Source organism: Rhizobium sp. CB2179 (assembly GCF_057653455.1).
Genome location: NZ_JBYGKR010000006.1, coordinates 114035 through 316342, shown reverse-complemented (window position 1 = coordinate 316342; position 202308 = coordinate 114035). Strand labels below are relative to the sequence as shown.

Genomic DNA, 202308 nt, shown 5'->3' with positions numbered 1-202308 from the left:
TCACGCAAATCCTGATAAATCGGGTCATTTTGCGCAAATGATCGTGAGTCTGCCGACTCCGTCAAGCGATTTCTTGGTTAGCCAATGGATAACAGACAGGATTCAACGAAAAAATCATGTGGAATTCCGGAATCTTAGCTCAATTGTCAGCTGACAATGGCGGCGGTGCCCGCACCCGTCGATGCCAGACGCTAACGCAGTTGCCGACTCACCGGAAAACAACATCCACTGCTTGAGCACGTCGGACCAGACAATCCGTTTCTCATTTATAGGCAGATGAACGGCACAGGCTTTCGGTTTCCATCCCGCGGACAGGTTCGTTGCCGGCGGACTTGTCATTTGTGTCCTGGGTTGCGGCCTCGCGCCGTGGCTGCGCAAGGCCGAGCATTTGTTCCAGACGGCCAGCATTGAGCGGAGCGCTTATTCCCTTGAAATTCATGATCCATCTTTCGTCTGCGCATCGATTGCGTGAAGCCTTGGAGATAAGCGCAATTTGAAGCCGCCGAGAACCGCCAGCCGGCGTTATCACCATCTTTTCCAAGCACGCGCGAAGGGGAGGGGAGAGCCCCATCTTCAAGCGCCGATCCGAAACGCGGCCTTTGGCGGCGACGCTCGCCGCTCGGGTCTCTTCCCCGCGCAAGGATAGAAGAGTGGCGCGCAGGAGCGGCCTGACATGCGAAAGGCCCCATCTTATCGGCACCGGCGAACTGGGCTATCTCGGATCATGCGGCATCGCCAGAATTTGGAGACTGCGATTTGGGTTTTACCACAGGCAAGGGTGCTGCTGCGGACCAACGGGGGAGGGGACCCGCAGCCCGAATTTTCGTGCCGATCGAAGTCAGGGAGATACTGGGAGCGGCTGGCGTCAAGGGGTTCCGGTTCGTTTGTACGCAGATCCGATAATCGCCAGGCCAGGTCAATGGCACCAGTCTAGTCACGTGCCGGGTTGAGCGCGAACAGGGTTGCAGACATCCCAGGCTGTCATCAACCGCCACGATGAATACAGCGCATGCTAGGCGAATCAGGTTTCGGCGAGTATCATCGACAGTGCTCGCAGCAATCGTACCGAGATATTGCTGACGTTATTGGGTAGCCCGGGCAACCAGATCTCACCTCCAAGTTGGCAAAGCCGCCGTCTTCTAGCGGAACTTATTGGCGAGTTCGCTTCCGTCCACGGAATTCCTTCTTGTTTACCTGCTATTTACCATAACGCGGCACGCCGGCGGCAAAACCCCATCGCGGATGGCAAGCATCGCGGCCGATCCAGCGTTCCTTACGTAGAGTGGCGCGAGGCAGGCATTCCACTATCGCACCTTCGTGCCCTCGCGATTGGTAAAGTGCGCATTGCCCAACCCCGTGCCTATGGTCAGCACAGCCCATCTCGACACGTCGCTCATAAAAGGGATCTGCGACAATCCCTGCACGACTGCATCGTTGTGCATCATCACGAATGTGCTGTCGTCGCCGATCTCAGGAATGGCCTTCATCAGTGCGGCGGGAAGGTTGAAACTGTCGCTCTCCCAGTTTCCGCCCGGCAGGTTTTGTCCGCCACGTTCGATTGAACCATCGGCTTTGATGATGCCGGGGCATGCGATCCCGATGATCGGCGCTGGCTTGAGATTGGCCTTCTCGGCCTTGCCGATCAGATCCCGCAACATCGCCGCCAACCTTTCGATCGTGGCGGTGCGGCTTGGCTCATCGTCGGCATGACGCCAGATGGTGGATTCCCAGACGCTTGCATCCGCGAAATTCGGCACGTCGTCCTTTCCGAATTTAACGACGCCGGCGCGAACGTTCGTGCCGCCGATATCGACGGCGAGGATCGCCTCGTGACCTTTAAACATCCAGCGCGGCATCAGGTGAACCGCCCCGATCAGTCCGGCCTCATCGGGGTGGTGAACAATCGGCACGACTTCGACGTCGACGCCGGCCGCGTTGAGAATGACCATGGTCCTGGCGATTGTCAGTTCGCCAAAGTGGCTCCGACGGAAGCCGCCGCCAACGACGATGCGTTCTGTCTTTCCCCAACGTTTGTCCTTGAGAAACTTGCCTATCACATCGGCAAAGTCTTGTGCAAAATCCTCCACTGCCCCCATGACCACCGCCGCCGCCGCCAAATCATCGCCCTTCAAAATAGCGTCGATTTTTTTCTTCGAGAGCTTCTCCGTCGCGGTCTTGCCGATCGGGTCGTCTCCAACCTTGCGGATGCGTTTTCTCCAATCGTCGAGCTTTTGTTGGAACGTCTTTTTGTTGGCGTTGTCGCCAACGAAACCATCCTTGTCACGCAGTTCGTTATTGTAATCGTCGATCGTTACCAATGGCAGGTTTAAAGCGCCATGTGCCAACGGGGCATTGATCTCATCACGGGGATCGGAACTGCTTTTGGCCATCAATGTACCTTCTACGGCGCGAGTGCTCGAACGGGCGGCGAGATACAACGCGAACTATCCTCTGGATGTTCCGGACTCTGAAAAATCACCTTGCCCTTGCCGGTTGGCGACCTAGCTTCAATGATTGCAGAGTTTGGAGAATGCCGTGCAGGACGATGCCGCTACACAGGAAATGCTTTCACTGGTCTTGGAGGAACCGGACCGCTGGGCAATGTTTCTCGATATCGACGGAACGCTGCTCAATCTTGCACCCACACCGGATGCGATAGAGGTTCCAGAGGCGCTTCCTGGACAACTTCATCGCCTGTCGAACAAGCTCGGCGGCGCCTTGGCGCTGGTCACCGGACGGTCTCTTGCTTATGCAGACGCGCTGTTCAAACCCTTTGCATTTCCGACAGCAGGCCTGCACGGCGCCGAAATCAGAAACGCCGCCGGAATGCAGACGCTCGAGGCGACACCTGAGTTTCAGGCGTTGAAACATGCGCTGACCGCTGAAGCCGAGCACTACCCTGGCGTCCTGATCGAGGACAAGGGCGCGGCCGTTGCCGCCCACTACCGGCTGGCGCCGGAATATGAAAAGGTGCTCGAAGACCGCATGCACCACTATGCGGAGCTAGCCGGGCCGAACTGGGCATTGCAGCTCGGCAAGATGGTATTCGAGCTGCGCCCGGCACGGTCGAGCAAGGGCGATGCGCTGGAGCGGTTCTTCCAGTCCGACCCGTTCAAGAACCGCTCGCCGATTACCATTGGCGATGATCTGACCGACGAGTCGATGTTTGCGATCGCCAATGCGCGTGGTGGCGTTTCCGTGCGTGTCGGCGCGATCGGCGCTCCCAGCTGCGCCACGAGCCGGCTGTCCTCTTCTGCGCTGGTCAGAAACGTGATTGCCGCCTTGGCCGCCTGAGGTACACCGTTGGACGATGTGCATGCGGATTGCTGTCGTCTTTACACCGGGTGCGCAGTGTCAATTGTCAAAAAAGTATCGGTTTTACCCGGGAATCGTGGTGGCGGGCACGACACGAGACCATTACACTCTCCTTAATAATAAAAGCCAAAAAGGGAATTTGGCGAACGGCCTGGAACCGTCCTTGGAGGAGGAAACAATGGAACCCGACTTGGAAGTGGTTCAGATCCGGCCCGGCGAATCTTTCGCGACGAAGGCGCATGGCTATCCCTACCATACGGTTCGCTGGCATTTTCATCCGGAATACGAACTTCATCTCGTCGTGGCGACGACGGGACGCTATTTCGTCGGCGACTTCATCGGCGAATTTGAACCGGGCAACCTTGTGCTTGCCGGACCTAATCTTCCCCATAACTGGATCAGCGATGTCCCGAAAGGATCGAGCATTCCGCTTCGATGCCAGCTCATCCAGTTCAGCGAGAATTTCATCAGCGGTACTATGAAGGTGCTGGCCGAACTCGGGCCCTTCGATCCGGTTCTTGAAGCCTCGCGGCGCGGCGTGCTCTTCGGCGCCGATACCAGCCGGCAGGTGGCTCCCCTGATGAACGAGGTGCAGCAGGCACACGGTGTGCGTCGTATCGAGCTGTTCATGATGATCGTCGGCCTGCTCAGCCGGGCGCAGGATTCCCAGCTTCTCGCCAGCCCGAGCTATCTGCCCGATCCATCTGGCTACATGTCTGCCGGCATCAACAAGGCGCTCGCCTATATCAGAGAGAACCTGACGAAATCCTTCGACGAAGCCGATCTGGCGACGATTGCTGACCAGTCGACCGGCGCCTTTTCGCGCGCATTCCGCCGCCATACCGGCATGTCGCTGGTACAGTATGTGAAACGCCTGCGCATCAATCTCGCCTGCCAGATCCTGATGAGCGATGACCACGCATCGATCACCGATATCTGCTTCGAGGTCGGCTTCAACAATCTGTCCAACTTCAACCGGCAGTTTCTCGCGGAAAAGGGCATGACGCCTTCTCGCTTCAGGCGGTTGTTGGGCGACAATATCAACGTGGCAAAGGCGGCCTAGAGGAGCCGAACGAGCACGTCCAAAGGACGAGGGAGGACGAGGAGGAGGAACCAATACTGACACTGACTTGAACGGGGGCACGCGATGAGCGGCTCGCGATTGGAAATGCTTGTCCTCAAAAACGTCAAACCGCCGGGGCAGGCGCGACCGTTCCTTCAGCCGAACGGCCACAGCAGAACAGTGCGATCACACACAATTTTTTCAACGGGAGGAGATGGAAATGATGAAATTCTCAACAAAGGCGGCAGGCGCCGCGGTATTTGTCCTGTCCTTGCTTGGTGGTACTTCCGCCTTTGCGCAAACCGCCGTTGCGGATGCGACAGTGGCATTCCTCATGCCCGACCAGGGATCGACCCGCTACGAGGAGCACGACCACCCGGGCTTCGTCGCGGAAATGAAGAAGCTTTGTGCGTCGTGCAAGGTTCTCTATCAGAACGCCGATGCCGATATCGCAAAACAACAGCAACAGTTCAATTCGGCCATCACGCAAGGCGCCAAGGTCATCGTGTTGGACCCGGTGGATTCGGCGGCCGCCGCATCGCTCGTCCAGCTTGCACAGAGCCAGGGCGTCAAGGTCATTGCCTATGACCGCCCGATCCCGAAAGGCAAGGCCGATTTTTACGTCTCCTTCGACAACAAGGCGATCGGCAAGGCAATTGCGGAATCGCTCGTCCAGCATCTGAAGGCGCAGAACGTGCCGACCGATGGCGGCGGCATCCTGCAGATCAATGGTTCGCCGACCGATGCGGCTGCCGGGCTGATCAAGGACGGCATTCACGAGGGTCTGGCGAGCGGCGGTTACAAGACGCTTGCCGAATTTGACACGCCGAACTGGCAGCCCGCGAACGCCCAGCAATGGGCGGGCGGCCAGATCACCCGTTTCGGCAAACAGATCGTCGGCGTGGTCGCTGCCAATGACGGCACTGGGGGTGGCGCCATCGCAGCCTTCAAGGCAGCAGGTGTCGATCCGGTGCCGCCGGTCACCGGCAATGATGCGACGATCGCGGCACTACAGCTGATCATCGCAGGGGATCAGTACAATACGATTTCAAAGCCGAGCGAAATCGTCGCCGCTGCCGCTGCCGACGTCGCCGTGAAGCTTCTGGCCGGAGAAACGATCAAGGCCGAAATGACGCTCTACGACACGCCGGCGCAGCTCTTCGTCCCTGCCGTCGTTACTGCTGAAAACCTCAAGGCCGAGATCATCGACAAGAAGATCAACACCGCCGAGGAACTGTGCACCGGCCGCTATGCCGACGGCTGCAAGAAGCTCGGCATCACCAAATAATAGAGCCAAGGGAATGCGCGGCCGGACCACCGGTCGCGCTTCCGATTTTTCCTTTTTCGAAAGGCCAGGCGATGTCTGAAACCTCTCATACTCCTGACCCTTCCCGTCAGCCTGTCCTCAGTCTGCGTGGAATATCGAAGAACTTCGGGGCAGTGTCGGCGCTCACCGATATCGACCTCGACGTGTATGCCGGCGAGGTGGTGGCGCTGGTGGGCGACAACGGCGCTGGCAAATCGACGCTGGTCAAGATCCTGGCCGGCGTGCATCAGCCAAGTTCGGGCACGATCTTCTTCGAAAGCAAGCCGGCCAACCTGTCGAGCCCAAGTGCTGCGCTCGACCTCGGCATCGCAACCGTCTTCCAGGATCTGGCGCTTTGCGAAAATCTGGACGTCGTCGCCAATATCTTCCTCGGCAAGGAACTCAACCCATTTCAGCTGGATGAGGTTGCGATGGAGATTGCCGCCTGGAAGCTCTTGAACGAGCTCTCGGCCCGCATTCCGAGCGTGCGCGAACCTGTTGCCTCGCTCTCCGGCGGACAGCGCCAGACGGTCGCGATCGCCCGATCGCTGCTGCTCGAGCCGAAACTTATCATGCTCGACGAACCCACAGCTGCGCTGGGCGTTGCCCAGACCGCCGAGGTGCTCGACCTCATCGAGCGCGTGCGTGAGCGCGGCCTCGCCGTCATCATGATCAGCCACAATATGGAGGATGTTCGTGCCGTCGCGGACCGAATTGTCGTCCTTCGGCTCGGCCGCAACAACGGCACCATGCTGCCCGACGCATCCAATGAGCAGCTCGTCAGCGCCATCACCGGTGCATCCAACAATTCCGTCTCCCGCCGCGCGTCGCGCCGCCAGGCGCAAAGCCAACAGAACGAGGAGGGCAGGCCATGATGAAGACCATCCAGAATGAGCCGGCGGCACCTGCGCTTCTTGACCGAAGTGACGAAAGAGTGCGCCATGACGATAGCCTTACCGGCTCGATCCGCGCCTTTGGGGATCGCATCCGCTCAGGCGATCTCGGTTCGCTGCCGGTCATTGTCGGCCTGGCGATCATCTGGACGGTGTTCCAGGCGCTCAATCCGGTGTTTCTCTCGAGCAGCAACCTCGTCAACATGCTGTTCGACTGCTCGACGGTCGGTGTCATCTCACTCGGCATCGTCTGCATCCTGATGGTGGGTGAGATCGACCTTTCCGTCGGCTCCGTCAGCGGCTTCGCCTCGGCACTGGTCGGCGTCTTCTGGGTCAACCAGGGCTGGCCGGTGGTTCTCGCGGTCCTCGCCGCCATGATCGTCGGCGTCCTGATCGGCTCGCTCTACGCATTTCTCTTCAACCGCTTCGGCATGCCGAGCTTCGTGTCGACGCTGTCCGGGCTGCTCGCGGTTCTCGGCCTGCAGCTCTATATCCTCGGAGCGACCGGTTCGATCAATCTTCCCTATGGTTCCTGGCTCGTGAGTTTCGGTCAGATCATGGTCATGCCGGACCCGATCGCCTATCTGCTGGTGGCACTTGCCGGCATTGCCTTCTTCTTCGCTAGCTACCGCACCTCGGCGCGCCGGCGGGCGGCCGGCCTGTCAGCGAAATCGGCCCGCGGGCTGCTTCTACGCGCCGTCATCATCACACTCGCCCTGGAAGCTGTCGCGTTCTATCTTAACCAGTCGCGCGGCATTCCGTGGATGTTCGGCCTTTTCGTCGGGCTCACCAGCGCGATGAATTATGCGCTGACGCGCACCAAATGGGGACGCTCGATGCATGCCGTCGGCGGCAACAGGGAGGCCGCCCGTCGTTCCGGCATCAACGTCTCGCGCATCTATACGAGCGCTTTCGTCATGTGCGCTCTGCTTGCGGCAACCGGCGGCGTTCTCTCCGCCGCACGGCTGGCGACGGCAAGTCAGCAAGCCGGCACCGGCGACGTCAATCTCAATGCCATCGCCGCAGCAGTTATCGGCGGCACGAGCCTGTTTGGCGGGCGAGGCAGTGCCTATTCAGCCCTTCTCGGCATCATCGTCATTCAGTCGATTGCCAGCGGGCTGACGCTTCTCGATCTGTCATCGTCACTTCGATACATGATCACCGGCGCTGTCCTTGCCGTCGCCGTCATCGTCGACTCGCTGGCACGCCGCTCGCGAATTTCGCACGGCCGAGCCTAAAGCAACTGAGAAAACAGAGGAAGAAAATGGGACAGGATCTGTCTGGAAAAGTCGCGGCCGTCACCGGAGCGGCGTCGGGTATCGGCCTGGAATGCGCCAAGGCTTTGCTTGCCGCCGGCGTTCGGGTGGTGCTGGTCGACCGTAACGAGGAAGCGTTGCGGGAAATCTGCTCGAAACTCGACGCCAACGCCATTCCCTTGGTCATCGATCTCACCGATCCGAAAAGCGTCGAACGGATGATGCCTGAGATACTGGAAAAAACCGGCCAACTGGATATCTTCCACGCCAATGCCGGCTCTTATATCGGCGGCGAAGTGCTGGGCGGAGATCCTGATGCCTGGGACCGGATGCTCAATCTGAACATCAACGCCGCATTCCGTTCGGTGCATGCCGTCCTGCCGCATATGGTCGAGCGCAAGACCGGGGATATCATCCTGACGAGTTCCGTTGCCGGCATGATCCCTGTCGTCTGGGAGCCGATCTACACCGCCTCGAAACACGCGGTCCAGGCATTCGTCCACACGCTGCGGCGGCAGGTAGCCAAGCATGGCTTGCGCGTCGGCGCCGTCGCTCCAGGCCCCGTGGTCACGGCCCTTCTCAGCGATTGGCCGCAGGAGAAGTTGGACGAGGCGCTCGCAGCCGGCGGCCTGATGGAGGCGAACGAAGTGGCCGAAGCCGTGCTCTTCATGCTGACGCGCCCACGCAACATTACGATCCGCGATCTCGTCATCCTGCCGCAGCGCGCCGACATCTGACGAAAGTGCATCCGTCTTCAACACTCGCGAACCCACTCAAGAGGAAACGGCCATGATCTTCGACAGATTTCGCCTGAACGGACAGGTGGCGCTGGTGACCGGCGGCACGCGCGGCATCGGGCTTGCCATCGCCGAGGCGCTCGGCGAGGCGGGCGCCAAAGTCATCATCACGGGCAGAACCCGCAATCTGGCCGCGGAAGACCAGCTCTCCAGGGTCGGCGTCGATTGCGATTTCATCGCCGTCGACCTGATGAAGGAAAGCGCTGCCGACGAACTCGTCGCTGAGACTCTTTCGCGGGCGGGGCGGCTCGACATCCTCGTCAACAATGCCGGCATCGCCATTCACGGCGACAGCGGCGAATTCTCCGATGCCATCTGGCGCGAAATCATGACGGTCAACGTCGACGCCGTCTTTCGCGCCTGCCGCGCCGCATTAGCACCGATGCGGCGCCAAGGCGGCGGCGCCATCCTCAATATCGGCTCGATATCGGGCATCGTGTCCAACATTCCCCAGAACCAGGTCGCCTATAACACCTCGAAGGCGGCGGTCCACATGATGACGAAGAGCCTCGCCAGCGAGGTTGCCGCTGAAAACATCCGCGTCAACGCCATCGCCCCCGGCTATATCGAGACCGATCTGTCGCGCGGCGGCATCGACAATCCCGACTGGTTCCCGACCTGGCGCAGCATGACCCCGATGGGACGCGTCGGGCAGCCGGAGGAGGTGGCGGGTGCCGCATTGTTCCTCTGCTCGGCGGCAGCAAGTTATGTCACCGGCGAAGTGCTGGTTATCGACGGCGGTTATACAACGCGCTGAAACCCGAAGACGGGGAGGGCGGCTCGCAGCCGCTTGGTTGGTGCGAGCCGCCGATTGTCCTCCGCGCGATCTTCTGATTGGGACACAGATGCAGACACTTCGCGGCTATCGGGGCCTTATCGTCTCACGCTCGCGCGCAGTCCGAAAACCGCTCCCGTTTTTCGGCATCGTGCTCTAATTTAGGCAATCCAGCATCCACTGGACGCCAAAGCGATCCGTGAGCTTGCCATAATAGCTTCCCCATGGCTGGACGGCGAGTGGTGTCGTGATCTTGCCGCCCTCGGCCAGCCGTGCAAAGAGGCTGGCGGTACTGTCGCGGTCTTCCATGATCAGCATGTGGGCGGAGCCTCGCATCGGCTCGGCGTCATGATTGTCCGAAGCGAAGAAAAGAACGTCGGGTCCTTCGAAGCGGGCATGCATCACCTTCCCGCGCATGGCTTCGGGGGCAGCGGACATTCCGTCTGCATCGTGCCGCTTCAATTGCGTGACTTGGCCAAGCCCGCATTCGGTGTAGAAAGCAAGCGCTTGCTCGCAGCCGTTGGCGAAGAACAAGTAGTTGGCAAGCTGCATGGCTTCACTCCCGTACCGTTCCGGACCATGACGCCTCAGTGTCCGCGCCCCGGCGCAGCGGGTCCGGGGCTTTTGCGCATTCCACAGTCATTGCGTCGCGCCACCTTGGATAGCGGCGACAAGATCGGCATTGCTATAGCTGCGGCTGGCGATGCCCCACGCCCCCTCGGGCGCGTAGATGATGTTCGACCATATGTGTTCTCGCCTGAGCCGGCCCTCGGCGGCGTGTTCGACGACGTCGGCTGCTTTTTCGAAGAAGGCCTGCCTGGTCTCTGCACTTACCAGCGCAATCTCAGGCAGCTTGAGTTCGATGAAAGCCGCAGCGATCGGCTTTCCCGCAGCAAGCACATGCTCGCGCGGCAGTACGTTGATGGTGCCGATGACATTGGCAGTCATGAAAGTGTTGCCGGTCAAGCCCGCGGCATCAAGCAACGCGTCTGTCAATCCGGCAAAAGCCTGCGCCTGGCCCTCCAGCGAGAGCAGGCCTTCAGGTACGGTGAGCGTGATGGGCATCGGATTGTCTCCCTGTTTGAACCATGACCGTTTTTGATATATACCGATCACTCTTTATGCATACACATCGATCACTCTCTTAGCAAGACATAAAGAGCGATCGCTCTTAAAAAGGACGGACATGCGCTACAGTGCCGAGCATAAGCAGGAGACCCGAACGCGGGTCATTGCCGCGGCTGGACGGGTTTTCAGACAAGAAGGCTATGGCGGTGCGGGCATCGATGCATTGACCAAGGCGGCAGGCGTGACCAACGGCGCCTTCTACGGACATTTCAAGTCCAAGGGCGAAGCCTTTCGAACCGCCGTGCTAACCGGCCTAGAAGAGCTGCGGCAAGGAATTGCGGGATTAAAGGCCAGTCAACCGAAAGACTGGCTGGCGACATTCGTCGGCTACTATCTCGGCTATAAAAGAACCTGCGATCTGGGTGAGAGCTGCGCTCTGCCGAGCCTTTCCCCCGACGTGGTGCGCGCAGACGATGAAACACGAAGCGCCTATACGGTGGAACTCAAACGTCTCATCGAGGAAATTGCCGTCGGCTTGCCGGAGGGTGAGGTATCGGGTCAACCTCAAACGCGCCGGGAAGACCAGGCGATCTTGTTGCTCGCCATGCTCAGTGGCGGTGTGACCCTCGCCCGCGCTGCTTCCGACCCGGCGCTGTCCAAACGCATTGCAGACGTCATCGCGAAGGCTGCGCTGACGGCGATAGACCCTGGAAACTGATCCCTCCCTCAGGGCAGCGCGGGCTTGAAATCCGTGGAGGGGGTCTCGAAGACAAATCGCGGCTCGGCGTCGAGAAGCGCAGTCAGTTCCGCCGCACATCGCTTCGGCGCGACCTCAGCCAGATAAAATTTGCAAAGGTATGGTGATTTCGAACTCGGTACCGGCGCCGGTCGCTCGCAGCAGGCGGATCGTGCCACCATGGGAGCTCAGCATGGCGCCGACGATACTGAGGCCCATACCGGTGCCACCCTGTTCGCGGCGCGTTGAGTAAAACGGCTGAAAGATGCGTTGGCGATTTACCTCGGAGATACCGCTGCCGTCGTCACGGACAAGAGTGACGGCAGTTCGGGCGTCGGTCGATACTCTGATTTCCAACAGCGTGGCGCCGTGCTGAAGAGCGTTGTCGGCAAGATTGGCAAAGACGATGCCGGCTGCTTCCTGGGGAAGAGCAACCGATATTTCCGTATCACCTGAGCCGGAAACACGGAGGGCGGGAAACCGTCCGCGCAGTGAGGATAAAATGTCGGTGACGCTGCTTTTGCCTTCGGCCACGGGCGTTTCCGCCTGGGCAAGCTCCCTTAGCCGCTGCAACAACGCGTCGAGCCGGACGGCATCGGCGACGATGTTGTCGAGAAAGTGCAAACGCTGCACCTTCGTCATCGGCTTTTCGGCATCATCGTCACGCAGAAGCTCCGCCGCGCCGCGGATCGCCGTCAGCGGCGATTTCAGTTCATGGGAGACATGGGCGGCAAAGGAACGCACGTATTCGGTGCGATCGACCAGTTTTCCGGCAAGATCAAGGAAGCTTTGCGACAGCACAGCGATCTCGCGCGTTCCATAGCTTTCCAGCGGCCGGATTGCTCCCTTGCCGCCGCGGGCGATCTCTTCCGTTCGGGCGATCAAAGCGTCGATAGGCCCTGTGATGGTGCGCGTCAGCACATAAGCAACGCCGAGCGTCAGCATGAAGACGACGGCGAGGGCGCCGATTTCCGCCGGCGCCATCCGGTTCGAACTCGCTTCCACGGCGCGAAACCAGATGACGATCAGGATTGGCAGCGCCATGACCGCGAGAAGCACGACGTAGACAATCAGCGCCAGTGTCGGCCGCCATTTCGTCCTGACTTTCGGTGCCGACATCAGGCCTTCCTCCCGATTTCACGGCCGAGTTTGAAGCCGATGCCGTGAACGGTTGCGATAATCCCCTGGCCGCCGGCCACCAGGAACTTGGCCCGGATGTTGCGGATATGGCTGTCAATCGTCCGGTCAGCAACATAGGTACCGGCGCCATAGGCCGCTTCCATCAGTTGTTCGCGGCTGAAGACCATATCGGGGCGTGACAACAATGCGTCCAGGATTGCGAATTCAAGCGCGGTCATTGCGATGGTGTTCTCGCCAAACATGACCGTCCTGCCGCGGCGATCCAGGCTGAGCTCACCGGCGACAAGGGTGGCGTGGCGTCTGTCAGGCTCTGCCCCATTGCTGCTGCGCTTCAAAATCGCCTTGACCCTGGCCACGAGTTCGCGCGGGCTGAACGGTTTGGTGACATAATCGTCTCCACCTATTTCGAGCCCCAGTATCCTGTCGATCTCCTCGTCACGCGCCGAAAGAAACAGGATCGGCAATCCCGACGTCTTGCGGATCTGGCGACAGACTTCAAGACCGTCCATCTCGGGCATGCCGATATCGAGGATGATGAGATCGACGTTGCCACGGCGGAAGGCCGCCATCGCCTCGGTGCCGTTGCGGGCTGCCATCCAGGCCAGGCCAGCGCGCTCAAGGGCGAAGCAGATCACGTCGCGGATGTGAGGTTCGTCATCGACGACGAGAATGCGGGGCGCCATCACCGGTCCTGCGTTGATATGTCGTGCCTGTTGTTATCGTTCTCGCACTATCTTGCAATGGCGGCAGGAGACAGAAGATAGGCCTCCAGCCGCGAAGAACGAAAGCTCCAGTTCCGCCAGTCGCGGGGGCGATGCTCGAATTTCCAGACGAGCGAGCCCCGGATAAGCTGTGCTTCGCTGATCTTGTCGGTTCTGTATTCCGGTAGCGCGCGAATATGGAGATCAAGGGCCGGAATGGCGGAAGGGCCGAGCGTGGAGAGATAATAGATATCGAGCGGCGGGCCATCGTGGCTGATCTCCTGGCTGTGGGCGACATTGAAGCGGGCGATGACATCAGGGAGATCAATGAAGGCGCTGATATAGAGCACGGCAATCAGGGAAGCGAGGTTGGCGGCGATCAGCCACTCGTTGGATCGGTTGAGCAGAATGCGCAGCAGGATCAAGACAAGGCCGATAGCGACGAGGCCCATCCAGAGACCGGCGGCAACGCGCAGTTCCGTCAGCGAATAGGCCTCGACGTAAAGTCCAAGCCGCAGCATCGAGGACAGGCAGAGAAGGACGTTCTGGCCGATCCAGGCGTGGACGAGGCCGCGGATCAGCGAACTTTGATCGCCGGGGCCGCCGCGACGCATGGCGAGGAGAACAAAACCGGCGGCCAGAAGCGCCGTCGCAATCAGCGGATAGGCGCCGCGATGAGCATATTCGGCATGGCTCATGTGATCGGGCAGGTTTGCGCCGCCCCAGAGATAGACGAGATCGAGAAGTGTCTGCACGGCAAAGAGGGCGTTGAAGAGGAACAGCGACCGCAGCAGGGAGGCCTGGCCGAACGGTGCATTCCTGGTCGGCACGATGACGAACGCCCTGCCGGCTTGCGACCTCGCAGTGCGACGCTTCAGGCGCGGCCGCAATAGCGCCCAGATCACAGCGGCGATCATCATCCAGAAGCCAATCCTCCACAGGTCGAGAAATTGCAACAGAACGGCAAAACGGATACTGCGCAACGCGATCTCGATAAGCGGGTTCGCCGCTGCAAAGAGGAACACGAAGACTGCGGCGAGAGCGAGCGGCATGATCCAGAGGCCGACGCCCTGCCAAACGACGGTGAAGGAGAAACGTTTGGCCGGCGCCTTGAGATATTTCCTAAAATCGTCGGCAAGCCGCAAGGGAATGATGAGAGTGAAACGGAGAAACACCAGCGGCAGACCGGTCAGATTGCGAGGCATAAGCCTGGCGCCGACGAGAGCAACCGCTATCAGCGCGCTGAGGCAAAGGGCGATGCCGGTTAGTGAGGGGGCTTCCAGTAGAGGTGCCGATGCCAGAACCGACAAACCAAACAGGAGAGCAGCGATTGACGGCGCGCGGATCTTCCCGGCCAAAAGTAGAATGCCGGCGCAGACGGCGAGCGCAAACAGGAAAAGGTTTATGCCGGGCATCTCACCGAAGATCAGAAAATCAGCCAGCGCCACCAGCGCAAACAGGCCGACAATCCGGCTAGTGCCACGCCTGATGGGCATTGCTTCCGTCAGCGTGTTGGTTGTGTCCATTGGTGCTCCTCTCGTAGATGCCGCTTTTCGATGACGATGAGCATGTCTACCGGGCTGGCGTTAGAGGCGGCTTCTCGCGGCCAGCCTGCCTCCGTCAGCCACCATCCGTCATTGCGGAGGCGATCTGGCAAAGCGGGCGGTGTGACGCCGGGCGGGATGTGGTTCTTGCTCATGGCGGAAGAATGCCGCGCCGAATTGCAGATTTTGTGCAGAGAGTAAGCAGCATTTCAGGAAAATCGCTCGGCCCCATCAGGGTATGCAGTGGCCCTATCAACCACATCCCGGATGGAAACCGCTATCGATGCAAGCGGCGTGATCCCGACCAGATAAGGCGGCAGACCCGATGGCCGTAAGATCGGCAATGCCCCGTCTAACCGCGTGTCCTCGCCATCGGCGATCAGCAAAGCCTGGCCAATGGCATCGGCCAGCCGGGTGGACGGCTGTCGCAGATATGGGCCGCAGGCGACGGTCTCTCCGACGGCCAGGGAAAATGCCGTGGCAGGATGAAGAGCGTCACCCGATCAGGCGGTGTCTTGCACCACCGTCTCGTTCACGTGCGAAGATATCGAAGAAATGGAGAAGGCCTTATCTGAACCTTGGCGCGCGCTTGGCATTGTGAAGCAATTCGGAGGCGGTCGCGAACGGCCCGAAGAGTTTGAGCAGCAGCGCTTGTTCCTCGGCATCTATGCGGTGACGAGCGCAGAACTCCGTCACCGACCAGACTTTGGTCAGATCGTCTGTTTCGACTTGCCTGGGTTCGATGTGTTCGGTCAACGGCGTGTCCTCCGAACATCGAGACTACGCCACGCCGGCATTTATAAGAACTAGCTAAAAAGAGCTATGCCGATCTGCGGACCTTCAACCGAATATGATTGAACCCCGCCTTTACCGCGCGCGGAACAAGCGGATATACGAAGACGCCCGCCGATTGCGCGGCGGGCGGTGTGTCTCACTGATTATTGCAACTGATCAAGCAAGATGCGCGTCGGTGCCCGTGATGTTGAGCGTCAGAATGCCAGCGTCCGTGTGGCCTTCGCCATCGGAGATCTTGTAGTACTGGACGGTTTCCGTGACGTTCTGGCCGGCAGCCAGGTCTTCCGTCAGCGTATAGGTGAATTCGCCATTCGGCTTGACGTGGAAGATGCCATGGTCGCCGACGATGTCGGTAACAGCGTCGAGGCCGCTTTTGGCGCTGACGTTCGTGCCGTCGAACTGACGGAGGAAGAGCTTGCCGTTGTCGCCGGCAATGTCGTTGTCCAGAACGTTGCCGCCGATGGCGCTACCTTCGTTGAAGCTGTAGTGGTCATCGACAGCAATCGGCTTTACCTGGGTTACGCCCTGGATGTTCAGGGTGAAGAGGCCGACATCGGTATGACCGCTGCCGTCGGAAATCTTGTAGGAAACCTTCTCCTGGTACGATTCGCCGTTGGCAAAGCCAATCTTGGCAGCGTCGCTGAGGACATAGGTGTAGCTGCCATCTGGCTTAACGAAGAAGGTGCCGTAGTCGCCCTGGATCTCGGTGACCTGGCTGTTGCCGGCCTTGGCGCCAACGCTCGCGCCATCGAAGGCGCGCAGGAAGAGATGGCCGTTGTCGGATGAATCGTTGGAAAGCAGATTTCCGGAAATAACGTCGGTTTCTTTAAATGTTGCACTATCATCAGTTGCATGAATTGGCGAAGCCATTGCACTCTCCTCAAATTGTTTATTGGCGGGTCAATTTCGACCTCAGCGAGCGGCTCCTTTAACAACCTATTAATACTACAAGTCAATGGCCTATTTAACAGAAGGTTAATTTCGACGCCGAACTCCCCGTTGCTTCCATTCCGGCGAAATAATGTCACATTCAAGCCAAATTGAAGAAAATTCGGTAGAAACTATACCCGGCTAACTTGAATAAAATGGCGCAGAGTATATCTGAAGGCGATTGGCGATGCCCGCGCCGTGCCATCCGGGCTATGCGTTGCAATTGTGCTCGCCGAGCCCTATGTTGCTGACGTACCCGATCCAAGCGGAGATCTCAGCCGTTGCCGGCTGGTGACTGAGGCGCTTATGCATCGGCGCGCGCCCTAAGGCTGCGTGATGGGCAATCCCACAAACAATCGATAACGCCGGCCAAGGTTGGCAAAGGATTTCTTTTTGAACAACACACATACAGCCACCGTGGTTGCGGCGGCGAATCCGCGTGAGGATGACGAGGCTGTCCGCAGTGCTCCCAGGAACTGGAAGCCGTTTCCCTGCCTTCTCACCCGCCGCGAATTGCAGGCACTGATCGCCGAGCAGCTCGGCTGAGCGGCGATCAGAGCACCATCCAACAAGGAGAATTCGAAATGCAGGTCCTCGTCAGAGACAATAATGTCGATCAAGCGCTCAGGGTCTTGAAAAAGAAAATGCAGCGCGAAGGTCTGTTCCGTGAAATGAAGGAAAGGCGCGCCTATGAAAAGCCGTCCGAACGGCGCGTCAGGGAAAAGGCGCAGGCGATCAGCCGGCAGCGCAAGGCTACGCGCAAGAAGATGCAGCGTGAAGGCGTGCTGCCCGGCCCGAAGCGGACGGCCGCTGCCCGGTAACGGCCTCATCCCACCGGCCTTCCCGGGCTTTGGTGGTTACATTACCTGAAAGGATAGACAATGGACGAACTCAATAGCCTCACCGTTTCGGAAGAACGCATCGAGGATTGCCGCGATGTCGTGGAGCCGGATTTGCAGGATTTGATCCAACGCACCCTGACATCAGGCTTTTCCCTGGAGGAAATCCTCATCGCCGTCAGCGAACTGGTGGCCGAAGACTTTGCGATGGTCATGAAAACACCGAGCGTCCATTGATCGACTGTGTGTCTCGACCGCCTCGGGAATGAGCTCATTAGGTCCGCCACCGGGAACATAGACCTCGGCAGATGGTTACCTCGTCTCTTGCTCAGATGGAGATGATGATGGCTAACAACGACGAGGCGACACGGGTATGGGAATTGATCGACAAGATCGGGTTTTGCATGCTGACGACCCGCAGCGGCGACGATCTGCGAGCCCGCCCGATGTCCGCCTACACCGCGCAGCTCGAGAATGCGATCTATTTTCTGACGGATGTCAGTAGTCACAAGGACGATGAGATCGCCCGCTGGCCAAACGTGTGCCTGGCCTTTGCCGACACCAAGGGACAGAAATATGTTTCCGTATCGGGGACGGCCGAGGTGCAGAACGACCGGGCGAAGATCAGGGAATTATGGGCGACGCCGGCAAAGGCGTGGTGGGACAATCCCGACGATCCTTCCATCCGCATCCTCAAGATGACCCCGTCTTCGGCCGAATATTGGGACAGCCCAGGCACGATCATCAGCTATATCAAGATGGCCGCCGCCGCGGTCTCGAACAGCAAACCTGACATGGGCGACAATGCCGAGGTCAAGCTCTAACGCATAGAAGCGCTCAACGACGTTCCCTCGGCCGAAAAATATCAAGCCTGATTGGCTGTTAACAGGCGGCACCCTGGTGGGCTCATCCACGTCATGACCATGCTTGCGATCGATGGGCTCTCGGTGCCCGAGAAACTTGCCGTGATGCAGGTTCAGTCGAGCGAGAACTCAGCGCGAGTCCAAAAGCATGAAGTTAGTGTGAGAGAGCTTGCTAGCAAACCGATCATTGGTCCAGCCTCGCAGCTGCAACCGCGTGCGGCATCAGGAATGCGGCAATCTCCGCGATGACGTCTGTCAGATCGCCAGGATTGTGTGCAACGCCTTCAATGAAAGCGCGCCATTGCCGCTGCTTTTGCTGGTCCTTGCCAAAGGCGTCCGTTAGGGCGTCAGGTAGGTTGGTGGGGATCGATGTCTCGCGGCGCTTAAACGTAGCGGCGATTGCACGCGCCAGCCGATCATCGCTGAAGTCGAAAGACCTGCTGAGGATCCAAATGTCGTAGAAATCCTTCATGCGGCTGTTTACTCGCCCCAGCGTTTCCCGCGCATAGGCCCGGAGCCGCGGCATCGGAAAATCGAGCATGGAAGGATAATCCAGGATCTCCACTCCCGGCTCAAGCGCATCGCCAAACCCGATGTCGATCGTCAGGTTGATCCGGGCTCCACTGATCGTAGCGATCACCCGCAGCCTGAGCCCACCATAGTCCAGTGCCTCGCGAATGCGATCCACATGCAGCGTATCGGGATCGAACGTGACGCCATCGTCGGCCTCTTGCGCCAGAATTTCCAAAAATGTCTCAAGCATCGGGTCCGGACTCGGATCACCGAAACCCAAAAGATCGAGGTCGCGCGTGCCTCGGTGCGGGTCGTCGAACCAACTCATTATCAACATCGCCCCTTTTAGAACGAAGCGATTGGCGTGGGGCGACTGACTGAGCCGGAACAATAACCGTTCAAGAGCGAAACGCGTCAGGACCAGATCAAAGCTTTGCCCGCTTGCCTTGGCGAGGTGCAACAGGCGGGCTCGCACCGAGGCGCCGACGTTTCTGATTTCCTTAGCCATTGGCGGTCAGCGCCTCGAGGTACGGCCGGATCACGGATCCGACGCCACCGCGTTCGGCCTGGTTGGCGATTTCGCCAGGACTAGTCCTTCGTTGCCGCAGTGCCTCCTGCAGCCCCTCCATCGCTATCGAAAGGCCGATCTTGTTGCGATAGCGAAAGCAATCGGCGATTGTCTTGGCTATTCCAAAGACCTTCACGGGAACGCCTTCGATGACATGGGTTTCGACGCTTTCGGTGAGAAGGCTTTCTGTGAAACGTACGATGCGCATAGCGGGGCCGTCCGGTTTCGGGGCCCAGTCCTTACGGCCTATGGCAAGCCAGATTTGTCTCGGAAGCTGATCCGTCAGGCCGTGGAATGCCAAGGCCGAAACGAGGCAGATAACGGCTTTCGGCGCGCGTTTGGCAACCTCTGCCATACTGTGGTTGACATCAAGCTCCGCATCAGGAAGTTGGTAGAGACCGCGGGCAAGCCGCAGCACCTCGCCATCCCGTTCCATTCGGCTCATGGTGGCCCCTGTCACACCTGCATTACGCAGTTCCCTCAAACGTGCTATTCCGCGCTCCGTTAGCACGGTCCGGGCGATTTGGCGTTGAGTGTCGGAACTGGGCATTGATATAAAAGCTCGGAGAATGGGATCTGTTGTCCTAGGATTTGTATCACGATCCCTAAAGGCGAGAAAGCCATCGCTTCGTGAATTCTTTCACCGTGAATAGTTGTCTCGATTGGATGAGAACTGCAAACCCAGTGGTTGGCGAGAGCAGGGGTGTAGCCTCGCCGAGACGGACACCTAGCCAAGTGACGTGAAAGCAATCGTGGCCATTGGTGGGACAATCCCGACGATCCTTCCATCCGCATCCTCAAGATGACCCCCGTCTTCGGCCGAATATTGGGACAGTCCAGGCACGATCATCAGCTATATCAAGATGGCCGCCGCCGCGGCCTCGAACAGCAAACCTGACATGGGCGACAATGCCGAGATCAAGCTCTAACGCATAGAAGCGCTCAACGACGTTCCCTCTGACCGAAAAATATCAAGTCTGATTGGCTGATGCCTTGACGAAGTCGATGAATGCCCGAAGCGGTGCCGGCACCAGCCGACGTCCGGGATAATAGAGGAACGGCCCGGAAAATCGCTGCCACCAAGGTTCGAGGATGGGCTCGAGCGCACCTCTGTCGAAATGCGGACGCAGCCAGTCCTCGAAGAGGCAGACGATCCCTGTTCCTGCTATCGCTGCATCGACGGCCAGGTCGGTCGCGCCGCCGACCCGCACGATCAGCGGTCCCGTTGGATCGACCCGCACGATCTCGCCATCGCGCTCGAACTCCCAGGGCGCCGTCATCGCACCGCTGTCGAAACGGCCCAATATGCAGGCGTGAGCGAGCAGTTCGCTCGGGTGTTGCGGACGGCCACGGCGATCCAGGTAGTCGGGGGAGGCTGCGATGGCAAAGCGCTGGATGCGTGGGCCGATCGGTATGGCGATCATATCCTGCTCCAGCCGCTCGTCATAGCGGATGCCGGCATCGCAGCCTGCCGCGATGACATCGACAAAGCTCTCGTCGGTCACCACCTCCAGCCGAATATCGGGATAGGCGGCGAGGAACGGTGGGACGATGGCGGGCAGTACCAGCCGCGCCGCGCTGACCGGCACATTGAGGCGCAAGGCACCCGCCGGCCTGTCGCGAAATCCATTGACGACGTCGAGGGCAGCTTCCACCTCGCTCAAAGCAGGGCCGAGCCGCGCCAGCAAGCCCTTGCCCGCTTCGGTCGGCACGACGCTGCGCGTCGTGCGGTTGAGCAGCCTGACACCGAGCTGGCCCTCCAGGCGGCGCACCGCTTCACTGAGGAAAGAGGCGCTGCTGCCGCTGACGCGCGCGCCCTCGCGGAAACCACCGGCACGCGCCACCGCAACGAAAGCATTGAGATCGCCCAGATCTGTCTTCACTGTTCGCCACTCCGCACAGCCCGTGCAGATTATAGCCAATTTTCATACGCCCCGACAATGTTTATCTTGGGGGTGTCATCTATTGAAGGGAGTACACTCATGTCCACTATCGATCAGTCCGGCACGTTCAACCTCGGCGGCCGCAGCGTGAAGCGGCTCGGCTATGGCGCCATGCAGCTTGCCGGGCCAGGCGTGTTCGGACCACCCAAAGATCATGGTGCGGCCTTGGCCGTCTTGCGAGAAGCGGTCGCGAGCGGGGTAAACCACATCGACACCAGCGACTTCTACGGCCCGCACGTCACCAACCAGATCATCCGCGAAGCACTGCACCCCTATCGCGACGATCTCGTCATCGTCACCAAGATCGGCGCCCGGCGCGGCGCGGATGGATCGTGGATTCCGGCCTTCTCGCGCGAAGAGCTGACGGAGGCAGTGCACGACAACCTCCGCAATCTCGGCCTCGATGTGCTTGATATCGTCAACCTCAGGATCATGTTCGACGTGCACGGTCCGGCCGAAGGGTCGATCGAAGCGCCGCTAACGGTGCTCGCCGATCTGCAGCGGCAGGGCCTGGTGCGTCACGTCGGGCTGAGCAACGTCACATCCAAGCAGATTACCGAAGGGCGTGGGATCACCGAGATTGTCTGCGTGCAGAACCAGTACAATCTGGCGCATCGGGCCGACGATGCCCTGATCGACGATCTGGCGTACCACGGCATTGCCTATGTACCATTCTTTCCGCTCGGCGGCTTCAGCCCGCTGCAGTCTTCCACTCTGTCTGATGTCGCCGCAGGGCTCAATGCCACGCCGATGCAGGTGGCGCTCGCCTGGCTGCTGCATCGGGCGAAAAACATCCTGCTGATCCCCGGCACTTCGTCCGTCGGCCATCTCAGAGAAAACCTCGCCGCCGCCGGGCTCGTGCTGCCGGATGGGGCTCTCAAGCAGTTGGACGGCGTTGCTGGCAGCGCCGCCTGAGGCACTCCGAAAGCGCAGGCGCGACGTCACGCTCTTAACGCGTGCTCAGGCTTTCGCCCAGTTGCAGGCTGATGACTTCCGTTGGTGGAGCGAGAGGTCGCAGGCCCTCGCCGTCCATGTAAAGAACCCTGTCGGCGGCAGCGATAGTTTCCTGCCGGTGAGCGACGACGATGCGAGTAATGCCGAGTGAGCGTATGGAATGATTGACGCGCGCCTCGTTGGCGGCGTCCATGTGAGACGTGCCTTCATCCAGGAAAAGCATTTTCGGCTTTCGATAAAGCGCGCGCGCCAGCAGCACGCGCTGCTTCTGGCCGCCGGAGAGGCTCGATCCCATGTCGCCGACGAGGGTTTCATATTGCATCGGCATTTTCATGATCTCGTCGTGGATTGCCGAAGCGCGTGCGGCATCGGCGATGGCTGCGGGATCGGCCTGCTCGGCAAACAGCGTGATATTGTCCGCTATCGACCCGGCGAAGAGATTGTCGTCCTGCAGGACGGCTGCGATCTGATCCCGAAAGCTCTTGTGACCGAACTGCTGGAGGGGGAGACCGTCAACGGCCACCTCGCCGGATTGAGGCAACAGCAGCCCGAGCATCACCTTCAGGAGCGTCGATTTACCCATGCCTGACGGCCCGGTGATGGCCACATGTTCGCCGGCTTCGACGGAAAGGTCGATCTCCTGGAGAACGAAGGGGTCGGTTGGGGAATAGCGGTAGGAAACGCTTTTGAGCTCCATGCGTCCTTTTAATTCCGTGACGGCCATGGAACCGGCGGCAAAGCTTCTGTCATCCTCCTCCAGGGCGATATCGGCCAAGCGTTCCAGATGCAGCCGCAACATCAAGAACGCCATGCCCTGATCGACGAGATTGCCGGCCTTGTCGAGGAACTGACCTTTATAGGCGAGGTAGGCGAAAACCATGCCGACGCTGAAGCCGCCATTCATGATGAAGCCGATTGCCAGATAGATGGTGACGACATTCTCCAGGCCGAACAACAAGGCATTGCCGGTCGTTTGCCAGATGCCTATGCGCGAGGAGCGGATGTTGGCGTTGACGGCATCCGTCAACAACGTCTGCCACATGGCATGCCGCATCGTTTCACTATTGTAGAGACGAAAGGTCTGGATGCCGCGTATCGTTTCGATAAGGGCTGTCTGCTCCTTGCCGTGGGCGATGATACTGCCTTCCTGCGCGCGGCGTTCGAACGAGAAGGATATCAGGCGAACGACGAAATAGAGAAAGAAGGCGGTCAAGGCGATCACTGCGAGCTTGGCACTGTAGAAGAACATGATTGCCAGTGTCGTCAGCGCAAGCAGTCCATCCACCAGCGTTCCCGCAACGCCTTCCGTCAGCATCTTCTGTATCGGCGTCACCGACTGGAAACGGGACAGGATGTCGCCGACCTCCCGCTTCTGGAACCAGTCGAGCGGCAGCCGGAACAGTTTCCTGGCGATATTCGAGGCGATGCCGAAACCTAACGCGGAGCCCGCCGCCAGGATCACGAAGGAGCGAAGGAAACTCGCGCTGGTATTGAAGGCGGTGAAGAGCCCGAAACCAAGCGCAAGCACCGCAAGCAGATCGTGGTCGAGCGCCGGCAGCGCGTTGTCTATGCCGACCTGCAGGTAGTAGGGCAGGGCAAGCACGTAGATCTGGAGCACGACGCTGAGGACGATGACCTGAAGGAACGAGCTTCCGAGCCCGTTGATCCGCGTCCAGAGCTGCGACCAGCGCAACACCGTACGCTCCGTTTTCTTCTCGAATGCTTCGTTTGGCCTCAACTCCAGCGCAACGCCGGTAAAGTGGTCCGATACCTCAGACATTTGAAGCCATTCACTGCGACCAGCCGGATCGTGGATCAGCGCCTTGTCACCCGAAACCCGCTCGATGACGACATAATGGTTCATGTTCCAGTGGAGGATCGCCGGCAATGCGAGATTGGGCAGCTCTTCCAGCGGCAGCTTGACGGCGCGAGGCAGGAGGCCGACCTGGTCTGCGATCTTGATCAGGCTCGACAGCGGGGCTCCCCGAAATGACGGGGTGAAACGTCGGCGCATCGTCGCCAGATCAACGTCGTGCCCGTAAAAGCTCGCCATCATTGCCAGACAGGCCAGACCGCATTCGCTGACCTCATTCTGACGAATGAGACGAATTCGTGAATTTGAAAAGAACCCGGCCTGAAGTGCTTTGGAAGACAATCGCAGGTCCTATCGTCGTTGAAGGGCGAACAACGGCTCGAACAGCCATTCCAGTAGAGATTGGCGCGCGGTCGCAATCCGGGCGGACAAGGTCATGCCGGGAAACAGCGCCTGCTGCTTTCCGAAGGCCGTGATGCTCTGTCGCTCAAGGTCGACCGTCACGAGATAGTTCAGGTTGGTGCTCGCGCCGCTGCCACGGTTGATCGGGCTTTTCGACAGGCTCTTGACGCGACCTGCGATCGTCCCGAAGCTCTGGTAAGGGAAGGTATCGATCGCCAGCCGTACCTCCTGCCCGACCTCGACAAAACCGACGGCGGCGTTGGGCACGTCCAGTTGCGCATGCAATGTTGCATTCAGCGGCACGACGCTCATGAGCGCCTGCTGCGTGTTCAGCGGCTCGCCGATCTTGGCCGTGAGGGCAGAAACCGTACCGCCGATCGGCGATCTGATCACATAGGCACGGGACTGTTCATTGGTGGCGAGGCCGCGATTGATATCCTCACGCTGCGACTGGAGTGCTGCGACCTTCTCGTTTGAGCGCGCCTTGACCTGATCGAGCATTCGTTCGGCATCGGAGAGATCCGACCGCCGTTCCGTCAACGTGCTTTCCAGCACCGCCATTTGCTGGCGCCGCTCGGTGAGCGAATCTTCTCTCAAAGTCACGTCTCGTCGTGGAACGATACCCTTGTCGACCAGGCCGCGAATGCGCTCGACATCTTTCTCGATCGAGGTGATCAGTTCCTTTTGCAAGGCGATCTGGCTTTGAAGCTTGTCGATCTGCGTCTGGTAGCCGGATATCTGGGCGCTAAATTGCGCCGTTTGGGCAATTTCATCATTTTTGACTTCCGCCAGCTGCTCGCTGATGCTCGCATTCTGCCGGTCGAGCATTTCGGCGACTTTTTCGGAGGCTGATTCACCGCTGACCAGGTAGTCCTCGGAGCGCACGGCAACCAGTTCCTGGCCTTCTTCGACTTGATCGCCGTCTGCGACCATCATCTTCATGATGACGCCCGGGCGCGAGGGCATGACGACCGCCACGCCCTTGTCCGGCTGGATAATGCCGGTTGCGGTGACAATGCGGGAATAGCTTGCGATGGAAAGAAAGATCAGAACGACGATGAGGATGCCGGCCATCAGATAGCCGGTGACGTGCCACCCCATTGGTACCGCCATCGACACCGTTCCCGTTAAACGCTGGGACTGCCGTTCGAGGGCTTCTCGGCGAAACAGGCTCATTGAGATCAGATATGGTCGTTAGGGGAAGGAAGGGTGCCCCGCCATTGCGGCGGAGCCCCATGTTTTAAAGCTTAGGCAAAGGCTCTCGCCAGTCTGTAGACACCGTAGACGCCAAGGGCAGCGCCACCGACCGCAAGCGCTCCGACGCCGAAGGCGGAAATGCCCACGCCCGCGCCGATCGCCGCGGCGTACCCGAGAGCGCCACCACCTGCGAGTGCGGCTGCCCCGTCGATTGCGCCCCGAACACCGGAGCTGACGCCACCGCCGGATACGTGTTCCATCTCGGCGCTGGAAAGTTCTTTGATACCCTGCACTTAACTCACCATTTGCTTGTTTCGGGAAGGTAGTCGAAAACACTACGTGCACGGGAAAATTAGGTAGCATCAAGAAAGCGTCAACCTGCAGACGATGACTTTTGAAGACCGGAACAGGATTAAATATAGGATTCAATCATAACGGCCGGGAGATTTACGCCTCCCGGCCGTTGAAAACGTCACAGGCCTTTCAAGCCAGACGATAACATCAGGATGATTTCTTGACGAAAAGCTCGTAGGCGACAAAGGTCGCGACCATTGCCAGGAAAACCCCGATCGCCAGCGGATAATTGGCAGCGGCATTCGGGTCGGTCAGCTTGGGAATGCCGATGACGGCGCCTGCCGCCAAGACCGCCGATAACGCAACTTCCTGCACGATCAATTTTGAGAAGGCTGTCATGATTGACCTCCTGTCGCCTCGGTCTTCTCCACCCAAAGCGGAGCCCAGTCCTTCTGCTTCACCACGCTGCCGATCAGGAAGCATAGCGGCTCGCCGATAAGGCGCACCACCTTGCCGCCAAGCGAGCCCTTCGGACGGCGCCCGGCCTGGTAGGCAATCTCCAGAGCCCGCGCTCTGGCGAGAGGATACATGATTTTTTCCGCGAGCGGGCTTCGGCGCATCAGGTGGACATAGGGGATCGCCCAATATTGATATCCACGAACCGTCGTTTGCGACAGAGACTGATAGGTGAATTCCAGATCCGCCCGCCAAAGATCGCGGTCAAGCATGCCGCGTCGGAAGAAATGCGTGCAGATGACACGACCGCTGCTATTGCCGCCGCCGGAGAGGCCGCCATTATATATGCTGCCCGACGCCCCTGCTGCGAACCCTGCAGTGCCGGCAATCCCGGCTTTGCCCAGACTTCCGGTGGTCGCAAAAGTGCCGCCGGCTGCGTATGTTCCGCCTATCAGCCCACGATCGACATGGCCGACCCATGAGCCGGCACCGTTCACGGCGTCGATTTCAAAATCTTCAAGGGGATGGATGTAATATCCGCTGGTATCTGCATTAACACTCTGAACGTCAACCATAGGTGCCTCCGAGGTAAAGCCAAAACCCGCCATATCCGGCGCGCCAAGGGGAGGTTAGAGCAATCAGGGAGAGTATCAAGGCTTTGTTCTCGCGGTTTATACTCGGCGAGCGAGCATATTTCGCGCGCCATTGCCGAAACGCCCCTGAATCCAGTGCTTTGACAAGAAGGCCAGCGGATCGATTTTTTTTGCCTTGCCGCCGAGTTTGCGGCTGAGAAATAGCTCGATTTCGCGGGCGCGCACCAGTTTGGTTTGCCAGCCGGCATAGCCATGGCCCTCCCGATCGAAGTATAGCGCCGTGACATCGCGACCCGTCTCGCGCAACGCCTTCTCGAAGGCTTTCGTCTGTTGGCAACCGACGACCGGATCTTCCATTCCGGCGGTGAGCAGAAACGATCCGCGCAATTTCTTTGCATTGTGGAGCGGCGAGAATTCCTGCATCTGCGTGAGATCGCCGGGATCATCAGGATTGCCGAAGTAGCGGATGACCTGGCCGAGGAACAACCCCCAGCCGACCGGGTTGTTCTGCATCTGGTAGGGCAGATCCAGGATTGCGTAGTCGATGATTGCCGCGGAAAAGAGCTTGTCGTCGGCCATTGCCAGCGCGGCCATGAAACCTCCGTAGCTTTCGCCGGCGACCGCAAGCTTGCCTTCAGCCGCGATGCCTTGGGCGAGCAGCCATCGCCCGGCATCGGCGATATCGTCCTGCATCTTTCGCCCAAACTGCCGATAGCCCAGAGATTGGTACCTCTTCCCGAAGCCGGTCGAGCCGCGATAGTTGACTGACAAGGTCGCGTATCCGCGGCTTGCGAGAAAGCTCTTCTCGATGTTGTAACCCCAGCTGTCGTGGCGCGCCGGGCCGCCGTGAGCCATTACGACGGTCGGCACAGGATGAGGTGAGCCAGCCGGAAGCGTCAACAATGCTGGTATCTCCTCACCATCTCCGGCCGTGAAGTAGACAGGCTTCGTAACTGCCGAAAATGCCGACTTGCGCTTTTCCGCCGGCGCGGAAAGCAGCGTCTTGCTCTTATCCGCCAAGTTTAACAGATAGTGCTGGTAGGGTCGTTCATCATAGGAGATCGCGACCGTGAGCAGCGCACCAGCCTTGGAAGAACCTGAGATTTCGACGTCGGCATGCCCGTTGCGATCCAGAACCAGCTCAGTGAAGATCGTTCCTCTTTCCGAAAGGGCGATATATCGTGGATAGCCGTCGCGAATGACGGCGACGTCAGCCGGTTCGCTGGGCGTGAAGCGCAGCGCGTCTGAAACATCGACATCGCCGTCCTCGACCAGCACGGTTTCTCTACCGGTAACCGGGTCCAGCGAAACTAACGCGATCTTGTCCCGCTGACGGTTGGAAAGCGCCTCGAAGGCATTGCCTGACCTGTCCGTACGCCAGATGACCAGCGTGTCATCCGGCTCGAGTGCCGCCATCTCTCGCCACGGCTTGTCGGCGTTAATTCGGTGAAGGTATCGCCTCATTCCCGAGGCAGTCAGCTCGACGCGAATGCATGGAACCTGCGCCTCATTCAACAACCAGCTTTCGGTCGAGCCGTTGTTTTGTTCCAAGAGCCGCTTGTCGCGTCCATCCGCACTGGTTGCATAGAGATCGGCGACAGCGGGGCTGCGATCGTAGGAAACCAGGAATTGGTTGTCTGCGGCGTGTCGAGGGTCGACGATCACCTGCCACGTTTGGAAATCTCGTGGAGTAACGTCGGTGCGTGCCCCGGGTCGCCTGGGATCTACTTCCCACAGACGGTCTTTCTCGGTGAGAACCAAAAGGTCAGCGTATTGCCGCCAGCCAAAGTGGGAAAGGGCACCTTTGAACGTGGCGATGATGTTGAGTTGTCCGCCGGAAAATTCTCCGACGAAGACGGCGCGAGCGCCGCGTTTGGAGCCCCACCATGCGATGAGGGCGCCGTCGAAACTTGGTTCGTATCCCCACGTGGCACGTCTATCGGCGTAAAATCGGCTACTGGAAAGCAAGCATTTCCCTCACTCGTCCACTCTGAGGCACGGTCGACGGAACCTCACTCTTAAAGCGGAACCTAGTGTCGGGCGGGGAATGGTCCAGAGGCAGCACGCCGCGAGAGCCGCCCCCTGAAGATCAGGGCGCGGCGAATGCCATGCTTTCAATAGCGCTCCGGCACGAGCATTTCAGGCGGAACCGGCGCCCTGTTGTAATCGGCGTGACGGATGCGGTCCGGCAACTGGATCTCGGGTTTTGGAACATCCTCGTAAGGGATCTGCTCGAGAAGATGGGCGATGCAATTCAAACGCGCCCGTTTCTTGTCTACCGCCTGCACCACCCACCAAGGTGCATCCTCCGTGTGTGTCCGCGCCAGCATCTCTTCCTTGGCTTTGGTGTATTCCTCCCAATGGACCCGGCTTTCCATATCCATCGGTGAGAGCTTCCATTGCTTCAGCGGATCGTGAATACGCATCTTGAAGCGGAATTCCTGCTCCTCGTCGGTGATCGAAAACCAGTATTTGATCAACACGATACCAGAACGGACCAGCATTCGCTCGAATTCAGGCACCGAGCGGAAGAACTCCTCGAGTTCTTCGTCGGTGCAGAAACCCATCACGCGCTCGACACCGGCGCGATTGTACCAGCTTCGGTCGAAGAGGACCATTTCGCCAGCGGTCGGAAGATGCGGGACATAACGCTGAAAATACCATTGATGGCGTTCCCGCTCGGTAGGGGCGGGCAGCGCGACCGTCCGGCAGACGCGCGGATTGAGCCGCTGGGTCACGCGCTTGATCGCGCCTCCCTTTCCGGCCGAATCCCGGCCTTCGAAAAGCACCACCACCTTCAGCTTCTTGTGCTGAACCCAATCCTGCAACCGCACCAGTTCGTGCTGCAGACGGAAAAGCTCCCGGAAGTAAATCTTTCGTTCGAGCGTCTGCTCTGCCGGTTCCGACATTCCTTCGGCGACCAGATCGTCGAGCCGGTCTTCCTCCATCTGCATTTCCAGCTCTTCATCGAAGCTGTCGGCGATTTCGGCCTTTATACGGCTGAGTTGGTCCTGAGGTGTCTGAGACATGGGCTTTCCTTCCTGCTTTTTTTGACAGGAGCATGGCACTGCGAAGTTTGTGTGACGGTTCAGGTACGGAAAGCTGGATTGTCCTGCGCCACGGCCTTGACGGCGATGTCTCACTTCCCGGTCTGGCGCTAACGCGCGGCAGCCTGCTTCATCAGCTTGGCGTATTCCACCTCCGTGGCATCATCCAACGGGAACATGCACTCGATCCTCAATTCCTGCGTCGTTATCGTCTGTGCGGTGCCGACCGTGGTCACCAGCGAGAAGAAGCTGAAAACCTGCCCGTCCTTGACGAAAGACAAGGGGATGACCGGTGTGCTGTCCGCTGTCGTCGAGACCTTCCAGGCACTGTCCACATCCGGATAGGCGAGGAGCGCATCGATCAGCGCCTTCGTGTGCATGTCAATGACGCGGCCCACGGACTCTCTGAATACCCGCGCCATCAGACTTTTTGCAGTTTCCTCCCAGTTTGGGATGAAGGGCCGCAAACCGGCCGGATCGAACATCAGATGCAGCAGATTGCGCGGTTTTTCCCGTGCCGCCATGTCAATGAAGTTATTGAAGAAGCGCTGCGTCGCGTCGTTCGTCATGACGACGTTCCAATACCGATCCATGACAACTGCCGGAAACGGCTCGTGCTGAACAAGCATGCGCCTTAACGCGTCCGTGACGCCTTTCATTTCAACATCGTCGATACCGCCTTCGGCGTAAATCGGGGCGTAACCGGCGGCGAGCAATAACGTATTGCGCTCTCGCAACGGCACATCAAGGGCGTCGGCGAGATGCAGCAGATTGTGGCGGCCGGGCGTGCTTCGGCCACTTTCGATGAAGCTGATCTGACGCTGCGATATGCCGGTATCGAGTGAGAGATCCAGTTGGCTCTTGCCGCGCGTGTCGCGCCAGGCGCGCAACTGGATGCCAAGCTCGTTCGATACTGCGCTTGAAGGACTGTGCGTCGAGCTCATCTTATGGCGATCTCCGTCCGTGCGGCTAATGGCCGGCGGGGGCAATAACGCTCCCGCCAGCTGCGATATCGATCAGAAAGCAACCGGGCCAACCGATCCGTACCAGCGGCCGACCTTGGCCGGCTCTCGTTCATCCATATAGAAGAAGTGCGTCATCACCGGTTTGACAACCGGTTGAGCCTCGTCGTCGGGCGTCATTGTGACAGTCCCGCGAAAGATTTTCAGCGAGCCGCCGTCCCAATATTCCGCGACGTCGTGAAGCGCTGAGAAACCCGTGTCGATGAAGGCGCGCAGGTTCTCACGAATGGTGTCTCGCCCCTTCCAGTCGGCGACGCCCAGATTGCAGGTCGCATCCTGCGCCAGGCAGTCGAAGCCTCCGCCAAAGGTCTTGTCATCGATCTCCTTCCAGAAGGCCAACAGCCATTCAGGGGGTTCTCGTTTGGTAAAATTCATGGTCGTCATCGTCGTTCTCCTCGGCCGCTTTGTACGGGTGACGGCAGTTGAGCCATCGACATCGGTTGTCGGCCGCTTCTGTTGACAGGATTGTTCCTCCTGCAGGAAGGCCGTTCACTAATATCGCGGGACAGGGAATGCCCTCAATTACATCAGGTGTAATCAACGGGGCGAGAATGCGTCGTCCTTCAAATTCTCGGCAAAGAACGCACATCCGGACCTTTCATTCTGCACAAAGCGCTATTCGTAACTTTTGTTGTGTCGAATAACGGGATATGTTACCAATCGTGTCAGTGTCATGGAAATCACACGGGTATCGAAGGCCAAGGTTATGAATGATGTAGTCGATACGGTGGTGGTCGGCGGCGGGGCCGCGGGGCTCAGCGCCGCCCTTTTTTTGGGAAGAGCCGGCCGATCGACGCTTGTATTCGACGGCGGTAAATCGCGCATTTTCAGCGTTGAAGAGGTGCGGGAGCATCTGGGCTTCGACGGCATGCCGACAGCAGCGTTCATGGCGCAAGCGCGTGCGGAAGCCGTCCGTTACGGTGCGGACATCAGATCCGAGCACGTCCATTCCATCGTGCCTCGTGAGGACGGATTGTTCTGGGTCGAAGCCAGGGGATCCAGAGTCGCAGCACGCACGATCGTCTTGGCAACGGGAGTGATAGACGACCTTCCACCACTGTCAGGCTTGCCGGAAGCGTGGGGGCGTGACGTGCGTGTCTGCCCCTGTTTTGACGGCTATGAAGTTCGAGGCAAGCGTTTCGTGGTGTTCGGATTGCCGGAACGCCTGGCGCATATGGCGTCCTGGGTCTGGATGTGGTCGCGTGATGTCACTATCGTCTCACGGCACAGGTTCAATGAAGCCGACGCGGAACGCTTGCGGCTTCTCGATATCAAGATCATTCCGGACGAAATCACCGGGCTCGTCCATCGAGACGGCAAGCTTGTTGGCGTTTCGACGGCGAGCGGCGGCGGGGAAATCGCCTGCGATGCGACATGGATCGCGGCGGAGATTCGGGCTGCATCGGGCCTCGCCGCATCCCTCTGCGAGGTCGATGAGATCGGTCTCGCCAGGACCGACAAGGATGGCCGGACCAACAGGTCGGGCGTGTTTGCCGTTGGCAATGCGGATAACGCGGTCGCTCATCTTGCGCATGCATCTGCGGCAGGCACAGCTGTCGGTCCCGTGGTGACGATGTACCTCCTCGAACAGATCCTTGCCGAGCGCCGAAACACCAAAGCGGCGTGAACGATCTAGCAGTTCAGCCGTTGCGGGCGCCTACAGCCGTCCTGTCCGGTACTGGTCGACAAGATTCCGGCAGGCGCGGATCGTCAGGACCATGACGGTGAGCGTGGTGCCGGCGATGCCGCTGCCGGGGAAGGCGCTGGCGTCGGTGACGATGAGGTTCGGGGCATCCCAGAGCTGATTATAGGGGTTGAGAACCGAAGCCTCACGGGTTTCGCCCATGCGCGCGCCGCCCGTCTCATGGATTGCCGCTCCCATGCACATGGTCTTGCGAAACCATTTGCGGAACATGAAGCGGCTGAAGACATCGGCTTCGGGAAATGCGCCCTTGCCCATCTCCTTGAGGCCGGTCGGCGAGCCGATGAATTCGAGGTCGCCGCCGACCTCCTTGATCAATGCGATCAGCGTTTCTTCCTGCCTTCTGAGCAGCGCCTGCTCCTCCTCCTGCATGACGCAGCGGATATGCGGCACGGGAATGTTCCAGGCATCCCTACGCCTGACATCGAGCGTGATGCGATTGTCGGCATAGGGCAGCATGCGGCCGAAGCCGAAGAAGGCGAGACGTGCATCCGTGTCCACGGAGACCGGCGCGCGGCCGACGCTTCCCTGGTAGTCGAAATCGCCGCGGGCCGCGTCGCTCTCGCCGAAGCGGGGAATGAAGATCCCGCCCGACGGATTATAGAACGGGTCGGTCGGCGCGGACTCGTCGGGCGCCCAACCCTTTGCCTTGGAGAAGGAGCCGAAGGCGAGGCATGGAAGCTGGTCCATGAAATAGCGGCCGAGAGCACCCGAACTGTTGCCGAGCCCATCAGGATGTTTCGCCGACGCCGAATTCAAGAGCAGCCGCACGCTCTCTATCGGCGAGGCCGAAAGCACCACCATCGCGGCGCGAACCGTCGATACCGCACCGGTGTTGCGATCGATATATTCGGCGCCGGTAGCGCGGCCGGTCTTCTCGTCCGTGGTGATGCGGCGAACGACGGCGTCGTAGCGGATGGTCAGCTCACCGGTCGCCTTTGCATCTCGCAGCGGTCGCGGCATCCGGTCGGCGTCAGGCGCGATGTAGCGCCAGGAGACGACGTGCCTCTCCGGCCAGCGGTTTTCGACCGCCTGCTTGAAGATCTGTTCGGCGGGCGTCAGGCTTGCCGGCTTCGCATAGATGCCATCCGGTAGCGTGGCCACGTTGTCCTTGTTGCCATAGAGCCCGAGATAGGCCTCGACCTCGTCGTAGAAAGGCGCCAACTCATCATAGGAGACCGGCCAGTCCACGCCCTTTCCGGCACGTGAGCGGATCTTGAAATCGTCGTCGGTCCAGCGCAGCAGCACCCGGCCGAAACTGTGGAGGCGCCCGCCGCCCTGGCGGCCGCGGATCCAGAGGAAGGGTTCGCCCTTCGGCGTCGTATAGGGGTTCTTGCGGTCGTTGACGAAGAAGTGGCTGAAGCGCTCGGTGAAAAACGCCGCGCGCGCCTGGATCGGCTGGCCCTTGAGAGTGGCCCGCGCACGCTCCCAGATATTGATGCTGCTTGCCGGCGCCTTCTTGCGGACGGGATCGAAATCCTTCGGTCCGACGGCGGGGCCGGCCTCGAGCAGCAGCACCGACAATCCCTGTGCCGTCAGTTCCTTTGCCGCGAATGAACCCGCCGCGCCGGAACCGATCACCAGCGCATCATAGACGATCTCAGACATGTCTTTTCTAATCCTGTCCTTGAGCAATCCTCAAAACGGCACGAAAAGCGCCAGGAATTGCGGGGAAACAAAGGGGTGGCGCGTCACAGCCGCGATCCGTCAGTGCCGAAGAGGGACGCCTTGGCGATATCGAGCCCGGGAGCCACGGTATCGCCAGGCTCAAGCGTGACATCGCCCATCAGCCGGAGCGATAGGCTCTGGTCTGCCCAGTCGAACCAGACGACGGCGTCCGAACCCATCGGCTCGACGACGGAAACGCGCCCCGGAATGGTTGGCAGGCCGCTCGTGGCGCCATCGAGCACAAGGTGTTCCGGGCGAAAGCCGAGAGTAGCAGGCCCTTCCGCTGCCTCCGCTCGGAAGGAATAACCGGAGAGATCGACAGTGAACTCCTTGCTCCGGAAGAGCGGCGCGCCGTTGCCGGGCTCGATCCGGCCCTCGATGAAATTCATCGCCGGAGCGCCGATGAAGCCGGCAACGAAGAGATTGGCCGGGCGGCGGTAGATCTCGGCCGGCGAGGCGAGTTGCTGGATGACGCCGTCGCGCATGATGGCGATCCGGTCGGCCAGCGTCAGGGCCTCGACTTGGTCGTGGGTGACATAGATCATCGTATTGCCGAGGCGCTGGTGCAGCTTCTTGATCTCGACGCGCAATTCGTTGCGCAGCTTGGCATCGAGGTTCGACAGTGGTTCGTCGAACAGGAAGACATCGACTTCACGCACCAGCGCCCGGCCGATGGCGACGCGCTGGCGCTGGCCGCCGGAAAGCTCGGCCGGACGCCGGTCGAGCAGCTTGTCGAGTTGGAGAAGGGCGGCGGTGCGGGAAACACGGGCCTCGATTTCGGCCTTCGGCAGGCCGGCGACGCGAAGCCCGAAGGAGAGGTTCTTGCGGACCGACATACGCGGATAGAGCGCGTAGGACTGGAAGACCATGCCGATGCCGCGGTCCTTCGGCTCCTCCCAGCTGACGTTCCTGCCCGAGATCCAGACCTCGCCTGATGTGATGTCCTGGAGACCGGCAATGGCGTTTAAAAGCGTGGACTTGCCGCAGCCGGAAGGGCCGAGCAGCACCAGGAACTCTCGCGACGCGATGTCGATCGACATCTTCTCGATCACCGTATGGTCGCCGTAGGCGATCTTCAGGTCCTTGACGGAGACGGCAGATTGCATGGAAGTGTTACCCCTTGACTGCGCCGGCCGCGATGCCGCGCACGAACCAGCGGCCGGACAGGAAATAGATGGCGAGCGGAACGATGGCAGTGAGGATCGTCGCCGCCATGTTCACGTTGTAGGTCCGCTCGCCCATCGTGGTGTTGACGATATTGTTGAGTTGCACGGTCATCGGCAGGTTGTCGCGGCCGGCAAAGACGAGACCGAGCAGGAAGTCGTTCCAGATGCCGGTGAACTGCAGCATGGAGACCACCACGACCATCGGCACGGCAATCGGCAGCATGATCTCGAAAAAGATGCGCCAGAAGCCCGCGCCGTCGACGCGCGCCGCCTTGCAGAGCTCCTCCGGCACGCTGAGGAAATAGTTGCGGAAAAGAAGCGTCACCAGCGGCAGACCGAAGATGACATGCACGAGAATGATGCCAGCCAGCGAATTATAAAGGTCGATATTCGCCATCGCCCGGACCATCGGATAGAGGAAGATCTGGTAGGGGATGAGGCCGCCGGCCATCAGCAGGCCGAAGAGCAGGTTTGCCCCGCGCGGCCGCCAGAGCGACAGCGCATAGCCGTTGACGGCGCCGATGAAGACCGAGAGCGCGACCGAGGGGAGGGTGATCGCCACCGAATTCCAGAAGCCGCTGCGAATGCCGACGCAGACGGTTCCCATGCAGGCCCCCGACCAGGCGGTTGCCCAGGCAGAAAAATCGAGCGTCGCCGGCAGGGCAAAGATCTGGCCGAGCCGGATTTCGGGCATCGATTTCAGCGAGGTAACGACCATGGTGTAGAGCGGCAAAAGGAAGAAAAGCGCTGCGACGACAAGGAAGGCATAGAGGCCGATGCGCCCGGCGGTGATCTGTGCCGGCTTCGGGCCGTTCGGATGAAGACGTGCCATCACGCGGCTCCCTTGGCTTTGTCACGCATGTGCATGATGTAGCGGAACGGGGCGACTGCGATGATCACGCCGAGGACAAGCACCGTCGCGCCGGCTGTGGCGAGGCCGAGGTTCTGGCGCCCGAACAGATTGTCCATGATGAATTTCGCCGGCACCTCCGTCGCATTGCCGGGGCCGCCATTGGTCATGGCAACGACGATGTCATAGGTCTTGATCACGCCCATGGCGAGCAGCATGCCGGCCGCGGCCAGCGCCGGCCCGAGCTGGGGCAGGATGATCGAGACATAGATCCGCCAGACAGGGATACCGTCGATCCGCGCCGCCTTCCATTGCTCGCCTTCGATGCCGCGCATGCCGGCGAGCGCAATGACCATGACGAGCCCCGCGCCCTGCCATACGCCGGCAAGCACCAGCGCATAGATCGCCATGTCGCGATTGACCACCCAGTCGAGGACGAAGCTTTCCCAGCCGAGCGAACGCACGCTCGCCTGGATGCCGAGCGTCGGATTGAGCATCCATTGCCAGATCAGCCCGGTCACCACGAAGGACATGGCGTAGGGATAGAGGAATATGGTCCTGAAGGCGCTTTCGAAGCGGATCTTGCGGTCCAGCGCCGCAGCCAGCAGGAAGCCCAGCAGCAAACAGCCTGCGACGTATAGCACGCCGAAGATCAACACGTTTTGCAGCGAGGCCAGCCACTTGGCGGAAGAGAAGAGCTTCGAATACTGCGCCAAGCCGACATAGGTCGAGGATGGAAAAAGCGTCGAATTGGTGAAGGACAGGCGGATCGACCAGGCCATGGTGCCGATAAAGACCACGACCGCGACGAACCATGTCGGCAAAAGCGCGATGGTCGCGGAAAGATTGGGCTTGCGTTTGATGGACATCGGCCAGCTCGTTGACGGAGTGGAAAGCAGGGCGCGCCGTCGCGCGAGGCGGCGGCTGGCAGCCGTGGCGCCGACATCAGGTCGACGCCACGGGCTACTATCCTACTCGAAGATGGCGAAGAAATTCCCAGCTGTGGAGGCCGTATCGTCCGAGCCGCCGCTCCAGTATTCGTCGACGAAGTCATCGAGCGCGCCAACCTGCTGGGGCGTCAGCACGATCGCCTGGTCCGGCACGATCGCACCGGCTGCCATCAGCTCGACACCCTTCTGGGCGCAGACGTCCAGCTTCGACTTGTCGACGTCGGCGCGCATCGGAACCGAACCCTTCTTGAGGGCGAATTCGACCTGGACGGCCGGATCCATGACGACTTCGGCGAGAAGTTTCTGCGCCTTGTCGGTCTCGGCCTTGCCGGTCTTGGGGAACCAGAGGGAGTCGGCGATATAAACCATGCCCTTCGATTCCGGCACGATCATGCAGCCATAATCCTTGCCCGGCTCCTTGCCGGCAACGGTGAATTCGCCCTTGGCCCAATCGCCCATGAACTGCACGCCGGCCTTGGCGGTGATCAGCATGGCGGTCGCGTCGTTCCAGTTGCGGCCGGCGGCACCGGCATCGACATAACCACGCAGCTTGCCGAGGATTTCGAGGGTCTTCTTCACGCCTTCGACGGATGCCGGGCTCTTGTCCTTATCGACATAGATCTTCAGGAAGCCGTCGATCCCGACCTGCGAAAGCAGGATCATGTTGAAGACCTTGGTTTGCTGCCAGGGCTGGCCACCCCAGGCGACCGGAACCATGCCGGCAGCCTTCAGCTTGTCGAGATCGGCAAAGAGCTCGTCCCAGGTCTTGGGCTCTTGCGAAATACCGGCCTTCTCGAAGGCTTCCTTGGAATAGAAGAGCCAGCTTTCACCATGGGCGCCGGTCGGCGCAAGGTAGACCTTGCCGTCATAGGTGATGAGATCATGGATCGATTTCGGCAGGGCGTCAGCCCATTTGCCGGCGGCCGCCACGTCGTCGATCGGATTGAACAGGCCCTGGTTGATGAAATCGGCGGCAGCGAGACCGATGACGCCCTGCTTGGCGCCGGGCGCATCACCGGCGACGATCCGGTTTTGGAAGGCGGCATCGGCCGCACCGAAGCCGGCGATCGAGGAATCCTTCCAGACGCCGCCGCGCTTTTCGAACTCGGTCTTGATGACGTTGAGGGCGGCAGCTTCGCCGCCCGACGTCCAGGACGACATGATCTCGATCGTTGGCTTGTCCTCGGCATGGGCCGAGGCGAAGAGACCGGCGAATGCCACGCCGGCAAGAAAAAGCTTCATCATGGTCTTCATTGTTCCACCTCTTGAAAATGCCCTCTTTGCGGGGCGTTCGTTGTCTTAGGGATGACTGTCAGCGATAGATCGGCAGGAGCGCCTGCCGGACGAGCGTGAGCCCGTTGGCGATGTCGCGGACGGGATCGGGCGCGGCATCGAGTTCGAGGATCGCCCAGCCTTCATAGGCCCGGTCGCGCAGCAGCCGGATCCAGGATGGCCAGTCGACCCGTCCGAGGCCGAAGCTGCAGAAATAGGGCTGGTGGCGTTCATGGATGTGCTTGTCGATCGGCGTATCGGCGGGCATCGGGCCGATCGCATCCTTCCAGTGAGCGATGATCATGCGCTCGTGATGGCGATCGACGAGTTGGATGGGATCGGAGCCGGCAACGATGATATGGGCCGTGTCCGGGCACATGTGCACGTAGGCCGGGTCGGTCAAAAGCATCATCAGATCGACGTCGCGCGCGGCGGCAAAGATCGAGTGCGCCTCGGTGTGCAGCGCCAGCCGCACGCCCCTGGCATAGAGGGTCGCACCAAGCCGGTTCAGAAAATCGGCAATCACTTTGGCGCGGTCGAAATCGTAGAATTGCACCGGCTGGGCGCCGAGCGTCTGGCGCAGCGGCGCGCCGATCACCATGATGTCGCTGCCGCAGGCTTTCAGGAAGTCGGCATATCGTTCCGCCTTGTCGATCAGCGCGCGCTGGGCCTCGGGCTCAGCGAAATCGCCGGCCGCCTCCAGTTCCGCGAAGAAGCCACTGCAGAGCGTCAGGCCGCGTCTTGCCAGTTCGGCTGCAAAGGCGTCGACGGAACCATAGGTCTTGATGGCGTCCTGCCAGTTGAAGGGAGAGAACGTCAGCTCGACACCGGCAACGCCGGAGGCCTGGACGCTGTCGAGTATCTTGTCCCAGAAGGCACGGGGCTCGGCGCGGGCGTAGCCGACGATCGCCTCATGGCTGTCGACGCCCCAGAAGCCGGGATGAAAGAATGTCACGAGATCGACACCGAAGCGCAGCCTGTCAGTAGCCATAATTTGTCCATTTCTCGAGGCATGACCTACCAGCGTGCGGAAGTGCCGTTCCGCATCCAATAAATCATGGGTTTTCAAAGCATTAAGAAATGGCAATCGTTTGCCATGGCTAGATAATAGCCAAGCCGGTTTTTTAAGCAAGCGATTTTTGGCAAACGTTTGCTATAAATCGCTCCCTGTCTTAGAGTTGCAAATCGAAGCATCCGGGAGACCGAAATAAACATGAATAAAAACAAGGATGTGGTGGGAGAGGAGCCATCGGGTGCATTGATGGCCGATGTCGCGCGGCTCGCCGGCGTTGCGATATCGACAGTCAGCCGGGCGCTCGCCAATCCCGGCCGGGTCAACGAGAAGACGCGCGCCAGGATCAATGCCGCAGCCAGGCAACTGGGCTATACGCCGAACGCGATGGCGCGCGGCCTTAGGGTCGGCAAATCCAACGTCATCATGATCATTCTGCCGGGATCGCTCTACTATGGTGCTTCCCAGGTCATTCCGCAGGTGCTGCAGAGTATCAATCAATCGCTGATCCAGGGCGGCTACAACCTGATGATTGCCAACCTCGATCGCGACGAGATTTCCGAACGGCATATCCTCGACCTCGCCTTCGGCGGCAGCGTACGCGGGGCCATCATCCTGTCGTCGAAGCTTCCGGAGGTCGACGGGCGCTCGCTGGCCAATTCCGGTCTGCCGATCGTGTCGATGCTGCTCGACATGAGCGATGCCGGCCTGCAGAGCGTCGTGACGAACGACCGCGAAGCCGTGCGCGACGTCACGGCCGAACTGATCCGATTGGGTCATCGGCGGTTTTTCTATCTTGCAGGGCCTGAAGGCAATTATCACGATGTCGAGCGTTACGGCGGCGTGCTCGAGGCGCTCGAGGCGGCAGGATTGTCCGAGGAGGCGGTGCGTCGCTCGGGTGGTCATCTCGATTATCAGCACGGCTTCGACATTGGCGTCCAGGCGGCGGACGATTTCGCCGAGTTGACCGAAAAGCCGACGGCAGTCATCGCGACCAGCGACGACATGGCCATTTCATTCGTCAGCCGTGTCCAGCGGAGAGGCGTGAGCATTCCCGGTGATCTGTCCGTCGTCTCTTTCGACGGCTCCCCGGTCTGCGAATTCTGCTCGCCGCCGCTCTCGACGATCAAGCAGCCGGTGGAAGAGATGGGGCGCGCGGCGGTGGATCTTCTGCTCGACGCCATTGACCAGCGGCAGAATACGGCGGCGGTTCGCACCGTCATCCGAAGCAGCCTTATCCTGCGCGAAAGCATCGCCGCTCCGAAGAGCTGACGATGAGGAGCCGACGACGCACAGAAGCGCATGGGAACGCATGCCGCGGTCAGTCGACCGGCCTTCACTTCACGGTTGGAAAGCCTTGTAACGGTCTTGAACCGTTAGAAAAGCATTGTGCATTCGTTGAACGCATTCATAGACAAACACCGCGGGAAAGCTTAGGTTAGCGCTAGGTAATACCTTTAACTAAGGAGGCCTCATGGCATCGCCGACCTCGCTCAAACTCGATGATGAGCTAAAGGGCCGCGTTCAGCAACTGGCCGAGGCTCGCCGCCGCTCGTCCCACTGGATCATGCGTGAAGCTATTGCGCAATATGTTGAGCGCGAGGAGAAGCGTGAGGCGCTGCGACAGGAAACGCTTGACGCCTGGCATGAATTTAAAGCGACGGGACTGCATGTCACCGGCGCCGAGGTCGAAAAATGGCTTTCGACTTGGGGAACTGACGACGAGTTGTCCGCACCCGAATGCCACAAGTAGTTTTCTCCCCGGCCGCAATCCGCGACCTCGAGCGGCTCCGAGAGTTCTTACGACTGAAAAACCCATCGGCCGCCAAGCGAGCAGGCGAAACTATACTCAAAGGCTTGAGAGCCCTCGGCGTACATCCCCATATTGGACGCCTCATCGAGGACTTGCCCGAGCAATACCGGGAGTGGCTCATCGATTTTGGAGATAGCGGATACGTCGCTCGTTATCGTATTGATGGCGATATTTTGATGATCCTCGCGGTACGGCATCAGAAGGAAGCAGGGTTCTGATACGGACGCCATTGCCGACCATCGGTTCCCGCAAGGCCGATTACGCTCCATCAAAACTTCGTCTGACCCCATCAGCCCATACGTCGTGCTACGAAAAATCACAACACCGGGCGACTTGAAACTTCGGGTCTGCGCGGTGGAATTCTGAAATTCCGAGCACGCATATGGACCTATCGAAGATCAAGACGCTGATCGACTTTGTCGGACGATCGAACATTGCCGAGCTGACCGTGACCGAAAAGGACGTGACGGTTCGGATTTTCCGCACGTCGCCGGGTCAGGAGGCTGCTGCCGAGCCCGCGCAAAAGGCAGGATCGACGACGAGCTTTGCCGATGATGCCGGCTCCGATGCGTCGTCGAGGCTCGAGAAAACTTCCTATGCGGTGAAGGCGCCTGTCTTCGGCGTTCTGCACCGGACCCCGGCACCCGGGGAACCGCCATTCATTGCAATCGGTGACGAGGTGGAGGAGGGGCAGACGCTTTTCATCATCGAGGCGATGAAGGTCTTCAACACGATCGCTGCGCCGCGGTCAGGGCGCATTACGCACCTCACCGAAATCGACGAGGGCGAGGTCGAGACCGGCGACCTGTTGGCGGAGATTGCCTGATGCCGGAAACGACTGAACGATCCGCGACCGACCGCTTCGATACTGTTCTGATCGCCAATCGTGGCGAGATCGCAGCCCGGATCCAGCGCGCCTGCCATGAGCTCGGCCTGAAGACGGTCGCCATTTGCTCCGAGGCCGACAGGCAAGCGCCTTACGGCAGCACCGCCGACAGCTTTCTTTGCATCGGCCCATCGACCGCCGCCAAGAGTTATCTCAATCAGGATGCCATCCTTCTGGCGGCGCGTCTTGCCGGTGCAGGCGCCATCCATCCAGGTTACGGTTTTCTGTCTGAAAACGCCACCTTCGCCGACGCCATCGAAAAGGCGGGGCTGACCTTCATTGGTCCGACCGCGTCATCGATTGCGATTATGGGCGACAAGATCGCGGCAAAGCGCGCGATGATGGCGGCCGGCGTGCCCTGCGTTCCCGGTCCGGACACGGCGCTGCCCGATGACCCCGCCACGATCGAGCGCATAGCGCTGGAAATCGGGTATCCCGTCATCATCAAGGCAGCCGGCGGTGGCGGCGGACGCGGCATGCGTGTCGTGCCCAAGGCCGATTTGCTGCATGAAGCAATTGCGCTGACACGGGAGGAGGCCCGCAAGGCCTTCGGTTCCCCCTCGCTCTACATAGAGAAATTCTTAGAGCATCCGCGCCACATCGAGATCCAGGTTATTTGCGACGATCACGGCAATGCCGTGTGGCTGGGCCACCGGGATTGCTCGATGCAGCGCCGCCATCAGAAAGTGGTGGAGGAGGCGCCGGCGCCGGGGATCGCACCCGACATCATCCAGCCGGTCGGTCTGGCTTGCGTAATGGCCTGCCTTCAGATCGGCTACCGGGGCGTCGGAACCTTCGAATTCCTCTATGAGGACGGCGCTTTCTATTTCATCGAGATGAACACGCGACTTCAGGTCGAGCATCCCGTCACCGAGCTGACGAGTGGTGTCGATATCGTCCAGGCGCAGATAAGGGCGGCGCAGGGCCACGTTCTCGATCTCACCCAAGGCGATGTGACATGCGAGGGCCACTCCTTCGAATGCCGCATCAACGCCGAGGATCCCGAAAATTTCCTGCCGTCGGCGGGTGTCGTCACCCATCTGGCGTTGCCGACGGGACCAGGCATCCGCGTCGATACGCATATTCATGCCGGCTACAAGGTCTCGCCCTATTACGACTCGCTGATCGCCAAGCTGATCGTCCATGCGCCGACGCGGGCGGAAGCGATGGCAAGAATGCGCGAGGCGCTTGCGGGCACTGAGGTCGAGGGGATTTCCACCAACATCCCCTTCCTGCGCGCCCTGTTCGAGGATGGCGCGTTCGCGCGCGGCGAGACGGATATCCATTATCTCGAACAATGGCTGAAACTGCGGAGGGGGGCATGAGCGCGATCGATTTCAGCGATCCGGCGACGATTGCATTGCTCACCGAGGCACTGACGGCCGCCGGTGTGGACGGTCTCGAAATCTCCCGACCGGGCGGACAGCTTCGCATCGTCGTCGCCGGAAAAGGCGGCTCCCGGATCAGCTCGACCGGGGCGACGTCTCCTGCTCCCGGTTTGGCTCCCGGCTCCGCATCGGCCGTCGTGAAGGCGCCGATGGCCGGCCGCTTCTGTGTCGAGCACCCGGCCGCCTCCGCCGTGCCGCAAGATCTGCCGCGCTCCGTATCCGATGCGGATATCGTCGGCTTTGTCGGGGTAGGGCACATCCTGCTTCCCCTTCGCGCCGGACGTTCCGGTGTTTTGACCAGGCTGCTCGCCGAGCCTGGTGCGCTGGTTAGCTTCGGTGATCCTCTGTTCGAAATCGAGCTCCAGTCATGATCGTCACGACGAACAGACATGCATCGCAACGCGAGATCGTTCCGGCCACCAAAAGCCTGGCGCGGGTTTCCTCGATCGGCGCCAGATCCTTCCTGCTCGAGGCGCCCGGCGACTTCGATCTCATCGCACAGCGGCGGATCTGGGCTTTGTCCCAGACCGTGAAAGACTGGGCGGACCTTGCGGAAAACATTCCGGGCATGACCAATCTGCTGGTGATCTTCAAGGAGACGCCCGAGGATCCTGATGCGGTGGTCGCCCGGCTGCTGGAGGCATGGGAGAATGCCCGCAGCATCGATCTCAACGGCAAGACCATCGAGATCCCTGTCCATTATGGCGGCGAATTTGCGACGGATCTTCCGGCCCTTTGTAATCTCTCGGGCTTGAGCGACCGTGAGGTCGTCCGCATCCATCATGAAGCGACCTACCGTGTCTTCGCCTTGGGCAGCGCTCCCGGTTTCGGTTATCTGCATGGTCTCGATCCGCGCATCTACATGCCGCGAAAGACCGTGCCCTCGCTGAAGATGCCGAAGGGCTGCGTGACCATCGGCGGTATGCAGACCGGCGTCGCCATGCTCACAGGTCCCAACGGCTGGAATTCCATCGGCTTCGCGGCACTTGAGATGTTCGACCCCATGTTGCCGAGCCCCGCCATGATGGCGCCGGGAGATACGGTGCGGTTCCTGCCGGCAAGGATCGAGCTATGATCGAGATCATGGAAAGCGGTCCGTTCAACACAGTGCAGGATCTTGGCCGCCCCGGCTATCGCGACATCGGCGTATCGGCGAGCGGCGCGATGGATCCGCTTGCGGTCCGGATCGGCAACATTCTCGTCGGCAACGACGAAAACGCAGCCGCGATAGAGGTGCAGACCTTCCCGTTCAGCCTGCGTTTCGAACGGCGCATCGCCTTTGCCGTGACCGGCGCGGACGGCAATTCTCATCTCGACGGATCGGAACTGCTTGCCTGGTGCGCTTATATCGCGGAGCCCGGACAGCTTCTCGAACTGAAACAGCCGCCGCTACTGGCGCGCTCCTATATTTCGCTCGGAGGCGGGCTGGACATCCCCGTTGTCATGGGTTCGCGAAGCACGTCGCTGCGCGGCAGCTTCGGGGGCAATGCAGGCCGGCCTCTGGCGAAGGGCGATCGGATCGCGGTCGGGGAGGACGCAGAAATGATTATGCTGCCGGCCTCCGGGCTCGCCGTCGTCGAACCGGCCGTGGCGCTGCGCGAAGTCTTCCCGGCTGCTGTCGACGGCACACTGCCGATCCGCGCCCTACCGGCCGGCGAGCATGATCTTTTCGCCGGAGGTGGCGAAGCCTTCTGGAGCCAGACCTGGAGGATTTCCTCGCGAAGCGACCGGACGGGCTATCGCCTGTCCGGCGAGCCGATCAAGCCGACAGCGTCCATCGAGATGCGCTCCCACGGTGTCGTGCCCGGCGTGATCCAGGTTCCGCCCGGCGGCGAACCGATCGTGCAGATGAGCGATGCCAACACCGCCGGCGGATATCCGAAGATCGCCGGCGTGATCGAATGCGATCTCTGGCGGCTCGGCCAAGCCCGGATCGGCGCCCGGCTGAAGTTCGTTCGCTCGACGCATGCGGAGGCGCGCTCAGTTGAACAGGCTGTCGCCGGCTATGTCGAGGACGTCAGGCAGACATCCCGACTGGTCAAGCGCGCCTTGAAGGCGATGACCTAATGCGTGTCGCCCAAAAGGCCGTCAAAAGGAGGAACTGATGAAGATCGATCTGAATTCCGACATGGGCGAAGGATTCGGTCCCTACCGGCTGTGCGACGACGAAGCGATGATGAAACTTGTCTCGTCGGCCAACATCGCCTGCGGTTTCCATGGCGGCGACCCGGATACGATGGGACGCATGGTCCGGCTTGCGAAACTGAACGGCGTCGGCATCGGCGCGCACCCCGGTTTGCCTGATCGGCCGGGTTTCGGCCGGCGCGAAATACCGTTTCCGGCAGACGAGCTTCGCCAGCAGATGCTCTATCAGCTCGGCGCACTGATGGCGATCGCCAAAGCCGAGGGTGTCACTGTCTCCCATATCAGCTTCCACGCGGCTATGGGCAATATGGTCAACCGCGATCCTGTGCTGGCCGATCTGATGATGGATGCGATCGCCACGGTCGATGCCGGCCTCGTCGTCTTCGTCACTTCAGGCAGCGAGATCCAGCAGGCAGCTCGGCGCGCGCGTTTGAAGACGCTGGCGCTTTTCCTTGCGGACCGGGCTTATGACGCTGGCGGCAGACTTGTCGCGCGCGGGCTCGCTGGCGCCGTCATCAAGGACGAGGCATCGGTGCGTGCGCGCGTACGGAAATTTCTGCTCGAAGGAACTGTCGAGACGATCGACGGAGCGGTGATCGCAATGCCGGCCCGCTCCATTCTCGTCCATAGCGACACGCCCGGCGCTCTCGAGCTTGCCGGCATCGTGCGCGGCGAGATCGAAGCCACGGGTGCTGCGCTCGCGCCTGCCGCCGAACTCGCCGACTGACGCAATCCCGATCGCCCGCGGGCGTTTCCCGTTCCCATCTCCCATCGAAGGACCATGTCGATGTCCGTCATCGCTGACCGCCTGAAAAACGTCTCCATCTCCGCATCCGCCGCCATGACCCAGCGCGCCAGGGAACTGGCCGCCAAAGGCATCAAAGTTGTCAGCCTCTCGTCGGGCGAGCCGGATTTCCCCACTCCGGCGCACGCGATCGAGGCGGCCTATGCGGCAGCTCTTGCAGGCGATACGAAATATCCTCCGATGGACGGTACGCCGGTGCTCAAGTCGGCCATCATCCGGAAGTTCAAACGGGACAACAATCTCGACTATGATGCGAGCCAGATCGTCGTCTCGGGCGGCGGCAAGCAGGTGATCTTCAATGCCATGCTGGCAACCTGCAATCCCGGCGACGAGGTGGTCATTCCGACGCCCTCCTGGGTCAGCTATGCGGATATCGTCAAGTTCGCCGGCGGTGTCCCGGTCGCCGTCCCGTGCCACGAGCAGACCGGCTTCAAGCTGCATCCCGAGGATCTGGAGGCGGCGATCACGCCGCGCACCAAATGGCTCTTCCTGAACTTCCCGAACAATCCGACCGGAGCCGCCTGCTCCCGGGCGGAGATGGCTGCCATCGCTGAGGTCATGCTGCGACATCCCAATGTCTGGATCATGACCGACGATATCTACGAACACCTGGTCTATGACGACTTCCAGTTCTGCACGATCGCCGAAGTCGAGCCCAGGCTCTATGATCGCGTCCTGACGATGAACGGCGTCTCCAAGGCTTACGCGATGACAGGCTGGCGGCTCGGCTTTTGTGCCGGGCCGAAAGACTTGATCTCCGCCATCAGCAACGTTAACGGACAGAATGGTGGCGGCATCGCGACGCTGACGCAGGCTGCGGCGACCGCGGCGCTCGACGGTCCTCAGGATCTGTTGAAGGAGCGTGCCGCGATCTACAAGGAAAGACGCGACTTCGTTCTCGACCGATTGTCTGAGGTGGAAGGGCTGCGCTGCCATAGGCCCGAAGGCGCCTTCTACATCTATCCCAATATCTCGGGGCTGATCGGCAAGACCAGCAAGGGCGGGCGAAAGATCGAGACCGATGTCGATTTCGTCATGGCGCTCGTCGACGAGCATCATGTCGCGACCGTGCAAGGGGCGGCTTACGGAATGAGCCCCTTCTTTCGCATTTCTTACGCCACGAGCATGGAGAAACTCGGCGAAGGATGCGCGCGCATAGCCCAGTTCTGCAGGGATATGCGCTGATCGGCAACGCGCTTTAGATCTGAATTCGGATCTAAAGCAAAGAAATGGAGCATGATGTCGTCCGAAAACCGCTCACACTTTTCGGCATCATGCTCTAGCGTTTCAACCGCGCCGTCAGCTCGAGAAGGATGTCGCGGACGGCAAGGGCCGGTTCGGACAAGGGATTCTGATCGGACACACACAGCGACAGGGTTTCTTCGATCCGCGGCGAGACGAGCCGGCAGATCAGCGGCTCGCTCGATTCCGATACGATGCGGTCGGCGATGGCTTTGGGCATGATCGTCGCGCCGAGACCGCTGCCCACCGCGCGGGCGAGCGTGCGGACGATTTCGACTTCCGCCACGACTTTCAAATTGGTGCGGGTGCGCGTGAAGGCGGTATCGACCGCGCGGCGCACGAAATTATAGGCCGGCGGCAACAGCAGCGGCATCCCGTCGAGACTATTGACCGGAACCGGTTTCGCATCCGCTTCGATCGCAAAGTCCCGATGGGCGACAAGGAAAAACTCTTCGCTCAGAATCGGCTCGAACCGGACGCCTTTGATCGGTCCGGTTCCATGGAGAAGCGCCATCTCCAGCCGGCCGTTCATGATCATCTGGCTATAGGTCTGGCCGACGCTTTCCGTCAGGTGCAGCAGAATACCGGGATGCCGTTTCCGGGTCTCCGCCAGGAGGTCGACCGACAGCGTGGCCGCACTGCTGAACGGCACGAGACCGACGGACACACGCCCGGCAAGCGAATTGCCGGCTGCCGATGCATCGGCTTGCGCCTGCTCCATCTGCCGAAGGATAATCTGCGCATGGCGGTACACTGCGTGTCCCGCATCGGTCATGCTGACGCCCTGCTGGCTGCGGATCAGCAGCTTGTGGCCGAAATGCTCCTCCAGTGCCGCAAGCTGCTGGCTGAGCGCCGGCTGGGCGATATGCAAAAGGTCCGCCGCTCGCGTGATGCTGCCGCTGTCGACGATCACGATGAAAGATTTGAGGCGTCTGATGTCCATGAGGATCGGGGTACCGTTCTGATCTGCGCGGCTTACATGTTTGCAGACACGCATTGCTTTTGCAACGCGACGCCGTCGCTGCTTTCCTCAGGCCCGGACGCCGCAAGGTGATACCCGGCATCCAGCTCTTTCTCTTCTTCAGCAGCCTGCGCCGGCTCCATAACCGTTGCTTATTGCTCCAGAGATAATCGGTCTTAGGCAAGGGGTTTAAGCTTCGCTACTGTCTCGATCAACAACAAGGGAACGACAATGCCATTCTCCGACTACAAGACCGCACTGGTGACCGGCGCATCTTCCGGTATCGGCGCAGCCGTGGTGGAGCGGTTCCGCCGGGAAAACATCGAGGTCCATGCCGTTGCCCGCAGTGCCGAAGCGCTGCAGCAGCTGGCTATGCGGACGGGCTGCATCGCCCACGTGATCGATGTGACCGACCGTCAGGCCATGGCCGAGCTCACCCGTCGGGTGGAGTTCGATATTCTCGTCAACAATGCCGGTGTCGACCGGCCAAAGAAATTCCTGGAAGCCGACGAGGGCGATATCGATCTCATCGTCGACGTCAATCTCCGGGCGGTTCTGCACATCTGCCGGCTGGTCGTGCCCGGTATGGTGGCGCGCGACCGCGGACATGTCATCAACATCTCGTCGATTGCCGGCGCCTATAATTTCGGCGGCAACTCATCCTATCACGCCACCAAGGCAGGGGTGAGCATGCTGTCCAACCAGCTGCGCATCGACGCTTTCGGCAAGCGGGTACGGGTCACGGAAATCTGCCCCGGCCGGGTCGCCACTGACATCTTCAATCACGTCCACGGCGATGACCCCAGCATCCGCGAACGGTTCATCGACGGCTTCGAACTGCCGCAGGCGACCGATATCGCCGACGCGATTGCCTTCGCCATAGCAGCCCCCGTCGCCGTCAACATCGGACATATGGAAATCACACCGACGCTGCAGGTCATGGGCGGCCTGCAGACGGCAAAGCCCCAACCTGCGGCGAAGCTGGATCAATCCGGGGAGCCAAACCCGTGAGCGGTTTCGACCTTTCGGCAATCCTGGGAAATCCGGAATATACCGCCATGCTGCTGCATGGCATCGAGATGACCTTCATCATCTACGCCGGCTCTTGGTCGATGGCGATGGCGCTGGCACTTCTGCTGCTGGCTTTGCGTTTGTCGCCCTTTCGTTTCGGTGATCCGTTAGTCGCTGCTTACGTATCCTACCACCGTAACGTCCCCACCCTGGTTCAGCTGATGCTGTGGTATTTCGGGATTTTCACCCTGATGCCGAGCGGGGTAGCCGAATGGCTGGCCGTCCATAATGCCGAGGCCATCTTCGCGGTGATCGGGCTCGGGCTCTGCCAGGCGGCCTATTTCAGCGAAGATCTTCGTTCGGGCGTGCGCTCGGTCAGTCCAGGCCAGATGCAGGCAGCCCGCGCGCTTGGCCACGGTTATGTCTCGGCGATGCGTTTCGTCATCATGCCGCAAGGCGTGCGCAACGCGCTGCCGCCGCTCATCAATCACAGCGTTTCCCTCTTCAAGAACAGCAGTCTCGCCGTCGTCATCGGAGCCTCGGAACTGACGCATGCCGTCAAGGAAATCGAGAACCTCAGCTTCCGGACCTTCGAGATCTACCTGATCGGCACAGTTCTCTACCTCTTCTTCTCGCTCGTGATCATGAGCATCGGCGCCTATCTGTCGATGCGCACCGATCCTGCCAGGAGTGCGCGAGCATGATCCACGACATGATCGCCATCGTCCAAGACTACTGGCTGCTGCTGCTGATCGGCCAATATCCGAACGGGCCGCTTGGCGGGCTCGCCAACACGCTGATCCTTTCAGCGCTCAGCATCGCTCTCGCCTTTCCGGTCAGCATCCTGTTCGCATTGGCACGGCTCTCCAGGTCGCCGCTGCTGCGCTGGCCGGTCACCGCACTGGTCTATTTCACCAGGGGCGTGCCGCTCTTGATGCTCATCCTGTGGAGCTATTTCCTCGTTCCGCTGCTGACCGGCGCCGATGTGCCGAGCTTCGTGACGATGCTGACGACACTCGTGGTCTATCAAAGCGCATTCCTGAGCGAAGTCGTGCGTGCCGGCATTGTTGCGCTCGGACCGGGCCAGATGGACGCGGGACGTGCGCTTGGTCACGGTTATTTAGGTGCGATGCGCTTCATCATCCTGCCGCAGGCGCTCTACAACATGATCCCGAGCATCATCTCCACCTTCGTCTCAACGATCAAGGACACGACGCTCGGCTACGTGATCAACGTGCCGGACCTGACCTTTGCCGCAAGCCAGGTCAACAACCAGCTCCTGACGCAGCCTTTCCAGGTCTTCCTCATTCTGGCGATCGTCTACTTCGCCATCTGCTGGACGCTCACCTACTTCGCAAATCGCCTCGAGCGGAGCATCACGCGGCGGCGTGCGGGACTTTCCAACCTTCCTGCCGCCGCCCTGGTCGCGCCATCGAAAATCATATCGGAGCAGCCATGACCATGTCAGTTTCAGCCCAGGAATTGCAGACGATCCGGCTTTCGCAGGTCTGCAAGAGCTACGGCGACTACCCGGTTCTGAAGGACATCGATGCACAGGTCTCGCGCGGCGAAGTCGTGGTCATCTGCGGGCCGTCCGGTTCGGGAAAGTCGACGCTGATCCGCACGATCAATCGCCTCGAGGAGATCAACAGCGGATCGATTACGCTCGACGGCCAAAACATTCATGCCGCCATGCGGGCGAAGGAACTCAATGCGCTGCGCAGCCGGATCGGCTTCGTATTTCAGAACTTCAACCTGTTTCCGCACCTTTCGGTGGTCGAAAACGTGTCCATGTCGCCAATCCGGGTGAAAGGCGTGGCGCCTGATGTCGCAAAGGACAAAGCCCTCAAGCTTCTCGATCGGGTCGGCCTTGCCGACAAGGCCCGCGCCTATCCCGGTCAGTTGTCGGGCGGCCAGCAGCAGCGGGTGGCAATCGCCCGCGCCCTTGCCATGGAACCGCCGGTGATGCTGTTCGACGAGCCGACCAGCGCGCTCGATCCTGAAATGGTCGGCGAAGTGCTGGCCGTCATGAAGAGCCTGGCGTCCGAAGGCATGACCATGCTCTGCGTCACCCACGAAATGGGTTTCGCGCGCGACGTCGCAGATCGGGTCTGGTTCATCGATGCCGGCCAGATCCTCGAAATGGCGACCCCCGAGGACTTCTTCAAAAATCCAAGCCATCCCCGTGCGCAGCGATTCCTCGCTGATCTCAGGCATTGATACCAACCACCAAAAACAAAGGAGAACAGCAATGAACTGGAAATGCCTAACCCTCACCGCCGCATTTGCCGGCATGGCGGCCGCCTTGCCCGCAAAAGCCGATCAGCTCGACAACATCATGTCAGCGAAAACCCTGCGCTGCGCGACTTTCGCCGACGTTCCTCCCTTCGCCTCTCCCGATCCGAAGACCCGCGAAATGGCCGGTTTCGACGTCGACCTCTGCGGCGCCATCGCCAAGGAACTGGGCGTCAAGGCTGAAATCAAGCCAGTTTCGGTCGAGGCGCGCGTGCCCGAGGTCAAGCTCGGCCGCGTCGACATCACCGTTGCCAACCTTGCCTATACTCTGAGCCGTGCCGAGCAGATCCAGTTCAGCGATCCCTATTATCTCGCCAAGGAAATGCTGATCGTGCCGGCGGACGATGCCGGCAAGAAGAAGGCCGATTATGCGGGCCAGCGCATCGCTTCGACCAAGGGTTCGACCTCAGAGATGTCGATCAAGCTCAACAAATCCGACCCACTGACCTTCCAGGATACCGCCTCGGCCTATCTCGCCGTCCAGCAGGGCAAGGCGCGCGGCATGGTGGCCAACACCATGACGACGACCAAATTCGTCAATGAATCGAAGAGCAAGGGCAAGGCAATGCGGATGATCGAGGAGCCGATGCTGTACCAGCCGATCGGCATCGGCATGGCCAAGGATCAGCCGGCGCTGACCGCCAAGATCAACGAGATCCTTCGCAAGCTCGACACATCGGGCGAGATCAACAAGATCTGGGACAAGTGGCTCGGTCCGGATACCGAATACAAGATGACGCGCACCGACAAGGTCGTATCGCTCTCCGAGCTGAAGTTCGACCCGATCCCGTAAGCCGACCGGCTTCGGCGTCATCCACCGATAACGTCCAAACGAATTCAGACGGCGGGGCATGCCCGCCGTCGGCCAAAAATGGGAGGCATCCGTGATCCATATTAAAGATATCGCCGAACGACCAAGCAAAGCCGATATCGACGCCGTTTCCAAATTTTCGCCCGCGACGATCCACGAAGCCCAAGGGCGCCGTGGAGCCCTTTCCTCCCGCCTCAAGCCCGTCGACTACCGCATGAAACTGTGCGGCCCGGCCTTCACGGTGAAATGCGCGCCGCGTGACAACATCATGCTGCAGCTCGCCATCAACTACGCAAAGCCGGGCGATATCATCGTCGTATCGGCGGGCGAATACGAAGAGGCCGGATCCTTCGGCGATGTGCTTGCCAATGCCTGCCTTGCAAATGGTATCGGCGGTCTCGTGACCGACACCGGCGTGCGCGACACGCTGCAACTGAGGGAGCTTGGCTTCCCGGTCTTCTCGCTCAGCGTCTGCATCAAGGGGACGGTGAAGGAAACCATCGCGGCGGTGAACGACACGATCATCGTCGGCGGCGAAATCATCCATCCCGGCGACATCATCGCCGGTGATGCCGACGGCCTGGTGGTCGTGCGTCGCCAGGAAGCGCAGGAAGTCGCCAGGCTGTCACAGAGCCGCGAAGATGCCGAGGCCGGCTATATCGCGGCATATAAGCAGGGCAAATCGGTCATCGAGGTCAGCAATCTCGAACCGGTGCTGAAAGCCAAGGGTCTCGTCGTCGACATCTGAGACGACAGCGCAATAGCCATCAGCCCTGCCACTTTATAAAGCGGCTGGCCTTTTGGCCAGCCGCCTTACGCAAGAACGCTACCAGGCAGGAGCCACGCCTCCAAGATCGGTCTGGACACTATTATGGACACATGTTCTATAAAATGGACAGATTCGACGGGAGCTCGCCATGCATCTTTCCATGTGGACTTATCCCTGGGACATCCAGGACCAGGGGCTTGCAGCACTCGCCGCCGAGCTTCGCGGCCGCGCCGGCCTGAACACGGTCAGCCTGGCGGCCTCCTATCACGCCGGCCGGTTCCTGCAGCCGCGGAGCCCGCAGCAGAAGGCCTATTTCCCCGAAGACGGGACGGTCTACTTCCGGCCGGATGAAAGCCTGTGGCTGGACAAGCTGATCCGGCCGCTGATGGCTGGGAATGTCACTGAGCGCGGCGACATGCTGGAAGCGCTCGTCAGGGCGCGCGATACGACGGGTCTCAAGGTGTCCTGCTGGACGGTCTGCCTGCATAATAGCCGCCTCGGCATGCTGCATCCCGATCACGTGACGCGGAACGCCTTCGGCAATCCCAACTATTACAATCTTTGCCCCTCCAGCCCGGCGGCGCGGGAGTATGCCGTCACCCTCGTGCGTGACATCACGACCAACTATCGGCCCGATATGGTGGAACTCGAGAGCCCGAACTTCATGGGATTCGCGCATGAATATCATCACGAGAAGGATGGTGTCGGGCTCAACGTCGAAGATGATTTCCTGCTGTCGCTCTGCTTCTGCGACCATTGCACGGCGCGTGCCACAAAGGCCGGTGTGCCGGTCGAAGGCGCGCGCGGATCGGTCGCGCGCTTCATCGCCGAACTTTGCAAACGAGCTATCCCGGAACGGCAATTCCCGGACTTTCCGGCCGCCGGCTTCGATGCCTTTCGCGACCATCCTGATCTGCATGCCTATCTCACCTGGCGCAGCGAACCGGTGACCAGCCTGATCGACGAGATCAAGGCGGCCGCCGATCCGGCGACACGCATCGTGCTCATCGACCTGAAGGACGGCTGGCTCGGCGGCGTCGATCTCGCAGCCGTCGGCAAGCTCTGCGACGGGGCGATCCTCTGCTGCTACGACATGGAGCCGGACGCCGTCGGCGACGTCATCCGGACCGGCCGGGCGGCAATTGGACCGGGCAAGTTCCTCGCCGTGGGCCTGCGCGTCTTCTATCCCGAGGTCAGCGGGTCGGCGGTGCTGACCGCACGCGCCAAGGCTGCCATCGATGCCGGCGCTGACGGCGTGAACTTCTACAATTACGGCCTGATACCGGCAAAGCGTCTCGACTGGGTCAAGGCAGCGGTCGACGCAATCGCTTGAGCAGATCAGCGCTTCTCAGGATGCGATGGGTTCGGCGACCTGGATCAGGCAGTCGCCGGCCTGGCTGTCGCAATGCAGCCTGTGGGAAATGACAATGCCGCTCTCGGCAAAGCGCAGCTCTTCCTCCGGCTGCTCCAGGCGCTCCAGATCATGATACCATCCGGCAAGCTCACCGGCGGCAACGGTGGCGCCGAGGGCAACGGCCGGCTCGAACCAGCCTCTGTGGTTCGCATGGATGCCCTGGCTGTGCCTAGATAGTGAAAGCAGCTGCAACGGTCCCGGCTCGGCGAGCGGCACGCGCGACAGGACCGGATGCTTCACGATGCCGAGTGTGACGAGCAGCCGGTCGATCGCGGCCGCCGTGAAAGCCATTGTCTCAGGCGTCACGGTGCCGCCGCCGCCGAACTCGCCGGAAAGACCGATGGTTCCGGCCCGCGCGGCCGCGCCCATCGATGTCGGTGCGGTCGGCCCGTTATCGGCGATGAAGGCATGCGCGGCACCCATGGCGCGCATCAGTGAAACGGACCGTTCGAAGCGGGCGCTATCGGCCTGCCGCTCGATCAGCGTGCAGGGCAGGTGGGCCATGGAGGTGCCGCCCGAATGCAGGTCGAGCACGACGTCATGGCGGGGAAAGAGTTCGTGTTCGAGGAAATGCGCCAGACGCGACGTCGGCGAGCCGCTGGGATCGCCGGGAAACGCTCGATTGAGGTTGCCGCCGTCGAAGGGCGAACAGCGCTTGGCCGCCATCACCGCCGGCAGGTTCGCCATCGGCAGGATGGTGACGGCGCCGCGGATTTCCGCGACATCCAGCAGCCGCATCAGCCGGCCGAGCTGGAGCTCACCTTCATACTCGTCGCCATGATTGCCCGCCATCAGCAGCAAAGACGGCCCTTCGCCATTTTTCAGGCGAAGGACGGGAATGCGGATCTGATAATAGGGCGAACGGTCGATCGAATAGGGAATGGCGAGGTCGCCGGACTGCCGGCCCTCGCGCGAAAAGTCGATCGGATTGACGAGACCGCTGTGCATGATGCCTCCAGTGCGGACGGTTGCGATGCCGTCAAAGGGCGGCGATCGCAGTCATTTCGACGCGCAGATCGGGATCGGCGAGACGCGCTTCGGTGCAGGCGCGGGCCGGCGGGTTTTCGATGTCGATCCAGTCATCATAGACGCTGTTCATCGCCTCGAAATCGACGATCGCCGGCAGGAAGACGTTGACGGCGATGAGGCGCGAGCGGTCGATGCCGGCTTCTTGCAAAAGGGCGTCGATCTTGCCGAGCACGTCGCGGGTCTGATCCTTGATATCAGCCTTGCGATTTTCCGCGACCTGGCCAGCAATATAGACGAGACCGCCGTAGCTGACGGCTTGGCTCATACGCGAACCTTTCTGATAACGCTGGATCATAAGCGGGTTTTCCTTTTCTTGCTTTTGGAGGGAAAGTTCAGCCGAAGCTGGTCAGATAGGCCGCCGTCACCGAATGATCCGGGTCGAGGCCGTAGAGGATGGCATGCCGGTCAAGGCAGGTGCAGGGATGCGAGATGCCGCACTCGATAACGTCGCCGACCGCGACGTCGCTGCCGTCGGCAAGGGCGACGAAGGCGTGCTGATCGTTGAGGCGAAACACGTCGGCGCTTGCGAGATCGGCAAGACGCGCCCCATTGCGATAGAGCGCCAACGGCCGCGGCAGGCCTTGGTCCATCGCCACGTCGCGCATGCCCATGCCGCAGATCGCCAGCCGCGGCTCCGGCCGAGAGAGGACCTCGGCCCAGACCCGCAGCGCCGGACGGAAACCCGCGGCCGCCGAGATCGTCTCGCCGCCGATGCGGAAGCCGCCGCGTGCATCGAGGCCGGCAAGGCCGCGCTCGTAGATGCCGTGATCGTGGAAGAAGATCGCGCCGCTGCGCAGCACCAGCCGGCAGGCGGGATCGGCCGCAACGGCGGCTGAAAGCCTGGCAATCACGAGGTCGAAAAACACCGAGCCGCCGGCCGTGACGAGGAGCGACCGCTCGTCGCCGATGCGGGCGCGCAGCTTCGGCAGGAAATCGGATGTCACCGCCATCAGCGCGTCGATGCGACGCATCGTCTCTTCCGCATCGGCGGTCGCGGCCGCACCCTCATAGGTGGCAATGCCGGTCAGCCGGAAGGCCGGCGTCTCCGCGGCAAGGATCGCCTCCAGAATTGCCTCGGCGGCGGCGACGCCGCGGGCACCGGCGCGACCGGCACCGAACTCCACCAGCAGACCGAGGGGCGGCAGATCGACACGCTCCTGCCAGGCGGAGCGAAGAGCCTCGGCGAGCGCCGTCGAATCCACGAAGATATGAAGTTCCGCATCGGGATAGTGGCCAAGCAGGGCCGCGAGCCGGCGGGCGGCGGCGGCCCCGCCGATCTCGTTGGCGAGGATCAGCCGGCGCTGTCCCGCCTTGAGCAGGACGGCGGCCTGGCGGATATCGGCGACCGTCGTACCCCAGGCGCCTGCCGCCAGAAGTGCCTCCGCCAGCGCCATCGACATCGGTGTCTTGGCGTGCGGAGCGATATCGGCGCCGTGGCTCATCACATAGGCCATCATCAGTTCGACATTTCGCGTGAAAGCCTGCCGGTCGAGCGAGATCAGCGGCAGGGCCATCCTGCCGTCATAGGGCTTCCATCCCTGCTTGCCGATTGCAGCAAGCGGAAGCGGCGGATTGCCCGGCGGAAAGCCGCGCACCTGCTCGTCGATCAGCACGTTTTCCGTCGCGGTATGGAGGTCAGACATCGCATCCACTCCTGATCTCGGCCGGATCGGCGATGCCGAGGCGATAGGTTTCATTGGCGGTGGCAAAGAACAGGGCGCGCTGCTCGTCGTAAGACAACTGCGAGGCGACCGTGCGGAAAACCTGGTAGACCTCGTCGAAGGAGGCATGCAGGCCCGCGACCGGAAAGTCGCTCGCGAACATGGCACGCGCCGGGCCGAAACAATCGAGGCAATGCTCGATCACCGGCCGCAGGCTTTCGAGCGTCCACTTATTGTCATAGGCGACGAGGTCGGAAATCTTCAGGCGCAGATTCGGCTCACTGCCGAGCGCCCGCAGGCCGCGGCGCCAGAGCGCCATGCCGTCCTCCGTCCGGTCAGCCGGGCTGCCGCCGTGGTTGAGCACGAAAAGCGTTTGCGGAAAAGCACGCACCAGTTCGAGCGCCTCATTCATCTGCCAGGGATAAAGCATAAGGTCGAAGACCAGTCCGAGCCGCGTGGCATGGGCAAGTCCCGCCCGCCAGGCGGGATCGTCCATGCGGTTCGGGCGCGGAGCAAAACTCTTCGCCGCGTCCGGATGCCAGCTCAAAATATCACGGATGCCGACGACATTCGGGTTCGCCGCTTCCGCCTCGAGCAGGCTTATAGTGTCCGGCCCGTCGAGAGGAACGCACGCGATATAACGGCGCGCCACACCGGAGCTGCGGTCGAGGCCATCCAGCCAGCGGCTCTCTTCCAGCGGGTAGGCAACGGACCAGCCGGCCTCCACATGCACGGTTGCAATTACGTTCTGGCTGGCAGCATCGGCGCGATAATCGTCGATGCCGTAGTCGCGCAGGATCGGTGCGAGGCTTCCGAAAACCATCTCTTCGCCGGAAGCTCTGGCCTTCTGCAGCCAGGGATGGCGTTGCAGGCTGAGGTCCCAGAGGTGGTGATGCGGGTCGATCACCGGCCCGTCATAGAGCTCCGTCATCTGCGCGCCTCGCGTCCGGAAACCAGCAGAAGAGCGAGGATCAAGGTGCCGAACATGATCGACCGCCAGCCGGGGGAGGCATTGACGACGGTGATCAGCGCCGTCGTCGTCACAAGCAGGATTGCCCCGGGAATGGTGCCGGCATAGGTGCCGCGGCCACCGAGGATCGAGCTGCCGCCGAGCACGACGGCGGCGATCGAGGTCAGCAGATAGGGGTCGCCGATGCCGACATAACCTTGCCGGTTCATGCCGAGCACGAGAATGCCCGCAAGCCCTGCGAAAAAGCCGGACAGAGTGTGGACGATCAGCGTGTCGCGGGTGACGCTTACGCCGGAAAGTCGGGCCGCCAGCGGGTTTGCCCCAAGCGCCAGGAAACGGGCGCCGATCGGCATGCGGTGGACGAGCAGCAGGACGACGATCGAGACGACAAGCCACAGGATAATGCCTGAGGGAATGCCGAGCGGCCGCGCCTGCCCGAGCAGAATGACCGCCGGATTGCTGACGGTAACCGCGCTGCCGCCGGCGACGATGACGAGCAGCCCCTGCAGGAAGGTCGCCATGGCCAGCGTCATGATGATCGGCGGCACGCGAAGATAGGCAGCACCGGCGCCGTTCATCAGGCCGATAGCCGCGGCGATGGCAAGGGCCGCCGCGATGCCGGCGAGGCCGGTCGGGTCCCAGGCTGGCGAGATCAGCGGCAGCAGGATCGCCGTGACTGTTATGACCGCGCCGACGGAGAGATCAATGCCGCCCATCAGGATGACGAGCGTCTGGCCGGCGGCGGCAATGCCGATCACCGCGGCGAGTTCGAGCAGGTAGCGCAGGTGGCCATAGGCGCCGAAACCACGCAACGTAAAGCTTGCGACGATCCAGACGAGCGCGACCAGAAGGAAGGTCAGCAGCGGCGGATTGCGGAACGCGGACCTGATGATATTCATCGCCTTGCCCTCCAAGCCCCAAGAAGTTCCGGCACGGCGACCGCGCCGACGATGATCAGACCTTGCGCGACATATTGTGCGACCGGCGGGAAGCCCAGGAAGAACATGACGTTGATCATCACCGAGAGCAGCAGGCTGCCGCAGATCGCGCCGCGCATCGTGCCCTTGCCGCCGAGGAAGCCCACGCCGCCAAGGACGGCGGCGGCAATCGAGTTCAGCGTGAAGGGCGTGCCGATAACAGGATCACCCGAGCCGGTCTGCGCAGCGACGAAGAGACCGGTCAGGGCGGCGAGAAGACCGGACAGCGCGAAGGCTGCGACCTTCACCCGTTCAACCGGGACGCCGGAGCGGAACGCACCGACCGGATTGTCGCCGGCCGCGTAGATGCCGAGGCCGAGCGGCGTTGCAAGAAAGGCCTTCCACAGTACCAGGATCACGACGAGCAGCAGGAAGGCGACGGGCGTGTGGCCGGCCAGTACCGTCGACAGCCAATCGGGAATGAACCCACCCGGCCGCGGCAGCAGGATGAGCGCGACCCCGCCGATGATGAAGGAGCCGGCGAGCGTGACAATGATTGCAGGCAGCCTCAGATAGGTAACGATGACGCCGATGGCGGCGCCGATCAAAAGACCGGCGAGTGCGACCGCAAGAATGCCGCCCGGCACGCCGAGCGCCCCTTGCATCGTCGTCGCGGCGATCACCGCTCCAAGGCTGACGAGCGGGCCGATCGCCAGCGTGATGCCGCCGTTCAGCATGAGCAGCGCCTGCGCCATGGTGACGAGCGCCAGCGGGAACCAGTTCTGCGTGAACTTGGAGAAGCCGCCGATCGAAAGGATGCCGGGAAAGAGCAGCGCATAGAGGATGAGAAAGGCGGCGACAACCAGATAGAGGCCGGCAAGGCCACGGTTGCGGCGAAGCTGGATCGAGCCGTAGAGCCGGGATGATGAACTTGTGCTCATGCCGCCTCTCCCTGTGTCGTGGTGGTAATGCCCATGGCCGCACCGACGATCGCTCCTTCGCTGATTTCATCTTGCGACAGCACCGCGGCGACGACGCCCTCGCGCAGAACCACGACACGGTCGCAGAGATGCACCAGCTCCGGCGTATCGGAGCTCGCCAGAATGACGAGCCGCCCCTCGGCGGCGAAGGCACGGAGCATGAGATAGATTTCCCGCTTGGTCTCGATGTCGACGCCGCGCGTCGGATCGTTGAGGAGCAGAACGGAGGGATCGAGCGGCAGCCATTTGGCGAGCGCCACCTTCTGCTGGTTGCCGCCGGAAAGGGCCTGGACCGGGCGGGCCGTGTCGCCCTTGATCGTCAGCCGGCGCGCGAGATCGGCGACCAGGCCGTTTTCCGCCGGTCGGTCGCGTAAGCCCTTGCGGGCGAGCCGTCCGAGCGAGGGCAGGATGAGATTGGAGGCAATGGAATGCGGCAGCACCAGCCCCTCATGCTTGCGGTCGGCCGGGACATAGACGATGCCGGTGGCATTCGCCTCGCCGACATTGGCGGGCAGGGCGGGTTTGCCGGATACTTCCGCCCGATCGGCCGAGGCCGGAATCGCGCCGTAGAGACCGAGCAGCAGGTCTTCCTGCCCTTGTCCCACGAGCCCGCCGATGCCGACGATCTCGCCGGCGCGGGCGGAGAAATCGATGTCACGCACCATGCCGGCGGAAAAACCTTCGACGCTGATGCGAATCGCGCCGGGTGCCGTGACGGAGCGCGGCGGGAACAGGTCGCCGGTCTCGCGGCCGACCATCAGGCGCACCAGGCCTTCGCCGTCGATGCCGGACAGCGACTGGTCGGCGGTGACCAGGCCATCCTTCAGCACCGTGACATGTGAACAGAGCGCCTGCACCTCGTTGAGGCGGTGGGAAATATAGAGAAGTGCAGTGCCGCGATCTCTCAGCGTCTCGATCAGGCGGGCCAGGATGCCGGCTTCGTGCGCGGAGAGCGATGAGGTCGGCTCATCCAGGATCAGCACACGCGGCTTGCGGAACAGTGCCTTGGCGATCTCCACCATCTGACGGCGGCCAAGTGCGAGGTCGGCGACTGGCATGTCGAGCGGCTCGGTGAGCCCGACCATATCGCAGACGTCTGACACGCCGCGATGAAGCGCTCTGTAATCGATAAGGCCGAACCGGCGCGGAAAGGCGCCGAGCCCTATGTTTTCGGCAATCGACAGACTGGCCGTGAGGCTCAGCTCCTGCTGAACGACGGCAATACCCGCACCGCGCGCAGCCGCCGGGCTGAAGCGCTCGACTGGCTTGCCGTCGACGAGGATGGAACCGCTGTCCGGCTGCAGAGCGCCGGACAGGAGGTTGATCAGCGTGGATTTGCCGGCGCCGTTTTCGCCGAGCAGGGCGTGAACCCTGCCCGGCAGAAGGGCAATATCGACGCCCTTCAAAACGGGATTGCCGAAAAATCCTCTGAACACCTGCCGGGCTTCCAGCAGGGGTCTTTCTTCCGTCATGACGGCTTTCCTCAACCCGAGTTACTTGGGCGGATTACTTGGCGGCAAGCAGCTTGTCGAAGAGCGCCTTGTCGTAGTCCGAGTATATATAGCCGTCAGCCGGGAACTTGTCGGCCCGGGCGAGGTAGCTGCCGATCGTGCTGTCGTCGATGACAGGCAGCGGCACCTTGACGAAGGCCGGAACGGCCTTGCCTTCCAGCGCCTGCACGGCGGTGTAAACAGACAGCGCGCCGAGCCAGTTGGGCTGCATGGTGGCCCAGCCCTTCAGTCCCTTCTCCTTCCAGAGCTCCAGGAACTGCCTTGCGTTTTCGCCTGTTGTCGGCACTTGGTCGCGGCCCTGACGCTCGAAGGCCAGCACCGAGCCGGCCGATAGCGCGCCGCCGAGCGACAGCACGCCGTCGATTTCGGGATTGGCAAAGAGCAGACTGGTGATCGCTTCCTGTGCCGGGGCGACGTTATATTCCGTGTTCGTCTCGGTGATCACCTGGAGACCGGGATTGGCGTCAAGGACCGGCTGGGCGCCCTTGCGGCGGTCGTCGCTCACCGAAATGCCGGCCGGGCCGTTCATGATGATGATCTTGCCCTTGCCGCCGAGCTGGCCGACCATCCACTTGGCAGCGGTCGCGCCCCATTCGTTGGAATCGGTGTTGATCTTCGCCGTCACCTTGTCGGAATTGACCAGACTGTCGAAATTCACGACGGCAATGCCCTTGTCGCAGGCATCTGATATGACGCGGTCGAGCGCGTTGGAGGAACCGGCGATCACGACGATGGCGTCGACATTGGCGTCGATCATCGACTGGATATGCTGGATCTGGGTCTGGGCGTTACCCTGCGCGTCCGTGATCATCAGGTCCTTGACGAGGCCCGCCTTCTTCAGCTCCTCCACTTCGGCCGTGATGGTGCCTTCGGTCTGCTTCATCCAGGTCGGCACCGAATAGATGTTTGCCCAGCCGATCGTATAGGGCGCTTTCCTGTCACCCTTGATGCAATTGGCGGCGGCCGAGGCCGTACCGGCCGAAAAGACGAGGAGTGCGGCCGCGGCGGCAGCACCCGAGAGAAGGCGGCGGCGTAGCGAAGCGGAAATGCCGTTTTCAAGATTCTTCATGTCGATCCCCTTTTTTGTGTGCGGCAGCGTTGACGGCTTGCCATTGGTGTCCAATATAATGTACATGTGATCTATATACCGGACGAGGCGATCTTATGCCGATTTTTCTACCTCGCAAGAGGGGTGGGAAAATTTCATTCGCGGCGAATGACGGGATCGATTGACAGATGCGGCAGTCGGCTTGAAAAGCTTGGCCGGACAAAAAAGGGATCGATAGAAATGGATGCAGTTCAGGACGAAGCAGCCGGTAAACGCGCCCGAGGGCTCGACCGCGCCTTCGAGATCCTCGATTTCCTGCGCCAGAAACGGCAGGCCCTGAAGCCGAATGAAATCGCCGCGCAGATCGGCGCGCCGCGCTCATCGGTTTACGAGCTCGTCAACCTGCTGCTGCAGAATGGTATCCTGGAATTCACCGGCGGCGAGGGGCGTGTCTATCTCGGCCGCAAACTGTATTTCCTCGGCGCAGCCTATGAGAACCATTTCGACTTCACCCGCGAATGCGAGGCGGCGCTGGAACAGCTTGCCGACGAGACGCGGGAGACAGCGCAGTTCTGCATGCTGGATGGAAACAGATACACGGTCGTTCGCATGCGCGAAGGCGCGCGCCCCTTCCGCATTTCGACGGATGTCGGGCAGTCGGTGCCGATCCCGTGGACGGCGTCGGGCCGCCTGCTCGTCGCACACCTGTCGGATCAGGACATTCTGAACTTCATTCCGCCGCAGGATTTTCGCCTGCCGAACGGCGAATGGCTTGAGCCGCAAACCTTCATCGCCGAGGTGCGCCAGGCCGAGCGCGAAGGTCTCTTCACCTTCAACAGCATCGTCGACAGCTTCACCCACTGTTTTGCCGTACCGGTGCGGGGCGAGGAAGGCCATGCAGCCGCAACGCTCTGCCTCGTCACGCCACGCGACGATGGCATCGCCAACCGGGACCGCTACCTCGACTGCCTGAAGAAGGCCGCCGCCGGCCTCGACCATGCCCCGACCCGGCCAAAACGAGGCTGATGCCCTGAGCACATCAAGGCATTGATCTCAGGTAGCACGGGCGTTCGTGCGAAAACCGCCATTCCCTTGCATGCTCGTCAAACTGGATCCTCGCTCCGGCGGGGCTGCAAGCGGGCATAAGACGCTCAGAAGACCTATTGCCATTTGTCGTCTCGGCCGGGCTCTTCGCCACGCCCGCAGATCCCATCTGCCGGTCCGCGCCCGCATACCCGGGCATAGTCGCCCTGACCGTTGATTTCCAATTTCATGCCAAACCGGGAAATCTATTCACCCTTCCTCCGAAACTACGAAATTCAGTTTCTCTATAAATTCTATGGAGAACGTATTTTAGCAACCCAACAGCCAATTGAATACTTGGCCCTGGGGAAGACCGGGCTGTTGACGGAAAACGGAGAGGACACGAAATGACACGGAAAATCAGGCTTGGGGCATTTCTTCCCGGTGGCGGACAGCATGTTGCGTCATGGCGGCATCCCGACCAGCCGGCAGACGGCGCGACCAGTTTCGAGTTTCACAAACGTCTTGCCTTGACGGCTGAGCGTGGCCTCTTCGATGCCTATTTCCTGGCCGACGGGCTGGCTGTCGGTTTCGGTGGAGCACGCGAAGGCGGTAACGCCCGCGTGGCCGGCTTCGAACCCGTGACATTGTTCTCGGCCCTTGCGCCTTTCACCACCCATCTCGGCTTTATCGCCACGTCCTCGACCACCTACGAAGAGCCTTACACGACCGCCCGCAAATTCGCCTCGCTGGACCTGATCTCGGAGGGCCGTGCCGGCTGGAATGTTGTCACCACGACGGGCGACCTGACGGCGCAGAACTTCAACCGCGATACCCAGCTGCCGCATGCAGACCGATATCGCCGCGCTGCCGAACACGTCGATGTTGTCCGCAAACTCTGGGAAAGCTTCGAAGACGACGCGTTCATACGGGACAAGCAATCCGGCGTGTTCTTCGATCCGTCGAAGCTGCACGACACCGACCACCGCGGCGAACACTTCCAGGTGCGCGGTCCGCTCAACATCTCGCGATCGCCGCAGGGGCATCCCGTCATCGTCCAGGCCGGGCAATCCGAAGATGGACGCGGGCTCGCCGCAGCAACGGCCGAAGTCATATTCACCGCCCATCAGCATATCGAAACCGCCCAGGAGTTCTATCGGGATATCAAGGCGCGCGCCCGCGCTCTCGGCCGAAACCCCGATCATATCCTCGTCATGCCCGGCGTATCCGCTTTCGTCGGTAGGACCGAGGCGGAGGCGCGCGAGAAATACGACCGCCTGACCTCGCTCATCGTCGAAGAGGACGGGATCGGCCTCCTCAATGGCCTGACCGGCGGCACGCTCGACCTGCACGGCTATGACCTCGACGGCCCTCTACCGCCGGCGCCGCCGACGGAAGGCATGAAGAGCCGCCAGGCCCTCATCCGCCAGATCGCCGATGAAAACAACTTCACCATTCGCCAGCTCTATCAGTGGATTGCCTCCGCCCGCGGTCACTACACCATCGTCGGAACGCCCGAACAGATCGCCGATACGCTGCAGAAATGGTTCGAGAACGAAGCTGCCGACGGCTTCAACATTCTGCCGCCCTGGCTGCCGACAGCACTCGACGACTTCGTCGATCTGGTCATTCCGGAACTGCAGCGCCGCGGCCTGTTCCGCACGGCCTATGAGGGCAAGACTCTTCGAGAAAACCTCGGCCTGCCTTTCCCGACCAATCGGTGGGCTGCAGAACAAGCAGATCTCCAGGCAGCAGAGTGAGGAGCGGTCGATGTCCTATGAAATCAACCAGGTTCTTCCGAGAAGCTTCAGCCGCCTGAAAAACAGCGAAAGCCATATTTCCACTCTCGCCTCGCAAGTGCGCGGGGTGCTCGCATCGCTTTTGCCGCGCTACGGCCTTCTCATCGGCTTCCTCTTATTCTGGCAGGTGTCGAGCACTAGGGGCTGGGTCAATCCCGCTATCTTCCCGCCCCTGGACGTGATCCTGTCCGCTCTTTGGACCAATCTGGCCAATGGCGCGCTACTCGATGATATCGCCATCAGCCTGCAGCGATCCGGAACCGCCTTCGCCTTTGCCGTGGTGATCGGCATTCCGCTCGGCCTGTTCATGGGTCAGGTTCGTGCGGTCGAACAGGCGCTCGATCCGATCCTGCAGCTCTTCCGCCAGACCTCGGCGCTGGCGCTCTACCCGGTCTTCATCCTACTGCTCGGCCTCGGCGAAACATCGAAGATCTTCGTGATCTTCTGGGCCACACTGTTTCCGGTGCTGCTCGCTACGATCGGCGGCGTCAAGGAAGTGGACAAGAAGCTCATCGAGATGGCGCGGACCTATGGCGCCGGACCGCTGACCATCTTCCGCCGCGTCATCCTGCCGGCGTCGGTACCGGCGATCTTCGTCGGCCTGCGTCTTTCGGCGACGACGGCACTTCTGCTGTTGATTGCCGCCGAGATGATCGGCGCCAACAAGGGCATCGGCTTCCAGGTGATGAATGCCCAGTACAATTTCCAGATCCCGCTGATGTTTGCGGCGATCTTTCTGCTCGCCTTCCTCGGGCTTGCCGCCAATGCCTTGCTCGTTCTCTTGCAGCGCCGTCTCTGCCGCTGGTCTCAGCCGAGCCGCTGACCTGCTTTCCCGATTTTCCTCTTCCGAAAGGTCCCACCAGATGACATTCCATCCCCGCCACCTTCTCCTGCCGGCAGTGATCGCTCTCGGCCTAACCTCACCCGCCGCGGCCGCCGACACGGTGAAGCTGCGCTATCTCGCCAGCCATGGTCTTGCCGCTCATGAACTCGCCGCCGAACTCGGCTACTTCGACGGAACGGGCATCACGCTCGAAAATGTCGGCTACGCCCAGGGCGGCCCGGCCTCCCTGATCGCCCTGGCATCGGGTGATGTCGAGATCGGCAGCGCCGCAACTTCCGCCGTCCTGAATTCGATCATCGGCGGCAATGATTTCGTCGCCGCCTATCCCTCAAACGGCATCAATAACGAGGTGCAGTCGACCTTCTACGTGCTGGAAGACAGCCCGATCAAGAGTATCAAGGACATTGCCGGCAAGAGCATCGCGGTCAATACGCTCGGCGCGCATCTCGACTATACCATCCGCGAAGCCCTGCATTCCGTAGGCCTACCGGCGGACGCAGCCAATCAGCTTGTCGTTCCCGGGCCGCAGCTCGAGCAGGTGCTGCGCTCCAAACAGGTCGATATTGCCGCCTTCGGCTACTGGCAGACGACCTTCGAAGGGGCTGCGCTGAAGAATGGCGGTCTGCGTCCGATTTTCGACGATACCGACGTGCTTGGAGACATCGCCGGGGGCTTCGTGGTCCTGCGCCGTGATTTCGCTCGCGAACATCCTGAAGCTGCAAAGATTTTCGTCGAGCAGTCGGCTCGCGCTCTCGATTACGCCCGCGAGCATCCGGAGGAAACCAAGAAGATCCTCGCCGAGGCGCTCAGTGAGCGTGGTGAGAACGCTGATATCGCACAGTACTTCCGAGGCTATGGGGTGCGTGCCGGCGGCCTGCCGGTCGAGCGCGACATCCAGTTCTGGATCGACGTCCTGGTTCGCGAAGGCAAATTGAAGGAAGGCCAACTGGCTGCCAAGGACATCCTCTTGACCGTCGACGCCAAGCCGGCAAGCAACTGAGGAATGATGATGAGCATCGCTGAGGACACGCGCCGCGGGGAGGTGACGATCCGTCACCTCTCCAAATCCTACAGGTTGAACGGGACACCTCTGCAGGTTCTCAGGGATATCAACCTCCACGTCCGCTCCGGCGAAAGCCTCGCCATCGTCGGCGCCAGCGGCTCGGGCAAGACGACCCTGCTCAGGGTTCTGGCAGGTCTTGAGGATTCCGACACGGGAGAGGTCCTCGTCGATGGCAAGGCGGTGCGAGGCGTCGGCACAGAGCGCGCCGTCATCTTCCAGGAACCGCGCCTTCTGCCCTGGCTGACCGTGCTCGACAATGTCTCCTTCGGGCTGGAAACTAGCGGCCTGTCGCGTGAGCAGGCGAGGGGACGGGCGCGCCACTATGTCAAGCTCGTCGGCCTGCAGCAGTTCGAGGCTGCCTATCCCCGGCAGCTGTCGGGCGGCATGGCCCAGCGCGTCGGCATCGCCCGGGCTCTAGCCGTCCAGCCGGAGATCCTGCTGCTCGACGAACCGCTCGGCGCGCTCGACGCGATGACCAAGATCGGCATGCAGCAAGAACTCGCACGGATCTGGCGCGATGAGGATGTGACGACCATCCTCGTTACCCATGATCTCGAGGAGGCGATCTATCTGGCCGACCGGATCCTCATCCTGCCACGGGAAAAGGGCGGCGAGCCGCGTCTGATCGAAATCGATCTGCCCCGGCCCCGCGACCGCAGCGCACCGGAATTCGTTCGACACCGCGAAGAGTTGCTGAACCTGTTCGGGCTGCACTGACGTCTTCAAGCGCGCGCGCCGCATGGGACCTGATCCATGCGGCGCGCGGCAGTAGCAGTAGCGATGCGGAGGACGCCCGCGGACCGCTACCGCGACTTGCTCTTCGAGCCGGCGGTGAGATACGGGCGCCGATCCAGTTCCGCCGACCTGTAGGAACTGCGCAACCGCAGCAGATCCTTGCGGGCGATCAGGCCGCATAGTTTCCCGGAGGTCGGATCGACGATCGGAATGCGTCCGTCGCCGGTCGACAGCATCAGATCCGCGATGAATGCGACCGTATCATCAGGATGCCCCACCGGAACGGAATCATCCGTCACGTTTTCCGCGAGCGTCTGACTGGCGAGGTCCGGATTCCCCTGCCAGAGCAGAGCGTCGGCCCTCGATACGACGCCGGCCAACCTGCCTGTCGCATCGACCACCGGATAGATCCGGTGCGTTTTCTGCTGCGAGGCGAAGAAATCGCACGCCTCTCCCACCGTCATGGCGACGGGAAGCGTGTCGACATCGCTGATCATGATCTCCCTTGCGCGCGACAGTTCGAACGGGTCGACGCCATATTCGCGGGTGATGTGCTGACCGCGGCGGGCGATCTTCTCGGTGAGGATCGAGCGGCGCAGCAGAAGGACGGTGACGGCATAGGCCACCACGGTTGCGGCAAGCAGCGGAACGAGCGTGCTGACGTCGCCGGTGATCTCCATCGCAAAGAAAGTGCCCGTCAGCGGTGCACGCATGGTTCCACCCATCATCGCCGCCATTCCGAGCAGCGCCCAGAAGCCGGGATCATTGCCCGGCATGACAAGACCGACCAGCCATCCGAGAGCCCCGCCGAAGATGAGGAGCGGCGCAAGCACGCCACCGGAGGTGCCCGACGACAGGGCAAACAGCCAGATGATGGTCTTCACCAGCAGGATCGACATGACAGCCGGGGCGAGCAGCCGGTTGTTGAGCAAGCCATCGATGATGTCGTAGCCGACGCCCATGGCCCGCGGTTCGATCAGGCCGCCGAGACCGATGACGAGACCGCCAAGTGCCGGCCACCACATCCAGTGGATCGGCAAGGCTTCGAACAGGTCCTCGATCCGGTAGAGCAGCGTCGTCAGCAATCCCGATTGCAGGCCGGAGATGATCCCCATCGCCGCGCAGGCGAAAATACCCCACCAGGGCAAGGCCACCTGGAAGTGGGTCGGGAACAGCGGGCCGACGCCGAACAGCAGCGGGCGCCAGCAGATCGACACGCAGGCAGCAACGGCGACGGGAATGAAGCTGCGCGGCTTCCATTCGAACAACAGCAGTTCGACCGCCAGCATGACCGCGGCGATCGGCGAACCGAAGATCGCCGTCATGCCTGCGGCCGCGCCGGCGACGAGCAGCGTCTTCCGCTCGGCCGCACTCATGTGAAAGAATTGCGCGAACAGCGATCCGATCGCACCGCCGGTCATGATGATCGGCCCCTCGGCGCCGAACGGGCCGCCGGTTCCGATGGAAATCGCCGATGACAGGGGCTTGAGGACCGCGACCTTCGGCGACATCCGGCTGCCGCCGATCAGGATGGCCTCGATCGCCTCGGGAATGCCGTGGCCGCGGATCTTCTCCGACCCGAAACGGGCCATCAATCCGATGACGAGCCCGCCGAACGGCGGAACCAGCACCACCCACAGCGAGCGCGGCACCCCAGCCAGAGAGGCGGGCTGGATACCGATCTCTCCGAACCAGATGACATTCGTCACCAGCGCGATGAGGCTGACGAGACACCAGGCGGCAAACGCACCGGCCGTGCCGACAATGATGGACATGCCGACCAGGAGGAGGACCCGCCTGTCGGTGGTGAAATCGCCGGCCTCGCGCCGGGAAAGACCGCCGGTGAAATCGTGCGGCCGGTTGTTTGGTGGATGCTGCGCCATGGAAGCCTCTGCTACGCCGGAAATGGATACGCTTGAGGCGCGTCAATATATCGTGATACGATATAAATCAATGGGTGAAAGCATGAAGGCGAAAATGTCCCATGAAGATGCCTCACTTGACCGGCTGGCGACTGCCCATCTATTCGAGGATGGCGGCATGGGCTGCCGACCTTGGCGGACGTTGCGGCAGAGGAGAAGTGCTTTGAAGAAGACCGCGCCGCCGCTGAGGCAAGAGGATTACGAAGCTCTCGCCGACCTTAGATTCGCGCTTCGCCAGTTCATGGACTTCAGCGCCTCTGCCGCCCAGTCGGAGGGATTGCCCCCGCAGCAGCATCAGGCCCTTTTGGCGATCAAGGGACAACGTGGCGATGCCATGACCATCGGCATGCTAGCCGAGCGGCTGATCATCGCGCCGCATACGGCGACCGAGCTTGTCGGGCGGCTGTCGGATGCCGGACTGGTTGAACGTCATGCCGATCCGGCCGACAGGCGCCGCCAGACGGTTCTTCTGACGGATAAGGCGGACGCGCTTCTGACGCGACTGAGCGCCGTCCACCTTTCGGAAATCAGGGAGATGGCCCCGAAGTTGATCGAGCTTCTGCTCGAGCTCCAGAAGACGGCGTCAAACACCAAATGACAATTGCGACATAGCCGATCTCCTGACGTGCCGCTTCAATCCAAAAGCGTCTTCTTCAGGCGATGGATATGGGCGGCGCCAATGCCGCAGCAGCCGCCGATGATGGTCGCGCCGGCCTCAGCCCAGGAGCAGGCATAGCGCGAGTAGGCATCGTCATTTAGGTCGTTGCGGGTCTTATGCAGGCCTTCATTGGCGGCTGCCTCGCCTTGCTCCCCTTCGAAGGCATTGGCATAGACGCCGATTTCGATGCGCGCGTCCATTGTCCGGAACACGCGCGCCGCGGTCTCCACCGCCGCCTGCATGACCTCAGGCTTGCTGCAATTGAACAAGAGGGCTTCGGCGCCCGATGAACCCGCCCAGGATGCCGCGTCCTCGACCCTTTCTTCGGAGCGCAGCTTCGGTTCGCCGCCCCTTATGGCTACCTCGTCATCGGCCAAAGTGAACGAAATCCAGAACGGCTTGCCTGATGCCGCCACCGCCTTGCGGACAGCCTCTGCCTCGGCAATCAGGCTTAACGTCTCACCGAGCCATACATCGACGAAGGGAGAAAGATTTTCGACAAGCACCTCGAGATAATCCTGCACCCGTGAAGGCTGAAAGTTCTGCGGCTCGTATGAGCCGAAGATCGGCGGCAGCGAGCCGGCAACCAGCACCTTCCGATCCGTGACAGAATCAGCCGCCTCGCGCGCCAAGCGACCGGCGAGACGGATCAGCGCCGCCCCCTCCTTCCAGAACCGGTCCTCACCAATATGAAAGGGCACGAGCGCATAGCTGTTTGTCGTAACGACCTCAGAGCCGGCAGCGATGAATTCCTGGTGAACCTTACGGACGATATCCGGCGCATTGATCAGCGCCAATGCCGACCATTCCGGTTGTTTCAGCTCGGCGCCCAGCCGCAACAGTTCGCGGCTCATGCCGCCATCGAGAATTCGCATCGTGCTCATGAAGAGGTCTCCATTCAGGCTGTCGCGCCGTCAGCGGCGGCGGGCTTTTGCATAACAAGGTGGGCGAGATGTACGTGGTTCGTGCGTGAGGGAACTCATGACCAGTTTCTTTGCCGTCGGCCTAGCGGCGAACCGGCACCTGCGCTTCGAGACTTCGGAAAACGCGGGCGATTACGGCGGTCAGCGCGAGATAGAAGAGGGTGACGACCAGCAGCGGTTCATAGACGAGCAGCGTGTCCTGCCGAACCTTGTTTGCCACGGCATAGAGATCCATCACCGTCACCGTAAAGGCGAGCGGCGTCGCCTTGAGCTGCATGACGATCTCTCCCGCAATCGTCGGCAGGGCGATGCGAATGGCGCGCGGCAGCCAGATGCGGCGGATCAGCATCCAGGGCGACAGGCCGAAGGCCCGGCCCGCTTCGAGCTCGCCCTTGGGAACGGCGAGCAGCGCACCGCGCAACACCTCTGCCTCATAGGCTGCATAGTTCAGGGTAAAGCTGACGGCGGCGAAGAAGAAGCCCTCGCGCAGGATCGGCCAGAAGAGGCTCTGGCGGATGCCGGGGACCATGGGCAGCAGCGAGCCCACCCCGTAGTAGAGAAGCCATAGCTGTATCAGCAGCGGCGTGCCGCGAAAGAAGGTGCAGTAACTGCGCGCCAGGAGCCGCGTCAGCCTGCCGCCGCTGACCTGCGCAAACGCCAAGCCTATGGCGATGGCGAAGCCGAACACCACGGAGATCACCAGCAGGCAAACAGTCTGCCAGGCGCCGGTCAGAAGCAGCGGCCAATAGGAAGAGATCCAGGTGAAATTCATGGGGCGCTTTCTTCAGGCAAGGCGCGGCTGCCCCCGCCGTACCCGTCCCTCGATCAGTTTGAAGACGACGTTGGAAACAAGCGTGATGGCGAGATAGAGAAGGGCCGAAGCAAGGAAAAAGACGAAGTAATGCTTGGTGCTTGCCCCGGCAAGACGGGTGGCGAGCGCCAGTTCCTGGTAGCCGACGACCGCCACCAGCGCGCTGTCCTTGGTGACCGACATCCACAGATTGGCAAGACCCGGCAGCGCGTTTGGCAGGAGCGCCGGCAGCAGGACCCGGCGGAACCTCAGTACCCGTCCCATGCCGAAGGCCTTGGCGGCCTCGATCTGGCCGACGGGAATGGCAAGGATCGCGCCGCGCAGCACCTCCGTCATGTAGGCACCCTGGACGAAACCCAGCACGGCGACGGCCGCCACGAACCCATTCACATTGACCGGCGGCAGCTCCAACGCGGCGAGCAGCCGGTTGAGGCCATCGGTGCCGGCATAATAGAGCCCGACGATCAGGATCAGCTCGGGAACGGCGCGGATCAGCGTGGTATAGAGATCAAGCAGGAGGCGGAGCATGCGGTTGCCCGAAAGCTTTCCAAGCGCGCCGCCCGTGCCGAGCAGCAGGCCGATCGCGAAGGCGCAAGCGGAGATGGCGACCGTGGAGACCGCACCTGCCAGAAGGACGCCGCCCCATCCCGGAGGATAGGGATACAGCAGGTCCAGAATACCTTGTTGCGTGGTCGCCATCGTTCCGGCTGCTTACTTTGCGCCGTAGATGTCGAAATCGAAGTATTTCTTGTTGATGGCGTCATACTGGCCACTGGCGCGGACGGCAGCCATCGCCGTGTTCAACTTGGCCTTCAGCTCAGTGTCTTCCTTGCGCAGGCCGCCCGAAACGCCGGCGCCGAGAATCTCCTTGTCGTCGGCAACGTCGCCCATCTTGGCGCAGCAATCCTTGCCGCCATCGCTTTTCAGGAAAGCGTCAAGCGCCAGTGAATCGCCGAAGACATAGTCGATACGGCCGGAGGCGAGATCCTGGAACGCTTCGTCGAGCGTTTGGTAGGTCTTTTCCTCGGCAGCCTCGGCGAAATACTTCTTGTAATATTCCGACTGGATCGTCGACACCTGGATGCCGATGGTCTTGCCTTTCACGTCCTCGGCAGTGGCGCCCGGCTTCTGGTCCTTGGGGCCGATCAAGGTGCTCGGCGTGTTGTAATATTTATCGGTGAAGTCGATCACCTTCGAGCGTTCCGCGGTGTTCGACATCGACGACCAGATCACGTCGAACTTCTTGCTCTGGAGAGCCGGAATGAGACCATCCCAGGAAATTTCGACGATCGAGCATTTCTCCTTCATCTCTTCGCATACGGCATTCATCAGGTCGATTTCCCATCCCTGCCATTGGCCGGAGGCGTCCTTGGCGAAGAAGGGCGGATAGGATTCGTTCATGACACCGAAGCGGACTTCGGCCTGTGCGGTGACGGCGGAAAGCACGAGTGCCGCGCCGGCGAACAGTGTGGGGAGCAGTTTCATTCGCAGGATTCTCCTGGTTTGTGTTGTGTTGTCGATGAGAGCTCGAAGTGCATCAGTGGGCGCTGAGGCCGGTGAACTCCCGGCAGCGGGCGCTGACCGGCGCCCCGAATATCTGCTCCGGCGGGCCTTCTTCCTCGATCCGTCCCTGATGCAGAAAGAGAACACGGCTGGAGACATCGCGCGCGAAGCGCATTTCATGCGTGACGATCAACATGGTCCGGCCTTCTTCCGCGAGATCGCGGATGACCTTCAGGACCTCGCCGACCAGCTCCGGATCAAGCGCCGATGTCGGCTCGTCGAACAGCATGACAGCAGGGTCGACGCAGAGCGCCCGGGCAATCGCCGCGCGTTGCTGCTGACCGCCGGAGAGGAAAGCGGGGTAGGCGTCGCGTTTATCGAAGAGCCCGACCTTGTGGAGCAGGGCCTCGGCCTTTTCGATGGCCTCGCGCCGCGAAATGCCCATGACGTGCACCGGCGCCTCGATGACGTTTTCCAGCACCGTACGATGAGCCCAGAGATTGAAACTCTGGAAGACCATCCCCAGTCCGGTCCGCAGCCGTTCGATCTGCCGCCAACTGCGCGGCTGCAGCCGGCCGCCCCGCCCCATCTTCAGCGCGATCTCCTCGCCGTTCACGGCAATGCGGCCACGATCCGGCGTTTCCAGGAAATTGATGCATCTGAGAAAAGTGCTCTTGCCGGAGCCCGACGAACCGATGATCGAAATCACATCGGACTTTTCGGCCTGCGTCGAGATACCCTTGAGAACCTCTTGCGAGCCGAAGCTTTTATGGAGATCTTCGACGCGAAGAGCAGGAAAGGGTTGATCTGGCATGCATGGTTCCGGGTGAATTGAATTTGCGAAGGATAATGATAAAATAACGCGGTTTTTTCGCGCAGTTTTCATCTATTCTGCATATTTTATGCAAAATAATCTTCCTCGTGCGGCAAGTACGGCAGAATGCGCGAATTGCTGCGGCGAGAATTAGGATTGGACAATGGAACAGCTGGATCGTTTTGACCGTGACATTCTCGATATCGTTCAGCGCGACTGCCAGCTGAAAGCCGAAACGATTGCCGAGCGGATCGGACTGTCGGTCTCGGCCGTGCAGAGGCGGTTGAAGCGGCTGCGCGAGGAAGGGATCATCAAGGCGGAGGTGGCCGTCGTCGACCGCAAGGCGACGGGCACAGCGATGGTGTTCATCGTCGGGATGGAGATCGAGCGGGATAATTACGACGCGCTGGCGAAATTCCGCCTCTGGGCGGAGAAGCAGGATCACATACAACAGGTCTATTACGTCACAGGCGCGGTCGATCTGATCGCGATCGTCACCGCCCGCGACGTCGAGCATTATGACGACATCGCTGCACTGATCATGGCTGACAATCCGCAGATCCGCCGCATGCACACGAATGTCGTGCTGCGCGACGTCAAGCTCGGCCTGTTCGTGCCCCTGGACTAGTGCTGGCGCGGCCGCACGGATAAGCCGCTGGACTCACATTTGACAAAGGGCATAATTCCGGGCGCAAATTCTCGGGAGGAATGATCGTTGACGTTACGACACCAGATCATCGCATTGGCGATCGTCCCGCTCGTCATATCGATCCTTGCGATCACCACCTTCATCACCTGGCAATCGGCAAACCTCGCCAAGAACAGCATCGACACGTTCGAGCAGAACATGCTGAAGACCAAGGAAGCCGAGATCCTCAATCTGACCAACCTTGCCCTGTCCGCCATCCAGACGATCTATGACAATGCCGGTGCCGACGACGAAGCCGCCAAGCAAAAGGTGGCGGCGATCCTGACTTCGCTCGACTACGGCAAGGACGGATATTTCTTTGTCTACGATTATGACGGCAACAACATCGTCCATCCGCGCCAGAGTTTCCGGCATGGGCATAATTGGCTCGATCTTACCGATCCGGATGGCGACAAGGTCATTGCCGAACTGATCGCCACGGCAAGAGCGGGCGGGGGCCTGCATCAGTACAAATGGCAGAAACCATCGACCGGACAGATCGCAGACAAGCTCTCCTTCGTCGTCAGTCTCGACAAATGGCAATGGGTCGTCGGCACCGGTGTTTATCTGGATGACGTCTTTGCCCAAAGCGCCGCCGCCAACGCCGGCATGCGCGCCAACATAAAACGGACCTTTATCATCGTCGCGCTGATCGCCGTGCCTTCGGTGCTCGTCGTTTTCACCACCTGCATGCTGCTGACGTTCCACGAGCGCCGCATGGCCGACAGCCGGCTCAAGGCCCTTACGCAGCGGGTCATCGATACCCAGGAAGAAGAGCGCGCACGGCTGGCGCGCGAGTTGCACGACGGCATTTCCCAAAATCTCGTCGGCGTGCGCTATGCGATGGATCTTGCCGGCCGCAAGGTGAGGACCAATGTCGACGATGCAGCACTGACGATCGATCGCGGTGTCGAGGCGCTGAACGGCGCCATCAAGGAAATCAGGCGGCTGTCGCACGACCTGCGCCCGCGCGTGCTCGACGACCTCGGCCTGACGGCGGCGCTCGAGGCACTCTGCTATCACTTTGCCGAGCGGACGGGCATCGAGACGAAGATCGACGCCTCAAGCTTCACCGACACGCTGAAGGCCGAAGCCAATACCGCGCTTTATCGTGTCGCACAGGAAGCGTTCAACAATGTCGAACGCCACTCGGGCGCCTCCAAGCTTGCGGTCAAGGTCTGGAGCGACAACGGCCGCGCCCGCATGACGGTCACCGACAATGGCACTGGCTTCGACGGCGCCAAGGACGGCCTGTCCGGCAGATCGGGTCTCGGCCTGCGCAACATGCAGGAGCGGATGGCCCACTTCCGCGGCCTGCTGCTGATCAACAGCAGCGAGACCGGCACGACGCTGACGGCAATGCTGCCGAAATCAGCCAATCGTCCCGCCGGCAAGCGGGCAGAAGCGGCATGACGGAACGCCCGAAAATCAGGGTGCTCTTGATCGACAACCACCCGCTGGTGCTGGACGGGTTGAAGGCGGTGCTCGAAACATTCGACCATATCGAAGTTGCCGGCACGGCCGGGCTCGCGCAAACGGGGCTGGAGATCGGCCGGCAAGTTCTGCCGCAGGTCGTGCTGATGGACATCAACATGCCGAAGCTGAGCGGCATCGATGCGATCGAGTTGTTCAGGAACGAACTTCCCCAGGCGCGGGTCGTGATGCTCTCCATGCATGACAGCCGCGAGTATATTTCCTCCTCGGTCATGCATGGCGCTGCCGGTTACATCCTGAAGGACGTTTCGACAGACGAGATCGTCTCGGCCATCGAGACCGTGGCGGGCGGGGGGACATATTTCTCGTCCGGCGTCTTCGACGCGCTGATGGGCGAACGCGCCGAGGAGGGTAGCGATCCCCTGACCCCGCGCGAACGCGACATTCTCGGGCTGATCGTTGCCGGCAGAAGCAACAAGGAGATCGCCGAAACGCTCGGGATCACCTCCGCCACAGCGGAAACCCATCGCAAGAACCTCAAGAAGAAGCTCGGTATCGCCACCACAGCGGGCCTCATCCGCTATGCGCTCGATCACGGCATCGTCTCGAAAACCGGGTAAATCGCGTCTACCCACTTCTGGGTAGGCCCCGGCATTTCAGCGCCGCGCCCATCTTGTGAGAACAAAACCACCGCCATAGGACTCATCCACGGCTGGCCAAGTGCGAGCCGTTGGGAGGAATTCACATGCGTTACATCAGCTTCCGATCGGTCGGAAAACCTCGAGCGACCCGAGCCGGGCCTGCCGCGGCCGCCGGCTGACAGACCTGCCTTCCACGCCGACAACTGGAACATGGCGACCGCCGACGCGGCGCCTGAAAGGTATCCCGACATGGAAAAACCACGTAGCAAGGCAGCGCTCTGGCTGCTTGTCATTCCCTATCTAGGTCTGCTCTGGCCACCATTTTACAATGTCCGCGAGCCATCTCTTTTCGGCTTTCCCTTCTTCTATTGGTATCAGCTTCTCTGGGTGCCGATCACCGCAGCGCTGACCTGGATCGCCTATCGGAGCACTCGCCATGACGACTGACATCAACGGCACGGCGCTTGCCGTCTTCATCTTCTTTTTCGTGCTCGTCACCGTCATGGGCTTCGTTGCCTCTCGTTGGCGTAAGCCGGAAACGCTGGCGAGTATAGACGAATGGGGCCTCGGCGGACGCAACTTCGGCACATGGATCACCTGGTTCCTGGTCGGCGGCGATTTCTATACCGCCTACACCGTGATCGCCGTCCCGGCGCTGGTCTACACGGTCGGCGCCTACGGCTTCTTCGCGCTGCCCTACACCATCGTCGTCTATCCCTTCGTCTTCATGGTCATGCCTGTGCTGTGGAAACGCGCCAAGGATTTCGGCTATGTGACGGCTGGCGACGTGGTCCATGGTCAATATGGATCGCGCGGGCTCGAACTTGCCGTGGCGGCAACAGGCGTCATCGCCACCATGCCCTATATTGCCCTCCAGCTCGTCGGCATGACGGCGGTGCTGAAGGCGCTCGGGCTGCATGGCGAATTGCCGCTGGCGATCGCCTTCATCGTGCTGGCGCTCTACACCTACTCCGCGGGCCTTCGCGCGCCGGCGCTGATTGCCTTCGTCAAGGACATCATGATCTATATCGTCGTGATCGCCGCCGTCGCACTGATCCCGTCGAAACTCGGAGGTTACGCGAATGTCTTCGCCTCGGCCGATGCGGCTTTCCAGGCCAAGGGTTCCGGCAACCTGCTGCTCGGCGGCAATCAGTATGTCGCCTATGCCACGCTCGCCTTGGGTTCGGCGCTCGCGGCCTTCATGTATCCGCATACGCTGACCGGCATCTTTGCCTCCAACAGCGGCAAAACGATCCGCAAAAATGCGATCATGCTGCCCGCCTATACGCTGCTGCTCGGCCTTCTGGCGCTGCTCGGCTATATGGGGCATGCCGCCAACCTGAAGCTCGACAGCGCCAATGACGTTGTTCCGACGCTGTTCAAAACGCTGTTTTCAGGCTGGTTCTCAGGCTTTGCCTTTGCGGCGATCGCCATCGGTGCGCTGGTGCCGGCAGCGGTGATGAGCATCGGCGCCGCCAACCTCTTCACCCGCAATTTCTGGAAAGCCTATGTCGATCCTGATGTCAGCGATGCGGGCGAGGCGAAGGTCGCAAAGATCACCTCGCTCGTCGTGAAGATCGGGGCGCTTCTCGTCATCATCTTCCTGCCGACGCAATTCGCCCTCGACCTGCAGCTGCTCGGCGGCATCTGGATCCTGCAGACGCTTCCGGCGCTGGTCTTCGGCCTCTATACCAACTGGTTCCGTGCACCCGCTCTGCTTGCCGGCTGGTTCGTCGGCTTCGGCGGCGGCACTTTCCTCGTCTGGGATGCCGGTTGGAAGCCTCTGCATCTGATCAGCCTCGGCGGCGAACCCTTCACCGTCTACACAGGACTGCTGGCGCTTGCGGCCAACATCGCCGTTGCGGTCGTGGTCAACGCCTTGCTTCCGGCCAAGGCTCCGGCCCGGGCATAAGATGCAAATGCGAAGGGCAGCAAACGCTGCCCTTCGCAAAAATCATTCGGCTTTGCTTTCCAGTATCAGCCGGAAAGAGATCAGAGCGACTTAAAACTCTTCCCAATCGCCGGCCAATGCCGCATTCCCATTCGTCTGGAACGACTTGCCCACTTTGGCAATCATCTGACGCGCGGGCGAGGGCGCCGGTTGGGCGCGAGGCGCTGCGGCAGCGGGCGGCGATACGCGTTTCGGTGCCACCGCTCCGCCAATGTTGAACTGGCCCAGCAGCTGGAACAGCGCGTCGGCTTCCTTGGCAAGGTTATGAGCCGCCGCTGTGGCTTCTTCCACCATGGCGGCGTTCTGCTGTGTGCCCTGATCCATCCTGTTGACGGCGGTATTGATCTCTTTCAGCCCGGTCGCCTGCTCTTGCGAGGCGCCGACGATGGCGCCCACATTGCCGTCGACCTGCTGTACCTGCTCGGCAATCTCCTTCAGCGCCTTTCCGGTCTCGCCAACCAGGGCAACGCCGCTTTTGACGTGGCCATTCGAAGCGTTGATCAGTTCCTTGATTTCTTTTGCCGCCTTGGCAGAACGTTGCGCCAATTCACGCACTTCCTGAGCCACGACGGCAAAGCCCTTGCCTGCGTCACCGGCACGGGCGGCTTCGACGCCGGCATTCAGCGCCAGCAGATTGGTCTGGAACGCGATTTCATCGATAACGCCGATGATGCTGCCGATTTCGGTGGCGGAGGATTCGATCTTGCCCATGGCGTCGACCGCATCCCGAACGACGCTGCCAGAGCGCTCCGCGCTGTCCTTCGTCTTGCGAACGAGCTGGCCGGCTTCCTGAGCCTTGTTGCTCGAGTCGGCAACGGTGGTCGTAATCTCTTCCAGAGCAGCGGCGGTTTCCTCGACCGAGGCTGCCTGCTGTTCGGTCCGCTTGGCGAGATCGTCCGAGGCGGAGCGGATCTCCTGTGCACCGCCCGCGATGGCGCTGGCGTTCTGAGCAACCTTCTGCATGGCGGCACGGAGCTTTTCGACCGCGGAATTGAAGTCGGCTCTCAGCTTTTCCAAGGACGGAATGAACGGAGTGCCGATCTGCTGTGTAAGGTCGCCATCAGCCAGCGCCTGCAGCGCGTCGCCAAGCTGGCCGACAGCCTTGTCCGTCTGCTCGACGAGCGTACGGCGTTCATCGGCATCCTGCTCGAGCCGATGCCGCTCCGACACGGCTCGCTTCGCCTCGGCGTCGGCTTCCCGTTCGGCCTTTGCCGAAATTGCGTCGCGCAGCCCCGCTACCGCCCGTGCAAGCTTGCCGATCTCGTCGCCGCGCGCTTCGAGGCGACGATCGCCGTTAAGATTGCCGTCGGCCATCGCTTTCAGCGAAAGCTGAAGTTTTGCCAGCGGGCCGACGATCGTGCGTGCGGTCACGGCGGCGGCAACCAGTGAAAGAACAGCCGCAATGCCAAGCGCGGTCAGGGCCAATGGCTTGAAGCCGCTTGCCGTGCTGCGAACCTCGCCGCCAATCGATTTGTTCAGCGCTTCCTGGTAGTCGATGAATTTGTTGATGGCGCCAAGCCAGGCAACGAAGGCCGGCCGGGCCTGTTCGAGCAGGATCTTGCGAGCGGCCTCGCCGTCGCCTTTCTCCTGCAGCGCAATGATCTGGGCGACCAAAGGATTGGTCTTCGCCTGGATGTCTGCAATCTCACCGAGAATGGTCTTTTCCTGTTCCGTCGCGCCGGCCGGAGAAGCAACCATATCCGCCATGCGCTTTTCATTCTCGGCGTAAGACGCTGCCAGCTTTTCGATCAATGCCTCGGCGGTCTTCCGTTCATCGTCAGACGTCACCAGAGTGACGTCGCGAATAGCGATCGCCCGGTCATGCACGCTGCCGCGATAGTTGATGGCAAACCGCTGCTTCACGCTGTTGACGTCGTTGATGGTTCCAAGCTTATCGTTGATCTGCGCAACTTTCTCCGTCGAATAGATGGTCAAGCCGACCATCAGCAAAAGGAGAACGCTGAAGCCAAGCGCCAAGCGCGCCACAACCCCGAAACTCATGATATTCTTCATATGCACTCTCCCCTCGCGGTGAGGTTTGTTGGAAGGATGTCTCGGCAGCCAGGATTGCTTGTCATATCTCGTTCGAATGCAGAGCCTCGGTGTCTCCGAGTGCATCCGACAGGCACCTCGGTGCCCGGAATCGCGCTTGAGATACGGGACATCCGTCAAAGCAATAAAAGCCGATTTCATGCGAAATTCGGGCGCCTGACCCGCCATCATGGCGGAGCTGACGAACCTCAAAGAACGTCGTCCCGATATCCAAAAAATTAGCGGAATATATTTTAGAGAGTGTAAACGGACCCGACGGAGCATGCTATATCGCCATATCTGGATAGCATTTGCGTTTTTCGGATGGACTATTTGAGGAGCGCTCTCCCGGTGGTTGCGAAATCCTCGCACTCCCCTGCATAACAAGGCGCTGCGGCTTGCCTGCGACTAGCCGACGCCGTTCTTGCATCGGCTAGTGATTTGCCGAAAGGTCTCGGCAGTTGGCATGAATTGCAGCTGCGGTGCCGCAGCTCTGGTGCTCCCGCCTCAGCTACGTAGCAGCGGAAGCAGCTGATCGCCCTGCCGCTTGATTTCGGAGAGATAGGGCGTGTCGGACAGCACGAAGTGGGTGATGCCGAGATCCTGGTATTTGCGCAGCGAGCGGGCGACGTCTTCCGCCGACCCGACCAGCCAGGTGGTGCCGGCTCCGCCGCCGCCGAATTTGCCCGGCGCGGTATAGAGGTTGTCGTCGAGGACGTCGCCGCGCTCGTGCAGATCGAGCAGCCGCTGCTGGCCGACGGCGAGCACCCGCTGGTGATCGTGCCAGCCGCTGCCCTTGCTTCTCGCCATCTCGGCGACCTTCGCCTCGGCGTCAGTCCATGCCTGTTCCGTGGTGTCGCGGACCAGCGTCGTGATCCGCAGGCCGAACTCCAGCGGCGGGAGGTCGCGGTCCAGCTCCCGGCTCAACGCCTTGAGCCGCGCGATCCGTTCGCGGACACCCTCGAGCGGCTCGCCCCAGAAGAGCTGGACATCGGCCTCGGTGGCGGCCACCCGCTCGGCCGCCTCCGAAGCGCCGCCAAAATAGAATTTGGGGTGCCGACGGTCGTCGCGAACCTGGATGCGTGGCACCACGGTGGATTCAGCGACGCGGAAGTTCTCGCCCGCGGATGTGACGTTTTCTTCGGTCCATAATCTGCGGACCAGCCGCATGAACTCCTTGGTCCTGGCATAACGGTGTGCCTGATCACCCTCGCTGTCGCCGTAGGCAGCCAGGTTGTCCTTGCCAGACACGATGTTGATCCGCACGCGGCCGCCAGTCAGATGGTCCAGCGTCGCCGCTGCGGAAGCGAAGTTCGCCGGTCGCCAATAGCCTGGGCGGATCGCAATGAGCGGCTCGAAGGTGGTGGTCCGGGCGGCGAGCGAGGCCGCAACGGTGAACGTGTCGGGGCGGCCCCAACCGGTGCCGATGAGCGCGCCCTTCCAGCCATGCTCTTCCAGCGCCCTTGCTTGGCTGGTCAGCGTATCCAGGCTGTTGTGGTTCTCGACGGCGGAATCACCGCGATGACCGGCTTTGACGTCGTTCGGAATATACCAAAGAAATTCGGAATTATTGCTCATGCGATGCTGCGGTTCTGTGTGTGATTGGAACAAAACGAGGGGGAGGAAGGCCCCTCTAGAGATCATACGGCTGCCTGCGCCTGCTGCTGCCCCGCCTGAACCACAAAGCCATTTGGCGGGCGTTGAAGGCCAAGGTTTTCCCGCAGCGTCGTGCCTTCGTATTCGTGCCGGAACAGGCCGCGCTTGCGCAGGATCGGGACGACCTGATCGACGAAATCGGTCAAAGCGGTGGGCAGGATCGGCGGCATGATGTTGAAGGCGTCGGCAGCACCGTTCTCGAACCAGCTTTGCATCGCATCGGCGATCTGCTCGGGTGTTCCAACCACCGTCCGGTGGCCACGAGCGGTGGCGACCGCCAGGTAGAACTGGCGCAGCGTCAGATTGTTGCGCGATACCAGATCGGAAACCAGCTTGAGGCGGCTTTTGTTGAGTTCGGTATTATCAGGCAGGGGAGGGGCGGGATCGTCCAGCGAGTAGCCGGAAAGATCGACGCCCTTGTAGTGGCGCGCAAGGATATTCCAGGCGATGGAGGGATGAACCAGCGATTGGAGATGGTCGTAATTCGCCCGGGCTTCCGCTTCCGTGCCGCCGAGCACCGGGAATATGCCGGGACTGATCAGCAGTTCGTCCGGCCGGCGTCCGTAGCGGGCGAGCCGCCCTTTGACGTCGGAATAGAATTCTTGCGCATCCTCGAAGGTCTGGTTGGCAGTAAAGATCATCTCGGCGGTGCGGGCGGCCAGTTCGCGCCCCGGTTCCGATGCGCCGGCCTGCACGATGACAGGATAGCCCTGCACCGGGCGGCCGACGTTGAGCGGACCGGCCACCGAGAAGAACTTGCCCTTGTGATCGACGAGGTGCACCTTGTCAGGATCGAGATAGACCCCGCTTTCCTTGTCGCGGATAAAGGCATCGTCCTCATAAGAATCCCACAGGCCCTTCACCAGATCGACGAATTCCTCGGCCCGCTCATAACGATCGGCATGGGCAGGATGGCCCGCGATTGAAAAATTCTTCGAAACATCCGCACCCGTCGTGACGACGTTCCAGGCGGCGCGACCCTTGGAAATATAGTCCAGCGACGCGAACCTGCGGGCGAGAAGGTAGGGGTCCTCGTAGGTCGTCGATGCCGTGGCGACGAAGCCGATATGTTTGGTCACCTGGGAGAGGGCCGCCCAGAGGGTCAGCGGCTCGAAATGCGCGCCCTGGGCGGTGCGACGAAGCGCTTCGGGATCCTTGGCGCGGTCCCATCCAGCCGGACTGTCGGCGACGAAGACGAGATCGAATTTGCCGCGTTCGGCGGTCTGGGCGAGCTCGCGGTAGTGATCGATATTGAGGCCGGCATCGGCCTGTGCCTGCGCATGGCGCCAGGCGGCGATATGATGGCCGGTCGCCATGATGAATGCGCCAAGCCGCATTTGCCTTTTCGATATGCTCATTGGCTTATCCTCATCAAATTGAACTGTTGCTGATGTCAGGCGGCCTTGCGGCCCGGAAGCTCGACCCCGAGCCGGCTGAGGAGATGGATGCGGGTTTGAGCAAAGCGCGGATCGCCGTGATCACGCGGCGTCGGCAGATCGATCTTGAGATCCTCGATGAGGCGCCCTTCGTCGAGAACCAGTATCCGGTCGGCCAGCGAAATCGCCTCGTCGACGTCGTGGGTGACGAGCAGCACGGCAGGACGATGTCTTGCGCACAACTCCCGCAGCAGATCGTGCATTTTCAGCCGGGTCAGTGCGTCGAGAGCGCCGAACGGCTCATCGGCGAGAAGCAGGGCCGGTTCGCGCACCAGCGAACGGGCAAGCGCGACCCTCTGCTGCTCGCCACCCGAAAGCTGGTTCGGCCACGCCGTTTCCCGACCTGCAAGTCCTACCTCCGCCAAAGCCTTCCGCCCGGCCTCCTGGCCGGAGGCGCCGGTCAAGCCGAGCGTGACGTTCTGGATGACGGTGCGCCACGGCAGCAGGCGGGCATCCTGGAAAACCACCGAAAGGCTCTCCGGCGTCTCGAGGGTGCCCGTTCCCTCGACACCGTGATCGAGACCGGCAAGAGCCCTGAGGAACGTGCTTTTGCCGGAGCCGCTGCGGCCAAGCAGGGCAACGAATTCGCCTTCCTCGATATCGAGATCGACGCCGTCGAGGATCGTCTTCGTCGCAAACCGCCGTGCGAGGTCTCGCACGTGGACGGCTTTGTTTGCAGGCTTCAGTTTGCCAGGGTGCGGCGCCATGAGAGGGCCCTCCGTTCAAGCAGGCGGACGAGACCGTCCGAGACGAGACCGAGCAGCACATAGACCACCAGGCCGACGAGAATGACGTCGGTCTGCCCGTAATTTCGGGCAAGATCGATCATGTAACCGAGCCCGCTGGTGGCGTTGATCTGCTCGACCACGACGAGAGAAACCCAGCAGAGGGTGACGGCAAACCGCAGACCCAGAAGGAAACCCGGCAAAGCACCCGGCAGCACGACCTGAAGGATGAAGTCCTTCTGGCCCATCCGCAGGGTTTCGGCCAGCTCGACATAACGGCTGTCGATGCTGCGGAGCGCGTTGTGGGTGTGGATATAAATCGGCACGATCACGGCAAGCGCGATGGTCGTAACCTTCATGCTCTCGCCGATGCCGAACCACAGGATCAACAAAGGGATCAGGGCCAGCGTCGGTATCGCGCGCTTGATCTGCACCGGCCCGTCGATCAGGGCTTCGCCGATCCGGGAAAGGCCGGCGATCAACGCCAGGATCGTGCCGATCAGCAAACCGATGCTAAGGCCGAGCAGGGCGCGTGTCGCCGACGTCACGAAGTTATCCTGCAGGCGACCCTGCTCAATGAGCCTTACGAAAGCCTCGGCCACCGTCCACGGCGCCGACAGAATACGCGGGTCGATCCATCCGAGCGCCGAGCCGACGACCCAGGTCAAGACGAGTAATGCCGGCCCGATCTGCAGTCCGAAAGGGATCGCCGGTCCGGGGCCTAACCTGCGCCTGGCTCGCGGGCCAACGGAGCCAGCCGGTTTTACCAGGCGAGAACCTGCCCGCACAATTCTACCGCCGGACGACCGCGACAGTTTCGCCTCATCTGCATCCCAAGTGGTTGCCATGCTTCAAATCTCCTCTCCGAAGGGGTGTCGAGCGTTACTGGCTCTTGGCCAAGGCCGCGGCGCCGAGCTTTTCGAAGCGATTGTCGAAAATCTGCTCCACATTGAGGGGCTTGTTGCCGAGCTCGTCTGCCAGTAGATCGATGGTTTCCTGGTGGCGCTTCTTCACTTCGCTCCAATCGCTGGGAACGACCTGTTCGCCGGTCAACTTGACGAGATATTCCCCGTCCTCCTGGCTCAACCCCTGCTGACCGACGTAATATTCCTTGATCCAGAGGTCCGGGTTCCGGTTCACCCATTCGGTGGCGCGTGCCCACAGGCCGACGTATTCGGCGAGAGCTGCCGCCTTGGCGGGATCATCCAGAACCCATTGCGGCGCATAAAGATGGCTCGGATCATCCCGCAGGCCATGTTCCACGAGGGTCGCGCCATCGGGTCCGTATTGGGTGATGTAGCGCCTGATGTAGACGCCGCCGAGCGGTGCGATGTCGACCTGCTTGCTCGCCAGTGCCTTCGGGTAGACGTCACTGGTACTCGGCAGTTCCACCAGAGTGACGTCGCCGCTCTTCAAGCCTGCGGCACGGAGGGCGCGTAGAACGAGCGTGCCCTGTGCCTGACCCGGGCTGAAGGCGATACGCTTGCCGCGGAAGTCCGCGAGCGTCTTCACGGCCGCGCCTGGCGCGATGCCGAAGCGGTAGATGGGATTGGCGATCGGGTCACGGCGTTCGCGATAGGCGATGTTGCGGACGGGCAGATTGTTCCAGTTGGCGAAGATCGAAGGGATCTCGGCCACCGACCCGACGTCGAGTGCATGGGCGCGGAAAGCTTCCGACGTCTGCGGCCCGCCGCTGATATTGGCCCATTTGACCTCGAAACTGAGCTCCTTGCCGAGGCCGGACACTTCGAGCGCTTTCTGCGTGACCGGATCGCCGATCGTCAGCACTGTGCCCAGCGGCACTTTGGGAAGCAGGGGAGCGTCTGCCTCGGCTGCCGTCGGACCGTGAATGGCACTGAGACCAAGCAGACTGAACAACGCAATTTTGAATGTCTTTGCCAATGTCATCGTCGATCTTCCCGTTTCCGATTGCTGATTGCAGGAGCGATGCACGGTAAGATGGAATGTAATCTACTAAATCGATAGATTATTTAGTTTAATGAAAGTGGCGCTGGTGAAAAATTGTGCTCAAAAGGCGGGAAACCGAAACCACCGCGTCCGGCGCGTCGGCACGAGGGTCGATGTATCCAGGCGTGAAAAAAGCGCCTGGGACGTTCGTCCACGGCGCTTTACGGGGCCTTGTTTAACCCTGCTCTTGATAAAGGCTTGGCAGCAAACCGCAGTGACCGCCCTTCAGACGCCAAGCCGTCGCGGACGTCGGGATCGCCTGTGTCAGGTGCTATGCGGCGCGTATTCGTTGGCCGAGAAGACGTGATGATGCACCTTGCCAGTAAAGAGCTGCAGGAGTTCGCCGGTGACCTCACGGCTCTGCGACCGCACATCGGAGAGAAGTGCCGCGTTCACCGTGTCCATATCGGGATACCGAATGGCGAGCGCCATGGCATAGATCGGGGCGCCTTCGTCGCGCTCCATCCCGTCCAGCACCCGGATTTCCTCGGCGCCTGGAAATTTCGTCCAGAGAGGGACGAGCCGCTGCCGCACGAATTCGCGGAATTCCCGTTCTTTACCGGGATGGATTTCGCCTTCAAACAAAGCATAACGAATGATCATAGGTTCTCTTTTCCAAAACTCGCCGGAGCTGGATCGATGTTGGCGTGTTATCGTGAGGTCGGGGCGTATCGATCGATACGCCCCGATTGGAAGGGTTATTTGCCCCAGATTTTCTTGTATTGATCGCGATAGCCGTTGTCGGGATCGAAGCTGTTCTTCGGCCCACCGTCAAACTCGACGTTCTGGCTGGTCACCACATGGAGTGGCGACACGTAGCCGGACCATGGCGCTTTCGCAAAGGCGCGGTTCAATTCGTCGACGAGCTGCCAGCCCTGGAGGTTGAGCGGCTCGGCGACCGTGACGGCTTGGAATTGCTTGGCGCGGATACGCTGATAGGCGCTTTCCGACCCGTCGCCGGCTGCAACGTTCACCGGTTTTCCATCGCCTGCAATGCCGGCCGAGGCGAGCGACGGTCCCATGAAGTCGTAATAGAGGTCGTTGATCGCCAGCGAATGCGTCCACTTCGCGCCATACTTCTGTAGAAGCGACGTGGTCAGCTGCGGCATGCGCTGCGAGGTTTCGGCGATCGGCGTGTCGACATATTCGAGCACCGTGCCGCCGAGATCTTCGATTTCCTTCTTCATGCGATCGGCCTTGGCAATCGCGATCGCATAGGTGGAGTCGGTAAAGATGATGACGCCCGGCTTGCCGGCGGCATCGGCAAAGGCCCAATCCGCCGCGGACTTCGATACTTCCATCGCATCGGTAGTCACGTTTGCGAAGACACCGACTTCGGGAACCGGACCGACCGCCGAGGCAGCGTGCCAGGAAACCATCGGAATGCCGGCAGCCTTGGCTGCTTCCATCGCCGGCTTCTGCTCGACCGCGTCAAAGCCGTTGATGATGATGCCATCTGGCTTCAGCGCCATGGCCTGGCCGAAAGCCGCGGTCCGCCCGCCGATCGAGCCGGCGCCGTCAAGCGCCTTTACCGTCCAGCCGAGCGCGCCTGCCGCTTCCTGAACGCCATTGACCACGCCGAGGATGCCACCGTTTTTCATATCGCCGGCAAGAATGACGATGTTCTTTCCGGCAGCGCCCTTGGGGCCGCTCGTCGGGCCGTCCCAGGCGCTCACCTTGGAAGCATACTTTTCAACCACGGCCTTGGCATCGGCCATTGAATCGGCCCATGCCGGCATGCTGAGCATAACGGCGACGGTTGCGACCGTTGCCTGCAATAATGTTCTGCGCTTCATGTTCACTCCTCCATTTTGTTTGTTATGAAATGCCGGGATAAGCCGGCATCCTCATTTGGATGCGGGTGTGATCCTCCTCACAGCTCCGCGCTTGCGCTGGGCGTAGCCTGCGATGCCGATGGCAATCAGCAGGGTCACGCCGTTGAACAGCGGTTCGACGAAGAACGACCCGCCGAATTGCTGAATTCCTGATATTCCAACGGCCAGGATGATGACGCCGATCAAGGTGCCCCAGACGTTCACCCGTCCCGGCTTGATCGTCGTCGATCCGAGGAACGCGCCGACAAGCGCCGGCAGGAGATATTCGAGGCCGACGCTCGCCTGGCCGATGCGCAGCTTCGAGGCGAGCAGGACCCCGGTCAGGGCCGCGAGCAGCCCCGAGGTGACGAATGCGCCGATCACGAATTTGCGGACCGGAATGCCATTGAGGGCTGCAGCCTTCGGATTGGCGCCGATGGCGTAGAGATAGCGGCCGATCGGCAGGTATTCGAGCACGATCCACATGCAGATGGCGATCAGCAGCACATAGAAGCCGGTGATCGGAAGGCCGAACAGCATGGTGCCGTTCAGCGCATAGAAACCATCAGGCAGGACGCCGACCACCTGTCGGCCGCCGGTGTGCCAGAGCGCAAGCGCGTATAGGACCGTTCCGGTGCCGAGCGTCGCGATGAAGCTGTCGATCTTCGCAACCTCGACCAGCAGGCCGTTGATGCAGCCGGTCAGAACACCGAGTGCGAGCACGATGACGACCGCGACCGGCCAGGGCAGGCCGTAGGCCGTCTGCAGGCTGATGGCGAGAATGTGCCAAAGCACGATGCCATAGCCGACGGTCAGATCGATGCGACCCGATGCCATCGGGATCATCGCAGCCAGCGACAGAAGCGCGATGATAGCCTTGTCGGACACGATCGAGCGGACATTCAACACGGTCGGGAAAGTATCCGGCAGAAGGATCGAGAAGATCACGATCAGGCCGACGGTCAGGATCACCAGCCCGTAAACCGGGATCAGGCGTCCGATCTTCTGTCCTGTGGACAGACCGGCCATTTCGCTCTTGGTCGGCTCCAGGGCCGTGGATTCAATGGATTGCATGGCTGTTCTCCCGATGGCTCAAGCGGCTTCCGATGCGGATGCGGCCGTGATGACCGCCTCCGTCGTCAGAGCGCTTCCAGTCAGTTCACTGACGATTTTCCCGCGCGAAAAGACCAGCGCGCGGTGGCAGATATGGGCGATTTCCTCGAAGTCCGTCGACACCACGACAACCGCGAGACCGGCCTCGAGCGCCTGGGTGATCAGACGGTAGATCTCCGCACGCGCCCCAATGTCGACGCCGGCGGTCGGATCTTCGGCGACCAGCAGCTTGCGGCCGGTTGCCAGCCAGCGGCCGACGACCACTTTCTGCTGGTTGCCGCCCGACAGGGCCTCCACCGGCAGATCCGGGTCGTTTGGCCGTAGACCGACGGAATGGCCGATCTTATGGGCAAGGTCGGCTTCGCCGCGCGGCGACAGGAAGGACAAAAGCCCACGCCCGACGGCTCCCGGATTAAGGTAGGTATTTTCCCGAATGGACAGCGAGAGCGCCACGGACTCCTCCGTCCGGTCACGGGCAATCAAGCCGATGCCCGACGCCATTGCCCCTCGTGGGCTGGAAAGGTCGGGGGCCTCGTCATGCAGCAGAACCGAGCCGTTGAAGGGCTCGCAACCAAACAGGGCGCGGCCGATCCGTTCCTGACCGGCGCCACGCAATCCAGCCAGTCCCAGAAGCTCGCCCTCGCGGATATCGAAGGATATCGGGCCTGTGCCGGCGCAGACGAGATCGCGGACCTCAACGATCGCCTTGCCGGGCGTGATCGCCGTCTTGGAAAAGAGGCTGTCGCCGCTGCGGCCGATGATCATCGTCACCAGCTCCTCGGGGGTGGTCTCGCTGACGGGCTTCTGTCCCACCATGCATCCGTCGCGCAGAACCGCGACCCGATCGGCAATCCGGAAGATTTCGTCCAGCCTGTGGGAAACGTAGATCATCCCGACGCCACGATCCTTCAACGGACGGATCGCATTGAACAGCCGATCGACTTCATCGGCGGGAAGGCTCGCCGTCGGCTCGTCGAGCACCAGCACGTCGGCTTCGACGGCAAGTGCACGGGCGATGGCGACAAGCGACTTTTCGGTGCGCGACAATGCCGAGACCCGCGTCGTGGGGTCAAAGTCGCAACCGACCAGTTTCAAGGCTTCGTTGGCGCGCGCCTGCGTCCTGTTCCAATCGATGAGGCCGCGACGCATCGAGAAGCCCTGCGACAGGCCCATGTTCTCGCCGACCGTCATCCACTCGATCAAACCGAGATCCTGGTGGATGAAGGCAACCGGCTGCCGCTCGTTCGGCTTCGGGGGACGATGATGGTAGCTCTGGCCGCGAAACAGGATGTCGCCGCTATCGGGCCTGTAGATGCCCGCAAGTGTCTTGATGAGCGTCGATTTGCCGGCGCCGTTTTCTCCCAGCAGCGCGAGGATTTCTCCTTCGCGCAGGTCGATCGAGACGTCGCGCAGCGCCTGCGTTCCGCCGAAGCTCTTGGTGATCGACTGGAATTCCAGCAGTCTCTTGGCTTCCACTGTGGCTCCTCCCAAAGCTGCGGTTTTCATGGATGTATGTTATCGATAACATTTATGCGTGGTCAAGCGGAAAGATGGCGATCCCGAATTTAACTGGAGATTGGCGTCAGTCGGTTTGGAATCCGTCGAGAAGGCGCATCATCTCGGCCGAGTCTTTTGGCCCAAGCCCGGCAGCGCAGAGCAGACGGTGAATCTCGACCACCGAGCCAGTCATCGGCAGTGGCGTCTTCGTCTTCAGCGCAAAGGCTTGAAGCGAATCCAGGTCCTTCAACATGTTGTCGATTCTGCCTGTCGGCGAGAAATCCCGGGCGGCGAATTTCGCCATGAATTCCTGCAATATGCGGCTATCCGCCCTGCCGCCGGCAAGGGCGGCAGGAATGGCGGCCGGATCGACGCCGCCGGCTTCAGCGAGCTTGACCGCCTCCGCGACGGCCTGAAACAGCACGGCGCAAAACAGCTGATTGATCAGCTTCGTGGTCTGCCCTGCGCCGGATACACCCATCAGCGTGTAATTGGCGGCAAGATGCCGCATCACCACGCGCGCCCGTTCGAAATCCTCAGCACTGCCGCCCGCCATGATCGTCAGGCGTCCGCTCAGCGCACCGGGCACGCCGCCGGAGAGCGGGCAATCCACCCACGCCATGCCGGTTTCCCGACGCAGCCGCATCGCCATGTCGGCCGTGTCGGCCGGATCGATCGAGGACATATCGATCAGCACCTTGTCAGCATTCGCCGCCGCCGCAACGCCCTTTTCGCCGAAGACGACAGCGCGGACGATGTTTGCGTGATTGAGGCTGAGCACGCAAAACGCCGACCATGAGACCGCTTCCTCCACGGAGCCGGCCGCGCTTGCGCCCTTGGCCTGCAAAGCCGCAACTTTTTCGGTATCCAGGTCGTAGACCGATACCTTATGCCCGGTTTCGATCAATCGGGTGACGATCGCCGTTCCCATGATGCCGGCACCGATGACGGCGACATCTGCTCTGTAGTCATCCTGCATGATAATCTCCTCCCTTGACGGCCATGCCGCTCAGTCCCTTGCAAGCCAGTGCTACGATATCATCCAACGCATCATCGATTGCCACTGTCACGACATTAGCTTCACCGGTCGGCGGCTCCAGCGTCTGCAACTGGCTGTCGAGCAAAGTCGCGGGCATGAAATGGCCCTGACGGGCCTGCATCCGCGACAGCAGCAGATCGCGGGATCCCTCCAGGAAAACAAAGGCGAGATGCCCGTCCGCCGTTTGCCTCAACCTGTCCCGATAGCTTTTCTTCAGCGCCGAACAGGAAATCACCAGCCCTTGCGATGCGTGTTGCGCGGTCCTTATTTCCTCGCCGATCCGGTCGAGCCAGGGCAGGCGGTCGTCGTCGGTCAGCGGTATGCCCTGCGCCATCTTCTCGACATTGCCAGCGGGGTGGAGTTGGTCGCCCTCCAGAAACAGCATGCCGTTTCGAGCGGCGAGATGCTCGCCAACCGAAGATTTTCCGCAGCCGCTGACGCCCATGACAACGACGGCCAGAGGTGGCGCCTTTTTCTCGAAATCCATGGTCTCGTCTCTATCAGAGGCAGGTCGTGATACCGCCGTCGACATAGAGCGTGTGCCCGTTGATGAAGGACGATCCGCGGCCCGACAGGAAAACGGCGGCCCCCACCAGTTCATCGACATTGCCCCAGCGTCCGGCCGGCGTTCGCTTCTCAAGCCAGGACGAGAACTCGGGATTGTCGACAAGCGCCTGATTGAGCGGCGTCTTGAAATAGCCCGGCGCAATCGCGTTGATCTGCAGGCCGTACTTGGCCCAGTCGGCGCACATGCCGCGGGTCAGATTGCGCACTGCGCCCTTGGTCGCCGTATAGGGAGCAATGCCGGGGCGCGCCAGTTCGCTTTGCACGGAGGCGATGTTGATGATCTTGCCCTGTCCGCGGGCGATCATGGGTTTGGCCGCCGCCTGGCCGACATAAAATACGCTCGAAATATTGGTGGTCAGCAGCAGTTCCCATTTGTCCGCCGGGAAGTCTTCCAGCGGCGTGCGAAACTGCATGCCGGCATTGTTGATCAGGATGTCGAGCGGCCCGATATCGGCTTCGATTGCGTCGATACCCGCTTTGGCAGCGTCCTTGCTGGTGACGTCGAAGATCGCCGCATGGGCAGACAGGCCTTCCTCCTTGAGGCTCTCGACCGCGCGGTTGACGCTTTCGGGCGTGCGGCCGTTGATGATGACTTCGGCGCCATACTGCGCCAGGCCTTCGGCCAGCGCATAGCCGATCCCCTGGCTCGAGCCGGTGATCAAGGCACGCCGTCCGGTAAGATCGAACAGGTTCTTCATGCAAATAACTCCTCCGGTTTCGCCGCGGGCGACGGCTTCAACTGCCGCTGACGGTGAAACTCACTTGACATCGCTTTTCCGAATTATATGTTATCGATAACATAATCAACTGTCAAAATGCGGGATGGAAACGGAATGCCTAAGGTAGAAATCTTGATGACCGGAGCTTATCCGGAATGGGACATGGTGGATCTGGAGGCGAACTACCGCATCCATCGCCTGTGGGAAGCGGCAGATCGGCACGAGCTGATCTCCAGGGTCGGCAAGGATATCCGCGCCATAGCGACCCGGGGCGAACTTGGAGCGTCCGCAGAGCTGATGGCGCAATTGCCGAAACTGGAAATTGTCTCCTGTTACGGCGTCGGCACCGACGCCATCGACTTGTCCTATGCCCGCGCCAACGGCATTCGCGTCACCAACACCCCTGATGTGCTGACCGAAGATGTCGCCGATATCGCCATCGGACTGCTGCTTGCGACGGCAAGGCAGGTCCCGCAGGCCGATGTTTTCGTCCGCTCCGGCCAGTGGGGCAGCGTCGCGATGCCGCTGGTGACGCGCGTCTCGGGCAAGAAGGTCGGGATCGCCGGCATGGGGCGGATCGGCAAGGCGATCGCCAGGAGGGCTGCCGCGTTCGGCTGCGACATCTCCTATTTCGCCCGCCATGATCACCAGGATGTTGCTTACGCCTACGAGCCCGACCTTGTCGCGCTTGCCGACTGGGCCGACTTTCTGATCGTCATCGTTCCCGGCGGGGAGGCGACCATGAAGATCATCAATGCGGAGGTGCTCAAAGCGCTCGGTCCGAACGGCATCTTGATCAATGTTTCGCGCGGAACGACCGTAGACGAAGAGGCGCTGATCGCAGCCCTTCAAGACCGCACCATTCAGGCTGCGGGCCTTGATGTCTTCCTGAACGAACCCAAGATCGATGCACGTTTCCTGACCCTCCAAAACGTCGTGTTGCAGCCCCATCACGGCTCTGGCACTGTCGAAACCCGCAAGGCCATGGGCAAACTCGTCAGAAACAATCTCGCTGCGCATTTTGCCGGTAGCGCTCTTCCAACTCCCGTCGTGTGAGGACCCCGATATGAAAGCCATCGTCATTCATGCCGCCAAGGATCTGAGGATCGAAGAGCGCGAGCCGGAGGTTGCGGGCGCCGGGCAGGTGGAGATTGCCATCGAAGCCGGCGGCATCTGCGGTTCCGACCTGCATTATTACAATCACGGCGGTTTCGGCACCGTTCGCCTGCGCGAACCGATGATCCTTGGCCATGAGATCGCCGGCACGGTCAAGGCGCTGGGTTCCTGCGTCGCCGATCTTGCCGTCGGAGACCGTGTCGCGGTTTCACCGAGCCGGCCGTGCAACCATTGCCAATATTGCCTGAAGGGGCAGCAAAACCATTGTCTCAACATGCGGTTCTACGGCAGTGCCATGCCGATGCCGCACATTCAGGGCGGCTTTCGCCAGCGGCTGGTGGCGGAGCGTTGGCAGTGCCACAAGGTCGCGGACGGCATTTCCATTCACGAGGCCGCCTTTGCCGAACCCTTTGCGGTGACGCTGCATGCGGCAAACCGCGCCGGGTCGCTGCTAGGCAAACGGGTGCTGGTCACCGGTTGCGGCCCCATTGGGATGTTGGCGATCGTCGCGGCGCGCGTCCTCGGCGCCCGTGAGATCGTCGCGACCGACGTGACCGACAGCGTTCTGGCGATTGCGCGCACCAGCGGCGCCGACCGAACGATCAATGTTGCCACGCATGCTTCCGACCTCGCGGCCTACAGTGCCGAAAAGGGATATTTCGATGTCATGTTCGAAGCGTCGGGAAATGAGCGGGCGGTGCGCTCGGGCCTAGAAACGCTTAAGCCTCGCGCTGTTCTCGTGCAGCTCGGCCTTGGCGGCGATGTTTCCATTCCGCAGAATATGATCGTTGCGAAGGAAATCGAGATGCGCGGCACATTCCGTTTTCACGAGGAATTTGCGCTCGCCGTCGAACTGATCAACGCGCGTCGCGTCGATCTGAAGCCGCTGCTGACAGGTGTCTTTAAGATTGAAGAGGCCGTCGCCGCCTTCGAATTGGCCGGCGATCGCAGCAAGTCCATGAAAGTCCAGATCGCCTTCTGACCGACTGCATGATCCTTGCAGCCATTCAAAGTGTTACAGCGCCGCGCATCCGAAAAGACGCGCCGCGCCGCAGTACTCAAGCTGTCGGTGCGCCGTTCCGGTCCGTGCTTTCGCGCAAGACAACCTTGTAGCCGGTCAACGTGATCTCATCGCCGGTCGCCTCGCCGGTATGGAGGGTATCCAGCAGGCGGGCGGCGGCCTGACGGCCGATGCCATAACAATCCACATTGATGGTGGTGATGCGCGGATGACAGATGGACGAGATCTCATAGTCGCCGAAACCGGCAATGGCGATGTCCCTTGGAACCTTCATTCCCCTGCGCGTGCATTCCATGATGGCGCCAAAGGCGGAAAGGTCGGAGACACAGAGAACCACTTCCGTGTCCGGCCAGCGTTCCAGCAGGCTGACGATCGCCTGGCCGCCCTGCTCCATGGTGATGGGCGGCACGCCGAAGGAAATCATTCGTCCCGGTCCGAGGCCCAGTTCTTCGACTGTTCTCTGGAAACCGCTTCGCCGCTGGCTGCCGCGCGTATCGCGCGCCGTCGTTCCACCGATATAGCCGAACTTCCGATATCCCTGACTGGCAAGCGTCCGCACCAACAGGGCCATCGCCTCGCTGTTGGAAAACCCGACAACCTGATTGATCGGATCTTCCGGAAGCTCCCAGGTTTCGACAACGGGAATGCCGGCTTTTGCCAGCATGCGCCGCGCGCGCGCCGTATGCGAGCCACCGGTCAGGATGATGCCTTCCGGCCGGCGGCGCAGCATAGCCTCGATCAGTTCTTCCTCTTTCTCCGACGAATAGTCGGTATAGCCGAGGAGGAGCTGAAGGCCGGTATTTTCCAGTGCATCGGTCATGCCCCGCGCAGTGTCGGAAAAATTCGAATTGTTGATTGAGGGCACCAGGGCAGCGATGAAGCCGCTTCGCCTTGACGAAAGACTGCCGGCAGACAGGTCGAGCACATAACCGAGTGCGTCGACCGCCTCCATGATGCGCTTTCGGGTCTCCTCGGAAACGCTCGCGTCCTGGCGAAAGGCACGCGAAACGGTCATGGCAGAAACGCCGACATATTTGGCGACCTCCGCCATCGTCAGCTTTTGAGCGTCTCCCGGCTTGAGACGTTTGACTTTCGGCTCATCCTCGTTTTTCACTGGTCTCCGCTTTCAAACAAGCTTCCGAATTGGGTAGTTCAAGAGACGATAAAGTTATCGTTATCATCGTACAATCGATACTACTGCAAAAACACACCATTCCAACGCCCAGAAAGCAAGCTTCCTTGGGAATTTTGGCAAGGGCCGGCAGATCGGCGTCTGTACGAAGCCGTCAAAACACGACATGATGATATCGATAACAATCTGAGCGCAATGGAGGAGTATCATGTTCGGGCAAATTGACGGTACGGGGTTTGAGGTTCTCGACCCGCGTTTCGAAAGCTGCTTCGTCGGGCACACCCGCGTCGAGCGTCTTTGGACCGGCGGCCGCTGGCTGGAGGGACCGGCCTGGTTTGCCGCCGGGCGGTATCTGGTTTTCTCGGATATCCCCAACAACCGAATGATGCGCTACGACGACGCCAGCGGGCAGACGTCGGTCTTCCGCTCGCCCAGCAACAATTCGAATGGCAACACTGTCGACAATCAGGGTCGGCTGATTACCTGCGAGCATCTGACGCGCCGTGTCACGCGCACGGATTTCGACGGCAGGGTCACCCTTCTGGCCGATCGAATTGCAGGCAAGCGGCTCAATTCTCCAAACGACGTCACCGTCAAGTCCGATGGGACCGTCTGGTTCACCGACCCGAGCTACGGCATCCTCCACGATTATGAGGGCGACTACGGCGCAGAGGAAATCGGTGGATGCCACGTCTACCGGCATGATCCGGCAACAGGTACCACCGATCAGGTGACCTCCGATTTCGTCAAGCCGAACGGACTGGCCTTTTCCCCCGACGAGACGTTGCTTTACGTTGCCGATACCGGGGCAACGCATCTGCCCGGCGGTCCGCGTCATATCAGAAAGCTCGCGGTCTCGAATGAGGGGAGGCTGACCGATCTCGGCGTTTTCGCAGAATGTAGTGCAGGTCTGTTCGATGGTTTTCGTGTCGATCGCAAGGGCAGGATATGGACGAGCGCCGGCGATGGTGTGCACGCTTACGATCCGGATGGGACGTTGATCGGCAAGATCCATATTCCTGAAGGCGTCTCCAACGTGACTTTCGGCGGCGAGAAACTGAACCGCCTCTTCATCACTGCAAGCACGTCTCTTTATGCTGTTTATCTCACCGCCAACGGAACGAGACTGGGATGATCACTGAGCAGAGGCCGCCCTTTTGGGACGGCCTCTTGTTTGGTACAGTTTTGTGCCTCTTGCCTCATCGTTGACTGAGGCCGTCCGCCAGCCGAACGAGGCCGAGGAAATCCGACCTGTAGCCGAAGGCATCCGTCCCTCGCGATGCCGCGGCGAGATCGGCGATTGCCTGATAGGAATAGGTGTCGACGGCCGCGACATGGCTGAGTTTCTGGCCGAAGGCTGCGACGGCCACCGAGAAGCGTACATCCTGCGGCGCGGCATCGACGGTGGCGACCGCGTTGCCCTCGCGGACAGGCGTGGTGATGAGGGCGCTCTTGTCCTCGCCCGGCCGCTTGTAGCGCATCTTGACGAAGGCAAGCTCGCCTTGATGGGCGCTGTCGGAGGCCTCGGCCGGCACCTGATCCGCTGCGCCATATCGCAGGTCGTCATTCATCACGGCGGGACTTCCCTTCGGCGTAATCTCGTAAATCGCCGTGACGCTATGGCCGGAGCCGACATCGCCGGCATCGACACGGTCATTGTTGAAATCCTCGCGGTTCAGCGCCCGCGTCTCGTAACCGATCAGCCGGTATTCGGCGATCCGTTCCGGGTTGAACTCGACCTGGAATTTGACGTCGCTGGCGATCGGAAACAGCGTCGATCCGGCCTCTTCGACCAGCGTCTTCTGCGCCTCGGCCAAGGTATCGATATAGGCAGCACTGCCATTGCCGTTCTGGGCGAGCGTCTGCATCAGGGAATCGTTGAGATTGCCCCGTCCGAAGCCGAGAACGGTGAGGAAGATGCCGTCTTTGCGCTTCTCTTCAATGATGCGCTTCAAATCCTCATCGCTCGACGGACCGACATTGAAGTCGCCATCGGTCGCCAGCATAACCCGGTTGACGCCGTCCTTGACGAAGCCCTGCTTGGCAAGGTCGTAGGCCGCCTCGATGCCTTCGGCCCCGCCGGTCGAGCCTCCGGGCTCCAGACTGTCGATCGCCGACAGGATCTTCGATTTCTCCGCCACGCGTGTCGGCGCCAGCACCGTGCCGGCATTACCGGCATAGGTGACGATCGACACGGTATCGTCAGCCTTCAGCCTGTTGACCATGAGCCGGAAGGCGCTCTTCAGCAGCGGCAGTTTGTCCGGCTCGTCCATCGAGCCCGACACGTCGATCAGGAAAACCAGATTGGCACGCGGCGTGGTCGCCGGCGCAATATCATAACCCTTGATCGCCACATGCATCAATTCCGTGTCGCGGTTCCACGGGGTCGGCATGACAGTCACCGTCGCCTTGAAAGGCTGGTCGGCATTATCAGGACCCGGCCAGTCATAGGGGAAATAATTGATCATCTCCTCGACGCGAACCGATAGTGGATCGGGCATTGCCCCGCCCGTCAACGACCGGCGGACGAAGGCATAGGACGCGCTGTCGACATCGGCGGAGAATGTCGAAACCGGATCCGTCGCGACGCTCTTGATCGGATTTGCCGCCGCATTGGCAAACCGCTCGCGATTGGGATCGAGCTGCATCTGCATGCGCCCCTCCGCAGGCGGAACAGGCGAGGGGGCGATGGCGGCCATCGGTTCGGCAAACTGCCGCTGGGGGACGATGCCGGGAGCGGCCGGCGCAGCGCGTTTGGTAGCCCCGAGTGCCGCGGCAGAACCCTCCGGCTTGTTCGTGAGGGCGGCGTTGGCATCGTATTCGGATGTCTGCGACGCATCGGGTTTCGCGAGGGCCGGCGCCTCCTTGTCCTGCAGCGCTTGCGCGACAGCAACAGATTGCTCTGCCAGGCTGACGTTCCCGGCCGGTATTTGCGGCGCGACCGCAACCGGCTGACCGGTGGTTGCAGCCGGTTGTTTCGACGCCTCACTTTTCGAAAGATTGCCGGCGATCTCAGTCTGGTCGATGATCGGCAATCCGTTACGGGTCAGCTCGATCGCGAGATAACCGGCGGCCGGAATGACCAGCAGCGTCGCAAGGGCTGAACCGGCGAGGAATTTCTTGTTCATGGCAGGGCTCCATATCCAGTTGATGATGGAGCTTTGACGCCAGCCTTTCGCATTTCCTTGGGCCGCCGTTGCATTATTTTCCGCGGTGTCGAAGGCCTGCATCGCGGCAGCAAGTGCACGCGTACGCGCCTCCGGCGTTGCTGCCGGCGGTGTCAGGCGGGAGAGCTTTTCGAGTTCCTTGTCCACGGTCATACCTCTTCCTTGCCGAGCACGGCCTTCAGCCTCTTGCGCGCTTCATGAACCTGCCAGGACACAGTCGCCTCCGAGCAGCCCATGACATCGGCGGCAGCCGAATGGCTGAGACCTTCGCCGTAGACGAGCAGCACTGCGTCGCATTGCCTGTCCGGCAAGGCGCGCACGGCTGCCCATAATTCGCTCGATAGCTCATCGTCATTTCCGGCCGGCGCATCGGGCTGCGGTTCGACAGCGTAGGCGCGGAATGTCTGCTCCTCTCGTGCAAGCTTGCGTCTATGGTCACGGGCGGCATTGAGCGTCAGCGTATAGAGCCATGTCCTGAAGCGGCTGGCGCCGCGAAAGCTGCGGATGGCTGCGCCGAGCTTGACGCAGACCTCCTGGGCGATGTCGTCGGCATCCGTGGAACTGCCAGACCACCGCCACGCCGTCGCATGGACGAAATCATAATGGCGCGACACCAGTTGCCCGAAGGCCTCCCGGTCGCCGTCCTGCGCTCGTTCTATGAGCTCCGCGTCCAATTCCGCGCCTACCCCATGCTACCAAACAAGATGCTATTTCGAGATTGAGACGTTTCTCGGATGACTTTCCTTGGGTCGGCGATGAAAAAATTATCGCGAATTTTGAAAGCCGCGACATCCATGGGTCGCGGCCAGACAGATCGTCCGCGTCACAGAGGCGCATGATGAGGACAGAGTCGGCCAGGGACATGATCTGTCATGTCCCAAATCGCGAAAGGACCTCCATGTCCGCTCAACCACCTGCCCCCACCGAAAGGGGCATCCTGCAGTTTCTGGCGATTTGCGATTCCTTCTATCCGCCAGACGCCGTTCTAGCATCGATCGAACAGCAGCGACATTGGTACGACACGCTCTGCGCTCGTTTCGACCGCCCGCTGCCCCCGGAGATGATCTTTGCGGACGGCATGCTCCAGCGCATACCGATCCGGCGCTACCGCCCGCGGAAAATCAGCACCCGCACCATTCTGCTCTATCTTCATGGCGGCGGCTTTGTTGTCGGTTCGCTCGAGAGCCATCATGCCATCTGCGCCGAGATCGCCGATTTTGCCGGCGCGGAACTTGTTTCGGTCGATTACCGGCTGGCCCCTGAATATCGCTGGCCGGCGCAGACGGATGACGGCTTTACCGTGTTGAAGCATCTGCTTTCCGCCAACAGCAAGGTCGTGCTGATCGGCGACAGTGCCGGGGCCAATCTGGCGGCGGGCCTTGCATTGCGGGCGCGCGACGAGGGCCTGTCCGGAGTCGTCGGCCAAGTTCTGATCTATCCGGCGCTTGGCGGTGACCTTGCCGCAGGCTCTTACGTCGAAATGGCCGCGGCGCCGGGCCTGACGACGGCGGATGTCGGCTATTATCGCGAAATCCTGCAGGCGCCGGCAGGCAATGAGATCGCCGAGCCCCTGCAGGCAGCTTCGCTTGCCGGGCTGCCGCCGGCCTTCATCACGGTCGCGCATTTCGATCCGCTTCGGGACGACGGCCGGCACTATGCCGCCCGGCTCACCGCGGAGGGCGTCGAAGTCTGGTTCCGAGAGGAGCCGCAAATGGTGCACGCGTGGCTGCGCGCCCGCCACATGAGCGACGGCGCCCGCGACGGCTTCCGTGCCGTCTGCGAGGCCGTTCGGCGTTTGGCGATCGCCTGACGATCACATCAGGTCGCGCGCGATCCGCTTTTCGGCAAAGACCTTTTCGAAGATCTGCACGTCGTCCTCGAAGGCGGTGACGACAGCACTGATGACCCAGTCGGTCCGGGTGCAGGCAATCCGCGCGGTCGCCACCGTTCGCACGAACCAGCCGGGGCGGCGCATGTCGCAGGTCCAGGTCGAGGTCCCGGTCATCGACAGGGGATTATCGGGTGAAATCGACCAGAGTTCCTCGCGCAATTGCCGGGTCGAGAGGCCTGTCTCAGGGTGCTCGGTGAGCCCGGTATCCTCGTGAATGTGATACTCGGTCCTGTTGACCGAGAGATCGCGGACGACCTGCCGCTTCGTTACGGCGGCCGCGTGCTCGATGTATTTCGGCAGCGGATCGGGATTGGCTGGTTCCTTGATGTCGATCCGCTGGTGCTCCCCGAGCATCGGCAGCCCGAGGCCGAGTGCCGCGATATCGACCTCGATGCCTTCGGCATCAGGCGGCGGCAGGATCATCGGCCAATAGGCGGTGGAGAGCGAAAGGCGGATGCGATGCCCCTTGCGGAAGCGATAACCGCAGGCATCGAGCACGAGCCGGATCGACACCGTCTCACCTGGGATCAGCGGCTTGGGATCTGCATTGCCGTCCCGGTGGGTAAGATTGACGACGCCGAAGGCGACACGCGTCGCCGTGCCATCCGGATGGACATCGATGAGCCGGGCGCAGAGATTTCCGCTTGCCGCCTGCGACCGCAGCGCAAGCGTGAGCACAGGCCGGCCGAGATAGTCGTGATCGCCAGCAAGCGGCATCGTATCGAAGACCAGCGAGCCGGCATCGTCCGAGCGTTGATCAATCGCCATTTCGGCGTCGGGTTTCAGCGTGAAATATTCACCCGATGCAGTCCCGGTGTCGAGCGGAGAGCGGAGATAAACGGGATGTTCGGGCGCATGCGGGATCGGCATGCCTTCGGTCAGCTTGCCGAACTGCTCGACATAGAAGCACTGCATCTGTGGCGGCGACCAGACGTCCTTGGCGACCCAGAAACCCGGATCGCTGTCACGTCGCGGGGCAGGGCTGATGGCATCGAGAATATAGGCGCGAGCCTGCGGCAAGCCGTCGATGCCGTTATCCTCGCCCCGCAGCCATTTATTCCACCAGGCGATCGCCTCGCCATGGAAATCCGTGCGCGGCTTCGGCCAGGCGAAGTGCGGATATTTGTGAACCCAGGGGCCGATCAGCGCCTTCGCCTTGTCGCCCAGGCCTTCGACCGCCATCAGCGGCGTATTGCGGTAGCCGTCGGCCCAGCCGGCAATCACCAGCGCGGGAATCTCCACGCTCGAAAAATCCTCTGAGATCGAGCCGTGACGCCAGAAGTCGTCGCGCCGCTGGTGGCTCAACCACTCCTCCATGAAGAAGGGTTCGCCCGCCAGGCGTTCCAGCCACATCTCCTTCCAGCGTTCGCCGGCAAGCGCAGGATCGGGCGGCCGCGACTGGTAACCGAGCATCGTTGCAGCCCATGAGAGCTGAGCGGACAGATGGCAGCCGTTCTTGTAGTGGATGTCATCATTGTAACGGTCGACGGTCGAGGCGATCGATATGACGGCCTTCAGCGCGGGCGGGCGCAATGCTGCGATCTGCAGGCTGTTGAAGCCGCCCCAGGAGATGCCCATCATGCCGACCGAGCCGTTCGACCATGGCTGCGCGGCAATCCAGGCGATCAGCTCGCAGGCATTGGCAAGCTCGCTTTCGGTATATTCGCCGTCGATGACGCCGTCGGATTCTCCGGATCCGCGGATATCAACGCGCACGCCGGCAATGCCTGCGGCCGCGAATACCGGATAGGTCGACTCGTCCCTGAGGCTGGTTCCGTCCCGTTTGCGATAGGGCAGGAATTCGAAGACGGCGGGAACGGGATCTGTTTCCGCGCCATTCGGCATCCAGATGCGCGCGGCAAGCCGCGTCCCATCCTCCAGCGTAATCCATTCATTCTCGATGGTGGTGAAGCCGCGCGAGGTCATGCTCATTCCTTGATGCATATTCCGTAAGACGAAGGTTCTGCCCTCGTCAGGTCAGTTGCCGGCGCTCTCCATGCGACGCGTGGCAAGCACCCGTTCCAGCCAGCCGATTTCCATTTCCGGCACGGATTTCAACAGCAGATCGGTATAGTCGTCGAAGGGCGGCGACAGTGCTGTCGATTTCGGACCGAACCGCACCAGCTTACCACGATGCATCACCGCCACGCTGTCGGCAATCGCCCGGACGATCGCAATGTCATGGGTGATGAAGACGTAGGACAGCTGCTCTTCTTCCTGCAGGCGCAGAAGCAGCTTGAGGATGCCCTCCGCCACCAGCGGATCAAGCGCCGAGGTCGGCTCGTCGCAGAGGATGAGTTCGGGCTTGGCGGCCAGCGCTCTCGCGATCGCCACGCGCTGCTTCTGGCCGCCGGATAGTTCGGCCGGGTAGCGGTCGACGAAGCCCTTGCCCATTTCGATCTGCTGGAGCAGTTCCTTCACCCTTGCCGTCTTCTCAGCACCCCGAAGGCCATAGTAGAAGGTCAGCGGGCGGCCGATGATGTCGCGCACCGTCTGTCGCGGGTTCATCGCCGTATCGGCCATCTGGTAGATCAACTGGATGCGCCTCAAATCGTCGTTCGGCCGGCTCTTGAGATCAGGCATCAGCGGCTTGCCGTCAAAGACGACGCGCCCGCTGCTCGGCGGCAACAGGCCAGTGATGACGCGCGCTAGCGTCGATTTGCCCGAACCGGATTCACCAACGACCGCGAGCGTCTGCCCCTTCGGCACGTGCAGCGAGACATCGTGCAGCACTTTGAAGCCGTTGGAATATTCGGCACTGACATTTTCCACCTTGAGAAGCGCAACCGACTGGTCGGCCGCCTCCTCACGATAGGCCTGCCTGACATTGACGAGGGCGCGCGTATAGTCCTCCCGCGGCGCCTCGATGATCTGCTGGACACTGCCATATTCTACCTGCTTGCCATAACGCAGGACCATGATGTCGTCCGAAATCTGGGCGACGACGGCAAGGTCGTGGGTGATGTAGAGGGCGGCGGTGTGCGTTTCCTCGATGGCATGCTTGATCGCCGCCAGCACGTCGATCTGCGTGGTGACGTCAAGCGCTGTCGTCGGCTCGTCGAAGACGATGAGTTCGGGATTGGAGCAGAGCGCCATCGCCGTCATCGCGCGCTGCAACTGACCGCCGGAGACCTGATGAGGAAAGCGCTCGCCGAAAGTTTCGGGATTGGGCAGGCCGAGAACCCCGAATAGGTAAAGCGCACGTTTGCGCGCCTCGTCCTTCGTCATCAATCCATGTTTGACCGAGGCTTCGATCACCTGATCGCCGAGCCTGTGGGCCGGATTGAAGGCGGCGGCGGCCGATTGCGCAACGTAGCAGACCCGTGCGCCGCGGATTTTCCGGATGCCGTCCTTGCCGAGCACCAGGATATCAGCGCCGTCGAGCCGCACCTCGCCACCGGTGATTTCGGCGCCGCCCCGGCCATAGGCAAGCGCCGAAAGGCCGATCGTCGACTTGCCGGCGCCCGATTCCCCGATCAGGCCGAGAACCTTGCCCTTCTGCAGATCGAAGGAAACCCCGTCTACGATCGTCACTCGCTTCGGCGGTTCGCCCGGCGGGTAGCTGGTTGCTTCGATCTTCAGATTACGAACGGAAAGAAGCTCAGGCATCGCCGCGCCCTCCCTTGAGGCTGGATGTGCGTTTCAGGAGCCAGTCGACCACGAGGTTGACGCAGACGGCAAGTGTCGCGATCGCCGTGCCCGGCACCAGCGCTGCCGAGATACCGAAGATGATGCCGTCCTTGTTGTCCTTGACCATGCCGCCCCAATCGGCCGCAGGCGGCTGAATGCCGAGGCCGAGGAAGGAAAGCGTCGAGAGGAACAGGATCGAGAAGGCGAAGCGCAGGCCGAATTCGGCCAGCAGCGGCGACAGCGTGTTCGGCAGGATTTCGCGGAAGATGATCCAAAGTTTGCCTTCGCCGCGCAGTGTTGCCGCCTCGACGAATTCCATCACCGCGACATCGAGCGCGACGGCGCGGCCGAGACGATAGACGCGGGTGGAATCGAGGATCGCCATGACAAGGATCAACACGACGATGTTTTGCGGCAGCACCGCAAGAACGACGAGCGCGAAGATCAGCGTCGGGATCGACATCATCAGATCGTTGAAGCGCGAAAAGACTGTGTCGATGATGCCGCGCGAGACGGCCGCGGTGAAGCTCAGGATAATGCCCAGCGAGAAGGAGATGACGGTGGCGGCGGATGCGACCGTCAGCGTCGTGCGCGCGCCGTAGATCAACCGCGAGAAGATGTCGCGGCCGAGATTGTCGAGACCGAAAATATACTGGTTATCAGGCAACTGCCACACGTCGCCGACGACCTGCGTCTCGCCATAGGGGGCGAGCCAGGGAGCGAAGAGCGCGAAGATGAAAGCGATGGCGATACCGGCCATGCCGATCCAGGCGGTGATGGGGATATCTCGCAATCTCATCGCGGATGCCTCAGCCGGGGATTGGCGATAATCGCGAGAATATCGGCCGTCATGTTGAGGAAGATATAGACAGCCGCGAAGATCAGGCCGCAGGCCTGCACGACGGGCATGTCGCGCACGGTGACCGCATCGACCATATATTGTCCCATGCCGGGATAGACGAAGACCACTTCGACAACGACGACGCCGACCACGAGATAGGCAAGGTTCAGCGCGATGACATTGATGATCGGCGCAAGCGCATTGGGGGCGGCATGTTTGACGATCGAGCGGAAGGCGCTGAGGCCCTTCAGCTCGGCGGTCTCCATATAGGCCGACGACATGACGGAGAGGATAGCCGCCCGTGTCATGCGCATCATATGCGCGAGCACGACGAGCACGAGGGTCGCCGTCGGCAGCGCGATCGCCTTCAACCGCTCGACGAAGCCCATGCTGTCATAGACGGTCGCTGGAAAGGTCGCCATGCCAAGGTTCACCGCGAAGAGCAGGATGAGCAGGTAGCCGATAAAGAATTCCGGCAGTGAGATCGCCGCAAGCGAGATGATGTTGATGATCTTATCCGGCAGGCGGTTGCGGAAGTGCACCGACAGCATGCCGAGGCCGACGGCGAGCGGCACTGATATCACCGCTGCGAAACCCGCGAGGAAAAGCGAATTGCCGAGGCGTTTGCCGATCTGTTCGCTCACCGAATTCTTGCTGGCCCAGGAGGTGCCGAAGTCACCCTGAACGGCGTTGCCGAGCCACTCAACGTAGCGCGTCGTCACCGGACGGTTCAGCCCGAGATCCTGGCGAATATTGGCAACGGCCTGCGGCGTCGCCGACTGGCCGAGATAGGTTGTGGCAAAATCGCCTGGCAGAGCTTCCAGGCCGCCGAAGATCAGGATGGAGACGGCAAAAAGCAGGACCAGGCTGAGCACGAAGCGCTCGAGGATGAGGGCAAGCAGCGGAAAACGCTGCCGGAACCCGAGGCCGGGCAAGATGCTTGGGGCAGGATTGGTCATGGCGAGGACCTCGCGCTAAAACGTCGGGAGGACCGCGGGGTTTCATCCCACGGTCCCGGCTTCGTTGGAGATCAGAGGGGCAAACGTCCCCTTGTCAAGCGTCCAGCCAGACGCGGGTCGCGACGTAGCCGTTCGACATGTCGTTGCCGATGTCGTGGACATAACCCTTCACCTGCTTGGTGGAGGCGTTCACGAAATCGTTGAACATCGGCAAGATCACCCCGCCCTCGTCGCGCACCGTCATCGCCATGGTGCGATACATGTCCTTGCGCTTGGCTTCATCAAGTTCGGAACGGGCCTGCAGCAGCAGCTTATCGAAGTCAGGACGCTTGAAACGGGTGTCGTTCCAATCCGCCGTCGAGAGATAGGCGGTGGAATACATCTGGTCCTGCGTCGGGCGGCCACCCCAATAGGAGGTCGAGAAGGGCTGGACGTTCCAGACGTTGGTCCAGTAGCCGTCGCCCGGTTCGCGCTTGACCTCGATCTCGATGCCGGCCTTCTTGCAGCTTTCCTGATAGAGGACGGCTGCGTCGACACCGCCGGGGAAGGCGACTTCGGAGGTGCGCAGGAGGACCGAGCCGCTATGACCTGACTTCTTATAGTGGAAGGCAGCCTTGTCAGGATCGTAAACGCGCTGCTCGATGCCCTCGGGAAACAGCGCATAGGTGCTGTTGATCGGGAAGTCGTTGCCGACCTTGCCGTAACCGCCGAGGATCTTCTGCACCATGGCCTCACGGTCCATGGCATATTTGAGGGCCAGACGCAGGTCGTTGTTGTCGAACGGCGCCTTGTCACAATGCATGATGAAGACGTAATGGCCACGGCCGGCGGTCGAGAGAATCTCGACGTTGGGTGCGCGTTTCAAAAGGTTGACGGTCTTCGGATCGACCCGGTTGATGTAGTGCACCTGGCCGGACGACAGGGCCGCGATGCGGGCGGTCGCATCGTTCATGCCGATGATTTCGATCGAATCGACGTAACCGCGGTCGGTGCGCCAGTCGTCTTTGTTCCTTTCGAAGGTGGCGCGGACGCCGGGCTCGAAGCTTGTCATCTTGTAGGGGCCGGTGCCGATCGAGGCGAGAGGATCGTCGACGCCGCCGTTCGGCTGGATGACCAGATGGTAGTCCGACAGCAGCAGCGGCATGTCGGCATTGCCTTCGCTGAGCGTCAGCACGAGATTGCCGCCGTCGGCCTTGATCTCCTTGATCGAGCCGAGAACACCGAGCGCGCCGGATTCCGACTTGGCGTCGGTGTGGCGCTTCAGCGTCGCAACAACGTCATCGATCGTCAGTTCCTTGCCATCGTGAAACTTGACGCCCTTGCGGATCTTGAAGGTCCAGGTCGCCGCGTCCTTCGACGGTTCCCAGGATTCGGCGAGCGCCGGCACGGCGGCACCGGTCAGCGGGTCAGACTCGACCAGCATGTCGCCCCAGCAGCGGCCGATGCAGAACATGACCTGCGACAGGAACTTCGCCGGGTCGTTGGAATCGGTAGCGGCACCGCCTTCGAGGCCGAGCTTCAAGTGACCGCCGCGCTTCGGTTCGGCAGCTTGCGCACTTTCGGTGAAGAGCTTGTCGGCGACGGCAAGTGTGATGCCCGCGGCCATGGCGCGTCCCATGAATTCGCGGCGGCTGAGCCCGCCGGCGGTGACACGGCTTGCGAGATACTTCGTGTAGTCGTTCATTCCCCAGTTCCTTCTTTATGGTGCGTTGACAGAACTTCCGGGCAGGTCCGCAGACGGTTTCCTCTCCACCTCCGGTGCCCGCATCATGCGGGAAAATAATGCGGTTGCCGCCGCCTGGTCATTTTCCTTTCCAAATGGGGCTTCGCTTCTCGGCGAAGGCCCGTGCGCCTTCTAATTGGTCCTCGCTCGAATAGAGCCTGTCGACCGTCGCAAACTGCCGTTTGGTGATCTTGTTCATGGCAGTCTGGAACGTCGAACCCTCCGCTTCGCGGACGATTTCCTTGATGGCCGCATGGACGAGCGACGGCCCGCTCTCAAGCAGCCGGGCAAGCTCCCATGCTCTCTCCATCAGCCGCTCGGCCGGCAGGACCTCGTTGACAAAACCCCAGCGATGCGCCTCGTGAACGTCGAGCCAACGACCGGTCAAAAGCATGTCCATGGCGATGTGGTAGGGGATGCGTTTCGGCAGCTTGATCGAAGCCGCATCGGCAACCGTGCCGGAGCGGATTTCCGGCAGGGCGAAGGTCGCATGTTCGGCGGCGAGGATCAGGTCGGCAGAAAGCGCGATCTCCAGACCGCCGCCGCAACAGATACCGTTGACCGCACAAATGACCGGCTTGTTGAGGTCGCGCAGTTCCTGCAGCCCGCCGAAGCCGCCCACACCGTAGTCCCCGTCAACCGCATCACCTGATGCCGCCGCCTTGAGATCCCAGCCGGCACAGAAAAACTTCTCGCCGGCGCCCGAGACGATGGCGACGCGCAGCGCCGGATCGTCGCGGAAATTTCGGAAGATCAACCCCAGAGCACGGCTGGTCGCAAGGTCGATGGCATTCGCCTTCGGCCGGTCGATGACGACTTCGAGCACTCCGCCGTCCTGTCGTGTGCGAATGGGTTCGCTCAACCTATGCTACCTCCTCCGCCGTATCAAAGCATCGACTACGACCACGCCACACCCTTCGGGAAGAACCATCAATGGATTAATGTCCAGTTCCTCCAGCCATGCCGCGTTCTTTACGACATAATCTGCCGTTGCTAAGACAGCGCCGACAGCGGCCTCGAGATCGCCTTTTGGCCGACCGCGATAGCCATAGATCAATTTTGCAAGTTTGAGGCGCGAAATTGCCGCGTGAATGTCGGTTTTCGTCGCCGGAAGGGGTAGGATGACGGAATCTTCAAGCAATTCAACGAAGATTCCGCCCGCCCCGAGCGTGAGCGACAATCCGAAGACAGGGTCGCGGATAGCGCCGACAATGAGCTCGGCAACCGGCGGATCGATCATTTTCTCGACGAGATAACCGGCATTCGGCGGCATTGCCGCCGCCGCATTCGACACCGCCTTTATATTCTTTAGGTTGAGTGCGACGGCCCCGGCCTCGGTCTTATGGGCAATGCCGAGCGCTTTCAGCACGACGGGAAAGCCGAGCCGCTCAGCTTGCTCGGCCGCTTGACCGGGAGAAGAGGCCAACAGCCCTTGCGGAACCGGAAGGCCGAAGGCGGCAAGCTCGGCCTTCGCATCGGCCTCCGTCAGCGTCTCGATCTCGCCATCGATAGAGGGCACATCGAGCAGCGGCAGGGGCGGCGGACGATCCCAGGCCTGGCCGATGCCGGCGGCGACGTCCGCAGCCGTGATGGCTTCGTCGATACCGCAGAAGGTAATGATGCCGTTTGCCATCAGCCGATCGGCGATCGGCTCCGGCATGTTTTCCGGAAGGGTCGCCAGAAGGCCGGCCAGCGCACCGGTTGCAGCGGCAGCCGCAATCACCGCGTCTGCCGTCATCGCCCATTCGGATGCATCGCAGCGATCATCGCGCGGAAAGTCGAGGACGACGAGATTGAGGGCATAACCGCCCTCGAACATGGCGCTGAAGGCTTCGGTCTGGCGTGCAAGATCCCCCCACACGAAGGTGTGGTAATCGAGCGGATTGGACAGCGTCACCATCTCGCCGAGAACGCGCCGCAGACGGGGCAATTGTTGCGGCTGCAGCGCGGGGAATTCCACATTGCGACCGACGGCTGCATCCGCCATCAGCGAAGCTTCGCCCCCGGAACAGCTCATCGACGAGATCGAATGGCTTGCGAGCGGGCCGGCGACATGCAGCAGCTTCAGGGTTTCGAGCAACGCCGGCAAGGTCTGGACACGGCCAAGACCAAGGCGGGCGAGCACGGCATCCGCGACCGCATCGCTGCCGGCAAGCGAGGCGGTATGCGACACCGCCGCGCATTTTGCCTGCTCGGACCTGCCGACCTTCAGCACGACGACCGGCTTCCTCGACCGTCGGGCCATGGTGGCCAGCCGTTCGAGTGCAGAGAGATTGCCGAAACCTTCGACATGAAGGCCGACCGCCGTCACACGCGGGTCGTCGATCAATGCGCAGGCGACATCGGCAAGCGATGTCTGCGCCTGGTTGCCGGCGGTGACCACATAGGCGATCGGCAGGCCGCGGGTCTGCATGGTCAGGTTGATGGCGATATTGGAGGACTGCGTGAGGATCGCGACGCCACGTGCGATGCGCTGCATGCCATGCTGATCGGGCCAGAGCAGCGCACCGTCGAGACCGTTGATCAGCCCGTAGCAATTCGGCCCGAGGATCGGCATGTCGCCGGCTGCCTCCAGCAGGGCCTGCTGCAACTCGGCGCCGTCGCCGAGTTCACCCGTCGCCTCGCTGAAACCCGATGCATAACAGACCGCCCCGCCGGCACCGGCCGCAGAAAGGCTGCGGACGATCTCGACGGTCTGCATCCTGTTGACGCCGACGAAGGCGGCGTCCGGCGCCGAAGGCAGGTCGGAGACGGAGCGATAACAGGGCCGCCCGAGCACCTCGTCGAGCTTTGGATGGACGGGCCAGATCTCGCCGGCAAAACCCATGCGGTCGCACTGCTCGATCACCCTGCGCGCCTCGCGGCCGCCGAAGACGGCGATCGTTTGCGGTCTGAGCAGGCGGTCGAGCGGGCGCGGCGTCATCGGCTTATGCTCCCAAGGGTCTAAGCAGATCGCGGCTGATGATATGCCGCTGGATTTCAGAGGTACCGTCCCAGATGCGCTCGACGCGCGCATCGCGCCAGAAGCGGGCAAGCGGCAGATCGTCCATCAGGCCCATGCCGCCGAAGATCTGGATCGCCTCGTCAGTCACGCGGGCCAGCATTTCGGAGGAGTAGAGCTTGGCCGAGGCGATCTGCCGGTCTGCGGAGAGTCCGGCATCGAGCCGCCAGGCGGCGGCGAGCGTCAGCCAATCGGCCGCGTCGATCTCGGTAATCATATCGGCGAGCTTGAACGACACGCCCTGATTGGCGCCGATCGGCTTGCCGAACTGCTTGCGCTCGGCGGCATAAGGCAGCGTCATGTCGAAGACGCGCCGTGCCCGGCCGACGCAGGTGGCGGCCACCGTCAACCGCGTGCCATAGAGCCATTTATTGGCGATTTCGAAGCCGCGATGCACCTCGCCAAGTACCTGGCTTGCCGGAATCCGGCAATCGGTGAAGCTGAGCGTTGAGTTGTGGTAGCCGCGATGCGAAACGGAATCGTAGCCCCCGAGGATTTCGAATCCCGGCGTGCCGCGATCCACCAGGAAGGCGGTGATCTTCTTCTTGATGCCCTTCGGCGTTTCCTCCTCGCCCGTTGCGGCAAAGACGATGACGAAATCGGCGACGTCGGCATGCGAGATGAAGTGTTTCGTGCCGTTGAGGACGAAGTCGCTGCCATCGCGGCGGGCAGCGCATTTCATGCCGCGCATATCGGAACCGGCGTCCGGCTCGGTGATAGCAAGCGCATCGATCTTCTCACCGCGCACTGCGGGCAGGAGATAGCGTTCTCGCTGCTCGCCCTCGCAGGCCATCAGGATGCCGGACGGCCGGCCGAAGAAAACCGTCAGCCCCAGGGAGCCGCGCCCGAGTTCCCGCTCGACCAGCGTGAAGGTGACATGGTCGAGACCGGCGCCGCCGACTTCTTCCGGGAAATTGCAGGCGTAAAAGCCGAGATCGATGCATTTGCGCCGGATCTCGTCTCCGAGCTCCGGCGGGACGATGCCACTGCGCTCGACCTCGTTTTCATGCGGATAGATTTCGGTTTCGACGAAGGCGCGGACCGTCTCGACGATCATTTCCTGTTCTTCGCTCAGTCCGAAATGCATGCCTATCCTCCTACCGCCTCTGGCCGACGTGACGGCCGGCACCTTCAGGCACGGCCAAATTCGCGTGGGCTCCTGCAACCGCCTTGACCTTGTCGAGAATGACGGCCGGCGCCGGTGTGGCCTTGCCGGCCTTGCTGTCGACATGCAGCAACATGTGTTCGGCGGTTGCCAGAGCCTCGCCCGTCGCCGTGTCGAACAGAGTGTGGAAGACATGCAGCCGCTTCTCGTCGACGGAGAGGATCTGGCAGGTCGAGTGGATCGCCTGGCCGAGTTTCGCCTCGCCGAGATGGCGGATATGGGTTTCCACCGTGTAATAGCTCTGCCCCGCCTCGACATAGGCGAGATCGACGCCGATGAGGCGCAACAATGCGTCCGATGTATCGCCGAAAACCTGCAGGTAGCGGTGCTCGGTCATATGGCCGTTATAGTCGACCCAGGCAGGGCCGACTTTCGTCTCCACGAGCCTCAGCGGCTTCGACGGGTCGAAAGACGTGGCCGCCCTACCGCCTTGCGCCCAGAGCGATTGCTCGAAGTCCTTCAGCAGCTTGCCGGCGCCCCAGCCCTTGCCGCCATCGCCGCCCTTGAGGGCCTGCAGGATGCCGACGAGGTTTTCGTCGCGGATGCGTTCGAGCTCGCGGATCGACAGGCCGGCCGCCTGTTCGTCGGATTGCCGGCCGATCTTTTCGATCAGCGCATCGTCGAGATCGACGACATCGGTGAGCTTGGTCCAGGGCCAGGCGAGGCATGGACCGAACTGGGCGAGGAAGTGGCGCATGCCGGCCTCGCCGCCGGCAATGCGGTAGGTCTGGAACAGGCCCATCTGCGCCCAGCGCAAGCCGAAAGAGTAGCGGATGACATCGTCGAGGGTCTCGACCGTGCAAATATCGTCATGGATCAGCCACAAGGCCTCACGCCAGAGCGCTTCGAGCAGCCGGTCGCCGACAAAGGCCTCGATCTCCTTGGCGATGTGGACGCCCTTCATACCGAGCGGCGCCAGTCTTTCGATCGCCGCCCGGATGGTCGCCGCCGAGGTTTTTTCGCCACCGACGATTTCGACGAGCGGCAGCAGATAGACGGGATTATAGGGGTGGGCGACGAAGAGGCGTTCGGGATGCGTCATGTCGCGCTGCAGATCGGTCGGCAGCAGGCCTGAGGTGGAAGAGCCGATCAGGGCGTCCGAGCGTGCTGCAGCATCGATCTCAGTCAGGACACGGCGCTTGAGGTCGAGCCTTTCCGGCACGCTTTCCTGAATCCAGTCGGCGCCGGCGACAGCTTCCTCGAGCTTCGCGCAGAAGGTCAGCCTGCCGCGGGGCGGCAGGGGTGCTCCGGTCAGCATGGCATAGGCTTTTTCGGCGTTAGCGAGCACTTCGCCGACGATGCGGCTCGCTTCCGGATGCGGATCGAACACATCAACGTCAATGCCGGCCAGCAGAAAACGCGCGATCCATCCGCCGCCAATGACGCCGCCGCCGATACAAGCCGCCTTGTTGATCCCAGTCATGCCGTCCTCAGCGCTTCGTCAGTTTGAGTTTCTTGCGAACGTCTTCCGGGCCGATAATCCGGGCACCCATGCCCTCGACCACTTGCACGGCCTTTTCAACGAGCTCAGCATTGGTGGCGAGTTGGCCCTTGCCGACAAAGAGATTGTCCTCCAGGCCGACGCGCACGTTGCCGCCGGCCAGAACGGCTGCCGCCGGATAGGCCATGGCGTGGCGGCCGATCGAAAAGGCCGAAAAAGTCCAGCTCTGAGGCACGTTGTTGACCATCGCCATGAAGGTATTGAGATCGTCGGGCGCCCCCCATGGTATGCCCATGCAGAGCTGGATCAGCACCGGGTCTTCGATCAGGCCTTCCTCGGCAAGCTGCTTGGCAAACCAGAGATGGCCGGTGTCGAAAGCCTCGATTTCGGGGCGCACGCCGAGACCGGTCATCTTCTTCGCCATGGCCCGCAGCATGGCCGGCGTGTTGGTCATGACATAGTCGCCGAGGTTGAAGTTCATCGTGCCGCAGTCGAGCGTGCAGATTTCAGGCAAGCATTCGGCGATATGGCTGACGCGCTCGGTGGCGCCGGCCATATCCGTGCCGTTAGGATTGAGGGGAAGGGGGCTTTCGACATCCCCGAAAATCAGGTCTCCGCCCATGCCGGCGGTGAGATTGAGGACGACATCGACATCGGCCGAGCGGATTCGGTCGGTGACCTCCCTGTAGAGGTCGTTGCGGCGGCTGGCAGCACCCGTTTCCGGGTCGCGGACGTGGCAGTGAACCACCGCAGCACCAGCCTTTGCCGCGTCGATGGCGGAATCGGCGATCTGCTTGGGAGTGATCGGCACGTGGCTGGATCTGGAAACCGTGTCGCCGGCGCCGGTAACGGCGCAGGTAATGAAGACATCGCGGTTCATCGCAAGAGGCATGTTTTTGTTCTCCCTCGTCTTGTCGGCATTACGCGACAGGATGAAGGACGATGCGTTGCAATATCGGAAGCAACCGATACATTATCGGAACTCTAGGGAGATGATCTTGCTGCAGCGATCCACAGAACGGCTCGATATCGACCTTCTCGTCCTGCCGGACGCGAACCTGATCCTGATCGCCTCGGTGATCGAGCCGCTGCGCGGCGCCAACCGCATTTCCGGCAGCGAGCTCTATCGCTGGCGGCTGCTGACGCCGGACGGAGCACCGGTCCCGACCACCAGCAATATTGCCGTGCCCGCGCAAGGCGCTTTCAAGGCGACGACCGAGGATACGCCGCTGTTCGTACTTGCTAGCTACAACTGGCGCCGAAGTGCTACGCCGGCGCTGAAGATGCAGCTCTCCCAGGCCGCCCGCTATCGCACGGTGATTGCCGGCATCGAGTCCGGCACCTGGCTGCTAGCCGAAGCCAGCCTGCTCGACGGGCTCCCGGCAACCGTCCACTGGGAGGACTACGAGGATTTTGCACTGGCCTATCCTGAGGTGCGGGCCGTCAAGGATCGTTTCGTCATCGACGGCAAGCGGCTGACGACGTCAGGTTCGCTTCCGACCGTCGACCTGATGCTGGAGGTGATCCGGCAAAGGCAGGGTTATTCGCTGGCGCTCGAGGTCAGCCGGCTGTTCCGCTACGAGCAGCCGTCCTTCCATGCGGACGAGCAGCTTTCCGCAGCCTCGGCGGGGTTGCGCATGCATGATCCCCGCGTGACCCAGGCAGTACGGCTGATGGAGGAGCATATCGAGCAGCCTCTGGTCCTGACACGGCTGGCCCGGCGGGTGGGCATCAGCGCCCGGCATCTGCAGTATCTCTTCCAGCAGAGCATCGGCGCGCCGCCGCATGTGCACTATCTGGCGCTGCGCCTGAATGCGGCGCGCCGCAAGGTGATCGAGACGACAGCCTCTTTCGCCGACATCGCGGCGGCAACCGGCTTCAATTCGGCCTCAGCCTTTGCGAGAAGCTACCGGGCGAGTTTTTCCGAGAGCCCGTCCGAGACCCGGCGCCGCTTGCGCCGCCGCATCACGTCATCGCAGGCGCCGGTATAGGCTGGAACGCGTCCCGTATCATCTCAGCAAGCTCCCGAACGGCCTCGCTGGAACGGTAGGTGCTTCGGCGGAGCACGACCTCGGAGGAGTCGACCGGCGGGAAACCGTCTTCGGCGGTCAGCTCCCGGCAGCCGGGCGGTATATTGCTGCGGGAAAGCGTGGTCACGGCAAGGCCGGCAATCACGGCATTCTTCAGCCCCGAGCCGGTATCGGCGATGAAGGCGATCCGATAGTTGCGGCCGATCTGCTCCAGCGACCGGAGTGCAAAATCGCGCGACCAGGTGGAATTGCGATAGGTCGCAATCGGCAGGGGATCGATGTCGTGCAGCCGATGGACCATTGATGTGACCCAGACCGTGGGATCAATGCAGATGACCTCGCCTTTCGTCTCATCGCTCCAGTCGAAAACGACGGCCAGATCAAGCTCGTCCCGCTCGAGGGCGGCGAGGTTACGGACGGTATAGTCGCAGGACACGGTCACCTCGACGGCCGGGTGGCGAACGGCGAAAGCCGCGAGCGCCGCCGGCAGTACCGTCTGGCTGTATTCCTCGGGAATTCCGATGCGCACCGGCCCATCTAGCGGCTTGCTGCGGATCGTCGCGGCGGCCTCGTTCAAGAGGTCGATGATCCTGCGGGCATAGGGGACGAGTTGCATGCCTTGACGCGTCAGCAATACGCCGCGGGCGCCGCGCTCGAACAGCGTTTCGCCGATCGTCTGCTCCAGCTTTTTGATCTGGCTGCTGACGGCCGACTGCGTCCGCCCGATGCGCTGAGCGGCCGCGGAGAAGTTCGACGTCTCGGCGACGACAAGAAAGGTTCTCAGCAGGTCGCTTTCAATCGGCTCGTGCATGTTCAGCCATAGAAAAAATCGATGATAGCCATCTCTACTATTCGTTTGTCTGATGTCAATTCTGGGCGCACAAATGACCCGCGTTCGACTTCCTTCTTTGAGAATATCTGCGTGACAATTGAAAATCCGGCCAGACGCCTCGCAAGCAGCGAGCATGAGAAGGGTGTGTTTCTCATCGTTGCTGCGACACTTGCCTGGAGCGCGAGCGGCGTCTATTCGCGACTCCTGACGACCGACGTATGGACGGCGATCGCCTGGCGATCGTTGTTCGGTGGCCTATTCCTGCTGATCCCCTGCCTTTTCCTCGAAGGGGGTATTTCACGGCAGCAATGGCGTTTCATCTTCCATCCGTCCAGCCTTGCGATGATCGCCTGCCAGACCTTCAGTCAGGGCTGCTTCATCGGGGCGCTCTACATGACCACCGTCGCCAATGTGACGATGATCTATGCGACCGCGCCATTTATCGCGGCCATGCTCGGCTGGGTCATCCTCAGGGAGAGGGTCTCCAGGCGGACGCTAATTGCCGGCGGCATCTCGCTCCTCGGCGTCGCGGTCATCGTCGCCTCGTCGATCGGCGGCGGCACCGGATGGGGCGACCTGCTGGCGCTCGGCATGACAGCGTCCTTCGCGCTCGTCATCATCATTCCGCGCATCAGTCCCGACGTGCCGAGCCTGCCGCCGACCGTGGTCAGCGCTTTCCTGACGCTTGCACTCTTCGCGCCGTTCGGTTCGGTAGGCTCGCTCGACCTGCACAACTGGATCGTTCTTGCTGCCTTCGGCGCGACCAATTTCTCCCTGGCACTGGTGCTCTTCCTTGCCGGGGCGAAGCGGATGCCGCCAGCGGAGGCGGCGCTGATCGGCACAATGGAAATCGTGCTCACGCCGTTCTGGGTCTGGCTGCTGTTTTCCGAAGAGCCGCCCGTCGCCACGTTTTTCGGCGGCGCGATCATCCTCGGCGCAGTGATCTGGCACACGGCCATCGACGTCAGCCGCAGCCGGCAACCGCATCGCGCCTAAAGCCTTTAGGCGGCGATCAATCTTCCGGGACGATCCGGAAAACCGCCGTATTCGCGGGATCAGTTACTCCCCTGCACAGCGAGCTATGGCGACTTTGCCGACTGTCGTCTTTGCGTTGCACCCATGTCGTTTTCTTGATCGCTGTTTTCCGTCAGGCATGGTTTGTTTGTGGTGTTCAAGGCGCTATCTCGCAAACTGGCGAAATGGGCATTGGGAAGCCGGCCTGACGCGCCGACGCTCCCAGCAGCGGTAGGAGAACTGAAATCCTCAAGGAAATCGCCGGATAGAAATCCGGAAAGATATCGAGATGGATCGAAAGGAGATTCTGGAGCTGGAAACCAGCTCTTGGCAGAGCAAATCGACGGATTGCAGGCAGACGATCACGAGCGGAACGACAGGCGAAAGCCATGGCGTTTACTCCTCTTCTCCATTCAATCTGTCCTTTTGCAAAATCCGAATATCGCCCGATGCGGCGGTATCCTCGTGTTGTGGACACCGGGCTGCTGAGGAGGCAGGCCGGAGGGAAGGTTGCCATCGGCTGCATTGGTTGCAGATCGAGGCATTCAAACAAGTGGGAGGAATTCATGAGTAAAAATAGAGGCGTCGTCTATCTCCGGCCGGGCAAGGTCGAAGTTCGCGACATCGACGACCCGAAGCTGGAAGCGCCTGACGGCCGCCGCATCGAACACGGCGTCATTCTGAAAGTGATTTCTACCAATATCTGCGGCTCCGATCAGCACATGGTCCGCGGCCGCACGACGGCGATGCCGGGCCTGGTCCTTGGTCATGAAATCACCGGCGAGATCATCGAGAAAGGCATCGATGTCGAGATGCTCGAAATCGGCGATATCGTCTCGGTGCCTTTCAATGTCGCCTGCGGCCGCTGCCGCTGCTGCAAGTCTCAGGATACCGGTGTCTGCCTGACGGTAAACCCGGCCCGCGCCGGCGGTGCTTATGGTTATGTCGACATGGGCGGCTGGATCGGCGGACAGGCACGCTACGTCACCATTCCCTACGCAGATTTCAACCTGCTGAAAATCCCCGATCGGGACAAGGCAATGGCGAAGATCCGGGATCTCACCATGCTCTCCGACATCCTGCCCACCGGCTTCCATGGCGCAGTGCGGGCAGGCGTTGGCGTCGGCTCGACCGTCTATGTCGCAGGCGCGGGCCCCGTCGGCCTTGCGGCTGCCGCTTCGGCTCGCATTCTCGGCGCCGCAGTCGTGATGATCGGTGACTTCAACAAAGACCGTCTGGCGCATGCGGCGAAGGTCGGTTTCGAACCGATCGACCTGTCGAAGAGCGACCGTCTTGGCGACATGATCGCGCAGGTCGTCGGCACCAACGAAGTGGACAGCGCCATCGATGCTGTCGGCTTCGAGGCCCGCGGCCACTCGGGCGGGGAACAGCCGGCGATCGTGCTCAATCAGATGATGGAGATTACCCGTGCCGCCGGTTCGATCGGCATTCCCGGCCTCTACGTTACCGAGGATCCAGGTGCTGTCGACAATGCCGCCAAACACGGCAATTTGTCGCTTCGCTTCGGCCTCGGATGGGCCAAGGCGCAGTCCTTCCACACCGGCCAGACTCCGGTGATCAAATACAATCGTCAACTCATGCAGGCGATCCTCCACGACCGACTGCCAATTGCCGATATCGTCAACGCCAAGGTCATCCCGCTCGACGATGCCGCCAATGGATATGAGAGCTTCGACCAGGGAGCGGCGACGAAATATGTCCTCGATCCGCATGGCGAGGTGGCGAAAGCCGCATAGCGACATTACTGCACACATAGGAATGGCCGGGCGAAAACCCGGCCATTCCGCATTCTCGAAAAATTGGACGGCGAACTACTGGATGCTGAACGGGAAATATTTGGCGTTGATCATGTCATAGGTTCCGTCCGCCTGGATGCTCTTCAACGCTTCGTTCAGACGTGTCAGACGCTCCTTGTCATCCAAGCGCAGCGCTATACCGGCGCCTTCACCAAAATAGGTGACGTCGACCAGGTCCGGCCCCTTGAACTCGCAGCAGCTTCCAGCCTTGGTGTTGGCAATCCAATCATAGATGGCCAGTTTATCCTCGAGGATAATGTCGACGCTCCCATCCGCCAGACCCTTGTACAATTCCGGCGAAGACCGAAACACCGTCTTTTTCATTGCCGGATAAAGATGGTTGGCATAGGATTCCTGCGCTGTCGACGACGTCACCCCAAGAATTTTGTCGCTGAGGGCGGCGGGGCTGACATCGCTGATCGACGAATCCTTCCGGGCGATGAACACCGACGGGCTGTTGTAGTATTTTTCAGTGAAGGCAACCTTTTGACGTCGCTCAAGGCTCATCGACATGGATGAGATGATCGCGTCGTATTTGTCGGCAACGAGATCGGGGATGATGTCGTCCCACTTCTCGATGATAAATTGGCATTCAAACTTGCCGACCTCGCACAGCGCATTGGCAATATCGATATCGAAGCCTTGAAGCTTGTTGTTTGAATCGAGATAGTTGAAGGGCGGAAATGCACCTTCGACGGCAATTCTCATTGGCATGCGATCCTGCGCAGCCACCTCGAGCGGCGCGGCCGCCGCTAACAAGACACCGATCCCGCCCGCCATCAGCGTTCCGCGCAATATGGTCTGAATGGATATGCGCAACATCGTCGGGAGCTCCTTGGGGCATAGTCGATCTCGCGCCATAGTGGGCCACAGCTTTTAATTCTACGTGAACGCTTCTTTGTTAGCGTCGACGAATGCGCCCGTGTCGTGGTGTTCAGGGGTCTAGGCTTGCAGATCGTTCTTCCTTCCAGCTCCAATACGTTTCAGCAATCCTGGATCGCCTCCGGGAGAATTCTGTTCCTTATTGCCGTCAGCGGGCTCGGAGCGATCGGGCTTGTCGTACTCTCGGCGCTCTGGGCAGGAACCGAAAGCGATGCCGCAGCCCTCGATCGACAGCGTCAGCTTGTGAATGCCCGCCTGCGCGAACAGGTCGATCAAGTCGCGCATGTTATCGGCCAGTTCGGCAATGGCTACCTCGCACGTGTCTATCCTGCCGCCCTTTCGACCGAAGGCTCCTCCGGCCTCGATGCCGTTTTGACGGCAGCAGCCGGGAGTGCGATCGGCCAGACGGCTATGTCGGCGTTCGGCTACGACCAGGCCTTTGTTGTCGATGAAAAGGCGCAACTGCTCATGCTGGCGGACGCCCAAACGGAGAAGCGGTACCGCTGGATGAGGCCTCTCTTTTTGCCTCTCCTTCAGGATGCCCGCTTTGGGGTCAGGCGAAGCACGGCTTTGAACGAAAGAACGCCATCCTCAATGGAAGCCCGCCTTGCGAGCGCCGCCCATTCCAACCGTGCTCTGGCCAATCTGATGCGGCTCGAGGGCCGGCCGACCATCGTCGGAGTCGTCGCCATTAACGAGGCTGCCGGGGGACAGCGCCAGCCGATGCGGCAATTCCTGATCGTCGTGCGCTTTATCGATGGTGCGGCGCTGGACGAATTGAGCCGGCAACAGGGCCTTAACGGCGCCCGCTTCGCGCGCACTGCCGATGCGGACGAAAATGAGGTTGCGTTCCAGATTGACGCCACGGCAAAAGGCGAACCGATCGGCTTTATCGTATGGCGGCCGGATCTTCCAGGTTCGAGGGTGATCGGTCGATTGATGCCGGCGCTTTCGATTGCCGCCTTGGTGATCGCGATCCTGTTCTCGGTCTTGCTGGTGCGCCTGCGAAGGAGTCTGGGCGAGTTGAAGAAAAGCGAGCTGCATGCAAGGCAGCTTGCCTTGCATGATGTGCTCACCGATCTTCCCAACCGCGCTTTGTTCGCTATGAGGTTCGACGAGTGCCTGGCCGAGACGCAGAATTCGACCGAGCGCTCGGCGGTCGCACTTCTCGACCTCGATCGCTTCAAAGCGGTGAACGACACATTCGGCCATGCCGCCGGCGATGAACTCATCAGGATGGCCGCCGAGCGGATCCGCTCGCTGCTTCGTCCGGGCGACACGCTTGCCCGGCTAGGGGGCGACGAATTTGCGCTGCTTCTCCGGGACATCAAAGATCATGACCACGTTTTGCCGGCAATATGCGAAGCGATCGTTGCCGAACTTGGCAAACCCTTCCCGCTTTTGCGCGGCGAAGCGGTTGCGCGCGTCGGCGGCTCGATCGGCGTGACCGTCGTGCCGGATGCCGGGCGGAATGCCGATGACATCATGCGCTACGCCGACGTCGCGCTGTACGAGGCAAAGATGGGCGGCCGAGGCCAGTGGCGTCTCTATTCACCGTCCATGGACGGCGGCCGAAATGCACGCGACATTCTCAAGAACGAATTGCGGGAAGTTCTGGCCAAAGGCATGGCCTCAGATGGTCCACACGCCGATCCGGTTTCGAACCGGCCGGACTTCGGATCGCTCGAGGTCTATTACCAAACGGTCCATCGCGCTGAGGCAGGATACGCGGCGTCGGGCGCGGAAGCTCTCGTGCGGTGGCGTCACAGTCAGCGCGGGCTGTTGACGCCTGCCAGCTTCATCCCTGTCGCCGAGGAGGGCGGCCTCATCGACGCTCTCGGTTTCTGGGTCTTGCGCGAAGCCTGCAGAGCCGCCTGCAAATGGCCGGAGGACACGTTTGTTGCGGTCAACGTGTCTCCTGCCCAGTTGAGAAGACCGAATTTCGCCGAGGAAGTTTTCGCCGTGCTTGAGGAGAGCGGTCTGCAGCCGTCCCGGCTCGAGCTCGAACTCACCGAGTCCTCACTGATCGAGGACAACTCGGACGTTTATACGGTGCTGAAGTCGTTGCGCAGCCGGGGTGTCCAGGTTTCGCTGGATGATTTCGGAACTGGCTTTTCATGCCTCAGCCATCTCCTGCGCTTCGATATCGACCGCATCAAGATCGATCGATCGTTCGTCTCACAGCTCGGCACCAAGGCCAATGGGGCGGCAATCATTGGCGCCATCGTCGCGCTCAGCCGTAACCTCGGTATCTCGACGACGGCCGAAGGGGTCGAAACCGATTATCAACGCGACTTTCTGGCCGCCCTCGGCTGCACCGACCTCCAAGGCTACTTCTTCTCCAAACCCGTTCCTATTGGCGAGCTTGATAGTTTCCGGAAAGCTGAAAGCGCCGCTGGGTTACTGACGACCGCCCGAGGCGCCGTCGCGTGAGAGGCTTCAGATCTTCCGCAGGCTAGGGGAACTTTCGCCCCGCGTCGCGGTTGACGCGCGAAGACCGAATGGAGGATGTGATGGGCGAGGTCGGGGAATGGCGGCACCTTTGCGTCGACATGCAGCGGATGTTTGCCGAAGACACGCCGTGGCACGTTGCCTGGATGGTACGGATCTCTCCCCAGATCGAAGAGCTGGCCGGGCGGCATCCGTCGCGAACGATCTTTACCCGCTTCCTGCCACCCGAGCGTGCGGACGACATGCCGGGGAAATGGCGGGATTATTACCAGAAATGGTGGATGATGACGGGCGAACATCTTCCGCGCGGCTTCATAGATCTCGCCCCATCGCTGGCCTCGTTGGTTCCGCCGGCAAGGCACTTCGACAAACGCACTTATTCGCCTTGGATCGACGGCCGCCTGCATCCGATCCTTCAGTCGGAGCGGGTCGATACGCTTGTGATAACGGGCGGTGAAACGGATGTCTGCGTGCTTGCCACGACGCTCGGCGCGATCGATCTCGGCTATCGTGTCATCGTGCTGAACGACGCCGTCTGCAGCGGCGCCGACGATACGCATGACGCGTCACTGGAACTTCTGCACGATCGGTTTTCCGTGCAGCTCGAACTCATGGATACCGAAGAGTTTTTGAGATGCGTTGGCTAGTACGCTTGGCGTGACAATGAAGGCTTCGCCGTAATACTGCTCATCGCCTCCACCGACAGTGGCTGCATGACGGGAGGCGTCGGTGGCGACGACCATGGGCGTGAGATTCCCTGCTTCCGTCATTGCTAGGTGCGAATGATATGATCTTGGCCCATCCGGCCAGTTGCCTCGGATGACCGAGAGGTCGGCCTTAGCGCCTGCCGATCGATGGACTAAACACCATGAGGCTCAGGACCTCAAAGAGCACCTGTGCTGCGGCGTGCGCCGTGTTGGTCGTTGCGTCATATTGCGGGGCGACTTCGACGACGTCACCACCCACCAGGTTTATCCCCTTCAGTCCGCGTATCAGTTCAAGGACTTCACGCGTGGTCAATCCACCGACCTCGGGCGTGCCCGTGCCGGGCGCAAAGCTCGGATCGAGGCTGTCGACGTCGAAGGAAAGATAGGTGGGGCCGTCGCCGACGATGGATTTTGCCTTGGCAATGACGGCCGCAATCCCCATTCCGCTGATGTCCTCTGCGTGGATCACGGTCATTCCCGAAGCGTAGGAGAATTCCCACAAATATTCCGCTGAACCGCGGATGCCGATCTGGATAGTCCGTGTCGGATCGAGGACGCCGTCAAGCACCGCATTGCGGAACGGCCCACCGTGATGAAACTTCGTCTGATCGAAAGCGCCGCTTGTATCGCAATGGGCATCAATATGGATGAGGCCGACCGGTTGCTGCCGGCCGATGGCCTTCAAAATCGGGTGGCTGATGGAATGATCGCCTCCGACGGAAAGCGGGGCCACGCCGGCATCGACGATCTGGCCGATCCGCTTTTCGATGTCGTCGTGGCTGAGTTCCAACCGGTAACGGCTTTGGAACGATATGTCGCCGATATCGGCGACCCGAAGATCGAAGACCGGCGCCGTAGCGAGAACGTGATTGTAGGGGCCGATCCTTTCGATGGCGCGAAGTGCCCTCGGTCCGAAACGCGAGCCTGGACGATTGGTGACGCCAAGATCCATGGGGATCCCGGTGATCGCAACCTGGAGATTGCCGAAATCCGGATCATCGGCCGCGACCTGCATGTAGGGTGCGCTGAGGAAGGTCGGCACTCCGGCGTATGGCGCCAGTCTCGTGCCGCTCTTGGAGATGATCTTCTCCGCTACTTTGCGAAACTTCTTATCGAATATCTCGCCGCCATTGGCGTCTGCAAATTCTGCGCGCAGTTGCTCGAGCCGCGTTTTATCCCACACCATATGCATGCGTCTCCGCTTCAGGTCCGTCTCGTCAGACAAAGAGGTTGAGAAAACAATTGGTATCGTTGTAGCAATCGGTATCAAAGAGAAATCGATATGATCGCTGCAAAACCCAATTCCCTCGTTGCCCGCCTCTCTGCCCCGCCCATTCCTTCCGTCGTCGCCTGGAGCCACGAATACAAGGGGGGAAAAGGGCCACTCATCGATTTGTCGCAAGCTGTGCCCGGCTATCCCGCGCATCCGGAGATGCTTCGGCTTCTCGCCGAGGCGGCCGGACAACAGGCGATGACGGGCTACGGGCCGATCGAAGGCGAACCTTTCTTGCGCAAGGCCTACGCGGCTCACGTTGCCGAATTTTACGGCGCCGACCTTTCCGCCGGCAATATCCACATTACCGCCGGCTGCAATCAGGCGTTCATGTGTTCGGCAATCGCGCTTGCCGGCGCCGGCGATACCGTCGCGCTGACCAATCCCTTCTATTTCAATCACGATACGACGCTGTCGATGCTGGGGATCGGTCGCCGGCTGGTCGATTGCGACCCAGCCTTCGGCTTTCTTCCCGATCTAGGTTCGGCCGAGGCGGCCCTTGCGGCCGGCGCGAAGATGCTTGCCGTCGTCACACCAAACAATCCCACCGGGGCCGTGTATCCGCCAAGCCTGCTGCATGAGCTTTTTGTGCTTTGCCGGAAATATGGCGCCTGGCTGACCCTCGATGAAACCTATCGCGATTTCCTCGGCGGGGATTACGGACGGCCGCACTCACTCCTCTCAGAGCCGGGCTGGGAAGACACGCTCGTACTTCTCTACAGCTTCTCGAAATCCTTCTGCATTCCCGGTCACAGGCTGGGTGCAATCACGGCAGGGCCTAAACTCATCGCCGAGATCGCCAAAGTGATGGACAATATGCAGATCTGCGCGCCGCGCTCGCCTCAGATCGCCGTTGCATCGGCGATCCCGGCGCTTGCCGATTGGCGTGCCGGCAATCGGCTGGAGATTGCTCGCCGGGCGGACGCTTTGAGGTTGGTCTTTTCCGGGCTGCCGGATTGGGAGATCGCCGCGATCGGTGCCTATTTCGCTTTTGTCCGCCATCCCCACGCCGATAAATCGTCTTCCGAGGTTGCCGAACAACTCGCCAAGGAATCCGGCATCGTTTGTCTACCCGGCGCTTATTTCGGCGAGGGCCAGGAGCGATACCTCAGACTTGCCTTTGCCAATGCGGATGTTGCCTCGATTGGGCTATTGTCCGAGCGCCTTCGCTAGACCGTTTTGATCAACCTCCGCCGGAAGTTCATGATAGCCGCCGCGCCAGTAGAGCAGCGGCCCTATGCCCTGCCGGATTTCCATTGCGCAAACATGTCCGACCAAAACGGCATGGGAATTGTAGTGGAATGCGGTTTCGAGCTTGCAGTCCAGGACCGTCAGGGCATTTTCAAGGACCGCCGCGCCGGTCTTGAGACGATACCATCCTGCATTGCCGTAGCGTTCGGCGCCCTTTCGCCCGTCAAGACCGGCAAAGGATTGCGCCACCTGTTGCTGGTCGGCGGCGAGCACGTTGACGCAGAAGCAGCCGTACCGCTGCAGCGCCGGCCATGAGGAAGACGCTCGGTTGACGCTGACGATGACGGAAGGCAACTCCGCCGAAAGCGAGGAGACCGACGTTGCCGTGAAGCCGGTGCGGTGTTGCCCGTCGCCGACCGTAATCACGCTGACCGCACCCGCCAGATGACGCATCGAAAGCTTGAAGTCCGCTTCGCTGATCAAAGCCTCGACACTCATAGGGCTGGCTCTTGTGTTTTGGCAAAGCGGTTTACCGGCATTGAAAGACCCAGGTTTTCGCGCAAGGTTTTGCCCTCGTATTCCTCGCGGAACAGCCCGCGGCGGCGAAGCTCTGGCAGGACAAGCCGCACGAAGTCGTCGAGGCTCGACGGCAAGGTCGGAAACATCAGGATGAAGCCGTCGGCGGCGCGCGTCTCGAACCATTCCTCCATGTAGTCGGCGATCTGGGCCGGCGTGCCTGTGATACCGTTTCCGGTATGCTTCTCGGCATAGTGCCGGATGAGTTCACCGACGGTATGGCCGCTTTTGACGAAATCGACCAGCTCGTCGAACAGGGCGCGTGATCCCTTGGGCGCCGCCGGCAGCCGATCCATCGGGAAAGGCTTGTCGAGAGCGACGTCACGCAGGTCCGCCTCGAGGAATTCGGAGAGCATCAACCGGCCAACATCCGGATGCATCTTGTCGATCAGATAATCCACCTTGGCCTTTGCCTCGGCTTCGGTTTCACCGACGTTGATGACGATGCCCGGCATGATCTTCAGGTCATCGGGATCGCGCCCAAAGGCCGGCATCCGGCGCTTGACGTTTTCGTAAAAAGCCCGGTTGCGGTCGATATTCGATGCGAGGCTGAAGACGATCTCGGCCGTGCGTGCCGCCATGTCCATTCCGGGTTCGGAACCGCCCGCCTGGGCAATGACAGGACGGCCCTGGGGCGTTCGCGCAATGTTGAGGGGTCCGCGAACCTGGAAGTGCTTGCCTTTGTGATTGAGCGTGTGATGTTTGTCCTTGTCGTAGTAGACACCGTTTTCACGGTCGAGAAGCAGTGCGCCGTCCTCGAAGCTGTCCCAAAGGCCGAACACGATATCGACGAATTCGTTGCCGCGTTCGTAACGCAATGCATGCGGATCGAGCCCCTCGCGACTGAAGTTGTAGCCGGTTTCGTCGTGGTCGGAGGTGACGACATTCCAGCAGACACGGCCCTTACTCAGATGGTCGATCGAGGCGAACAAGCGCGCGACATTGTATGGTTCGTAATAACTCGTCGACACCGTCGCCACGAGGCCGAGATCGTTGGTGGTGACTGCCAGAGCTGAAAGCAGCGACAGCGGTTCGAAACGGTTCATCTTTGTGGGAATGCGGGCAAGCGCTTTCGGATCGCCGACGGCAGCGGCAGGAGAATCCGCCATGAACATGAAATCGAATTTGGCCGCCTCGGATCGTTTGGCGACATCGAGCAGATGGGCGAAGTCGTTGGCGCCATTGACGTCGCTTGCCGGATGCAGCCAGGAGGCCGGGTGAAAGCCGAATGTGTAGACGAAAGTCCCGAGTTTCATCTTGTCGGTTCGCGCCATCGAGCTCTCCTGCTATGTCGGCCACGCCGCCAACGGTGGAGGGCGACTGCGCAAATTATCGCCAGGCGCAAATTTTCATCAATATCGCTCAGCTAGGTTCCGTTTTAGTTTTTCTAAAGTATCGGCTTAGGCGCTGACGCCAGGGCCTGCTGACGGGAAATAGCAATGAGCCACTCGCGGAATTCGTGCCCGTGGGGCTTCTGCAAGGCCGCACGGTCCCAGGCGAGAAAATAGCTTTCGCGCAGTGCAATGCGCAGGTCGACGGGAATGACCAGCGTTTGCGCTTCAAGCTCGTCTGATATCATCGACATTTGTGCGAGCACGACGCCGCGCTTGTTGACAGCAGCATCAATCGCGCTGCTCGAAAGAGTGAAAGAAAGGCCCGGCGTCGACGCATCGAGGGGGACACCGGCCTTGGCGGCAAACTCCGCCCAGCTGGGATAAGGGGTGAAGTGCCGTTCCCACTCGACATGGAGGAGGGGCTTTTCGAAAAGATCGCGAGCCGCATGCGCGCGATCCTGCATCAGCGCCGGCGAGCAGGCAGGCACCACCCAATCGCGGAACAGTTCGGTATAGTGTTCGTGCTGGAGGACGTCCGACCCGTAGCTGACGCGGAAATCGACATCGTCGAAACTGATCCGGGGCTCTTTGTCGCGTCCGATAATCCTCACTGGAACTTCGGGATGAAGCGCCTGCCAGTCGAAGATGCGCCTGCCGATCCATTTGTTGACGACGGAGGAAAGCGCACTGAGCACCAACGCTGTCTCGTTGCGCGCCTTCTCCAGCAGTTGCTGGGCGAGCGCAAATTGCTCGAACCCCTTCGATATCTCCTGATGGTAGAGCCGGCCCCAAGCAGTCAGCTCGACGGTTCGCCCGCTGCGTTCCAGAAGCGAAATTCCAAGAAAGCTTTCGATCTTGCGGATCTGCTGGCTGATGGCCCCCGGCGAAACCCTGAGCTCCAGCGCCGCGGCCGTCACGCCGCCGCAGCGCCCCACCGCCTCGAACGCCTGCAAACTTTTCAGTGGGATCGCCTTGAGGCGCTCATCGGTCACTCGCAGACCCTCTCGTGATTGGCGTCGAGCTCAATTTGCTGCCGGATGAAACGTCCCCGCAAACTGGAACCGGTCGCCTGGGTGGGTAAACTCGACATAGGTCACCGTACGGCCGTTCTGCCAGGTCTGGCGGATGAGGCTGAGGCAGGCCTCGCCACGCTCCGTCTGCAGGATCCGCGCCGTCGTGGTGTCGGCCGAGACGGCGCGAATGACGTGCCTGGCCTTGGACCAGGGAACCTCGTCAAGCAGCCATTTGCCGGGCGGAATTGAAGCAAAACTCTCCTCTCTCGCCCGTGGGACAGCATCGAGCATGATGATCCGCCGCTCGATGGCGTTCGGTCTGCCATCGACGATATGCAGACACTGAAGCCTGAGGACTTCTGCATCGGCAGGCTCCGACAGCTGCTGCGCCTCCGACTCTCCAAGGCGCTCGATCTTGCGGGCGAGGATTTCGAAGCGGTGTTCGTGCCCGGCCAGTTCCGCTTCGGTGCTGATATCCTGGATATCCATCACCGTGCGGTCGATCTGGGGCGATGCGACAAACGAACCGGTCTTGCGCCGTCTGACGATCATGCCGCGCTCTGCGAGCGCCGACAGCGCCTTGCTGACGGTCATCCGCGAGCACCGATATTCCGCCGCGAGTTCGTGTTCGACGGGAATACGGTCACCGGGTCGCCAGTCGCCGCTGATGATCTTCGTCTCTATATCGGTGAAAATGCGCTGATAAATCGATGCCAAGCCCGTACCTCATCCGGCGTCAGCGACCATAAATACGGAACGGTCATGCCAGGGAGATCGACGCCATCCGGCACAAATTTTGCGTTCCTCGTCTTTTACATTGACACTCTAGGCCAGCCTATATCTATTTGTATAGTCAAAAGCGGAGCATAGAAATCCGCGCAGAGGAAATCGAAGTCGGGAACAAAAACTCCTCCGCCGGGGGAATAAAAACTGGAGAGATGATCATGAAGGCACATTCACTGCTGAAGGGTCTGGTCGGCGCCGCGTTCCTGCTCGGAGCAGCCGTTTCCGCCCATGCCGCCGACACGCTGGCAGCCGTCAAGGCAGCCGGCACCCTCAAGGTCGGCACCGAAACGGCTTTCGCACCGTTCGACTATATCGATGCCGGCGAACACACGGGCTTGAACGTCGACCTCTTTGCCGAGATCGGCAAGGAACTCGGCGTCAAGATCGAGTGGGTCGCCCTTCCCTGGGACGGCGTCTTCCCCGCGCTCGAGGCCGGCAAGTTCGATGTCGTCGCAGGTCCTGCAACGATCACCAAGAAGCGCATGGAGCGCTATCGCTTCACGCCGCCGATCGCCGAAGCAACGATTGCCATTCTGAAGAAGGCTGGCGACACGACGATCAGCAAGCCGGAAGATATTGCCGGCAAGACGATCGGTGTCGGCAAGGCAACTGCGCAGCTCGACCAGCTGAAGGAATTCTCCGCCACGCTGCCGACCAAGGTCGACGTGCGCGAATATCCCGCCTTTACCGAATCCTACGCCGATCTCGCCGCCGGCCGCATTGCCGGCGTTGCCAATTCGTTGCCGAATATCGCCTTCGTCGCCAGCCAGCGAAAGGGCACGTTCGAAGTCGTCCTGCCGCCATTCGGCAAGAAGTCCTATTTCGGCTTCATCGGTCTCAAGGATGCCGACCATGCGCCCCTGATGGATGCGATCGATGCCGCGATGCTCAAGATCAAGGCAGACGGGCGTATGGCAGAGCTGCAGAAGAAGTGGTTTGGTGCATCTTTCGATACGCCTGATGCTGTCAAGGACCCGGCATTCTGATTAGCCGCCGGTGAAACGAACGCGCCCCGCCAGTGGTCGGGGCGCAATCTGCCGTGGCATCAGAGTTCACGGCCGCAGCGCCCAGGCAAACATCGCCCATGTCCATCAAGCTTTTCGAACTGCTTCTGCAAGCCTCGATCTACACGGTGACGATCAGCGTGGTTTCTATCCTGATCGGCTTTGCGATCGCGATCGTTGTTTCCGCCATGTTGCTTTCGCAGCAACGGCTTTTGGTGCTGCCGGCGAAGATTTTCATCAGTTTTTTTCGCGGAGTGCCGCTGCTGGTGCAGCTGTTGCTGATCTATAACCTGCTGCCGGCGATCGACATCAACGTGCCGAGCATCGTTGCGGCCATCGTTGGTCTGTCGCTGTGTACGGCAGCCTACCAGGCTGAAAATCTGCGCGGCGGTTTTGCCAGCGTTCCCATGGGCCTGGTCGAATCTGCCGAAATGGTTGGCATGAGTCCCGTTCAGATCTTCCGTCGTATCAAGGCCCCGATCGCCCTGCGCCTGACCTTTCCAGCACTCGTCAACGAAGCGATCCTTATCCTGAAAGCGTCTTCGCTGGTCTCGGTCGTCGGCGTCATCGAGCTGACGCGCATGGCCCAGGATCTTGCCGGCAGCACCTTCCTGCCGCTTGAGATTTTCGCTTCCGCCGGTCTAATCTATTTCATCATCAATTGGATCGTCGCCCTTGCGGGCGGCCTGATCGAACGCTCCCTGCCGGGAGTGCCGCGATGACCTTCGACATCAATGTGATTTTCAACAATTTTCCGGAAATCCTCAGCGGCGCATGGCTCACCATCGTCATCTGGATCGTCACCACGCCGGCCGCTGCCGCGCTCGGCTTCCTTGTTGCCGTTGCCAGGCGTTTTGGCGGCGTTGTCCCGGACAAGGCATTCGGCGTTGTCATCGCAGTGCTGCGCGGCACGCCCTTCTTGATTCAGATATTCCTCGTCTACTACGGCGGCCCCTTCGTCGGATTGTCACTCGATCCGATCCCGGCCGGCGTCATCGGCCTTTCCATCTACGGCGCGGCTTATTTCAGCGAGATTTTCCGTTCGGGCTTTGCCGCCGTCCCGAAGGGACATATCGAGGCCGGCCTGTGCGTTGGCCTGACACAAGGGCAGATCGTCCGACGCATATTGCTGCCGGAGATGACCATGCTGGTGTTGCCGCCTTCGGTCAACATGACGATCATCCTGATGAAGGAGACGGCCGTGCTGTCCATCATCACCGTGCCGGAGTTGACGGCGACGTTGAGTGCGATCGGTTCGCAGCAATATGCTTTCGTCGAGGCGCTCTTCGTGCTTGCCCTTTTTTATTGGGCGCTGGTGGAAATCACCGGCTGGCTCGGTCACCTCGCCGAAACGAAACTCTCAAGATTCAGGTTTTTCAACATATGAGCATTCCTGCGATCGCAGTCAAAAATCTCGTCAAGACCTTTGGCGGTTCCACCGTGCTGCAGGGCATCGACCTCGACATCGTTCAGGGACAGGTTTCCTGCGTCATCGGCCCATCCGGATCCGGCAAGAGTACGCTGCTGCGCTGCATGGCGTTTCTCGAGGAATCGACGAAGGGTACGATTGCCGTCAACGGCGAGGTGCTTGGCTTTGCGGAAAACGCCAAGGGCGTCCGGGAGCGGGTGCCGGCGGCGGCGAACCGGCGGATCCGATCCCAGATCGGCATGGTTTTTCAGCAGTTCAATCTCTGGCCGCATATGACCGCGCTCGGCAATGTCAGCGAGGCGCTGAAGTCCGTTCACAAGATGAGCCGCAAGGATGCTGAGGAGCGGGCAATGGCCCAGCTCGTCAAGGTCGGCCTCGAGGGCAGGGCAGGGCACTATCCGTCGCAGCTCTCGGGAGGGCAACAGCAGCGCGTCGCCATCGCCCGGGCGCTAGCCCTCAACCCGAAGATCATGCTGTTTGACGAGCCGACCTCGTCACTTGATCCCGAGCTGACCGGCGAGGTGCTCAACGTCATGCGCGATCTCGCCGCCGAGGGCATGACGATGGTCGTCGTCTCCCACGAGATCGGATTTGCCGCGACGGTCGGCCAGCAGATCATCTTTCTCGATCACGGCAAGGTGCTGTTCACCGGCCCGCCGCAGGACGTCTTCAAACGGCCGAGAAATCCCCGCCTCGAGCAATTTCTGGATACCTATATCGATCGCGGCGCCTCGATGCTGCTGTGACGTTCATGTCCTTTCGGATCGTCGGGCAGACCTTCAAGGCCGGCGTCGGGTTCAGGCAGTGTCGTCTTCGAATATTTTGACGGGCCGGTCCCACTGGATGAGCACGACACAGCCGGTCTCGCTCCAGACCGAATGTTCGCTGCCCAGTGCATTGACGATATAACTGCCGCTGATGTAATCGCCCGTCTCGTCGGATTGAACGCCATCGAGCACCAGGATGGTCTCGAGCCCCTCGTGGCGATGGCGGGGAACCGAAGCGCCGGGCTCATATTTCAGCAGCGCCACGCCCGGCTGATCGCCCTCGAAGGGGCGGATCCAGTGAATGGTGACAGCATCGCGGAAAGGGCCGAATTCCAACTCCTTCCAGCCGCCTGAGGTCAGGCGTTCGCGGGTCGTTTCAGGCATGGGCGATGCTTTCCAGAATGTCGTCGATATGGGCGGTCCAGCCGACGATCGCGCCCTGGGCGCGGATCATGGCGATGGCGGCGGCTTTGAATTCGGGGAAATAGCTTTCCGTGGCCTCCTCGGCGAGCAGGCATTCATAGCCGCGGTCGTTTGCTTCGCGCATCGTCGTCTGCACGCAGACTTCGGTGGTGACACCGGCAAAGACGAGCTGACGTATGCCCTTCTGCTGCAACACGGTGCCGAGGTCGGTCGCGTAGAAGGCGCCCTTGCCGGGTTTTTCGATGACGACTTCGCCCTTCACCGGAGCGAGCTCCGGAAGAATTGCCGTGCCGGGTTCGCCCGAGATCAGGATGCGGCCCATCGGGCCTTCGTCGCCGATCCTGAGCGCAGGATTGCCGCGGTCGCGTTTGGCCGGTGGCAGGTCGGAGAGATCAGGCCGGTGGCACTCCATCGTATGGATCACAGGCAGGCCGGCATTGCGGAAGCCCTGGATGAGGCGTTTGACATCGGGCACGATCCTGGTGATGCGGCTGACATCGTTGCCGAGGCTGGCGCCGAATCCGCCCGGCTCGGCGAAATCGCGCTGCATGTCGATGACGATGAGGGCGAGCTCATCGTGTTTCACCGGAAAGGCGAAGGGTTCTGCCTTGATCCCCATCATCAATGATGCCCCGCCATGTGGGCGCCGATCACGCCGATATCGGCCGAACGCGCCGGTGTCTCGTAAACCAGCTTGCCTTCCGAAATGACCATGATGCGGTCGGACATCTCGAGCAGTTCGTCGAGGTCTTCCGAAAGCAGCAGCACGGCGGCTCCCAAATTGCGGGCCTTCATGATCCGGGCGCGGATTTCGGCAACGGCCGAGAAATCGAGGCCGAAACAGGGGTTGGAGACGATCAGCAGATCGACATCGCCGGTCAGTTCGCGGGCGAGCACCGCCCGCTGCACGTTGCCGCCCGAGAGCGCTGCGATCGGCGAGGAGGAAGAGGCCGTCTTGACCTTGAAGTCGGAGATCAGCGCCGAGGCACGCTTCTTCATGCTGCCCTTGTTTAGCCAGATCGCGTCCGTGCCGTCCAGCTTCAAGTCGAAGGTGCGGAACGCAAGGTTCTCGCTCACGGTCATCTTGGGCGCGCAGGCATTCTGCAACGGCTCTTCGGGGATGAAACGCACCCTGTTCTTGCGGGTCTCGTCACGGGTGGCGCCGTAAGTCTCGCCATTGACCATGACCTGGCCGCTATCGGTCGGGCGCTGGCCGGCCAGAATTTCCGTCAGCTCCTTCTGGCCGTTACCCGATATGCCCGCGATGCCGACGATCTCGCCGGAGCGGACCGTAAGCGCGTCGATCTCGATCGTCTTCAGGCCGGAGCGATCCGGAGCCTTCACCTGGCTTACAGTGAGCACGGATTTGGCCGCTTCCGCCACCGGCAGACGGCTGTCGAGCTCAGCGAGCTTGACGTCGCCGATCATCATCGCCGCCATCTCGGCGGTGGAGAGCTCGCCGACCTTGCCGGTGCCGACCAGCTTGCCGCGCCGCAGGATCGAGACGGCATCAGCGAACTTGGTCACCTCGTGGAACTTGTGGGAAATCATCAGCACGGTGAGCTCGCCGCGCTCGGTCATTCCGCGCACGATGCCGAGCATCTCATCGGCTTCGGCGGGCGTCAGCACCGAGGTCGGCTCGTCGAGGACGAGGAAGGAACGGCCGAGATAGAGCTGCTTGACGATTTCGAGCTTCTGTTTTTCGCCGGCGGCAAGCTCGCTCACCGGCCTGTCGAGCGGGATCTTGAACGGCATGCGCTCCATGAAAGCCGCCAGATCCTTGCGTTCCCTGGGCCAGTTGATCACCGCGGGCACTTCGGTGCGACTGATGACCAGGTTTTCCGCACCGGTCAGAGAGGGAACCAGTGTGAAATGCTGGTAGACCATGCCGAGCCCATAGGTCGCGGCATCCTTGGGTGAGGCGACCGCCACCTCGCGGCCGTCGACCGACAACGAGCCTGACGTGGCGTGATAGAAGCCCATGATGCATTTGACGAGCGTCGACTTGCCGGCGCCGTTTTCGCCGAGAAGCGCGTGAAAAGAGCCGGCCGGAACGGCGATCGAGACGTCGTCGAGCGCGGTGAACGAGCCGAAGCGCATGGTCATGCCGAGCGTGTCGATGCCGACCGCCTTGCCGGCCTGGGGGAGGGGCGTGTCGCGGACGGTGCTCATGGCAGCTGGCTCACAAAGGTTTGGGAATTGGAGACGGAGCCGAAGACGCCGCCCTGCATCTTCACCATCTTGATGGCGGCGAGGTGGTTTCCGTAGTCGGTCGCACCACAGCAGTCCTCCAGCAGCAGACATTCGTAGCCGCGGTCGTTCGCCTCGCGCATCGTCGTCGAGACGCAGACATCTGTGGTGATCCCCGTGAGGATAATGTTCTCGATGCGCTTCTGGTTGAGAATGAGTTCGAGGTCGGTGGCGCAGAACGAACCCTTGCCGGGCTTGTCGATGATCGTCTCGCCTTCGATCGGGTAGAGTTCGGGGATGATGTCCCAGCCGGGTTCGCCACGCGTCAGGATGCGGCCGCAGGGGCCGGGATCGCCGATGCCGGCGCCGATCCGCTGCGAGCGCCAGCGTTTGTTGGCCGGCAGATCGGCAAGGTCGGGGCGATGGCCCTCGCGGGTATGGATGATGTGATAGCCCTTGGCCCGCATGGCGGCCAGCACACGTTTGATGGGTTCGATCGGCGCCTGCACCAGCGACAGGTCGTAGCCCATATGGTCGACATAGCCACCCTTGCCGCAGAAATCGGTCTGCATGTCGATGATGATGAGGGCCGTATTGTCTGGCCGCAGAGCGCCGTTATAGGGCCACGGATACGGATCGGCGTCGATAAAATGCCCTTTGGTGTCGACCATCGCGTCCATCATTCTCTCTCCTATTCCGCGGCAGGTTTGAGGGGTTCGCCGTAGCGGCGCATCGGCTTGTCAAATCCGCAGGACGTGCCGTCCTTGACCTCTATGTCGTCTTCCCATGGCAGGCGGTATTTGCCGGCGATGAGGTCGTGCATGTAGGTGTAGGGCGCATCCTGAGCGCCGCCGGCGACGGCGACATAGCCGCGATGGCCGAACTGGTAGATGTTGTTCTCGACGCCCCAGCCGAGCCGGGCCTCGCGCACCAGATCAGGCCGCACCTCGGCGGTGATGATCTCGTTGACGCGGCCGGAAGTGCCGTGGGCGATGATCGTGCCGTCGAAATTGCAGATCATGCCTTCACCCATGGAATCGAACGTGCCGTCCGAGCCGCACATGCAGACATTTGCGGTGACAATCAGATTGCAGAAGGCGTTGGCCTGATTGGTGAAGCGCCAGGCATCGCGGATCGGCGCCGTGTAGCCGGCCGTGCGGATCATGATTTCGGCGCCCTTATAGGCGCATTCGCGCGCCATCTCCGGGAACATGCCGTCATGGCAGATGATCAACGCGAGCTTGGCGCCCCGTGGCCCCTCGATAACAGGGATGCCAAGATCGCCGGGCTCCCACGGCTCGACGGGGATCCAGGGATGCATCTTGCGGTAATAGAGCTTCAACTCGCCCTGATCGTCGATGACTATGCCGGAATTGTAGGGCATGCCGCCGGGGTTCAGCTCCATGATCGAGAAGCAGCCCCAGATCCGGTTGTCCCTGCAGGCCTTGCTGAAGGCGGCGATCTCCGGCCCGTCGAGCGTGCACATGATCTCCGGATTGATGTCCATGGAAAGGCCATGCAGCGCGTATTCGGGAAAGACGACAAGGTCCATGCCCGGCTGGTTGCGCCGCGCTTTGGCCACCAGATCGACGATCACCTGCGTCTGTTTTGCCAAATCCGCTTTGGTGACGGTCACCGGCAGCTGGAGCTGAACGAGTCCGATGCCGACACCGTGTTCGGATTTGTTGAGACCACCAAGTCCGTTCATCGGAAAGCTCCGTTATTTCGTGAGCGACAGCGCGCCCGGCGCACCGGCGAGCGAGCGGGTGGGCGAGGACGTGGCAATCAGGATGACGAGGGTGAGCACGTAAGGCGCTGCATAAAAAAGATAGTAGCCTTGCGTGACGCCGACCGATTGCAGCGCCGGGCCGAGCGCGCCGGCACCGCCGAAGAGCAGGGCGGCGAGGAAGCAGCCGATGGGGTTCCAGCGGGCGAAGATGACGAGGGCCACGGCCATCAGGCCCTGGCCCGACGAGATGCCTTCGTTCCATGAGCCCGGATAGTAGAGCGAGAGATAGGCGCCGCCGATTGACGCCAGCGAACCGCCGACCGCCGTCGCCAGCAGGCGAACCCGGTCCGGGTCGATGCCCATGGCTCGGGCCGCGTCGGTGCTGTCGCCGACGACGCGCAGGATCAGGCCGATCCTCGTATTCTTGAAGGCCCAGAATAGGAAGAGGGCAAGTGCTGCGCCGATTAGGAAGAGCACATTGATATTGAGCGCCGCCTGGATCTGCGGCGTGCTCGACCAGCCGCCAAGCGGGATCGAGGGCAGTTTCGGCGCCACCGGCTGGATGAAGGATTTGCCGAGGAAGAACGCCATGCCGAGACCGAACTGCATCATGGCGATGCCGATGGCGATATCGTTGACCTTGGGGAACTTGCAGATCCAGCCGTGGATGAGGCCGAAGATCGCGCCTGCCACCATGGCAGCCAGCACGCCGAGGGTCGGCGAGCCGGTCATGACGGCCACAGCATAGGCCGTCATGGCGCCGAAGACGAGCGTGCCTTCGAGGCCGAGATTGATGCGGCCGGAGCGTTCGGTGATCGCCTCGCCGAGGCTGACGAAGATGAAGGGGGTGGAAACGCGGATGGCGCCGGCGAAGATCGCCAGCGGCACGCCCCAGATGCCGATGCCTGTCTCTTCCATCAGAGGCTCCTTTTCCAGAGGTCGGGATTGAAGATTTTGAAGCGGCCGTAGAGGGTCTCGCAGAAGAGAATGACGATGAAGAGCGTCCCTTGCAGCACCAGAACCGTCGCATCCGGCAGGCCCATGCGCCGCTGAATAAGGCCACCCGAGGCGTCGATGCCGCCGAGCAGGATCGCCACCGGAATGATCGCCAGCGGATTGTGCCTGGCAAGGAAGGCGACGAGGATACCGGTGTAACCGTAACCTGCGGCAAGCGAGGCATTGGCACTTCCCTGCACCGCCGCCACTTCGATCATGCCCGCCAGGCCGGCAAAACTGCCGGCAAGCGTGGTAAATCCGGCGATCAGCTTGCCGACCGGCAGTCCCTGGATCTGGGCGGCGCGCACGTTGCCGCCAGCGATGCGGGCGGCAAAACCGTAGCTCGTGGCCTCGATCACGATCCAGGAGACCACACAGGCGAGGATGCCGATGATCAGGCCCCAATGCACGTCCATGCCGGGAATATTGCCGAGCATGTACTCCGCCGGCAGCGGCCTGGTCGACGGCTTGTTGAGACTTGCAGGATCGCGCAGCAGCCCTTCGACGAACTGGTTCATCAGGGCAATGGCGATATAGGAGAGCAGCAGCGACGAGATGGTTTCGTTGACGCCGCGATAGTGGCGCAGAAAACCGGCAAGGCCGATCCAGATGCCGCCGACCGCCATGGCGGCGATCGCCATCAAAATGAGAGTGAGGAAGACAGGCGCGGTGCCGGCGAGCGGCAGACCCATGGCTGCGGCGGCAACGCCGCCCAGCACGACCGCTCCTTCCCCGCCGATGATGACGAGGCCGAGACGGGCGGGCAGGGCGACGCAGAGTGCCGTCAGGAGAAGGGGTGCGGCACGACTTAGGCTGTTCTGCACCGAAAACCAGCTGCCGAAGCCGCCGGTGTACATCAGTTGGAAGAGGGTGGCCGGCGATTTGCCGACCGCCAGGATGAAGAGGGAGAAGAGCGCAAGACCGATCAGGATGGCCGCGAGGCCGATGACAACAGGCTCGGCCCGCCGCGCGATCCATTCGAGGACGGGGCGCAGGGAAGCCGGTTTTTCCGCGATGGCTACGGCGGGATCATTGGCCTCTATGGTCATGGCGCTTCTCCCTTCGCGGTTTACGCCGTGGACCCGACGACGCCCTCGACCAGATAATTCATGCTTTCGAGCTCGATCGCGTCTTCGGCGTAGCTCTTGTCGGCAGCCACGACGGTGTCGCCCTTGTTGTCCTTCAACGGTCCCTTGAAGACCGAGAAGCCGCCCTTCATCATCTCAGCCTGCGTGGCTTCGAAGGCCTTGCGGCCCTCTGCCGACACGGCGGGACCGAGCGCGCTCATCTTCACGAAGCCGTCCTTGAGGCCGCCGCGCACGAAATTGCCGAGCTTTTCGCCGGCCTGCGCCTTCTTGACGAAGTCGCTGTAGACGTTGCCCCAGGCCCACTCGGCGCCGGTCAGGTATTTTTCGGGAGCAAGCGGGCTCTGGTTGGCGTGATAGCCGCAGACGAGGGCGCCGCGGCCGGCAGCCGTCTCGACGACCACTTTGGGGCTGTCGACGTGGCAGGTGATGACATCGACGCCCTGGTCAACCAGCGCATTGGTGGCTTCGGCCTCCTTGACGGCGAGCGACCATTCGCCGGTGAAGATCACCTGGCAGGTGATACCGGGATCGACCGCGCGCGCGCCAAGCAGGAAGGCGTTGATATTCTGCAAAACCTGCGGGATCGGCTTGGCGGCGACGAAGCCGATCTTCTTGCTCTTCGTCGCATGGCCGGCGGCGATGCCGTTCAGATACTGGCCCTGGAAGATATAGCCGAAATAGGAGCCGGTGTTTGCCGGGTTCTTGCCCTCCTGCCAGAGGCCGCCGCAGTGGCGGAACTGGATGTCGGGATGTTTAGCGGCCACGGCCAGCATGTGCGGGTCGAAGTAGCCGAAGGAGGTCGGAAAAAGCAGGGTCGCGCCGTCGAGGTTGATCATGGATTCCATGGTCTTCTGGACGTCGACGGTTTCCGGCACATTCTCTTCTTCGACCAGCGTCACACCAGGCATCGCCTTGATGACGGCTGCACCTTCCGCATGCGCCTGGTTATAGCCGTAGTCGTCCTTAGGACCGACATAGACGAAGCCGACTGTCAGCGCGGTTTGGGCTGCGGCGGAGGAGGCGATCAGGCCGGGCATGGCGCCGGCAAGCGCACCGGCAGCGGAAGCCTGGAGGAAATTGCGGCGGTTCATGGAAAGGAGTTTGGTCATCGGAAATGCTCCTTGCGGCGCTGGGCCGGTTGTGAACGAGTACAGAAAAGTGCATGCAATGCATGTGCCAGAAATTAATCTATTGTTTTTTATCGTTTATCCGCCAAGACAAGATCTGCGTATTGCAAAGTGCATGCAGATTGATCGAATATTTGCGTAAAAAGTAATCAATAGATATTTCTTGTTCATTGTTACTGCGCGATTGGCATAAAGTCGGGTTGCCTGAGGTGCTCGCGCATCAGAAAGCGAAAATTTAACAATATCTTCGCCACTAGATTTGACTTATCGAGTCTCGAACCGCATCTGTATGCAGAATGTTGACGTGAGCAGATTCGTATCGTGAAGCAGACCAGGCGCAGAGAAGTGATCCGTACCGGAACCACCGTCGAACAGATGGTGCGAGCGATTGCCGACATGATCGTCACGGGTGAAATCCTGCCGGGCGCGAAGCTGGACGAGGTGTCGCTCGCGGTTCGTTTCGACGTTTCGCGCACGCCGGTACGCGAGGCTCTGCGTGAGCTGGGCGCCATGGGATTGATTGCGCGCGAGCCGAACCGCAGTGCCGTCGTGACCAATGTCACCGAGGTGTATCTGCATTCGATGTTCGAAGCGATGGCCGAGCTCGAAGCGATCTGCGCCAGGCTCTCGGCTGAGCGTATGACGGTCGACGAGCGGCGCGCGCTGGAGCTGGAGCATCGGGGATCGGTGAAGCTCGTGCATGCTGGCGCGGAAGAAGAATATTCGGCTCACAATACCGACTTTCACACCCGGCTTTATCGTGGCGCGCATAATGATCATGTCTTCGAGATGGTGACGCAGACGCGGGCGCGGCTCGCGCCCTTTCGGCGGGCGCAGTTCCGTCTGCCCGGGCGCCTGGCAAAATCCTATGAAGAGCACGGCCGGATCGTCACCGCGATCATGCGCGCGGACGCCGCCGCCGCGGGGCAGGCGGCATATTCCCATGTGGAAATTGTCAGCGATGCCAGCGCGGTCTTTGCAACGCCCGGGGAGTAAAGAGGGCGCGACGCCCGAAATCAGGCGCCGCTACGAAGGCGAGAAAACCACGACCGGTAAACGCCGCGGTTATGTCCCGGTCTCTACTCCGCCGCTTCGATGAAGCGGTGGCGTTCATAGAGGAACTTCAGCACGGCTTCACGGCATTTGAGATAAGTCCGGTCGGAGGCGAGTTCGATGCGATTGCGGGGACGGGGCATGGTCACATCGAGCACTTCGCCGATGCGGGCCGCCGGACCGTTGGTCATCATGACGATGCGATCGGACAGCAGCACCGCTTCATCGACGTCATGGGTGATCATCACCATCGTGTTGCCGAGGCGGGCGTGGATTTCCATCACCGCATCCTGAAGATGGGCGCGGGTCAGCGCATCGAGCGCGCCGAAGGGCTCGTCGAGCAGCAGGATCTTCGGCTCCATTGAAAGCGCGCGGGCAATGCCGACGCGTTGTTTCATGCCGCCTGAAATTTCCGAAGGCCGCTTATCCCTCGCATGCGCCATCTGCACGAGGTCGAGGTTGGCCATGACCCAGTCATGCCGTTCGGCCTTGGTCTTCGTTCGGTTGAAGAGTTTGGAGACGGCGAGATTGACGTTCTCGTAGACCGTCAGCCAGGGCAGCAGCGAGTGGTTCTGGAAGACGACGGCGCGCTCCGGGCCGGGTCCGTTGACCTCACGGTTTTCAAGGAGCACGGCGCCTGCCGATACCGGAGTCAGGCCGGCGATGAGGTTGAGCAGGGTGGATTTGCCGCAGCCCGAATGGCCGATGATCGAGACGAATTCGCCCGCGGAAATCGTCAGGTTGATGTCCTTCAGGACTTCGGCGCGTACGCCGCCCCGATCGAAATGTTTGTCGATATGGTCGAGCTTCAGATAGGCGTTCATAGGAGCGTTCCTCAGTTGGCCATGGCGCCGCGGGTGATGAGTTTGCCGAGTGCTGCCACCAGTTTGTCGAGGGCGAAGCCGACGATGCCGATATAGGCGAGCGCGACGATGATGTCCGGAAGGCGCGACGAGTTCCATGCGTCCCAGATGAAGAAGCCGATGCCGACGCCGCCCGTCAGCATTTCGGCCGCGACGATGGCGAGCCAGGAGAGGCCGACGCCGATCCTGAGGCCTGTGAAGATGTAAGGCGCTGCCGAAGGCAGCATGATCTTCCAGAAAAACTCGAACTGGTTGAGACGCAGCACCTCGGCGACGTTGCGGTAATCCTGCGGGATATTGCGGACGCCAACGGCGGTGTTGATGATCACCGGCCAGATCGAAGTGATGAAGATCACGAAGATCGCCGAAGGATTGGAATCCTGGAAGGCTGCGAGCGACAGCGGCAGCCAGGCGAGCGGTGGAACCGTACGCAGCACCTGGAAGATCGGATCGAGGCCACGCATTGCCCAGATCGACTGCCCGATGATCGCACCGATGATGACGCCCGTAACCGCGGCAAGCCCAAAGCCATAGAGAACGCGCTGCAGCGAAATGAGCACGCGCCAGCCGAGCCCGATATCCTGGGAGCCGTAGTTGAAAAACGGATAGGCGATCAGGTCATAACTATCCAGCCAGACCCGATGCGGCGAGGGTAAAGACGCATCAGCCGATGAACAGAGCACCTGCCAAACGAGCAGGATGAGTGCCAGCACGACGAGTGGCGGAACGACGTTGCGAAGTGCGGTCAGTGCCGCTCGACGAAAATCGATCCGCGATCCATGCTTGCCGGAAAATGGCAGAACCTTTGCCGCCAGCTTGGCAGAGGCGGCCGTGGAGGGATTTTCTTTATTTGCCAGGGCGGACATCAACGCGCTCCTCACGTGAATGAAAGGCCGGCGCGCCCGTTGCGCGCCGGAGCGGGTCAGGAGACAGCCTTGATCGAAAGGCTGTCGAGATAGGCTGAGGGATTTTCAGGGTCGAAGACCTTGCCGTCGAAGAAAGTCTCCTTGCCGCGAGAAGACGATGCGGGAATATCCGCCGCCGCGACACCGAGATCCTTGGCGGCCTCGCGCCAGATGTCTTCGCGGTTCACCTGGTTGACCAGCGCCTTGATGTCGGTGCTCGCCGGCAGATTTCCCCAACGGATGTTTTCCGTCATGAACCATGTGTCGTGGCTCTTGAACGGATAGGAGGCGCCGTCTTTCCAGAACTTCATATAGAGGTCGGTGGCCTTGACCTCGCGGCCATTGCCATAATTGATGTCGCCCTTGAGGCGGCCGAGCACGTCCTTGGTCGGAACGTTGAACCATTGGCGCTTGCCGAGAATGTCAGCCATCTCCGCCTTGTTGTCCATGCTTTCGCACCACTGCTGCGCCTCCATGACAGCCATCAGCAGGGCCTTGGCAGCATTGGGATTCTTTTCGATCCATTCGGCGCGCAGTCCGAGCGCCTTTTCAGGATGACCCTTCCAGAGCTCGCCGGTGGTGGCTGCGGTAAAGCCGATACCCTGGTTGACGAGCTGCTCATTCCACGGTTCGCCGACACAGAAGACGTCCATGTTGCCGACCTTCATGTTGGCAACCATCTGCGGCGGCGGCACGACGATGGTCGAAACGTCCTTGTTCGGATCAATGCCGCCGGCGGCGAGCCAGTAACGGATCCAGAGGTCATGGGTGCCGCCCGGGAAGGTCATGGCGGCCTTGATCTCCTTGCCCTCCGCCTTCTTCTTCTCGAATGCCGCCTTCAGCTTGGAGGAATCGAGCTGCACGCCGGTGTCGGCATATTCCTTGGCGACGGAAATGCCCTGGCTGTCGAGGTTGAGCCGGGCGAGGATTGCCATCGGCACCGGCTTATTGTTCTGCGTCACCTTGCCGGTATGCATGAGATAGGGGAGCGGCGACAGGATATGCGCACCGTCGATGCCGTTTGCGGCGCCACCCAGCACGAGGTTGTCGCGGGTCGCACCCCAGGAGGCCTGTTTGGCCACATCCGTTTCCGGAAGGCCATGCTTGTCGAAAAAGCCCTTTTCCTTGGCGATGATCAGCGGCGCGGAATCGGTGAGAGCGATAAAACCGAGCTTGACGCCCTTCACCTCAGGGCCTGCTCCGGCTGCGAAGGCGCCGGATGGAAAGGCCGTCTTGACAGCGCCGATGAGGGCAGCCGCTGCAGTCGTCTTGAGCATGCGGCGGCGGGTAATGCCGGTTGTCGAAATCCCAGTCTGCAAATTCTTAGTCATGCGCAGGTTCCCTCTGCTGGCTGAATTTGGACACAAAAAAACGCCGCCGGAAATTGCGTCCAGGGGATGGGAGAATCCCGGAGCAAAAACCTTGCGACGTCGGTGTCTATTGTAGGCGCTTATGCCGCGCCTATCCGCACCGGTCGCCGTTGACCGATGCGTATCTGAACCTGCAATCGGCGTGCCAATTCTGCAGGATGCTGGTAACAGCTTGAAGTAAAAAGAGAAACCCGAAGAATTCGCGAGTGCCTATACTTTAGGCATGCTTGCTTTGTGCCGAGGTTTTGTGCGACTGCTGCTATGTGCGCGGTCGTGAGAGCGCCTATTTGTGCAGCGCACGCGCGCCGCGCTGTCCCGCAACACCGAAGACTATCGCTCGAATGGCTCGCCGAGCGAAGCGACGCCGTTCAGTTTCAACAGGCGGCGGTCGGCGGAGATGATGCCGAGCACGATGATCGTGACCAGATATGGCAGGCTCGAGAGCAGTTGCGAGGGAAAGTCCAGTCCGGTTGCCTGGGCTGCAAGCCCCATCAGCGAGACTGCGCCGAACAGGCAGGCGCCGAGGAAGATACGGCCGGTGAGCCAAGTCCCGAAGACAACGAGGGCGATGGCGATCCAGCCGCGCCCGGCAATCATCCCGTCGGCCCAGAGTGGTGTATAGACCACCGATGCGTAGGCGCCGGCAAAACCGGCCATCGCACCGCCGAAGGCGATGGCGAGGACGCGGACTGAGATTACCGAATAGCCAATGGCGTGGGCTGCTTTCGGGTTCTCGCCGACGGCGCGGACGATGAGGCCAAGCTTGGTGTAGGCAAATATCGCCCACAGAGCGAGGGTCGCGGCGAGCGAAATCCACACGACGATGTCCTGGACGAAAAGGCTGCCGACAACCGGCAGGTCCGAAAGTCCGGGAAAGGCAAGCTTCGGAAGTCCCCTGACCGTGAGGCTTTCATAGGTCTTGCCGAAAAGCGCGGAAAGGCCCTGGCCGAGAATGCCGATGGCAAGCCCCGCCGCCACCTGGTTTGCCCGGAAACCCAGCGTGACGAAGGCAAAGAGCAGGGAAAGGACCGCGCTGCCGAGCCCGGCGACGACGAAACCCAGGAGATGTCCGCCGCCCTGGTAGACGATAATGAAGGCGAGCACGGCACCGAAGGCCATCAATCCCTCGACCCCGAGGTTGAGGACGCCGGCGCGCTCGGCCACCAGCTCGCCAAGGGCTGCCAGAAGAAACGGTGTCGCAGCCGCGAGCATGCCGGCAAGAATGAACTCGATGGCGTTCATGATGGGCTCCGGTGGGCGGCGCGGCGCCATTCAAGGCGATAGCGCACGAAGGCGACGGCAATCAGGTAAGTGAGCAGCAGACTGCCCTGGAAGACACGGACGGCGGCGATCGGCAGGTTGGCAGAGACCATGGCATTGTCGCCGCCGATATAGATGACCGCCATGACCAGCGCCGAGATCACGATGCCGATCGGATGCAGGCCACCGAGATAGGCGACGATGATGGCCGCATAGCCATAGCCGCTCGCGACCGAACGCTGCAGCTGGCCGAGCGGACCGGCGACTTCGGCGGCCCCCGCAAGACCGGCTGCAAAACCGCCGATCAGCAGCGAAAGCCAGATCGCCCACCCTTCCTTAAAGCCGGCATAGCCGGCAGCTCGCGGCGCCAGACCGCCGACTTGCAGCTTGTAACCGATGAAGCTCCTCTGCATGAAGACCCAGGCCGCAACCGACAAAGCGAGCGTGATGAGGAACGAAACATTGACGCGGGTACCGGCAATCAGGGTCGGTACCATCGCATCGTACTGGAACATCACCGACTGGGGGAAGTTGAAGCCGTTCGGATCCTTCCAGGGGCCGAGCAGCAGATAGTTCAGCAGTTGCGCCGCAACGAGGCTCAGCATCAAAGAAACGAGAATCTCGTTGGCGTTGAGGCGTACGCGCCAGAAGGCGGTGAGAGAAGCCCAGAGAGCGCCGCCGATTGCGCCGAGCAGCAGCATCGCCGGCCAGATCCACTGGCCCGTCGCTTGCGGAAACCAGACCGGAATGGCAGAGGCGAAGATCGCGCCAAGAATGAACTGGCCTTCGGCGCCGATGTTGAAGACCTTGGCGCGAAAGCCGATCGCCAGTCCCTGTGCGATCAGAAGGAGCGGGCCTGCTTTTAGCAGCACTTCCGAAAATGAGGCCCAGGAAAGGAAGGGCTCGAAGAGCATCGCATAAATGACCGCGACAGGGTCACGGCCCATCAAAATGTAAAGTCCGAGGTTGAGCGCGACCGCTATGACAAGTGCTATGACGGGCGCGAGCAAGGTCGCGGCAAGCGAAGCGCGCTCCCGGCGGACCAGGGTGGGAACGAAAGCAAGGGACCAAGCACTCATCACTGGACTTTCTCGGGCGAGGCTTGTGCCCCGATCATGTGTCGGCCGATCTCCTCGGGCTTCGTGTCCCGCGTTGCGAGCGGCGGGCTTAGCCGGCCGTGATGCAGCACCTGGATGGAATCGCAGAGCTCGAACAATTCCTCCAGCTCCTCGGAAATGACGAGGATCGCCATGCCCTGATTGCGCAATGCGACCAGACGGCTGCGGATGGCGGATGCGGCGCCGATATCGACGCCCCAGGTCGGCTGCGCCAGGAAAAGCAATTTGGGAGACAGCATGATTTCGCGGCCGACGATGAACTTCTGCAGATTGCCGCCCGATAGAGTGCCGGCTTCGGCATCCGGGCCGGGCGTGCGGACATCATTCTGACGGATGCAATCATGGGTGAACGCCAACGCACGCGCTTTGTCGACGAGACCGTGCCGCAAAAGCTTGAGCGGATGAGCCGTCAGCAGGCTGTTGAGGACGAGCGACATTTCGGGCACCGCGCCGCGTCCGAGCCGGTCTTCGGGAACGAAGGCAAATCCGAGCGTTCGCCGCGCGGCGGCATCGAGCCTGCCGACATCCATCTCCATCATGTAGATCCGGTCGCGTTGGTCACGCCCCAGCACCGTCTCGCCTGAAATCAACGCGGCAAGCTCGCCTTGGCCGTTGCCCGAAATACCGGCGATCCCTAGGATCTCTCCGGCACGCACCTCGAGGCTGATGCCGGAGAGCGGCACCGCGAAGGGATCGTCGGGCTGATAATCCAACCCAATGATCTCCAGCCGCTTTTCCCCGCCGGACAGTGGCAGGGCCGAGATGGGCGCCGGCATCTCACGGCCGATCATCATGCGGGCAAGGTCATGGGCATCATGCTCGCGCGGGTCGACATCTCCGGTCACCTGTCCGCCGCGCAGGATCGTCGCCCGGTCACAGATCGCCCGGATTTCCTCGAGCTTGTGGGAGATCAACAGGATGGAAACGCCGCCGTCGCGCAGCCGGCGCAGTGTGTCGAAGAGCTTCTCCACCAGTTGCGGCGGCAGGACGGAGGTGGGCTCGTCGAGGATCAGCAGCTTCGGATTGGTCATCAGGCTTCGGATGATCTCCACCCGCTGCCGCTCGCCGACGGACAGCGCATGCACATGGGCGAGCGGGTCGACTTCGAGGCCGAATTCCCGTCCGAGCGTCCGAATGCGTTCCTTGAGCTCAGCCTTGCGGCCCGGCACGACCAGCCGAATATTCTCCAGGACGGTCAGGGTCTCGAACAGCGAGAAGTGCTGGAAGACCATGCCGATGCCGTTGCGCCTCGCCTCGGCGGGGGAGGCGAGGCGCAAAGAGTTTCCTTCCCAGATGACCTCACCGTCATCCGGTTGCTCGACGCCGTAGATCAGTTTCATCAGCGTCGATTTTCCCGCCCCGTTTTCTCCGAGGATCGCATGGATCGATTGCGGCGCCACGTCCAGATCGATGGCCTGATTGGCATGGATCTGGCCGTAGCTCTTCGAAATGCCGCGCAGCGACAGGAGCGGGGTGGTCATGACTTATTTCGGCAGCGGCGTGGAGACGCCCTTGACGTGCCAGTTCATGGCGATGATCTCGGGGTCGGCCATGGTTGCACCGGATGCGACACCTTCGCTGCCGTCGGCCTTGGCGATCGGCCCGGTGAAGGGCGAGAAGCTGCCGTCGGCAACCTTTGCCTCGATCTCCTTGATCTTGGTCATCACGTCAGCCGGAACATCCGCATTCCAGTCGACCACTTCGACGACCTTGTCGGCGACGCCGAGGAACGCATTGGCGCCCTTGAAAGTGCCGGCAAGGTGGGCGTCGACCGATGCCTTGAAGAACGGCGACCAGTCCGTCGAGATGCATCCGAGATAGGTTTTCGGTGCGTACTTCTTCATCGAGGAGTTGAGGTTGAAGGCGTAGACGCCGGCTTCCTCGCAGGCCGAGATCACAGACGGCGTGTCCTGGGCGTTGGAGAAGATCACGTCGCATTTCTGCGCGATCAGGGCTTTGGCGGCTTCCTGCTCCTTGGCCGGGTCGAACCATGAGTTCACCCAGACCACCGAGACCTCGATGTCGGGCTTGACGGCTTGGGCGCCGAGGGTGAAGGCGTTGATGGACGTGATGAGTTCGGGAATGGCGAAGGCGGAGACAGAGCCAAGCTTGCCGGTCTTGGAAAGTGCTGCGGCAGCCATGCCGAGCAGATAGGTACCTTGGAAATACTTGGCGGCGAAGGGCGAGAAGTTCGGAGCAACCTGGAAGCCGGAGGCGTGCAGGACCGTGACGCTTGGATCGCGGCGGGCGATCTGCAAGGCGCCGTTCTGATAGCCGAAAGAGCCGGCGATCAGGAATTTGTTTCCGTCGGCGACGGTCTTGTTCATGATGCGGTCGGCGTCCGGGCCTTCCGCGATATTCTCAAGCACGGTGACCTTTACCTTGTCGCCGTAAGCGGCCCTGATCGGCTCGAGACCGGCGGCAAGCGCATGCCCCCAGCCAACGTCGCCGATCGGCGACGGGACGACGAGCGTGATGCCGAGCGGCTCGTCGGCGGCCAAAGCAAGGCGGCTGCCGAGCACGCCGGCAAGGCCGGTGGCGGCAGCGGCCGTCATCAGGTTTCTGCGGGTCAGTTTGGTCATGTTCTCAGTTCCCTCTTTTGGTTTTTTTAAAATTCCACGGTGGATAGTGCGGCCTCGGCATCGGCAGCCAACTTGGCTTCGTCGAGCCCGGGAAATTCGCCCTTCTGCCAGACGACGCGGCCATTGATCATGGTCATGTCCGTCGCCATGCCGATGCCGACGCGGGCAATCAGGCTCAGCGGATCGTGGCGCGTGCCGACATAATCCATACGCCGAGTGTCGATCGCAAACAGGTCGGCAGCCATGCCGGGCGCGAGCCGGCCGATATCGCGCCGGCCGAGCAGGCTGGCGCCGCCTGCCGTGCCGTAGCCGAGAAAATCGACCGGCGGCGGCACGGGATGGGCACGGCTGGAGGAGACGAGGCATTGCAGCATGTAGGCGGAATGCAGGCAGTGCATCAGGTTGGAGTTGTCGTTGGAGGCCGCGCCGTCGCAGCCGAGGCCGACACGCAGGCCGAAGGCGGCCATGGCGGGAATGTCGGTGACCTCAGCGCCGACCAGATAGACTGGTTCCGGGCAATGCGCGACACCGGTGCCGCTGGCCGCCATCTTCCTGAGTTCGTCGTGTGTCAGTTCCCAGCAATGGGCATAGAAAGTATCAGGCCCGGCAAAGCCGAGTTCTTCCAGATAGTCGACCGTGCGCATGCCATGGCGAGCCTGAATGACCGGGCTTTCGCCTTCGCCGACATGGGTATGCATCATGACGCCGCGATCACGCGCCAATGCCACCGATTCCACGAAGGTCTCTGGGTAGCAGTTCACCGGCTGGCACGGCGCGACCACGACCTGGCGCATGCTGAAGGGGCTGGTATCGTGGTAGGTCTCGATCAGCCGTGCGCAGTCGGCGATGAATTCGTCGGTCGTTTCCAGCATCTCGTTCGGGATAGTCGAGCCTTCCGACTTCGGCAGGGTATTGCCGCCGCGGCCGGCATGGAAACGCATGCCGAGCAGTTCGGCTGCTTCGAACTGGCGGTCGATCAGCCGCTTTCCGGCGTGCCGGGGGAAATTGTATTGGTGATCTAAGGCCGTGGTGCAGCCATGCTTGACCATCTCGGCCATCGCCGTGACGGAGGAGTGGTAAAAGCACTCCTCATTGAGCTGCGAAAAGATCGGGTAGATGCGGTCCAGCCACTCGATCACCGAGAGCTTCGTCCAGTCGAGATCGGCACGGTTGCGCACGAAGCACTGGAAGAAGTGATGATGGGTGTTGACGAGGCCCGGATAGACGAACCAGCCGGCAGCATCCTGAACGGTCGTGCCGGCAGGCAGCGCGTCCGCCCCCAGATTCTTACCGATCGCCATAATCGCCGGACCGTTGGTCAGGAGATCGACATTGCGATGGGCGACCGGCCCTTTGCCCTCGTCGACGATCACGGCAGCGCAGTTCTTCAGGAGATATCCAGCCATCTCACGCCTCGCCCGGTTCGATCTGGGGTTCGGGCTTCAACTCGTGTAGTCGGTGAATGCCAGGCATTTCGATAAACTTGTCGAGGGCGCGCAGCGCCCGGGACCAGAGCCGGATCGCAGGATAAGCATCCAGCGTGACGCCCCCATCGGGCGCCAGCGCCACATAGGGAAAGCAGGCGATGTCGGCAATTGTCGGCCGGTCGGCGGCGAGGAAACGCATGCCGCGAAGACCCTGCTCGACAAGCCCGGCTTCAAGCTCGCGAAGGGCGGCGATGCCCTGGGCCTGCAGCGCGCCGATATCGCCCGGCCGCAGCAGCATTTCATGGAGCCGCGCACCGCCGAGGCTTGCCGTCAGCCGGCCGGAGAACGACAGCCATTGCTGCACCCGCGCCGCTTCCTCGGCCTTGACGCTGCCCAGCCATTCGGGTGCTGCCTTGGCGGCGAGATAGACGAGGATCGCCGACGACTCGGTCAGGATCAGGTCGCCATCCTCCAGGATCGGAATGGAGCCTGCCGGATTGAGTGCAAGCAGCTCGGGGCCTCGATGCTCGGCGCCGGGATGGAAATCTACCGGGCGCAAGTCAAGCTTCACGCCGGTCAGCGCCGCCATCAGGCGCACCTTGTAGCAACTGGGCGAGAGAATATAGTCGTAGAGCTTCATTGCGCCACCAGCTGTGCGCCGTAGGTATAATTGTGACGCTTCAGCCAGCGCCGGTAAGCGATCGATGTCAGATCGGCCCGCGTCGGAATTTCCATGCCGGGGTCGAGCGGCAGCAGCCGCGGGATCTGGTTTTCGAGGATCGAACGGTCCTGCAGAAAGATCGTCTGCTGGAAGTGGATGAGGTCGGTCATCGCGGTCTCATCATCGAAGAGCGCCATCCATGGCCAGACGTCGCAGAGGTCTTCGGCCAGCGGCTGCACGAAGAGCGTGATGACATCCCATTCGCTCGGGCGCGGCGGGCAGGTCTTGTAAAGCACGGAGCAGGTGGGCGCCGGCACGCGGTACATGTATTCCGTCGTGATCCCGCCACTTGCCGACTTGGCGGCCTGCGGCTGGTAGAATTTCACCTGCGTTGCCCAGACCTCGTCTTCTTCCTCGCGGATCTCGACCTTGTAGTTCTGGACCTCGGTGTGCGGCTCCGCGCCGAGAATGTCGGTGTGGACGAAGGGGAAATGGGCGATGTCGAGGAAGTTCTCGACGGCGCGCAGCGGCGAGCAGCGCACGCGCACCACGCCGACATCGACGAAGCGGCGGCCGGGCTGGTCAGCCTCGGGAATGGGGAAAAGCTCCTTCTTCGGCTCGCCGAGGGAGGACCAGACATGACCGTAACGCACACGCACCGGCAGAACACGGCCGTCTCTGCCCGTCACCTTCGCATTGCCATCGGCATCGCGTGCCACTTCGATCGGCTCGCCCATCAACGCCGTCGTGCGACCAGCGCTGTCGAGCTGACTGAAAAGCCCGACAGGATACCATTCGTCGATCATCGCCTGCATGGTCATTGCGCGATATCCCTCTGAAGACCCTCAGCCCGGCGGCGCAGGCTCTCGGCGACCCGTGAGGCGCCGATGCCCGCCTCCGGGCCGGTGTCACCCTTCAGCAGCACATGGATCAACGTCTGTCCGTCTTCCCAAGCGGATAATAGCAGACAGACGACCCCGGTGGATGCGTCGATTTCGACAAGACCGTCAGGGCTCGTCTTCGCACCGGCCGCCGCCTCGATCGCCGCGATGCCGGCGAATGCCGTCAGCGAACGCAAGGGAGTGAGGTCATCAAGCCTCGGTGGCTTCGAAGCGGGCGCACCCACAGCCACCCAGATCACGTTATCTGTTTCCTCGACGTCATGGGTGGCGACGCGGATTGTCTCCGGTGGCGTCAGGCCTGGATGAGCCGGAATGCGGAGACAGTTTCCGGCCTGGCCGTAGCTCCAACCGTGATAGATGCAGGAGAGCGTCTCGCCGCGCACGAAGCCGTGAGACAAGCGCATGCCACGATGCGGACAACGATCCGCCGATGCCGATATGCGCCCCGAAGCGCTGCGCCACAGGGCAATCGATCCGGCTGTAGTCCGTGCCGGTATGACGGTTCCGGCCGGCAAATCCCGGGAAAGGGCGACTGGCGTCCAAAAGCCGGTCGTAGCGGATGGCATGACTAGAGTTCCCAAATAAATCATATGCTTGCCGAGCACGTCCCACCTCGGCATCGAGGCACTTCCGCTCAACCTTATCAGGTTTGCATAATTATTTCGCATTGGCAACAATGAGTAAATAATATGCACGGGGGAAATGTGCCACAGCCCGGCACTAGGTCCTTTCGCCGCTGATCGCCGTGCGATCTATCCTCTCGACCCACACGTCGATGGGCCCGAGAGAGCATCCCATCTCCATCATGTCGATCAGCTCCACCGGCCCAGCAACCTCAAGTTCGATCCGCATGGAACTCGTATGAGATATGGTGTGCGAAAGCCCAAGCTTGGCGGCATGGCGCCGGATCCAGGGAACGAAGGAGGCCACCTCGAGATCACCGACAATCGTCATCCGTTCTAGAAGGTCGCTTGTATCTTGTCCCATGCTCGCCCTTGTTTTCCTACATCATAGCGCCTGAATGAACTTCGGGAAGGGGTCGCCGTCAAGGCGAGAATATGGTGTCGGAGTTTCCTTTGCAAAGCCCTGCGGCGGCATACCAATTCCCCGCCACCGTATGGCTGCGCCGCTGGCGACGCGACGTATGGAAACAACTCAGGCTGCGTGATGGCACAGCCTAGTCGGGCGAGCGACCGCCAGTCAGCATTGCGACAAAAGCCGTGACTTTGGGTGTGCGGAACCGAGCTGCCGGATAGACGACATAGATTCCTCCGGCCGGCAGGCTCCAGTCCGGCAACAATCTTATCAGTCGGCCAGCGTCTATATGCTCTCCAGCCAGAAAATCCGGCAGCACGGATATGCCCGCCCCCGCAAGCGTGGCCGCGAGAACCGCAGGCGTCGAATTGCTCATGAGGCTCTGTTGCATCCGCACGGTGCGCCTGTCGAAATCGCCCTGGATAAACCTCCAGGTCACCGGCTCCTTGAGGGCCAGATTGGCGATAAACGGCTGGCCCGCCGCATCCTCTGGACTGTTCAAACTGAGCGTGGCGGAGAAGCTGGGAGACGCCACAAGAAACTGCCGGAACGAACCGATCCGTCTCGCTTGGTGACTGGAGTCATCGAGCCAACCAACGCGGATCGACAGATCGATCTGATTGGCGAGCAGATCCATCTTCGTATCGGCGAGCAGAAGCTCGACCCTGCAAGCGGGGTACTTCCGGATAAAGGATGCAGCAATCGGAGCGATCGTGCTCGCACCATAATCATTGGGCGCAGCAATGCGTAGCATGCCTGTCGGCTCGGCATTTGCGCGGGTGATTTCATCGACCGCGTCCTCGGCTTCGCGGAAAATCAAGACGCAGCGCGCGTAGAGAAGCTTGCCGGCCTCAGTCGGCTCGACGCGTCGTGTTGTTCGGAGGAGCAAGCTGGTTTTCAACTCAGCTTCCAGCCGCGCAACCTGCTGGCTGACGACCGTCTTCGTGATTGCGAGGCGCTCGGCAGCTTTCGTGAACGAGCCGGTATCGACGACGGCTGCGAAATAGGCCAGCCGATTGAGGTTGACAGCCTCCATAACCTTCTTCCATTTGATTGTAAGTTTTTGACATACATTCTGTCACATTTAACAATATTTATCACTCAATAAAAGTGCACTATCTGTTGTCCATCGCTCAAGGATGGTCCGATATGCATCTTACCTATCTCTACGATCCGCTTTGCGGCTGGTGCTATGGTGCGGCGCCCGCGCTCGACAAAATGGCCAAGCTTGACAATCTCACCGTCGAGCTTGCGCCCACCGGGCTCTTCGCGGGCGAAGGCGCCCGTCCGTTGGATGAACGTTTCGCAGCCTATGCCTGGCACAATGACCAGCGGATCAACCGGCTCACGGGGCAGGTCTTCAGCCAGCTCTATCGCGATCAGGTTCTCGGGGGCGCAGACGGTATGTTCGACTCCGCCCCTGCGACGCTTGGGATCATAGCCGTCGGGGTGACGCAACTCGACAGGGAAGGCGATGCCCTGAAGGCACTTCAAAGCGCTCGCTATGTTGACGGCCGCAATACCTCGGAGATCGCTGTCGTGGCCGACGTTCTCGATCAGGCCGGCTTTTCCGATTCCGCCGCTCGTGTCCGGGCTCCGGACGAGGCTCTGCTCGAAATCTATCGCAACAGGATCGGGAAGTCCCGCCAACTCATGGCTGCATTCCGGACGGATGGTGTCCCGGCGCTTTTGGTCAGCGACGGCGATAAGCGCCGCGTGCTGCGCAGCGATGCCTTGTTCGGCGGCTTTGACCGACTTGCTGCCGAGCTTCAGGCAGCGTGATCGTTCGTTTTCAGCAGACCGTTCCATGAACTACCGACCTGCGGGGGGCAACCCTCACGGCAGCAGAAAATCGAAACTGGCGAACATCGGAGACAACCATGTATTCAAGGAGAGAAATCATGAAAACCACCCTCGCAGCCGGCGCCGTTGCCGTTTTTGCGCCTGCCGATCTCGGCAACGCGGCCGGATCAAAGCTGGCCTGGAAGCACTTCCCCGCCGGTCAGAATGGCTTCTTTCGCGCTCCGGTGCTGCTGACCGGCGCCAGCGAAGCGTTGCTGATCGATGGCGGGTTCACCTATCCCGACGGCCGTGCGCTGGCGGAGGCGATCAAGGCCACCGGCAAGACGCTGACCGCAATTTATGTCAGCCAGTCCGATCCAGACTATTACTTCAGCCTGAAGCCGGTCCTCGAAGCCTTTCCCGGCACAAAAGTGCTGGGCGCTTCCGATACGATTGCAGCGATCAAGGGCAATATCGAGAAAAAGCTTGCCGTTTGGGGGCCGCAGCTCAAGGAGAACGGCCCGCAGACCCTTGCAGACATCGTCATGCCGGAAGCCTTCGACGCTCCAAGCGTCACAGTTGATGGCGAAACAGTCGAGATTGTCGCGGCCGAAGCAGGGTTAAGCAATCGCCGGTACCTGTTCGTGCCATCGCTGAACGCCGTTTTCGGGGGCGTCATGATTTTCTCCGGCGTCCACGTGTGGACGGCCGACACCCAGGCTCCGGAGCAGCGTGCCGCTTGGGTGGCCACCCTCGACAAAATCAGCGCTCGCAAGCCAACGATTGTCGTTCCCGGCCACATGACGCCGGAAGCGGCAACCGATCTGTCCGCCGTCGAACACACGAAGAGCTATCTGCTCGCTTTCGAGGAAGAACTCGCCAAGGCAGCCGATTCCGCTGCGCTGAAGGCCGCCATGGAAGCCCGCTTCCCCGGTCTCGGCATGGGGGTTGCGCTCGACATCGGCTCCAAGGTTGCTAAGGGAGAAATGAAGTGGGGCTGAACGGCCGATCTTCAAATTGATCCGAAGGGCCCGGGAGGGCCCTTCATCTCTGGGAAGGCCGCAAAAGTGGTGATGCAGTCGTCAGCACTTAAATGGCGCTTACCATGTGTCGTCGAAGTTCGAATGAAGGCCGATAGCGTAGTTCCATAATTCAGCTTATGCCACTTTACACAATCTTAGATTGCATATATTTTCTCCGTTGAACTGCGAAAGATCCGTCAAGCGACGCCCAAATAATGATAATCTCAACGGAACTACACACGCTGGAGAGGATTTTGACTTCCTCTTCCCCTCTTAACGTGAGGCGGCACAAAGCCGGCGTTGCCGGCCGAAAGCCGAGGCCGCCGCACGAGATGACGAGGGAGCTAGGCGGAGGACTAACGAAAATAGTTGATTGCCGCTCTCATCTTTAGTACCGACCTGTCACCCGGTTAAAGGAAGTCACGTGGCTATACTCCCGATGCAAGATCCGCCTCGAACGGCTGAAACTTTTGTCGCCGAAAATATAGGTCTTTTGATAGAGCGGAACGAAATTCTCTGCGACGTCAGTCTTAAATTTCCGGCAGGAGAAGTTGTCGCACTCGTCGGCCACAACGGCTCCGGCAAATCCAGCCTTCTCAAAATGTTGGCTCGCCAGCTTGCGCCGAGCACGGGATCGATCTTTTACGGGAACCAGGATCTGAGGATGTATAGCGAACGCGCCTTTGCGCGTTCGGTCGCATATCTGCCCCAGGATGTCACGACCGGATCGGAAATGACGGTCCGCGAGCTTGTGGGATGCGGTCGTTATCCGTGGCACGGAGCGCTCGGCCGCTTCACCAGGAACGACGAAGAGAAAGTCGAGGCAGCCCTTCGAGCCACGCATATCGAGACGTTCGCCGGCCGTATCATGGGGACACTATCGGGCGGCGAGCGGCAACGTGCCTGGATTGCGATGCTGATCGCCCAGGATGCTCGCTGCCTGTTGCTCGACGAACCGACTGCGGCACTCGACGTTGCGCATCAGGTCGAGGTGCTCTCGCTTGTGCGACGCTTGGCGCATGAGGGCGGAAGGAGTGTCGTCATCGTGCTCCACGACATCAACATGGCCGCGCGCTTCTGCGATCGGATCCATGCATTGAAACGCGGTCGCGTGGTTGCCAGCGGAACACCGAGCGCGATCCTCGCGCCGAATACGCTGCAAGCGATCTATGGGATCGACATGGATGTGATCTCCGCGCCCAATCTGCCCTATCCACTCGCCTATGTTTGCTGAGGCCGGCCGTTCTATGGGGTTTTCGCGGCGATCCTTTTTGCAGTTCGCCGGGGCCTCGCTCATACCATCTCCGCTGTTTGCACAGTCGATGGGCCTGAGGATCATCAGCCTCGACTACGGTCTTGCGTCCACTCTTTTATCCCTCGGATTGCCTCCGGTCGGGATTTCGGACCTTGCCGATTGGGACAGATGGGTTGTCGAACCGCCGATGCCAAAATCCGTCGTCGATATCGGCAGTGCTTTCGAGGTCAATTTTGAAATTCTCGTCACGCTGAAGCCCGACATTATCTTGACCACACCCTACCTGGATGAGCTGTTGCCCAAGCTGCAGGCGGTGGCGAAAGTCGTTCGGCTGGAAATCTTTACGCCGGGCATTGGACCTATTCTTACCGCTGCCATCGCGGCAACGCGTAAATTGGCCATTGAGCTTGGACGTGAGAATGAAGCAGAGCAGTTCCTGGCGCGCGCCGACGTCTTCTTTGCGCAATGCCGCAGCCGCCTGGTGGGCAAGAACCTGCCGCCGGTCGCCCTGGTGAACTTCATGGATGCCCGCCATGCCCGCATCTACTCGAGCCCCGGACTGTTCCACAATGTGCTAGAGCGCATCGGTGTCCGGAATGCCTGGACCAGAGAGTCGAACTACTGGGGCTTTGAAACGATCGGCATTGAAGATCTCTCCAAGATTACCGATCCGGACGCGCGTCTGATCGCATTTGACCCGATTCCTCCGGACGTTCTTCCGAAACTCGCTCAGAGCCCCCTGTGGAACAGGCTTTCGTTTGCGCGTCCAGGCCATCTGTCGATTCTGCCGCCAGCCCTGATGTTCGGGATGGTGAACGAGGCCATGCGTTTTGCGGGCCTTTTGACAGATCTTCTGGAAAAGGAAGCTTGATGGTATCCCGCCGCGACAATATCGGGCCAGCAATTGTCTTCCTCCTCCTGATGTGCGGTGGAGGCGTAGCAGCGTGGTTTCTTGCCGCTCCTGCGTTGTCAGAAATCGCCCGACCGGATTACGATGTCACGCGAATGGTGTTCACCTATTCGACGCTTCCCCGCCTCGCGACGGCGCTGATTGCCGGAGGCGCACTTGCCCTGTCCGGGGCGCTGTTTCAGCAAGTTTTGCGAAACCCGCTCGCCGATCCTACCACCCTCGGCGTGTCCGCCGGCGCAAACCTGGCGCTGGTGGTAACATCGTTATTTCTCCCCGACCTGCTTGGCGCCGGCCGCGATCTTGTCGCTCTGATTGGCAGTGCGACCGCTGCTGCGATCGTCGTCAGCTTGGGGGCGCGCCGTGGTTTTTCGCCTTATTCGCTTGTTTTGTCGGGGCTGGTTCTCAGTCTATGGTGCGGTGGCCTCGCTGCCATCCTGACCTATTTGAACCAGCGCTACCTCTCGAGCCTGTTCATCTGGGGCGCCGGCTCGCTGGCACAGCAAAGCTGGGTCATTCCCTTGTCGCTTCTTTGGAAGTTGGCCGTCATCGCCATCGGCTGCGCGTTCGTGATGAGACCGCTTTCGCTGCTCGATCTTGGCGAGAGCAGTTCCACGGCACTCGGCGTCAGATTGGTCCGCCTGCGTTTCGTTGTCGTCGCCCTTGCCGTCGCGCTTGCTGCATTTGTCACGAGCGCCGTTGGGGTCATCGGTTTCATTGGACTGGTCGCGCCGACGATTGCGCGATTGTCCGGAGCACGGCGTCCCGCGCAGCTCATCCTTTGGTCTCCCCTGATCGGCGCCGGACTGCTGTTCTTCGCCGACTCCATCCTGCAACTTGTCGCCGGCGGACTTGGTGATTTCTTGCCGACGGGGGCGGTGACGGCCATCTTCGGTTCGCCGCTGCTTCTCGCGCTCCTGCCGCGGCTGAAGATCCGTCATAGGCTACAGCAATCGCCGGTGTTCAGACGGCCACGTCGATGGGATGGAACCCGACCGGTCATCGTCGCTGCCGCCGGCCTGCTCGTCCTGTTGATGGTCAGCGCGTTTCTCGGACGCGACAACGGCGGCTGGGCTTTTACATCAGGCGAATTTTCGGTCGATGTTCTTGCGATCAGGATACCTAAAATCCTCGCCGCCCTGACATCGGGCGCCATGCTTGCGGTCGCGGGCTCGATCCTTCAGCGGCTGACCGGAAACGAAATGGCAAGTCCCGAAGTTCTGGGGATCAGTGCCGGCGCGACCTTCGGTGTTGCAATTGCCCTGTTTGCCGTCGCTCCAGGGTTTTCCGGGCAATTTGCGTTTGCCGTGGCCGGTGCGATCAGCGTTCTTTTTGTCATCTTCGTCAGTTCCCGGCGATCGGCGTTTGCGCCTGAGCGAGTCCTGCTGGCGGGCATTGCCTTAAGCGCGATGGTCGATGCCGTCGTCGGCGTGTTGAGCTCGACGGGAGATCCGAGAGCAGCGCTGCTGATGCGGTGGATGAGCGGGTCCACCTATCTTATCGACGGGTCGACCGCCGCAATGGAGGTAGCGCTCGGCGCCGTGCTGATTGCCGTCTCGCTCGCCGCTCGCCGTTGGCTTGACATCCTTCCGCTTGGGCCGTCGCCTTCGGCGGCGGTCGGTATACCCTTGGCGAAATCGCGATTTGCGCTTTTTGGCCTTGCAGGATTGTTGACGGCTGCCGCGACGCTCACGGTTGGCCCGTTGTCATTTATCGGCCTCATGGGACCTCACCTTGCGCGGGAGGCGGGATTGGCCCGCGCGCTGCCGCAAATGGTTGGCGCCGCTCTGATCGGAGGGGGGCTTATGGTTGCGGCTGATTTCGTCGGCCGCACGATCGTATCGCCCTACCAGATCCCGGCCGGTCTCGTTTCCGCACTCATCGGAGCGCCGTTCTTGATGCTGATGATGCGGAAGCGCAGTGCCAGCTGAGGGTTATGCGTAGGGAGGGGCGGCCATGAGGCAGGCACCGCAGAGCCGTGGCTGTCATCGCGGCAAGAAAAACCCGCCATCAATAGGAGCGTTTTGCTCCGTCAGCGAAGATCCGCAGACAAGCGGCCCCGACAACGGCAGGGATACCGGCGCGATAGTTCGGCTTCTCCGCGGATAATTGCTTCTTTCGACGCTCAGAATGCGGACGCCGCCTTGATTGGACAAAGGCGGCGTCCGCCACTTTACCAGGAATACTTCAGCGTGCCGACGACCTTACGCCGATCGCCGTAGAACTCAGTTCCGTAATAGCTGGTGGCGAGATATTTATGGTCAAACAGGTTCGTTGCATTGACGGCCAGCGTCACGTCCTCGGTCACCTTGTAGCTGACCGCGGCATCAACGAGCGTATAGCTGGAAAGCGACACCGTATTTGTATCGTCACCGTAGGTTTGACCGATATAGCGGACACCTCCCCCGATCGTCAGGTCACCGCGCCATCCGTCTCCCGGAATCGTGTAATCAAGCCAGGCCGATGCCAGATGTCGCGGCACGCGGGAAGGCCGGTTACCGACATTGCCGCCTGTCCCGTCTTCGCGGATTTCAGCATCCCAATAGGAATAAGCAAGCGTGAGATTGAGCCTGTCATTGATTGCGGCTTTCCCTTCAAATTCGATGCCGCGCACACCGACCTTGCCGATCTGCTCCTGCACCAGAGGGCTGACATAGCTCGGCACATTGGTTTGGGTAAGATCAAACAGCGCCAAGGTGAAGAGGCCGTCAAACCCATCCGGCTGATATTTGAGGCCAACTTCGTATTGTTCACCCTGCTGTGGTTTCAACGAGCCCGTCACAGCGTAGCCGTTTGCGGTCTGCGCGACTAGCGGCTGGAAGCTTTCCGAATAGTTCGCATAGGCTGCGAGGTTCGGCGTAAATTTATACGTCAGTCCGGCCCGCTTGGTGAAAGCTGACGCCGTGTCGTCGTCGCTTGTCCCGCTATCGAGGTAATCCGCGGTCGTGTGAACCTGGTCCCATCGTCCGCCCAGGGTAACGATCCATCGATCGTCGAACGTCAATTGCTCCTGAGCATAGATCCCGAGCGCCTGCTGTTTGACGCGCCAGTTCACATAAGGGCCAAGGTTAATGCAGGAAAGACCGCAATAGACCGGATTATCAATATCGATCGGCCCCGCCGTGCCGAACAGGATGTTTTCGCGCGTATTGTCACTGGTGTAATCAACGCCGACCAGCGTCTTGCTGTCGATCCCGTCCCATCCGGTATCGTACTGGAGCTGATTGTCGAAGGCGTAGCGGTTGGACGTGCCGTCAACCGAGAACGCCGTTCGATTGGCCGTCGGGTCCAGCGATGCGCCATAGACTTCAGCATAATCCAGGCTCAAATGTGTATAGCGAGCGTTGGAGCGGAAGGTCAGGTTGTCGTTGATCTCGTGCTCGAACTGATATCCGATGTCGACCTGCTCCGTATTGAAGCGATTGAAGTCCGGTTCGCCGAGGAAGGTGTCGACATCGATATTTGCACCGGTCGGAACGCCCCGTGCGCCCGTTCCATCGCGTTTATAGTAATCGGTCAGAATGGTGAGCGAGGTCCCCTCGTCCGGCTTGATCGTCAGTGCCGGTGCAATGTAGGTGCGGTCGTCGTTCGAATAATCCAAGCCTTGGTCACCGTCCTTGGCAAGTCCGGTAAGCCGGTAGGTCCAAACGCCATCGGCATCGATCGGGCCGCCGAAATCCGCACCCACTTCCTTGGTGCCATCCCCATAAGACGTGTACACTTCGCCATGCTTCTCATCCAAGGGACGCTTGGTGATCGCATTGACCAGTCCCCCCGGGCCGTTAAGGCCAAAGAGGGTCGAAGTCGATCCTTTCAGGACCTCGACGCGCTGAAGACCATAGGGTTCGAGGCGGCTGGCCGTGAACCAGGCAGGAATGCGCGCCGCCAGTCCATCCCGATAGGTGCCGAGCGCCGTCTGATCGAAGCCGCGAATTCTTATATAATCGTAGCGATCGTCGTTTCCGAACTCATCCGAAAAGACGCCGGCGGTATAAGCGACCGCCTGCTGAAGATTGTCCACATGACGCTCTTCCAACTCTTTTTGCGTCACCACCGACACGGACGCAGGGACATCGACGACCGGAGTATCTGTTTTGGTGCCTGTGGCGGTATCCTTGGCAACGATGGTGCGATCAGGGCCAACCACACGATCCGACTTGCCGGTTATGACGATCGGGGCCAATTGCGTCGCCTCTTCCGCCGCATTGTCTTGGGCCCAGCCGATGCCTACCGATCCGAACGACACTGTCATCAAAGCGCTGCTCGCAATCAATCGGCTTGTGAACACACGCAACTTTCCCTGTAGTCCTACTGTCATACTATCCCCTGTCAGACCAATATCGAGCAGCGTGACGGCCGCCCCTCCGGCCACTGCAGCGAGTCCGTTTACTCAAACAGGAGAATTGGAGTCAACTTAAAAATCCCGCTTTTGTGACCATCTTTGCTCCTGGTCGGGACCATGAGGTTTAGCGGCAACACGGAGAAGAGGAGGTAATCCCAAACGCCATGAGGCGCCGACCTTGACGAGTGCACGCGCAAGGACGTTCGTCTCAAGGACGATCGTCTAACCGCCGGATTTATTCACCGATGAGGCCCCTTGCAGAAAGCGTCACATGTCGGTCAACTTTGGACGGCGAATGCGATGCCAACCGCACGATTCACGGCCGCTGCAAGAACGGACATGTGGGTCTCACCGGCATAGAGCTCGAATTCGGTACGCAATCCGTCGGCAGTGCCGTTTAATCGCTCCGCCATCTCCCGCGCCAGGAGGACGGTCCGTTCCGTCTTCCTCTTCTCCAGGCGGGCAGTGGCATCCTCGTTCCGGTACTGGAAGGGTGCCAGCTCATCGCCTTCGTATTCTCCGGCGGACAAATGCAGGAAGGGTGCATTGCCCGGCGCGTCTTGACGCTGCGCTTCATTCTTGAGGATTTCACTGTTCTCCCAATAGATGGTTGGGCTGGCCGCAATCCAATTGGCAAACAGACCTGGGCGCTCGAACAGGGCATAGAGAGTAAAGAGGCCGCCGAAGGAATGTCCGAAAAGCGATCGGCGTATCGGATCCAGGATCACCATCTCCGCAATCCGCGGTAAAAGCTCGTTCTCGATGAAATCCACCAGCTTGCCGGTTCCTCCGATGACAACCGGCGGGCCGCCCTCAACGAACGGCGGATAGGATTTGACCGGCGGCGGCCCCAGGTCCCAAGACCGGCGAAGCGGATCATAGGGCTCGTCGGAGGGGTAGCCGATCGCCGCGATCACCCCCCAACCGACATTCGTTCCCGTGGGGTAAGGTGCCTGCGTGACCAAGCTGGCGGCCGCGAAGGGGAAAGTGGCGTTGCCGTCGGTCATGACGAGAAGCGGCCATCCTCCCGCCGGCGGTTTCTCCACCGGAATGGAAAGGAATATGCGATAGGGCTCGCCGCCCGCAGCAGGAGCCAGATCGAAAAAAAACGTTCCGGGCATCGAATAAACGCTGATGGGATTGGTCATGAGAAAGTTTTCTGATGGTTGGGAGAATAGGAGAAGGGAAATTGCTGTCGGTGCGGTGCACCGGTGAACGCTTAAAGAGGATCTAACCTCGTCCGGACATGATATGAAGACCCGGAGCTATCGAGCCGCATTTCGATCCCACGGATGAATTCACAGGGCCCCAATTCAAACATCTCCGAACACCGCTCAGCCGACGTCTGTTTCCCAATTCTCCCAAATTTGCAACCCCGAGGCAGCAGCGGGAACCACACGTTAGGGGCTTGGTAGAAGAGCCGTTGGGACTGCAGAGCTACCGCTCCACTCAAACACGACACTTTCCAGGATAGTCGGTATCCGGATCGGGTCTACCTCAGATATGCAGCGCGCTTCCCAAAGCTTTCAGCGCCGCTTCCATCACCGCTTCGCTGCGGGTCGGATGCGCGTGGATGGTGCCGGCGATGTCTTCCAGGCGTGCACCCATCTCGATGGCCAGCGCAAAAGCCGCCGAGAGTTCGGAAACCCCGGCTCCGACCGCCTGCAGGCCGAGCACGAGATTGGTGTCGGCCCGGGCTACGACGCGCACGAAGCCCTCTTCGGACAGCATCGTCATCGCCCGCCCGTTGGCGCTGAACGGAAACTGGCCGGTGCGAATTTCGTAGCCTTGCGCCTTCGCCTCCGGCGGCGACAGGCCGGCGCTGACGATCTCCGGGTCAGTGAAGCAGATGGCGGGAATGCATCTTTTGTCCCAGGCCCGCTTCTTCCCGGCGATGATTTCCGCCACCATCTCGCCTTGCGCCATGGCCCGATGGGCAAGCATCGGCTCGCCGGTTATGTCTCCGATCGCATAGATCCCGCGCATGGACGTGCGGCAGCGGTCGTCGATCCTCAGATAAGGCCCGGCACGATCGAGATCGAGCTCTTCGAGACCGGATCCTGCGGTTCTTGGGCGGCGGCCAACGGTAACGAGGATGCGGTCCGCCGGCAGGGTCTGCTGCCGGCCATCAGCCGTTTCGACGATCAATGCCTCTCCATTGTCGGCAAGGCCAATCGCCTTCGCAGCCGTCAACACCCGGATACCGCCTTCGGTCAACTTGCGCATGACGGGGCGTACCAGCTCGGCATCATATTGCGGCAGCACCTGTGGCGTCGCCTCGACGATCGTCACATCAGACCCCATCTTGGAAAAGGCCGTCCCGAGCTCCAGCCCGATATAACCGCCGCCGACGACGACGAGTTTTTTCGGAAGTTCCGTCAGCGACAGTGCCTCTGTCGAGGAAATCACGCGGCCGCCGAAAGGCAGGTTCGCAAGCTCCACCGGATCCGAACCGGTGGCGATCACCACGGTCTCGGCGCGGATGATCTGCTGGCCGGTTTCCGTCTCCACCTCCACCGTCTTGCCATCGCGGAAATGGGCTCGGCCGTGGACGATCTTGACTCGCGCCTTCTGCAGCAGCCCCGAAACACCGGTCGTCAACCGGCCGACGATCCCGTCCTTCCAGGCAATCGTCCTCATGAGATCGATCGAGGCGCCTTCGACGCGGATGCCCATCGGGTTCTTGCCGGCAAGCATCTTCTGCGTCGCATCGAATTCCTCGGCCGCATGGATCAACGCCTTGGAGGGAATGCAGCCGACCGTCAGGCAGGTGCCGCCCGGCTTGCCGGCCTCGACGATGACGGTATCGATGCCGAGCTGTCCGGCGCGAATGGCGCAGACATAACCGCCCGGACCGGCACCGATGACGAGGAGCTTGCAGACGATCTCTTTCATGGATCTCAGCTTTCGATAAAAATGAGCGCAGGCGTTTCGATGAGCGTGCGGATGCGCTGCACGAAGTTTGCCGCATCCCAGCCGTCGATGATGCGATGGTCGAAGCTGGAGGAGAGGTTCATCATCTTGCGCGGCACGAACTGCGTGCCGTCCCAGACCGGTCGCGTGGCGATCTTGTTGACGCCGATGATCGCCACTTCGGGATGATTGATGATGGGTGTAGAGACGATGCCGCCAAGCGCGCCGAGCGAGCTGATGGTGATGGTGGAGCCGGACAGCTCATCGCGTGTCGCAGTCCCCGAGCGCGCCGCTTCCGCCAGCCGGTTCATCTCGGCGGCGCAATCCCAGATGCCACGGGCTTCGGCATGCCGCACCACCGGCACTGTCAGACCCGCCGGTGTCTGCGTGGCGATGCCGATATGCACAGCACTATAGCGCATGATGATGCCGGCATCGTCGTCGAAAGTGGCGTTGACGTCAGGCTGCTCGGAAATCGCCTTGACCAGCGCCCGCATCAGGAAGGGCAGAACCGTCAGCTTTGGATGATCAGGCCTGCGATCGCCGTTCATGGTGGCGCGCAACTCCTCAAGCGCGGACATATCCACTTCCTCCACATAGGTGATGTGGGGGATGCGCGAGGCGGAAAGCACCATCTTCTCGGCAATGCGGCGGCGCAGGCCGGTCAGCTTGATCTCCTCGGTCGCCGTCTTCCTGGCAAAGCCGTTCTTTGCCGTTGCAGGCGCGGTCCCATGGCTTAGGAATTGCTCGATGTCCTCGCGCAGGATGCGCCCGGCCGGTCCGGTCGCCTGCACCTGCCTGAGATCGACACCGCTTTCCCTGGCGAAGAGCCGCACGGAGGGCGCGGCAAGCGGCTTTTCCGCCGGCGCCGGCGCAGGAGTTGGCGCTGCCGGAGCGGGTTTTGCAATCTCGGCCTTGGGCGTTTCGACAATCGGCGTCTGCGAAATCCCAACAGACTGAGCCTCGCCGACATCTCCCGCCGTCTTGATCCGCACCATCGGGGCCTTGACCGCGATACGGTCTCCGACCTCGCCGGCAAGCCAGGTGACGGTACCATTGACAGGAGACGGAATTTCCACGGTGGCCTTGTCGGTCATGACGGCGGCGATCACCATGTCCTCACGGACGGGATCTCCCGTCTTCACATGCCATTCTACGATCTCGGCCTCGGCGACCCCTTCCCCGACGTCAGGCATCTTGATGATGAATTCGCTCATGGCTCAGGCCTCCATGACTTCGGCAAGCGCCCGCCCGACACGGCCGGGACCGGGAAAATAGTCCCACTCCTGCGCATGCGGATAGGGCGTGTCCCAGCCGGCAACACGCACGACTGGCGCTTCGAGATGATAGAAGCAATGTTCCTGCACCAGTGCTGCGACCTCGGCGCCGAAGCCGGATGTCAGGGTTGCCTCATGCACGACGACGCAGCGTCCCGTCTTCGAGACCGATTTGACGATCGTATCGAGATCGAGCGGCAGCAGGCTTCTGAGATCGATCACCTCGGCATCGATGCCGGCATCTTCGGCCGCAGCAAGCGCCACATGTACCATGGTGCCGTAGGCGACGACCGTCACCGCCGATCCCGCGCGCCGCACTTCGGCTTTGCCGATCGGGATGGTGTAATGGCCATCAGGCACCTCCCCGAGGTCATGTTTCGACCAGGGCGTCACCGGCCGCTCGTGATGGCCGTCGAAGGGGCCGTTATAGAGGCGCTTCGGCTCCAGAAACATGACGGGGTCGGGATCCTCGATCGCCGCGATCAGCAAGCCTTTGGCATCATAGGGATTGGACGGCACGATCACCTTCAGCCCGCAGACATGGGTAAAAAGCGCCTCCGGACTCTGGCTGTGCGTCTGGCCGCCGAAAATGCCGCCGCCGGTCGGCATGCGCACGACGATCGGGCAGGTGAAATCGCCGTTGGAACGGTAGCGGATGCGCGCCGCCTCCTGCGTCAGCTGGTCATAGGCCGGATACATGTAATCGGCGAACTGGATTTCGACACAGGGTTTCAGCCCATAGGCCGCCATGCCGATCGCCGTGCCGACGATGCCGGATTCGCTGATCGGCGTATCGAAGCAGCGCGTTCTGCCGTATTTTGCCTGCAGGCCCTGGGTGCTGCGAAAGACGCCGCCGAAATAACCGACATCCTCGCCGAAAACGACGACATTGTCGTCCCGTGCCATCGAGACGTCCATGGCGCTGCGCACGGCCTCGATCATCGTCATCCTGGCCATATCAGTACCCCGCCTTCTGTCGCTGGCGGCGGATATGCGGCGGCATCTCGGCATAGACGCCCTCGAAAATGTCGCGCACCGAAGGCCTGCCGCCGGCATGCAGCGTGCCATGCGCCTCTGCCTGGCGCTGCGCCTCGATCACCTCGTCCATGATTTCGGCTTCGGCCTGCACATGCCGTTCCTCCGACCACGCACCCTTGACGATCAGATGTTTCTTCAGCCGCAGCACGGGATCGCCGAGCGGCCAGGCCTCCGATTCCGTCTTGGGCCGATAGGCGCTCGGATCGTCGGAGGTCGAATGCGCGCCGACGCGATAGGTCACATATTCGATCAGCGTCGGGCCGAGATTGCGCCGCGCGCGCTCTGCCGCCCAGCGGGCGACGGCATGGACGGCGAGATAGTCGTTTCCGTCGACACGCAGCGCCGGAATGCCGAAGCCGAGGCCGCGCGCCGCGAAGGTGCCGGAGCCGCCGCGGGCGATGCCCTGGAAGGTGGAGATCGCCCACTGATTGTTGACGATGTTGAGAATAACAGGCGCCTTGTAGGTCGAGGCGAAAACCAGCGCCGAGTGGAAATCCGATTCCGCCGTCGATCCGTCGCCGATCCAGGCGGCGGCAATGCGGCTGTCGTTCTTGATCGCCGAGGCCATCGCCCAGCCGACAGCCTGCACATATTGGGTGGCGAGATTACCCGAGATGGTGAAGAAGCCATGCTCCTTGGAGGAATACATGATCGGCAGTTGCCGGCCGCGCAAAGGATCGCTCTCGTTCGAGTAGATCTGGTTCATCATCTCGACCATCGGATAGTCGTCGGCAATCAGCAGGCCGGCCTGGCGATAGGTCGGGAAATTCATATCTCCCGTCTCGAGCGCCTTGCGGAAGGCGCAACTGACGGCTTCTTCACCGAGATGCTGCATGTAGAAGGAGGTCTTGCCCTGCCGCTGCGCCATCAGCATGCGGGCGTCGAAGGCACGCAGCTTCATCATGTTGCGAAGCCCGGTCAGCAACGCCTCATCGGAGAGCGACCCAGCCCAAGGACCGACCGCCTCGCCCTCGCGGTTCAAAACGCGGATGATGGAATAGGCGAGATCACGGATATCTTCGGATGCGACATCCACCTCCGGCCGCGGCACCGAACCGGCCTTGGCAATCTTGACGTTGGAAAAATCGGGCTGACCGCCCGGGCGAACGGCGGGTTCGGGGACATGCAGGCTCAAACGAGCGGAATCCACCATGTCTTTTCTTTCCTCCCTTTGCCGGCCTTGCTCCTCTCCTCTGGAAGCAGGGCCGGATGTGGTTCTTATAGATTGCGGGCGATCACCATGCGCTGCACGTCGCTCGTTCCTTCATAGATCTGGCAGATGCGCACATCGCGGTAGATGCGCTCGACCGGATAATCGGCCATGTAGCCATAACCGCCATGGATCTGGATCGCATCGGAACAGACGCGCTCCGCCATCTCGGAGGCAAAGAGTTTCGCCATCGAGGCTTCCGACAGGCAGGGCAGCCCTGCCTCTCTGAGCGAGGCGGCATGAAAGACGAGCTGCCGCGCCGCCTCGATCCGCACCGCCATATCGGCAAGGCGGAAGGCAACGGCCTGGTGCTCGAAGATCGGCTTGCCGAAAGCGGTACGCTCGCGGGCGTAATCGCGTGCCGCCTCAAAGGCCGCCCGCGCCATGCCGACGGCCTGCGCCGCGATGCCGATCCGTCCGCCCTCGAGATTGGCGAGCGCGATGCGATAGCCCTCGCCTTCCGCGCCGAGCCTGAGTTCTGCCGGAATGCGCATGCTGTTGAAGGCGATCTGGCAGGTATCGGAGGAATGCAGCCCAAGTTTTTCCTCGACGCGGATCACCTCGTAGCCCGGCGTATCCGTCTGCACGATGAAGGCGGTGATGCCCTTCTTTCCGACATCGGGATCGGTAACGGCAAAGGCGATGATGACATTGCCGTTCTTGCCCGAGGTGATGAATTGCTTGGAGCCGTCGATCACGTAGTGGTCGCCATCACGCCGCGCCCGGGTCTTCAGGTTCGAGGCATCGGAGCCGGCCTGCGGCTCGGTCAGCGCAAAGCCGCCAATCCATTCGCCGCTGGCCAGTTTCGGCAGGAAGCGCTGCCGCTGCTCCTCGGTGCCGAATTTCAGGATCGGCACACAGCCGACGGAGCTATGCACGCTCATGATCGTCGAACAGGTTCCGTCGCCCGCGGCAATCTCCTCCAGCGCCGCGGCATAGGCGACCACGCCGGTATCCGATCCCCCATAGGCTTCCGGCACCAGCATGCCGAGCAGCCCGAGTTCACCCATTTCCTTCAATTCCTCGCGTGGGAAGAGATGCTCCCGGTCGCGTTTGGCTGCCCCCGGCGCTAGCCGGTCGCGGGCAAAGTCACGGGCGAGATCTGAGATTTGCTGCTGGAGGTCGGAAAGGATCATCTGTTCTCTCCCTCTCCTATTGCCGTTCGATGGCAACGGCGGTCGCCTCGCCGCCACCGATGCAGAGCGCGGCCATGCCGCGCTTCAGGTCGTATCGCTCCAGTGCTGCAAGCAGCGTCACCAGGATGCGAGCCCCCGAGGCGCCGATCGGATGGCCGAGCGCGCAGGCGCCGCCATGCACGTTCACTTTTTCATGCGGCAGGTTGAGATCGCGCATCGCCGCCATGGCGACGACGGCGAAAGCCTCGTTGATTTCGAACAGATCAACCTCCGACAGCGGCAAGCCGGTGCGATCGGACAGCTTCTGCAGCGCGCCGATCGGTGCGGTGGCAAAAAGATTGGGCGCCTGTGAATGCGTGGCATGGCCAAGGATCGTGGCAAGCGGCTTCAGGCCGCGATGCTCCGCCTCGGAGCGGCGCATCAGCACCAGGGCCGCCGCGCCATCGGAGATCGAGCTGGAATTGGCGGCGGTCACCGTGCCGCCCTCGCGGAAGGCGGGCTTCAGCGTCGGGATCTTGTCGAGCTTCGCCTTTCCGGGCTGTTCGTCCCGGCTCGCCGCCTGCTCGGCTTTACCCGTTTTTACGGTGACCGGCACGATCTCGCTTTCGAAACAGCCTTCGGCGATCGCCTTCTGCGCCCGCGTCAGCGAGGTGATGGCGTAGCTGTCCTGCGCCTCGCGCGTGAACTGATAGGCCTCGGCGCAATCCTCCGCGAAGCTGCCCATCAAGCGCCCCTTGTCATAAGCATCCTCCAGCCCGTCGAGGAACATATGATCCACGACACGCCCATGGCCGAGCCTGTAGCCGCCACGGGCCTTGTCAAGGAGATAGGGCGCATTGGTCATGCTTTCCATGCCACCTGCAACCGCTACAGAAGCGCTGCCGGCGGCGATCAGGTCATGCACCATCATCACCGCCTTCATGCCCGAGCCGCACATCTTGTTGACGGTGCTGGCCGCGGTGGCGAAGGGCAGACCGGCATGGATCGCCGCCTGGCGGGCCGGTGCCTGGCCCTGCCCCGCCGGCAGTACACAGCCGAAGACGACCTCCTCGATCGCCTCGGCCTCGACGCGGCTCCGCTGCAATGCCGCGCGGATCGCCGTTGCTCCGAGTTCCGGCGCTGTCGCCTCCTTCAGCTCTCCCTGAAAGCTGCCGATCGGGGTGCGCGCTGCACCGACGATAACGATGGGGTCTTGCAAAACCATCTTTCCTCCTTCGGGCAAAGCGCTCAGCGCGCGCCCATCCGCAATGCGCCGTCGAGGCGGATGACCTCGCCGTTCAGCATGTTGTTTTCCAAGATATGACGCACCAGCCCGGCAAATTCCGCCGGACGGCCAAGCCGCGGCGGAAAGGGCACGCTCTTGCCGAGTGCTGCCTGAACCTCGGCCGGCATATCCGCCATCATCGGCGTCTCAAAAATGCCGGGTGCGATCGCGACGACGCGAATGCCGTGACGGGCAAGCTCGCGAGCGATCGGCAAGGTCATCGCCGCCACCCCGCCCTTGGAGGCGGCATAGGCTGCCTGGCCGATCTGGCCATCGAAGGCGGCAACCGAGGCCGTATTGATGATGACGCCGCGTTCGCCTTCCGCATCCGGCTCGGTCGTCTGGATCGCTGCGGCGGCCAGCCGGATCATGTTGAACGTGCCGATGAGATTGATGCCGACCGTGCGGGCAAAACTCTCCAGCCGGTGCGGTCCGTCGCGGCCGATCACCTTTTCGGCCGGCGCCACGCCCGCGCAATTCACCAATCCGCGCAGGCTGCCGAAGGCTTCGACGGCAGCGGCAACCACCGCCGCCCCCTCCTCGCCATCGGTCACATCGGCCTTGAGGAAGCAGGCATCGCTTCCGAATTCCCGGGCAATCTCTTCGCCCGCTTGCATATTGAGATCGGCAATCGTCACGCGCCCGCCGGCCTCCACAAGCGCGCGCACTGTTGCCGCACCCAAGCCGGAGCCGCCGCCGGTCACGATGAAACTTGCTCCACGGATCAGCATGAATCTCTTCCTCCCTGCCGACCACACCCCCCTCCAAGCGCAACCGACGGACACGATTCTATTCGCTCCACCTATTGCAAGCGATGACAGAACTGCTCCATTATTTCGGCCAGTTTTGCCATAGCGGGGATAGAATGGCCGAGATCGAACGACGCATGATCGCGCCGGGCTTCGTGGAGGAGGCACTCGACAGCCTGCGGCGGCTCGGCAAGCCGACGGCGCCGATCCTTGCCCGCGTCGGCCTGGCATCCCCGGTCGATCAGCCGGTTTCGGCAGAGACCTATGGCGCGCTCTGGCTGGCGATCGCCGCCGAGCTCGACGATGAATTCTTCGGCATGGGCGCACGGCCGATGCGCAGCGGCAGCTTCACGCTGCTCTGCCACTCTGTGCTGCATGCGCCGACGCTGGGTCAGGCGCTCCGCCGGGCGCTGCGTTTCCTCGATGTCGTGCTCGACGATCCCCGGGGACGGCTCGTCATCCGCGACGGTCTGGCCGAGATCGAACTCAGCGACGCCGGTGACCCGCGTTCGGCCTTCGCCTACCGCACCTATTGGATCATCCTGCACGGCATCATCTGCTGGCTGGTCGGCCGGCGCATTCCGATCCGGCTCGTCGATTTCCGCTGCGCGGAACCCAAACAAGGCGCCGACTATCGGCTCTTCTTCGGCGCCCCTGTGCGTTTCTCGCAAGCCATCAGCCGGCTCGGCTTCGACAGTGCCTTGCTCGACCTGCCGGTGGCGCGCAGCGAACAGGCGCTCAAACAGTTCCTGCGCGGCGCGCCCGCCAATATTCTGGTGCGCTATCGCTATGATGCCGGTATCGCCGCCGCCGTCCGCCGCCGACTGAATCTGGCCACGCCGGCTGCCTGGTCGAACTTCGCCAAGCTTGCCGCCGATATGCGCATGCCGCCCTCCACACTCCGCCACCGCCTGCGCGACGAGGGACAAAGCTATGCCGCCATCAAGGACGACATCCGTCGCGACCTCGCCGTCGAACTGCTGCTGAACACGCCGAAGACCATCGGCGAGATTGCCGTGCAGCTCGGCTATTCCGAGCCGAGCGCCTTCTTCCGGGCCTTCCGAAAATGGATGGACAAGAGCCCCGAAGCCTTTCGGCGGGACGGAGCGGAAATCGAGGGCATGTCAGTCGAATCTGTTGACCCGCCCTGACTGGCCTCGCGCTTTCGCGAACATGGCGGCAATCTTCATCATGAAGGACTTGCTGAAGCGACCAAGAACCGCCTGATGAGGCTCGAGGTACCAAGATCGCTCGACGATATCGTAAATGTATTCGTCGACGACGATCCAACTCTGTTTGAGATCACCGAGACCGGCGCGCCGGCGTTCGATATCGGGAATTTCCAGCGCAACCCTTCCCGCTTCCGACGGCTGTGTGGTGATTGCCAGAAGGACGAGATGGGTGTTTCCATCGCTTGCACTGCGGATCGCGATGACGACACAGACTGGGCGCTGTTTGCGCCCCTCGGTCTCACCACGCTGCTGTTGCCATGCCCAGAGATAAGGATAGGTTATCACCTCGCCAGGACGAAACTCATGGTTCATCGTCGTAGCTTTCACCGCGCGCCAGCCGCTCAATCGCCTCGTCGAACAATTCGGCATGCTCGTCCGGCATCTCCGAAATGTGATGGGCACGACGCGGATCCCCGCCGCTGCGCATTCGCTGATAGTGCTCATAGCTCATCAGCACGAAACGTGGCTTGTTGTGGCGGGTAAGAATAACCGGCTCGCGGCTCGCGACATCGGTGACATCACCAATCTGTTTATTGAGATCACCTGTCGTGAACTGTCGCATGACGTCTCCGATTTAATTTCCATATATTCCATATTTTCCATATTTTCAAGAAAATGACGCTCACGCGCCCTCAACAAGAATTCGCAAGGCTCTTCGGCCGCATCATTCAAGGGCACTTTGACCCCGCCGCAACCCGCGCTACATATTTCAGCGGGAGGAGTGCCATGTTTGATTTTTGGCTCGGCGAAACCGCGGACGCGATCCGTGAAACGACGGCGCGGTTTGCTGCCGATCATATTGCTCCGCTGGCCGTGGAGATCGACGAAAGCAACACGTTTCCACGCCAGCTCTGGCCCGAGATGGGTGCGCTCGGCCTGCATGGAATCACGGTCGAGGAAGAATTCGGTGGCGCCGGTCTTGGTTATCTCGATCATGTCGTCGCCATGGAAGAGGTTTCGCGCGCCTCGGCCTCCGTGGGGCTCAGTTACGGCGCCCATTCCAATCTCTGCGTCAACCAGATCCGCCGCTGGGCCTCGCCGGAACAAAAGCGCCGCTATCTGCCGAAGCTGATCTCCGGCGAACATGTCGGCTCGCTCGCCATGTCGGAGGTCGGCGCCGGTTCCGATGTTGTCTCCATGCGGTTGCGTGCCGAGAAAAAAGGCGACCGCTATGTTCTGAACGGCACCAAATTCTGGATCACCAACGCGCCGCATGCCGATGTGCTTGTTGTCTATGCCAAGACGGATCCCGCGGCCGGCCCGAAAGGCATTTCCGCCTTGATCATCGAGAAAGGCCTGCCCGGTTTCAGCGTCTCCAAGAAGCTTTCCAAACTCGGCATGCGCGGCAGCGATACGGCCGAACTGGTCTTCGAGGATTGCGCGGTGCCGGCGGAGGCGCTGATGGGCAGGGAAGGCGAAGGCGTGAAGATCCTGATGTCCGGCCTCGATTATGAGCGCGCCGTGCTTGCCGGCGGGCCGCTCGGCATCATGCAAGCCTGCCTCGATGTCGTGCTGCCCTATGTGCGCGATCGCAAGCAATTCGGCAAAGCGATCGGCGATTTCCAGCTGATGCAGGGCAAGATCGCCGACATGTATGTGGCGCTGAATTCGGCGCGCGCCTATGTCTATTCCGTCGCCCGCGCCTGCGATGCCGGCCGCGCGACGCGCACGGATGCTGCTGCCGCGATCCTTTTCGCCAGCGAGAACGCCGTGAAAGTGTCGCTGGAGGCGATCCAGGCGCTCGGCGGCGCCGGCTATACCAAGGAATGGCCGGTCGAACGCTTTTTGCGCGACGCCAAGCTTTACGATATCGGCGCCGGCACCAATGAGATCCGCCGCTACCTGATCGGCCGGGAGCTCATTGCATCATGACGGTGATTTCGACTGCGATCGATCGCGACAGCGACAGCTTCAAGGCCAATGCCAGCAAGAATAAAGCCCTGATCGACGAACTCCTCAATCGTTCGGCGAAAGCGCGCGAGGGCGGATCGCAAACGGCGCGCGAGCGCCATACCGGCAAAGGCAAGCTGCTGCCGCGCGATCGCATCCAGCTGCTCATCGATGCCGGCAGCCCGTTCCTGGAGATCGGCACGCTGGCCGCCAACGGCATGTATGATGACGAGGCGCCCGGCGCCGGCATCATATCAGGCATCGGCCGCGTGTCCGGCCGCGAAGTGATGATCGTCGCCAATGACGCGACGGTGAAGGGCGGCGCTTATTTCCCCATGACGGTGAAGAAACATCTGCGGGCGCAGGAGATCGCCATGCAGAACCGCCTGCCCTGCATCTATCTCGTCGATAGCGGCGGCGCCAATCTTCCGCACCAGGCCGAGGTCTTTCCCGACCGCGATCATTTCGGCGCGATCTTCTACAATCAGGCGCAGATGTCGGCCGAGGGGATCCCGCAGATCGCCTGCGTGATGGGCAGTTGCACCGCCGGCGGCGCCTACGTGCCCGCCATGTCCGACGAGACGGTCATCGTGCGCAATCAGGGCACGATCTTCCTCGCCGGCCCGCCGCTGGTGAAGGCCGCGACCGGCGAGATCATTTCAGCCGAAGAGCTCGGCGGCGCCGAAACCCATGGCCGTCGCTCCGGCGTCGTCGATCATGTCGCCGAAAACGACGAGCATGCGCTGCTGCTCGTGCGTGATATCGCAGCCACTCTCAACAGCGTGAAATCAGTCGATATCGACCTGCAGCAGCCACGGCCGCCCAAACTCGATCCCGAGGATCTCTGCGGCCTGATCCCGGGGGATGTGCGCTCGCCCTATGATGTGCGGGAGGTCATCGGCCGGATCGTCGATGGCTCGGAACTGCATGAGTTCAAGCCGCTCTACGGCACCACGCTGGTCTGCGGCTTCGCCCGCATATGGGGCATGCCCGTCGCCGTCATCGCCAATAACGGCGTGCTGTTTTCCGAAAGCGCGCTGAAGGGCGCGCATTTCATCGAGCTCGCCTGCCAGCGCCGCGTGCCTTTGCTTTTCCTGCAAAACATCTCCGGCTTCATGGTCGGCGGCCGTTATGAGGCCGGCGGCATCGCCAAGGATGGGGCAAAGCTGGTGACGGCGGTTGCGACCGCGAGCGTGCCGAAGGTCACGGTCATCATCGGCGGCAGCTTCGGCGCCGGCAATTACGGCATGTGCGGCCGCGCCTATCGCCCGCGCTTTCTCTTCACCTGGCCGAACAGCCGCATCAGCGTGATGGGCGGCGAACAGGCGGCCTCGGTGCTCGCCACGATCCGCCGAGACTCCACGGAGGCGCGCGGTGAGAATTGGCCAATTGAAGAGGAGGAAGCCTTCAAGGCGCCGATCCGCGCCGGCTACGAGGCCGAGGGCAATCCCTATTATGCCACGGCTCGCCTCTGGGACGACGGCATCATCGATCCGCGCCAGACCCGGGACGTGCTGGGCCTTGCCTTTTCCGCCTGCCTGAATGCGCCGATCCCGAAAGGGCCGCGCTTCGGCCTGTTCAGGATGTGAGGCGCCGATGATGGAAAGCCTTCTCATTGCCAACAGGGGCGAAATCGCTCGCCGCATCATCCGCTCGGCCAAGATGCTCGGCATCCGCACCATCGCCGTCTACTCCGAGGCCGATGCCGGCCTCCCCTTCGTCAGGGAGGCGGACGAGGCAATCGCCATCGGCCCCTCGCCGGCCCGCGAAAGCTATCTCTCTCAGACCCGCATCCTCGAGGCCGCCCGGAAAACCGGCGCTGCGGCAATCCATCCCGGCTACGGTTTCCTTTCGGAAAATGCCGGATTTGCCGAAGCGGTGGAAAAGGCCGGGATCATCTGGGTCGGCGCGCCCCCTGCCGCAATCCGGGCGATGGGGCTCAAGGATGCGGCCAAGGAATTGATGCAAGCAGCCGGCGTGCCTGTGACCCCCGGTTATATCGGCGCGGACCAGAGCGAAGAGAGGCTGGCGGCCGAGGCTGATATCATTGGTTATCCCGTGCTCATCAAGGCGGTCGCTGGTGGCGGCGGCAAGGGCATGCGCCGCGTCGATCGCCCACAGGATTTCGCCGAACTTCTCGCCTCCTGCCGCCGTGAGGCGGCTGCCGCCTTCGGCGATGACCGCGTTCTGATCGAACGCTATATCGCCAATCCGCGCCATATCGAGGTGCAGGTTTTCGCCGACAAGCTCGGAAATTGCGTTCATCTCTTCGAACGCGATTGTTCGCTGCAGCGCCGTCACCAGAAGGTCATCGAAGAGGCCCCTGCCCCCGGTCTCGATGCCGCCACCCAGGCAGTGATCTGCGATGCGGCGGTGAAAGCCGCAAGAGCGGTGAATTATGTCGGCGCCGGCACCATCGAATTCATCGCCGATGCCTCGGAAGGCCTTTGCGAAGATCGCATCTGGTTCATGGAGATGAACACCCGCCTGCAGGTGGAACATCCGGTCACCGAGGCAATTACTGGCGAGGATCTGGTGCTCTGGCAGTTGAAGGTCGCTAGCGGCGAACCGCTGCCGAAAATGCAGGACGAGATCGCCATGAGCGGCTGGGCCTTCGAAGCCCGGCTCTATGCCGAAAATCCTGCCGCCGGCTATCTGCCGTCGATCGGCCGGCTTGAACATCTCAGCCTGCCGCAAACCGTCCGTGTCGATAGCGGTGTCGAGCAAGGGGATGACATCACCGCCTTCTATGACCCGATGATTGCCAAGGTCATTGCGCATGGGCCGAACCGCGAGGCCGCACTTTCGAAGCTCGCAGCCGCCTGCGCTGGCATCGAGGTCTGGCCGGTCAGATCCAATGCCGGTCTTCTCGCCCACATCGCCATCGATCCGGATTTTCGCGCAGCTCGGATCGATACCGGCTTTCTCGATCGTCATGACGAAAGGCTTGTGGCGACGGAGCCGAGCGAAACTGCAATCGATAGCGCGGCCACGGCGCTTTTAAAGAACACCGATGGTAATCCCTGGACCGCGCTGACCGGGTTCCGCATCGCCGGCGCAGAGGACAAGAGGGTGCGCATCCGTATTGGCGATCACCTCCATTGGGGGCAATCGCGTCCGGAGTTTGAGGCCAATACCATCACGATCGGTGAAACCACGGTGCTTTTCGAGGCCGGCAATGCCTGGCCGATCAGCCTGCCCGTCGCCAGCGAGGTCGAGGCAAGTCAGAGTGCCGGCGATGGCGCGATCCTGTCGCCCATGCCCGGCCTCGTCATTTCGGTGGATGTCGCCGACGGCGATCGTGTCGCCAAGGGCGACCGCCTGCTAACGGTCGAAGCGATGAAAATGGAACATTCTCTGCGTGCGCCCTTCGACGGCATCGTCGAAAAACTGCAGGTTTCCTCAGGGATCAGGGTCTCGGAAAACCAGCTGGTCGTCAGCATTGTGAAGGAGCAGGATTGATGGCCGGCCGTTATTTCGATGAGTGGACGGTCGGCGACCGCATCGCCCACGACATCCGCCGCACGGTCACCGAGACCGACAATCTGCTCTTCACGACGCTTTCCCACAATCCGCAGCCGCTGCATCTCGATGCCGATTATGCGGTCGGCACCGAATTCGGCCGGATCGTCGTCAACGGCACCTTCACCTTTGCCCTCACGGTCGGCCTTTCGGTCGGCGACACGACGCTCGGCACGCTCGTCGCCAATCTCGGCTATGACAAGGTAACGATGCCAAAGCCGGTCTTCATCGGCGATACGCTGCGGGTGGAAACGGAAGTGATGGAGCTGCGTCGCTCGAACTCCCGGCCCGATGCCGGCATCGTCACCTTCCGGCATATCACCCTGAACCAGCGCGGCGAGATCGTCTGCCAGTGCCTGCGCACGGCAATGCTGAAGGTGAAACCGTCATGAGGCTGCGCTCGCTGCTCTTTGCGCCCGGTGACCGGCCGGAGCGTTTCGAAAAAGCGCTCGCCTCAGGCGCCGACGCCGTCATTCTCGACCTGGAAGATTCGGTTGCGCCCCTAAACAAGCCGAAAGCGCGCGAGAGAGTGCACGAGTTCGTCCTGCATCATGCCGGCGAGACCGCTCTCCTGATCCGCATCAATCCCCTCGCCTCGCCAGAATTCGAAGGCGACCTTGCCGCTTTGAGCGGCCTTCGTCCTTTTGCGATCGTGCTGCCGAAGGCCGAGGGTGCCGCTTCGGTGCTGAAGCTTGCAGGCTCTCTTGCATCTGCAATGCCCATCTTGCCGATCGCAACCGAAACGCCATCCGCGATCTTCGAGATCGGCAGCTACCGGAATGTCGCGACCAGCCTCTGCGGCCTGACATGGGGGGCGGAGGATCTGCCTGCCGCGATGGGGGCTACGACCGCGCGGAGGACGGATGGCCGCTACACGCCGCCTTACGAGCTTGCCCGCTCGCTCACGCTGTTCGCAGCCCATGCCGCCGGCGTTCCGGCAATCGACACCGTCTATCCCGATTTCCACGATCTGAACGGTCTCAGGGCCTATGTCGGCCGAGCCCGGCGCGACGGCTTTTCCGGCATGATGGCCATCCATCCGAGCCAGATCGAAACGATCAATCACACCTTCACGCCGGATCCGTCCGAGATCGCCTGGGCCGAGAAAGTCGCCGCCGCCTTTGCCGCCAGCCCAGACGCGGGTGTCATCCAGCTCGACGGGCGCATGCTGGACCTGCCGCATCTCAAGCTCGCGACCCGCATTCTCGATGTGGCCGCGCGATAGAGCAAATGCGCCACCAATTAGCCCGCCTTTGCGGTGTGCTTGGAGGCGGCGTTCTCTCGGTTGAGGTAGCCGGCACCGATGGCGACGTAGAGATCCACATAGTCCTTGGCAACCTGTTGCACGGTGTCGGCAAGGCTCTCCTGGGCATCGGAGACCGACCGCTGCGCCTCCAGGACATCGAGCAATGACGAGGCGCCATCCTTGTAGCTCGTGGTCGAAAGCGCAAGCGACTCCTGTGCCGTCTGCACCTGTCTGCGCAACGGTTCGAGCGTCTGCGTGTCACGGCGAACAGCCGACAGCGCATTTTCCACCTCTTCGACCCCGTTCAGCACCGCCGCTTTCCAGGCGAGATATTGGGTCCTGGCATCGGATTTTTCGATGTCGACATTCGCACGCAATTTGCCGCCATCGAAGATCGGCAGGTTGAGTGTCGGCCCGAAGGTCCAACTGGTCAGAGTTCCGCCGCTTGCACCGGATGATTTGACCCAGCTCGGCGAGATCGATCCGGATAGAGAGATCGACGGGTAGAGCTGGGCTTCCGCGGCCCCGATATCGGCGACAGCCGCCGCCAGCTCGCGTTCCGCCTTGCGGATATCTGGACGGTTGCGGATGAGATCGGCCGGAATGCCGGCCCGAATGTCGCCGCGGAAAACCGGCTGGCCGGCGCTTTTCTGCAGTTCGCCCATCAGCGAGGCCGCCGGCATCCCGAGCAGAGTGGCAATGTGATGGCCCGATTCGGTGAAGCTCTGTTCGAGGCCAGGAATGTCGGACTTTGTCGACTGTACCAGACCCTCGGCCTGAACGACGTCGAGGCGGGAGGCCGCACCCGCCTTGAGCTGCAGCTGCGTGAGTTCGTAAGTCTGTTGGCGGGATTTCAAATTCGCCTGCGAAAGCGCGATGCGCTGCTGATTATAGCGGGCGTCGATATAGCTCTCGACCAGGTCTTTCAGAAAGGTGAGCTTTGCATTGTCGGCCGTTGCATAGGCGGCCCCCAGCGAGGCGATCGCACTCTCCTTCGAGCGACGGTACTGGCCGAAGATGTCGAGCAGCCAGGAAAGGCTGGCCTCGCCACCTGTCTCATTCGTGGTACCGATCGTCGTACGCTCAGAACCTTTCTCACCGGATACCGTGTGCGATGCGCCGACATCGAGGCTCGGCAGGCCACCGGCAGCGGCAACCGTGACATTGGCGGAAGCCGAATTGATGCGCTCGAGCGCCTGCAGGACATCAAGGTTCTCGCTGCGGCCATGAGCCACCAGGCCGTCGAGCCGCTTGTCACGATAAGCCGTCCACCACTGCGCCGCCACGACATCGCCGTTGCTCTTGGTACTCCCCTCTTTGAATTTAGCAGGAAGCGGCATCTCTGGGGGTACGTGATTCGGGCCGCTGACGCAGCCTGCCAGCAGAAGCGTGACCGCCGATGCGGCGTAGCGGAGCGATGATAGGTTCATGCAGAGCGACGGATTCACGGGCGAGCTTTCTGAACCGGGATCGTGGGTTCAGGCTTAGCGACGCCAACGTTAATGGCGGTAAAGACACTGTAAAGTTAGGTAAAATCGCTGGGCCGGATCAGGCTTGGTCGTCAGCCGAACCATAGAGTGTCGGCTTTCGGGGAAGCTCCAGGGTGATTGCCAGACCTCCGGCATCCGGCAACGACGCATGTACCCGCCCGCCATGGCGCTCGATGGCCTGTCTGGTGATGGCCAGACCCAGGCCATATCCACCTCTCGGTACAGCCTCGTTCCCGCGTGAGAACGGCTGGAAGATCCGTTCGAGTTCGTCTCGACTGACACCTGGCCCCTGATCGGTGACACAGATTTTGAGGCGCTCGTCTGTCGTCTCGCACGATACGGATATGCGCGAATGCTCGGCTGTGTACTTGACGGCGTTGCGGACGACGTTTTCGAGCGCCCTGTAGATGAGCTCGCCTTCGACTTCGGCGCGGAAAACGCCCTCGACACTGGTTGTGATTGAGACCTCCCGCGCCTGAGCTTCGAATGCCGCATCGCCGAGAATTTCGTTGAGCAGCTCGATGACATCAAGAGCGTGCGTTTTCAGCGGCCGGCTGGATCCGGCAGTCAACCTGGCAAGCGTCAGAACTTCGCCGACCAGCGCATCCAGCCGTTCGACCTCCCGGTCCATGCGGTCTAGCATGGCGCCGAGTTTCGCCGGGCTCTGCCGGAGCACGCCGACGGCGGCCTGCAGGCGGGACAAAGGCGAACGCAGCTCGTGGGAGACATCATGGAACAGCCTCTGCTGCGCATCCTGCAGCTCCTGAAGCCGGGCGGCGCTGGAATCGAAGTCATGCGCAAGCGCGGTAACCTCGTCCTTTCGGCCGGCCATCTTGTCACCGATGCGGAAATCGAAGCGGCCATGGGCGAGCGCGCTCAAGCCATCGCGCAGATGCACCACGGGACGAATGAGATATCGGGCGAGTGCACCTGCCGAAATCGTGCTCGAAATCAGGATCGTGAGCCACGGCAAGAACGGACCGAAGTTCTCGAACGTGAACGTCGCCTTGGCCGGCAGGGAAATCTGGTAGCAAACCTCGTCCTTCAGGACGAATCGTGTGTCGACGGTCTTTTGAACCGCGCAGGCATCGGCTTTCGCCGTTTTGGAGATCGTCAGACCAGATGGTAGCGTCTCTTCACTTGCGCGCACGAAATGCGCGGCAGCATCCTCGCCATCTCTGGCGAGCATGTTTGCGGTGAGATTCAGGGCAATCACTCGCCGCTCTTCCTCCAGTTCGCGCGCAAAAGGAACGCCCTGGAGGAAATTGACGAGCAGGATGATGACGCCGACGGTTGCCGCCATCGTCAACCAGATCGTCGTGAAGAATTTCCAGAAAAGCCGGGGCATACTCAGTCCACGAGAAGTTGATAGCCCTGGCCGCGAACGGACTGGATCCAGGATTGGCCATCCTCCCTCAGTCCGAGCTTCTGGCGAACGCTGCTGATATGGACGTCGATCCGGCGATCGAACGGGGTCAGCGGCTTGCCGAAGGCCCGCTTCGAAATGTCCTGCTTCGACACGAGCTGGCCGGCGCTGCGGGCGAGGACCTCGAGCAGGCTGAATTCCGTGCCGGTCAGGTCCAAGCTTTCGCCGCGCCATTCGGCGATCCTGCTGCCAGGATGGATCACGAGTTTTCCCGCCCTTATGATGTCGATCGAAGCACCGGCCGCCGGCTGGCCCGCCCGGCGGAGGATGGCGCGCAGTCTCGCCGCAAGTTCGCCCGGCGAGCATGGCTTCGGCACATAGTCGTCGGCGCCGAGATTGAGACCCGATATCCTGTCGACGTCATCGCCCCTTGCGGTCAGCATCAGCACAGGAACCTGGCTGAGCTTCCTGATCCTCTGCAGAACCTCGATCCCGTTCATCCGAGGCATCATGATGTCGAGCACGATAATATCAACCGTATTGCCGGCCGCCGCGGCAATGGCGGCGCGCCCGTCTGTATCCGTGACGACCTCATATCCTTCTTCGACCAGATATTCCTGCAGAAGCGTCGTCAGCTCGGCATCGTCGTCGATAAGGAGAACCTTGTTCATTCGCATTATCCGCTCTCAATCCCGGCAAGCCATACAGCACAAATACAGTCGCGCAGCCAAGTTTTACCTAACTTAACACTAACTTGACCGCACTTAACGTTCGTCCCGCTACTGATCCTGCCATGACATAATACGCGCTGAAACCGGATTGCAGCGACATGGCCCGCAATCCCTCGTTGAGTTGGCGCGGATCGGGAAAAGGCATCGATGCCTTTGACCACCTCTTCGGTCGAATTCCCCCCCCGGAACGAGACCGCGGGACGCGTTACCCCGCAGGCGGCCCCGCGCCGCCTGCGCGTCCTGCATTTTCTCGGCCAACAGCGTACCTGGCCTGTGTCGCAGAGAGAACCTTTACCAAACTTTACACTTCCTTAACCGCGCTTAACATCCACACAGCTATTAGAGTTCGACCTCAGTTCGATCCGGAGTGTCGTGTGTCCAAGGCACATCGAAATATTCTGCGGTGCCGCTTTGCGGAGCGGAAAGTCATCTGTGTCGAGATTTGGCGGTGGTTATCGAAGCTTGCTTCAAAGAACTATGTCTCAATTGCTTCTTTCTTGAGTCCCGGGATCCACTCAGGACGCGCAGAAACCGTTCCAATAGAGCGTCATGCTCACCTGGAAGACATCTCCATTGGGGGAACGGGGTGATTGATGCTCCGGGTGATCAGGGCGTGTTTACCGGACAGATCGAACAGTTCAACAAGCCTACCGACGCCGACGAGGTTGCGGCGCATCGCCTCGAGGAAGCAAATGCCGGCAAGGCGGCAATAGCCATCGAGCGCGGCACGGGCGCAGAGCGAAGGGCCGAAATAGAAGGCGAACGCTGACACTAGGGACCGTCGTGAGGCATCGGTTCGTTGTCAAAGTCGTGGAGCGTCAGTCGACACGTGCTCGAGCGACGAGGCATATGTCCGCTCAGAAGAACGGTCCCGCCATATGCCGAGAGTGACTTACCGATTTGCTTCTGTGGTTTCCACGAAGAGTTGGTTGAGCTGTTTCATCTCAAGTGCATGGGCGCGCCTTCTGAGGGCGGCTACCTGTTTGAGCGTTGCAAGGTTGTCTGTCGTCTCAATGAGATGCGCATCGGCGACCAGCATTTCCGCTTCAATCCTGCCCTGCTCTCTCAATTGCCAGACATCCCTGACGCGAAATTGGACCATTATGACGCCGAAAAGCGCCACGAGCGCGGAAGCGGTCATTGGCAGCCAATTCGGGACAACCGGTCCATAGGCCGAAAACAATGATGAAAGGCCACTCAAAACGATGATCGCCAAGGTGAGAAAATTCCAGAGATATTGATTAACCCTGGAGGAACGAGCATAGCCGTTTCGATGTGTTCGAAGGTCACGCAAAGCCTGCCTTTTGATCTCGGCTGCGTCCGATGGAAGCATGCTTTCGGCCGTCTCTTGCTCGATCTCCCGCCTTGCCGCCAAAATCACGTTGATGACGGCGATAGTGATCCCGAAGGTTATCATGAACCAGGCGATGTAGTGCAAAGGGACGTCGTCGAGAATGACGTTTGACAAAAATGCGGGTTGAAAAAACTCAATTAAAGCACCAATCGATATCAAGAATATAGACAGGGCAACCACTGCAATCGAAAGCATCGCCGCTATATTTCTATATCTGCTATTTAGTGTCATTTTCTTCAGTTGAGCCTGGTCATCCCCCTCCCTTCTAAACAAATCCATCATCCTATCCTCGAGACTATAGGGTTAACCATAGTCAACCTTTTACCACGCCAGAAAGCAAGTAATGTTTGCGAAGTAATACTTTACGGATCGAATTTCCGGCACCTCTCGCTAATGTGCGGGCCGGGGCAGCCTCCACCTCTTCAATCCGGTCGCTTCAGGCTACGCTGATCGCCAGCGGCCGGCCGAGATCGCGGCCAATTTAGTCCTGGTGCTGTCGGACGATCTGCGCGGCGTGAGCGATCGTCAGGCTTGATCGCGGCGATGATCTCCTCAAGGTCGCCCAGCCTGACAGCCACTTGAAAATCGGCGCTGCCTGAGCGGGCGAGATGGGGCCTTCTCAGGAGAATGGCTTGTCGGTCCCGCCGCCGGATTGGTCAGCCAGCGTGGTCCCTCGGCGGTCATGTAGATATGGTCTTCCAGCCGGATCCCGAATTTCCCGGGGAAGACGATCATCGGTTCATTGGAAAAACACATGCCGGCGGCAAGCGGCGCGTCGTTGCCGCGAACGATGTAGGGCTCCTCGTGGATCTCGAGCCCGAGGCCATGACCGGCGCGATGAGGCAAACCCGGCAGGCGATAGTCGGGGCCGAGCGAGTGTTTGGCAAGCACCTTGCGGGCCGCATCGTCGAGGCTCGAGCAGGCGGCGCCGATCCGGGCTGCGTCGAAGACGGCCTGTTGCGCCTCGCGCTCGATCCACCAGGCGCGTTCGAACGCGCTGTTGCCGTCCTCCAGAATATAGGTCCTGGTGATATCGGAATGATAACCGTCGATCCGGCAGCCGGTATCGACGAGAACGACGTCGTCGCGACCAAGGACCTGATCGCCGTCGGCGCCATGCGGAAGCGAGGTCGCCGCGCCGAAGGAGACGATGCAGAACGTCGAGCCGGCATCGGCGCCGGCCTGGCGATGCTGTCGGTCGATGAATTCGACCACCTCGGATGATTTGATGCCCGGCTTCAAAAGCCCATGCACTTGCTTGTGGACGTCGAGCGTCAGGTCCATCGCATACTGAATGAGGGCAAGCTCCGCGGCCGATTTGATGCAACGCAGGTCGCGGATCAGCCGCCCGCCATCGGCAAGCCTTGCCGCGCCCATCTCCGCTGCCAATGCGTGATAGAAGAAAAGCGGCAAGCCATCGTCGAGGGCAAGTCTGCCGCCCTGGGCAACAAGGCGGGCGATGAGAGCGGCGCTGCTCTCCTCCTCTTCCCAGACCAGGATTTCCCCCGGCAGATGTGGCAGCGTTTCGACACGGCTCCGCTCGAACCCCGGAACGATGTAGGAAATGGTCGCGGGCGTGACGAGCGCGCCGAGGAACCTTTCGCTCGGATGCCAGACGAGCCCGGTGAAGTAGTGGAGGCTTTCGGTCGGCCCAAGAAGCACGGCAGCCAATCCTTCGGCTTCGATCAGTTTCCGAAGCCCGGCGAGGCGGTTCTGCCGTTCGTCCTCAGTGATGCGGGGTACGGGGTGCTGCCACGACATGTTGTTTTCCTGCTTTTCCTGCGCTTCCGGATCGATGAAACCCTCGCCTTGCAGCGGGCATCTTGAACCGACACTAATGCCGGTGTAGGCAATATGTCGACATGAAAAGTGAGGAGATAGCCATGGCGGTCGAATACACCACACCGGGCATGCTGATGCGCGATCATATGGTCGACGTGCCCCTGGATTGGTCGAAGCCGGAGGGTGAGACGATCCGGATTTTTGCACGTGAAGTGTGCGATCCCGCCCGCCGTCGTGAAACACTGCCGTTGCTGGCTTTCCTTCAAGGCGGTCCTGGCGGAAAGTCGCCGCGGCCGAGCAACGGCGGGCCGCCATGGCTTGCCGAAGCCCTGAAGACGCACCGCGTTATCCTGATCGACCAGCGCGGCACCGGGCGCAGCAGCCGGATCGAAAGTGCGACGATGGAGCACTTTGCCGACGGCAGGGCCGCAGCCGACTATCTCAGCCTCTTTCGTGCCGACAGCATCGTTGCCGATTGCGAACATCTGAGGAAAACCGTCTTCGGCGGCGGGCGCTGGCAGACGCTTGGCCAGAGCTATGGCGGCTTCCTGACACTCACCTATCTCTCGAAGGCGCCGGAGGGACTTTCCGCCTGTTATGTCACCGGCGGCCTTGCCGGCCTTGGGGCGACGGCCGATGATGTCTATCGGCGCACCTACCCGCGCGTTACCGAAAAGAACGCCGCCTATTACCGCCGCTACCCCGGGGATGCCGAACGCATCGGCCGGATCGCCGACTATATCGAGACCAATGAGGTGCGGTTGCCCGATGGCGATCGCCTCTCCGTTCGCCGCTTTCAGACCATCGGCATCGATTTCGGCATGGCGCCGGGTTACGAGAACATCCATTGGCTGGTCGACGAGGCTTTCTCCGGTCCCAATGAAGAACGTCTCTCCGAGCGCTTCCTCGCGTCGGTGATGTCGCTGACCTCATATGACGACAATCCGCTCTTCGCCGTTTTGCAGGAAAGCATCTATGGCCAGGCCGGGACGCCGACTGCCTGGGCAGCCGAACGCATCCGCGCCGAGCATCCGGCCTTTGCCGGCGACCGGCGGCCGCTGCTGTTGACGGGGGAGATGATGTATCCCTGGATGTTCGAGGAAATTCGCTCGCTTAGGGCCTTCAGGGCAGGTGTCGAGGCGCTGGCAACGTTTGAGCGCTACGCCCCGCTCTATGCTCCGGCACGTCTCGCTGCAAACGAGGTGCCGGTCGCCGCGGTCATCTATCATGACGACATGTATGTCGATGCCGGGCTTTCGCTCGAAACAGCGCGCCACGTCGCCAATGTGCAGGCATGGGTGACCAACGAATTCGAGCATGACGGTGTTCGCCAGTCGGCGGCTGTCCTGCGCCGGCTGATGACCTTGGTCAGAGAGCAAGGCGGCCCCCTCGCCTCTTGAGGCTCGAGCGGTTCATTGCTCTCGTCGCGTCAGGACATGCTGATCGCCACCGGCCGGTCGAGGTCGCGGGCAATATATTCCTGGATCTGGCGGACGATCTGCCCGGCGTGGGCGATCGCCAGTTGGTCGGCCCGCTCGACGTCACCGGCCTCGATTGCGGCGATGATCTCCTCGTGTTCGTCGACATACTGGCGCGGCAGGCGGTCGTCGAATGTCGAGTAGTAAAGGCGCAGGATGCGGCGGCCCTCGTCGAGCAGCCTGGCGAAGAAGGCCGTGTAATAGGAATTGCCGGCTAGTTCAGCGATCGCGACGTGAAATTCGCGGTTGGCCTCGATCATCGCATAGGCATCGCGCGCGGCAACGGCATCGGCGAAGTCCTTCTGATGCCGGCGGATGGTCTTCATGATCTCGCCGTTTCGCCGTTGCGCCGCGCCGCGCGTCGTCACCCGGTACATCAGCGTCAGCGCTTCGAAATAGGTGGGCAGGCTTGCGAAATCGATCGTTGCGACGATCGTGTTCCTGTTCGGCAGCGTCGTGACGAGCCCATCGGCGGCGAGCCGCAACAGCGCCTCTCGAATGGGTGTCCGCGACATCCGGAAACGCTCCGACAGCCGCACTTCGTCGAGCGGACTGCCGGGTTCCAGCGCCATCGACAGGATTTCCTGCCTGAGCGTCACATAGACGCTCTGCGTGCCAGAGCCGCGCACCCGCACATTTTCCGCGTCGTTCCGCATTCGTCCGCCCTCTTTTGTTAGAGCCTTGTATTGCGTTTCGGCCGATTCTCGCAATGTCGGTCTTCGGGGTCTCAAATATGTAAGCTCACATCATTGAATCTTGTCGACAGTTTGTATATAAGGCAACCAGTTTCAACGAGGCTCGATCAATGACCACAGGATGGAAGGGCGTATTTCCCGCCGTAACGACACAGTTCAACGATGATCTTTCCGTTGATCTGCCCTCGACCCAGCGCGTCCAGGACGCGCTTGTAAACGATGGCGTCAACGGACTGATCGTCATGGGCACGTGTGGCGAGAACAATTCGCTGGACCCCGAGGAGAAGCGCACGATCTTGAAAGCTGCCGTCGAGGTCGTCAACGGCCGCGTTCCCGTGGTGACGGGCGTGTCCGAATTCGACACGCGCCGTGCCGTCGCCTATGCTCGCGACGCCGAAAAACTCGGCGCCGACGGGCTGATGCTGCTGCCGGCCATGGTTTATGTGCCGAAGCCCGAAGAGCTGATCGCGCATTTCCGTACCGTCGCCGAAGCGACCTCGCTGCCGATCATGCTCTACAACAACCCGCCGGCCTACCGCGTCAACATCGGCGCCGATGTGCTGAAGGTGCTTGCCGATGTGCCAAACATCAAGGCGGTCAAGGAAAGCGCGCCGGATCCGCGCCGCTTCACCGATCTCATCAATGAATTCGGCGATCGTTTCGATATCTTCGCAGGTCTCGACGACGTGGCGCTTGAAGGCCTGATGCTCGGCGCCAAGGGCTGGGTCTCGGGCTTGACCAGCGCCTTCCCGCAGGAATCCGTACAGCTCGTTGCCGCCGCCGAACGCGGCGACTGGGAAGAGGCCCGCAAGATCTATCGCTGGTTCATGCCGCTTCTGCACCTCGATGCCGAACACGACCTCGTGCAGTCGATCAAGCTTGCCGAGCAGATCATGGGCCGCGGCTCCGAGCGCGTTCGCATGCCGCGCCTGCCGCTTTCGGGCGCCCGACGCGCCGAAGTCACCGCGATGGTCGAGAAGGCCGCTGCCACGCGTCCTTCGAAGATCCGCCAGGCTGCCTGATCATCGAGGCCGGCGACCCTCGCGGTTGCCGGCCTTTCAGTGTTTGCGGTTCAGGCAAGCGCCAGCGACCGGCCGGTCGCCGGATCGAACAGATGCATCTGGTTCATGTTGAACGAGAGCGGCATCGTCGACATCGGCCTGGGCCCGCTCTCGGGATCGATGCAGGCGCAAAGACTTGCCTCGCCGATGCCGAAATAGACCATGGTCTCCGGCCCGAGTGGTTCCACAAGATCGATCTTAGCTTCGATGTCGGCATAACCAGGACGGGCCTGGCGGTCGGTGATCGATTCCGGCCTGATCCCGAACACGACTGATTTACCGGCATGGCTGGCATAGTCGCCGGCGCGCGCCTTCGGCACTGGAAGCTCGCTGCCGTCAGTCAGTTTGACGACGAGACCCTTGTCTCCTGATAGCAGCGTCGCCGACAAGAAGTTCATCGACGGTGAGCCGATGAAGCCGGCGACGAACTGGCTGACCGGCCGATGATAGAGTGCTTGTGGCGGCCCCGCCTGTTCGATGATGCCACCATTCATCACCACGACACGATCCGCCATGGTCATCGCCTCGACCTGGTCGTGCGTGACGTAGACGGTCGTCGTCGGCAACAGCTGGTGCAGCCGCTTGATCTCCGTGCGCATCTGTACGCGAAGCTTGGCATCGAGATTGGACAACGGCTCGTCGAAGAGAAAGACTTTCGGGTTCCGCACGATCGCGCGCCCCATCGCGACGCGCTGGCGCTGGCCGCCCGAAAGCTGGCCCGGGCGCCGGCCGAGCAGCTCGCTGATATGCAGGGTTTCCGCCGCCCTGATGATACGGGCGTCAATCTCGCTCTTGGCGAGCTTCTGCTGCTCCAGGCAGAACGAAATATTCTCCCGCACCGTCATGTGCGGATAGAGCGCGTAGTTCTGAAAGACCATGGCGATATCGCGTTTGCCCGGGCCAAGCCGGTTGACGACCTGGTCGCCGATCACGATCTCACCGCCGGTGATGTGTTCGAGACCCGCGATCATGCGCAATGTCGTCGATTTTCCGCATCCCGACGGACCCACGAAAACGACGAATTCATTGTCTTCGATGTCAAGGCTGATGCCGCGCACGGCCTCGTAGATGCCATAGGATTTGACGATGCTCTTGAGTTCCAGCCGTGCCATAGTTTTCTCCTAGACCTCGTGCAACCAGATCGCCATCGCTCCGGGCTCGCGATTGGCCCAGAGGTGATAGGGGATCGCGGTGAAAGGCCGCTGCTTCAGCGCGGGGCGCGCGGTGCGATAGAGCGCATTCTGCCAATCGGATATATCGGCTTCGAGCGCGGTGCCTTCGAGGACGGTCGCTCCGCCGAGAAGCGAGGCATCGTAACGGGCAGAAATTTCCTCAGATGCCGGCAGGCGGAGCCGCTGCGGCTCGCCGCCGAGGTCCGTCTCCTCGATGCAATAGACGACAGGCCCGCGCCGCAGCGCGACGCGCCCGCCGTCTTCGGAGACGGCAGGATGCGCGTAGATGCGCTCGACCGGCATCGAGAAGCCGATGCGCACCTCGTCACCATTGCGCCATTCCCTTGATATTGCGGCATAACCCTTCGTCACGCATTGATCGAGATCGACGGCAACGCCGTTGACCGAGATTTGCGCCTGCCTGCACCATCCGGGGATCCGAAGACGAAGCTGAAACCGGCTTGGCCGCTCGACGGCGAACCGCAGGCTGATGTCGCCATCCCAGGGATATTGCGTCTCCTGGATCAGGCGCACGAAGCTGTCGCCGACTGTCAGCTCGGCGGAATTGGTGCCGTAGAGATGGACGGCGAGCTGATGATCATCAGTCGAATAGAAATATTGGCCGAGCGACGTGATGAAACGGGCGATGTTTGTCGGGCAGCAGGGGCAGTAATGCCATTTCCACCGGCGGTGCTGCCCGTGGCTTTCAAGGACGTTCTCATAGAAATAACGCTCGCCGTCGCGCGAGATGCCGGAAAGAGCGCCATTGTAAAGCACCGTTTCCAGCCTGTCGGTGAACTTGCTGTCGAGATCGACCTGCGCCATGCGATGGCTCCAGAAGCCGAGCGCGACGGCCGCGCATGTCTCGGCGTAAGCCGTCTCGTTCGGCAGGTCGAATTCGCGGGTGAACCCTTCATTGGATGCCGACGGGCCAAGGCCACCGGTCACGTAGAGCTGGCGGCTGACCAGATTGTCGAAAAGCCGGTCGCAGGCCTCCTTCAATGTCGGATCGTCGTTCTCACGGGAGAGATCCGCCATCGCAGAAAACAGGTACATGGCGCGAACCGCGTGGCCGACGACCTGGTGCTGATCGCGCACCGGCAAATGGGCCTGACTATAGGCATATGTCTTGTAGACGTAATCCTCAGGGCTCTCGCCGCGCTTGCGAGCCTCCTCGTCGTAATATGAGGGCATTCGCCCACGTTCGTCGACGAAATAGGTCGCAAGCTTCAGATGCCGCGGATCGCCCGTCACCCGGTAAAGCTTGACCAGCGCCAACTCGATTTCCTCATGGGCGTCATAACCTCTGAGCTTTCCGGGTTCGGCACCGAAGGTTTCGATGATATGGTCGACTGCGCGGATCATCACATCGAGGAAGCGACGCTTTCCAGTCGCCTCGTAATAGGCGACGGCCCCCTCCAGCAGATGGCCCATCGAATACATCTCGTGCAGGTCGCGCAGGTTGGTCCAACGCCTGTCCGGCTCGCGGCGAATGAACCAGCTGTTGAGGTAGCCATCCGCCATCTGCCCTTTCTCGAGCTTTTCGACGATAGCATCGATCTTCGTTTCGAGCGCCGCATTCGGGTGAGCCTTCAGCGTGTAACTTGCGGCCTCGATCCATTTGCCGAAATCCGAATCGAAGAAATGCTGCATCGACAGTCCGCTCGGCTGGATCGGGCGCACCAGCGGCCCGGCCGGCTTGTCAAAATCGAGCACCTCGAGGAAGCCCTCCTCTTCCAGCCGCTTGTGCTGTGTCGGGATGGTGACGTTGCGAACCGTCTCCGTCCAGCTCTGCCAGAAACCGCCACGGAACACGACACTGGAATGGTCGGCGGGCCTGTATCGCTGCCGTCCCGCAGCGCGTGCCGGTTGAAAACGAGGTGAGCTGGTCATGAGGACTCCTGAGCGGGACGAGCGCTGTTACTTCACGGCGCCGGCCGTCAGGCCGCGCACGTAATATCGTTGCAAGAGAAGGAAAAGCAGGATGCAGGGGACCATGGTCACGGCTATGCCGGCCTGAAGCGCGCCCCAGTCGATGATGCCATAGATGCCCGACGAAACATTGACCAGCATGATCGGCAGCGTGAACTTGTTCTGGTCGGACAGAAAGATGAGGGCGGCAAGGAATTCATTCCAGGAGTTCAGGAAGGCGAACATGGCAACGGTGGCAACACCGGGAAGCGCGATCGGCAGCATGATCCGGCGCAGGATCGTCGCCTGCGACGCACCGTCTATCCGCGCCGCCTCGATCAGCGCCTTTGGCACCGCGTCGAAGGCGTTGCGCATCATGAAGACGGAAAAGGGTAGCTGGAACGTCACGTAGATCAGCACCAGCCCGAGAAGGCTGTTTTGCAGGTGGAGGAATTTCAGGATCAGGAAAAGCGGCGTCAGGATCGACTGAAAGGGGATCATCATCGTTGCCATGATCAGCACGAAGAGCACCGATTGGCCGGGAAAGCGGAACTTCGAAAAACCGTATCCCGCCGGCACCGCGACGAGCACCGTCAGGATCACCGTTCCGGCGGCGATCAGCACCGAATTGCCGGCATAGACGTACCAGCCGGCGCCGACATGCTCGAGGCGACGGTAGTTTTCGAGCGAGAAGGCTTTCGAGAAAAGCGCTGCCGGATCGGCAAGTGCTGCGGCCGCGGGCTTGAAGGAATTGGCGAAAGACCAGACGATCGGCATCACGAAGAAGACGGCAAAGACGCATGCCGTCAGAACGAAAGCGAGATAACCGAGCCGCTCGCTCGCCGGCTTCCCTGCGAGATTGTGGTTGAGCCGTTCCATCAACCCTCCTCCGGCCGCTGGCGCAGCAGGACGAACTGGATGGCGCTGATCGCCACCAGGACGATGAGCAGGGCAAAGGAGATCGCCGAGCCATAACCGAGACGGTAGGATGAGAACGACGCGAGATAGATCGAGAAGACCGCCGAGATCGTGCTGTTCTCGGGGCCGCCCTGGGTGATGATGAAGAACTGGTCGAAGGCCAGCATCGACGAGGTGACGTTGAGGACAAGCGCCAGCACCACCGAGTTCCTCATCAAAGGCAGCGTGATCCGGCGAAACCGGCTCCAGACGCTGGCGCCGTCGATCCTGGCGGCTTCGATGACGTCGTTCGATATGCTCTGAAGGCCGGTCAGGAGGATGATCATCGTGAAGCCCGCTGTTTTCCAGACGACCATCAGGATGACGACGCCGAGGGCTGGCCAGAAACTTTCGAGCGGCCTCGGGGCGCTGTCGATGATGCCCGCGCCGCGCAGCAGCTGCGCAAAGACGCCGCTATCGGGATTGAGCAGCCACATCCACAATGTCGAGGCTGCCCCGAAGCCGATGACGACGGGCATGAAATAGATCGTGCGGAAAAAGCCGGCGATCCGCAGCGGCCGGTCGACGAGCAGCGCCAGAGGAAAGGCCACCAGGAAGATCGCAACCGTAACCAGCACAGTGTAGAGCAGCGTGAAACCCAGGGAATGCCAGAGCTGGGTATCGCCGATCAGTTCGGCATAGTTGGACAAGCCGATGAACTTCGTCCGGCCGAGAAGCGGCCAGTTGTAGAAGCTCATCCAGACCGTCATGACAAGCGGCACGAGGAAAAGCACGACGATGAACAGCAAGCCCGGCAGGATGAAGGCAAGACCAAGCCAACCCTTTGGCTCGGCTTCTCCGGTCGCGATTGCGCGCCTTCGGCTGCGAAGTGTCGAGGATACCACCGCAACTCCTCCTTCCGCTTGAATGTCGAGATGTGAAATGAACGTCAGGGCATCCACGGACACCCTGACGAAACGCGTTGGCTTAGTTCGGATTGGTACGTTCAAGGATACGGGTGAAGTCGGCCTGCGTCTTGGCAATCGTTCCGTCGACGTCGTCACCGAAGATCGTGCCCTGGATCAGGTTGAGGAAGGGCCCGGTGCGGCTGACGAAGAGTTCATCGGACGAAAAAGTGTAGGGCGTGCGCGCCTTGGCGAGGATATCGTAGGCAACGAGATTGCGCGGGTCGAACTTCGCATAGGCTTCCGCTGCGAGGTCGGTGCGCGACGGCATCCCCGATTCCTGGGTGATATAGACCTGCTGCTCGGGCTGCATGTAGAAATTGACGAAGTCGAGCGCGACCTTCTTCTTCTCTTCACTGATGCCCTTGATGAGGGACAGCGTGTCGCCGCCGGCAAAGCTCGATGCACCACCCTTCGGCCCCGGGATCGGCGCAACGGCGAATTTCACGTCGGGATATTTGCTGGTCAGCAGATTGACGATGTAGGAGCCGGTCATCAGGATGCCGACCTTGCCCGAGGCGAAGGCTTCGACGGCATTGTTGCCGTTGCCGGAACGCGAGGTCGGGTGGATCGCACCGGCCTTCCACATATCGCGATAGGCGGCGATGGTCTCACGCAGCGCCGGCGTATCGACCGTGGCGCTGCGGCCGTCATCGCTCAGCACATCGGCATTGGCGGCCCACAGATGCGGCAGGAAGTCGTAGATCAGCCAGCTTCCCGAATTTGCCACGAAATAGAAGCCGTAGGTCTCGTTGCCGAGCGCGGCGATCTTCTTGGCATCGGCGGCGACCTCCTCCATCGATGCCGGCGCCTTGTTGGGGTCGAGGCCGGCCTTGGTGAACAGATCGGTGTTATAGGCGATGATCGAGGCATCCGGCAGGGCCGGCACGCCATAGATCTTGCCGTCATAGGTGGCAAGACGGATGTGCGACGGGCTCATCGCCGAGGAATAGGGCAAGCCCTTCACGAAGTCGGAGATATCCTCGAGACCATCCGCCGCGGCAAAGGTCGGGAGATAGATCAGGTCGAGCACGGCGCCGTCAGGAGCCGCGCTGCCGGCAATCGCCGCACCGAGTTTCGGCACCATCTGCTCCGCCGTGATCTGGGTGACATTGACCTTGTCGGAATGTGCGGCATTGTATTTGTCTGCCAGTCCCTGAAGGACGGCGCCGGACGACGTGCGCACCCATAGGGTGATTTCTTCGGCGCCGGCGAGAGAAGAGCTTGCCAGCAGCGCAAGAGCAGTGATCGTTGTTTTCAGTCGAAGCATGCTTGTTCCCCTTTTTCTCGTTCAGGCCCAAGGCCGTCGGACGAAATGGACGTTAGATCAGAAATTTTTTGGTGTCGACAGTCTGTGTGCATAAATCTGATGTCCGTTTGATAAAACCTTTTAACAGCACCTTTTTTTCTGCTAAAAGCTTTTATCATGAACCGATGACGAGGCGGAATTTGAAAAATAGCGGCGATCGGAGACGGACGATTTACGACGTGGCCAAGGCTGCAGGCGTTAGCATTTCGACGGCGTCGAACGCGCTGAACGACACCGGCCGGACGAAGCCCGAGACACGCGAGCGGGTCCGGCGTGTGGCGGAAGAAATCGGATTTCGGCCCAACGCACTCGCCCGTGGGTTGCTAAGCAAGCGAAGCCATGCGATCGGCATGCTGACCAACGACACCTATGGCAGACTGACGCTGCCGATGGCGGCCGGGGTATCGGAGGTGCTCGTCGATCACGGCGTTTCCGTCTTCCTCTGCGCCACGAACAATGATCCAAGGCTCGCCCAGCTGCACCTGGAGGCGCTTCTTGACCGGCAGGTCGACGGCATCATATTCACCGCGACCCGCCTCGACCTCAAGCCGCCGGTCCAGCTGTCCCGCTTGCCGATACCCGTCGTCTACGTCTTTGCCGAGGGGCCGGCCGACAGCGTCACTTTCTTCCCGGATGACGAACAGGGCGCCCGCCTCGCCGTCGACCATCTCAAGGAACTGGGCCGGTCGCGGATCCTGCACATCACCGGCCCGCGGGATTATCTCGCCGCTCGCATCCGCGCTCAATCCTATCTTGATGCCTGCGGCGACGGTGCCGAAGCGATGTTCGGCGAGTGGTCGGAGGAATGGGGTCACGAAGCCGTCCAGACGGTCTTTGCCCGGTCCGGCGCAAAGCCCGACGCCATCTTCTGCGGCAGTGACGAGATCGCCCGCGGCGTCATCGATGCGCTGCGCGACCTCAACGTGGAGATTCCCACGGATGTCGCCGTGGTCGGGTTCGACAATTGGGAGGTCGTCGCACGGCAAACGCGCCCGCCGCTGACCACCATAGACATGGAGTTGAAGGAACTGGGCCATCGCGCCGGCCTGGCAATCCTCAGCCTCTCCAAGGGTGAACCGGTCCCTGCCGGCATCACCAGATTGCCGTGTCGCCTGGTCGTGCGGCAGTCTTGCGGCAGTCCCCCTCAATCCGACTGAAAACGACGGCAAGCAACACCGGCAAGCCGGCCGTCGTCGCTATTATCTGTCCGTGGAATTGCCGGAACGGGCCAGGCTGTTTCGGCTGACCAGCGACGGTATCTGGAAAATATGCTCGGAAGCGGTGCGGCCTTCTATTCTGGAAATGAGGGCCCGGGTTGCGACCTGACCGAGTTCCCTGCCCGACTGATCGATGCTTGCGAGATTGACGAGGCCGAGTGCTGCGGTCGGCGAATTGTCGTATCCGATGACGGCGAGATCTTCGGGGACGCGCACGCCCATCTCCATAGCCAGGCTGAGAAGGGTGATCGCGTCGAGATCGCTCCAGCAGAATACGGCGCGCGGCCTGTCCTTCCTCGATAGGAATTTTCGCATCGCCTCTTCCCGCTTCGGCGAGGCAATCGGAATTTTGCCGATCGCTGGCGAGGAGCCGAGCCCGCCACGCTGCATCGCCCGGCGAAACCCGATCTCACGCTGGCGGACGACGGAGACCGCGTGCCCCTGGCGCTCGCCAAGGCTCAGCATTTCGATGTCGCGATAGCCGCAGGCAAGAAGCGCTTCCACCGCGATCTCCGCGCCGCGCTGATCGTCGGCATTGACGGTATCGAAGGCCGTAGCGCTGGCATCGTGGTAACCGACGGCGACGATCGGTATCTGGACTGCGAACTTTGCGAGGATGTCCGAGGGCAAACGCGGCGCAACGAGGATCAGGCCATCCATCTTGTAGTCGATCATCGACTCGATCAACGACGTCTCCAGCTGCACGCGCGCATCGCTGACCCCGATCATCGCCTGATAGTGCGAAGGCGCCAGCACCCCGTTCACGCCGGCAATCACCTCCGGAAGGAAAGGATTGCGGATATCGATCAGGAGCACGCCGATGGTGAAACTCCGGCCACGCAGCCCTCGTGCTGCCCGCGAGGGGCGATATGCGAGTGCTTCGATGGAATCAGTCACCCTTGCGCGCAGTGCATCACTGACGCCATAGGCGTTTCGCATCACCTTGGAAACTGCTGCGACCGATACGCCGGCGTGAGTTGCCACGGTCCGGATCGTTACGCGATCATTCCGTTGCGGCTTTTGTTTTTCTTCGATTGACATGAAATCTCTGGCTTGCGGCGGGTCGTCAACATCGCCCGCACAACCACCATGGCAGACTGGTAACGAAAATTCTATTGCGCTTCCGAAGAAAATGTAGAACGTTATATGGAGAACGTTCTACAATTCGTCGGGAGGACTTGATGAACTTTCAGCCGGCAGCCATCAGCGGCAACCTCGTTTCGCGTACCTGGTCCGGGGATATGATCGCGCCGCTATCGGATGGCGGTCAGGGAACGGCGGCAAGCTTCGTTTCTCAAACTTTCGAGCATGATGGCCCGGGGCTCCCCGTCGATCTCTTCATCTCCGCACTTGGCCTCTATCGCTGCTTCATCAACGGCGTTCGCGTCGGCGGTGACTTGCTGACACCCGGCTGGACGAACTACGACGATCGCCTTGCTTACCAGCGGTATGATGTCTCGAACCTGCTCAAGCCGGGCCTCAACCGCATCGAGATCTGGCTTGCCGACGGATGGTACCGATCGCCCTTGATGTGGGGCGCCCAGGCGATCCCGAATTGCTGGGGTGACAGGATCGGCGCCATTGCGGATCTGATCGGAGCTGATGGCGCCCTTCTTTCCACCGACACCACATGGCGAAGCGGTGTTTTGCCGATTCTGAAGTCGGGGATCTATTTCGGCGAAATCTATGATGCCCGGCAGGAAAGCTACTTGGAGAGCCACGGCACCGAGAGACTGCCGTTCGACAGGGCATTGCTCGTCGCGCATGAAACTGCTGCGGTGCGCGAGCTGCGGCCACTCGCCGCGGTCGAAAACTGGATCGACGATGAGGGCAGGACGATTTATGATTTCGGCCAGAATGCCGGCGGCTACATTAGATATACCGTCCGGGGCACTGCCGGCGCCGAAGTCCGGGTGGAGCATTCGGAAGTTCTCGGTCCCGACCGTCATTTCGACAATCGCAACTATCGCACGGCTGCCGCGCACACCGTCTATACGCTACGGGGAGACGGCGACGAGACCTACGCGCCGCATTTCACCTTCCACGGCTTCCGTTATGCCAGGGTGACGATTACGGGCGATGCGAAGATCCTCGCAATCGCGTCCATCCCGATCTCGTCTGTGGCCGAGCCCGCCGGCGGTTTCACCTCGGGCAATGCGCTGGTCAATCGTCTGGTCGAAAATACCATCTGGTCGCAGCGCGCCAATTTCGTCGAAGTGCCGACCGATTGCCCGCAGCGCGACGAACGCCTCGGCTGGACGGGCGACGCCCAGGTCTTTGCCGCAACCGCATGCTGGCTGAGCGACAGCCAATCCTTCCTGAGAAAGTATCTGCGGGATGTGATGGCCGATCAGCGCGAGGATGGCGCCGTCTCACATTTTTCGCCGGATCCGACGCGTCTGCATCCGGCCAATTTCCCGGGCTATGCCGGCTCGACCGGCTGGGGCGACGCGATCGTCGTCATCCCCTGGGTGCTCTACACCCATTACGGCGACCGGGCCGTTCTGGCGGAGTGCCTGGATTCCATGGTGCGCTGGGTCGATTTTGTCTGGTCGATCTCGGATGGTCCCCTGGTTCGCCCGCCGTCGCATTGGGGCGCCCGAGGCTTCACCTTCGGCGACTGGCTGCAGCCGGTCGGCGACAATCGAAAGCCTCGCCCGACGATCGCCGACGACTGCGCGGCGACGCTCTATCACTTCA

192 protein-coding genes and 2 pseudogenes (1 of these 194 running past the window's edge) are annotated in these 202308 nt (G+C 61.2%); 74 read left to right on the top strand and 120 right to left on the bottom strand.

The features are described 5' to 3' along the window. Positions 1 to 262 precede the first annotated feature (262 nt). Both AC244Q_RS37045 and AC244Q_RS37040 read right to left on the bottom strand, forming a co-directional pair. Entirely contained in the window at positions 263 to 439 is a 177-nt protein-coding gene (locus AC244Q_RS37045) for a hypothetical protein (RefSeq protein WP_164902320.1), read from the bottom strand. An 865-nt stretch (positions 440 to 1304) separates the two neighbouring features. Next, positions 1305 to 2390 (bottom strand): ROK family protein, encoded by a 1086-nt coding sequence (locus AC244Q_RS37040; RefSeq protein ID WP_128406756.1) that lies wholly within the window; start codon positions 2388 to 2390, stop codon positions 1305 to 1307. A 124-nt stretch (positions 2391 to 2514) separates the two neighbouring features. Here AC244Q_RS37040 and otsB point away from each other — a divergent pair, with 124 nt between their 5' ends. The 7 genes from otsB to AC244Q_RS37005 all read left to right on the top strand — a co-directional run bounded on the left by otsB (position 2515) and on the right by AC244Q_RS37005 (position 9387). Beyond that, positions 2515 to 3294, top strand: a complete 780-nt coding sequence (gene otsB / locus AC244Q_RS37035) for a trehalose-phosphatase (RefSeq protein ID WP_206615926.1) — start codon at positions 2515 to 2517, stop codon at positions 3292 to 3294. A 199-nt stretch (positions 3295 to 3493) separates the two neighbouring features. Then, positions 3494 to 4378, top strand: coding sequence for a helix-turn-helix domain-containing protein (locus tag AC244Q_RS37030; protein WP_012760604.1), 885 nt, complete (start codon positions 3494 to 3496; stop codon positions 4376 to 4378). A 214-nt stretch (positions 4379 to 4592) separates the two neighbouring features. Then, complete coding sequence (locus AC244Q_RS37025; protein ID WP_017997565.1) at positions 4593 to 5666, top strand: ABC transporter substrate-binding protein; 1074 nt, start codon at positions 4593 to 4595, stop codon at positions 5664 to 5666. 71 nt (positions 5667 to 5737) lie between these two features. Continuing rightward, on the top strand, positions 5738 to 6559 hold the full coding sequence (locus AC244Q_RS37020; RefSeq protein WP_012760606.1) for an ATP-binding cassette domain-containing protein: 822 nt from the start codon (positions 5738 to 5740) through the stop codon (positions 6557 to 6559). Beyond that, positions 6556 to 7815 (top strand): sugar ABC transporter permease, encoded by a 1260-nt coding sequence (locus tag AC244Q_RS37015; RefSeq protein WP_012760607.1) that lies wholly within the window; start codon positions 6556 to 6558, stop codon positions 7813 to 7815. Before AC244Q_RS37020 ends, AC244Q_RS37015 begins: the two co-directional genes overlap by 4 nt. Before the next feature lie 26 nt (positions 7816 to 7841). Then, complete coding sequence (locus tag AC244Q_RS37010) at positions 7842 to 8570, top strand: SDR family oxidoreductase (RefSeq protein ID WP_012760608.1); 729 nt, start codon at positions 7842 to 7844, stop codon at positions 8568 to 8570. Between the two features lie 52 nt (positions 8571 to 8622). Continuing rightward, positions 8623 to 9387, top strand: coding sequence for an SDR family NAD(P)-dependent oxidoreductase (locus AC244Q_RS37005; protein WP_012760609.1), 765 nt, complete (start codon positions 8623 to 8625; stop codon positions 9385 to 9387). A gap of 174 nt (positions 9388 to 9561) precedes the next feature. Here AC244Q_RS37005 and AC244Q_RS37000 read toward each other — a convergent pair whose 3' ends face one another. Then, positions 9562 to 9957, bottom strand: coding sequence for a VOC family protein (locus tag AC244Q_RS37000; RefSeq protein ID WP_128406758.1), 396 nt, complete (start codon positions 9955 to 9957; stop codon positions 9562 to 9564). An 87-nt stretch (positions 9958 to 10044) separates the two neighbouring features. Then, on the bottom strand, positions 10045 to 10470 hold the full coding sequence (locus tag AC244Q_RS36995; RefSeq protein ID WP_128406759.1) for a Tautomerase enzyme: 426 nt from the start codon (positions 10468 to 10470) through the stop codon (positions 10045 to 10047). Between the two features lie 121 nt (positions 10471 to 10591). Between AC244Q_RS36995 and AC244Q_RS36990 the strand changes: the two genes are divergently transcribed. Further along, positions 10592 to 11191, top strand: coding sequence for a TetR/AcrR family transcriptional regulator (locus tag AC244Q_RS36990; protein ID WP_003555211.1), 600 nt, complete (start codon positions 10592 to 10594; stop codon positions 11189 to 11191). 114 nt (positions 11192 to 11305) lie between these two features. Here the strand turns inward: AC244Q_RS36990 and AC244Q_RS36985 are convergent, their stop codons facing one another. From AC244Q_RS36985 to rapA2, 6 genes and pseudogenes are all read right to left on the bottom strand, one after another. After that, on the bottom strand, positions 11306 to 12328 hold the full coding sequence (locus AC244Q_RS36985) for a sensor histidine kinase (protein WP_128406761.1): 1023 nt from the start codon (positions 12326 to 12328) through the stop codon (positions 11306 to 11308). Next, positions 12328 to 13032 (bottom strand): response regulator transcription factor, encoded by a 705-nt coding sequence (locus AC244Q_RS36980; RefSeq protein ID WP_128406762.1) that lies wholly within the window; start codon positions 13030 to 13032, stop codon positions 12328 to 12330. The genes AC244Q_RS36985 and AC244Q_RS36980 overlap by 1 nt, the downstream gene beginning before the upstream one ends. A gap of 47 nt (positions 13033 to 13079) precedes the next feature. Next, positions 13080 to 14576 (bottom strand): DUF4153 domain-containing protein, encoded by a 1497-nt coding sequence (locus tag AC244Q_RS36975; protein ID WP_128406763.1) that lies wholly within the window; start codon positions 14574 to 14576, stop codon positions 13080 to 13082. Positions 14577 to 14845: 269 nt separating this feature from the next. Next, positions 14846 to 15054 (bottom strand): annotated as a pseudogene (locus AC244Q_RS36970) (helix-turn-helix transcriptional regulator); the annotation flags it as partial. A gap of 107 nt (positions 15055 to 15161) precedes the next feature. Continuing rightward, positions 15162 to 15350, bottom strand: a complete 189-nt coding sequence (locus AC244Q_RS36965; RefSeq protein ID WP_003555203.1) for a hypothetical protein — start codon at positions 15348 to 15350, stop codon at positions 15162 to 15164. A 195-nt stretch (positions 15351 to 15545) separates the two neighbouring features. Beyond that, positions 15546 to 16259, bottom strand: coding sequence for a calcium-binding lectin RapA2 (rapA2, locus tag AC244Q_RS36960; protein WP_003555201.1), 714 nt, complete (start codon positions 16257 to 16259; stop codon positions 15546 to 15548). A 453-nt stretch (positions 16260 to 16712) separates the two neighbouring features. Between rapA2 and AC244Q_RS36955 the strand changes: the two genes are divergently transcribed. The 4 genes from AC244Q_RS36955 to AC244Q_RS36940 all read left to right on the top strand — a co-directional run bounded on the left by AC244Q_RS36955 (position 16713) and on the right by AC244Q_RS36940 (position 17982). Then, entirely contained in the window at positions 16713 to 16865 is a 153-nt protein-coding gene (locus tag AC244Q_RS36955) for a hypothetical protein (RefSeq protein ID WP_164902321.1), read from the top strand. A gap of 38 nt (positions 16866 to 16903) precedes the next feature. Next, positions 16904 to 17140, top strand: coding sequence for a 30S ribosomal protein S21 (gene rpsU, locus AC244Q_RS36950; RefSeq protein ID WP_128406765.1), 237 nt, complete (start codon positions 16904 to 16906; stop codon positions 17138 to 17140). A gap of 60 nt (positions 17141 to 17200) precedes the next feature. After that, the gene (locus tag AC244Q_RS36945; protein WP_003555197.1) at positions 17201 to 17395 is read left to right on the top strand and encodes a hypothetical protein; all 195 of its coding nucleotides are present in this window, start codon (positions 17201 to 17203) and stop codon (positions 17393 to 17395) included. 107 nt (positions 17396 to 17502) lie between these two features. Next, positions 17503 to 17982: a pyridoxamine 5'-phosphate oxidase family protein gene (locus tag AC244Q_RS36940; RefSeq protein WP_003555195.1), complete on the top strand. Its 480-nt coding sequence runs from the start codon at positions 17503 to 17505 to the stop codon at positions 17980 to 17982. Positions 17983 to 18205: 223 nt separating this feature from the next. On the opposite strand, the gene AC244Q_RS36935 is transcribed toward AC244Q_RS36940, so the two are convergent. Both AC244Q_RS36935 and AC244Q_RS36930 read right to left on the bottom strand, forming a co-directional pair. Beyond that, positions 18206 to 19042, bottom strand: a complete 837-nt coding sequence (locus AC244Q_RS36935; RefSeq protein ID WP_128406766.1) for a nucleotidyl transferase AbiEii/AbiGii toxin family protein — start codon at positions 19040 to 19042, stop codon at positions 18206 to 18208. Next, the gene (locus AC244Q_RS36930; protein ID WP_003555192.1) at positions 19035 to 19652 is read right to left on the bottom strand and encodes a type IV toxin-antitoxin system AbiEi family antitoxin domain-containing protein; all 618 of its coding nucleotides are present in this window, start codon (positions 19650 to 19652) and stop codon (positions 19035 to 19037) included. The genes AC244Q_RS36935 and AC244Q_RS36930 overlap by 8 nt, the downstream gene beginning before the upstream one ends. Before the next feature lie 210 nt (positions 19653 to 19862). On the opposite strand from AC244Q_RS36930, the pseudogene AC244Q_RS36925 reads away from it, so the two are divergent. Next, positions 19863 to 20031, top strand: a pseudogene (locus AC244Q_RS36925) (pyridoxamine 5'-phosphate oxidase family protein); the annotation flags it as partial. Between the two features lie 42 nt (positions 20032 to 20073). On the opposite strand, the gene AC244Q_RS36920 reads toward AC244Q_RS36925, so the two are convergent. Continuing rightward, positions 20074 to 20985, bottom strand: coding sequence for a LysR family transcriptional regulator (locus AC244Q_RS36920; protein ID WP_128406767.1), 912 nt, complete (start codon positions 20983 to 20985; stop codon positions 20074 to 20076). A 99-nt stretch (positions 20986 to 21084) separates the two neighbouring features. Between AC244Q_RS36920 and AC244Q_RS36915 the strand changes: the two genes are divergently transcribed. Then, positions 21085 to 21960: an aldo/keto reductase family oxidoreductase gene (locus AC244Q_RS36915; protein WP_012760623.1), complete on the top strand. Its 876-nt coding sequence runs from the start codon at positions 21085 to 21087 to the stop codon at positions 21958 to 21960. 34 nt (positions 21961 to 21994) lie between these two features. On the opposite strand, the gene AC244Q_RS36910 is transcribed toward AC244Q_RS36915, so the two are convergent. The 9 genes from AC244Q_RS36910 to AC244Q_RS36870 all read right to left on the bottom strand — a co-directional run bounded on the left by AC244Q_RS36910 (position 21995) and on the right by AC244Q_RS36870 (position 31207). Beyond that, the gene (locus tag AC244Q_RS36910) at positions 21995 to 24100 is read right to left on the bottom strand and encodes a peptidase domain-containing ABC transporter (protein WP_487762923.1); all 2106 of its coding nucleotides are present in this window, start codon (positions 24098 to 24100) and stop codon (positions 21995 to 21997) included. Positions 24101 to 24163: 63 nt separating this feature from the next. After that, positions 24164 to 25327: a beta-barrel domain-containing protein gene (locus tag AC244Q_RS36905; RefSeq protein ID WP_012760625.1), complete on the bottom strand. Its 1164-nt coding sequence runs from the start codon at positions 25325 to 25327 to the stop codon at positions 24164 to 24166. A gap of 134 nt (positions 25328 to 25461) precedes the next feature. Continuing rightward, positions 25462 to 25704 (bottom strand): hypothetical protein, encoded by a 243-nt coding sequence (locus AC244Q_RS36900; RefSeq protein ID WP_003555182.1) that lies wholly within the window; start codon positions 25702 to 25704, stop codon positions 25462 to 25464. A gap of 208 nt (positions 25705 to 25912) precedes the next feature. Further along, the gene (locus AC244Q_RS36895) at positions 25913 to 26104 is read right to left on the bottom strand and encodes a hypothetical protein (RefSeq protein ID WP_003555180.1); all 192 of its coding nucleotides are present in this window, start codon (positions 26102 to 26104) and stop codon (positions 25913 to 25915) included. Beyond that, positions 26101 to 26769: a hypothetical protein gene (locus AC244Q_RS36890; protein ID WP_244432325.1), complete on the bottom strand. Its 669-nt coding sequence runs from the start codon at positions 26767 to 26769 to the stop codon at positions 26101 to 26103. Before AC244Q_RS36890 ends, AC244Q_RS36895 begins: the two co-directional genes overlap by 4 nt. A 63-nt stretch (positions 26770 to 26832) precedes the next feature. Next, positions 26833 to 28515 (bottom strand): alpha/beta hydrolase family protein, encoded by a 1683-nt coding sequence (locus AC244Q_RS36885; RefSeq protein WP_487764174.1) that lies wholly within the window; start codon positions 28513 to 28515, stop codon positions 26833 to 26835. A 353-nt stretch (positions 28516 to 28868) separates the two neighbouring features. Beyond that, a complete protein-coding gene (ppk2, locus tag AC244Q_RS36880) occupies positions 28869 to 29783 on the bottom strand; it encodes a polyphosphate kinase 2 (protein WP_003555172.1) in 915 nt (304 codons plus the stop codon). 128 nt (positions 29784 to 29911) lie between these two features. Further along, positions 29912 to 30745: a helix-turn-helix domain-containing protein gene (locus AC244Q_RS36875; protein ID WP_128406769.1), complete on the bottom strand. Its 834-nt coding sequence runs from the start codon at positions 30743 to 30745 to the stop codon at positions 29912 to 29914. A 72-nt stretch (positions 30746 to 30817) separates the two neighbouring features. Beyond that, positions 30818 to 31207 carry a nuclear transport factor 2 family protein gene (locus AC244Q_RS36870; protein ID WP_003555167.1) on the bottom strand — a complete coding sequence of 130 codons (390 nt, stop codon included), beginning with the start codon at positions 31205 to 31207 and terminating at the stop codon, positions 30818 to 30820. Positions 31208 to 31529: 322 nt separating this feature from the next. Between AC244Q_RS36870 and AC244Q_RS36865 the strand changes: the two genes are divergently transcribed. Beyond that, positions 31530 to 32450 carry an NAD(P)/FAD-dependent oxidoreductase gene (locus AC244Q_RS36865; RefSeq protein ID WP_020487185.1) on the top strand — a complete coding sequence of 307 codons (921 nt, stop codon included), beginning with the start codon at positions 31530 to 31532 and terminating at the stop codon, positions 32448 to 32450. Positions 32451 to 32480: 30 nt separating this feature from the next. On the opposite strand, the gene AC244Q_RS36860 is transcribed toward AC244Q_RS36865, so the two are convergent. The 6 genes from AC244Q_RS36860 to AC244Q_RS36835 form a co-directional block, all read right to left on the bottom strand. Beyond that, complete coding sequence (locus tag AC244Q_RS36860; protein WP_128406770.1) at positions 32481 to 34133, bottom strand: GMC oxidoreductase; 1653 nt, start codon at positions 34131 to 34133, stop codon at positions 32481 to 32483. Positions 34134 to 34216: 83 nt separating this feature from the next. Next, positions 34217 to 35299, bottom strand: a complete 1083-nt coding sequence (locus tag AC244Q_RS36855) for an ABC transporter ATP-binding protein (RefSeq protein ID WP_003555438.1) — start codon at positions 35297 to 35299, stop codon at positions 34217 to 34219. A 7-nt stretch (positions 35300 to 35306) separates the two neighbouring features. Then, on the bottom strand, positions 35307 to 36191 hold the full coding sequence (locus AC244Q_RS36850) for a carbohydrate ABC transporter permease (RefSeq protein ID WP_003555439.1): 885 nt from the start codon (positions 36189 to 36191) through the stop codon (positions 35307 to 35309). Beyond that, positions 36191 to 37078: a carbohydrate ABC transporter permease gene (locus AC244Q_RS36845; RefSeq protein ID WP_003555441.1), complete on the bottom strand. Its 888-nt coding sequence runs from the start codon at positions 37076 to 37078 to the stop codon at positions 36191 to 36193. The genes AC244Q_RS36850 and AC244Q_RS36845 overlap by 1 nt, the downstream gene beginning before the upstream one ends. 102 nt (positions 37079 to 37180) lie before the next feature. Continuing rightward, positions 37181 to 38413 (bottom strand): ABC transporter substrate-binding protein, encoded by a 1233-nt coding sequence (locus AC244Q_RS36840; RefSeq protein WP_003555442.1) that lies wholly within the window; start codon positions 38411 to 38413, stop codon positions 37181 to 37183. Between the two features lie 58 nt (positions 38414 to 38471). Continuing rightward, positions 38472 to 39422 (bottom strand): sugar phosphate isomerase/epimerase family protein, encoded by a 951-nt coding sequence (locus tag AC244Q_RS36835; RefSeq protein ID WP_003555443.1) that lies wholly within the window; start codon positions 39420 to 39422, stop codon positions 38472 to 38474. A 222-nt stretch (positions 39423 to 39644) separates the two neighbouring features. Between AC244Q_RS36835 and AC244Q_RS36830 the strand changes: the two genes are divergently transcribed. From AC244Q_RS36830 to AC244Q_RS36785, 10 genes are all read left to right on the top strand, one after another. Next, positions 39645 to 40715 (top strand): LacI family DNA-binding transcriptional regulator, encoded by a 1071-nt coding sequence (locus tag AC244Q_RS36830; RefSeq protein WP_003555444.1) that lies wholly within the window; start codon positions 39645 to 39647, stop codon positions 40713 to 40715. 202 nt (positions 40716 to 40917) lie between these two features. Beyond that, positions 40918 to 41196 (top strand): CopG family ribbon-helix-helix protein, encoded by a 279-nt coding sequence (locus tag AC244Q_RS36825; RefSeq protein ID WP_003555445.1) that lies wholly within the window; start codon positions 40918 to 40920, stop codon positions 41194 to 41196. Beyond that, positions 41184 to 41474, top strand: coding sequence for a type II toxin-antitoxin system RelE/ParE family toxin (locus AC244Q_RS36820; protein WP_012760638.1), 291 nt, complete (start codon positions 41184 to 41186; stop codon positions 41472 to 41474). The genes AC244Q_RS36825 and AC244Q_RS36820 overlap by 13 nt, the downstream gene beginning before the upstream one ends. A 164-nt stretch (positions 41475 to 41638) precedes the next feature. Beyond that, complete coding sequence (locus tag AC244Q_RS36815; RefSeq protein WP_003555446.1) at positions 41639 to 42082, top strand: acetyl-CoA carboxylase biotin carboxyl carrier protein; 444 nt, start codon at positions 41639 to 41641, stop codon at positions 42080 to 42082. Further along, on the top strand, positions 42082 to 43467 hold the full coding sequence (gene accC / locus AC244Q_RS36810) for an acetyl-CoA carboxylase biotin carboxylase subunit (RefSeq protein ID WP_003555447.1): 1386 nt from the start codon (positions 42082 to 42084) through the stop codon (positions 43465 to 43467). Before AC244Q_RS36815 ends, accC begins: the two co-directional genes overlap by 1 nt. Next, positions 43464 to 43901: an acetyl-CoA carboxylase biotin carboxyl carrier protein gene (locus AC244Q_RS36805; RefSeq protein WP_003555448.1), complete on the top strand. Its 438-nt coding sequence runs from the start codon at positions 43464 to 43466 to the stop codon at positions 43899 to 43901. Before accC ends, AC244Q_RS36805 begins: the two co-directional genes overlap by 4 nt. Further along, on the top strand, positions 43898 to 44605 hold the full coding sequence (gene pxpB, locus AC244Q_RS36800; protein ID WP_003555450.1) for a 5-oxoprolinase subunit PxpB: 708 nt from the start codon (positions 43898 to 43900) through the stop codon (positions 44603 to 44605). Before AC244Q_RS36805 ends, pxpB begins: the two co-directional genes overlap by 4 nt. Then, complete coding sequence (locus AC244Q_RS36795; RefSeq protein WP_017997585.1) at positions 44602 to 45597, top strand: 5-oxoprolinase subunit C family protein; 996 nt, start codon at positions 44602 to 44604, stop codon at positions 45595 to 45597. The genes pxpB and AC244Q_RS36795 overlap by 4 nt, the downstream gene beginning before the upstream one ends. A gap of 37 nt (positions 45598 to 45634) precedes the next feature. Next, positions 45635 to 46402, top strand: a complete 768-nt coding sequence (locus tag AC244Q_RS36790; RefSeq protein ID WP_003555453.1) for a 5-oxoprolinase subunit PxpA — start codon at positions 45635 to 45637, stop codon at positions 46400 to 46402. Positions 46403 to 46462: 60 nt separating this feature from the next. Next, positions 46463 to 47665 carry a pyridoxal phosphate-dependent aminotransferase gene (locus tag AC244Q_RS36785; protein ID WP_003555454.1) on the top strand — a complete coding sequence of 401 codons (1203 nt, stop codon included), beginning with the start codon at positions 46463 to 46465 and terminating at the stop codon, positions 47663 to 47665. A gap of 94 nt (positions 47666 to 47759) precedes the next feature. Here AC244Q_RS36785 and nac read toward each other — a convergent pair whose 3' ends face one another. Then, a complete protein-coding gene (gene nac / locus AC244Q_RS36780) occupies positions 47760 to 48719 on the bottom strand; it encodes a nitrogen assimilation transcriptional regulator NAC (RefSeq protein WP_128406771.1) in 960 nt (319 codons plus the stop codon). Between the two features lie 195 nt (positions 48720 to 48914). Between nac and AC244Q_RS36775 the strand changes: the two genes are divergently transcribed. The 7 genes from AC244Q_RS36775 to AC244Q_RS36745 all read left to right on the top strand — a co-directional run bounded on the left by AC244Q_RS36775 (position 48915) and on the right by AC244Q_RS36745 (position 54902). Further along, positions 48915 to 49694 (top strand): SDR family oxidoreductase, encoded by a 780-nt coding sequence (locus AC244Q_RS36775; RefSeq protein WP_128406772.1) that lies wholly within the window; start codon positions 48915 to 48917, stop codon positions 49692 to 49694. After that, a complete protein-coding gene (locus AC244Q_RS36770) occupies positions 49691 to 50398 on the top strand; it encodes an amino acid ABC transporter permease (protein ID WP_003555457.1) in 708 nt (235 codons plus the stop codon). The genes AC244Q_RS36775 and AC244Q_RS36770 overlap by 4 nt, the downstream gene beginning before the upstream one ends. Continuing rightward, positions 50395 to 51153: an amino acid ABC transporter permease gene (locus AC244Q_RS36765; protein WP_003555458.1), complete on the top strand. Its 759-nt coding sequence runs from the start codon at positions 50395 to 50397 to the stop codon at positions 51151 to 51153. The genes AC244Q_RS36770 and AC244Q_RS36765 overlap by 4 nt, the downstream gene beginning before the upstream one ends. Then, positions 51150 to 51914, top strand: coding sequence for an amino acid ABC transporter ATP-binding protein (locus AC244Q_RS36760; protein WP_012760644.1), 765 nt, complete (start codon positions 51150 to 51152; stop codon positions 51912 to 51914). Before AC244Q_RS36765 ends, AC244Q_RS36760 begins: the two co-directional genes overlap by 4 nt. Before the next feature lie 31 nt (positions 51915 to 51945). Beyond that, the gene (locus AC244Q_RS36755) at positions 51946 to 52782 is read left to right on the top strand and encodes an ABC transporter substrate-binding protein (protein WP_003555460.1); all 837 of its coding nucleotides are present in this window, start codon (positions 51946 to 51948) and stop codon (positions 52780 to 52782) included. A gap of 91 nt (positions 52783 to 52873) precedes the next feature. Further along, a complete protein-coding gene (locus AC244Q_RS36750; RefSeq protein WP_003555461.1) occupies positions 52874 to 53548 on the top strand; it encodes a 4-carboxy-4-hydroxy-2-oxoadipate aldolase/oxaloacetate decarboxylase in 675 nt (224 codons plus the stop codon). Positions 53549 to 53717: 169 nt separating this feature from the next. Beyond that, positions 53718 to 54902 carry a hypothetical protein gene (locus AC244Q_RS36745; protein WP_128406773.1) on the top strand — a complete coding sequence of 395 codons (1185 nt, stop codon included), beginning with the start codon at positions 53718 to 53720 and terminating at the stop codon, positions 54900 to 54902. A 15-nt stretch (positions 54903 to 54917) separates the two neighbouring features. Here AC244Q_RS36745 and AC244Q_RS36740 read toward each other — a convergent pair whose 3' ends face one another. From AC244Q_RS36740 to AC244Q_RS36705, 8 genes are read right to left on the bottom strand one after another with little or no spacing between them, the layout of a single operon-like run. Next, positions 54918 to 55931 (bottom strand): succinylglutamate desuccinylase/aspartoacylase family protein, encoded by a 1014-nt coding sequence (locus AC244Q_RS36740; RefSeq protein WP_128406774.1) that lies wholly within the window; start codon positions 55929 to 55931, stop codon positions 54918 to 54920. Positions 55932 to 55962: 31 nt separating this feature from the next. After that, positions 55963 to 56307, bottom strand: coding sequence for a RidA family protein (locus AC244Q_RS36735; RefSeq protein ID WP_027667356.1), 345 nt, complete (start codon positions 56305 to 56307; stop codon positions 55963 to 55965). A gap of 37 nt (positions 56308 to 56344) precedes the next feature. Then, on the bottom strand, positions 56345 to 57655 hold the full coding sequence (locus AC244Q_RS36730) for an alanine racemase (protein ID WP_128406775.1): 1311 nt from the start codon (positions 57653 to 57655) through the stop codon (positions 56345 to 56347). After that, positions 57648 to 58604 (bottom strand): amidohydrolase family protein, encoded by a 957-nt coding sequence (locus AC244Q_RS36725; RefSeq protein WP_128406776.1) that lies wholly within the window; start codon positions 58602 to 58604, stop codon positions 57648 to 57650. Before AC244Q_RS36725 ends, AC244Q_RS36730 begins: the two co-directional genes overlap by 8 nt. Further along, positions 58601 to 59542, bottom strand: coding sequence for an ABC transporter permease (locus AC244Q_RS36720; RefSeq protein WP_012760650.1), 942 nt, complete (start codon positions 59540 to 59542; stop codon positions 58601 to 58603). Before AC244Q_RS36720 ends, AC244Q_RS36725 begins: the two co-directional genes overlap by 4 nt. Then, positions 59539 to 60501, bottom strand: coding sequence for an ABC transporter permease (locus AC244Q_RS36715; protein ID WP_012760651.1), 963 nt, complete (start codon positions 60499 to 60501; stop codon positions 59539 to 59541). Before AC244Q_RS36715 ends, AC244Q_RS36720 begins: the two co-directional genes overlap by 4 nt. Further along, positions 60498 to 62012 carry a sugar ABC transporter ATP-binding protein gene (locus AC244Q_RS36710; RefSeq protein ID WP_128406777.1) on the bottom strand — a complete coding sequence of 505 codons (1515 nt, stop codon included), beginning with the start codon at positions 62010 to 62012 and terminating at the stop codon, positions 60498 to 60500. Before AC244Q_RS36710 ends, AC244Q_RS36715 begins: the two co-directional genes overlap by 4 nt. Positions 62013 to 62046: 34 nt before the next feature. Then, positions 62047 to 63120: an ABC transporter substrate-binding protein gene (locus tag AC244Q_RS36705; RefSeq protein WP_128406778.1), complete on the bottom strand. Its 1074-nt coding sequence runs from the start codon at positions 63118 to 63120 to the stop codon at positions 62047 to 62049. A 219-nt stretch (positions 63121 to 63339) separates the two neighbouring features. Here AC244Q_RS36705 and AC244Q_RS36700 point away from each other — a divergent pair, with 219 nt between their 5' ends. The 5 genes from AC244Q_RS36700 to AC244Q_RS36680 all read left to right on the top strand — a co-directional run bounded on the left by AC244Q_RS36700 (position 63340) and on the right by AC244Q_RS36680 (position 68545). Next, complete coding sequence (locus tag AC244Q_RS36700; protein ID WP_012760654.1) at positions 63340 to 64125, top strand: IclR family transcriptional regulator; 786 nt, start codon at positions 63340 to 63342, stop codon at positions 64123 to 64125. 404 nt (positions 64126 to 64529) lie between these two features. Further along, positions 64530 to 65882, top strand: coding sequence for an LLM class flavin-dependent oxidoreductase (locus AC244Q_RS36695; protein WP_017997595.1), 1353 nt, complete (start codon positions 64530 to 64532; stop codon positions 65880 to 65882). 10 nt (positions 65883 to 65892) lie between these two features. After that, complete coding sequence (locus AC244Q_RS36690) at positions 65893 to 66744, top strand: ABC transporter permease (protein WP_128406779.1); 852 nt, start codon at positions 65893 to 65895, stop codon at positions 66742 to 66744. Between the two features lie 40 nt (positions 66745 to 66784). Then, positions 66785 to 67765, top strand: a complete 981-nt coding sequence (locus tag AC244Q_RS36685; RefSeq protein ID WP_128406780.1) for an ABC transporter substrate-binding protein — start codon at positions 66785 to 66787, stop codon at positions 67763 to 67765. Positions 67766 to 67774: 9 nt separating this feature from the next. After that, a complete protein-coding gene (locus AC244Q_RS36680) occupies positions 67775 to 68545 on the top strand; it encodes an ABC transporter ATP-binding protein (protein WP_003555479.1) in 771 nt (256 codons plus the stop codon). Between the two features lie 86 nt (positions 68546 to 68631). On the opposite strand, the gene AC244Q_RS36675 is transcribed toward AC244Q_RS36680, so the two are convergent. Then, on the bottom strand, positions 68632 to 70446 hold the full coding sequence (locus AC244Q_RS36675; protein ID WP_128406781.1) for a chloride channel protein: 1815 nt from the start codon (positions 70444 to 70446) through the stop codon (positions 68632 to 68634). Between the two features lie 202 nt (positions 70447 to 70648). On the opposite strand from AC244Q_RS36675, the gene AC244Q_RS36670 reads away from it, so the two are divergent. Then, positions 70649 to 71083 (top strand): MarR family winged helix-turn-helix transcriptional regulator, encoded by a 435-nt coding sequence (locus tag AC244Q_RS36670; RefSeq protein ID WP_012760658.1) that lies wholly within the window; start codon positions 70649 to 70651, stop codon positions 71081 to 71083. A gap of 35 nt (positions 71084 to 71118) precedes the next feature. On the opposite strand, the gene AC244Q_RS36665 is transcribed toward AC244Q_RS36670, so the two are convergent. From AC244Q_RS36665 to AC244Q_RS36645, 5 genes are all read right to left on the bottom strand, one after another. Further along, a complete protein-coding gene (locus AC244Q_RS36665; protein ID WP_128406782.1) occupies positions 71119 to 72027 on the bottom strand; it encodes a homocysteine S-methyltransferase family protein in 909 nt (302 codons plus the stop codon). Positions 72028 to 72148: 121 nt separating this feature from the next. Then, a complete protein-coding gene (locus tag AC244Q_RS36660; RefSeq protein WP_011654436.1) occupies positions 72149 to 72838 on the bottom strand; it encodes an ABC transporter permease in 690 nt (229 codons plus the stop codon). A gap of 12 nt (positions 72839 to 72850) precedes the next feature. Beyond that, on the bottom strand, positions 72851 to 73576 hold the full coding sequence (locus tag AC244Q_RS36655; RefSeq protein WP_128406783.1) for an ABC transporter permease: 726 nt from the start codon (positions 73574 to 73576) through the stop codon (positions 72851 to 72853). Between the two features lie 12 nt (positions 73577 to 73588). Beyond that, positions 73589 to 74362, bottom strand: coding sequence for a transporter substrate-binding domain-containing protein (locus AC244Q_RS36650; RefSeq protein ID WP_128406784.1), 774 nt, complete (start codon positions 74360 to 74362; stop codon positions 73589 to 73591). 52 nt (positions 74363 to 74414) lie between these two features. Then, a complete protein-coding gene (locus AC244Q_RS36645; protein WP_020487187.1) occupies positions 74415 to 75194 on the bottom strand; it encodes an ABC transporter ATP-binding protein in 780 nt (259 codons plus the stop codon). Between the two features lie 163 nt (positions 75195 to 75357). Between AC244Q_RS36645 and AC244Q_RS36640 the strand changes: the two genes are divergently transcribed. The 5 genes from AC244Q_RS36640 to mctP all read left to right on the top strand — a co-directional run bounded on the left by AC244Q_RS36640 (position 75358) and on the right by mctP (position 79869). Further along, positions 75358 to 75822 (top strand): Lrp/AsnC family transcriptional regulator, encoded by a 465-nt coding sequence (locus tag AC244Q_RS36640; RefSeq protein ID WP_003555489.1) that lies wholly within the window; start codon positions 75358 to 75360, stop codon positions 75820 to 75822. An 87-nt stretch (positions 75823 to 75909) separates the two neighbouring features. Beyond that, positions 75910 to 77295 carry a two-component system sensor histidine kinase MctS gene (mctS, locus tag AC244Q_RS36635; RefSeq protein ID WP_012760662.1) on the top strand — a complete coding sequence of 462 codons (1386 nt, stop codon included), beginning with the start codon at positions 75910 to 75912 and terminating at the stop codon, positions 77293 to 77295. After that, a complete protein-coding gene (mctR, locus tag AC244Q_RS36630; protein WP_012760663.1) occupies positions 77292 to 77936 on the top strand; it encodes a two-component system response regulator MctR in 645 nt (214 codons plus the stop codon). The genes mctS and mctR overlap by 4 nt, the downstream gene beginning before the upstream one ends. 270 nt (positions 77937 to 78206) lie before the next feature. Further along, the gene (locus tag AC244Q_RS36625) at positions 78207 to 78404 is read left to right on the top strand and encodes a DUF3311 domain-containing protein (RefSeq protein WP_003555492.1); all 198 of its coding nucleotides are present in this window, start codon (positions 78207 to 78209) and stop codon (positions 78402 to 78404) included. Further along, entirely contained in the window at positions 78394 to 79869 is a 1476-nt protein-coding gene (mctP, locus tag AC244Q_RS36620) for a monocarboxylate uptake permease MctP (protein ID WP_003555493.1), read from the top strand. Before AC244Q_RS36625 ends, mctP begins: the two co-directional genes overlap by 11 nt. Positions 79870 to 79959: 90 nt before the next feature. On the opposite strand, the gene AC244Q_RS36615 is transcribed toward mctP, so the two are convergent. The 13 genes from AC244Q_RS36615 to AC244Q_RS36555 form a co-directional block, all read right to left on the bottom strand. Then, positions 79960 to 81921 (bottom strand): HAMP domain-containing methyl-accepting chemotaxis protein, encoded by a 1962-nt coding sequence (locus AC244Q_RS36615; RefSeq protein WP_128406785.1) that lies wholly within the window; start codon positions 81919 to 81921, stop codon positions 79960 to 79962. Positions 81922 to 82446: 525 nt separating this feature from the next. Then, positions 82447 to 83517: an LLM class flavin-dependent oxidoreductase gene (locus AC244Q_RS36610; protein ID WP_128406786.1), complete on the bottom strand. Its 1071-nt coding sequence runs from the start codon at positions 83515 to 83517 to the stop codon at positions 82447 to 82449. Between the two features lie 62 nt (positions 83518 to 83579). Next, complete coding sequence (locus AC244Q_RS36605) at positions 83580 to 84953, bottom strand: LLM class flavin-dependent oxidoreductase (RefSeq protein ID WP_128406787.1); 1374 nt, start codon at positions 84951 to 84953, stop codon at positions 83580 to 83582. A 35-nt stretch (positions 84954 to 84988) separates the two neighbouring features. Next, positions 84989 to 85738 (bottom strand): ABC transporter ATP-binding protein, encoded by a 750-nt coding sequence (locus AC244Q_RS36600; protein ID WP_003555499.1) that lies wholly within the window; start codon positions 85736 to 85738, stop codon positions 84989 to 84991. Further along, the gene (locus AC244Q_RS36595) at positions 85714 to 86604 is read right to left on the bottom strand and encodes an ABC transporter permease (protein WP_003555500.1); all 891 of its coding nucleotides are present in this window, start codon (positions 86602 to 86604) and stop codon (positions 85714 to 85716) included. Before AC244Q_RS36595 ends, AC244Q_RS36600 begins: the two co-directional genes overlap by 25 nt. Positions 86605 to 86638: 34 nt before the next feature. Then, on the bottom strand, positions 86639 to 87664 hold the full coding sequence (locus AC244Q_RS36590; protein WP_128406788.1) for an ABC transporter substrate-binding protein: 1026 nt from the start codon (positions 87662 to 87664) through the stop codon (positions 86639 to 86641). Positions 87665 to 87988: 324 nt separating this feature from the next. Beyond that, the gene (locus AC244Q_RS36585) at positions 87989 to 88327 is read right to left on the bottom strand and encodes a hypothetical protein (protein WP_128406789.1); all 339 of its coding nucleotides are present in this window, start codon (positions 88325 to 88327) and stop codon (positions 87989 to 87991) included. A 95-nt stretch (positions 88328 to 88422) separates the two neighbouring features. Beyond that, positions 88423 to 89520 carry an ABC transporter substrate-binding protein gene (locus tag AC244Q_RS36580; protein WP_003555503.1) on the bottom strand — a complete coding sequence of 366 codons (1098 nt, stop codon included), beginning with the start codon at positions 89518 to 89520 and terminating at the stop codon, positions 88423 to 88425. A 51-nt stretch (positions 89521 to 89571) separates the two neighbouring features. Then, positions 89572 to 90612: an ABC transporter permease gene (locus AC244Q_RS36575; protein WP_003555504.1), complete on the bottom strand. Its 1041-nt coding sequence runs from the start codon at positions 90610 to 90612 to the stop codon at positions 89572 to 89574. A gap of 18 nt (positions 90613 to 90630) precedes the next feature. Then, positions 90631 to 92127 carry a sugar ABC transporter ATP-binding protein gene (locus tag AC244Q_RS36570; protein WP_012760670.1) on the bottom strand — a complete coding sequence of 499 codons (1497 nt, stop codon included), beginning with the start codon at positions 92125 to 92127 and terminating at the stop codon, positions 90631 to 90633. 106 nt (positions 92128 to 92233) lie between these two features. After that, the gene (locus AC244Q_RS36565; protein WP_128406790.1) at positions 92234 to 93127 is read right to left on the bottom strand and encodes an NAD(P)-dependent oxidoreductase; all 894 of its coding nucleotides are present in this window, start codon (positions 93125 to 93127) and stop codon (positions 92234 to 92236) included. Continuing rightward, on the bottom strand, positions 93117 to 93674 hold the full coding sequence (locus AC244Q_RS36560) for a gluconokinase (protein ID WP_128406796.1): 558 nt from the start codon (positions 93672 to 93674) through the stop codon (positions 93117 to 93119). Before AC244Q_RS36560 ends, AC244Q_RS36565 begins: the two co-directional genes overlap by 11 nt. 13 nt (positions 93675 to 93687) lie before the next feature. Then, complete coding sequence (locus AC244Q_RS36555) at positions 93688 to 94452, bottom strand: SDR family oxidoreductase (RefSeq protein ID WP_003555509.1); 765 nt, start codon at positions 94450 to 94452, stop codon at positions 93688 to 93690. 135 nt (positions 94453 to 94587) lie between these two features. On the opposite strand from AC244Q_RS36555, the gene AC244Q_RS36550 reads away from it, so the two are divergent. Next, the gene (locus tag AC244Q_RS36550; RefSeq protein WP_128406791.1) at positions 94588 to 95529 is read left to right on the top strand and encodes a 2-hydroxyacid dehydrogenase; all 942 of its coding nucleotides are present in this window, start codon (positions 94588 to 94590) and stop codon (positions 95527 to 95529) included. A 10-nt stretch (positions 95530 to 95539) separates the two neighbouring features. After that, positions 95540 to 96571: an L-idonate 5-dehydrogenase gene (locus AC244Q_RS36545; protein WP_128406792.1), complete on the top strand. Its 1032-nt coding sequence runs from the start codon at positions 95540 to 95542 to the stop codon at positions 96569 to 96571. 76 nt (positions 96572 to 96647) lie between these two features. On the opposite strand, the gene AC244Q_RS36540 is transcribed toward AC244Q_RS36545, so the two are convergent. Then, complete coding sequence (locus AC244Q_RS36540) at positions 96648 to 97724, bottom strand: LacI family DNA-binding transcriptional regulator (protein ID WP_003555512.1); 1077 nt, start codon at positions 97722 to 97724, stop codon at positions 96648 to 96650. Between the two features lie 226 nt (positions 97725 to 97950). Here AC244Q_RS36540 and AC244Q_RS36535 point away from each other — a divergent pair, with 226 nt between their 5' ends. Further along, the gene (locus AC244Q_RS36535) at positions 97951 to 98877 is read left to right on the top strand and encodes an SMP-30/gluconolactonase/LRE family protein (RefSeq protein WP_012760676.1); all 927 of its coding nucleotides are present in this window, start codon (positions 97951 to 97953) and stop codon (positions 98875 to 98877) included. A 64-nt stretch (positions 98878 to 98941) separates the two neighbouring features. Here AC244Q_RS36535 and AC244Q_RS36530 read toward each other — a convergent pair whose 3' ends face one another. Together AC244Q_RS36530 and AC244Q_RS36525 are read right to left on the bottom strand one after the other, a co-directional pair. Beyond that, on the bottom strand, positions 98942 to 101062 hold the full coding sequence (locus AC244Q_RS36530; RefSeq protein WP_128406793.1) for a VWA domain-containing protein: 2121 nt from the start codon (positions 101060 to 101062) through the stop codon (positions 98942 to 98944). Then, positions 101059 to 101583, bottom strand: coding sequence for an RNA polymerase sigma factor (locus AC244Q_RS36525; protein WP_128406794.1), 525 nt, complete (start codon positions 101581 to 101583; stop codon positions 101059 to 101061). Before AC244Q_RS36525 ends, AC244Q_RS36530 begins: the two co-directional genes overlap by 4 nt. 224 nt (positions 101584 to 101807) lie before the next feature. Between AC244Q_RS36525 and AC244Q_RS36520 the strand changes: the two genes are divergently transcribed. Next, positions 101808 to 102719, top strand: a complete 912-nt coding sequence (locus AC244Q_RS36520) for an alpha/beta hydrolase (protein ID WP_003555516.1) — start codon at positions 101808 to 101810, stop codon at positions 102717 to 102719. 3 nt (positions 102720 to 102722) lie between these two features. On the opposite strand, the gene AC244Q_RS36515 is transcribed toward AC244Q_RS36520, so the two are convergent. The 10 genes from AC244Q_RS36515 to bcoG form a co-directional block, all read right to left on the bottom strand. Then, positions 102723 to 104726, bottom strand: a complete 2004-nt coding sequence (locus AC244Q_RS36515) for a CocE/NonD family hydrolase (RefSeq protein ID WP_222085709.1) — start codon at positions 104724 to 104726, stop codon at positions 102723 to 102725. A gap of 51 nt (positions 104727 to 104777) precedes the next feature. Next, positions 104778 to 106409, bottom strand: coding sequence for an ABC transporter ATP-binding protein (locus tag AC244Q_RS36510; protein WP_128407684.1), 1632 nt, complete (start codon positions 106407 to 106409; stop codon positions 104778 to 104780). Then, on the bottom strand, positions 106402 to 107229 hold the full coding sequence (locus AC244Q_RS36505) for an ABC transporter permease (RefSeq protein ID WP_003555519.1): 828 nt from the start codon (positions 107227 to 107229) through the stop codon (positions 106402 to 106404). Before AC244Q_RS36505 ends, AC244Q_RS36510 begins: the two co-directional genes overlap by 8 nt. Beyond that, positions 107226 to 108230: an ABC transporter permease gene (locus AC244Q_RS36500; protein WP_003555520.1), complete on the bottom strand. Its 1005-nt coding sequence runs from the start codon at positions 108228 to 108230 to the stop codon at positions 107226 to 107228. The genes AC244Q_RS36505 and AC244Q_RS36500 overlap by 4 nt, the downstream gene beginning before the upstream one ends. A gap of 94 nt (positions 108231 to 108324) precedes the next feature. Continuing rightward, positions 108325 to 109914, bottom strand: coding sequence for an ABC transporter substrate-binding protein (locus AC244Q_RS36495; RefSeq protein WP_003555521.1), 1590 nt, complete (start codon positions 109912 to 109914; stop codon positions 108325 to 108327). Between the two features lie 118 nt (positions 109915 to 110032). After that, positions 110033 to 110815 (bottom strand): carnitinyl-CoA dehydratase, encoded by a 783-nt coding sequence (locus tag AC244Q_RS36490; RefSeq protein WP_003555522.1) that lies wholly within the window; start codon positions 110813 to 110815, stop codon positions 110033 to 110035. 6 nt (positions 110816 to 110821) lie between these two features. Further along, entirely contained in the window at positions 110822 to 112876 is a 2055-nt protein-coding gene (locus AC244Q_RS36485; protein WP_003555523.1) for an acetate--CoA ligase family protein, read from the bottom strand. A gap of 4 nt (positions 112877 to 112880) precedes the next feature. Next, entirely contained in the window at positions 112881 to 114041 is a 1161-nt protein-coding gene (locus tag AC244Q_RS36480) for an acyl-CoA dehydrogenase family protein (protein ID WP_003555525.1), read from the bottom strand. A 10-nt stretch (positions 114042 to 114051) separates the two neighbouring features. Continuing rightward, positions 114052 to 115542: a carnitine 3-dehydrogenase gene (locus tag AC244Q_RS36475; RefSeq protein ID WP_003555526.1), complete on the bottom strand. Its 1491-nt coding sequence runs from the start codon at positions 115540 to 115542 to the stop codon at positions 114052 to 114054. A gap of 7 nt (positions 115543 to 115549) precedes the next feature. Beyond that, complete coding sequence (bcoG, locus tag AC244Q_RS36470; RefSeq protein ID WP_128407685.1) at positions 115550 to 116452, bottom strand: 3-dehydrocarnitine:acetyl-CoA trimethylamine transferase BcoG; 903 nt, start codon at positions 116450 to 116452, stop codon at positions 115550 to 115552. Positions 116453 to 116492: 40 nt separating this feature from the next. On the opposite strand from bcoG, the gene AC244Q_RS36465 reads away from it, so the two are divergent. Beyond that, positions 116493 to 117551, top strand: a complete 1059-nt coding sequence (locus AC244Q_RS36465; RefSeq protein ID WP_080518631.1) for a GlxA family transcriptional regulator — start codon at positions 116493 to 116495, stop codon at positions 117549 to 117551. Here the strand turns inward: AC244Q_RS36465 and AC244Q_RS36460 are convergent. Continuing rightward, complete coding sequence (locus tag AC244Q_RS36460) at positions 117526 to 118401, bottom strand: LysR substrate-binding domain-containing protein (protein ID WP_128407686.1); 876 nt, start codon at positions 118399 to 118401, stop codon at positions 117526 to 117528. The two genes, AC244Q_RS36465 and AC244Q_RS36460, sit on opposite strands and share 26 nt — an antisense overlap. A 111-nt stretch (positions 118402 to 118512) precedes the next feature. Here AC244Q_RS36460 and AC244Q_RS36455 point away from each other — a divergent pair, with 111 nt between their 5' ends. Then, entirely contained in the window at positions 118513 to 119418 is a 906-nt protein-coding gene (locus AC244Q_RS36455; protein WP_128407687.1) for a DMT family transporter, read from the top strand. 584 nt (positions 119419 to 120002) lie between these two features. Further along, positions 120003 to 121193, top strand: a complete 1191-nt coding sequence (fdhA, locus tag AC244Q_RS36450) for a formaldehyde dehydrogenase, glutathione-independent (RefSeq protein ID WP_003555532.1) — start codon at positions 120003 to 120005, stop codon at positions 121191 to 121193. A gap of 75 nt (positions 121194 to 121268) precedes the next feature. Here fdhA and AC244Q_RS36445 read toward each other — a convergent pair whose 3' ends face one another. Next, a complete protein-coding gene (locus AC244Q_RS36445; RefSeq protein ID WP_003555533.1) occupies positions 121269 to 122075 on the bottom strand; it encodes an ABC transporter substrate-binding protein in 807 nt (268 codons plus the stop codon). A gap of 105 nt (positions 122076 to 122180) precedes the next feature. Between AC244Q_RS36445 and AC244Q_RS36440 the strand changes: the two genes are divergently transcribed. Both AC244Q_RS36440 and AC244Q_RS36435 read left to right on the top strand, forming a co-directional pair. Beyond that, complete coding sequence (locus AC244Q_RS36440; RefSeq protein ID WP_128407688.1) at positions 122181 to 124568, top strand: putative bifunctional diguanylate cyclase/phosphodiesterase; 2388 nt, start codon at positions 122181 to 122183, stop codon at positions 124566 to 124568. 80 nt (positions 124569 to 124648) lie between these two features. Beyond that, positions 124649 to 125233, top strand: coding sequence for a cysteine hydrolase family protein (locus AC244Q_RS36435; protein WP_113544970.1), 585 nt, complete (start codon positions 124649 to 124651; stop codon positions 125231 to 125233). Positions 125234 to 125423: 190 nt separating this feature from the next. On the opposite strand, the gene speB is transcribed toward AC244Q_RS36435, so the two are convergent. Continuing rightward, positions 125424 to 126479, bottom strand: a complete 1056-nt coding sequence (speB, locus tag AC244Q_RS36430) for an agmatinase (RefSeq protein WP_128407689.1) — start codon at positions 126477 to 126479, stop codon at positions 125424 to 125426. A gap of 96 nt (positions 126480 to 126575) precedes the next feature. Between speB and AC244Q_RS36425 the strand changes: the two genes are divergently transcribed. After that, a complete protein-coding gene (locus tag AC244Q_RS36425; protein ID WP_128407690.1) occupies positions 126576 to 127739 on the top strand; it encodes an aminotransferase in 1164 nt (387 codons plus the stop codon). On the opposite strand, the gene AC244Q_RS36420 is transcribed toward AC244Q_RS36425, so the two are convergent. The 4 genes from AC244Q_RS36420 to hutC form a co-directional block, all read right to left on the bottom strand. Beyond that, complete coding sequence (locus AC244Q_RS36420; RefSeq protein WP_113544884.1) at positions 127716 to 128255, bottom strand: flavin reductase family protein; 540 nt, start codon at positions 128253 to 128255, stop codon at positions 127716 to 127718. The two genes, AC244Q_RS36425 and AC244Q_RS36420, sit on opposite strands and share 24 nt — an antisense overlap. After that, a complete protein-coding gene (locus AC244Q_RS36415; RefSeq protein WP_128407691.1) occupies positions 128252 to 129607 on the bottom strand; it encodes an LLM class flavin-dependent oxidoreductase in 1356 nt (451 codons plus the stop codon). Before AC244Q_RS36415 ends, AC244Q_RS36420 begins: the two co-directional genes overlap by 4 nt. A gap of 113 nt (positions 129608 to 129720) precedes the next feature. Beyond that, positions 129721 to 130659: a LysR family transcriptional regulator gene (locus tag AC244Q_RS36410; protein ID WP_128407692.1), complete on the bottom strand. Its 939-nt coding sequence runs from the start codon at positions 130657 to 130659 to the stop codon at positions 129721 to 129723. Positions 130660 to 130689: 30 nt separating this feature from the next. Then, positions 130690 to 131397: a histidine utilization transcriptional repressor HutC gene (gene hutC, locus AC244Q_RS36405; protein ID WP_128407693.1), complete on the bottom strand. Its 708-nt coding sequence runs from the start codon at positions 131395 to 131397 to the stop codon at positions 130690 to 130692. 227 nt (positions 131398 to 131624) lie between these two features. Here hutC and AC244Q_RS36400 point away from each other — a divergent pair, with 227 nt between their 5' ends. The 4 genes from AC244Q_RS36400 to AC244Q_RS36385 all read left to right on the top strand — a co-directional run bounded on the left by AC244Q_RS36400 (position 131625) and on the right by AC244Q_RS36385 (position 134645). Then, entirely contained in the window at positions 131625 to 132452 is an 828-nt protein-coding gene (locus AC244Q_RS36400) for a transporter substrate-binding domain-containing protein (RefSeq protein WP_003555544.1), read from the top strand. A gap of 98 nt (positions 132453 to 132550) precedes the next feature. After that, complete coding sequence (locus AC244Q_RS36395; protein WP_128407694.1) at positions 132551 to 133192, top strand: amino acid ABC transporter permease; 642 nt, start codon at positions 132551 to 132553, stop codon at positions 133190 to 133192. Next, on the top strand, positions 133189 to 133857 hold the full coding sequence (locus AC244Q_RS36390; protein WP_012760692.1) for an amino acid ABC transporter permease: 669 nt from the start codon (positions 133189 to 133191) through the stop codon (positions 133855 to 133857). The genes AC244Q_RS36395 and AC244Q_RS36390 overlap by 4 nt, the downstream gene beginning before the upstream one ends. After that, positions 133854 to 134645 (top strand): amino acid ABC transporter ATP-binding protein, encoded by a 792-nt coding sequence (locus AC244Q_RS36385; protein ID WP_012760693.1) that lies wholly within the window; start codon positions 133854 to 133856, stop codon positions 134643 to 134645. Before AC244Q_RS36390 ends, AC244Q_RS36385 begins: the two co-directional genes overlap by 4 nt. A gap of 51 nt (positions 134646 to 134696) precedes the next feature. On the opposite strand, the gene AC244Q_RS36380 is transcribed toward AC244Q_RS36385, so the two are convergent. Genes AC244Q_RS36380 through AC244Q_RS36345 form a run of 8 tightly spaced genes read right to left on the bottom strand, consistent with a single transcriptional unit; the run spans position 134697 to position 142201 of the window. Then, complete coding sequence (locus AC244Q_RS36380) at positions 134697 to 135050, bottom strand: cupin domain-containing protein (RefSeq protein WP_128407695.1); 354 nt, start codon at positions 135048 to 135050, stop codon at positions 134697 to 134699. Further along, a complete protein-coding gene (locus AC244Q_RS36375; RefSeq protein ID WP_012760695.1) occupies positions 135043 to 135711 on the bottom strand; it encodes a cysteine hydrolase family protein in 669 nt (222 codons plus the stop codon). The genes AC244Q_RS36380 and AC244Q_RS36375 overlap by 8 nt, the downstream gene beginning before the upstream one ends. Beyond that, on the bottom strand, positions 135711 to 137261 hold the full coding sequence (locus AC244Q_RS36370; protein WP_128407696.1) for an ABC transporter ATP-binding protein: 1551 nt from the start codon (positions 137259 to 137261) through the stop codon (positions 135711 to 135713). Before AC244Q_RS36370 ends, AC244Q_RS36375 begins: the two co-directional genes overlap by 1 nt. Next, positions 137258 to 137959, bottom strand: a complete 702-nt coding sequence (gene biuH, locus AC244Q_RS36365; RefSeq protein ID WP_128407749.1) for a biuret amidohydrolase — start codon at positions 137957 to 137959, stop codon at positions 137258 to 137260. The genes AC244Q_RS36370 and biuH overlap by 4 nt, the downstream gene beginning before the upstream one ends. A gap of 11 nt (positions 137960 to 137970) precedes the next feature. Next, on the bottom strand, positions 137971 to 138987 hold the full coding sequence (locus tag AC244Q_RS36360) for a formamidase (RefSeq protein ID WP_128407697.1): 1017 nt from the start codon (positions 138985 to 138987) through the stop codon (positions 137971 to 137973). Positions 138988 to 138999: 12 nt separating this feature from the next. Then, positions 139000 to 139926, bottom strand: coding sequence for an ABC transporter permease (locus AC244Q_RS36355; RefSeq protein ID WP_128407698.1), 927 nt, complete (start codon positions 139924 to 139926; stop codon positions 139000 to 139002). Further along, on the bottom strand, positions 139926 to 141053 hold the full coding sequence (locus tag AC244Q_RS36350) for an ABC transporter permease (RefSeq protein ID WP_128407699.1): 1128 nt from the start codon (positions 141051 to 141053) through the stop codon (positions 139926 to 139928). Before AC244Q_RS36350 ends, AC244Q_RS36355 begins: the two co-directional genes overlap by 1 nt. A gap of 20 nt (positions 141054 to 141073) precedes the next feature. Further along, complete coding sequence (locus AC244Q_RS36345; RefSeq protein WP_128407700.1) at positions 141074 to 142201, bottom strand: BMP family ABC transporter substrate-binding protein; 1128 nt, start codon at positions 142199 to 142201, stop codon at positions 141074 to 141076. A 339-nt stretch (positions 142202 to 142540) separates the two neighbouring features. Here AC244Q_RS36345 and AC244Q_RS36340 point away from each other — a divergent pair, with 339 nt between their 5' ends. Beyond that, positions 142541 to 143215 (top strand): GntR family transcriptional regulator, encoded by a 675-nt coding sequence (locus tag AC244Q_RS36340; RefSeq protein ID WP_128407701.1) that lies wholly within the window; start codon positions 142541 to 142543, stop codon positions 143213 to 143215. Positions 143216 to 143298: 83 nt separating this feature from the next. Here AC244Q_RS36340 and AC244Q_RS36335 read toward each other — a convergent pair whose 3' ends face one another. The 13 genes from AC244Q_RS36335 to AC244Q_RS36275 form a co-directional block, all read right to left on the bottom strand. After that, positions 143299 to 144096: an ABC transporter ATP-binding protein gene (locus tag AC244Q_RS36335; RefSeq protein ID WP_012760704.1), complete on the bottom strand. Its 798-nt coding sequence runs from the start codon at positions 144094 to 144096 to the stop codon at positions 143299 to 143301. Between the two features lie 11 nt (positions 144097 to 144107). Beyond that, positions 144108 to 145001 carry a nitrate ABC transporter permease gene (ntrB, locus tag AC244Q_RS36330; RefSeq protein ID WP_128407702.1) on the bottom strand — a complete coding sequence of 298 codons (894 nt, stop codon included), beginning with the start codon at positions 144999 to 145001 and terminating at the stop codon, positions 144108 to 144110. A gap of 56 nt (positions 145002 to 145057) precedes the next feature. Beyond that, on the bottom strand, positions 145058 to 146371 hold the full coding sequence (locus tag AC244Q_RS36325) for a CmpA/NrtA family ABC transporter substrate-binding protein (RefSeq protein WP_128407703.1): 1314 nt from the start codon (positions 146369 to 146371) through the stop codon (positions 145058 to 145060). Positions 146372 to 146740: 369 nt separating this feature from the next. Beyond that, entirely contained in the window at positions 146741 to 147652 is a 912-nt protein-coding gene (locus AC244Q_RS36320; RefSeq protein ID WP_128407704.1) for an ABC transporter permease, read from the bottom strand. Further along, complete coding sequence (locus AC244Q_RS36315; RefSeq protein WP_012760708.1) at positions 147649 to 148749, bottom strand: ABC transporter permease; 1101 nt, start codon at positions 148747 to 148749, stop codon at positions 147649 to 147651. The genes AC244Q_RS36320 and AC244Q_RS36315 overlap by 4 nt, the downstream gene beginning before the upstream one ends. Further along, a complete protein-coding gene (locus AC244Q_RS36310; RefSeq protein ID WP_128407705.1) occupies positions 148749 to 150269 on the bottom strand; it encodes an ABC transporter ATP-binding protein in 1521 nt (506 codons plus the stop codon). Before AC244Q_RS36310 ends, AC244Q_RS36315 begins: the two co-directional genes overlap by 1 nt. Before the next feature lie 3 nt (positions 150270 to 150272). Beyond that, positions 150273 to 151370 (bottom strand): BMP family ABC transporter substrate-binding protein, encoded by a 1098-nt coding sequence (locus AC244Q_RS36305; RefSeq protein WP_012760710.1) that lies wholly within the window; start codon positions 151368 to 151370, stop codon positions 150273 to 150275. Between the two features lie 26 nt (positions 151371 to 151396). Next, complete coding sequence (locus AC244Q_RS36300) at positions 151397 to 152776, bottom strand: amidohydrolase (RefSeq protein WP_128407706.1); 1380 nt, start codon at positions 152774 to 152776, stop codon at positions 151397 to 151399. Position 152777: 1 nt separating this feature from the next. Next, positions 152778 to 153437 (bottom strand): glutathione S-transferase family protein, encoded by a 660-nt coding sequence (locus AC244Q_RS36295; protein ID WP_128407707.1) that lies wholly within the window; start codon positions 153435 to 153437, stop codon positions 152778 to 152780. Continuing rightward, positions 153434 to 154279 (bottom strand): aromatic ring-hydroxylating oxygenase subunit alpha, encoded by an 846-nt coding sequence (locus AC244Q_RS36290; protein ID WP_128407708.1) that lies wholly within the window; start codon positions 154277 to 154279, stop codon positions 153434 to 153436. Before AC244Q_RS36290 ends, AC244Q_RS36295 begins: the two co-directional genes overlap by 4 nt. Further along, on the bottom strand, positions 154276 to 154926 hold the full coding sequence (locus tag AC244Q_RS36285; RefSeq protein WP_128407709.1) for a Rieske 2Fe-2S domain-containing protein: 651 nt from the start codon (positions 154924 to 154926) through the stop codon (positions 154276 to 154278). The genes AC244Q_RS36290 and AC244Q_RS36285 overlap by 4 nt, the downstream gene beginning before the upstream one ends. A gap of 154 nt (positions 154927 to 155080) precedes the next feature. After that, positions 155081 to 155347, bottom strand: coding sequence for an acylphosphatase (locus AC244Q_RS36280; RefSeq protein WP_017997643.1), 267 nt, complete (start codon positions 155345 to 155347; stop codon positions 155081 to 155083). A 190-nt stretch (positions 155348 to 155537) separates the two neighbouring features. Further along, positions 155538 to 156431, bottom strand: a complete 894-nt coding sequence (locus tag AC244Q_RS36275; RefSeq protein WP_012760716.1) for a LysR family transcriptional regulator — start codon at positions 156429 to 156431, stop codon at positions 155538 to 155540. A 113-nt stretch (positions 156432 to 156544) separates the two neighbouring features. Here AC244Q_RS36275 and AC244Q_RS36270 point away from each other — a divergent pair, with 113 nt between their 5' ends. From AC244Q_RS36270 to fhuB, 5 genes are all read left to right on the top strand, one after another. After that, entirely contained in the window at positions 156545 to 157177 is a 633-nt protein-coding gene (locus AC244Q_RS36270; protein WP_128407710.1) for a DsbA family protein, read from the top strand. A gap of 98 nt (positions 157178 to 157275) precedes the next feature. Continuing rightward, entirely contained in the window at positions 157276 to 158178 is a 903-nt protein-coding gene (locus AC244Q_RS36265; protein WP_164902377.1) for an MBL fold metallo-hydrolase, read from the top strand. 460 nt (positions 158179 to 158638) lie between these two features. Beyond that, positions 158639 to 159433: an ABC transporter ATP-binding protein gene (locus AC244Q_RS36260; protein WP_128407750.1), complete on the top strand. Its 795-nt coding sequence runs from the start codon at positions 158639 to 158641 to the stop codon at positions 159431 to 159433. Positions 159434 to 159446: 13 nt separating this feature from the next. Beyond that, positions 159447 to 160325, top strand: a complete 879-nt coding sequence (locus tag AC244Q_RS36255) for an iron-siderophore ABC transporter substrate-binding protein (protein ID WP_003555583.1) — start codon at positions 159447 to 159449, stop codon at positions 160323 to 160325. Beyond that, positions 160325 to 162292: a Fe(3+)-hydroxamate ABC transporter permease FhuB gene (gene fhuB, locus AC244Q_RS36250; RefSeq protein WP_128407712.1), complete on the top strand. Its 1968-nt coding sequence runs from the start codon at positions 160325 to 160327 to the stop codon at positions 162290 to 162292. Before AC244Q_RS36255 ends, fhuB begins: the two co-directional genes overlap by 1 nt. Positions 162293 to 162534: 242 nt before the next feature. On the opposite strand, the gene AC244Q_RS36245 is transcribed toward fhuB, so the two are convergent. The 9 genes from AC244Q_RS36245 to AC244Q_RS36205 all read right to left on the bottom strand — a co-directional run bounded on the left by AC244Q_RS36245 (position 162535) and on the right by AC244Q_RS36205 (position 174272). Further along, the gene (locus AC244Q_RS36245) at positions 162535 to 164679 is read right to left on the bottom strand and encodes a TonB-dependent siderophore receptor (protein WP_128407751.1); all 2145 of its coding nucleotides are present in this window, start codon (positions 164677 to 164679) and stop codon (positions 162535 to 162537) included. A gap of 302 nt (positions 164680 to 164981) precedes the next feature. After that, the gene (locus AC244Q_RS36240) at positions 164982 to 165851 is read right to left on the bottom strand and encodes an alpha/beta hydrolase (RefSeq protein WP_003555588.1); all 870 of its coding nucleotides are present in this window, start codon (positions 165849 to 165851) and stop codon (positions 164982 to 164984) included. Between the two features lie 349 nt (positions 165852 to 166200). After that, positions 166201 to 167598, bottom strand: a complete 1398-nt coding sequence (lpdA, locus tag AC244Q_RS36235) for a dihydrolipoyl dehydrogenase (protein ID WP_128407713.1) — start codon at positions 167596 to 167598, stop codon at positions 166201 to 166203. Between the two features lie 5 nt (positions 167599 to 167603). After that, positions 167604 to 168833, bottom strand: coding sequence for a dihydrolipoamide acetyltransferase family protein (locus AC244Q_RS36230; RefSeq protein WP_128407714.1), 1230 nt, complete (start codon positions 168831 to 168833; stop codon positions 167604 to 167606). Between the two features lie 3 nt (positions 168834 to 168836). Further along, complete coding sequence (locus AC244Q_RS36225) at positions 168837 to 169850, bottom strand: alpha-ketoacid dehydrogenase subunit beta (RefSeq protein ID WP_017958371.1); 1014 nt, start codon at positions 169848 to 169850, stop codon at positions 168837 to 168839. 1 nt (position 169851) lies between these two features. Continuing rightward, a complete protein-coding gene (locus AC244Q_RS36220) occupies positions 169852 to 171084 on the bottom strand; it encodes a 3-methyl-2-oxobutanoate dehydrogenase (2-methylpropanoyl-transferring) subunit alpha (protein ID WP_075225134.1) in 1233 nt (410 codons plus the stop codon). Between the two features lie 65 nt (positions 171085 to 171149). Then, positions 171150 to 172277: an acyl-CoA dehydrogenase family protein gene (locus AC244Q_RS36215; protein ID WP_128407715.1), complete on the bottom strand. Its 1128-nt coding sequence runs from the start codon at positions 172275 to 172277 to the stop codon at positions 171150 to 171152. 16 nt (positions 172278 to 172293) lie between these two features. Next, positions 172294 to 173481 carry an acetyl-CoA C-acyltransferase gene (locus AC244Q_RS36210; protein ID WP_128407716.1) on the bottom strand — a complete coding sequence of 396 codons (1188 nt, stop codon included), beginning with the start codon at positions 173479 to 173481 and terminating at the stop codon, positions 172294 to 172296. A 23-nt stretch (positions 173482 to 173504) separates the two neighbouring features. Continuing rightward, positions 173505 to 174272, bottom strand: coding sequence for a 3-hydroxyacyl-CoA dehydrogenase (locus AC244Q_RS36205; RefSeq protein ID WP_003555597.1), 768 nt, complete (start codon positions 174270 to 174272; stop codon positions 173505 to 173507). Between the two features lie 83 nt (positions 174273 to 174355). On the opposite strand from AC244Q_RS36205, the gene AC244Q_RS36200 reads away from it, so the two are divergent. Beyond that, entirely contained in the window at positions 174356 to 175441 is a 1086-nt protein-coding gene (locus AC244Q_RS36200; protein WP_017997665.1) for an AraC family transcriptional regulator, read from the top strand. On the opposite strand, the gene AC244Q_RS36195 is transcribed toward AC244Q_RS36200, so the two are convergent. Then, positions 175415 to 175834 (bottom strand): hypothetical protein, encoded by a 420-nt coding sequence (locus AC244Q_RS36195; RefSeq protein ID WP_128407717.1) that lies wholly within the window; start codon positions 175832 to 175834, stop codon positions 175415 to 175417. The two genes, AC244Q_RS36200 and AC244Q_RS36195, sit on opposite strands and share 27 nt — an antisense overlap. After that, complete coding sequence (locus tag AC244Q_RS36190; protein ID WP_011654326.1) at positions 175824 to 176084, bottom strand: type II toxin-antitoxin system Phd/YefM family antitoxin; 261 nt, start codon at positions 176082 to 176084, stop codon at positions 175824 to 175826. The genes AC244Q_RS36195 and AC244Q_RS36190 overlap by 11 nt, the downstream gene beginning before the upstream one ends. Before the next feature lie 164 nt (positions 176085 to 176248). Between AC244Q_RS36190 and AC244Q_RS36185 the strand changes: the two genes are divergently transcribed. Genes AC244Q_RS36185 through AC244Q_RS36165 form a run of 5 tightly spaced genes read left to right on the top strand, consistent with a single transcriptional unit; the run spans position 176249 to position 182159 of the window. Beyond that, positions 176249 to 177394, top strand: coding sequence for an isovaleryl-CoA dehydrogenase (locus tag AC244Q_RS36185; RefSeq protein WP_128407718.1), 1146 nt, complete (start codon positions 176249 to 176251; stop codon positions 177392 to 177394). Then, the gene (locus AC244Q_RS36180; RefSeq protein ID WP_128407719.1) at positions 177391 to 179001 is read left to right on the top strand and encodes a carboxyl transferase domain-containing protein; all 1611 of its coding nucleotides are present in this window, start codon (positions 177391 to 177393) and stop codon (positions 178999 to 179001) included. The genes AC244Q_RS36185 and AC244Q_RS36180 overlap by 4 nt, the downstream gene beginning before the upstream one ends. Before the next feature lie 7 nt (positions 179002 to 179008). Further along, entirely contained in the window at positions 179009 to 180874 is a 1866-nt protein-coding gene (locus AC244Q_RS36175; RefSeq protein WP_128407720.1) for an acetyl/propionyl/methylcrotonyl-CoA carboxylase subunit alpha, read from the top strand. Beyond that, a complete protein-coding gene (locus AC244Q_RS36170) occupies positions 180874 to 181326 on the top strand; it encodes a MaoC family dehydratase (protein ID WP_128407721.1) in 453 nt (150 codons plus the stop codon). Before AC244Q_RS36175 ends, AC244Q_RS36170 begins: the two co-directional genes overlap by 1 nt. Beyond that, positions 181323 to 182159, top strand: coding sequence for an HpcH/HpaI aldolase/citrate lyase family protein (locus tag AC244Q_RS36165; protein WP_128407722.1), 837 nt, complete (start codon positions 181323 to 181325; stop codon positions 182157 to 182159). The genes AC244Q_RS36170 and AC244Q_RS36165 overlap by 4 nt, the downstream gene beginning before the upstream one ends. A gap of 17 nt (positions 182160 to 182176) precedes the next feature. Here AC244Q_RS36165 and AC244Q_RS36160 read toward each other — a convergent pair whose 3' ends face one another. The 3 genes from AC244Q_RS36160 to AC244Q_RS36150 all read right to left on the bottom strand — a co-directional run bounded on the left by AC244Q_RS36160 (position 182177) and on the right by AC244Q_RS36150 (position 185707). Next, positions 182177 to 183610, bottom strand: a complete 1434-nt coding sequence (locus AC244Q_RS36160) for an efflux transporter outer membrane subunit (protein WP_432431728.1) — start codon at positions 183608 to 183610, stop codon at positions 182177 to 182179. A gap of 118 nt (positions 183611 to 183728) precedes the next feature. Beyond that, a complete protein-coding gene (locus AC244Q_RS36155) occupies positions 183729 to 185018 on the bottom strand; it encodes a HAMP domain-containing sensor histidine kinase (RefSeq protein ID WP_017997672.1) in 1290 nt (429 codons plus the stop codon). A gap of 2 nt (positions 185019 to 185020) precedes the next feature. Beyond that, entirely contained in the window at positions 185021 to 185707 is a 687-nt protein-coding gene (locus AC244Q_RS36150; RefSeq protein WP_003555609.1) for a response regulator, read from the bottom strand. Positions 185708 to 186353: 646 nt separating this feature from the next. On the opposite strand from AC244Q_RS36150, the gene AC244Q_RS36145 reads away from it, so the two are divergent. Then, entirely contained in the window at positions 186354 to 186536 is a 183-nt protein-coding gene (locus AC244Q_RS36145; protein ID WP_164902378.1) for a hypothetical protein, read from the top strand. 123 nt (positions 186537 to 186659) lie between these two features. On the opposite strand, the gene AC244Q_RS36140 is transcribed toward AC244Q_RS36145, so the two are convergent. Both AC244Q_RS36140 and AC244Q_RS36135 read right to left on the bottom strand, forming a co-directional pair. Next, on the bottom strand, positions 186660 to 187400 hold the full coding sequence (locus AC244Q_RS36140; protein ID WP_164902379.1) for a DUF4231 domain-containing protein: 741 nt from the start codon (positions 187398 to 187400) through the stop codon (positions 186660 to 186662). A 273-nt stretch (positions 187401 to 187673) separates the two neighbouring features. After that, positions 187674 to 188882 carry a M24 family metallopeptidase gene (locus tag AC244Q_RS36135; protein WP_432431729.1) on the bottom strand — a complete coding sequence of 403 codons (1209 nt, stop codon included), beginning with the start codon at positions 188880 to 188882 and terminating at the stop codon, positions 187674 to 187676. A gap of 122 nt (positions 188883 to 189004) precedes the next feature. On the opposite strand from AC244Q_RS36135, the gene AC244Q_RS36130 reads away from it, so the two are divergent. Then, complete coding sequence (locus tag AC244Q_RS36130) at positions 189005 to 190303, top strand: alpha/beta fold hydrolase (protein WP_128407726.1); 1299 nt, start codon at positions 189005 to 189007, stop codon at positions 190301 to 190303. 29 nt (positions 190304 to 190332) lie between these two features. On the opposite strand, the gene AC244Q_RS36125 is transcribed toward AC244Q_RS36130, so the two are convergent. Continuing rightward, positions 190333 to 191037 carry a GntR family transcriptional regulator gene (locus AC244Q_RS36125; RefSeq protein WP_003555614.1) on the bottom strand — a complete coding sequence of 235 codons (705 nt, stop codon included), beginning with the start codon at positions 191035 to 191037 and terminating at the stop codon, positions 190333 to 190335. 149 nt (positions 191038 to 191186) lie between these two features. Here AC244Q_RS36125 and AC244Q_RS36120 point away from each other — a divergent pair, with 149 nt between their 5' ends. Continuing rightward, on the top strand, positions 191187 to 192098 hold the full coding sequence (locus AC244Q_RS36120) for a dihydrodipicolinate synthase family protein (protein ID WP_012760756.1): 912 nt from the start codon (positions 191187 to 191189) through the stop codon (positions 192096 to 192098). A 50-nt stretch (positions 192099 to 192148) separates the two neighbouring features. On the opposite strand, the gene AC244Q_RS36115 is transcribed toward AC244Q_RS36120, so the two are convergent. The 5 genes from AC244Q_RS36115 to AC244Q_RS36095 form a co-directional block, all read right to left on the bottom strand. Next, a complete protein-coding gene (locus AC244Q_RS36115; RefSeq protein ID WP_003555616.1) occupies positions 192149 to 193249 on the bottom strand; it encodes an ABC transporter ATP-binding protein in 1101 nt (366 codons plus the stop codon). A gap of 9 nt (positions 193250 to 193258) precedes the next feature. Continuing rightward, positions 193259 to 195202: a glycoside hydrolase family 127 protein gene (locus AC244Q_RS36110; RefSeq protein ID WP_128407727.1), complete on the bottom strand. Its 1944-nt coding sequence runs from the start codon at positions 195200 to 195202 to the stop codon at positions 193259 to 193261. Between the two features lie 27 nt (positions 195203 to 195229). Further along, the gene (locus AC244Q_RS36105) at positions 195230 to 196099 is read right to left on the bottom strand and encodes a carbohydrate ABC transporter permease (protein WP_003555618.1); all 870 of its coding nucleotides are present in this window, start codon (positions 196097 to 196099) and stop codon (positions 195230 to 195232) included. Continuing rightward, on the bottom strand, positions 196099 to 197022 hold the full coding sequence (locus AC244Q_RS36100) for a carbohydrate ABC transporter permease (protein ID WP_003555620.1): 924 nt from the start codon (positions 197020 to 197022) through the stop codon (positions 196099 to 196101). Before AC244Q_RS36100 ends, AC244Q_RS36105 begins: the two co-directional genes overlap by 1 nt. Before the next feature lie 82 nt (positions 197023 to 197104). Beyond that, positions 197105 to 198352 carry an ABC transporter substrate-binding protein gene (locus tag AC244Q_RS36095; protein WP_128407728.1) on the bottom strand — a complete coding sequence of 416 codons (1248 nt, stop codon included), beginning with the start codon at positions 198350 to 198352 and terminating at the stop codon, positions 197105 to 197107. Positions 198353 to 198531: 179 nt separating this feature from the next. On the opposite strand from AC244Q_RS36095, the gene AC244Q_RS36090 reads away from it, so the two are divergent. Further along, positions 198532 to 199548, top strand: coding sequence for a LacI family DNA-binding transcriptional regulator (locus AC244Q_RS36090; RefSeq protein ID WP_128407729.1), 1017 nt, complete (start codon positions 198532 to 198534; stop codon positions 199546 to 199548). Positions 199549 to 199590: 42 nt separating this feature from the next. Here the strand turns inward: AC244Q_RS36090 and AC244Q_RS36085 are convergent, their stop codons facing one another. Further along, entirely contained in the window at positions 199591 to 200649 is a 1059-nt protein-coding gene (locus tag AC244Q_RS36085; protein ID WP_128407730.1) for a LacI family DNA-binding transcriptional regulator, read from the bottom strand. 140 nt (positions 200650 to 200789) lie between these two features. Here AC244Q_RS36085 and AC244Q_RS36080 point away from each other — a divergent pair, with 140 nt between their 5' ends. Next, positions 200790 to 202308, top strand: the 5' portion of a protein-coding gene (locus tag AC244Q_RS36080) for an alpha-L-rhamnosidase (protein WP_003555624.1). 803 nt of this gene lie beyond the right edge of the window; only the first 1519 of its 2322 coding nucleotides appear in the window; its start codon is at positions 200790 to 200792; the stop codon falls past the right edge of the window.

What these genes read in the sequence shown, in the direction of transcription:
- AC244Q_RS36890 (WP_244432325.1), bottom strand. Translation starts at nt 26,769, where the DNA reads ATGGCGGGTTTTGGCTTTACCTCGGAGGCACCTATGGTTGACGTTCAG.
- AC244Q_RS36815 (WP_003555446.1), top strand. Translation starts at nt 41,639, where the DNA reads ATGGACCTATCGAAGATCAAGACGCTGATCGACTTTGTCGGACGATCG.
- AC244Q_RS37000 (WP_128406758.1), bottom strand. Translation starts at nt 9,957, where the DNA reads ATGCAGCTTGCCAACTACTTGTTCTTCGCCAACGGCTGCGAGCAAGCG.
- mctP (WP_003555493.1), top strand. Translation starts at nt 78,394, where the DNA reads ATGACGACTGACATCAACGGCACGGCGCTTGCCGTCTTCATCTTCTTT.
- AC244Q_RS36860 (WP_128406770.1), bottom strand. Translation starts at nt 34,133, where the DNA reads ATGTCTGAGATCGTCTATGATGCGCTGGTGATCGGTTCCGGCGCGGCG.
- AC244Q_RS36715 (WP_012760651.1), bottom strand. Translation starts at nt 60,501, where the DNA reads ATGAGCACAAGTTCATCATCCCGGCTCTACGGCTCGATCCAGCTTCGC.
- AC244Q_RS36840 (WP_003555442.1), bottom strand. Translation starts at nt 38,413, where the DNA reads ATGAAGACCATGATGAAGCTTTTTCTTGCCGGCGTGGCATTCGCCGGT.
- AC244Q_RS36580 (WP_003555503.1), bottom strand. Translation starts at nt 89,520, where the DNA reads ATGAAGCGCAGAACATTATTGCAGGCAACGGTCGCAACCGTCGCCGTT.
- AC244Q_RS36095 (WP_128407728.1), bottom strand. Translation starts at nt 198,352, where the DNA reads ATGCTTCGACTGAAAACAACGATCACTGCTCTTGCGCTGCTGGCAAGC.
- AC244Q_RS36210 (WP_128407716.1), bottom strand. Translation starts at nt 173,481, where the DNA reads ATGGTTTTGCAAGACCCCATCGTTATCGTCGGTGCAGCGCGCACCCCG.
- AC244Q_RS36295 (WP_128407707.1), bottom strand. Translation starts at nt 153,437, where the DNA reads ATGAAGCTCTACGACTATATTCTCTCGCCCAGTTGCTACAAGGTGCGC.
- AC244Q_RS36515 (WP_222085709.1), bottom strand. Translation starts at nt 104,726, where the DNA reads ATGACCTCGCGCGGCTTCACCACCATCGAGAATGAATGGATTACGCTG.
- AC244Q_RS36495 (WP_003555521.1), bottom strand. Translation starts at nt 109,914, where the DNA reads ATGAACGACTACACGAAGTATCTCGCAAGCCGTGTCACCGCCGGCGGG.
- AC244Q_RS36085 (WP_128407730.1), bottom strand. Translation starts at nt 200,649, where the DNA reads ATGTCAATCGAAGAAAAACAAAAGCCGCAACGGAATGATCGCGTAACG.
- fhuB (WP_128407712.1), top strand. Translation starts at nt 160,325, where the DNA reads ATGGTATCCCGCCGCGACAATATCGGGCCAGCAATTGTCTTCCTCCTC.
- AC244Q_RS36830 (WP_003555444.1), top strand. Translation starts at nt 39,645, where the DNA reads ATGAATAAAAACAAGGATGTGGTGGGAGAGGAGCCATCGGGTGCATTG.
- AC244Q_RS36905 (WP_012760625.1), bottom strand. Translation starts at nt 25,327, where the DNA reads ATGGCGGTACCAATGGGGTGGCACGTCACCGGCTATCTGATGGCCGGC.
- AC244Q_RS36355 (WP_128407698.1), bottom strand. Translation starts at nt 139,926, where the DNA reads ATGGAAGAGACAGGCATCGGCATCTGGGGCGTGCCGCTGGCGATCTTC.
- AC244Q_RS36930 (WP_003555192.1), bottom strand. Translation starts at nt 19,652, where the DNA reads ATGCCCAGTTCCGACACTCAACGCCAAATCGCCCGGACCGTGCTAACG.
- AC244Q_RS36255 (WP_003555583.1), top strand. Translation starts at nt 159,447, where the DNA reads ATGGGGTTTTCGCGGCGATCCTTTTTGCAGTTCGCCGGGGCCTCGCTC.
- AC244Q_RS36435 (WP_113544970.1), top strand. Translation starts at nt 124,649, where the DNA reads ATGGGCGAGGTCGGGGAATGGCGGCACCTTTGCGTCGACATGCAGCGG.
- AC244Q_RS36610 (WP_128406786.1), bottom strand. Translation starts at nt 83,517, where the DNA reads ATGAGCAATAATTCCGAATTTCTTTGGTATATTCCGAACGACGTCAAA.
- rpsU (WP_128406765.1), top strand. Translation starts at nt 16,904, where the DNA reads ATGCAGGTCCTCGTCAGAGACAATAATGTCGATCAAGCGCTCAGGGTC.
- AC244Q_RS36720 (WP_012760650.1), bottom strand. Translation starts at nt 59,542, where the DNA reads ATGAATATCATCAGGTCCGCGTTCCGCAATCCGCCGCTGCTGACCTTC.
- AC244Q_RS36460 (WP_128407686.1), bottom strand. Translation starts at nt 118,401, where the DNA reads ATGCACGAGCCGATTGAAAGCGACCTGCTGAGAACCTTTCTTGTCGTC.
- AC244Q_RS36550 (WP_128406791.1), top strand. Translation starts at nt 94,588, where the DNA reads ATGCCTAAGGTAGAAATCTTGATGACCGGAGCTTATCCGGAATGGGAC.
- AC244Q_RS36765 (WP_003555458.1), top strand. Translation starts at nt 50,395, where the DNA reads ATGATCCACGACATGATCGCCATCGTCCAAGACTACTGGCTGCTGCTG.
- AC244Q_RS36690 (WP_128406779.1), top strand. Translation starts at nt 65,893, where the DNA reads ATGTCCTATGAAATCAACCAGGTTCTTCCGAGAAGCTTCAGCCGCCTG.
- AC244Q_RS36845 (WP_003555441.1), bottom strand. Translation starts at nt 37,078, where the DNA reads ATGTCCATCAAACGCAAGCCCAATCTTTCCGCGACCATCGCGCTTTTG.
- AC244Q_RS36990 (WP_003555211.1), top strand. Translation starts at nt 10,592, where the DNA reads ATGCGCTACAGTGCCGAGCATAAGCAGGAGACCCGAACGCGGGTCATT.
- AC244Q_RS36915 (WP_012760623.1), top strand. Translation starts at nt 21,085, where the DNA reads ATGTCCACTATCGATCAGTCCGGCACGTTCAACCTCGGCGGCCGCAGC.
- AC244Q_RS36200 (WP_017997665.1), top strand. Translation starts at nt 174,356, where the DNA reads ATGACAGAACTGCTCCATTATTTCGGCCAGTTTTGCCATAGCGGGGAT.
- AC244Q_RS36740 (WP_128406774.1), bottom strand. Translation starts at nt 55,931, where the DNA reads ATGCACAGCGGTCTCGTCAATCCGATCGACTTTTCGCGCGAGGGCCGG.
- AC244Q_RS36170 (WP_128407721.1), top strand. Translation starts at nt 180,874, where the DNA reads ATGGCCGGCCGTTATTTCGATGAGTGGACGGTCGGCGACCGCATCGCC.
- AC244Q_RS36615 (WP_128406785.1), bottom strand. Translation starts at nt 81,921, where the DNA reads ATGAAGAATATCATGAGTTTCGGGGTTGTGGCGCGCTTGGCGCTTGGC.
- AC244Q_RS36865 (WP_020487185.1), top strand. Translation starts at nt 31,530, where the DNA reads ATGAATGATGTAGTCGATACGGTGGTGGTCGGCGGCGGGGCCGCGGGG.
- AC244Q_RS36665 (WP_128406782.1), bottom strand. Translation starts at nt 72,027, where the DNA reads ATGAGCACGATGCGAATTCTCGATGGCGGCATGAGCCGCGAACTGTTG.
- AC244Q_RS36225 (WP_017958371.1), bottom strand. Translation starts at nt 169,850, where the DNA reads ATGGCCAGGATGACGATGATCGAGGCCGTGCGCAGCGCCATGGACGTC.
- AC244Q_RS36835 (WP_003555443.1), bottom strand. Translation starts at nt 39,422, where the DNA reads ATGGCTACTGACAGGCTGCGCTTCGGTGTCGATCTCGTGACATTCTTT.
- AC244Q_RS36400 (WP_003555544.1), top strand. Translation starts at nt 131,625, where the DNA reads ATGAAGGCACATTCACTGCTGAAGGGTCTGGTCGGCGCCGCGTTCCTG.
- lpdA (WP_128407713.1), bottom strand. Translation starts at nt 167,598, where the DNA reads ATGAAAGAGATCGTCTGCAAGCTCCTCGTCATCGGTGCCGGTCCGGGC.
- AC244Q_RS36680 (WP_003555479.1), top strand. Translation starts at nt 67,775, where the DNA reads ATGAGCATCGCTGAGGACACGCGCCGCGGGGAGGTGACGATCCGTCAC.
- AC244Q_RS36195 (WP_128407717.1), bottom strand. Translation starts at nt 175,834, where the DNA reads ATGAACCATGAGTTTCGTCCTGGCGAGGTGATAACCTATCCTTATCTC.
- bcoG (WP_128407685.1), bottom strand. Translation starts at nt 116,452, where the DNA reads ATGCCTCTTGCGATGAACCGCGATGTCTTCATTACCTGCGCCGTTACC.
- AC244Q_RS36285 (WP_128407709.1), bottom strand. Translation starts at nt 154,926, where the DNA reads ATGCCATCCGCTACGACCGGCTTTTGGACGCCAGTCGCCCTTTCCCGG.
- AC244Q_RS36110 (WP_128407727.1), bottom strand. Translation starts at nt 195,202, where the DNA reads ATGACCAGCTCACCTCGTTTTCAACCGGCACGCGCTGCGGGACGGCAG.
- AC244Q_RS36130 (WP_128407726.1), top strand. Translation starts at nt 189,005, where the DNA reads ATGGCGGTCGAATACACCACACCGGGCATGCTGATGCGCGATCATATG.
- AC244Q_RS36350 (WP_128407699.1), bottom strand. Translation starts at nt 141,053, where the DNA reads ATGACCATAGAGGCCAATGATCCCGCCGTAGCCATCGCGGAAAAACCG.
- AC244Q_RS36625 (WP_003555492.1), top strand. Translation starts at nt 78,207, where the DNA reads ATGGAAAAACCACGTAGCAAGGCAGCGCTCTGGCTGCTTGTCATTCCC.
- AC244Q_RS36775 (WP_128406772.1), top strand. Translation starts at nt 48,915, where the DNA reads ATGCCATTCTCCGACTACAAGACCGCACTGGTGACCGGCGCATCTTCC.
- AC244Q_RS36520 (WP_003555516.1), top strand. Translation starts at nt 101,808, where the DNA reads ATGTCCGCTCAACCACCTGCCCCCACCGAAAGGGGCATCCTGCAGTTT.
- AC244Q_RS36875 (WP_128406769.1), bottom strand. Translation starts at nt 30,745, where the DNA reads ATGAGCTCGACGCACAGTCCTTCAAGCGCAGTATCGAACGAGCTTGGC.
- AC244Q_RS36240 (WP_003555588.1), bottom strand. Translation starts at nt 165,851, where the DNA reads ATGACCAATCCCATCAGCGTTTATTCGATGCCCGGAACGTTTTTTTTC.
- AC244Q_RS36600 (WP_003555499.1), bottom strand. Translation starts at nt 85,738, where the DNA reads ATGGCGCCGCACCCTGGCAAACTGAAGCCTGCAAACAAAGCCGTCCAC.
- AC244Q_RS36180 (WP_128407719.1), top strand. Translation starts at nt 177,391, where the DNA reads ATGACGGTGATTTCGACTGCGATCGATCGCGACAGCGACAGCTTCAAG.
- AC244Q_RS36645 (WP_020487187.1), bottom strand. Translation starts at nt 75,194, where the DNA reads ATGCCAGATCAACCCTTTCCTGCTCTTCGCGTCGAAGATCTCCATAAA.
- AC244Q_RS36675 (WP_128406781.1), bottom strand. Translation starts at nt 70,446, where the DNA reads ATGGCGCAGCATCCACCAAACAACCGGCCGCACGATTTCACCGGCGGT.
- pxpB (WP_003555450.1), top strand. Translation starts at nt 43,898, where the DNA reads ATGATCGTCACGACGAACAGACATGCATCGCAACGCGAGATCGTTCCG.
- AC244Q_RS36315 (WP_012760708.1), bottom strand. Translation starts at nt 148,749, where the DNA reads ATGAGTGCTTGGTCCCTTGCTTTCGTTCCCACCCTGGTCCGCCGGGAG.
- AC244Q_RS36660 (WP_011654436.1), bottom strand. Translation starts at nt 72,838, where the DNA reads ATGAATTTCACCTGGATCTCTTCCTATTGGCCGCTGCTTCTGACCGGC.
- AC244Q_RS36560 (WP_128406796.1), bottom strand. Translation starts at nt 93,674, where the DNA reads ATGGATTTCGAGAAAAAGGCGCCACCTCTGGCCGTCGTTGTCATGGGC.
- AC244Q_RS37010 (WP_012760608.1), top strand. Translation starts at nt 7,842, where the DNA reads ATGGGACAGGATCTGTCTGGAAAAGTCGCGGCCGTCACCGGAGCGGCG.
- AC244Q_RS36795 (WP_017997585.1), top strand. Translation starts at nt 44,602, where the DNA reads ATGATCGAGATCATGGAAAGCGGTCCGTTCAACACAGTGCAGGATCTT.
- AC244Q_RS36370 (WP_128407696.1), bottom strand. Translation starts at nt 137,261, where the DNA reads ATGAGCACCGTCCGCGACACGCCCCTCCCCCAGGCCGGCAAGGCGGTC.
- AC244Q_RS36385 (WP_012760693.1), top strand. Translation starts at nt 133,854, where the DNA reads ATGAGCATTCCTGCGATCGCAGTCAAAAATCTCGTCAAGACCTTTGGC.
- AC244Q_RS36175 (WP_128407720.1), top strand. Translation starts at nt 179,009, where the DNA reads ATGATGGAAAGCCTTCTCATTGCCAACAGGGGCGAAATCGCTCGCCGC.
- AC244Q_RS36485 (WP_003555523.1), bottom strand. Translation starts at nt 112,876, where the DNA reads ATGACGCCGCGCCCGCTCGACCGCCTGCTCAGACCGCAAACGATCGCC.
- AC244Q_RS36445 (WP_003555533.1), bottom strand. Translation starts at nt 122,075, where the DNA reads ATGTTGCGCATATCCATTCAGACCATATTGCGCGGAACGCTGATGGCG.
- AC244Q_RS36585 (WP_128406789.1), bottom strand. Translation starts at nt 88,327, where the DNA reads ATGATCATTCGTTATGCTTTGTTTGAAGGCGAAATCCATCCCGGTAAA.
- AC244Q_RS36995 (WP_128406759.1), bottom strand. Translation starts at nt 10,470, where the DNA reads ATGCCCATCACGCTCACCGTACCTGAAGGCCTGCTCTCGCTGGAGGGC.
- AC244Q_RS36705 (WP_128406778.1), bottom strand. Translation starts at nt 63,120, where the DNA reads ATGAAGAATCTTGAAAACGGCATTTCCGCTTCGCTACGCCGCCGCCTT.
- AC244Q_RS36290 (WP_128407708.1), bottom strand. Translation starts at nt 154,279, where the DNA reads ATGACCATGCAGGCGATGATCGACGAATGGTATCCTGTCGGGCTTTTC.
- AC244Q_RS36395 (WP_128407694.1), top strand. Translation starts at nt 132,551, where the DNA reads ATGTCCATCAAGCTTTTCGAACTGCTTCTGCAAGCCTCGATCTACACG.
- AC244Q_RS36510 (WP_128407684.1), bottom strand. Translation starts at nt 106,409, where the DNA reads ATGCCTGAGCTTCTTTCCGTTCGTAATCTGAAGATCGAAGCAACCAGC.
- AC244Q_RS37005 (WP_012760609.1), top strand. Translation starts at nt 8,623, where the DNA reads ATGATCTTCGACAGATTTCGCCTGAACGGACAGGTGGCGCTGGTGACC.
- AC244Q_RS36695 (WP_017997595.1), top strand. Translation starts at nt 64,530, where the DNA reads ATGACACGGAAAATCAGGCTTGGGGCATTTCTTCCCGGTGGCGGACAG.
- AC244Q_RS37030 (WP_012760604.1), top strand. Translation starts at nt 3,494, where the DNA reads ATGGAACCCGACTTGGAAGTGGTTCAGATCCGGCCCGGCGAATCTTTC.
- accC (WP_003555447.1), top strand. Translation starts at nt 42,082, where the DNA reads ATGCCGGAAACGACTGAACGATCCGCGACCGACCGCTTCGATACTGTT.
- AC244Q_RS36945 (WP_003555197.1), top strand. Translation starts at nt 17,201, where the DNA reads ATGGACGAACTCAATAGCCTCACCGTTTCGGAAGAACGCATCGAGGAT.
- AC244Q_RS36685 (WP_128406780.1), top strand. Translation starts at nt 66,785, where the DNA reads ATGACATTCCATCCCCGCCACCTTCTCCTGCCGGCAGTGATCGCTCTC.
- AC244Q_RS36425 (WP_128407690.1), top strand. Translation starts at nt 126,576, where the DNA reads ATGATCGCTGCAAAACCCAATTCCCTCGTTGCCCGCCTCTCTGCCCCG.
- AC244Q_RS36895 (WP_003555180.1), bottom strand. Translation starts at nt 26,104, where the DNA reads ATGACAGCCTTCTCAAAATTGATCGTGCAGGAAGTTGCGTTATCGGCG.
- AC244Q_RS36640 (WP_003555489.1), top strand. Translation starts at nt 75,358, where the DNA reads ATGGAACAGCTGGATCGTTTTGACCGTGACATTCTCGATATCGTTCAG.
- AC244Q_RS36555 (WP_003555509.1), bottom strand. Translation starts at nt 94,452, where the DNA reads ATGAAGAACCTGTTCGATCTTACCGGACGGCGTGCCTTGATCACCGGC.
- AC244Q_RS36165 (WP_128407722.1), top strand. Translation starts at nt 181,323, where the DNA reads ATGAGGCTGCGCTCGCTGCTCTTTGCGCCCGGTGACCGGCCGGAGCGT.
- AC244Q_RS36805 (WP_003555448.1), top strand. Translation starts at nt 43,464, where the DNA reads ATGAGCGCGATCGATTTCAGCGATCCGGCGACGATTGCATTGCTCACC.
- AC244Q_RS36605 (WP_128406787.1), bottom strand. Translation starts at nt 84,953, where the DNA reads ATGAGCATATCGAAAAGGCAAATGCGGCTTGGCGCATTCATCATGGCG.
- AC244Q_RS36825 (WP_003555445.1), top strand. Translation starts at nt 40,918, where the DNA reads ATGGCATCGCCGACCTCGCTCAAACTCGATGATGAGCTAAAGGGCCGC.
- AC244Q_RS36545 (WP_128406792.1), top strand. Translation starts at nt 95,540, where the DNA reads ATGAAAGCCATCGTCATTCATGCCGCCAAGGATCTGAGGATCGAAGAG.
- biuH (WP_128407749.1), bottom strand. Translation starts at nt 137,959, where the DNA reads ATGGACGCGATGGTCGACACCAAAGGGCATTTTATCGACGCCGATCCG.
- AC244Q_RS36335 (WP_012760704.1), bottom strand. Translation starts at nt 144,096, where the DNA reads ATGAACGCCTATCTGAAGCTCGACCATATCGACAAACATTTCGATCGG.
- AC244Q_RS37045 (WP_164902320.1), bottom strand. Translation starts at nt 439, where the DNA reads ATGAATTTCAAGGGAATAAGCGCTCCGCTCAATGCTGGCCGTCTGGAA.
- AC244Q_RS36710 (WP_128406777.1), bottom strand. Translation starts at nt 62,012, where the DNA reads ATGACGGAAGAAAGACCCCTGCTGGAAGCCCGGCAGGTGTTCAGAGGA.
- AC244Q_RS36125 (WP_003555614.1), bottom strand. Translation starts at nt 191,037, where the DNA reads ATGCGGAACGACGCGGAAAATGTGCGGGTGCGCGGCTCTGGCACGCAG.
- AC244Q_RS36655 (WP_128406783.1), bottom strand. Translation starts at nt 73,576, where the DNA reads ATGGCGACCACGCAACAAGGTATTCTGGACCTGCTGTATCCCTATCCT.
- AC244Q_RS37015 (WP_012760607.1), top strand. Translation starts at nt 6,556, where the DNA reads ATGATGAAGACCATCCAGAATGAGCCGGCGGCACCTGCGCTTCTTGAC.
- AC244Q_RS36590 (WP_128406788.1), bottom strand. Translation starts at nt 87,664, where the DNA reads ATGACATTGGCAAAGACATTCAAAATTGCGTTGTTCAGTCTGCTTGGT.
- AC244Q_RS36755 (WP_003555460.1), top strand. Translation starts at nt 51,946, where the DNA reads ATGAACTGGAAATGCCTAACCCTCACCGCCGCATTTGCCGGCATGGCG.
- AC244Q_RS36980 (WP_128406762.1), bottom strand. Translation starts at nt 13,032, where the DNA reads ATGGCGCCCCGCATTCTCGTCGTCGATGACGAACCTCACATCCGCGAC.
- AC244Q_RS36855 (WP_003555438.1), bottom strand. Translation starts at nt 35,299, where the DNA reads ATGCAATCTGCCGTCTCCGTCAAGGACCTGAAGATCGCCTACGGCGAC.
- AC244Q_RS36985 (WP_128406761.1), bottom strand. Translation starts at nt 12,328, where the DNA reads ATGTCGGCACCGAAAGTCAGGACGAAATGGCGGCCGACACTGGCGCTG.
- AC244Q_RS36215 (WP_128407715.1), bottom strand. Translation starts at nt 172,277, where the DNA reads ATGATCCTTTCCGACCTCCAGCAGCAAATCTCAGATCTCGCCCGTGAC.
- AC244Q_RS36230 (WP_128407714.1), bottom strand. Translation starts at nt 168,833, where the DNA reads ATGAGCGAATTCATCATCAAGATGCCTGACGTCGGGGAAGGGGTCGCC.
- AC244Q_RS36935 (WP_128406766.1), bottom strand. Translation starts at nt 19,042, where the DNA reads ATGGCTAAGGAAATCAGAAACGTCGGCGCCTCGGTGCGAGCCCGCCTG.
- AC244Q_RS36280 (WP_017997643.1), bottom strand. Translation starts at nt 155,347, where the DNA reads ATGGGACAAGATACAAGCGACCTTCTAGAACGGATGACGATTGTCGGT.
- AC244Q_RS36535 (WP_012760676.1), top strand. Translation starts at nt 97,951, where the DNA reads ATGTTCGGGCAAATTGACGGTACGGGGTTTGAGGTTCTCGACCCGCGT.
- AC244Q_RS36850 (WP_003555439.1), bottom strand. Translation starts at nt 36,191, where the DNA reads ATGGCACGTCTTCATCCGAACGGCCCGAAGCCGGCACAGATCACCGCC.
- AC244Q_RS36260 (WP_128407750.1), top strand. Translation starts at nt 158,639, where the DNA reads ATGCAAGATCCGCCTCGAACGGCTGAAACTTTTGTCGCCGAAAATATA.
- AC244Q_RS36380 (WP_128407695.1), bottom strand. Translation starts at nt 135,050, where the DNA reads ATGCCTGAAACGACCCGCGAACGCCTGACCTCAGGCGGCTGGAAGGAG.
- AC244Q_RS36820 (WP_012760638.1), top strand. Translation starts at nt 41,184, where the DNA reads ATGCCACAAGTAGTTTTCTCCCCGGCCGCAATCCGCGACCTCGAGCGG.
- AC244Q_RS36870 (WP_003555167.1), bottom strand. Translation starts at nt 31,207, where the DNA reads ATGACGACCATGAATTTTACCAAACGAGAACCCCCTGAATGGCTGTTG.
- AC244Q_RS36480 (WP_003555525.1), bottom strand. Translation starts at nt 114,041, where the DNA reads ATGCATTTCGGACTGAGCGAAGAACAGGAAATGATCGTCGAGACGGTC.
- AC244Q_RS36730 (WP_128406775.1), bottom strand. Translation starts at nt 57,655, where the DNA reads ATGTCTGACCTCCATACCGCGACGGAAAACGTGCTGATCGACGAGCAG.
- speB (WP_128407689.1), bottom strand. Translation starts at nt 126,479, where the DNA reads ATGGTGTGGGATAAAACGCGGCTCGAGCAACTGCGCGCAGAATTTGCA.
- AC244Q_RS36415 (WP_128407691.1), bottom strand. Translation starts at nt 129,607, where the DNA reads ATGGCGCGAACCGACAAGATGAAACTCGGGACTTTCGTCTACACATTC.
- AC244Q_RS36275 (WP_012760716.1), bottom strand. Translation starts at nt 156,431, where the DNA reads ATGGAGGCTGTCAACCTCAATCGGCTGGCCTATTTCGCAGCCGTCGTC.
- AC244Q_RS36150 (WP_003555609.1), bottom strand. Translation starts at nt 185,707, where the DNA reads ATGAACAAGGTTCTCCTTATCGACGACGATGCCGAGCTGACGACGCTT.
- AC244Q_RS36185 (WP_128407718.1), top strand. Translation starts at nt 176,249, where the DNA reads ATGTTTGATTTTTGGCTCGGCGAAACCGCGGACGCGATCCGTGAAACG.
- AC244Q_RS36565 (WP_128406790.1), bottom strand. Translation starts at nt 93,127, where the DNA reads ATGCAGGATGACTACAGAGCAGATGTCGCCGTCATCGGTGCCGGCATC.
- AC244Q_RS36140 (WP_164902379.1), bottom strand. Translation starts at nt 187,400, where the DNA reads ATGGATTTGTTTAGAAGGGAGGGGGATGACCAGGCTCAACTGAAGAAA.
- AC244Q_RS36375 (WP_012760695.1), bottom strand. Translation starts at nt 135,711, where the DNA reads ATGATGGGGATCAAGGCAGAACCCTTCGCCTTTCCGGTGAAACACGAT.
- AC244Q_RS36120 (WP_012760756.1), top strand. Translation starts at nt 191,187, where the DNA reads ATGACCACAGGATGGAAGGGCGTATTTCCCGCCGTAACGACACAGTTC.
- AC244Q_RS36190 (WP_011654326.1), bottom strand. Translation starts at nt 176,084, where the DNA reads ATGCGACAGTTCACGACAGGTGATCTCAATAAACAGATTGGTGATGTC.
- AC244Q_RS36475 (WP_003555526.1), bottom strand. Translation starts at nt 115,542, where the DNA reads ATGACTGGGATCAACAAGGCGGCTTGTATCGGCGGCGGCGTCATTGGC.
- AC244Q_RS36760 (WP_012760644.1), top strand. Translation starts at nt 51,150, where the DNA reads ATGACCATGTCAGTTTCAGCCCAGGAATTGCAGACGATCCGGCTTTCG.
- AC244Q_RS36220 (WP_075225134.1), bottom strand. Translation starts at nt 171,084, where the DNA reads ATGGTGGATTCCGCTCGTTTGAGCCTGCATGTCCCCGAACCCGCCGTT.
- AC244Q_RS36135 (WP_432431729.1), bottom strand. Translation starts at nt 188,882, where the DNA reads ATGTCGTGGCAGCACCCCGTACCCCGCATCACTGAGGACGAACGGCAG.
- AC244Q_RS36500 (WP_003555520.1), bottom strand. Translation starts at nt 108,230, where the DNA reads ATGACCAATCCTGCCCCAAGCATCTTGCCCGGCCTCGGGTTCCGGCAG.
- AC244Q_RS36505 (WP_003555519.1), bottom strand. Translation starts at nt 107,229, where the DNA reads ATGAGATTGCGAGATATCCCCATCACCGCCTGGATCGGCATGGCCGGT.
- rapA2 (WP_003555201.1), bottom strand. Translation starts at nt 16,259, where the DNA reads ATGGCTTCGCCAATTCATGCAACTGATGATAGTGCAACATTTAAAGAA.
- AC244Q_RS36595 (WP_003555500.1), bottom strand. Translation starts at nt 86,604, where the DNA reads ATGGCAACCACTTGGGATGCAGATGAGGCGAAACTGTCGCGGTCGTCC.
- AC244Q_RS36790 (WP_003555453.1), top strand. Translation starts at nt 45,635, where the DNA reads ATGAAGATCGATCTGAATTCCGACATGGGCGAAGGATTCGGTCCCTAC.
- AC244Q_RS36320 (WP_128407704.1), bottom strand. Translation starts at nt 147,652, where the DNA reads ATGAACGCCATCGAGTTCATTCTTGCCGGCATGCTCGCGGCTGCGACA.
- mctR (WP_012760663.1), top strand. Translation starts at nt 77,292, where the DNA reads ATGACGGAACGCCCGAAAATCAGGGTGCTCTTGATCGACAACCACCCG.
- AC244Q_RS36115 (WP_003555616.1), bottom strand. Translation starts at nt 193,249, where the DNA reads ATGGCACGGCTGGAACTCAAGAGCATCGTCAAATCCTATGGCATCTAC.
- AC244Q_RS36300 (WP_128407706.1), bottom strand. Translation starts at nt 152,776, where the DNA reads ATGGCTGGATATCTCCTGAAGAACTGCGCTGCCGTGATCGTCGACGAG.
- ntrB (WP_128407702.1), bottom strand. Translation starts at nt 145,001, where the DNA reads ATGTCCGCCCTGGCAAATAAAGAAAATCCCTCCACGGCCGCCTCTGCC.
- AC244Q_RS36325 (WP_128407703.1), bottom strand. Translation starts at nt 146,371, where the DNA reads ATGACTAAGAATTTGCAGACTGGGATTTCGACAACCGGCATTACCCGC.
- AC244Q_RS36345 (WP_128407700.1), bottom strand. Translation starts at nt 142,201, where the DNA reads ATGACCAAACTCCTTTCCATGAACCGCCGCAATTTCCTCCAGGCTTCC.
- AC244Q_RS36305 (WP_012760710.1), bottom strand. Translation starts at nt 151,370, where the DNA reads ATGACCAAACTGACCCGCAGAAACCTGATGACGGCCGCTGCCGCCACC.
- AC244Q_RS36735 (WP_027667356.1), bottom strand. Translation starts at nt 56,307, where the DNA reads ATGATCCAGCGTTATCAGAAAGGTTCGCGTATGAGCCAAGCCGTCAGC.
- AC244Q_RS36530 (WP_128406793.1), bottom strand. Translation starts at nt 101,062, where the DNA reads ATGACCGTGGACAAGGAACTCGAAAAGCTCTCCCGCCTGACACCGCCG.
- AC244Q_RS36390 (WP_012760692.1), top strand. Translation starts at nt 133,189, where the DNA reads ATGACCTTCGACATCAATGTGATTTTCAACAATTTTCCGGAAATCCTC.
- AC244Q_RS36155 (WP_017997672.1), bottom strand. Translation starts at nt 185,018, where the DNA reads ATGCCCCGGCTTTTCTGGAAATTCTTCACGACGATCTGGTTGACGATG.
- ppk2 (WP_003555172.1), bottom strand. Translation starts at nt 29,783, where the DNA reads ATGTCTCAGACACCTCAGGACCAACTCAGCCGTATAAAGGCCGAAATC.
- AC244Q_RS36245 (WP_128407751.1), bottom strand. Translation starts at nt 164,679, where the DNA reads ATGACAGTAGGACTACAGGGAAAGTTGCGTGTGTTCACAAGCCGATTG.
- AC244Q_RS36745 (WP_128406773.1), top strand. Translation starts at nt 53,718, where the DNA reads ATGCATCTTTCCATGTGGACTTATCCCTGGGACATCCAGGACCAGGGG.
- AC244Q_RS36160 (WP_432431728.1), bottom strand. Translation starts at nt 183,610, where the DNA reads ATGAACCTATCATCGCTCCGCTACGCCGCATCGGCGGTCACGCTTCTG.
- AC244Q_RS36270 (WP_128407710.1), top strand. Translation starts at nt 156,545, where the DNA reads ATGCATCTTACCTATCTCTACGATCCGCTTTGCGGCTGGTGCTATGGT.
- AC244Q_RS36650 (WP_128406784.1), bottom strand. Translation starts at nt 74,362, where the DNA reads ATGAAACTGCTCCCCACACTGTTCGCCGGCGCGGCACTCGTGCTTTCC.
- AC244Q_RS37020 (WP_012760606.1), top strand. Translation starts at nt 5,738, where the DNA reads ATGTCTGAAACCTCTCATACTCCTGACCCTTCCCGTCAGCCTGTCCTC.
- nac (WP_128406771.1), bottom strand. Translation starts at nt 48,719, where the DNA reads ATGCGTGTCTGCAAACATGTAAGCCGCGCAGATCAGAACGGTACCCCG.
- AC244Q_RS37025 (WP_017997565.1), top strand. Translation starts at nt 4,593, where the DNA reads ATGGAAATGATGAAATTCTCAACAAAGGCGGCAGGCGCCGCGGTATTT.
- AC244Q_RS36310 (WP_128407705.1), bottom strand. Translation starts at nt 150,269, where the DNA reads ATGACCACCCCGCTCCTGTCGCTGCGCGGCATTTCGAAGAGCTACGGC.
- AC244Q_RS36205 (WP_003555597.1), bottom strand. Translation starts at nt 174,272, where the DNA reads ATGCTGATCCGTGGAGCAAGTTTCATCGTGACCGGCGGCGGCTCCGGC.
- AC244Q_RS36465 (WP_080518631.1), top strand. Translation starts at nt 116,493, where the DNA reads ATGAAGGACGATGCGTTGCAATATCGGAAGCAACCGATACATTATCGG.
- AC244Q_RS36420 (WP_113544884.1), bottom strand. Translation starts at nt 128,255, where the DNA reads ATGAGTGTCGAGGCTTTGATCAGCGAAGCGGACTTCAAGCTTTCGATG.
- AC244Q_RS36785 (WP_003555454.1), top strand. Translation starts at nt 46,463, where the DNA reads ATGTCCGTCATCGCTGACCGCCTGAAAAACGTCTCCATCTCCGCATCC.
- fdhA (WP_003555532.1), top strand. Translation starts at nt 120,003, where the DNA reads ATGAGTAAAAATAGAGGCGTCGTCTATCTCCGGCCGGGCAAGGTCGAA.
- AC244Q_RS36575 (WP_003555504.1), bottom strand. Translation starts at nt 90,612, where the DNA reads ATGCAATCCATTGAATCCACGGCCCTGGAGCCGACCAAGAGCGAAATG.
- AC244Q_RS36360 (WP_128407697.1), bottom strand. Translation starts at nt 138,987, where the DNA reads ATGAACGGACTTGGTGGTCTCAACAAATCCGAACACGGTGTCGGCATC.
- AC244Q_RS36105 (WP_003555618.1), bottom strand. Translation starts at nt 196,099, where the DNA reads ATGGAACGGCTCAACCACAATCTCGCAGGGAAGCCGGCGAGCGAGCGG.
- AC244Q_RS37040 (WP_128406756.1), bottom strand. Translation starts at nt 2,390, where the DNA reads ATGGCCAAAAGCAGTTCCGATCCCCGTGATGAGATCAATGCCCCGTTG.
- AC244Q_RS36725 (WP_128406776.1), bottom strand. Translation starts at nt 58,604, where the DNA reads ATGACGGAGCTCTATGACGGGCCGGTGATCGACCCGCATCACCACCTC.
- AC244Q_RS36265 (WP_164902377.1), top strand. Translation starts at nt 157,276, where the DNA reads ATGTATTCAAGGAGAGAAATCATGAAAACCACCCTCGCAGCCGGCGCC.
- AC244Q_RS36700 (WP_012760654.1), top strand. Translation starts at nt 63,340, where the DNA reads ATGGATGCAGTTCAGGACGAAGCAGCCGGTAAACGCGCCCGAGGGCTC.
- AC244Q_RS36975 (WP_128406763.1), bottom strand. Translation starts at nt 14,576, where the DNA reads ATGGACACAACCAACACGCTGACGGAAGCAATGCCCATCAGGCGTGGC.
- AC244Q_RS36940 (WP_003555195.1), top strand. Translation starts at nt 17,503, where the DNA reads ATGGCTAACAACGACGAGGCGACACGGGTATGGGAATTGATCGACAAG.